The organism is Candidatus Nucleicultrix amoebiphila FS5, from assembly GCF_002117145.1.
GTDB classification, from domain to species: Bacteria; Pseudomonadota; Alphaproteobacteria; order Caedimonadales; family Nucleicultricaceae; genus Nucleicultrix; species Nucleicultrix amoebiphila.
Genome location: NZ_CP008743.1, coordinates 1 through 230,686, shown reverse-complemented (window position 1 = coordinate 230,686; position 230,686 = coordinate 1). Strand labels below are relative to the sequence as shown.

The 230,686-nt window shown below is 39.1% G+C and carries 201 protein-coding genes, 6 tRNA genes, 2 other RNA genes and 2 riboswitches (1 of these 211 cut by a window edge); of the genes, 90 read left to right on the top strand and 119 right to left on the bottom strand.

Annotation, left to right across the window (positions count from 1 at the left end):
• From GQ61_RS01055 to GQ61_RS01005, 11 genes are all read left to right on the top strand, one after another.
• Window positions 1-877, top strand: partial view of a hypothetical protein gene (locus tag GQ61_RS01055; protein WP_085783529.1) — the 3' portion only. Its footprint begins 227 nt before the window's first position; the window shows 877 of its 1,104 coding nt (coding positions 228-1,104); its start codon lies beyond the left edge, outside the window; the stop codon is at window positions 875-877.
• A gap of 114 nt (window positions 878-991) precedes the next feature.
• Window positions 992-1,570, top strand: coding sequence for an NUDIX hydrolase (locus GQ61_RS01050; RefSeq protein WP_232317325.1), 579 nt, complete (start codon window positions 992-994; stop codon window positions 1,568-1,570).
• Between the two features lie 77 nt (window positions 1,571-1,647).
• A complete protein-coding gene (locus GQ61_RS01045; protein ID WP_085783528.1) occupies window positions 1,648-2,802 on the top strand; it encodes an FIST signal transduction protein in 1,155 nt (384 codons plus the stop codon).
• A 7-nt stretch (window positions 2,803-2,809) separates the two neighbouring features.
• On the top strand, window positions 2,810-4,237 hold the full coding sequence (locus tag GQ61_RS01040) for a PAS domain-containing sensor histidine kinase (RefSeq protein WP_085783527.1): 1,428 nt from the start codon (window positions 2,810-2,812) through the stop codon (window positions 4,235-4,237).
• A 52-nt stretch (window positions 4,238-4,289) separates the two neighbouring features.
• Entirely contained in the window at window positions 4,290-6,548 is a 2,259-nt protein-coding gene (locus GQ61_RS01035) for an EAL domain-containing protein (RefSeq protein WP_085783526.1), read from the top strand.
• Between the two features lie 139 nt (window positions 6,549-6,687).
• Window positions 6,688-7,953: a class I SAM-dependent RNA methyltransferase gene (locus tag GQ61_RS01030; protein WP_085783525.1), complete on the top strand. Its 1,266-nt coding sequence runs from the start codon at window positions 6,688-6,690 to the stop codon at window positions 7,951-7,953.
• Window positions 7,954-8,035: 82 nt separating this feature from the next.
• Window positions 8,036-8,674, top strand: coding sequence for an alanyl-tRNA editing protein (locus GQ61_RS01025; protein ID WP_085783524.1), 639 nt, complete (start codon window positions 8,036-8,038; stop codon window positions 8,672-8,674).
• A gap of 201 nt (window positions 8,675-8,875) precedes the next feature.
• Complete coding sequence (locus GQ61_RS01020) at window positions 8,876-10,051, top strand: EAL domain-containing response regulator (protein WP_085783523.1); 1,176 nt, start codon at window positions 8,876-8,878, stop codon at window positions 10,049-10,051.
• Window positions 10,052-10,068: 17 nt separating this feature from the next.
• Window positions 10,069-13,020, top strand: a complete 2,952-nt coding sequence (locus GQ61_RS01015) for an ATP-binding protein (RefSeq protein WP_085783522.1) — start codon at window positions 10,069-10,071, stop codon at window positions 13,018-13,020.
• Window positions 13,021-13,106: 86 nt separating this feature from the next.
• Complete coding sequence (locus GQ61_RS01010) at window positions 13,107-14,021, top strand: GGDEF domain-containing protein (protein WP_085783521.1); 915 nt, start codon at window positions 13,107-13,109, stop codon at window positions 14,019-14,021.
• 128 nt (window positions 14,022-14,149) lie between these two features.
• Window positions 14,150-14,836 (top strand): hypothetical protein, encoded by a 687-nt coding sequence (locus GQ61_RS01005; protein ID WP_085783520.1) that lies wholly within the window; start codon window positions 14,150-14,152, stop codon window positions 14,834-14,836.
• Window positions 14,837-14,854: 18 nt separating this feature from the next.
• On the opposite strand, the gene GQ61_RS01000 is transcribed toward GQ61_RS01005, so the two are convergent.
• From GQ61_RS01000 to GQ61_RS00990, 3 genes are all read right to left on the bottom strand, one after another.
• Window positions 14,855-15,706, bottom strand: coding sequence for an N-acetyltransferase (locus GQ61_RS01000; protein ID WP_085783519.1), 852 nt, complete (start codon window positions 15,704-15,706; stop codon window positions 14,855-14,857).
• Between the two features lie 107 nt (window positions 15,707-15,813).
• Window positions 15,814-16,341 (bottom strand): rhodanese-like domain-containing protein, encoded by a 528-nt coding sequence (locus tag GQ61_RS00995; protein ID WP_085783518.1) that lies wholly within the window; start codon window positions 16,339-16,341, stop codon window positions 15,814-15,816.
• 5 nt (window positions 16,342-16,346) lie between these two features.
• On the bottom strand, window positions 16,347-16,673 hold the full coding sequence (locus GQ61_RS00990; protein WP_085783517.1) for a hypothetical protein: 327 nt from the start codon (window positions 16,671-16,673) through the stop codon (window positions 16,347-16,349).
• A gap of 193 nt (window positions 16,674-16,866) precedes the next feature.
• Window positions 16,867-17,051: riboswitch (cobalamin riboswitch) on the top strand.
• Between the two features lie 115 nt (window positions 17,052-17,166).
• Here GQ61_RS00990 and GQ61_RS00985 point away from each other — a divergent pair.
• The 9 genes from GQ61_RS00985 (at window position 17,167) to GQ61_RS00945 (ending at window position 28,812) form a co-directional block, all read left to right on the top strand.
• Window positions 17,167-18,954, top strand: a complete 1,788-nt coding sequence (locus tag GQ61_RS00985; RefSeq protein WP_085783516.1) for a ribonucleoside-diphosphate reductase subunit alpha — start codon at window positions 17,167-17,169, stop codon at window positions 18,952-18,954.
• Between the two features lie 12 nt (window positions 18,955-18,966).
• Window positions 18,967-19,932, top strand: coding sequence for a ribonucleotide-diphosphate reductase subunit beta (locus GQ61_RS00980; RefSeq protein ID WP_085783515.1), 966 nt, complete (start codon window positions 18,967-18,969; stop codon window positions 19,930-19,932).
• A gap of 117 nt (window positions 19,933-20,049) precedes the next feature.
• The gene (locus GQ61_RS00975; RefSeq protein WP_085783514.1) at window positions 20,050-21,108 is read left to right on the top strand and encodes a trypsin-like serine protease; all 1,059 of its coding nucleotides are present in this window, start codon (window positions 20,050-20,052) and stop codon (window positions 21,106-21,108) included.
• Between the two features lie 134 nt (window positions 21,109-21,242).
• Window positions 21,243-22,208, top strand: coding sequence for an alpha/beta hydrolase (locus GQ61_RS00970; RefSeq protein ID WP_085783513.1), 966 nt, complete (start codon window positions 21,243-21,245; stop codon window positions 22,206-22,208).
• A 164-nt stretch (window positions 22,209-22,372) separates the two neighbouring features.
• Window positions 22,373-22,459, top strand: coding sequence for a K(+)-transporting ATPase subunit F (gene kdpF / locus GQ61_RS09355; RefSeq protein WP_085783512.1), 87 nt, complete (start codon window positions 22,373-22,375; stop codon window positions 22,457-22,459).
• 2 nt (window positions 22,460-22,461) lie between these two features.
• Complete coding sequence (kdpA, locus tag GQ61_RS00960) at window positions 22,462-24,192, top strand: potassium-transporting ATPase subunit KdpA (RefSeq protein WP_085783511.1); 1,731 nt, start codon at window positions 22,462-22,464, stop codon at window positions 24,190-24,192.
• The gene (kdpB, locus tag GQ61_RS00955) at window positions 24,192-26,234 is read left to right on the top strand and encodes a potassium-transporting ATPase subunit KdpB (protein ID WP_085783510.1); all 2,043 of its coding nucleotides are present in this window, start codon (window positions 24,192-24,194) and stop codon (window positions 26,232-26,234) included. Before kdpA ends, kdpB begins: the two co-directional genes overlap by 1 nt.
• The gene (kdpC, locus tag GQ61_RS00950; RefSeq protein ID WP_085783509.1) at window positions 26,235-26,819 is read left to right on the top strand and encodes a potassium-transporting ATPase subunit KdpC; all 585 of its coding nucleotides are present in this window, start codon (window positions 26,235-26,237) and stop codon (window positions 26,817-26,819) included.
• A gap of 10 nt (window positions 26,820-26,829) precedes the next feature.
• Window positions 26,830-28,812 carry a DUF4118 domain-containing protein gene (locus GQ61_RS00945; RefSeq protein ID WP_085783508.1) on the top strand — a complete coding sequence of 661 codons (1,983 nt, stop codon included), beginning with the start codon at window positions 26,830-26,832 and terminating at the stop codon, window positions 28,810-28,812.
• 54 nt (window positions 28,813-28,866) lie between these two features.
• Here the strand turns inward: GQ61_RS00945 and GQ61_RS00940 are convergent, their stop codons facing one another.
• The 10 genes from GQ61_RS00940 to GQ61_RS00895 all read right to left on the bottom strand — a co-directional run bounded on the left by GQ61_RS00940 (window position 28,867) and on the right by GQ61_RS00895 (window position 40,019).
• Window positions 28,867-29,535, bottom strand: a complete 669-nt coding sequence (locus tag GQ61_RS00940; protein ID WP_085783507.1) for an autoinducer binding domain-containing protein — start codon at window positions 29,533-29,535, stop codon at window positions 28,867-28,869.
• Window positions 29,536-29,726: 191 nt separating this feature from the next.
• Window positions 29,727-30,044, bottom strand: coding sequence for a hypothetical protein (locus tag GQ61_RS00935; RefSeq protein ID WP_085783506.1), 318 nt, complete (start codon window positions 30,042-30,044; stop codon window positions 29,727-29,729).
• Between the two features lie 48 nt (window positions 30,045-30,092).
• The gene (locus GQ61_RS00930) at window positions 30,093-31,643 is read right to left on the bottom strand and encodes a hypothetical protein (RefSeq protein ID WP_085783505.1); all 1,551 of its coding nucleotides are present in this window, start codon (window positions 31,641-31,643) and stop codon (window positions 30,093-30,095) included.
• Window positions 31,644-31,787: 144 nt separating this feature from the next.
• On the bottom strand, window positions 31,788-33,161 hold the full coding sequence (trkA, locus tag GQ61_RS00925; RefSeq protein ID WP_085783504.1) for a Trk system potassium transporter TrkA: 1,374 nt from the start codon (window positions 33,159-33,161) through the stop codon (window positions 31,788-31,790).
• 39 nt (window positions 33,162-33,200) lie between these two features.
• Window positions 33,201-34,574, bottom strand: a complete 1,374-nt coding sequence (ntrX, locus tag GQ61_RS00920) for a nitrogen assimilation response regulator NtrX (RefSeq protein WP_085783503.1) — start codon at window positions 34,572-34,574, stop codon at window positions 33,201-33,203.
• Between the two features lie 28 nt (window positions 34,575-34,602).
• Window positions 34,603-36,807, bottom strand: a complete 2,205-nt coding sequence (locus GQ61_RS00915; protein ID WP_085783502.1) for a sensor histidine kinase NtrY-like — start codon at window positions 36,805-36,807, stop codon at window positions 34,603-34,605.
• A 20-nt stretch (window positions 36,808-36,827) separates the two neighbouring features.
• Window positions 36,828-37,085 (bottom strand): helix-turn-helix domain-containing protein, encoded by a 258-nt coding sequence (locus GQ61_RS00910; protein ID WP_085783501.1) that lies wholly within the window; start codon window positions 37,083-37,085, stop codon window positions 36,828-36,830.
• Window positions 37,086-37,095: 10 nt separating this feature from the next.
• A complete protein-coding gene (gene dusB / locus GQ61_RS00905; RefSeq protein WP_085783500.1) occupies window positions 37,096-38,094 on the bottom strand; it encodes a tRNA dihydrouridine synthase DusB in 999 nt (332 codons plus the stop codon).
• Window positions 38,095-38,231: 137 nt separating this feature from the next.
• Window positions 38,232-39,038: a hypothetical protein gene (locus GQ61_RS00900; RefSeq protein WP_085783499.1), complete on the bottom strand. Its 807-nt coding sequence runs from the start codon at window positions 39,036-39,038 to the stop codon at window positions 38,232-38,234.
• 210 nt (window positions 39,039-39,248) lie between these two features.
• Window positions 39,249-40,019, bottom strand: coding sequence for a hypothetical protein (locus tag GQ61_RS00895; RefSeq protein WP_085783498.1), 771 nt, complete (start codon window positions 40,017-40,019; stop codon window positions 39,249-39,251).
• 163 nt (window positions 40,020-40,182) lie between these two features.
• Here GQ61_RS00895 and GQ61_RS00890 point away from each other — a divergent pair, with 163 nt between their 5' ends.
• The 4 genes from GQ61_RS00890 to GQ61_RS00875 all read left to right on the top strand — a co-directional run bounded on the left by GQ61_RS00890 (window position 40,183) and on the right by GQ61_RS00875 (window position 43,943).
• Complete coding sequence (locus tag GQ61_RS00890; RefSeq protein WP_085783497.1) at window positions 40,183-41,841, top strand: hypothetical protein; 1,659 nt, start codon at window positions 40,183-40,185, stop codon at window positions 41,839-41,841.
• A gap of 202 nt (window positions 41,842-42,043) precedes the next feature.
• Window positions 42,044-43,078, top strand: a complete 1,035-nt coding sequence (locus GQ61_RS00885; protein WP_085783496.1) for an outer membrane beta-barrel protein — start codon at window positions 42,044-42,046, stop codon at window positions 43,076-43,078.
• Between the two features lie 12 nt (window positions 43,079-43,090).
• Window positions 43,091-43,441 (top strand): hypothetical protein, encoded by a 351-nt coding sequence (locus GQ61_RS00880; protein WP_085783495.1) that lies wholly within the window; start codon window positions 43,091-43,093, stop codon window positions 43,439-43,441.
• 91 nt (window positions 43,442-43,532) lie between these two features.
• Entirely contained in the window at window positions 43,533-43,943 is a 411-nt protein-coding gene (locus tag GQ61_RS00875) for a hypothetical protein (protein ID WP_157111095.1), read from the top strand.
• Between the two features lie 68 nt (window positions 43,944-44,011).
• On the opposite strand, the gene nuoI is transcribed toward GQ61_RS00875, so the two are convergent.
• The 9 genes from nuoI to GQ61_RS00830 are packed head-to-tail and all read right to left on the bottom strand — an operon-like array spanning window position 44,012 to window position 52,214.
• On the bottom strand, window positions 44,012-44,518 hold the full coding sequence (gene nuoI / locus GQ61_RS00870) for an NADH-quinone oxidoreductase subunit NuoI (RefSeq protein ID WP_085783493.1): 507 nt from the start codon (window positions 44,516-44,518) through the stop codon (window positions 44,012-44,014).
• Window positions 44,515-45,525 (bottom strand): NADH-quinone oxidoreductase subunit NuoH, encoded by a 1,011-nt coding sequence (gene nuoH, locus GQ61_RS00865; protein WP_085785037.1) that lies wholly within the window; start codon window positions 45,523-45,525, stop codon window positions 44,515-44,517. Before nuoH ends, nuoI begins: the two co-directional genes overlap by 4 nt.
• Window positions 45,518-47,596 carry an NADH-quinone oxidoreductase subunit NuoG gene (nuoG, locus tag GQ61_RS00860; protein ID WP_085783492.1) on the bottom strand — a complete coding sequence of 693 codons (2,079 nt, stop codon included), beginning with the start codon at window positions 47,594-47,596 and terminating at the stop codon, window positions 45,518-45,520. Before nuoG ends, nuoH begins: the two co-directional genes overlap by 8 nt.
• A 23-nt stretch (window positions 47,597-47,619) precedes the next feature.
• A complete protein-coding gene (gene nuoF / locus GQ61_RS00855; protein WP_085783491.1) occupies window positions 47,620-48,891 on the bottom strand; it encodes an NADH-quinone oxidoreductase subunit NuoF in 1,272 nt (423 codons plus the stop codon).
• A 3-nt stretch (window positions 48,892-48,894) separates the two neighbouring features.
• Entirely contained in the window at window positions 48,895-49,515 is a 621-nt protein-coding gene (nuoE, locus tag GQ61_RS00850) for an NADH-quinone oxidoreductase subunit NuoE (protein WP_085783490.1), read from the bottom strand.
• Entirely contained in the window at window positions 49,512-50,699 is a 1,188-nt protein-coding gene (locus tag GQ61_RS00845) for an NADH-quinone oxidoreductase subunit D (protein WP_085783489.1), read from the bottom strand. The genes nuoE and GQ61_RS00845 overlap by 4 nt, the downstream gene beginning before the upstream one ends.
• A complete protein-coding gene (locus GQ61_RS00840) occupies window positions 50,699-51,319 on the bottom strand; it encodes an NADH-quinone oxidoreductase subunit C (protein ID WP_085783488.1) in 621 nt (206 codons plus the stop codon). The genes GQ61_RS00845 and GQ61_RS00840 overlap by 1 nt, the downstream gene beginning before the upstream one ends.
• Window positions 51,320-51,327: 8 nt before the next feature.
• Window positions 51,328-51,831, bottom strand: coding sequence for a NuoB/complex I 20 kDa subunit family protein (locus tag GQ61_RS00835; RefSeq protein WP_157111191.1), 504 nt, complete (start codon window positions 51,829-51,831; stop codon window positions 51,328-51,330).
• Between the two features lie 20 nt (window positions 51,832-51,851).
• Window positions 51,852-52,214: an NADH-quinone oxidoreductase subunit A gene (locus tag GQ61_RS00830; protein ID WP_085783487.1), complete on the bottom strand. Its 363-nt coding sequence runs from the start codon at window positions 52,212-52,214 to the stop codon at window positions 51,852-51,854.
• Between the two features lie 115 nt (window positions 52,215-52,329).
• Between GQ61_RS00830 and GQ61_RS00825 the strand changes: the two genes are divergently transcribed.
• On the top strand, window positions 52,330-53,034 hold the full coding sequence (locus GQ61_RS00825; protein ID WP_198157355.1) for a thiamine diphosphokinase: 705 nt from the start codon (window positions 52,330-52,332) through the stop codon (window positions 53,032-53,034).
• 1 nt (window position 53,035) lies between these two features.
• Here the strand turns inward: GQ61_RS00825 and GQ61_RS00820 are convergent, their stop codons facing one another.
• Window positions 53,036-54,007, bottom strand: coding sequence for a magnesium transporter CorA family protein (locus GQ61_RS00820; RefSeq protein WP_085783485.1), 972 nt, complete (start codon window positions 54,005-54,007; stop codon window positions 53,036-53,038).
• A gap of 255 nt (window positions 54,008-54,262) precedes the next feature.
• On the opposite strand from GQ61_RS00820, the gene GQ61_RS00815 reads away from it, so the two are divergent.
• Window positions 54,263-55,075, top strand: a complete 813-nt coding sequence (locus tag GQ61_RS00815; protein ID WP_157111093.1) for a hypothetical protein — start codon at window positions 54,263-54,265, stop codon at window positions 55,073-55,075.
• Between the two features lie 434 nt (window positions 55,076-55,509).
• Here GQ61_RS00815 and GQ61_RS00810 read toward each other — a convergent pair whose 3' ends face one another.
• Window positions 55,510-56,664, bottom strand: coding sequence for an F-box/LRR-repeat protein (locus tag GQ61_RS00810; RefSeq protein WP_085783483.1), 1,155 nt, complete (start codon window positions 56,662-56,664; stop codon window positions 55,510-55,512).
• 168 nt (window positions 56,665-56,832) lie between these two features.
• On the opposite strand from GQ61_RS00810, the gene fliM reads away from it, so the two are divergent.
• Window positions 56,833-57,831: a flagellar motor switch protein FliM gene (gene fliM / locus GQ61_RS00805; protein ID WP_085783482.1), complete on the top strand. Its 999-nt coding sequence runs from the start codon at window positions 56,833-56,835 to the stop codon at window positions 57,829-57,831.
• A 30-nt stretch (window positions 57,832-57,861) separates the two neighbouring features.
• Here fliM and GQ61_RS00800 read toward each other — a convergent pair whose 3' ends face one another.
• The 9 genes from GQ61_RS00800 to GQ61_RS00760 form a co-directional block, all read right to left on the bottom strand.
• On the bottom strand, window positions 57,862-59,145 hold the full coding sequence (locus GQ61_RS00800) for a nucleotide sugar dehydrogenase (RefSeq protein ID WP_198157354.1): 1,284 nt from the start codon (window positions 59,143-59,145) through the stop codon (window positions 57,862-57,864).
• On the bottom strand, window positions 59,138-60,121 hold the full coding sequence (locus tag GQ61_RS00795) for a GDP-mannose 4,6-dehydratase (protein ID WP_198157353.1): 984 nt from the start codon (window positions 60,119-60,121) through the stop codon (window positions 59,138-59,140). Before GQ61_RS00795 ends, GQ61_RS00800 begins: the two co-directional genes overlap by 8 nt.
• Window positions 60,122-60,206: 85 nt before the next feature.
• A complete protein-coding gene (locus tag GQ61_RS00790; protein ID WP_085783480.1) occupies window positions 60,207-63,269 on the bottom strand; it encodes an efflux RND transporter permease subunit in 3,063 nt (1,020 codons plus the stop codon).
• Window positions 63,270-63,272: 3 nt separating this feature from the next.
• Complete coding sequence (locus GQ61_RS00785) at window positions 63,273-64,421, bottom strand: efflux RND transporter periplasmic adaptor subunit (protein ID WP_198157352.1); 1,149 nt, start codon at window positions 64,419-64,421, stop codon at window positions 63,273-63,275.
• A gap of 2 nt (window positions 64,422-64,423) precedes the next feature.
• The gene (locus GQ61_RS00780) at window positions 64,424-65,866 is read right to left on the bottom strand and encodes an efflux transporter outer membrane subunit (protein WP_198157351.1); all 1,443 of its coding nucleotides are present in this window, start codon (window positions 65,864-65,866) and stop codon (window positions 64,424-64,426) included.
• Window positions 65,867-66,073: 207 nt separating this feature from the next.
• Window positions 66,074-66,649 (bottom strand): histidine phosphatase family protein, encoded by a 576-nt coding sequence (locus tag GQ61_RS00775; RefSeq protein ID WP_085783478.1) that lies wholly within the window; start codon window positions 66,647-66,649, stop codon window positions 66,074-66,076.
• Window positions 66,646-68,478, bottom strand: coding sequence for an ABC transporter ATP-binding protein (locus GQ61_RS00770; protein ID WP_232317324.1), 1,833 nt, complete (start codon window positions 68,476-68,478; stop codon window positions 66,646-66,648). Before GQ61_RS00770 ends, GQ61_RS00775 begins: the two co-directional genes overlap by 4 nt.
• Before the next feature lie 188 nt (window positions 68,479-68,666).
• Complete coding sequence (locus GQ61_RS00765) at window positions 68,667-69,434, bottom strand: alpha/beta fold hydrolase (protein WP_085783477.1); 768 nt, start codon at window positions 69,432-69,434, stop codon at window positions 68,667-68,669.
• 30 nt (window positions 69,435-69,464) lie between these two features.
• The gene (locus tag GQ61_RS00760; RefSeq protein WP_232317323.1) at window positions 69,465-70,139 is read right to left on the bottom strand and encodes an RluA family pseudouridine synthase; all 675 of its coding nucleotides are present in this window, start codon (window positions 70,137-70,139) and stop codon (window positions 69,465-69,467) included.
• Window positions 70,140-70,237: 98 nt separating this feature from the next.
• On the opposite strand from GQ61_RS00760, the gene GQ61_RS00755 reads away from it, so the two are divergent.
• Window positions 70,238-70,846 carry a hypothetical protein gene (locus GQ61_RS00755; protein WP_085783475.1) on the top strand — a complete coding sequence of 203 codons (609 nt, stop codon included), beginning with the start codon at window positions 70,238-70,240 and terminating at the stop codon, window positions 70,844-70,846.
• Here GQ61_RS00755 and GQ61_RS00750 read toward each other — a convergent pair.
• The 11 genes from GQ61_RS00750 to GQ61_RS00695 form a co-directional block, all read right to left on the bottom strand.
• Window positions 70,843-71,529 (bottom strand): homoserine O-acetyltransferase/O-succinyltransferase family protein, encoded by a 687-nt coding sequence (locus GQ61_RS00750; protein ID WP_085783474.1) that lies wholly within the window; start codon window positions 71,527-71,529, stop codon window positions 70,843-70,845. The genes GQ61_RS00755 and GQ61_RS00750 overlap by 4 nt on opposite strands.
• Window positions 71,530-71,738: 209 nt before the next feature.
• Entirely contained in the window at window positions 71,739-72,482 is a 744-nt protein-coding gene (locus GQ61_RS00740) for an SIMPL domain-containing protein (protein WP_085783472.1), read from the bottom strand.
• Window positions 72,483-72,572: 90 nt separating this feature from the next.
• Window positions 72,573-72,649, bottom strand: a tRNA-Asp gene (locus tag GQ61_RS00735).
• Window positions 72,650-72,659: 10 nt separating this feature from the next.
• A tRNA-Val gene (locus GQ61_RS00730) sits at window positions 72,660-72,734 on the bottom strand.
• Between the two features lie 78 nt (window positions 72,735-72,812).
• Window positions 72,813-73,148, bottom strand: coding sequence for an FtsB family cell division protein (locus GQ61_RS00725; RefSeq protein WP_085783471.1), 336 nt, complete (start codon window positions 73,146-73,148; stop codon window positions 72,813-72,815).
• Between the two features lie 97 nt (window positions 73,149-73,245).
• Window positions 73,246-74,514 (bottom strand): phosphopyruvate hydratase, encoded by a 1,269-nt coding sequence (gene eno, locus GQ61_RS00720; RefSeq protein ID WP_085783470.1) that lies wholly within the window; start codon window positions 74,512-74,514, stop codon window positions 73,246-73,248.
• A 14-nt stretch (window positions 74,515-74,528) separates the two neighbouring features.
• Entirely contained in the window at window positions 74,529-75,392 is an 864-nt protein-coding gene (gene kdsA / locus GQ61_RS00715; protein ID WP_085783469.1) for a 3-deoxy-8-phosphooctulonate synthase, read from the bottom strand.
• On the bottom strand, window positions 75,389-77,074 hold the full coding sequence (pyrG, locus tag GQ61_RS00710) for a CTP synthase (RefSeq protein ID WP_085783468.1): 1,686 nt from the start codon (window positions 77,072-77,074) through the stop codon (window positions 75,389-75,391). The genes kdsA and pyrG overlap by 4 nt, the downstream gene beginning before the upstream one ends.
• Window positions 77,075-77,083: 9 nt before the next feature.
• A complete protein-coding gene (secG, locus tag GQ61_RS00705) occupies window positions 77,084-77,527 on the bottom strand; it encodes a preprotein translocase subunit SecG (RefSeq protein WP_085783467.1) in 444 nt (147 codons plus the stop codon).
• Between the two features lie 101 nt (window positions 77,528-77,628).
• Window positions 77,629-78,354: a triose-phosphate isomerase gene (gene tpiA, locus GQ61_RS00700; RefSeq protein ID WP_085783466.1), complete on the bottom strand. Its 726-nt coding sequence runs from the start codon at window positions 78,352-78,354 to the stop codon at window positions 77,629-77,631.
• Complete coding sequence (locus GQ61_RS00695; protein ID WP_157111092.1) at window positions 78,354-79,037, bottom strand: hypothetical protein; 684 nt, start codon at window positions 79,035-79,037, stop codon at window positions 78,354-78,356. Before GQ61_RS00695 ends, tpiA begins: the two co-directional genes overlap by 1 nt.
• Window positions 79,038-79,243: 206 nt before the next feature.
• On the opposite strand from GQ61_RS00695, the gene GQ61_RS00690 reads away from it, so the two are divergent.
• A complete protein-coding gene (locus tag GQ61_RS00690; protein WP_085783464.1) occupies window positions 79,244-80,680 on the top strand; it encodes an NAD(P)H-hydrate dehydratase in 1,437 nt (478 codons plus the stop codon).
• Here the strand turns inward: GQ61_RS00690 and GQ61_RS00685 are convergent.
• Window positions 80,673-81,212 (bottom strand): hypothetical protein, encoded by a 540-nt coding sequence (locus GQ61_RS00685; RefSeq protein WP_085783463.1) that lies wholly within the window; start codon window positions 81,210-81,212, stop codon window positions 80,673-80,675. The genes GQ61_RS00690 and GQ61_RS00685 overlap by 8 nt on opposite strands.
• Before the next feature lie 99 nt (window positions 81,213-81,311).
• Between GQ61_RS00685 and tkt the strand changes: the two genes are divergently transcribed.
• The 4 genes from tkt to rpsA are packed head-to-tail and all read left to right on the top strand — an operon-like array spanning window position 81,312 to window position 86,992.
• The gene (gene tkt, locus GQ61_RS00680; protein ID WP_232317322.1) at window positions 81,312-83,318 is read left to right on the top strand and encodes a transketolase; all 2,007 of its coding nucleotides are present in this window, start codon (window positions 81,312-81,314) and stop codon (window positions 83,316-83,318) included.
• Window positions 83,319-83,335: 17 nt separating this feature from the next.
• Window positions 83,336-84,343 (top strand): type I glyceraldehyde-3-phosphate dehydrogenase, encoded by a 1,008-nt coding sequence (gene gap, locus GQ61_RS00675; protein WP_085783462.1) that lies wholly within the window; start codon window positions 83,336-83,338, stop codon window positions 84,341-84,343.
• Between the two features lie 6 nt (window positions 84,344-84,349).
• A complete protein-coding gene (cmk, locus tag GQ61_RS00670) occupies window positions 84,350-85,021 on the top strand; it encodes a (d)CMP kinase (protein WP_085783461.1) in 672 nt (223 codons plus the stop codon).
• Between the two features lie 54 nt (window positions 85,022-85,075).
• Complete coding sequence (gene rpsA, locus GQ61_RS00665; protein ID WP_085783460.1) at window positions 85,076-86,992, top strand: 30S ribosomal protein S1; 1,917 nt, start codon at window positions 85,076-85,078, stop codon at window positions 86,990-86,992.
• Between the two features lie 122 nt (window positions 86,993-87,114).
• On the opposite strand, the gene GQ61_RS00660 is transcribed toward rpsA, so the two are convergent.
• Window positions 87,115-88,215, bottom strand: coding sequence for a hypothetical protein (locus tag GQ61_RS00660; RefSeq protein WP_085783459.1), 1,101 nt, complete (start codon window positions 88,213-88,215; stop codon window positions 87,115-87,117).
• 177 nt (window positions 88,216-88,392) lie between these two features.
• Here GQ61_RS00660 and GQ61_RS00655 point away from each other — a divergent pair, with 177 nt between their 5' ends.
• Window positions 88,393-89,793 carry a mechanosensitive ion channel family protein gene (locus GQ61_RS00655; protein ID WP_085783458.1) on the top strand — a complete coding sequence of 467 codons (1,401 nt, stop codon included), beginning with the start codon at window positions 88,393-88,395 and terminating at the stop codon, window positions 89,791-89,793.
• Between the two features lie 12 nt (window positions 89,794-89,805).
• Here the strand turns inward: GQ61_RS00655 and acnA are convergent, their stop codons facing one another.
• Window positions 89,806-92,487, bottom strand: coding sequence for an aconitate hydratase AcnA (acnA, locus tag GQ61_RS00650; protein ID WP_085783457.1), 2,682 nt, complete (start codon window positions 92,485-92,487; stop codon window positions 89,806-89,808).
• A 93-nt stretch (window positions 92,488-92,580) separates the two neighbouring features.
• On the opposite strand from acnA, the gene GQ61_RS00645 reads away from it, so the two are divergent.
• Window positions 92,581-93,129 (top strand): cytochrome b, encoded by a 549-nt coding sequence (locus GQ61_RS00645; RefSeq protein ID WP_085783456.1) that lies wholly within the window; start codon window positions 92,581-92,583, stop codon window positions 93,127-93,129.
• 127 nt (window positions 93,130-93,256) lie between these two features.
• A complete protein-coding gene (locus GQ61_RS00640; RefSeq protein ID WP_085783455.1) occupies window positions 93,257-93,931 on the top strand; it encodes a hypothetical protein in 675 nt (224 codons plus the stop codon).
• Window positions 93,932-94,007: 76 nt separating this feature from the next.
• Here GQ61_RS00640 and GQ61_RS00635 read toward each other — a convergent pair whose 3' ends face one another.
• Window positions 94,008-94,586 carry a biotin transporter BioY gene (locus tag GQ61_RS00635; protein WP_085783454.1) on the bottom strand — a complete coding sequence of 193 codons (579 nt, stop codon included), beginning with the start codon at window positions 94,584-94,586 and terminating at the stop codon, window positions 94,008-94,010.
• A gap of 199 nt (window positions 94,587-94,785) precedes the next feature.
• Here GQ61_RS00635 and gltA point away from each other — a divergent pair, with 199 nt between their 5' ends.
• Window positions 94,786-96,102, top strand: a complete 1,317-nt coding sequence (gene gltA, locus GQ61_RS00630) for a citrate synthase (protein WP_085783453.1) — start codon at window positions 94,786-94,788, stop codon at window positions 96,100-96,102.
• 290 nt (window positions 96,103-96,392) lie between these two features.
• Here gltA and GQ61_RS00625 read toward each other — a convergent pair whose 3' ends face one another.
• Window positions 96,393-97,745 carry an Rpn family recombination-promoting nuclease/putative transposase gene (locus GQ61_RS00625; protein WP_085783452.1) on the bottom strand — a complete coding sequence of 451 codons (1,353 nt, stop codon included), beginning with the start codon at window positions 97,743-97,745 and terminating at the stop codon, window positions 96,393-96,395.
• Window positions 97,746-98,433: 688 nt separating this feature from the next.
• Window positions 98,434-100,386, bottom strand: coding sequence for a ComEC/Rec2 family competence protein (locus GQ61_RS00620; RefSeq protein ID WP_198157350.1), 1,953 nt, complete (start codon window positions 100,384-100,386; stop codon window positions 98,434-98,436).
• A 56-nt stretch (window positions 100,387-100,442) separates the two neighbouring features.
• Here GQ61_RS00620 and gltX point away from each other — a divergent pair, with 56 nt between their 5' ends.
• The gene (gltX, locus tag GQ61_RS00615) at window positions 100,443-101,849 is read left to right on the top strand and encodes a glutamate--tRNA ligase (RefSeq protein WP_085783450.1); all 1,407 of its coding nucleotides are present in this window, start codon (window positions 100,443-100,445) and stop codon (window positions 101,847-101,849) included.
• On the opposite strand, the gene GQ61_RS00610 is transcribed toward gltX, so the two are convergent.
• From GQ61_RS00610 to GQ61_RS00595, 4 genes are all read right to left on the bottom strand, one after another.
• Window positions 101,846-102,553: a TetR/AcrR family transcriptional regulator gene (locus GQ61_RS00610; RefSeq protein ID WP_085783449.1), complete on the bottom strand. Its 708-nt coding sequence runs from the start codon at window positions 102,551-102,553 to the stop codon at window positions 101,846-101,848. The genes gltX and GQ61_RS00610 overlap by 4 nt on opposite strands.
• A 243-nt stretch (window positions 102,554-102,796) precedes the next feature.
• Window positions 102,797-104,980 (bottom strand): hypothetical protein, encoded by a 2,184-nt coding sequence (locus GQ61_RS00605; RefSeq protein WP_085783448.1) that lies wholly within the window; start codon window positions 104,978-104,980, stop codon window positions 102,797-102,799.
• Between the two features lie 43 nt (window positions 104,981-105,023).
• On the bottom strand, window positions 105,024-105,746 hold the full coding sequence (locus GQ61_RS00600; protein ID WP_085783447.1) for a hypothetical protein: 723 nt from the start codon (window positions 105,744-105,746) through the stop codon (window positions 105,024-105,026).
• A gap of 23 nt (window positions 105,747-105,769) precedes the next feature.
• Window positions 105,770-106,486 (bottom strand): outer membrane beta-barrel protein, encoded by a 717-nt coding sequence (locus GQ61_RS00595; RefSeq protein ID WP_085783446.1) that lies wholly within the window; start codon window positions 106,484-106,486, stop codon window positions 105,770-105,772.
• Window positions 106,487-106,675: 189 nt separating this feature from the next.
• Between GQ61_RS00595 and GQ61_RS00590 the strand changes: the two genes are divergently transcribed.
• The 4 genes from GQ61_RS00590 to GQ61_RS00575 all read left to right on the top strand — a co-directional run bounded on the left by GQ61_RS00590 (window position 106,676) and on the right by GQ61_RS00575 (window position 111,564).
• Complete coding sequence (locus tag GQ61_RS00590; protein ID WP_085783445.1) at window positions 106,676-107,482, top strand: hypothetical protein; 807 nt, start codon at window positions 106,676-106,678, stop codon at window positions 107,480-107,482.
• Between the two features lie 43 nt (window positions 107,483-107,525).
• Window positions 107,526-107,709: riboswitch (cobalamin riboswitch) on the top strand.
• A gap of 83 nt (window positions 107,710-107,792) precedes the next feature.
• Window positions 107,793-109,667: a TonB-dependent receptor plug domain-containing protein gene (locus tag GQ61_RS00585; protein ID WP_085783444.1), complete on the top strand. Its 1,875-nt coding sequence runs from the start codon at window positions 107,793-107,795 to the stop codon at window positions 109,665-109,667.
• Window positions 109,658-110,254 carry an energy transducer TonB gene (locus GQ61_RS00580; protein WP_085783443.1) on the top strand — a complete coding sequence of 199 codons (597 nt, stop codon included), beginning with the start codon at window positions 109,658-109,660 and terminating at the stop codon, window positions 110,252-110,254. The genes GQ61_RS00585 and GQ61_RS00580 overlap by 10 nt, the downstream gene beginning before the upstream one ends.
• A gap of 89 nt (window positions 110,255-110,343) precedes the next feature.
• Window positions 110,344-111,564 carry a hypothetical protein gene (locus GQ61_RS00575; RefSeq protein WP_085783442.1) on the top strand — a complete coding sequence of 407 codons (1,221 nt, stop codon included), beginning with the start codon at window positions 110,344-110,346 and terminating at the stop codon, window positions 111,562-111,564.
• Window positions 111,565-111,664: 100 nt separating this feature from the next.
• On the opposite strand, the gene GQ61_RS00570 is transcribed toward GQ61_RS00575, so the two are convergent.
• From GQ61_RS00570 to polA, 8 genes are all read right to left on the bottom strand, one after another.
• A complete protein-coding gene (locus tag GQ61_RS00570) occupies window positions 111,665-112,210 on the bottom strand; it encodes a hypothetical protein (RefSeq protein WP_085783441.1) in 546 nt (181 codons plus the stop codon).
• A 183-nt stretch (window positions 112,211-112,393) separates the two neighbouring features.
• Window positions 112,394-112,987 carry a hypothetical protein gene (locus GQ61_RS00565; RefSeq protein WP_085783440.1) on the bottom strand — a complete coding sequence of 198 codons (594 nt, stop codon included), beginning with the start codon at window positions 112,985-112,987 and terminating at the stop codon, window positions 112,394-112,396.
• Window positions 112,988-113,066: 79 nt separating this feature from the next.
• Window positions 113,067-114,746, bottom strand: coding sequence for an energy-dependent translational throttle protein EttA (ettA, locus tag GQ61_RS00560; RefSeq protein ID WP_085783439.1), 1,680 nt, complete (start codon window positions 114,744-114,746; stop codon window positions 113,067-113,069).
• A 38-nt stretch (window positions 114,747-114,784) separates the two neighbouring features.
• Window positions 114,785-114,861, bottom strand: a tRNA-Ile gene (locus tag GQ61_RS00555).
• 51 nt (window positions 114,862-114,912) lie between these two features.
• Window positions 114,913-117,114 carry an RNA polymerase sigma factor RpoD gene (gene rpoD, locus GQ61_RS00550; protein ID WP_085785031.1) on the bottom strand — a complete coding sequence of 734 codons (2,202 nt, stop codon included), beginning with the start codon at window positions 117,112-117,114 and terminating at the stop codon, window positions 114,913-114,915.
• A 533-nt stretch (window positions 117,115-117,647) separates the two neighbouring features.
• Complete coding sequence (gene dnaG, locus GQ61_RS00545) at window positions 117,648-119,489, bottom strand: DNA primase (RefSeq protein ID WP_085783438.1); 1,842 nt, start codon at window positions 119,487-119,489, stop codon at window positions 117,648-117,650.
• Between the two features lie 22 nt (window positions 119,490-119,511).
• On the bottom strand, window positions 119,512-120,072 hold the full coding sequence (locus GQ61_RS00540) for a copper chaperone PCu(A)C (RefSeq protein ID WP_085783437.1): 561 nt from the start codon (window positions 120,070-120,072) through the stop codon (window positions 119,512-119,514).
• Between the two features lie 64 nt (window positions 120,073-120,136).
• Window positions 120,137-122,902 (bottom strand): DNA polymerase I, encoded by a 2,766-nt coding sequence (polA, locus tag GQ61_RS00535; protein ID WP_085783436.1) that lies wholly within the window; start codon window positions 122,900-122,902, stop codon window positions 120,137-120,139.
• A 155-nt stretch (window positions 122,903-123,057) separates the two neighbouring features.
• Here polA and GQ61_RS00530 point away from each other — a divergent pair, with 155 nt between their 5' ends.
• The 8 genes from GQ61_RS00530 to GQ61_RS00495 all read left to right on the top strand — a co-directional run bounded on the left by GQ61_RS00530 (window position 123,058) and on the right by GQ61_RS00495 (window position 128,331).
• Complete coding sequence (locus GQ61_RS00530; protein ID WP_085783435.1) at window positions 123,058-124,212, top strand: EAL domain-containing protein; 1,155 nt, start codon at window positions 123,058-123,060, stop codon at window positions 124,210-124,212.
• A gap of 117 nt (window positions 124,213-124,329) precedes the next feature.
• A tRNA-Ala gene (locus GQ61_RS00525) sits at window positions 124,330-124,405 on the top strand.
• A gap of 294 nt (window positions 124,406-124,699) precedes the next feature.
• Complete coding sequence (gene dcd / locus GQ61_RS00520; RefSeq protein WP_085783434.1) at window positions 124,700-125,275, top strand: dCTP deaminase; 576 nt, start codon at window positions 124,700-124,702, stop codon at window positions 125,273-125,275.
• 7 nt (window positions 125,276-125,282) lie between these two features.
• Complete coding sequence (gene murA, locus GQ61_RS00515) at window positions 125,283-126,575, top strand: UDP-N-acetylglucosamine 1-carboxyvinyltransferase (protein ID WP_085783433.1); 1,293 nt, start codon at window positions 125,283-125,285, stop codon at window positions 126,573-126,575.
• The gene (locus tag GQ61_RS00510; protein ID WP_198157348.1) at window positions 126,550-126,999 is read left to right on the top strand and encodes a DUF2948 family protein; all 450 of its coding nucleotides are present in this window, start codon (window positions 126,550-126,552) and stop codon (window positions 126,997-126,999) included. The genes murA and GQ61_RS00510 overlap by 26 nt, the downstream gene beginning before the upstream one ends.
• 3 nt (window positions 127,000-127,002) lie before the next feature.
• Window positions 127,003-127,257: a DUF1653 domain-containing protein gene (locus GQ61_RS00505; RefSeq protein ID WP_085783431.1), complete on the top strand. Its 255-nt coding sequence runs from the start codon at window positions 127,003-127,005 to the stop codon at window positions 127,255-127,257.
• 21 nt (window positions 127,258-127,278) lie between these two features.
• Window positions 127,279-127,656: a transfer-messenger RNA gene (ssrA, locus tag GQ61_RS00500) on the top strand.
• 78 nt (window positions 127,657-127,734) lie between these two features.
• Window positions 127,735-128,331 carry a DUF2628 domain-containing protein gene (locus tag GQ61_RS00495; protein WP_198157347.1) on the top strand — a complete coding sequence of 199 codons (597 nt, stop codon included), beginning with the start codon at window positions 127,735-127,737 and terminating at the stop codon, window positions 128,329-128,331.
• A gap of 6 nt (window positions 128,332-128,337) precedes the next feature.
• Here GQ61_RS00495 and GQ61_RS00490 read toward each other — a convergent pair whose 3' ends face one another.
• From GQ61_RS00490 to GQ61_RS00480, 3 genes are all read right to left on the bottom strand, one after another.
• The gene (locus GQ61_RS00490) at window positions 128,338-128,940 is read right to left on the bottom strand and encodes a ferric reductase-like transmembrane domain-containing protein (protein WP_085783429.1); all 603 of its coding nucleotides are present in this window, start codon (window positions 128,938-128,940) and stop codon (window positions 128,338-128,340) included.
• A 37-nt stretch (window positions 128,941-128,977) separates the two neighbouring features.
• On the bottom strand, window positions 128,978-129,298 hold the full coding sequence (locus GQ61_RS00485; protein WP_085783428.1) for a hypothetical protein: 321 nt from the start codon (window positions 129,296-129,298) through the stop codon (window positions 128,978-128,980).
• A 99-nt stretch (window positions 129,299-129,397) separates the two neighbouring features.
• Window positions 129,398-129,835 carry a GNAT family N-acetyltransferase gene (locus GQ61_RS00480; protein WP_085783427.1) on the bottom strand — a complete coding sequence of 146 codons (438 nt, stop codon included), beginning with the start codon at window positions 129,833-129,835 and terminating at the stop codon, window positions 129,398-129,400.
• A 391-nt stretch (window positions 129,836-130,226) separates the two neighbouring features.
• Between GQ61_RS00480 and GQ61_RS00475 the strand changes: the two genes are divergently transcribed.
• A complete protein-coding gene (locus tag GQ61_RS00475; protein ID WP_198157346.1) occupies window positions 130,227-131,468 on the top strand; it encodes an MFS transporter in 1,242 nt (413 codons plus the stop codon).
• Window positions 131,469-131,535: 67 nt separating this feature from the next.
• Here GQ61_RS00475 and GQ61_RS00470 read toward each other — a convergent pair whose 3' ends face one another.
• The 9 genes from GQ61_RS00470 to GQ61_RS00430 all read right to left on the bottom strand — a co-directional run bounded on the left by GQ61_RS00470 (window position 131,536) and on the right by GQ61_RS00430 (window position 143,750).
• A complete protein-coding gene (locus GQ61_RS00470; RefSeq protein ID WP_085783425.1) occupies window positions 131,536-133,617 on the bottom strand; it encodes a sodium-translocating pyrophosphatase in 2,082 nt (693 codons plus the stop codon).
• Window positions 133,618-133,827: 210 nt separating this feature from the next.
• Complete coding sequence (locus GQ61_RS00465; protein ID WP_085783424.1) at window positions 133,828-134,202, bottom strand: hypothetical protein; 375 nt, start codon at window positions 134,200-134,202, stop codon at window positions 133,828-133,830.
• A gap of 112 nt (window positions 134,203-134,314) precedes the next feature.
• Window positions 134,315-135,721, bottom strand: coding sequence for a dihydrolipoyl dehydrogenase (gene lpdA, locus GQ61_RS00460; RefSeq protein ID WP_085783423.1), 1,407 nt, complete (start codon window positions 135,719-135,721; stop codon window positions 134,315-134,317).
• A gap of 12 nt (window positions 135,722-135,733) precedes the next feature.
• Window positions 135,734-136,987 carry a 2-oxoglutarate dehydrogenase complex dihydrolipoyllysine-residue succinyltransferase gene (gene odhB / locus GQ61_RS00455; RefSeq protein WP_085783422.1) on the bottom strand — a complete coding sequence of 418 codons (1,254 nt, stop codon included), beginning with the start codon at window positions 136,985-136,987 and terminating at the stop codon, window positions 135,734-135,736.
• Window positions 136,988-137,013: 26 nt separating this feature from the next.
• Window positions 137,014-139,863 (bottom strand): 2-oxoglutarate dehydrogenase E1 component, encoded by a 2,850-nt coding sequence (locus GQ61_RS00450; RefSeq protein ID WP_085783421.1) that lies wholly within the window; start codon window positions 139,861-139,863, stop codon window positions 137,014-137,016.
• Between the two features lie 25 nt (window positions 139,864-139,888).
• Window positions 139,889-140,770, bottom strand: coding sequence for a succinate--CoA ligase subunit alpha (gene sucD, locus GQ61_RS00445; RefSeq protein WP_085783420.1), 882 nt, complete (start codon window positions 140,768-140,770; stop codon window positions 139,889-139,891).
• On the bottom strand, window positions 140,770-141,939 hold the full coding sequence (gene sucC, locus GQ61_RS00440) for an ADP-forming succinate--CoA ligase subunit beta (RefSeq protein WP_085783419.1): 1,170 nt from the start codon (window positions 141,937-141,939) through the stop codon (window positions 140,770-140,772). Before sucC ends, sucD begins: the two co-directional genes overlap by 1 nt.
• 86 nt (window positions 141,940-142,025) lie before the next feature.
• Window positions 142,026-143,000: a malate dehydrogenase gene (mdh, locus tag GQ61_RS00435; RefSeq protein ID WP_085783418.1), complete on the bottom strand. Its 975-nt coding sequence runs from the start codon at window positions 142,998-143,000 to the stop codon at window positions 142,026-142,028.
• Between the two features lie 72 nt (window positions 143,001-143,072).
• Window positions 143,073-143,750, bottom strand: a complete 678-nt coding sequence (locus tag GQ61_RS00430; RefSeq protein ID WP_085783417.1) for an alpha/beta hydrolase — start codon at window positions 143,748-143,750, stop codon at window positions 143,073-143,075.
• A gap of 199 nt (window positions 143,751-143,949) precedes the next feature.
• Between GQ61_RS00430 and GQ61_RS00425 the strand changes: the two genes are divergently transcribed.
• Window positions 143,950-145,641 carry a type II secretion system protein GspD gene (locus GQ61_RS00425; RefSeq protein WP_157111091.1) on the top strand — a complete coding sequence of 564 codons (1,692 nt, stop codon included), beginning with the start codon at window positions 143,950-143,952 and terminating at the stop codon, window positions 145,639-145,641.
• A gap of 72 nt (window positions 145,642-145,713) precedes the next feature.
• Complete coding sequence (locus tag GQ61_RS00420; protein ID WP_085783415.1) at window positions 145,714-146,160, top strand: outer membrane protein assembly factor BamE; 447 nt, start codon at window positions 145,714-145,716, stop codon at window positions 146,158-146,160.
• Window positions 146,161-146,245: 85 nt separating this feature from the next.
• Here the strand turns inward: GQ61_RS00420 and lon are convergent, their stop codons facing one another.
• The 5 genes from lon to GQ61_RS00395 form a co-directional block, all read right to left on the bottom strand.
• The gene (lon, locus tag GQ61_RS00415; RefSeq protein WP_085783414.1) at window positions 146,246-148,672 is read right to left on the bottom strand and encodes an endopeptidase La; all 2,427 of its coding nucleotides are present in this window, start codon (window positions 148,670-148,672) and stop codon (window positions 146,246-146,248) included.
• A 34-nt stretch (window positions 148,673-148,706) separates the two neighbouring features.
• Entirely contained in the window at window positions 148,707-149,960 is a 1,254-nt protein-coding gene (clpX, locus tag GQ61_RS00410) for an ATP-dependent Clp protease ATP-binding subunit ClpX (protein ID WP_408606988.1), read from the bottom strand.
• Between the two features lie 147 nt (window positions 149,961-150,107).
• The gene (gene clpP, locus GQ61_RS00405) at window positions 150,108-150,743 is read right to left on the bottom strand and encodes an ATP-dependent Clp endopeptidase proteolytic subunit ClpP (RefSeq protein ID WP_320408932.1); all 636 of its coding nucleotides are present in this window, start codon (window positions 150,741-150,743) and stop codon (window positions 150,108-150,110) included.
• 30 nt (window positions 150,744-150,773) lie between these two features.
• Complete coding sequence (gene tig / locus GQ61_RS00400; protein WP_085783412.1) at window positions 150,774-152,141, bottom strand: trigger factor; 1,368 nt, start codon at window positions 152,139-152,141, stop codon at window positions 150,774-150,776.
• A 33-nt stretch (window positions 152,142-152,174) separates the two neighbouring features.
• Window positions 152,175-152,259, bottom strand: a tRNA-Leu gene (locus tag GQ61_RS00395).
• A gap of 181 nt (window positions 152,260-152,440) precedes the next feature.
• Between GQ61_RS00395 and nth the strand changes: the two genes are divergently transcribed.
• Window positions 152,441-153,112: an endonuclease III gene (gene nth / locus GQ61_RS00390; protein WP_085785029.1), complete on the top strand. Its 672-nt coding sequence runs from the start codon at window positions 152,441-152,443 to the stop codon at window positions 153,110-153,112.
• A 63-nt stretch (window positions 153,113-153,175) separates the two neighbouring features.
• Complete coding sequence (locus GQ61_RS00385; protein WP_085783411.1) at window positions 153,176-153,673, top strand: outer membrane lipoprotein; 498 nt, start codon at window positions 153,176-153,178, stop codon at window positions 153,671-153,673.
• A 41-nt stretch (window positions 153,674-153,714) separates the two neighbouring features.
• Here the strand turns inward: GQ61_RS00385 and GQ61_RS00380 are convergent, their stop codons facing one another.
• The gene (locus GQ61_RS00380) at window positions 153,715-154,779 is read right to left on the bottom strand and encodes a sensor histidine kinase (protein WP_085783410.1); all 1,065 of its coding nucleotides are present in this window, start codon (window positions 154,777-154,779) and stop codon (window positions 153,715-153,717) included.
• Window positions 154,780-155,259: 480 nt separating this feature from the next.
• Between GQ61_RS00380 and typA the strand changes: the two genes are divergently transcribed.
• Complete coding sequence (typA, locus tag GQ61_RS00370; protein WP_085783408.1) at window positions 155,260-157,083, top strand: translational GTPase TypA; 1,824 nt, start codon at window positions 155,260-155,262, stop codon at window positions 157,081-157,083.
• 97 nt (window positions 157,084-157,180) lie between these two features.
• On the top strand, window positions 157,181-158,200 hold the full coding sequence (locus GQ61_RS00365) for a DMT family transporter (protein ID WP_085783407.1): 1,020 nt from the start codon (window positions 157,181-157,183) through the stop codon (window positions 158,198-158,200).
• Here the strand turns inward: GQ61_RS00365 and GQ61_RS00360 are convergent.
• Complete coding sequence (locus GQ61_RS00360) at window positions 158,197-158,517, bottom strand: hypothetical protein (RefSeq protein ID WP_085783406.1); 321 nt, start codon at window positions 158,515-158,517, stop codon at window positions 158,197-158,199. The two genes, GQ61_RS00365 and GQ61_RS00360, sit on opposite strands and share 4 nt — an antisense overlap.
• Window positions 158,518-158,673: 156 nt before the next feature.
• The gene (locus GQ61_RS00355) at window positions 158,674-159,702 is read right to left on the bottom strand and encodes a hypothetical protein (RefSeq protein ID WP_085783405.1); all 1,029 of its coding nucleotides are present in this window, start codon (window positions 159,700-159,702) and stop codon (window positions 158,674-158,676) included.
• A gap of 128 nt (window positions 159,703-159,830) precedes the next feature.
• On the opposite strand from GQ61_RS00355, the gene GQ61_RS00350 reads away from it, so the two are divergent.
• Window positions 159,831-160,574, top strand: coding sequence for a coenzyme F420-0:L-glutamate ligase (locus GQ61_RS00350; RefSeq protein ID WP_085785028.1), 744 nt, complete (start codon window positions 159,831-159,833; stop codon window positions 160,572-160,574).
• On the opposite strand, the gene ligA is transcribed toward GQ61_RS00350, so the two are convergent.
• The 6 genes from ligA to GQ61_RS00320 all read right to left on the bottom strand — a co-directional run bounded on the left by ligA (window position 160,561) and on the right by GQ61_RS00320 (window position 168,117).
• Complete coding sequence (gene ligA, locus GQ61_RS00345) at window positions 160,561-162,675, bottom strand: NAD-dependent DNA ligase LigA (RefSeq protein ID WP_085783404.1); 2,115 nt, start codon at window positions 162,673-162,675, stop codon at window positions 160,561-160,563. The two genes, GQ61_RS00350 and ligA, sit on opposite strands and share 14 nt — an antisense overlap.
• A 5-nt stretch (window positions 162,676-162,680) precedes the next feature.
• Window positions 162,681-164,342 (bottom strand): DNA repair protein RecN, encoded by a 1,662-nt coding sequence (gene recN, locus GQ61_RS00340; RefSeq protein WP_085783403.1) that lies wholly within the window; start codon window positions 164,340-164,342, stop codon window positions 162,681-162,683.
• A gap of 2 nt (window positions 164,343-164,344) precedes the next feature.
• Window positions 164,345-165,220, bottom strand: a complete 876-nt coding sequence (locus GQ61_RS00335) for an outer membrane protein assembly factor BamD (RefSeq protein WP_085783402.1) — start codon at window positions 165,218-165,220, stop codon at window positions 164,345-164,347.
• A 78-nt stretch (window positions 165,221-165,298) separates the two neighbouring features.
• Complete coding sequence (gene lpxC / locus GQ61_RS00330; protein WP_085783401.1) at window positions 165,299-166,231, bottom strand: UDP-3-O-acyl-N-acetylglucosamine deacetylase; 933 nt, start codon at window positions 166,229-166,231, stop codon at window positions 165,299-165,301.
• A 104-nt stretch (window positions 166,232-166,335) separates the two neighbouring features.
• Complete coding sequence (locus GQ61_RS00325) at window positions 166,336-167,529, bottom strand: CCA tRNA nucleotidyltransferase (protein ID WP_085783400.1); 1,194 nt, start codon at window positions 167,527-167,529, stop codon at window positions 166,336-166,338.
• 24 nt (window positions 167,530-167,553) lie between these two features.
• Complete coding sequence (locus GQ61_RS00320; protein WP_085783399.1) at window positions 167,554-168,117, bottom strand: hypothetical protein; 564 nt, start codon at window positions 168,115-168,117, stop codon at window positions 167,554-167,556.
• A gap of 135 nt (window positions 168,118-168,252) precedes the next feature.
• On the opposite strand from GQ61_RS00320, the gene GQ61_RS00315 reads away from it, so the two are divergent.
• Window positions 168,253-170,205 carry an acetoacetate--CoA ligase gene (locus tag GQ61_RS00315; RefSeq protein WP_198157344.1) on the top strand — a complete coding sequence of 651 codons (1,953 nt, stop codon included), beginning with the start codon at window positions 168,253-168,255 and terminating at the stop codon, window positions 170,203-170,205.
• Between the two features lie 16 nt (window positions 170,206-170,221).
• On the opposite strand, the gene GQ61_RS00310 is transcribed toward GQ61_RS00315, so the two are convergent.
• The 4 genes from GQ61_RS00310 to GQ61_RS00295 form a co-directional block, all read right to left on the bottom strand.
• Window positions 170,222-170,752: a hypothetical protein gene (locus GQ61_RS00310; RefSeq protein ID WP_157111090.1), complete on the bottom strand. Its 531-nt coding sequence runs from the start codon at window positions 170,750-170,752 to the stop codon at window positions 170,222-170,224.
• A gap of 167 nt (window positions 170,753-170,919) precedes the next feature.
• Window positions 170,920-171,429, bottom strand: a complete 510-nt coding sequence (locus tag GQ61_RS00305; RefSeq protein WP_085783396.1) for a GNAT family N-acetyltransferase — start codon at window positions 171,427-171,429, stop codon at window positions 170,920-170,922.
• Entirely contained in the window at window positions 171,417-171,674 is a 258-nt protein-coding gene (locus tag GQ61_RS00300) for a type II toxin-antitoxin system TacA family antitoxin (RefSeq protein WP_085783395.1), read from the bottom strand. Before GQ61_RS00300 ends, GQ61_RS00305 begins: the two co-directional genes overlap by 13 nt.
• A gap of 400 nt (window positions 171,675-172,074) precedes the next feature.
• Complete coding sequence (locus GQ61_RS00295) at window positions 172,075-173,568, bottom strand: aldehyde dehydrogenase family protein (RefSeq protein ID WP_085783394.1); 1,494 nt, start codon at window positions 173,566-173,568, stop codon at window positions 172,075-172,077.
• Window positions 173,569-173,691: 123 nt separating this feature from the next.
• Here GQ61_RS00295 and GQ61_RS00290 point away from each other — a divergent pair, with 123 nt between their 5' ends.
• The 4 genes from GQ61_RS00290 (at window position 173,692) to ffs (ending at window position 176,039) form a co-directional block, all read left to right on the top strand.
• A complete protein-coding gene (locus tag GQ61_RS00290; protein ID WP_085783393.1) occupies window positions 173,692-175,056 on the top strand; it encodes an AmpG family muropeptide MFS transporter in 1,365 nt (454 codons plus the stop codon).
• Between the two features lie 25 nt (window positions 175,057-175,081).
• Complete coding sequence (locus tag GQ61_RS09350; RefSeq protein ID WP_085783392.1) at window positions 175,082-175,249, top strand: zinc-finger domain-containing protein; 168 nt, start codon at window positions 175,082-175,084, stop codon at window positions 175,247-175,249.
• A gap of 5 nt (window positions 175,250-175,254) precedes the next feature.
• Window positions 175,255-175,902, top strand: a complete 648-nt coding sequence (locus GQ61_RS00280) for a glutathione S-transferase family protein (RefSeq protein WP_085783391.1) — start codon at window positions 175,255-175,257, stop codon at window positions 175,900-175,902.
• A 41-nt stretch (window positions 175,903-175,943) separates the two neighbouring features.
• An RNA gene (ffs, locus tag GQ61_RS00275) (signal recognition particle sRNA small type) lies at window positions 175,944-176,039 on the top strand.
• A 12-nt stretch (window positions 176,040-176,051) separates the two neighbouring features.
• On the opposite strand, the gene GQ61_RS00270 is transcribed toward ffs, so the two are convergent.
• The 4 genes from GQ61_RS00270 to GQ61_RS00255 all read right to left on the bottom strand — a co-directional run bounded on the left by GQ61_RS00270 (window position 176,052) and on the right by GQ61_RS00255 (window position 178,067).
• Window positions 176,052-176,723, bottom strand: coding sequence for a DUF502 domain-containing protein (locus GQ61_RS00270; RefSeq protein WP_085783390.1), 672 nt, complete (start codon window positions 176,721-176,723; stop codon window positions 176,052-176,054).
• Between the two features lie 6 nt (window positions 176,724-176,729).
• Entirely contained in the window at window positions 176,730-177,026 is a 297-nt protein-coding gene (locus tag GQ61_RS00265) for an HPr family phosphocarrier protein (RefSeq protein WP_085783389.1), read from the bottom strand.
• Complete coding sequence (locus GQ61_RS00260; RefSeq protein ID WP_085783388.1) at window positions 177,019-177,423, bottom strand: PTS sugar transporter subunit IIA; 405 nt, start codon at window positions 177,421-177,423, stop codon at window positions 177,019-177,021. The genes GQ61_RS00265 and GQ61_RS00260 overlap by 8 nt, the downstream gene beginning before the upstream one ends.
• Before the next feature lie 86 nt (window positions 177,424-177,509).
• Entirely contained in the window at window positions 177,510-178,067 is a 558-nt protein-coding gene (locus GQ61_RS00255; protein WP_085783387.1) for a thioredoxin family protein, read from the bottom strand.
• A 283-nt stretch (window positions 178,068-178,350) separates the two neighbouring features.
• Between GQ61_RS00255 and GQ61_RS00250 the strand changes: the two genes are divergently transcribed.
• The 3 genes from GQ61_RS00250 (at window position 178,351) to GQ61_RS00240 (ending at window position 179,556) form a co-directional block, all read left to right on the top strand.
• Window positions 178,351-178,995 (top strand): IS66 family transposase, encoded by a 645-nt coding sequence (locus GQ61_RS00250; RefSeq protein WP_085783386.1) that lies wholly within the window; start codon window positions 178,351-178,353, stop codon window positions 178,993-178,995.
• On the top strand, window positions 178,920-179,120 hold the full coding sequence (locus GQ61_RS09345) for an IS66 family transposase (protein WP_408606978.1): 201 nt from the start codon (window positions 178,920-178,922) through the stop codon (window positions 179,118-179,120). The genes GQ61_RS00250 and GQ61_RS09345 overlap by 76 nt, the downstream gene beginning before the upstream one ends.
• Before the next feature lie 127 nt (window positions 179,121-179,247).
• Complete coding sequence (locus tag GQ61_RS00240; RefSeq protein ID WP_085783384.1) at window positions 179,248-179,556, top strand: IS66 family transposase; 309 nt, start codon at window positions 179,248-179,250, stop codon at window positions 179,554-179,556.
• 60 nt (window positions 179,557-179,616) lie between these two features.
• Here GQ61_RS00240 and GQ61_RS00235 read toward each other — a convergent pair whose 3' ends face one another.
• Complete coding sequence (locus GQ61_RS00235) at window positions 179,617-180,093, bottom strand: hypothetical protein (RefSeq protein ID WP_085783383.1); 477 nt, start codon at window positions 180,091-180,093, stop codon at window positions 179,617-179,619.
• Window positions 180,094-180,594: 501 nt separating this feature from the next.
• Between GQ61_RS00235 and GQ61_RS00230 the strand changes: the two genes are divergently transcribed.
• Window positions 180,595-181,245 (top strand): JAB domain-containing protein, encoded by a 651-nt coding sequence (locus GQ61_RS00230; RefSeq protein WP_085783382.1) that lies wholly within the window; start codon window positions 180,595-180,597, stop codon window positions 181,243-181,245.
• 60 nt (window positions 181,246-181,305) lie between these two features.
• Here the strand turns inward: GQ61_RS00230 and GQ61_RS00225 are convergent, their stop codons facing one another.
• Window positions 181,306-181,872 carry a GNAT family N-acetyltransferase gene (locus GQ61_RS00225; RefSeq protein WP_085783381.1) on the bottom strand — a complete coding sequence of 189 codons (567 nt, stop codon included), beginning with the start codon at window positions 181,870-181,872 and terminating at the stop codon, window positions 181,306-181,308.
• Window positions 181,873-182,270: 398 nt separating this feature from the next.
• On the opposite strand from GQ61_RS00225, the gene GQ61_RS00220 reads away from it, so the two are divergent.
• Window positions 182,271-183,611 carry a sensor domain-containing diguanylate cyclase gene (locus tag GQ61_RS00220; protein ID WP_085783380.1) on the top strand — a complete coding sequence of 447 codons (1,341 nt, stop codon included), beginning with the start codon at window positions 182,271-182,273 and terminating at the stop codon, window positions 183,609-183,611.
• 422 nt (window positions 183,612-184,033) lie between these two features.
• Window positions 184,034-185,740 carry a tetratricopeptide repeat protein gene (locus GQ61_RS00215; protein WP_085783379.1) on the top strand — a complete coding sequence of 569 codons (1,707 nt, stop codon included), beginning with the start codon at window positions 184,034-184,036 and terminating at the stop codon, window positions 185,738-185,740.
• Window positions 185,741-186,028: 288 nt separating this feature from the next.
• Here GQ61_RS00215 and GQ61_RS00210 read toward each other — a convergent pair whose 3' ends face one another.
• From GQ61_RS00210 to GQ61_RS00190, 5 genes are all read right to left on the bottom strand, one after another.
• Entirely contained in the window at window positions 186,029-188,665 is a 2,637-nt protein-coding gene (locus GQ61_RS00210; RefSeq protein WP_085783378.1) for a cation-translocating P-type ATPase, read from the bottom strand.
• Complete coding sequence (locus GQ61_RS00205; protein WP_085783377.1) at window positions 188,662-191,784, bottom strand: efflux RND transporter permease subunit; 3,123 nt, start codon at window positions 191,782-191,784, stop codon at window positions 188,662-188,664. The genes GQ61_RS00210 and GQ61_RS00205 overlap by 4 nt, the downstream gene beginning before the upstream one ends.
• An 8-nt stretch (window positions 191,785-191,792) precedes the next feature.
• Window positions 191,793-192,947, bottom strand: coding sequence for an efflux RND transporter periplasmic adaptor subunit (locus GQ61_RS00200; protein ID WP_085783376.1), 1,155 nt, complete (start codon window positions 192,945-192,947; stop codon window positions 191,793-191,795).
• Window positions 192,947-194,341, bottom strand: a complete 1,395-nt coding sequence (locus GQ61_RS00195; RefSeq protein ID WP_198157342.1) for a TolC family protein — start codon at window positions 194,339-194,341, stop codon at window positions 192,947-192,949. The genes GQ61_RS00200 and GQ61_RS00195 overlap by 1 nt, the downstream gene beginning before the upstream one ends.
• Before the next feature lie 190 nt (window positions 194,342-194,531).
• A complete protein-coding gene (locus GQ61_RS00190; protein WP_085783374.1) occupies window positions 194,532-196,193 on the bottom strand; it encodes a DUF3141 domain-containing protein in 1,662 nt (553 codons plus the stop codon).
• Window positions 196,194-196,429: 236 nt separating this feature from the next.
• Between GQ61_RS00190 and GQ61_RS00185 the strand changes: the two genes are divergently transcribed.
• The 5 genes from GQ61_RS00185 to nirK all read left to right on the top strand — a co-directional run bounded on the left by GQ61_RS00185 (window position 196,430) and on the right by nirK (window position 203,096).
• The gene (locus GQ61_RS00185; RefSeq protein ID WP_085783373.1) at window positions 196,430-196,897 is read left to right on the top strand and encodes a hypothetical protein; all 468 of its coding nucleotides are present in this window, start codon (window positions 196,430-196,432) and stop codon (window positions 196,895-196,897) included.
• Window positions 196,890-198,047 (top strand): efflux RND transporter periplasmic adaptor subunit, encoded by a 1,158-nt coding sequence (locus tag GQ61_RS00180; RefSeq protein ID WP_198157341.1) that lies wholly within the window; start codon window positions 196,890-196,892, stop codon window positions 198,045-198,047. Before GQ61_RS00185 ends, GQ61_RS00180 begins: the two co-directional genes overlap by 8 nt.
• A complete protein-coding gene (locus GQ61_RS00175; protein WP_085783371.1) occupies window positions 198,047-201,145 on the top strand; it encodes an efflux RND transporter permease subunit in 3,099 nt (1,032 codons plus the stop codon). The genes GQ61_RS00180 and GQ61_RS00175 overlap by 1 nt, the downstream gene beginning before the upstream one ends.
• A 10-nt stretch (window positions 201,146-201,155) precedes the next feature.
• A complete protein-coding gene (locus tag GQ61_RS00170) occupies window positions 201,156-202,022 on the top strand; it encodes a DUF8832 domain-containing protein (RefSeq protein WP_085783370.1) in 867 nt (288 codons plus the stop codon).
• Window positions 202,023-202,085: 63 nt separating this feature from the next.
• Window positions 202,086-203,096, top strand: a complete 1,011-nt coding sequence (gene nirK, locus GQ61_RS00165) for a copper-containing nitrite reductase (RefSeq protein ID WP_085783369.1) — start codon at window positions 202,086-202,088, stop codon at window positions 203,094-203,096.
• A gap of 140 nt (window positions 203,097-203,236) precedes the next feature.
• Here the strand turns inward: nirK and GQ61_RS09340 are convergent, their stop codons facing one another.
• The 6 genes from GQ61_RS09340 to GQ61_RS00140 all read right to left on the bottom strand — a co-directional run bounded on the left by GQ61_RS09340 (window position 203,237) and on the right by GQ61_RS00140 (window position 208,193).
• Window positions 203,237-203,437, bottom strand: coding sequence for an AAA family ATPase (locus GQ61_RS09340; RefSeq protein ID WP_408607000.1), 201 nt, complete (start codon window positions 203,435-203,437; stop codon window positions 203,237-203,239).
• A gap of 331 nt (window positions 203,438-203,768) precedes the next feature.
• A tRNA-Met gene (locus tag GQ61_RS00160) sits at window positions 203,769-203,845 on the bottom strand.
• A gap of 102 nt (window positions 203,846-203,947) precedes the next feature.
• The gene (locus GQ61_RS00155; protein WP_085783368.1) at window positions 203,948-204,406 is read right to left on the bottom strand and encodes a flagellar export chaperone FliS; all 459 of its coding nucleotides are present in this window, start codon (window positions 204,404-204,406) and stop codon (window positions 203,948-203,950) included.
• Window positions 204,407-204,421: 15 nt separating this feature from the next.
• Window positions 204,422-206,257 carry a flagellar filament capping protein FliD gene (gene fliD / locus GQ61_RS00150; protein WP_085783367.1) on the bottom strand — a complete coding sequence of 612 codons (1,836 nt, stop codon included), beginning with the start codon at window positions 206,255-206,257 and terminating at the stop codon, window positions 204,422-204,424.
• 18 nt (window positions 206,258-206,275) lie between these two features.
• Entirely contained in the window at window positions 206,276-206,593 is a 318-nt protein-coding gene (locus tag GQ61_RS00145) for a hypothetical protein (RefSeq protein WP_085783366.1), read from the bottom strand.
• 103 nt (window positions 206,594-206,696) lie between these two features.
• Window positions 206,697-208,193, bottom strand: a complete 1,497-nt coding sequence (locus GQ61_RS00140; RefSeq protein ID WP_085783365.1) for a flagellin N-terminal helical domain-containing protein — start codon at window positions 208,191-208,193, stop codon at window positions 206,697-206,699.
• A gap of 262 nt (window positions 208,194-208,455) precedes the next feature.
• Between GQ61_RS00140 and GQ61_RS00135 the strand changes: the two genes are divergently transcribed.
• Window positions 208,456-209,661, top strand: coding sequence for a pyridoxal phosphate-dependent aminotransferase (locus GQ61_RS00135; RefSeq protein ID WP_085783364.1), 1,206 nt, complete (start codon window positions 208,456-208,458; stop codon window positions 209,659-209,661).
• On the opposite strand, the gene GQ61_RS00130 is transcribed toward GQ61_RS00135, so the two are convergent.
• From GQ61_RS00130 to sfsA, 5 genes are all read right to left on the bottom strand, one after another.
• On the bottom strand, window positions 209,651-210,466 hold the full coding sequence (locus GQ61_RS00130; protein WP_085783363.1) for a dienelactone hydrolase family protein: 816 nt from the start codon (window positions 210,464-210,466) through the stop codon (window positions 209,651-209,653). The two genes, GQ61_RS00135 and GQ61_RS00130, sit on opposite strands and share 11 nt — an antisense overlap.
• Window positions 210,467-210,485: 19 nt before the next feature.
• The gene (locus GQ61_RS00125; protein ID WP_085783362.1) at window positions 210,486-211,781 is read right to left on the bottom strand and encodes an autotransporter outer membrane beta-barrel domain-containing protein; all 1,296 of its coding nucleotides are present in this window, start codon (window positions 211,779-211,781) and stop codon (window positions 210,486-210,488) included.
• Window positions 211,782-211,916: 135 nt separating this feature from the next.
• On the bottom strand, window positions 211,917-214,016 hold the full coding sequence (locus GQ61_RS00120) for a hypothetical protein (RefSeq protein ID WP_157111089.1): 2,100 nt from the start codon (window positions 214,014-214,016) through the stop codon (window positions 211,917-211,919).
• A 51-nt stretch (window positions 214,017-214,067) separates the two neighbouring features.
• Window positions 214,068-214,853 (bottom strand): type I methionyl aminopeptidase, encoded by a 786-nt coding sequence (map, locus tag GQ61_RS00115; protein ID WP_232317320.1) that lies wholly within the window; start codon window positions 214,851-214,853, stop codon window positions 214,068-214,070.
• A 12-nt stretch (window positions 214,854-214,865) separates the two neighbouring features.
• Window positions 214,866-215,570 (bottom strand): DNA/RNA nuclease SfsA, encoded by a 705-nt coding sequence (sfsA, locus tag GQ61_RS00110; protein ID WP_085783360.1) that lies wholly within the window; start codon window positions 215,568-215,570, stop codon window positions 214,866-214,868.
• A 68-nt stretch (window positions 215,571-215,638) separates the two neighbouring features.
• Between sfsA and GQ61_RS00105 the strand changes: the two genes are divergently transcribed.
• The 8 genes from GQ61_RS00105 (at window position 215,639) to GQ61_RS00070 (ending at window position 222,035) form a co-directional block, all read left to right on the top strand.
• Window positions 215,639-216,406, top strand: a complete 768-nt coding sequence (locus tag GQ61_RS00105; RefSeq protein WP_085783359.1) for a competence/damage-inducible protein A — start codon at window positions 215,639-215,641, stop codon at window positions 216,404-216,406.
• A gap of 178 nt (window positions 216,407-216,584) precedes the next feature.
• The gene (locus GQ61_RS00100; protein ID WP_085783358.1) at window positions 216,585-217,415 is read left to right on the top strand and encodes a universal stress protein; all 831 of its coding nucleotides are present in this window, start codon (window positions 216,585-216,587) and stop codon (window positions 217,413-217,415) included.
• Between the two features lie 51 nt (window positions 217,416-217,466).
• Window positions 217,467-218,030, top strand: a complete 564-nt coding sequence (locus tag GQ61_RS00095) for a hypothetical protein (protein ID WP_085783357.1) — start codon at window positions 217,467-217,469, stop codon at window positions 218,028-218,030.
• Between the two features lie 8 nt (window positions 218,031-218,038).
• Entirely contained in the window at window positions 218,039-218,422 is a 384-nt protein-coding gene (locus GQ61_RS00090) for a DUF2157 domain-containing protein (protein ID WP_198157339.1), read from the top strand.
• Window positions 218,423-218,507: 85 nt separating this feature from the next.
• Window positions 218,508-218,969, top strand: coding sequence for a hypothetical protein (locus tag GQ61_RS00085; protein WP_157111088.1), 462 nt, complete (start codon window positions 218,508-218,510; stop codon window positions 218,967-218,969).
• Window positions 218,970-219,091: 122 nt separating this feature from the next.
• Window positions 219,092-219,340, top strand: a complete 249-nt coding sequence (locus GQ61_RS00080) for a YMGG-like glycine zipper-containing protein (protein ID WP_085783354.1) — start codon at window positions 219,092-219,094, stop codon at window positions 219,338-219,340.
• 47 nt (window positions 219,341-219,387) lie between these two features.
• Entirely contained in the window at window positions 219,388-219,648 is a 261-nt protein-coding gene (locus GQ61_RS00075; protein WP_232317319.1) for a YMGG-like glycine zipper-containing protein, read from the top strand.
• Window positions 219,649-219,941: 293 nt separating this feature from the next.
• Window positions 219,942-222,035: a hypothetical protein gene (locus GQ61_RS00070; RefSeq protein WP_085783353.1), complete on the top strand. Its 2,094-nt coding sequence runs from the start codon at window positions 219,942-219,944 to the stop codon at window positions 222,033-222,035.
• A gap of 79 nt (window positions 222,036-222,114) precedes the next feature.
• On the opposite strand, the gene GQ61_RS00065 is transcribed toward GQ61_RS00070, so the two are convergent.
• Window positions 222,115-223,029 carry a LysR family transcriptional regulator gene (locus GQ61_RS00065; RefSeq protein WP_085783352.1) on the bottom strand — a complete coding sequence of 305 codons (915 nt, stop codon included), beginning with the start codon at window positions 223,027-223,029 and terminating at the stop codon, window positions 222,115-222,117.
• A gap of 128 nt (window positions 223,030-223,157) precedes the next feature.
• Between GQ61_RS00065 and GQ61_RS00060 the strand changes: the two genes are divergently transcribed.
• The 3 genes from GQ61_RS00060 (at window position 223,158) to nrdR (ending at window position 225,577) form a co-directional block, all read left to right on the top strand.
• The gene (locus GQ61_RS00060; RefSeq protein ID WP_085783351.1) at window positions 223,158-223,643 is read left to right on the top strand and encodes a rhodanese-like domain-containing protein; all 486 of its coding nucleotides are present in this window, start codon (window positions 223,158-223,160) and stop codon (window positions 223,641-223,643) included.
• A 197-nt stretch (window positions 223,644-223,840) separates the two neighbouring features.
• The gene (gene glyA / locus GQ61_RS00055) at window positions 223,841-225,109 is read left to right on the top strand and encodes a serine hydroxymethyltransferase (RefSeq protein WP_085783350.1); all 1,269 of its coding nucleotides are present in this window, start codon (window positions 223,841-223,843) and stop codon (window positions 225,107-225,109) included.
• A gap of 15 nt (window positions 225,110-225,124) precedes the next feature.
• Window positions 225,125-225,577 (top strand): transcriptional regulator NrdR, encoded by a 453-nt coding sequence (gene nrdR / locus GQ61_RS00050; protein WP_085783349.1) that lies wholly within the window; start codon window positions 225,125-225,127, stop codon window positions 225,575-225,577.
• On the opposite strand, the gene GQ61_RS00045 is transcribed toward nrdR, so the two are convergent.
• Together GQ61_RS00045 and GQ61_RS00040 are read right to left on the bottom strand one after the other, a co-directional pair.
• Window positions 225,574-226,101, bottom strand: coding sequence for a TIGR00645 family protein (locus tag GQ61_RS00045; RefSeq protein WP_085783348.1), 528 nt, complete (start codon window positions 226,099-226,101; stop codon window positions 225,574-225,576). The two genes, nrdR and GQ61_RS00045, sit on opposite strands and share 4 nt — an antisense overlap.
• Complete coding sequence (locus GQ61_RS00040) at window positions 226,094-226,492, bottom strand: DUF1937 family protein (protein ID WP_085783347.1); 399 nt, start codon at window positions 226,490-226,492, stop codon at window positions 226,094-226,096. Before GQ61_RS00040 ends, GQ61_RS00045 begins: the two co-directional genes overlap by 8 nt.
• Before the next feature lie 230 nt (window positions 226,493-226,722).
• On the opposite strand from GQ61_RS00040, the gene GQ61_RS00035 reads away from it, so the two are divergent.
• Window positions 226,723-227,280 carry a hypothetical protein gene (locus GQ61_RS00035; RefSeq protein WP_085783346.1) on the top strand — a complete coding sequence of 186 codons (558 nt, stop codon included), beginning with the start codon at window positions 226,723-226,725 and terminating at the stop codon, window positions 227,278-227,280.
• Window positions 227,281-227,314: 34 nt separating this feature from the next.
• On the opposite strand, the gene GQ61_RS00030 is transcribed toward GQ61_RS00035, so the two are convergent.
• Window positions 227,315-227,863 carry a hypothetical protein gene (locus tag GQ61_RS00030; protein WP_085783345.1) on the bottom strand — a complete coding sequence of 183 codons (549 nt, stop codon included), beginning with the start codon at window positions 227,861-227,863 and terminating at the stop codon, window positions 227,315-227,317.
• A 217-nt stretch (window positions 227,864-228,080) separates the two neighbouring features.
• On the opposite strand from GQ61_RS00030, the gene GQ61_RS00020 reads away from it, so the two are divergent.
• On the top strand, window positions 228,081-228,950 hold the full coding sequence (locus GQ61_RS00020) for a helix-turn-helix domain-containing protein (protein ID WP_085783343.1): 870 nt from the start codon (window positions 228,081-228,083) through the stop codon (window positions 228,948-228,950).
• Window positions 228,951-229,052: 102 nt separating this feature from the next.
• A complete protein-coding gene (locus tag GQ61_RS00015) occupies window positions 229,053-229,478 on the top strand; it encodes a VOC family protein (RefSeq protein ID WP_085783342.1) in 426 nt (141 codons plus the stop codon).
• Here the strand turns inward: GQ61_RS00015 and GQ61_RS00010 are convergent.
• On the bottom strand, window positions 229,475-230,338 hold the full coding sequence (locus GQ61_RS00010; RefSeq protein ID WP_198157338.1) for a metallophosphoesterase: 864 nt from the start codon (window positions 230,336-230,338) through the stop codon (window positions 229,475-229,477). The two genes, GQ61_RS00015 and GQ61_RS00010, sit on opposite strands and share 4 nt — an antisense overlap.
• Before the next feature lie 148 nt (window positions 230,339-230,486).
• On the opposite strand from GQ61_RS00010, the gene GQ61_RS00005 reads away from it, so the two are divergent.
• The gene (locus GQ61_RS00005) at window positions 230,487-230,684 is read left to right on the top strand and encodes a hypothetical protein (protein WP_157111087.1); all 198 of its coding nucleotides are present in this window, start codon (window positions 230,487-230,489) and stop codon (window positions 230,682-230,684) included.
• Window positions 230,685-230,686: the final 2 nt, after the last annotated feature.

Here is a 230,686-nt window from a genome sequence, read left to right as displayed (position 1 = left end):
AATTAGGCCTCCAAAAGAGATAACCATCCCAATTCGACTCGATGTGACAAAATATTTAAGACCAACGCCCACTAAAACTGCAGCCTCTCTAGAAACTTTGACTCAATCACGTAATGCGATTACCCAGGCAACCAACCAGCTTGCAAATACAGCAAACCAAATAAATTCAAATTTGTTAAATACATCGGAGAGTCTTTCGGCAGCACAAAATATTCTTTCTCAAGCAAATTTGGATGCTACAAGTAAAGCGACAGCAGCAGCTCAGTTGACAACGAGTTTGCAACAACTTCAAAGCCTTGTCCAAGAACTGGGAACTTCACCGACGCTTATTAATACAGTCACCCAAACTTTATCTTCCCAAGCACCGCTTCTTACTCAGCAATTTACGGCGTATCAAACAGATCCTTCAATACTGCAACGTATTAACATATTGCAGAATGATAGTTTAAATGCGATAGGGTCAGCTCAGACAGCTATTACACAAAATGTTCAAGCTCTTGATGCAGTGCAGCAGAATCTTTCAAATGTGCAATCTATGCTTACGGACAATCAATCGAAGCTCAATGCGAATGACGTTCAACTTTTGCAATCAGCTGCAAATAGCCTTCAACAAACAGTAGCTAATACGCAAGAGCAGTTTCAGACTAATGGGATTACTATTGGAGATAATAGTCAAAGTAACCAACTGAACGTTTTGAATAACCAATATTCTCAAATTGGGGTGCAACCAGATAAGAACGTTTTAATAAATTACGCAGATATTGGCACTGTAAAAGTAAAAGAGAATGGCGAGATTTATTTTAACGATCAGCCACTCTTTAATGAGCAACAGATGCAGATCCGAAAGGCTTGTGAAAAACTTTTAAAACAAGGTTAGAGTTTGATTTTTTTTGAAATTCTTTTGTATCGTATGGTCAATCAGAAAGTCTACGTGTATAAACATAAGAAGCTTTTCTGTAACAGATTTCATTAACAATTTTTAGAGAGTGCTATGATGACGCAAACTTCGGATCGAGAGTTAATTCTCTCTATGATTCAAAAGATACAACCCTTTGACGGTCTAGAACAACACCATATTAAGGATACAGTCAATTGGATTAAAAGCGGAAAGCCTATATTTCGTACAAAGAAACCTGATATCCCTCCCAAACATCTTGTTTCATATTTTGTTGTTTTTGATGAAAATGAAGAAAAAATATTACTGGTTGATCATAAAAAATCTCAACTTTGGCTTCCTCCTGGCGGGCATGTCGAACAGGATGAACATCCTCAAGAGACTGTACGACGTGAATGTTTTGAAGAACTCAAAATTGAAGCTAAGTTTTGGCAAGAAACGCCATTATTTCTCACATCAACACTTACCGTTGGATTAACTGCAGGACATACGGATGTAAGCTTTTGGTATGTTTTGAAGGGAAATCACAGAGACCATTATGAGTTTGATGAACAGGAATTTAATAGTATTCAATGGTTTAAGTTTACAGATATTCCCTTTGATCATTCGGATCCTCATATGAAGCGCTTTATTACTAAACTGAAAAGAAAATTAACAGGAGAAATTGCGCTTTAAATAGATCATCTAGAATTAATCATTTTTTAATACTAAAGAGTTTTAATCTACATAATAATAATTATAAGAGCTTCTTTATGAAATTAGAGACAATCCAATATCTAGATAAAAAGGGCTGGTCTGTTCAAACTTTTCCAGAACTAGATTCAGAAAATACATTAATTCTGATTTTTTCCTCTCCTCAGTTTGTTAATAATGCTGCGCCTATTCAAGAACTTGTGAAACATTACCCGCAATCAAAAATCATTGGATGTTCTAGTGCGGGTGAAATTGCAGGGGCCAAAATCAATGACAATAGCTTGTCTGTTGCGATTGCACGCTTTGAGAAAACAAAGCTTCAATTAGCGCAATACACCATAGACGTATCTATTGATTCATTTAAAGCGGGAGAAAGTCTTGCAAAACAGTTGGATAAGAATGATCTCAAGGGCATTTTTGTTCTCTCGGATGGTCTTAATGTTAATGGATCAGAGTTAGCGAGAGGGCTGAATACTATCAATAAGCCAGAAGTAACAGTCACTGGCGGGCTTGCTGCTGATGGTAAAAATTTTGTAAGTACTTGGACAATCTATGAAGGAAAAATTGTTCAAAATCAGATAGTGGCTGTTGGTTTGTATGGTAATTCAGTACAGATTGCTCATGCGTCAAAAGGCGGATGGGATATCTTTGGTGTTGAACGACGCATAACGCGCTCAAAAAATAACGTTCTCTATACTCTAGACAACCAACCAGCTCTTCAACTTTACAAAGAATATCTGGGCGAAAGAGCTGCTGAATTACCCGCTTCTGGATTACTTTTTCCTTTAGCCATTAGGGAAGATGCCGACTCTTCTAAGCAGCTTGTAAGGACTATTCTGTCTATAGATGAAAAGGAACAATCACTAACATTTGCAGGTGATATGCCAAATGGTTATTTCGCTCAGTTAATGCGTGCGAATTTTGATAGGCTGATCACGAGCGCCAGTGACGCAGGGGAAATAGCCAATCAAAGATTGTTTGCCAATGATAATCACATCAAAGGCCCTATTTTAGCTGTTGCTATTAGTTGTGTTGGGAGACGACTCGTATTAGGTGAAAGAACAGAAGAAGAAACAGAAAGTCTCTTAAATAACTTACCCAAAAATTCCCAGCAAGTTGGTTTTTATTCTTATGGAGAATTGTCTCCCCATGTCATGGGAACTTGTGATCTCCACAATCAAACGATGACCCTCACAATTTTTTCTGAATCTTAGATTTAGTATGGATTTGCACAAATTACTCTCGCGACAAATGAATCGAATCGGAATATCCATGGATGTCCCGCAAAACAGTGAATCTTGGCACCAATTTATTAAATCAATTAACAATGTTTACGTGGAAATGGATCAAGAACGGTATACGTTAGAACGTTCTATGGAAATTTCCTCTCGAGAGCTCATCGACACAAACGAAAAATTAGAGAACGCTCAGCATATCGCTCATCTTGGATATTGGGTCTACGATCGTGATGCTGATATGATTATATGGTCAAAAGAAATATATAGAATGGTTGGATTGGATGTCTCAGAGGCTCCTCCTACTTATGCAAATTTTCTCAAATACATACATGAAGAAGACAGAGATTTTCTTGAAAAAACAGTGGATCAGCTTTTCAGTCATGGAGCAGGTGCTGAGTTTGAAAAGGAAGTGCGCATCTTTCAAAAAAATAAAAAGTATGGATGGTATTATCTGAAAGGATCTATTGCCCATGTTAAAGCCAATAACCATCTTGTTTTAAATGGCATTTCTATGGATATTAGCAAGAGAAAAATAGCTGAAAATAAAGTGTTTGAATTGAATCAACAACTCGTTGTATCTGCAAAACACGCTGGTATGGCTGAAGTTGCAACTTCAATTCTTCACAATGTCGGCAATATACTCAATAGTGCGAATGTTTCAGTTAATTTATTGAGTGAAAGTATAATGAAACCTCATTATAAAAAACTCTTTATTGCCCTTGATTTGGTTAAGAAAAATCAACATAACCTTAAGGATTATTTCACTCATGATCCTAAGGGTAAGCTTATTCCTGAGTATTTTTCGGCTCTTAAAGAGCTTTTGGAAAAAAATCATTCAGACCTTGTTAAAGAAGTTGAAAATTTGACGACGCATATTAAGCATATCAAAGAAATTGTTGTAGCTCAGCAATCTTTTAGCAAAGTTTCGCAAGTTAAAGAAAAAGTTTTCTTACCGGAAATTGTTGAAACATCGCTACAAATTACAGGAAGCGCCTTTAATAAGAAAGGCATTAAGCTCATAAAAGAATTTAGAGAAAATCCTTTTATATACACAGATAAAACAGATCTAATGCAAATCCTTGTAAATTTGATTGGCAATGCGCAAGATGCCGTAAATACGAATACTCCTCCTAAAGAAAAAGAAATATATATAGGAATCCATCCTTCTGAAGATCATCAATATGTAAACTTAGTTATTCAAGACAATGGAATGGGTGTCACAAAAGAGAATTTATCTAAATTATTCACTTTCGGATTTACGACCAAAAAACACGGGCATGGATTTGGTTTACACAATTCAGTCTTAAAAGCCAGAGAGATGGGCGGTGATTTAACTGCATATAGTGAGGGAGTAGGGATGGGCGCTATTTTTACTCTTACTTTACCTTTAAAGATTAATCTAACTAGCTAATATTATTTAAAAAACATTAATCCATTGAATTCATGGAAAAAGTGATTCTGAAATGGCTCAAGAAAAGCACTTAAGAATATTAATCATTGATGATAACCCCGAAATTCATCGCGATTTTATTAAAATTTTGACGTCAAATCGTGAAAATACTCAATTGGATTCTTTAGAGAAACAAATTTTTGATGATAGCCAGGAAAAGACGACAGGCCAAAAAATTTCGCTCCCCTTATTTGAAATTGATACAGTTTCGCAAGGGCAAGAAGGCGTGGAATACATCAATAGGGCATTAAAAGAAGGAAATCCTTATTCACTTGCTTTTGTTGATATTCGTATGCCTCCAGGATGGGACGGAATAGAAACGATTAAACATATTTGGGAATTGGATCGAGATATCCAAATCGTGATATGCTCAGCTTATTCAGATTACACTTGGGAAGATACCGTTCGTGAATTGGGAACAAACGATAATCTCTTAATTCTTAAAAAACCATTCGATAATATAGCTGTACGTCAACTTGCGTGTGCCTTGACTAAAAAATGGCAACTTACACAAGAATCGAGGATCTATACTAAATACCTAGAAAAAGCTGTCGATGAACGTTCTGATTCTTTGCAACAATCTCTTTCATTAATTCGAGCAACGTTGGAATCGTCAACGGATGCCATTCTTGTCCTTGATAAAAATGAATCAATTGTAGATTACAACAATAAACTCATTGAGATGTGGCAGTTTCCCCAATCTCTCTTGGAGACACAAAATAATAAGATAATTCTTGAATATGTGATTAATGCACTGGAATCGCCTGAAGAATTTCATACTAAACTCCTACAATTAAGAGAAAAGCCTGATGCCATTACCATAGATGTGGTGAAGCTTAAAAACGGGAACATTTATGAGAGATACTCCCAGCCCCATAAGTTAAATGATAAAACTATTGGGCGCGTTTGGAGTTTCCATGATATTACACGTCGCGCTCATCTTGAATCGAAGCTCGAATATCAAGCCACTCATGATGCCCTAACAAATTTACCTAATCGTGTTCTGTTAATGGATCGTTTATTGCAAGGAATTTCCCAATGTGAACGCAATAATACGCAGTTGGCTGTTTTATTTTTTGATTTGGATCGATTTAAATTAATTAATGATAGTTTGAATCATGAAGCTGGAGATGAACTCCTCAAAATTATTTCAAAGCGTTTAAAGAGTAACTCCAGAGAATCTGATACACTCGTACGTTTGGGTGGTGACGAATTCGTGTTAATTCTCACAAATATTACCAAAAGTGATCAAATAGCACGCATTGCACGAAAATTATTAGCAATTATCAAAGAACCTCTTGTTATTGCCAAAAGAGAAATAATTACAACGGCTAGTATCGGAATATGCGTCTGTCCAAAGGATGGAGTTACAGTTGAAGACTTATTGAGAAATGCAGACCTCGCCATGTATAAAGCAAAAGAATCAGGAGGAAATAATTTTCAATTTTATACTCCAGAGCTCAATCAACAGAGCTTATTACGATTTGAACGAGAAACGGAGCTAAGGCATGCTATTCAAAACGATGAGTTCTTTTTATGCTACCAGCCACAATTAAATTTAGAAACGAATGTTATTAGTGGTGTAGAAGCACTTATTCGCTGGAACCATCCCAAATATGGTTTGATGTTACCAATTGATTTTATTCCTTTTGCTGAGGAAACAGGACTAATTATTCCAATTGGTGAGTGGGTTTTGAGAACTGCTTGCAAGCAAAATAAAGCATGGCAAGATCAAGGGTATCCAAAAATTTATATAGCTGTAAACGTAGCAAATCAACAATTTAGGCAACCTAATTTTGTGAGTTTTATAAAATCTATTCTTGAAGAAACCGGTCTTGAACCACAATATCTTGAGATAGAACTTACGGAAAATATTATTATTGGTAATATTGATGAAATTAATAAAATTGAAGAAATAAAGAACTATGGAATACGAATTGCTCTCGATGACTTTGGAACAGGCACTAATACTCTAAATTATCTCAGAAAAATCCCTGTTGACCGCCTTAAGATAGATCAGAGCTTTGTTCATAACATTGGGCAAAATCGAAATGATGATGTATTGATTAGAGCTATTATTTCTATGGCGAATAGCTTAGATTTAGAAGTGGTCGCTGAAGGAGTTGAAACGAGCACACACCTTAACTTCTTAAAGCAACAAGAATGTCAACAGGCTCAAGGGTATTACTTTAGTAAACCTTTGATTAAAGAAGATATTGAGAGATATTTTAAAGAAAACATACGTGTAAAGTCTCTATCGGCAGTGTCTTAAAATCTTTAGATTTTTTCTTTTGATCGTAAGAAGAATTTCTATTCTATGCACAAAAACAACCATAATAATTTTTTATGTATACAAAAAATTCCTATGGGTGCAAAGATAGGTCAAACGTAATAGATGTCCTTAGAAGAGCATGAAAAATAGAGTAGAAAAGATACTCACCATCGAAAGTCTCGGCCATCATGGTGATGGGGTGGCACGACTTGATCAAAAAATGATTGCTGTTCCTTATACGTTGCCAGGTGAAGAAGTTCGTGTTGAGATTGTGGATCATGGTCAAACACGAGCAAATCTTCTTGATATTATAAAAGCGAGTCCTCTTCGAATCCCCCCATCATGCCCGTATTTTACTGTTTGTGGAGGATGCTCTCTTCAGCACTTAGATCGGGAAAGCTATCGAGACTTTAAGGCTAATAAAATTATAGGCGCTTTAAATCAACAAGGTTTTCAAAATATTACAATGAACTCTATCGTTTATATTCCTCCCAACAGTCGACGACGGGTTAGCTTGAAAGCGCATAAAACGAAAAGTACGGTGTTGCTGGGATATTATAAGCGTGAAAGTCATGATATTGTGTCTATTGACTGTTGTCCCTTGGTTACTCCTTCAATTGAAACGTTGATCACGCCTTTAAAAAGCTTTTGTCAGAAATTTTTTTATAAACAAGAGAAGGCAGAAATATTAATAACAGACACCCAATCTGGTCTCGACCTAATCTTTAAATTTAAAGCACCTCGTGAGCTTGAACTCCATGAGAGAGAAATGCTCGTTGAATTTGCCAGATCTCAAAACCTTGCAAGGCTAAGTATAAAATCAGAAGATACCCAAGAAACCGTTGTTTGCTTTCGTCAACCTCAAGTCTCTTTTGATCAAGTCATGGTCGACGTTGAAGCAGATAGCTTTTTGCAGGTTAGTGAATTGATTGATGAAACCTTGGCTAAAATAATTCAAGCCGAAATTAAGTCTCCGTGTAAAAGAGCAGCAGATCTATTTTGTGGAAGAGGGACTCTCTCTCTTCCTTTGGCACGTTTTTGTCCTGTAGACGCTTATGAAATGGATCCGAAAGCTCTCATAGCTCTGCGAAAAGCAATTCAAGCTTCAAAACGTCCTATTCATATATTTGAACGCAATCTTTTTACCAATCCTTTAAAAGAAAAAGAGCTTAGTGGCTATGATTGTGTTGTACTCGATCCACCAAGAGTAGGCGCTTTTAGTCAATGTAAAGTATTGGCAAAGTCTAATGTCCCATTAGTGATAATGATCTCCTGCAATCCAGCTTCATTTGCACGCGATGCGCGTGAATTAGTCTTGGGAGGTTATCAGATGGGGCCAATTACACCCCTTGATCAATTTCTTTGGTCTAGTCACATTGAATTAACGGCGAGCTTTAGAAAATAATAATCATGAAAGATTTTTGTTCAGAAGATGTGGAAAAGAAATTATATCTATTTACTAAGACAAACTTCAATGGATCCACTGCATGCGTAAGGTTTTTTGGGAAAATCCCTATCAAAAGGTTTTAAATACAAAAGTCACTTCTGTAACAGGAAACAAAATTTTATTAGCGGAGACCATTGCGTTTTCATTCTCAGGGGGACAGGAGAGCGATCAAACATTTATTAATGGTCTTTCAGTTCTTGATTCAGTTATAGAAGATAAGCTCATTTTTTATGTATTAGAAGAAGGTCATGGACTTAATCCTGGAGATGGAGTCTTGATGGAGATTAATTGGCCACGCAGATATAAACTGATGCGTTTACATTTTGCTGCTGAATTAGTGCTCGAGCTTGTAACACGTAAGTTAGCTCTTGAAAAAATAGGCGCTCATATTGGGGAAGATAAAGCACGTATAGATTTTGTGTACGATAAGAATATTTCAACCATTTTTGCTGAGATATTAAACGAATACAAGAGCATCATTGCGAAAGATGCTCTTATTAAAACTGGATTTTCTGATATTGAATCTCAAAGACGTTTTTGGGAAATAGAGGGTTTTTCTAAGGTTCCTTGTGGTGGTACGCATGTTAAATCAACGGCTGAAGTAGGGGGGATTACGCTCAAAAGGAAAAACATCGGAGCTTTTAAGGAAAGAATTGAGATTAGCCTTATTCAGCCTTAATTTTCTTTTAACTTTACTCCTTTACTATGGATCTTGGCATCGAAAAAATGGTCGGAGTGATCGCTAATGAAAGATTCACATCATAATTATCATTGAGTATTCATTTGGGTTTAGGAGTTATGCTTCTCGATATAAATAAATTATTTATATTTTTTCGATATAGTTAATAATTAAGAGCTATATTCAGGGAGGGATAAAACAATGCACATCCCTAGTCTTCTCATAGTCGATGATGACTTTCAAATTATAGAGCTTCTTCAAGTAGCTGCTGAAAGAATGGGCTATAAGGTTTATGCAACGTATACAGCTTCTGGATTCAAAGAACTTTATCCAACTGTTACACCTCATCTTATTTTCATTGATTTAAAGCTCGGAGACCATAATGGTATAGAGCTTTTAGAGTTCCTTATACTGGAAAAATGTTCGACTCCTATAATTCTTATGAGTGGTCAAGATGAAAAAGTTCTACACATAGCGAAGCACCTTGGAGACACGAGGGGGCTCTCTATCTCAGGGATTCTTCACAAGCCTTTTAATCTTAAAGATTTTGTTGAATTGATAGAGAAAGCAAAGAAAGATAGCCGTTTTCCTGATACTGAAAGCATTAAAAATGCTGTAGAACAAAATGAAATGTTCGTTGCCTATCAACCAAAAATTTCCATTCAATCAGGAAAGTTTATAGGTGTTGAGACCCTTCTGCGTTGGACTCCTTTTAACAAGGATTTTATTTCACCTAGTATTTTTATTCCGATTGCTGAAGAAGAAGGCTTTATCAAAGAATTAACATTTTTTATGCTTGATAACGCTTTTAAAGATTATGCGCTATGGCGACAGGAAGAAATGTATTCACTTGCGATTAATATTTCTTTGCCTGTCTTAAATGACTCTTTGTTTTTAGAGCAATTACATGAAAAAATTAAAGCTTATAAAATCAGTCCTAATGAGATTTGTCTGGAAATTACGGAAAGTTACGGCATTACAGAAGATTCAATTTCAAAATTAAGTATTTTGACGAAGCTGCGCATTCAAGGTTTTAAAATTGCTCTTGATGATTTTGGAACTGGGTATTCTTCTCTATTAACGCTACATCGTGTTCCATTTACTGAAATAAAAATTGATAAAAGCTTTATTTTGGACCTATTTTCTAATTCAGAATCCCTGGTGATCACGAAAGCAATTATTAATTTATCGCATGCTTTAGGTCTTAAAGTCGTAGCAGAGGGAATTGAATCCTTTGAAGTTTATAAAAAATTAAAGGAATTAGGGTGTGATGAAGGACAAGGGTATTATTTTAGTAATGCTCTCAGTGTTGAAGATCTTCAGGATTGGATCAACACTCATTTAGATAAAAACCAAAAATTCAAATTTGGCTCTTAAATGTAGGTATAAAAAGAATGCCATTTATTAGCGTGTCTTTTTCTCTTCTTACTATATTCACTGGCGTCATTGTAATGATTGGTTGGTACACCAACAACATTTTGTTAATGCAGATAAAAGCTAGCTATATTGCTATGACCACTAATACAGCGCTTTTATTTATTTTTAGCGGGATTGCCTTATTAGCGCTCAACAGAAATTGGAAGTATATTTCTTTTAGTTGCGCAGTATTGATAGGGCTCTTTAGTACGGTTATTTTATCTCAATATATTTTTAACATTAACCTAGGAATTGATCAGCTTCTTATAGAACCTTATAATACGACAGCAACTCAATATCCTGGTCGTCTGGCCCCAGAAACTTGTCTTGCATTTATACTATTTTCCTTAACTTTAATTATTTTGCAAGGGTATCAACGATTTAAAATCTCTCTGTTGTTTCCTATATTTTTAAATCTCTTTGTCTTTATTATAGGTTTCGCCACATTTTTGGGCTATTTGATTGGAATAACAGTTGTTTATAGATATTTGGGAATGGCGCTCCCAACTGTTTTAGGTCTTATTTTCCTGTCTATAGGAACAAGGGCTTATATTGAATACGTTGCGCGTACAAAAAATCTCAATGTTTTTAGATATTACTCTTTAGAAGGGGGGATTGCTTTTTTTGTTACGACGATTCTTTTGCTCTCAGGAATATTATCTACAGAACAAAAATATATCCATGAGAAAATAGATACGGATGCAAAAATTATTAGAATATTCGTTGAAGATAAAATCAATACGACGTTGAGTGCTCTTCAAAAAATCAATCAAAAAGTTGCGACCGTTTCTTCTATTTCGCCGCAATCTTTACTCAATACAATAGAAATTGTTTTAGAAAGTTTTCCAAGATTTGAAGATATCGCGTGGATTAAGAGCAAAGAAGGTACCTTGGACATTACACTTCATTCATTTTTATCGAAAGAAAACCTTCAAGAGATAAAAAATAGGTTAGATGTTCTCTCTGCAAGTGCGACAACTCTTTCTAACGCTCCCCAATTTTTAGGTTCATTAAAAATTTCTCAAGAAGAACAAGCGTTGTTAATAGGCATGCCTATTACTATAGAGAATAAAAACCAAGGATTTGTTATTGCTACGTTCACTTTAAAGCAACTTTATAGTAATTTATTAGAAAAAAATTACAATGATTATGATGTCGCTCTTTACGAAGGTAAAAATCTTATCTATTCAAATTTTGAGTCTGGTCAAACATCTGCACTCGAAAAGAGAAGTTTTAAGCTTGCTCTTCATGATCCTAACCTTTCTTTCTTTCTTGAAATAGGAAAGAGGCAACACCGTGTTTCTATTTTTGCAACGCCATTAACAAAGATTACTATTTTGTTTGGTTTAATGATTTCCTGTTTTGTAAGTTGGGCCTTATATCTTTTATATATTATTATTGCTAAAACGCGTTCATTAGAATCTATTCAAAAAAATCTGATGTTGGCTCAAAAAGTAGCAAAAATGGGCAGTTGGACATGGGATTTGACGACGAATACCATTTGGTGCTCAGAGGAAGTGAGAAGCATCTTAAAATTAGAGGTTAACTCCCAACTAAAGACTCCTTCCGATTTATTTTTAAAGATTGCACCTTCTGATCAAAACAATCTTCATCGATCTCTTACTGCTTTACGAAGCGGTAAACCTATTTTGTCAGAAATATATTCCTTAAAAAATAACGGGGGTCTTAGCCGCTATATTCTACTTGAAGCAGGCGTAGTGAAATCTATCAATCATGTCCCTCTAGAAATTTCTGGAATCGTACAAGATGTTACAGAAAGAAAGGAATTGGAGCAAAATTATCTTCAACTCCAAAAAATGGATTTATTGGGACAATTAACAGGGGGAATTGCCCATGACTTTAATAATATTTTAATGGTGATCCAGGGTAATTTAGATCTTTTACAAACGGAGTTTGCAGAAGGATCTTTCGAAAAGCAACGGTTAAAAGCGGCCGCAAATGCAGTGACTAGAGGCGCTTCATTGACAAGAGGACTTTTAACTTTTGCCAAGAAACAACCTATTAAGCCTTCCATCCTTAATATTAAAACCTTCTTTTCCAATATTACACTGCTTTTAAAGCCAGTTCTTGGAGTGAATATTGAGATCAGGAGTATGATAGAGGACGACGTATGGAAAATATGGGTTGATCCCTCGCTTTTGGAGACTGCCATTATCAATCTGGCTCTCAATGCACGCGATGCTATGGATAACAAAGGAACGTTAACGTTTCAAGTGTCGAATATCGTTATAAAAGAAGACAGAGGGAATAACGGTTTTCGCGTGCAAAAAGGTGAGTATGTCACGATTTCTGTTATTGATACCGGCAAAGGAATTCCACAAGAAATGATCAGTAAAATCTTTGAACCTTTTTTTACTACAAAAGAAGTGGGGAAAGGGACCGGTTTAGGGTTAAGTATGGTTTATGGGTTTGTTCAACAATCTCAAGGGGTGATCCACGTAGAGAGTACTGTAGGTGAGGGAACGACCGTCACTCTATATTTCCATAAAATGGAATCTAATATGGAAACAGCCGAAGAAGAAGATGCAATTGATTTTAGCAACTTTAAAGGACACGAAACAATTCTCATCGTTGAAGATGAAGAAAACGTAAGAGTCGTAGCCGTACATCTTCTCAAAAAACACGGGTATAAGGTGCTAGAAGCGCAATCTGGAGAAGAGGCTCTTAGTATTATGAAAAAGACACCAAACATAGATCTTTTATTCACTGACATAGTTATGCCAGGAGAGTTGAATGGTGTTGACTTGGCCGATAAAGCGACAAAACTTCTCCCATCGCTGAAAATTATATTTACGACAGGGTTTCCTAAGGCAGCCCTGCTGAATGGTAGAAACGAAGTGGTTATAGCAAAACCTTACAAATTTTCTACATTGCTTGCCTCAATACGAGATATTTTTACAAAGAGCTAAAGACTATGAGGCAAAAAACTAGAGAAAAACTTGACACTTTTTTCTATATTGATCATACACTAGTATTAAAATAAGGGGCTTACAAGGTGACAAGAAAAAATTTTCTGATACCTAATATTATATTCGATTTAGGACAATGTCCTATCTTTGATCATGTCAGTAATGGTGTTGTTATTACCGATCAAAACTCAACGATTCTTTACACAAATCCTGCCTTTACAAGAATAACAGGGTATTCAAAACAAGAAGCAAAAGGAAACAATCCAGGGCTGCTTCATTCAGGGAAACATGACAAAAAATTTTATCAAGATATGTGGGGGCAGATCACCAAAAAAGGGTATTGGGAAGGAGAAATATGGAATCGTCGTAAATCAGGAGAAATTTATCCAGAGTTTTTAACTATCTCAACCGTTCCACAAGAAAAAAAGAAATTTTATTATGTGGCCATCTTCTCTGACATCAGTTTTTTAAAAGAAGACTCTAAAAAGAAACTACATTTAGCGTTTTATGATCCTTTGACTAAACTTCCTAATAGAACTCTCTATCTCGATAGGATTAAAAACATCATTGAAGAATCTAAAAATAATAAGAAGAATAAAATTGCAATTTTCTATATGGACCTTGATAAGTTTAAATCTGTGAATGATACGTATGGACATTATGTTGGTGATCTGTTGCTGCATAATATAGGAAAGCGCCTTATGTCCTTGGTCAGGGCAGGGGATACAATTGCCAGAATAGGAGGCGATGAATTTACAGCCATTTTGAAAATTGAAGATGATACATTTTCAGCCTCTGACCTTGCCTACCGCATATTAGAGAACATCGAAAAGCCTTTCATCATAGAAAAGCACAAGATTGGCATTTCAATTAGTATCGGGTATTGTTTTTTTCCTAAGGATGCAAAAACGATTGAGGAGTTAATTAAGAAAGCAGACAAGGCCATGTACACCGCAAAAAAGACCGGCAAGAAAGTAGTCTCCTATAGCTCAATTAAATGACGTAAATACCTTAAAAAAAGTCGTATAATATATATTATGGAAAATGATGTTAAGGTTATTGATTAAATTCTTTTGACAGGATATCAAAAAATGATAACGTTTGATCACCTGCACTAAGGAAATTCGCTATGTTCAAGAATCGCTTTCTATTAACACTTCTAGTTTTGCTTACGGCATCATGTTCTGCACAAGCTTCTGCGGAACAAAAAAGTGAGTATAATCTTGAGGACATGGTTCTCATTGGAATGTCTTATTTGAATATAGATGAGCCAAAAACGAGAAAAATTTCAGCACCCTGCATTAAAAATCTTAATCTCTTAGTTGCTATAAATGATCCACATCTGTTATCTGGTTTGCAATTAGATCTTACAAGCTCAATTTCTTGGCACCGTCCCAGCATAAGATTTGTTCATCATCAAAAAATATCGACAGTCAAAGTCTTTAAGTACGCAGTACCCTATCAGTCTGTCGCGCCAATTACCGACGACTTACCTCTTCTGGGAGATAAATTATGGACTGCATTTGGCATTTTGTCTCGTCAAACGGAGGGTTGGGTTCCATCAAAAGATAGCGAAATCATGTGCGAAAGCATTGCCTGTTCTTTTACACTCACTTCAAAAAATGGGAAACGCCTTAAATTAAATGGTGACTTTAAATTAGAGAAACCTCTTGAAGATATTTTTAATGTTACTCTCCGCATTGAACGTAGTGAGGACACTTGGAAAATTTCCCCATACTATTTTGCTCGCAAACGAGATAGAAGCACTGGTGAAGCACTAGAAGGGGAAGATGTACTGTATGTTTTTAATAAGTAAGGCGCTTTAAGCGGCCTCTTATTGTATGGCAGAGTCTACTTTATTCTCGCTGACTTTGAGAGCATCAGCATTCGTATTGAGATCATCTTTTTCCATGCTCTTGCGTGGAAGCGTTAGAAGATGATTAATATGGAGACCAGAAATTGAAGGATGATCTGTCGTTTTTTTAAATCCAAAACTTTCAAATAAATTGAAAGAAATAGTCCCTCTACAATCAGCGCCAATTTTCTCTACACTGGTGGTGTGTTCACGAATAAATGTCAAAAAAGCATTGAGAATAAATTTACCAAGGCCCCTCCCTTTTTCAGTAGTATTGATATGCTCAACGATAGCCTCAGGATTTTGAGCACATACACGATAGATCAAATATCCTGAAGCGTTTTCAAAATTAATAGGGTTTTTTAAATCATCTTCAGACTTTTCCTCAAAAACTTGAGGAGAGTATACTTTCAAAACCCCATATAAGTGACTTGGCTCTTTTAATCCTTTTGGCATTGAAACTTCAAGAAATGAATGCAAAAGGATAAGATCTCTAGTTTCTCCTCCCTTCAGACTAGCCGTAACCTTTTGAGTAGTAATCAAAGAATATCCAGGAACATCTTTCAATTTCTCTGCACAAAGTTTTATCGAGTCATTAGTAGGCTCGCCCATGGCAATGAGTAACTGATTAAATTTAGTCGCTTTTAAGTGATCTTCTAGAACGAAATTTTGAGGTAAGGGGTTAAAACGATCCTGAAATTTTTGTGTTTTTAAAGATGAGGATTCTTCTTTTAAGTCATCTGTGGTCGCCCAACTGCCGTTGGTGAGACAAAAAGTACTTATTGTCAAAACAATCAATACGCTCTTTAAAAAGTTTTCTCTGAATAGCATACAATTACTCCTCGTAATTCTTTTAATAAGAACTTAAAGAGTTATCTATCTATTTAAAATATCTATGTCAATATAAATCATATATTACACAAATAAGACCTATGACGTTATCTTTTATTCCAAGGCATTTTTTCAAGAAGAAGAGACATTCCGCACCACCCCGTGATACCACTCACAATCAGCCCAAGTCCAATAAATGCAGGTACAATATAAAAAAGGTGATGAATAAAAGTACCCAAGAAGACCCCTACTAATACAATACTTCCTGCTCCGATTCTTATCTGCTCTTCTATGGAGATCGACCGTGATGTTGATAGTCTTTCAACAAGTCCGTGAGGTTTACAATATTCAATCCCGCCTTCTACAACATATACATTCTTAAATCCAAAAGACATTAAGCGTTCTGCTGCTGTCGTTGAGCGAATTCCATGACGACAAAGCAAATATATAGGAGTCTCTAAGGTAAGCTTATTGTCTTTCTGAAATTTTGCAGGGTCCAAGTTATCAAGAGGAATATGAATATGCTTTTTCTTTAAACACATCTCTCTATGTTCTGGGGTGCTGCGAACATCGAGTATGACCCCCTTCCCTGCTTTTTTTAAAGTCTCTGCTTTTATATTCTTCAATTTGCTCATAACTCTTATCTCCTTCTAGAGAGTTTATTATCTATGTAACGAATTGTTTGTTGATAGAGACTATTGCGCGCAGCTGTCACAGATGGCTCTTCAGCCATCGTCATGGTTCTTACTTTATCGCGTGCTCTTTGAATATTATCTTTTAACTCGTTAAATTTCTCTGCTTGTTCACTTGGTGGAAGCGCTTCAATTTGATCAATCTCATTTTGGTAACTTGTATACATTCCTCTAAGAGTATCAATCTTTGTAATATTTTTTCCATAAGTGATACCAGCATGAGCACTCATAGCTGGTAAAATTAATAATAATATTAGAGTTGTATTTTTTTTCATGGAACGCTCCCGTTATTTTTTTTCATAAAAAATTTTATTTATTATACTATAAACACTTAATAGAGTCACTGTACAACGGATCTGAAAATAAAATTCAACAAGGATTCATTGTTTCTCATCTCTCCCCGAAAACTAATTTCTAGGATTTTCAACTGTTTTCAAAATCGTTATTGCAAAAAAAATCTACCCTTCTATTGTTTGAATTATTGATGGTTTCCCATGAGGGGAACGAAGAGGGAATTCGGTAAAATAAGCCGAAGCTACCCCCGTAACTGTAGATGCATGTTTAGCTTAAGACACCACTGGGTTTTTTGATCTGGGAAGGTAAGATGAACAAAGTGCATGAGCCAGGAGACCTGCCATCAATCGTTGTGATATAAACCGGACGGGGTGTGCCGCGTGCATCAAACAAGATTGCTATTTTTAATAGCTCAACATCTTGTCCCTTTTGTGTCACAAAAAATAACTCTAAACACAGAAAGGTAACTCCCTCATGGAGATGTTGGCAAAGCAATTTCCCCCCAATGATATCTATACAGACTCTAGCAGAGATAGCTACTTGACTGACTTTGGTAAGACCACTCTCCAGAACCAATATATTATGCCGAATGAATCTTATCAGGATTTATTTGCGCGCGTTGCTCGTGCCTATGGAGATGATTATGCACACAGTCAAAGGCTCTATGATTATATATCAAAACTTTGGTTTATGCCTGCAACGCCCGTTCTCACAAATGGCGGAACTGAACGTGGACTTCCTATTTCTTGCTTCCTTAATGAGACTATCGACAGCCTTGATGGCATCGTGAATCTCTGGACAGAGAATGTGTGGCTTGCTTCTCGTGGCGGCGGGATTGGGAGTTATTGGGGGAATTTAAGATCCATTGGTGAAAAAATAGGTCGTAATGGAGAAACAAGTGGCGTTGTTCCATTCATGAAAGTGATGGACAGCATGACATTAGCGATTTCCCAAGGATCTTTGCGTCGTGGGTCTGCGGCCATCTACCTTCCTATATGTCACCCCGAAATCGAGGAATTTATAGAAATACGACGTCCTACTGGCGGTGATCATAATCGTAAAACGCCGAATACAAATCACGGCGTTGTGATTTCTGACGAATTTATGAAAGCCGTGGAATCAGACGAAATGTGGAATTTGAGAAGTCCTAAAGATCAGTCAGTTGTAAGAACCGTCCCGGCACGAGGTCTTTGGATCCGTCTCCTAACAACGCGTCTTGAAACTGGTCAACCTTATATGATCTTCATTGATCAAGTGAACCGCTCACTTCCTGAACATCAAAAACAATTGGGGTTACAAGTCAAGACCTCTAACTTGTGTTCAGAAATTACACTTCCGACAGGTAAAGATCCCTGGGATCAGGAAAGAACTGCAGTCTGTTGCCTTTCTTCGCTCAACCTCGAGAAATTCCATGAATGGGAAACTGAACCCCAATTCATAGAAGACTGTATGCGTTTTCTTGATAATGTTTTAGAAGATTTTATTACACGTGCACCTCAATCTATGCAAAAAGCAGTTTATTCGGCGACCAGAGAACGTTCAGTCGGACTCGGAGTCATGGGTTTCCATTCATTTTTGCAATCAAAAATGATTCCTTTTGAAAGTGTGATGGCAAAAGTGTGGAACCAACGCATGTTCAAGAAAATAAAATTTGAAGCTAACCTAGCATCAAATCTTCTCGCCAAAGAAAAAGGCGCTTGTTTGGATGCAGCGCACATAAAATCAGAAGAGCGCTTTTCTAATAAATTAGCGATTGCACCAACTGCTTCAATTTCCATTATTTGCGGCGGGACCTCTCCGGGTATTGAACCCTTTGTTGCTAACGCTTATACCCATAAAACCCTTTCAGGATCTTTTGCTGTACGTAATAAACATCTAAACGATTTATTAGACAAAAAAGGACATAATACTTCTGAGGTTTGGCTCTCTATTGTTCATCACCATGGTTCTGTTCAACATTTAGATTTCCTAGATCAAAATGAAAAGGATGTGTTTAAAACGGCCTTTGAAATTGATCAACGTTGGCTTATTGACCATGCGGCTGACCGTCAACCCTATGTTTGTCAATCTCAGTCTTTGAATATTTTCTTTCATGGCAATATTCACAAACGTGATCTTCATCAAATTCATATGCTGGCATGGAAAAAGAAATTAAAAAGTCTCTATTATTTGAGATCAACATCTATTCAAAGAGCTGAAAGCACAATTCGCGCCGTACAAAATCAAAAAAACGTTCAAGATGAATGTCTTGCATGTCAATAAAGGAGTGACCTTATGAAAATAACTTTACTAACCCCCAATCCCGTTTATAAACCGTTTCATTATCCATGGGCTTATGAAGCTTGGCTTATGCAACAACGAATTCACTGGCTACCAGAAGAAGTTCCATTAGCCGATGATATTAAAGATTGGCATCTTAAGCTCAATGTATCAGAGAAGAATCTTTTAACGCAGATTTTTAGGTTTTTTACACAATCAGACGTTGAAGTAAATAATTGTTATATGCAGTATTATAGCCGTATCTTTCAACCCACTGAGATTAAGATGATGCTGGCGTCTTTTTCTAATATGGAAACCATCCATATAGCTGCTTATTCTCATCTCTTGGATACGATAGGTATGCCAGAAACTGAATATCAAGCTTTTTTTAAATATAAAGCAATGAAAGATAAATGGGATTATTTGCAACAATTTGGTGGACCAGAACTCGAAGATATTGCACTGACGTTGGCTTTATTTGGTGCTTTTACAGAAGGTCTTCAGCTGTTTGCGTCTTTCGCAATGTTGATGAATTTTCCAAGATTTAATAAGATGAAAGGCATGGGACAGATCGTTTCTTGGTCAGTACGGGATGAAACTCTTCATACGCAATCCATCGTCCAACTCTTCAAAACTTTTATTTCTGAAAATCCTAAAATTTGGAACAAAAAGCTACAACAGCGCATTACCGAAGTTTGTCAAACCGTTGTTGAGCACGAAGATACATTTATAGATCTGGCTTTTGAACTTGGGAGCATTGAAGGATTAACAAGTAGCCAGGTCAAAAACTATATTCGATATATTGCTGATCGACGCTTAAATCAACTAGGACTCCCCTCCCTCTATAACCTACAATCAAACCCTTTGCCTTGGATGGATGATATGATGAATGGTCTTGAACACACCAATTTCTTTGAAAACAAAGCCACGGAATATTCAAAAGCTTCAACGCAAGGGACTTGGGAAGAGGCATTTCTATAATTTTAAAGAACGGCTAACGTTTGGAAAATAGCTGTTTTTTTACAGTTACAATTTTTGATGACATTTTTGTGAAATAAAGATAGTTAAAGAGGTCACTTATTTACAGAAAGAAAAGAATTGCGCTTTAAATCGCTTATATTGAGTAGTTTAGTTTTTTTTATAAGCACGAGTGTGCATGCAATTATTCTCAAAGATACAGGGGTATCTGAAGAAGAAATTGACAAGAACTCCGTAAGACTCGCGCGTTCCTTTCCCCAAGTATGTCGATTAGTCGCTATTTCACCAGATCCAGCATACCGTGAAAGATCATGGACAGGCGTTCTTATTGAAAAAAGCGGATTAGATGTCTTTCTCTTATCTGTTGCTCATCCTTTTATTGATGTTCACAATAAAAAAAGAACAACTCTTGAGAGCATCATGTTCGACGATGCCAATAATCAAAAGGTCTTTGGGAAAGTAACAGCAATCTATGCACCAAAGCTTGATTCATTATCTTCTGATGAGAAAGATTTGGTTATTATAAAAGCTAGGATGGAAAGTGAGCTTTCTATCGCTCCTCTTCCCATCTATGAAGGTGAAGGACGTTCTCGTTCGGGAAATCCTATTGCTTGCTGCTTTATTGGTTATGGTCACTATGGCATTAATGGCAAGACAGTAAAAAAATCAGATGGAAAAAGAAGATTGGGATACACAAATGTCTTATTATCCCCCTATAAAAACAATGGAATATCTTTTCGATCAGCTCTCTATTCACGTTCACCCAATCCAATGATGTCGACCATTTTTGAGCAAGAACATCCAGCGTTCATCGTTCAATCAACACAAATACACCCGCTTCATGAATCTCAAGCTACGTTATGTCTCGGTGATAGTGGTGGTCCGCTTATCTTTCAATCTGCAGGAACATACAAAATCTCTGGCATTACCTCTCGGTGCGAAGTTGTCCAAGCTCAAGAAGAAAGTTCCACGCAATCGGTTTCCTCTAGTCCTACGTATCAATTTCGCACGATAGACACGTTTATTCCTGTGATGTCTTATGTGTCATGGATTAAAAGCATAACAAAAGGTGATATTAACCCTGAAACTACCAGAATTTTTATCAACTCTGACGATGATTTATTGTCTATCTTTCACAGAAATTTGATTAAAGAAATTCTACGAGCTTCCAGGCAATAAACTGAATAAGTAAAAGGTTTTGAAGTCTTTTTATATTTTACGCCTCATTTAATAGTTCGTTAATCACCTTACATCTATAATCATAAATATGGGCACAGAATTTAATAAAAACAGAATTTTCGTGGAGGCAATTCATGGCAGACATCAGCAAACTAGATCCAAACATTAAAATCTTTTTGGATAAACTAAATGGTGGTGCAGCGACTCACCCTCATCCACATAGCCCGCAAGCTACGGTAGCAGAAGGGCGAAAAGCATATCTTTTTTTCAGTCTTAATAATGCTGGGTGGCCACTCGCAATGGCTCGAGTTGAAGATCATTGGATTCCAAGTTCTGATCCCAGTCATAATATTCCCATACGTATTTACACGCCAACAATCGGAAAAACCTTACCTGCCTTAATTTATTTTCATGGCGGTGGGTGGCAACGCGGTGATATAGCTACCCATGACTCTATTTGTCGTCATTTTGCACACTATGCAGGGTGTATAGTCATTTCAGTTCAATGGCGTTTAGCTCCTGAAAATAAATTTCCCATTGGTCCTAATGATTGCTTGGCTGCCTATGAGTGGATTGTTCAAAATGGTAAAGAGTATAACGTTGATACAAAGCGCCTAGGTATTAGTGGTGATAGCGCCGGCGGCAATATGACTGCCATTCTCGCACAACGCTTGAGATCAATGGATATTCAAAAGCCTATTTTTCAACTGCTTTGCTATGCTTCTTTGGATTTGTCGTGCAGTACGCATTCTTATATTGATTTTGCTGAAGGATTTTTCCTGTCAACAGAACGCGTTAAATATTATGTCGCGAGTTATGTAAATTCTCCTTCTGATATCGATAATCCACTGTGCTCTCCTCTTAAAAATCCTGATTTGAAGGGGCTGCCGCCTACGCATGTCGTTACAGCAGGATTTGATCCACTTCATGACGAAGGAAAATTATACGCCGAGCGCCTTAAAGAAGCTGGTATTCCAGTTACCTATAAATGTTATGAAGGCTTTATACATGCCTTTTTACATATGAATGACAGTGTGCCTGCAGTTGAGACGGCGTTACAAGAAATTTCAGAAATCGTGAAAAAAGCTCTCTTTGCTTAATAAAGCCATCATAAGGGCTTAACATTTATTGTTAGACCCTTATTTCATTCATAATCCGCGATCAAAAACCCGTTAAATTTTTATAATGCCTTACCCCTGCAAAAGATTCATGTATAATGAATAAAATCTAAAATGATTCGATAATTTATAAAAAGCAGGCAGGAATGACCCTTTATCTTATTTGTGGTATTGTCGTAATTGGACTTTTTATTTACCTCTTTGTGGCTTTGCTGAAACCTGAAATATTTTAAATATGACAGTCTACAGTTTCTTACAAATTACACTTTATATCTCAATGGTTGGGTTGCTTGCCAAACCAATGGGTTGGTATATGTACCGAATCCATCGAGGAGGTTTTATAAGCTTAAATCGCGTATTCAGACCTGTTGAATATCTTATCTATAAATTTTCACGGATTAATCCCGATGAAAAAATGGATTGGAAACAATATTTAAGAGCAATGGTTTTGTTTAATCTGTTGGGAATCGTCGTTGTTTATGCAGTGCTTAGAACTCAGCATTTTCTTCCTCTTAATCCTCAACAATTTAACGCTGTTGATCCCTATCTTGCATGGAATATAGCCATTAGCTTTACGACGAATACAAATTGGCAGTCTTATTGTCCTGAGACAACGTTAAGCTATTTTTCGCAAATGTTTGCGTTAACTGTACAAAACTTTCTCTCAGCCTCGACAGGTATTGCTATATTACTCTCTTTCATTCGCGGAATTATAAATAAAGAAACAACTAACTTAGGAAACTTCTGGGTCGACGTTTTAAAAAGCACTCTTTATGTATTCTTACCCTTGGCTGTTATTCTTTCTATTGCTCTGGTTTCTCAAGGAGTGATTCAAAATCATAAACAATACCAAAACGTTCAGTTTTTTGAGAAAAAAGAAAATAAATCAATAGAGTACACAGGTCATATTATTCCTATGGGTCCAGCCGCTTCACAAATTGCCATTAAGCAATTAGGTTCAAATGGGGGCGGATTTTTCAATACCAATGCATCACACCCTTATGAAAATCCAACACCGCTTACTAATTTTCTTGAAATGTTGGCGATTCTCTTAATCCCGGCCGGGCTTTGTTATACGTTCGGTATGATGACAAACGCCCGCAAGCAGGGTCGAGCGCTTCTTATAACCATGATGCTCGTTTTTGTCCCTCTTGTATTTACAACTACTTTAGCCGAATACGCTTTATCCTCTCACTTGGAACACGCAAACACCGAGATTTCGATTTCCTTAGGAAATATGGAAGGTAAAGAAACGCGTTTTGGTGTCTCTAACTCTTCTCTATGGGCCATGGCTACAACTGCTACATCAAATGGTTCTGTTAATTCAATGCATGAATCATTTTCACCTTTAGCGAGTTTTAACATGTTATTTCTCATGCAACTTGGTGAAGTAATCTTTGGCGGTGTTGGTTCTGGGCTTTATGGTATTCTTATATATGTCATTATTACGGTTTTCGTAGCAGGGCTCATGATTGGTCGTACCCCCTCTTTCCTTGGTAAAAGAATTGACCCCTTTGAGATGAAAATGGCTTCAATCATTATCTTAACAATGCCATTGATTACTTTAGTTTCTACAGCCTTGTCTTTAGTAATTCCGTCAGGACTTAATAGTCTATCTGACTCTGGCCCTCATGGCTTTTCTGAAATTCTATATGCTTTTACTTCCATGGCTAATAACAATGGAAGTTCTTTTGCTGGGATCAATGCAAACACTCCCTTTTACAATATATTAGGCAGTATTGTGATGCTTATCGGACGCTATGGAATTGCGATTCCTGTTTTAGCGATTGCAGGATCATTGTCACAAAAAAAATCAATCGTTATTAATTCTGGCACTTTACCAACGGATACTCCATTATTTATTTGTCTCTTAATAGGCGTTGTATTGGTTATTGGGGCTCTTACCTTTTTCCCTGCCCTATCTCTTGGCCCCATTGCAGAACAATTATTTTTGAGGCTTCATTGATGAACTTTAAACACGCTCTTTTTGACGCATTTTTAAAGTTTTCCCCCTTCCATCAGGTGCGTAATCCCGTCATTTTTACTGTATATGTTTGTGCATTTCTGATTACAGGGATATATTGTCAATCGATTTTAAATGCAGAGAAATTATCCGTAACTTTCAGTTTTTTTGTGATGATTTTTTTGTGGCTCACGGTTTATTTCGCTAATTTTGCTGAAAGTGCTGCAGAAAGTCGTGGCAAAGCCCAAGCCAATGCGCTTCGTAAATCACGCCTTAATATTTTAGCAAAAAAACTTACGAAAGCTTCGCGAACTTCTAAATATGAAAGTGTGACATCTTCTGAACTTCGATCAGGTGATTTAGTGCTTGCAGAAGCTGGTGATATTATCCCAGTGGATGGCGTTGTTGTCGAAGGCATTGCTTCAGTCAATGAAAGCGCTATAACCGGCGAAAGTGCCCCAGTTATTCGAGAAAACACAGAAGAGCGTCGTTCAGTCACAGGAGGAACCCAAGTGATTTCTGATTGGTTGATTGTTAAAATTACAACCAATCCTGGGGAGAGCTTTTTAGATCATATGATTTCACTTGTTGAAGGTGCAAAACGACAAAAAACACCCAATGAAATTGCTCTTAGCATTTTACTCGCGGCTTTAACTCTTATCTTTCTTTTGGTTTGCTCGACACTCGTCATTTTTTCAATCTATAGTGTTTCGTCGGTTGGTTCAGGATCAGTTATCAGCATCACAACCTTATCTGCTTTATTTGTATGCCTTGCTCCCACGACAATTGGTAGTTTGCTCTCTGCCATTGGTATTGCTGGTATGGATAGAATGATTCAAATGCATGTCGTTGCAGTTTCAGGCCATGCTGTCGAGGCAGCTGGCGATGTTGATGTTCTTATTCTAGATAAAACAGGAACGATTACACTTGGTAATCGTCAAGCCACAGATTTTATACCTTTAAATGGAGTTAGCATGGAAGAATTAGCTGACGCCGCACAACTAGCATCTTTAACTGATGAAACTCCAGAAGGACGCAGTATTGTCGTTCTAGCTAAACAAAAATATGGGTTGAGAGGTAGAGATATAAATGGGCTGCAAGCTTCATTTATTCCATTTACTGCTCAAACAAGAGTAAGTGGAATTAACTTTCAAAATCGTCAAATACGTAAAGGTGCTTATGATGCAATTGAAGTATTGATTAAAGAATTAGGAGGCACATATCCAGATGAGTTGTCCCTGCAAATTTCAGCAATAGCTAGACAAGGAGAAACTCCGCTCGTTGTCTCCGATGGTTCAAGAGTTCTTGGTATTATTCGTCTTAAAGATATTATTAAAGGCGGTATCCGTGAACGCTTTGCTAAGCTTCGTCAGATGGGAATCAAAACCATTATGGTAACAGGCGATAATCCATTAACGGCTGCGGCTATTGCTGCTGAAGCAGGAGTTGATGATTTTTTAGCGAATGCAAAACCTGAAGATAAACTGTATCTGATTAAAAAATTACAGGAAGAAGGCCATCTGGTAGCCATGACAGGAGATGGAACCAATGATGCTCCAGCGCTTGCTCAAGCAGATGTAGCTGTTGCAATGAACACCGGAACTCAAGCTGCCAAAGAAGCTGGCAATATGGTTGATCTTGAATCAAACCCCACCAAATTAGTGGAAATTGTTGAAATTGGTAAACAACTTCTCATGACACGAGGCGCCCTTACAACTTTTAGTATCGCCAACGATATTGCAAAATATTTTGCCATACTTCCAGCAGCTTTTATCTACACATACCCTCAGTTTAAAATGCTTGATATTATGCATCTTTCTACACCTGAAAGCGCCATACTTTCCGCGGTTATTTTCAATGCTTTTATAATCATTTTATTGGTACCTCTGGCATTAAAAGGCGTAAAATACAGAAGTTTGCCTCCAAGCAATCTTTTGCGAATAAATGTCACGATCTATGGTCTTGGAGGATTGGTGATTCCTTTCATTGGCATTAAAGTTATTGATATGTTGTTAAGTGTTTTGGGAATTGCTCAGGTGAATTAAATGAAAATGTTAATAAGACAATTATCAACAGCTTTTATTTTTTTATTTTTTCTAAGCGTGATCACTGGGATATTATATCCTTTATCAATTACTTTAATAGCAAATTTGATCTTTCCATTTCAAGCTCAAGGTAGCTTTATTAACGCAGATAATAGAATTGTTGGCTCTCTCTTGATTGGTCAACCATTCGAAAACCCAGGCTATTTTTGGAGTCGACCTTCTGCAACTATCCCCTCTCCCTATAATGCAAATTCATCTAATGGTTCAAATCAAGGACCCATGAATAAATTACTTCTCCAAACAATTCATGATCGGATAATTTTTTTAAGAAGATCTGATCCCGAGAATACAAATCCCATTCCTATTGATTTGGTTACAGCTTCGGCAAGTGGTTTAGATCCTGAAATCAGTCCAAATGCCGCATTTTACCAAATCTCACGCATAGCAAAAATCCGCGGATTGAAGGAATCGGATCTGAGAATATTGATCCAAAAACATATTAAACAACGTCAGGGGGGAATTCTCGGGGAACCTCGAGTAAACGTTTTAGCCTTAAATTTAGCCCTCAATAACTTTGCAAAATGAAAGGTTTAAAATGAGAGATCAACGACCTACACCAGAAGAAATGCTTAAAGTCGCTCATGAAGAAGAGCGTCAAGAAAAGAGAGGTCACCTCAAAATATTCTTAGGGGCCGCACCTGGTGTTGGGAAAACTTACGCTATGTTAGAGGAAGCTCTAGAAAAAAGTGGAGATGGGCAGGATGTTGTTGCTGGGTTCATTGAAACTCATGGACGTCAAGAAACGGCTGTCTTTTTAGAAGCCCTTGAAGTCTTGCCTAGAGCTCAACGTGATTATCATGGAAAGCCTATTCAAGAATTTGATTTAGATGCTGCTATTAAAAGACATCCTGATATCATTTTAGTCGATGAAATGGCTCATACGAATGCTCCTGGTTCACGTCATCAGAAACGTTGGCAAGATATTCAAGAGTTACTTGATCTAGGTATCGATGTTTTTACGACACTCAACGTTCAACATATAGAAAGCTTAAATGATATCATTGCCCAAATTACCAATGTAAAAGTGAGAGAAACAATCCCGGATTCAATGATTGAAATGGCTGATAGCATTGAACTCATTGATTTACCCCCTGAAGATTTGCTGAATCGCTTGCGTGAAGGAAAAGTCTATTTTCCTGAGCAAGCAGAGCTCGCATCTCAGCATTTTTTTAAGAAATCAAATCTTAATGCATTACGTGAATTGGCTTTAAGGATGACTGCTGAATATGTAAACATTGAGGTGATTTCTCATCGTCAAGGACAAGCTATTAAAACAACTTGGCCAACCTCTGAAAAACTACTCGTTTGCATTGGTCCTGAAGTAGAATCAATTAAATTAATTCGATCGGCAAAACGGTTAGCTGGTAATTTAAAAGCTGATTGGCTAGCCATTTTTGTTGATTCTCCAAGATTAAAATTAAACACTCAACAACATGAAAACACCATTAAAATTTTACGTCTTGCTGAAAAACTGGGTGCGGAAACTCACATTTTAAACGGAGACAATGTTGTTCAAGAAATTATTAATTTTGCACGTGAAAAAAATATCAGCAAAATTGTTATGGGAAAACGTATTAGACCACGTTGGAAAGAAATTTTTATTAGAAGTCTCTCCAACGAAGTCATTAGAAATTCAGAAGAAATCGATGTGTGTTTGGTAAAAGAAGAATTTGCAAAACACCTCCCTACTCCTAACTTCGCCAAAAGAGCTCTTACGGAAGAAGTTGATTGGATTACGTACCTCTTAGGGGTTTTGGCGGTTGCTCTTGCGACATTAATTAACTTTTTGCTCGAAGAATTTATCCAAGATCAAAAATTTGACTCGGGTAATCTTATTATGATTTATCTGTTAGTTGTCATCATCATTTCAAGACGAGGAAAACTGCTCCCCGCTATCTTTACTTCGTTACTCAGCGTGCTAGCTTTAGATGTTTTTTTCATAATTCCGCGATTTACGTTTGGAGTTAATGGTCTCCAACAATTCATAACTCTTTTGGTCATGCTATGGACTTCACAAATCATTGCATACCTCTCAGTTCTCCGAAAACAACAGACGGATGCTGTGCGAGCTGAAGTCAAACGCACGACAGCTTTATACAATTTAACAAAACAATTAGCCAATACCAGAGGCGTTGAGAATTTGCTCCATATTGCAGCACGTTATGTGGAAGAGATTTTTGATAGTTATGTTTTGTTATTAATCCCCCATGAAGAAGGACAGCTTAAAGTTTGGCTAGGTAATGGTAGTAAAGATACTTTAAGTGCAAAAGAGCATAGCATTGCTCATTGGGTTTATGATTTAGGTCAAATGGCTGGTATGGGAACTGAAACACTTTCCGAAGCCAATGCTATATATTTACCCTTAAGGGGAGCTCAAAAGACGATGGGCGTGATGCGTGTGCAAACTCATCAAGCAGGTCATCTCTTGACGCCTGATCAGATTCATATTCTAGAAGCTATTACCCATCAGATTGCACTTGCTCTCGAAGTTGAGCGCTTGAATGATCAAGTCTTGTGAAATCATTTTCATTACAACGAAGATCACTAAGTTCATGTACAAGCATTATTTTCCTTAGATTAATTCTTGAAGTGACAATTTTGTACATTGAGGGATTACCATAGCTTCTTCTAATTCCGTTAATTTCAGGATCTGATCTTTATAAAGTAAATTATTGTAGTGATTTTTGTTAATTCTTGTTTGAAAAAAGATAGCATATATCTTTTGAAGGTCTAGCGTTACATGCTGAGGATAATTATTATTGAAAGCGTAGCGATTAAAATACTGATAAAAGCAATACATTAGTTTTTCAATCTCAATGGTGCTGGACTCATATAAGTGTTCTATTTTTGTCTGGGACATATCCGATGCAAATGTAAAAAAAGTATGTGATTTTCTAGTTTTAGAAAAAGTTTTAATAATTCCTGATTTTAATCCCAACCTACAAGCATATTGATATAAATTTTTCTGTTCTAACGTAAGAGAATCAAAGCTCTTATTGCCCCAGATAAAGGGGAGTGGATTTTTTTGAACTGCTCCTTGAATCGCTGGATCTATTTTGGAACAATTCTCTTGAGCATAAAAATTAACTAACTCATCAGGGTAATTCGAAATTTTAACGATCTGTCCAGGTTGTTTTATATAAAGGCTAAAATTATGGATTCCATAATAACGTTCCATGGCCGATTTAATCCCTGGTTCAAGCATGACAGTGTGATGCTTGAACACTCCTAATGCTTTCATTGCCCCCCCTTTGCAATATAAAGTTATCGAAGTATCAACATAAGATATATATATGTTATTTTTCGAATATAATTAGAAAAAATTGTTTATTCAAGCTCTTAATAAATATTGCTTTAAAGGCAATTATTTTTAATAGAGTACACGTCAGACTAAAAGATCTGCAGCGAATTCCGTAATGTCCTTGAAGAACTTCAATTTAATTTTTTTCTACGCGCTAATTCTTTAATTTCAGAGACTAATTTTGCGATCATTTCATTTTGCTGACGAAGAATCCCCTGAAGCTTTTGATTTTCTCTATGAACATGAGAGAGTTCACTACGCATTGATTTTAGCTCACCCGCAATATTTTTAAAAATTTCAGTTTGCTTCTTTGATTCAATATAATGATCTTCATAAAGAGATTTGATAGGATCATCGATTTCAGAATACTTTTTGTAATAATGATCAGTCGCCCATAAACTAGACGAACTCAATACGATAGCGAAAAAGCTGATTGCAAATTTTTTCATAATTTTCTCCATTATGCTTTTTTTATAATTTGTTTCAGTACCAATAAATTACTCTATCTCTTCAATAGGCCCAAATTGGGGAAATGGAAAGTGACGTGTTATTTTAGCTCTTTTAGCAGCTTGCGTTCCAGAAAAAATAGTATTTATATCTTTTTTTAATTGCTTCAAGAATGTTAGTTTCGCTTCAGTTTTCGTCAGCTTTTGCACATATACTTGTTCTAAATGAGCATTCATTTTTTCCATTACCTGCGTATACTCACACAAATCTTTCCTAGAAATATGACTACAGCTTTCTCTATATTCTGCGTTATCAAGATATGCCTTATCTTCTTCGAAATATTTCTTTTTATTTTCAATTTTTTTTCGCAAATGATTAACGCGTTCTTGATAGTGTAAAATTATGTGTTGCAAAGCTTCCATTCCAGCCATAAAACGTTCTCCAATGGAAAAGCAAGCTTTGTTAAGAGTTATATAGAACCGTCCAAAAGTTGTATCTGTTCCTTTTCTTTCGTATACGCGAACCTCTTCTTCTATTGTATTGTTGATCTCGGTCGGCCTTGTGTTCACTCTTGGACTTAAAAGAAGCTTTGCCCATGTATAGACTGGCAGACCACTGCATTCATAAATATTTTTACATATTTCTTGATCGCATATTTCAACAAGAAGAAATGGGCTCTGTACAACGGCTCCTAAAGAACGTCTTATGTTTTCCAGGCAATTCTTGACTGCTCTATAGAAAGAGCGCCGTCCTTTCAGACTCTGAGGATCCCGGTGATGCTTATGAATAAGGCGTGTCTTACCAGCACTAGCTTCTAGTAAGTCAGCGAGCTTAATGTCTCCAATGTGTAAATAGCGAACAGGAAAATTTTCTGGATGTAGTTTTGCTAAAATTTCAGCAATTTCCTTTGTAATAGTGCTATCTTGTATATGAGCGCTTTGAGAGAATCGCTTGCGATCTTGATAATCTTTTTGAAATTCAAAAATTTCAAATAATGTTCGATTCGCCCAAGGTCCAACTTTGCTTGATTTAAAAAGATAGTTAAAGCCTTTGATTTTGTTAAAAATAAAATTTTCTTGTGTCTCATCAAGCACTCTCCAATGAACACTATATAACCAACCAAGAATTAAAAGAGCTGGCACTGAATTTTCAGCAGCTTTTTTCTCAAGGGCTTGTAAGACTGCTGGGAATTGACGTATTTTATTGGTCCTAGCCAAAAGATATGCATATCGAACATCTTCAACAGCTCTTTGTTCAATATTGTCCCACGTTTCAACTGGAAGACTTTTACAATAAAAAGATAAATTTTTAGGATTCGCCTCAATAAGATTATTAAACAAAACGCGCACTAAATTGTCTTGATATCCCTGATTATCCGGTGTCAGATCACGCCACCAAGCAAACAACTCGGATTTCGTGTAAGCAAAAGGCGTCAATAAATGAAGATCCTTAAGCGGTCGGCCATCAATGGTTGTTTGGTATGGTATTAATAAATTATCTCCCGTTTCTTGTTTTAACTCAGAGCTATTTACATTTTGTGCAACACTTAAAATTGCCACAATCGTGCTCGATAGAGCGATGTTCATAAATTTAGATAACATTTTGATAACCTTAATTAAAATTTTAATCACCTTCATATGGATTGGCTGTTTTTTTGTCAACTTAAGTCTGTGAAAGTTGTCCAAATAAAGATAAGAAAAATAAAATGAAGGAAAGTATCTTAAAGTCGAGCGCGTCTAACTAGGTTAGGTATAATCTAAGTTAGTAGCAAAAAGCTTTTCAACTTTTGGAATCATGCGATAGGAAATCATAATGATCACCTTATCTTCCAATTGAATTGTTGTCGTATCATTGGGGATAATAACTCGGTTACCACGCACAATCACTGCTACAAGCAAATCTCGAGGTACATTAATATCACCCACTGCAGCTCCAATAAGACTCGATGTCCCTGATGCTTCTACTTCAATGATTTCACCAAAGGTTTCACCAAGAGAATATATTGAGTTCACTTTACCACTGCGAATATTCTGAAGAATACTTGAGACAGTAACCACACGAGGCGTAATCACTGCATCAACGCCAAGAGATGTTACAAGGGGCGAATAAGAATTATTATTAACCAATGCTAAGGCGCGCTTAGCGCCATGGCGTTTCGCGAGCAATGATGCTAAAATGTTTACACGATCATCAGCAGTAACTGCAACGACCGTTTCCGTGGATTCTACACCAGCTTCTAATAATACTTCGCTATCAAGTGCGTCACCACAAAGAACAACGCTCTTTGACAAACGTTGGGCTATAAATTCAGCTCTTTTCTCATTAAATTCAATAAGATGCGCATGGGTGTCCGGATGTTGAGCCTCGATAAGTTCAGCCAGACAAAGACCTATATTGCCCCCGCCTAAAATCAATAAACGTTGTGCATCGCCTCCTTCATAACCAAAAGCCTGCATCGTCTTATCAACTTTAGAAGTCTGAACGGTAAAGTACACCTCATCACCAGGACGTACAATATCCGAAGGGATTGGAATGAAACATTTATCGTCTCGAACCATTCCAATGATACATATATCCAAATCTGGAAAGAGGCTGGTGATATGGCTAATTGGAGTGTTAATAATAGGTGTTTCTGTCGTGCATCGAACTCCAATAACTTTCACCAATCCTTGTGACATAGGTATAATATCGAAAGCGCCAGGCACACGCAGACTACGGCTAATAGCTCGTGCCACTTCAACTTCCGGCGAAATAACAACATCGATGCTTAAATTCTCAGGAGAAAAAAGTTCAGACCAATTGGGATGAAGATAGCTCTGATTACGAATACGCGCAATTTTTGTTTTAACATTAAAAAGAGCATGAGCAGTCTCACAAGCCACCATATTGACTTCGTCCGAATGAGTGACGGCAATCAATAAGTCCGTAGCGCCAGCACCGGCTTTCTCCAGCACTTCGGGATAAGAGGCATAGCCAAGAATTGCTTTGACATCTAAACGATCGTTAATTTTGGCGATGAGTTCAGGAGAATTATCAATGACAGTAACATGATTACGATTCGCTAAATAACGCGCAAGGTTAAAACCAACCTGCCCTGCTCCACAAATAATAACTTTCATGTCCTGCCTACCTCGACCAATGCTTTTTATTACTTACTTTTATGAGGCTTCAGATTTAGTCCCTTTGCGATCCAACTGTAAGTTTTTGAGTTTACGATGAAGAGCTGAGCGCTCCATACCAACGAAATTAGCTGTTTGTGATATATTTCCCGCAAATCGCGTAACCTGAGCTAATAAATAATCACGTTCAAATTTTTCCCGTGCTTCGCGTAAAGGAAGCTTAATTAGTTCAGCCGATTCATTGCTTTGCAAAATCTTAGGTGTTTGGTTGACTATTTCTGTGGGGAGCATACTGACCGTGACGGGCTCATCATCACATTCACTTGACATAATCAAAACCCAATCAATCACATTTCTCAACTGCCTTATATTGCCAGGCCAATTATAAGATTGAAGAGCGAGTAACGCTTCTTCTGAAAATGCCCTTATCTTTAACCCATGGGATGAAGCGGAAGCTGCAACAAAGTGTTTCACCAATTCTGGGATTTCTTCTTTGCGTTCCTTTAAAGGCGGCACTTTGATTGGTACGACACTTAATCTATAATATAATTCCTGACGAAAACGTCCTTCTTCAACTTCTTTTTCAACATTTTCACTTGTGGACGCCAGAACACGAACATCTACTTTGACTTTACGTGTCCCACCGAGTCTTTGGAATCTTTGCTCTTGTAAGAACCTTACAAATTTTCCTTGCGTTTCAAGGGGCATGGAACATACTTCATCAAGAAGAAGCGTGCCTTGGTGAGTTTGCTCTAAGACACCTACTTGAATGGCATCTCCGGATTCTGTACCAAAAAGTTCGCTTTCCAGCCGATCCGTACTAAAAATCGCGCAATTAAGAACTGAAAACGGCGCATCACGGCGAGCAGAGCGCATATGGACAAGACGTGCCAATTCTTCTTTACCACTTCCTGAGGGACCAGAAACAAATACACGACTACTTGTTGGCGCAACTTTTTCAATAGTTTGCGATAAAGAACCCGTGGACAAAAACAAACTAGGGGTTGTTTTTGTCTTGAGCTCTTGATTCTCTCGTCTCAAACGCGCTGCTTCAATTGCACGCTCAATTACCAGCATAAGTCGATCAGTTTTAAAAGGCTTTTCTATAAAGTCATACGCCCCTCTTTTAATCGCTTCAACCGCAGTTTCAATTGTACCGTGACCGCTCATCATGACAATCGGTAAATCTGAGTGATCTTTACGAATAATTTCTAGAACTTTTAGACCGTCAAAACGACTGTCACCTAGCCATATATCCAAAACGACTAAACTTGGTCGACGTTCCTTAATCGCTTCGATAGCAGCAGGGCCATCGATCGCACAACGGGTTTCATAGCCTTCGTCTTTTAAAAGGTCTGAAACGAGTGTGCTAATGTCCGCTTCGTCATCAACGATGAGGATATCTTGAGCCATGTTTTTTCCTTATTACCCCAGTTAGTCTTTATTTTTGGCCTTCGTCATAATTAAACGTCAGCCTTACTCGGGCACCTCCGCCCTTACGGTCTTCCAGAATCAAGGATCCTTTATGATCCTCTACGATTTTTTTAACAATAGCAAGTCCGAGTCCTGTTCCCTTACCTTTTGTTGTCATATAAGGTTCAGTTAGCTTATCTCGACCTTCTTCCGGAAATCCTTCACCATTATCTTCAACAATGATATGAAGCTTTTCCATCTTTTGTTCTATGGTCAGTTTTACCATAGGCTGGGCAGTACCACCACCGCTTTTCTCATGATAGCTTTCTACGGAGTCTACAGCATTTTGCAAGAGGTTTGTGAGAACTTGAGTTATTTGAGAGGCATCGCAAGGAAACATAAGAGGTTTCTCAGGAATATTAAAAATAAAATCAACATTTGTATGCGCTGACTGCTGAAGAAACAAAGCTTGCTTAGCCAACTCAATTATATTCTCATCATGAATCTCAGGACTTGGCATACGAGCAAAAGCAGAAAACTCACCAACTAAACGCCCAATATGATCAACTTGCCTAATAATCGTATCGATACACGTATCAAAAATCGTATCGTTTTCTGAAAGCTCTTTTTTATATTTTCGTCTTAGGCGTTCAGCTGACAACTGAATCGGCGTCAGTGGATTTTTGATTTCATGAGCAATATGACGTGCGACGTCTGCCCATGCAGCTGTGCGTTGCGCGCTTACCAGTTGCGTAATATCATCAAAAGTTACGATATAACCACTCTCTTCTTCTTCTAGAACGATTCGCATTAAAAAGACACGCTGAAAACCAAGTCGTTGAATGCTTAACTGTGACTGAAGAAATTTCTCAGAAATTCCTTCAGCCTTTTTAACTAAAGGAGCCATTTCTGGGATGGCCTTATCAATTTTTTGACCAATCAATTTTTCAATTGAAATGTTTAATAATTCTGCCGCTGATCGATTGGTAAAACGAATTATTCGGTCTGAAGAGAGACCCATAACGCCAGCGGTAACTCCCGCTAATACGTCTTCCATAATTTGTCGACGCGCATCGAGCTGCTTGTTTGCTTCAATGAGTTTTTTCTGTTGAGCCTGTAAACGCTGCGTCATACGGTTAAATTCTTGAGAAAGCAATGCAAACTCATCATCATCAATCGGTTCAACAACTCTTGCTGATAAATCTCCTCCTCTCACTTTTTCAACAGCAGCAATCAATCCTCGAATTGGTCTAACAAGACGATTAGCAAACAAAAGAACGACCCAAACCACGATAAAGAGCAATAAAAAAGAGACTACTATAAAGATTAAAGAAAATTTCAACTCGATATCAGATAATTTACTTTCAGCGAGTTGATACTCTCCAACGGCGCTTTTGACCATCTTGATGCGACTCAAAACTTTTGAATCCACAAGACGCCCTACCAATAAATAGCTATCGATAGCAGGATCAATGCGAATTAAGGCTCGCACACGATCTCCTCGATCGTTGGTGTGAATTACAACACCGTGGGTGGCGCGGGTCAAATCCAACTGATTAATAGGCTCAAATTCTAGAGCAAAAGCTAAACGTGAACGTGCAAGAACCTTGCTCGAGCTGTTAAACACAATAGCTTCGTTTAAATTACGTACATCTACTTGCAAATCTAAAAAACGGTTAAAAACGTCCTGATTATTTTCGAGGGAAGAAAATTGCTGCCCTATATCGTTAGCCATTGCATGAACGTTAGCACTAATAACCTTTCTATGTTCTTCCAAATAAGCGGTAGCAACGGCCGAAGATTCATCTAAAGCTGTCTTTACACGATGGCTGAACCAGGATTGAACGCCAACATTAAAAAAAACCGCCGAAAATAAGGCTACAAGAATGGTCGGGAGAGCAGTTAAAAGACTAAAAATAACGACCAATCTGACATGAAGTTTAGCACCTGCCTGACCTTCTCGTCGTTCAACCCATACTTTTACCAAACGACGTGCAATCACAATTCCCAGAAGCAAAAGAATGGCCAAATCTATATTCAATAAAATAATGGTAAATTTTGATGAACCAAAGACCAGCTCAGGATTCGAAAAAGCGATATAAGTCGCTATGCCTGCTACTACAGCCAAAAAAACAATGCCATAGGAAAATTTACGAGAAAAGTTAATGCGATGCATCCACTTCAGAAGGCGTTCATAAAGACTATAGGCTTGCTGATTGAGACTGGCGGACACCCTGACCTCTTTCGATCACCCTATTCAAGAGCGTGTTCTTTTAATTTTTTGCGCAGGGTATTGCGGTTAATACCCAACATTTCTGATGCTTTTAGTTTATTACCTTGCGCAACCTTTAGAGTTGCTTTTAAAAGAGGTTTTTCTACCTCTCTGATAATTTGCTCATAAAGGCACCCTTTCGAACAGGCACCATTAAGCCGGGCAAAGTATATATCCAACTTCTCTTCGATGAGTTGAGCAAGACCAGTTGAATGCTTTGATTTTATTGAATTTTCCATCGACATAGTTCTATGCTGCCATTCTGCTCAACTCCTTGTCAATGCATTGATCAAAGAATTGTGTCATAAAAGATAAGACTTGATCAGCATCATCCATTAGATTCACTTTGGAACGAAAATCTGCTGAGTTTGGTAATCCCTTGCTGTACCAGCCCAAATGCTTGCGAGCCAAGCGTACTCCATACTCGCCGCCATGGTGGCTCAGCATTTCCTGATAGTGTTCTATCATAATATCTTTCATGGCAAAAATATTAGGTTGTGGCAGCTTTTGAGCAGTTTTGAGATAATGACTCACTTGATTAAGGAACCAAGGACGGCCATACGCCCCTCTACCAATCATCACGCCATCAGCCTGTGATTTTTCCAACAAAGTTTTAGCATCCTCTTCAGTTTTGACATCCCCATTACCAATAACAGGTATTTTAACGCTATTTTTAACTTCAGCAATAAAATCCCAGTCTGCGCGGCCGTTGTAAAATTGACAGCGCGTACGACCATGAACGGTAATCATTTTAACACCTAGGTCTTCGGCAATTTTCGCTAATTGAGGCGCATTTCGGGAATTATCATCCCATCCCGTCCGCATCTTTAAGGTAACAGGCAGCGAAACCGCTTTAACAGTCGCTTCTATAATTTTAGCCGCTTTTAGTTCTTCTTTCATAAGCGCAGAACCCGCGTATCCGTTCACAACTTTTTTAGCCGGACACCCCATGTTAATATCGATAATATTAGCCCCTAGATCTTCATTAAGCTTAGCAGCCTCAGCCATAGCCTCTGGCTCACATCCTGCCAATTGAACAGACATGGGAAATTCTTCAGGGGTTTTCATAATCATTTTAAGAGTTTTGCGACTCTCTCGGATCAAAGCTTGAGAAGCAATCATCTCTGAGATCACCAAGGCAGCGCCTTGACGTTTCACCAAGCGGCGAAAAGGCATATCTGTGACCCCTGACATAGGTGCCAGGATGACGTTATTCTCAAGATTTATTGGTCCAATACTAATAGCCATGATGCAATTCTACAACAAAGTGATGGAGAAGCACCATAGCGAGTTTTATTAGAAAATTTAAGCAAAAAATAAAGGGAGGCCAAAACTGACCTCCCTTTACCGACGATTGCTCGTCTTCGGGGTTTTTTAAACTCTAGTTATTGTTTCTTAGCAAAGAAGTTTTGAAAGAAATCCAATATTCCTGTTTCTCTGCCTTCGATCTCAATACCAGTGATATCAGCATGTCCATCTCTCATACTACCGTAGTATGTGGGAACATCGCGTACACCTGGGTGATCTGGATGAGTCATCAAATCTGTTGATACTTTTTGAACAGTTTTAACAGTTTCCTCTATGACTTTATCAGCAATCTGGAGGATAGGATTGGATGAATCACTTCCTGATGGTAAATATCCAGCTGTTCCTGAAGAACGATCATCTGAACCGCCAAACATGTAGCTATAAATCATATAAATCAATCCAATGAACAATGCTGCATACATAACATACCCCACCATCTTCAACGTTGAACGATTGCGTGAAGCAAAATCATCGCTTAAATCAAAATCATGGGATTGCTTCTTAGTCGCAACAAGCGCCTTTGACGATGAAGGACGAACGGGTGAACGATCTCTGTTATATTCAAGAGCAAGAGGTGAAGATGAAGAACGATTGTACTCCACATTCTCTCTTGGTGCAGTTACGGCTTCTACTACTTCTTGCACAGGGGCAGTCACAATAGTAGAAACAGCTTGAGTAACTGTTTTTTTAAGCTTCTGCCAGTGACCGCTTTGATATGCTCTGCCATAGCGTAGCTCTCTCTGACCATAATCTGTATAAGACCAATCCTCACTTTTTTGGTTTCTTGAAGCGTGAACTGGCATTGACGTTGCTAAAAGAGCTGCGATTGATGTGTAAATAACAGCTTTTGTCGTTTTCTTAGAAGAAAGTGTAAAATTTAACATAGTACCTCCAAAATAATAATAATGACTTCCCTACCTCCATATCTGGGAATAAAAACCTAATTTTCAACCCTATGTTAAATATTTGTTACGTAAGATAGAAAAAAAATAGAATAGATTTTATGGATTACTTAAGGAGAAAAAATAAAGGGAGGCCAAAACTGACCTCCCTTTACCGACGATTGCTCGTCTTCGGGGTTTTTTAAACTCTAGTTATTGTTTCTTAGCAAAGAAGTTTTGAAAGAAATCAAATATTCCTGTTTGCCTGCCTTCGATCTCAATACCAGTGATATCGGCATGTCCATCTCTCATACTACCGTAGTATGTGGGAATATCGCGCACACCTGGATGATCTGGATGAGTCATCAAATCTGTTGACACTTTTTGAACAGTTTTAACAGTTTCCTCTATGACTTTATCAGCAATCTGGAGGATAGGATTGGATGAATCACTTCCTGATGGTAAATATCCAGCTGTTCCTGAAGAACGATCATCCGAGCCACCAAACATGTAGCTATAAATCGTATAGATCAGTCCAATAAACACGAGAGCATACATGGCAAAACCAATCATCTTCAACGTTGAACGATTGCGTGAAGCAAAAGTCTCATCATCAAAATCATGGGATTGCTTCTTAACCGCAACAAGGGCCTTTGAAGGACGAACGGGTGAGCGCTCTCTGTTATATTCAAGAGCAAGAGATTGTGGATTGTCATAAGTTACGTTGTCACCTTGTACAGCTTCCTGCACAGCGATAACTGGTGCAGTAACGATTTCTTGAGCAACTTGGACTGCAGATTGCAAAAATTTCCAACTTCCGCCTGTTCTATTGTATGAATGACCACTTCTAGTCTGTAATGGATTATCAAAAGTTTCCCATTGCTTACTCGCATGAACTGGCATTGATGTTGCTAAAAGAGCAGCGATTGATGTGTAAATAACAGCTTTTGTCGTTTTCTTTGCAGAAAGGGTACGGTTTAACATTTCATTCCTCCGAAATAATAAGATTGTTTTCCCTACCCTTGCATCTGGTTATCTCTCGTTATTTTTCAACTCAGTAAATAAAAATATTTTTTCTTGAAAACAGAATAATTGCCCCCACCTCAAATGTACTTACGTTTTATTTACCATCCGTGTGAGGGAACCAATGTTAAAATATATCAACTCAAAATCTAAGTTTTATAAATCATTATTATTGTTATCATCCTTAGCCATTACAGATGTCGCGTATGCTACAGAAGCTAAATTTTGTGATGACCTTGATAAGCTTGAAAAAGGGCAATTACATTATTCCTTTGATGTCGAATTCGATCAAAAACCCCACTATTTAACGTCATTAGCGCAAAAATTTAAGGATATGTTTTCCGAAAATCTCGGGGATTCTCTGGATAAGAAAACAGTCATATCACGATTTTTTGGTGAAAATGGTCAATCAAAGGCTAGCTTTGATGATTTTCAGTACTTCCTTTATAGCACAGATCCTATTCTGCATAGAAATATGGTCGTTGCAGGATTATTACCAGATGAAGAAGTTTATAATCTCTTTGCTTTAAGAGCCACTGACTTTGCTACGAAGGTGATTGCCCCAACGTTTTTAAACACATGGTTTGCCCTCGGCAAAGTAAGCTCAGCGTTAACACCGCATCTTTATGCTGAAATTACACGTCAACTTATGAGCCGTGGTGTTAGTGAGACTTTTAAACGGGTTGATGGCCTGTTTTTGAAAAACGACTGGGAACATCGTTCAAAGAAAAGCATTTCTCATATGGAATTGCTCTGGAATGAGAGCAATTCAGCTGATGATTTTTTTGAAAAGCTCTATAAAAAGAACTATGCTGCTCACTGGGCTCTCGATAATGCTGGTTATGTCACCGGACATACAGCAGCCTCCGCATTCTTTAAACATCCTCTTTACAAAGCCGGCAGGTTTTTACTCTGGGAAACAACAGTTCCTGCAGCGCTTATGGTTGCTTCCACTCAATACATTATTAAACCAATGATCTCATATTACATGGGAAATCCGGTAACGAGCAGCTTGAAAGCATCTGCTGAAGCTTATGTAGGCGAAGTAAAAGTAGATTATGCCCCCTTCACGACACAAACACCTATGAACCTAACTGGACAAAGCCCAATGGAACTGAAACCCTTTGTTGAGCAAACAACGAAGATGGCTGAAGGTATGATTGAAGAATACAATGAAAGCCAGGCTTATTCAGTGATGAATCCATGGCGTTGGATGGGATACACAAGTCCAGTGGATACTCAACTGTCATCTAAAATCCTAACAACCGTCAAAAATGAAGCTACTCAGGTTGTGAACAAAGGGCTGACTGAAGGATATACAGCAATTACAAACGAAGTCGCTAAAACAGCTAACGAGCATATGGCTACAGAAGCAGTTGAGATTGCTAAAAGAGCTGCAAAACAAGGCGCTAGCGAATATGCTAAAGTTTCCGCTCCTAATCTTGTAGAGCAAGTGACTGAAACCATTGTAGACTCATCTGCCTTCAGGACTGCACAAAGACTTGTTCTGGATCGTTTTCAAGACGAAACAACGTCACTTCCGATTTATCAGAACACTCAAAGAGATATGTCAAAAAGTCTTGATGCTCAAACAAAAAGCACTATAGCTAAAATGAAGAGCAAGTTAGTTTCATCTTATGAAACAGTGTTGAACCATCCAACAACACAGAAAGTAAGCAGCTTACTTGCAGAAACATATTCAAATATTAGAGATTTTGTCGGAGTAGCCAAAAAAGCTGATAAAAAATGGGGAGTTTCTCATTACACTTCAAATAATTTCTAATCAATAAAACTGATTCCCGGCTCTGAGTTTTGCTCGGACCGGGATGAAAGTTCGATATAACCTGAATGCTTTATTCATGTTTAATCTGCGTTGCACATCAGAAACACTTATTAAAAAGTAATTAAAATTTTATTCAAAGCTTTGCCATCAATTTATTTTTCAGTCATTATAGTTGCGATAAATAAAAAAACGGTGAGGCTACATGAAAAAACTTCAATATATCTTAACATTTTCAACAATTCTATGCAGTATAAATAGTGTCTCTGCTGCCAGCGAACAGAAAGTTATCAAAGACGGTGTTTATACTCTCAAGGCTAACCCATCTTATTCATGGCGTAATGATCCAAAATTTGTGCGCAGAAACATTAGCTTTTGGTCAACCGTTGCTAAAACGAGTTTTAAAGATACTTTTAATCTCTCAGGAACTTCAGGAGGCACAAAAACATTCACGTTTGGTATCGGGTATCAACTTATCAATAAGCTAGAGATTGGACTTTTCTATGGTTACGCTGCCACAGACGCTCACACGAAACTTTTTACAGGGAGTCAACAGGACACCATCAGCAATAGCATTAATGCCTATGTAAATTATGACTTTGTGCAATGGCTATCAGGCAGCGTTTTGGGGGGCTACTCAGGGACTGATACTGCTATTACAAACAAAACTGCTCCCGATCCTTTTGGAGGGCCAGGCCCCTTTCCAATTACTGGCTCAACAATTCCCGGTCGGGGTTTACTATTTAGAGCAAGTCTGGATGCCCATGCAGTTTACAATAATTTCTTTGGTTCAATTAATTTAGGATATACCCATAACAGGGCTATCAGCATTTTAACGACGAATACTCCTTTAACGTTGAATCCTAACATTGGCGTTGGCATTATAAACCAAGACATTCTGCCAGGAAATGCTACTTCGAAACATAATCTTAACCTTTTGGCAACGATAGGACACTCTTTCTTTTTACAAGATGACGTTATTTACGCAGTCTCTCCCTATATCAAAGGGGGCGTTGATTTTGATCTCAAGAAGCAAACAATCAGAACTGCTGTGAGTACGCCAAACAATACTTTCAATTTTGTGAGCAATAGTCGTGCGCGTGTAGGACTTACTCTTGGAACCGGGTTCCGTTTAATGCTTCCAAGCAATATTACGGCCGGTTTTGACTATACCAATACCAGTGGTCATAGTGGTTTTAGATCAGATACATATTCAATCAACGCAAAAATTCGTTTTTAAAGGGAGAAAAGCATGAAGCGTAGTAAAAAAAGCTCATACATAAGTTGTGTCTTAGTTGCAGCATCAGGCTTGATATTAGCCTCTTGTGAGTCAACGACAACAACCAATACAATTCAAGATTCCATTACTATCAATGGAAAACAAATCAAGAGCGTGGAAGCACACGACTCAGGAGCGTTGGGGCTAAATTCTGTAACAATCACTTATACTGATGGAACGAGTACTAAAGAAGGCCTTTTTTCTCAGCCCGATAATGCTTCTTATTGCACTGCTGGAAAAGGCGTATGTGTTGATAAGAGTGGCAATTTAATTTCAATGAATAACGGTTCCTCTAATATTCCTATGGCATGCTCGAGCAACTAGGAGAAGGAAGATTAAAATGGATCCTGAAATAATTTTCTAATCGGAGATAATAATGAATTTTAGTAAATATATTTTAATAGCGTTCGGAATAATGATTTGTTGTACGGTAAGTAGCTGTAATGATGATAAGAATGACTGTACCATTGCAAGAAGAAGTGGGGATGGCAATGTCGCATGTAAAGATCAAGCGTGCACAGCTACTTTATATAACGCACAGGGACAGCCAGTACCAGCAGAAGTTGTATCATTCACTCAAGACGGCAACCCTAACGTAGTGTGTGCAAAAGATGGCAGCATATGTACGAGTCTCGCCAATTGTGGAGCAGATACATGCACGTCAAGTACGCTCTGTAATGATGAAACCTCTTGTCGGAGCTATATTGGGAATACCTATCAAAAAGATGTAGATATTTCTACTATGACCACACAACAACTATTGGGTATTGTTGACAACACGAATACTTATAGCCAAATTTGCACAAACTGTGCCTATGGTTTCTAAAAGCCTCAAGAAAATAGGGCCGGGTTGCAACCGGCCCTTTCTATTCTTTATTAATAAGAGTACATCATCTATCTGTAAGGTTCGTCCATTTTAATGTTTTCCGCGAGCAATGCCTCCCAACGGTCACCGTTATCAATCAGTTTATCTTTATTATAAAAAAGCTCTTCTCGAGAACGGACCGCGAATTCATAGTTTGGTCCTTCAACAATCGCATCCACAGGACAAGCTTCTTGGCACAGTCCACAATAAATGCATTTTGTCATGTCAATGTCATACCGCGTTGTTCGTCTGCTACCATCACTTCGTGGTTCAGCGTCAATAGTAATGGCTTGAGCTGGACAAACAGCTTCACAAAGCTTGCAAGCAATACAACGTTCTTCCCCATTGCTATAGCGTCTTAGGGCATGCTCTCCCCGCATTCTGGGGCTCGCACTCGCTTTTTCATAAGGGTAATTTATAGTCACTTTGTGCTTAAAAACATACCTTAAGGTTAAGGCCATACCTTTTAATAAATCCAAAAGAGCAAAGGCTTTAACCCATCTATCCAATACAACTTTAAGGGGCTTTGTTTTCATAGGATTCCCTGTTGATAAAGCATAATAGCTGTTGCTGTTAGCACAAGCCAAATCAGTGTAAAGGGCAGAAACACTTTCCATCCCAAACGCATCAATTGATCATAACGATAACGAGGAAAACTTGCTCTCACCCATAAAAAGAGAAACAACACAAAAGCGATCTTTAAAGCAAACCATATAAAACCTGGAATTATTTTTAAGGGTTCCCAATTAAAAGGCGCCAACCACCCTCCTAAAAAAAGAATAGAAGTCATCGCGCTCATTAAAATCATATTCGCATATTCGCCTAAAAAGAAGAGGGCAAATGGGATAGACGAATACTCAACGTTATAACCTGAGACTAACTCTGCCTCAGCTTCAGGAAGGTCAAAGGGAGCACGATTTGTTTCAGCTAACCCTGAAATAAAGAAAATAACAAACATTGGCAGTAAGGGCAGAACAAACCACATTTTTTCCTGAGCCATGACAATGTCTGACAGATTTAAGGAACCTGCGCATAACAACACTGTCACAATCACAAAACCTATAGATACTTCATAGGAAATCATTTGAGCAGCAGAACGCAAAGAACCTAAAAAAGCATATTTAGAGTTGCTCGCCCAACCCGCAATAATAATGCCATAAACCCCAAGAGACGAAATCGCAAAAAGATAAAGAATACCAACATTAATATTCGCTAAAACCATTCCTTGACTAAATGGAATCACTGCCCAAGCTACCATACTCAACGTAAAAGTTAAAAGTGGCGCAATAAGAAAAAGCAAAGGATTCGCTCGCGCAGGAATGATGGGTTCCTTATGAATCAGCTTTATGGCATCGGCAATGGGTTGCAACAAACCAAAAGGCCCCACTAGGTTGGGGCCACGTCTCAATTGCATCGCTGCCATGACTTTTCGCTCGACATAAGTAAGGTATGCTACAGATAAAATCAATGGAATCACAATCAGAACGACTTCGCCTGCGATCAAAAGATTAGGCAAAATATAAGTGTGCCAGATCTCAAGCAGCATCAAGCTCTCCTCTTGTCTTTGCCATAATATCTATATCGTGAAAACATCTAGCCATGGTTTCTGAATGCCTAGAGATGCTATCCGTCATATAATAAGCATTTAATGAAGGCGCAAATGGCTCTTTTGAAAGCTTTCCGTCTCTCCCAACCATAGACCAATCCCCAGGGATTACTTGATCGAGAGTCTTATAAATTGGATTGATAACCTCCATACGTTTGCGTAAAGCCTCTAGGGTGTCGTATGGTAAAGACATATCTAAAACTTCACTCAGAGCTCTTATAATTCTCCAATCTTCTTTAGCGTCGCCAGGGGGTTGAAGTGCTTGAATTCCACGTTGAACGCGTCCTTCCATATTAACATAAGTGCCATTCTTTTCTGTATAAGCTGCTCCCGGTAAAATGACATCTGCACGATGGGCACCTCGATCTCCATGATGACCTTGATAAATGATAAAAGCTTTTTCAAAGCGATCAAAAGGAAGCTCATCTGCTCCATGGATATAAAGAACTTTTATATCATTTTTTTCTACGGAGTTAATAATTTCATCCCGTGCGAGCCCCCCTCGACCAGGCACAAAACCTAAATCAAGAGCTCCCACGCGATTAGCAGCTCTATGCAATATATTAAATCCATTCCAGTCCTTACGAATCATTTTATATTTTTCAGCAATCTCTCCACATTTCCTAAGAATAATCATTGCATCCAGACGCGTAAGGGCTTCCATACCTAGGATAAGTACAGGATTTTTGGCCTCTTTGAGGATTTTTCTAAATGGATGTTTACCACTTAAAATTTGATCTAAGACATGAGGATCTGTGCCAAGAAAATCAACTGGAAAGGTCAAATCGCGATGTTTAGCTATTTTTCCTCCAAGATAAGCTACTTTATAGTCCCCCATACCATAACGCTTTCGTAACCTTGTATGGATCAACGGTGCATCACAACGAATATTAGCCCCCACAATCAGGCACGCATCTGATCGTTCAAGTCCTTCAATTGAGGTGTTAAAAAGATACCCCCCCCGGTATTGAGCTGAAAGAAGTGCTCCTTCCTGACGACATTCCGTATGAGGTGACCCCAAAGCTTGCATAAGATCCTTTAAAGCAAGAATAGATTCGCTTTCAACCATATCTCCCACAAAAGCTGCTATTTGACTACCTTTTACAGTTTTTAGTTTATCTTTAATAGCTTTGAAGGCCTGACTCCAAGTTGCGGGTTCCAGTTGACCATTATGACGTATATAGGGACGATCAAGACGCTGTTTCATCAAGCCATCACATGCATAACGTGATTTATCAGATAACCATTCTTCGTTAACCTGTTCATGAATCCTGGGCAATATCCGCATTACCTTTAAGTTATAAGTATCGATACGTATGTTGCTGCCTACTGCATCCATAACATCAATCGACTCTGTACTTTTAAGTTCCCATGGCCTTCCTTTAAAAGCATAGGGCGCTGAAGTAAGCGCACCTACAGGGCAGAGATCGATAATATTGGCTGATAATTCACTCGTTATTGCTTGATCAAGATAAGTTGTAATTTCCATATGTTCGCCACGACCGATAGCGCCGAGTTCCTGTATACCTGCTACGTCTTTAGCAAAGCGTATGCAACGCGTACAATGAATACAGCGCGTCATAAAAGTCTTTACCAAAGGCCCCATATTCTTTGCAGAAACAGCGCGTTTGTTTTCCTTGTAACGACTCATACCAGAACCGTATGACATTGTAATATCTTGCAGATCACATTCTCCCCCCTGATCACAAATAGGGCAATCCAAAGGATGGTTGATCAGTAAAAATTCAAGAACGCCACGACGAGCCTTTTTAACCATTTCAGTTTTGGTATAAATCACCATGCCATCAGTAGCTGGCATAGCGCAGCTAGCAATAGGTTTTAGAGAGTTCTTCATCTCCACAAGGCACATGCGACAGTTTCCGGCGATATTGAGGCGTTGATGAAAACAAAATACAGGAATTTCTGTATCCACAATCTGAGCGGCTTGCAATACGGTATAGCCTTCTGGAACCTCAATCATCTGATCATTTATTGTCACTTTAAGCATTGTGTTTCCTACTTTCACTTCCTTCAAGCTGCAGACGATTTACGCGAGAGGCGACTCTCAATTTCTGAACGAAAATGCCTAATCAGTCCTTGAACGGGCCAAGCGGCCGCATCTCCCAAAGCACAAATTGTATGTCCTTCAATTTGCCGAGTCAGTTCTTCGAGTTGATCAATTTCATCAATGGATCCCTCACCTTTTGAGAAACGCGTCAAAACGCGCCATAACCAGCCAGTTCCTTCACGACAAGGAGTGCATTGACCACAACTTTCATGCATATAAAATTTTGAAAGTCTTGCAATGGCTTTAATTATATCCGTAGATTTATCCATAACAATAACAGCAGCAGTTCCAAGACCCGTGTGTACCGCCTTAAGACTATCAAAATCCATAAAAACGGTTTCACAAATGCTCTTTGGAATCATCGGAACGGAAGAGCCTCCAGGAATAACCGCCATCAAGTTATTCCAACCGCCACGCACTCCGCCAGCATGCTCTTCAATGAGCGTTTTTAAAGGAATGCCCATTTCTTCTTCAACATTACAGGGACGATTAACATGTCCTGAAATAGAAAAAATTTTTGTTCCAGTACTTGTTGGCACTCCCAAACCAGAGAACCACTTTGCTCCACGCCTTAAAATTGTTGGCACCACAGAGATTGTTTCAACGTTGTTAATGATTGTTGGACATCCATAAAGGCCAATAATAGCTGGAAAAGGTGGTTTTAAGCGAGGTTGACCTTTTCGCCCTTCAAGACTTTCTAAAAGAGCGGATTCTTCACCGCATATATACGCCCCCGCTCCACGATGAACATAAAGGTCAAAATCCCAACCACTCTTCGCTGCATTTTTCCCTAAAAATCCCGCACTGTAAGCTTCTTGAATGGCTTGATTCAGAACTCTAGCTTCATAAACATACTCTCCACGAATATAGATATAGGCTGCATTCGCTCCTATGGCGAAGCTAGCAAGTAATGCTCCCTCTATAAGTTTATGCGGCTCATGACGCAAAATTTCACGATCTTTACAAGTCCCAGGCTCACTCTCATCAGCATTAATGACTAAATAGGACGGCATCTTGCAAGGTTTAGGAATAAAGGACCACTTCTTTCCTGTGGGAAAGCCAGCACCGCCTCTTCCTCTTAGACCTGATTGAATTACTTCATTGATGATCCAGTCTTGCCCTTTTTTTATATAAGTTTTCGTATTATCCCAGTCGCCACGTTTTTGAGCTGATTTTAGTTCCCAGGATTTTTCTCCATAAAGGTTTGTAAAAATACGATCCTTTTGATTAAGCATGGACTATTTCTCCTTTTTCTTTGCTTTAGAAGGAGTAGAAGTTGTCTTCTTTGTTGATCGAGGTTCCGATGACTTTCGGCCAATTTGTGAACCAACGCGTACAGATTCACCTTTGCGCAAAGCTGTTAGAATTTTCCCCATACTTTTTTCGTCAAGATCTTCATAGTATTCATCATTAATCTGCACCATAGGTGCATTGGCGCAAGCACCCAAACATTCAACTTCTCTATACGAAAAATTTCCATCTTTCGTCACCTCACCAGGTTTAATATCCCCTAAATGATTTTTGCAGGCTTTTAAGACGTCATCACTTCCTCTCAACCAACAAGGGGTCGTTGTACAGACTTGAATAAAATATTTTCCAACTGGCTTAAAATTAAACATTGAATAAAAACTGGCCACTTCATAGACATGCATGATGGGTAATTTAAGTCTTTCAGCCACATATTCTAAACTTTCTTTTGATAACCATCCTCCATTTTGTCTTTGAGCCAAATCAAGAAAAGGAAGAATGGCACTGGCTTGACGGCCTTCGGGATATTTTTTCAAAATTTCTAGAACGTGTTTTTCATTCTCTTTTGTGAAAGAAAAAGGCTTACCTTTAATCATGGGGGGGGCAGTCATCGGTCAATCTCCCCAAAGACAATATCCATGGAACCAATAATCGACACAACATCAGCAAGCATATGTCCTTTGGACATAAAATCAACGGCCTGTAAAAATGGATAGCTAGTTCCTCGAATTTTGCAACGATAAGGCTTGTTCGTACCATCTGCTACCAGGTAAACACCAAACTCCCCTTTTGGTGCCTCTACTGCAGTATACGTTTCTCCAGCTGGAACATGATATCCTTCTGTATAAAGCTTAAAATGATGAATGAGAGATTCCATAGAGTTTTTCATCTCCGCACGCTTTGGTGGAGCTACTTTTTGATTCTCTGTCATCACTGGACCATCGGGAATTTGATCTAGACATTGCATAATAATTTTCACGCTTTGACGCATTTCCTCAACACGCACAAGATAACGGTCATAACAATCACCATTTTTTCCTATGGGAACATCAAATTCCATGCGATCATAAACATCATAAGGCTGTGATCTCCTTAAATCCCAAGGCACACCCGACCCCCTCAACATTGGACCGGTAAATCCCCAATCGAGCGCTTGTTCACCGTGAACAACTCCAATATCAACGGTCCTTTGTTTAAAAATGCGGTTTTCAGTTAACAAGCCTTCTAAGTTATCCACAAAACGGGGAAAATCATCCGCATAATCAAAAATATCTTCTAAAAGGCCTATAGGAAGATCTTGATGAACCCCTCCTGGACGAAAATAGTTAGCATGCATCCTTGACCCAGAAGCTCTTTCGTAGAACTCCATAAGACGCTCTCGTTCTTCGAATCCCCATAAAAGCGGCGTAACTGCCCCTATATCGAGAGCAAAAGTCGTAATATTCAACAGATGATTTAAAAGACGTGTAATTTCGGAATACAACACACGAATGTATTGAGCTCTTAACGGCACATCAAGGCCTAAAAGTTTTTCAACAGCAAGAGCAAAAGCATGCTCCTGACACATTGGCGACACATAATCTAAACGATCAAAATAAGGCAAAGCTTGCATGTATGTTTTATATTCAATAAGCTTTTCAGTACCTCGATGCAGGAACCCTATGTGAGGGTCAGCACGCTCAATAATTTCGCCATCTAATTCTAGAATTAAGCGCAAAACACCATGAGCAGCAGGATGCTGTGGACCAAAATTAATTTGATAATTTGTCGTATTTTTTTGTGCCACTTCAGACATCAAGAAGCTCCCTTAGTGGCTTTTTCATCTCCAGGCAGTGGATGCTCAGGCGTCATACCAGCCCAGGGGCTAAGAAAATCAAAAGTACGAAATTCTTGGGGTAAGTTTACTTTTTCATAAACGACACGTTTGAGTTCATCATCATAACGCACTTCAACGTGACCAGTGAGGGGAAAATCTTTGCGCATTGGATGTCCTTCAAAACCATAATCGGTTAGGAGACGTCGCAAATCTGGATGTCCTTCAAACTTTACGCCATAAAGATCCCAGATTTCTCTTTCGTACCAGTTAGCAGCGCTATAAATGGAACAAATTGAAGGAACGAAAGTTTCTTCAGAAGCATTGAGCTTGATACGTATTCTCAAGTTATTCTTTAAACTCAAAAGATGGTAAACTACCTCAAAACGTTCATGTCGTTCAGGATAGTCTACACCACAAATATCAATAAGTTGCTTAAATTGCAGATCTTTTGAATCGCGAAGATGTGTCAAAACACGCGCAATAGCCTGGCGTTTTACGATTAAAGTTAGCTCACCTAAGCTAATTTGCGAATCGATCATAGCTTCCTTTAAAGAAACCTTCAGTTTACCAGCGAGAGCTTTTAGATAATTGAATGTCATATCAAGCCTTATCTTATGTAAACCCGTTGACTACGAATCTTTTTTTGCAGTTGCAAAATTCCATACAACAAGGCTTCAGCAGTTGGTGGACAGCCAGGCACATAAACATCTACTGGTACAATACGATCACATCCGCGCACGACAGAATATGAATAGTGATAATATCCTCCTCCATTAGCGCAAGAGCCCATAGAAATAACCCAACGAGGTTCAGCCATTTGATCATAAACTTTACGTAAAGCTGGCGCCATTTTATTCGTAAGCGTCCCCGCAACAATCATCACATCCGATTGCCGTGGACTAGGGCGAAAAACGATACCAAAACGATCTAAGTCATAGCGACTCGCAGCTGTTTGCATCATTTCTATAGCACAACACGCCAAACCAAAAGTCATCGGCCACAAAGATCCCGCACGGGCCCATGCCGCTAATTTATCTAGCTGAGTTAGAACAAATCCACGGTTTCTTGCTTCATCATAAAGCTTTGCGGCAAGTTTATCTTCGCTCAAAATTTCTTGAAGAATGCTGGGCTTTATTCCCACTCTAAAGCTCCTTTCTTCCACTCATAAATAAAACCAATAGTCAGAACACCAAGAAAAGCCATCATCGAAAAAAAACCAAAGAGACCAATTTTTCCAAAGCTTATAGCCCAGGGAAAAAGAAACGCCACCTCAAGGTCAAAGATAATAAAAATGATGGCTACCAGATAATAGCGTACATCAAAACGAACGCGAGCATCCGAAAACGCTTCGAAGCCACATTCATAAGCTGATAGCTTTTCCTGGTCAGGTTTAAGAGGGGCTCTTAAGTACGCCAACAAAATCATTACAAGAGAAATCACTCCTGCAATAGCAAGAAAAATAAAAATTGGCCAATAGGATTTCAGGACTTCCATACTCTCTCAAAATTCATATTATTAATTGAAATTATTATACGGCTTTTTGCCATATATGACTAGGAAGAACCGTTTAATACAAAGGCTGGAAAAGCCTATTTTTAGGGGGGCTTGTGTGAATCTTACAAAAATCTTATGCTTTTTAGGTACGCTGTTGTTTTTGAGTCACCCTATGTTAGCACAGAAGTTCTTAATTGTGGCCCATGGGCCTTTTGATGTGGATTTGGTTCGTGAGTACCAAAAAGATCGAATTACAATTGCTTTGGATGGGGCTGCTAATGAATTTTATGATTGGGGGCTGACACCTGATTTAATTTCAGGAGATATGGACTCAATTTTAGAAAAAGTGAAACTTTATTTTGAAAAGCAAGCCGTTCAATTTTTTGAAACTCACGATCAAAATTATACGGATTTAGAAAAATCACTTAAATATTGTTTAAACAACTACGCCACAGATATTGTGATCCTTTGTGCCCTTGGTGGGGGAAGATCAGATCATACATTTCATAATGCTGCACTTTTAAAACGATATCATGATCAAAATGTCTCTATCACTTTAGTAAATTTTAACGAATCCATTCGCTTTTTAAGAGATGAAACCATTACTTTATCAGGTCCGATAGGCTCAGCCTTAGGTCTTTTCGGCTTTCCAAAAGCTATCGCTACGACACAAGGTCTCCAATGGGAGATGAATGATTATCCATTAGAATTAGCGATCCAAGAAAGTGTTGCTAATCGCTTCAAGACTTCTTTAGTAACCATTACAGTCAAGGGAGAAGCTCTTTTAGTGGCACCCAGAACTCCTGTTTTAAAGGAATAGTCTAGAGCCACCCCTTATGTTTAAAAAATTTATAGGGTAGAAAGGCTGAAAGCACCATTAGAATTAAAGCCATAGGATACCCAAATGACCAATGTAACTCCGGCATCGCAGTAAAATTCATACCATATGCACTGGCTATTAACGTCGGGGGAAGAAAGACCACGGCAGCTACTGAAAATATCTTGATGATAGCATTTTGTTCGATATTAATCATGCCTAAGGTTGCATCCAAAAGGAAGTTAATTTTATTGGATAAAAATGTGGCATGTTCAATCAAGGGGGGTAAATCTTGTTTCGTCAATTGAATAGATTTATGCTCATACGCCCCTTCAAAATAACTTGTCCCCGCTATAAAACTAACGACGCGGGTTAGACCAAAAAGACTTTCCTGACTTTTTGATAAAAGATTCTGATAGGTTCCTATGGCTGATAGAATTTTTTTAAAGTTTACTTGTGAAACTGTCACTCCATTTTGACTATTAAAAATTTCCAGGCTTGTCTTTTCAATTGCATGGGCAATGTTTTCTAAAATATCGGCTAATTGATCAGTGATTTCTTCAAGCATCCACGCAAAAATTGAACTTCCTTGACGATAGTCTTCTTTTTGACTTTTTAACTTTGTGGGACATGCATTAAAAGGTGCTACATCCACATAACGAATTGTGATGAGATGTTTATGATGCAAAACAAAAGTAACAGCATGCGATTCAGGGGTGGATGTATTGACGTTGGTGGTCATCACAAAGGTGGTAAAAACTGTATTGTTTCTTTTATAAAGGCGACTAGAAAGCTCAATCTCATGCATTTCATCTCGGGTTGGAATATTTATGTTTAGGAGATTTTCAATCAATCGCTCTTCGTGTTCTGTAGGTTGATACAGGTCAATCCACGTCGCTTCATCTAAATGATCTTTGAAAGATTCAACATCAATTTCTTTTAATTGAGCTTCTTGAATCTTATACAGTCTTATCATTAGTTTATTACTTCTTATTTTTCTATTTTTTTAAATATACCGCAAATAAAATAAAAGTGCACAAAAAAAGACATACTTATTGTTCATTGAATTGCAAACTTCATTATACAGATAGAAACTATTATTTTTATTCAAAACATCGAAAAACTCCATACAAAGTAAATATATCTACTTTAGATACTATTGAATATTCAATTTTCATAACGATATTAGCAATCTGATAGATTTTTTATTTATGGATATTTGGATATGCGTGTGATTTTGAAAACACTTGCTTTTGCTTTTCTATTACTATTAAACAACCCCGCTTTTTCAAGCGTCATGGTTGATGATTTCGTGAACCAGCAGCATAACTTTACACCAACTCCCTCTAATGAGTCTTCAGAAGATGATCGTCCAGAGAAAATAATAAAAGAATTATTCGAAGCAAAAATTCAGGCGAGCTATATCAAAGACGCCGCTGTCATCAACAATCGATTTTTTAGACATGGTGAATTCCTCTTATCGAGACAAACAGATGAAGAGCTTGAATTAGAGGATGAACGCAATACTCCCGAAATGAAATCATTATGCAGTACTTCTATCTCAGACGGTCGTGTTTATGATGCTTTCAATAGGTTAGCTGATAATTTTCATAATCATGATTCTATAAATGATGATTATAGAGACTTTAACTATGTGGTTTCTAAAAATGGTACTCTCTTCATTATGGATGCGGAGAACGGTTGCCATAGTTATATTTTAAAGTCCAAGCCTGAAGATCCATATTATGGAATCGGTAAACCTGTTGCTTGCGCCGGTAAAATGTCTTTTTCCCAAGGAAAAATAACATCGATCAACATAGATAGTGGTCATTACTGGCCTTTTGAAGATCAACTTGTGCTCGTCACACACCACTTATTCAAAAAAGGCATCTTTGCGAATGATGCAAAAGTAGGAATCAGAACCTATACAAGACTCCCTACAGATTTTATCTCCCGCTATCCGCGCTGTGAGTGGGAATATGAAATCCCTTTACAGGTCTTTCTATCAATCACGCCAGAAGAAATTCTGAATAAATACAGATAGCTAAAATAAATCTTAACAACATAGATGAACTACTGTTCGTCTATGTTACCCTCCTTAAGAGCGTGTATAAGTGCGACAAAGTCTTCGTCACCAGAAATGATCTCAAATTATAACTGAAGCTCAATCCATAACCTTTAGATTACAAATGATAATAAAATTAAACTACTTTTCTATACTCTTTTAAAAGTTATCCCATTACATTTTATCTTATAAAAAACCTGACACAGGGACCATGCGGTCTATCCTAGCACTTAAAGGTATTTAAAACAGATGCGCTACGCTTTATGCAGACCCTTTATGAACTGCTGAAACGCTTAAAAATGAAATGAATTGATTAGGAAAAAATTTCAGGAAAGCTTACTGCTCTTCTAAATCTTACTAACGTTATCAATGCTCTTGATGATGCATCTTTATTGATAAAATAAAGGCTGCACTTAAGAAATCAATGACATGACAAAATACTGTAATCTAAGCCAGCGAGAGTGAGAAGATGTTACTTTCGCTTTCTGAGCAAGCTGATAAGGCAGCACGTAAATGGCGTTGCTATCTTCAATATTAATAGTCTTCAAATTCTGGAGAGAGAGCAAGCCTTGTGCAAGCTCTTTTAAATCATCATTCTCGCCAATATCTAATATTTCCAATGAACTTGGCAATCTTTCTCCAGTTACCATAGTGAGGTTTGTTTTACGCGCAACGAGTTTCTTTAACTGAGGAAACTGCTCCAGATTTTTTGGCATTTCTTTCAAAGGAATCGATGACAAATCAAGCTTTGTAAGCTTAGCAGCCGAAGGCTTAAGAGCCAGCATTAAAGATTTAAGATCGATTTGACGGTTTCCAGCAACATCCACATCCTCGACCGTTGCAGGCATCAAAGTTGTAGATTTACCCAAATCTCCTTGGAGTTTAAAGCGCTTTAGCTTTGGAAATTTTGCAACAAAATCCCAGCTTTTAATATAAGGATCAGCCAATGACAACTGTACACATTGGCTAAAAGAGGTCTCTGGTTTAAGAGCTATCAAAATAGTGTTGATCGTCTTAGATAAATTCGTCATACGCAAAAGTTGTAACCTTTGAGCATTTTCTTCAACTAATGTCTTAAGATATGTGTCAATTTCTGGTGTATTAGGCGCCGTTGTACACTCATCTAAAAATAAATTTTCTAGTCCTAATGGAACCACTGTGCTCGTTGGTTTAATCAAACGTACATGTTGAAGTCTTAATACACGAAGCTTTGGTGTCTTTGAAAGAATTGCGCTGAGATCAACCTGACGTTCTTGATCTTTCAAGCTTTCAGGGAAAAGCACCCGTAATTCTGTAACATATTTCCATTCGTTATCATTATCAGCTTGAAAATAACTTTGAAGGCTTTCTGGCGTATCAAATTGTTTTCGAACCCTAATGAACTTATCGTTAACGATCCTATTCCAATCTTGATTAACTTGAGCCGCGCTGTTCAGATCACGGGCACTCAAATGTGTAAAAATATTTACTTTATATTCATCTCCCATAGACCACATTTCATGGGCTTCATGACTTGCCACTGCACTTGTACTGACTAATAAGGTGGAGAGAGTGAAGATGCGACGCATTCTTATTTTCCTTTAGATATCATAGTAAACTAAATTATTTTGACCTTAATGTCAAACATATGGGGATCATTATCCAGTTTTCAAATGGCCTATTTTAACTTAAAATTTAAGTAATCCTTAATCATCTAAGCATTAGAATAAAAAGAAATTTATAAAGGGAGAGTTCTTTTGAGTGAAGCCAAGACAGAGGCAGTTGAACAATCAATGGCAGACGGTGTCAATAAAGCAGAAAGCGTATCGAAAAATAGCCAAAATGATGCTTTTCATGTTCTAACAAGTTCTTCGAAAATTGCCTATGAACATTACCCCATGTTGGAAGTTATCCTTGACCGTTTTGTGCGTCGACTAACAACCTCTATGCGCAATTTCGTGCGCGCAAATTCCGAAATTAGTGTGGTATCAATTTCTGCAGTGCGTTTTGGACCTGAAATGGAGGCCCTCTCTAACCCAGCCATGTTAGGTATTTTCCGTATCGAAGGATGGCGTCCCTCTAGCATTTTAGTCCTAAGCAATGATTTCATTTTTACTATGATTGATTATCTATTGGGCGGTGGAAAATTTCCCCATGCTCCAAAAGGAGAGAATAAAGCTTTTACAACGATTGAGATGGAGCTCATTAAAAGAAGCATGAAACTTCTCATTGAAGATTTCAGAAAATCTTTCAGCATCGTACATGAAGCTTCCTTTGATCTTGAAACCGTAGAAACAAATCCCTCTTTTGCCATGATCATTCGTCCGCGTGATGCTGTCGTTAGACTTACATTAAGAGTCACCGTTGAAGAACGCGCTGGTGAATTTTCATTTCTTATCCCCTATGAAACTTTGGAACCTGCACGTGAAAAACTTCTACAAACGTCAACCACAGAAAGCGACAAGAACGAAACAAAATGGAAAAGCCATTTAAGTGAAGAACTTAAACAAGCGCATATGAATTTAAGAGTTGAATTAACAAAATTTAAAGCTGATTTAAAAGATCTGCTGAGTTGGAAAGAAGGAGACACTGTCCCTCTTGAAATCAGAGCTGAAGACACTGTTTATGCATATTGTGGAAATCGTTTGGTCCTTTCAGGAAAAATGGGCAAAAAACACAATCGCATTGCTGTACAAGTGGAAGATAATCACATTTTGAAAAGAACAGATTTAGACGATCTTATTGATGTTCAATAACAAAAACGCAATTGATAATTGCCCCTGCTTTTATAAGCTCCAGTAGTTCATACCTTGAGGTAACTTTTTTGCTGACCATATATTTTTAACGTCTGCTACCAAAGCATCCTCTTTCAATAGCTCTTTAAAAACTTCTAACTCAAACTGCGCATAAACATCATGTGCTACAGCCCCCACCATACAATCATAACCTCCTTCTGCCAAATTAGGCAAAAGCGTTAAACCGTATTCCTTGTGAGCCTCTTGCGGATCAGCATAAGCATCGTGCACAAACACAGTATGACCATAAGATTTAAGATTTTTAATTAAGTCTATAACTTTTGTGTTCCGTAAATCCGGTATGTTTTCTTTAAAAGTAATGCCAAGCAAAAGAATTTTTGCTGGTTTTTCCTTCTGACGAAATTGAAGTTTTTCATGAATTTGACTTGCAATATAATGACTCATCGCCTCATTAATTTTTCGGCCAGCCAAAATTACTTCTGGTTCATGATTTAATGTTCTAGATAAATGAGCCAAATAGTAAGGATCGACACCAATACAATGTCCTCCAACCATTCCCGGCAAAAATTTTAAAAAATTCCACTTAGTGCTCGCGGCATCTAAAACATCATAGATTGAGAGTCCAAGTTTAGAAAAAATAGTCGTTATTTCATTGATAAAAGCAATATTGATATCCCTTTGGGCATTCTCAATAACTTTTGCTGCTTCAGCTGTTTTTATGTTTTTAGCTATAAAGATATTCCCCTGATTCATTTTACCGTAAATCATCGCAAGATGCTGAGCGACATCAGATGTCTGGCCAGAAACAACTTTGGTGATCTTATCGACTGTGTGTTCTTTATCCCCAGGATTAATGCGTTCAGGTGAATAGCCCAAATAAAATTCAGAGCCACATTTAAGACCTGAGTTTTTTTCAAGGATTGGCGCACAATAGTCTTCGGTAACTCCTGGATAAACGGTGCTTTCATAAACAACGATACTTCCTTTGACCAGAAGTTTTCCAACTGTCTCAGAAGCTTTTGCAAGAGGCGTCAGATCAGGCTGATTCATAGCGGTTACTGGAGTAGGAACCGTGACTATGAAAACGTCGTACCCTTTAATTTCTTCCATTGTAGAAGTAAGATTTAACGTTGAAGATATCAGAAGTTCTTTAGAAATTTCATTTGTTCTATCTTCACCTTTTTTCAATTCGCCGACACGCGAATCATTAATGTCAAATCCCGTCACGTGGAAATGCTTTGCAAGCCCTATCGCTAATGGCAAACCTACGTATCCTAGGCCAACGACTGCTATTTTAGGAGAATCCTTAAACATTATAATAGTCTCTGTACCAATTAACAAAGTTTGGAACACCTTGTTTGATACTCGTTTCAGGCTTAAAGCCGAAGTCATCGGTGGAATCTTTTATATGCGCAATTGTTTCCTTTACGTCGCCAGGTTGCATACCTTCAAAGCGAATTTTTGCTTTTTTACCTAAAACTTCTTCAATTAAGTGAATGAAGTCCATTAACTTCTCAGAGCGGTTATTGCCGATATTATAAAGCTTGTGTGTCACACTAAGATCTTTATGAATTAACGCCGCATTTTCCATGCAAGCAATAGTACCATTCACCACATCGTCTACATAAGTGAAGTTACGACGCATATCACCATGGTTAAACACAGGCATTTCTTGATCATTTAATATAGCTTTCGTAAATATAAAAGCCGACATATCAGGGCGTCCCCAAGGACCATAAACTGTAAAATAGCGCAAACCCGTCGCTGGAATTTTGAATAAATGACTGTAAGAATATGTCATTAATTCTGCTGATTTTTTTGTAGCCGCATAGAGAGAAATGGGCGTATCCACGCGATCCTCAACGGCAAAAGGCAACTTTTCGTTAGCCCCATAAACTGATGAACTGCTCGCATAAACAAAATGCTTAAGATGAGGTAAAGACCTACACAATTCAAGCATAGCTAAATGACCAATAAGATTAGCTTGTGCGTATGAGAATGGGGCTTCTAGAGAATAACGAACACCAGCTTGTGCGGCCAAGTGAATGATATAGCTGATATCTGAATGTTCCTTACCAAAGTTTAAAATCGCTTGATTGTCTTCAAGATTAAGGTGATAAAAGCTGAAATCCTTATTTTGTTTAAGCTTTTCCAATCGGCATTTTTTCAAATTCACATCATAATAAGGGTTCATTGAATCAATCCCAATGACCTTATAGCCCTTTTTTAAAAGAGCTTCACTCATGTGATAACCAATAAAACCTGCAGCGCCTGTAACTAGTACTTTCATCAATCGAAATAATCTCTATGGTTAGATCTTTGGTTTTTCATACCTGATCCACGAACCAAGTACAAGATCTTCCGTAAATAGCTCTTTATGAGCTGGGCGCGTAACCTGTTTTTTTCGTCTTATGAAGATCATCGGCCAAAAGCATATACATTGCTGGTACAACATATAGCGTAAAGAGCGTTCCAATAGAAATTCCAGAAGCAATAACAAGACCTATATTAAACCGACTGACAGCTCCGGCGCCCGTAGCGGTTATTAAAGGAAGAACCCCCAGAACCATCGCCGCTGTCGTCATCAAAATGGGTCTAAGACGAATACTGGATGCCATTTCGATAGCTTCGCGCTTCATCTTCCCATCTTTTTGAAGGTCATTAGCAAATTGGACGATAAGAATACCATGTTTACTGATTAAACCGATTAAGGTCACCAGTCCAACTTCAGTATAAATATTAAGACTCGCCCCCCCAATACCAAGATTTATAAAGATCATGGCACCACAGATGGACATGGGAACACTAATCAAAACAATCAGGGGATCTCGGAAACTTTCAAACAAGGCAGAAAGGGAAAGAAAAATGATAATGATTGCAAATAAGAAGGTCAAAATTAGTTCACTTCCCTCTTGAACATATTGGCGTGATTGCCCTGAATAATCAATTGAGTATCCATGTGGTAAAATCTCATCTGAAAGTGTTTTCAAAGTCGTAAGAGCATCTCCCATGGTAACACCAGGCGCCGCAACACCAGAAATAGTTGCTGAATTTAATTGCTGAAAATGATTGATAGATTCTGGTACAACCGAACGCTTTATGTGTGCCACAGTAGACAAAAGGACCATTTGACCGTTTGCTACTCGAATGTAAGTGTTCAAAAGCTGTTCTGGATTTAAACGCTCTGTGCGCTGCAATTGAGGAATTACTTTATAAGAGCGGCCATCCAAATTGAAGTAATTGACATATCCCCCCCCTACTCCACTGGATAACGCTTGCCCTAAATCTTGCATTGTCAACCCAAGAGCTGCTGTTTTGTCTCTATCAAATTGAAGCGTCGCCTGCATTTTGTCGACTTTCAAATCAGAATCAATAAACATAAAGATGCCGCGCTTTTGAGCAGCCTCCATTAATTTTAATGCGACGTCGTTCAGTTGAGAGTAATGTTCAGTTGTACCAATCACAAACTGAATTGGAAGCCCAGTCCCTCCACCTGGTAAGGAAGGCAATTGAAATACTGCAGATCGTGCTCCAGCAATTCCTCCTACTTTTTGTTGTAATATAGGTTGCAACTGGTTGGATGTATGAACCCGTTCATCCCATGGCTTCATCACCATGCCAGAAATACTTGAATTAAGTCCAGCCTGACCCGAAACCTGGAATACATGGTCTTTTTCTGGAAATTCTTCAAAAATTTTATTTACTTGATCTGCATAGCGTTGTGTCTGCCATAGTGTCGCATTTGGAGCCGTCGAAATCATTGATAATACAATTCCTTGATCTTCTTGAGGCGCTAATTCAGATTTTGACGTTGTGTAGAGAAAATAAATACTTGAAAAAATAATTAAGCTGAAAACGCCTGTAACATAAAGATGGCTCAATGAATTTTTAAGTGTACGATGATAAATGACTTCAAGTTTTTGAAATTCTCGATCAATAAAAGCTGCAAATCGACTATCGTGAGTACCTTTTAAAAATCTTGAACACATCATAGGTGAAAGCGTTAATGCTACCACAGCTGAAATAGCCACAGCACCTGCGAGCGTAAAGGCAAATTCAGTGAATAAAGCGCCAGTCAATCCTCCCATAAATCCAATAGGAACGTATACTGCAATCAAAACGACAGTAATAGCGATGATGGGATTAGCTAATTCTCTAGCACCTTGAATTGCCGCATCGAAGGTAGACTTTCCTTCTTCGATGTGACGATACACGTTTTCCACTACAATAATTGCGTCGTCTACCACAAGACCAATGGCTAACACTAAAGCCAATAAAGTCAATAGATTGATAGAGTATCCAAAAGCCAGCATAATAAAAAACGCACCAATCAAAGAGAGAGGAATCGCAACAACAGGAATTAAAACTGACCGAAGAGTCCCTAGGAAAAGAAAAATGACGAGCGTTACGATGCCAACGGCTTCGAAAAGTGTGTGTTGCACTTCTGTAATGGAACTATTTACGAATTTTGTGGCATCGTAAACAATCCTACCATTTAACCCTTCAGGAAATTGAGCCTGAATCTCTGGAAAAATCTTTCGAATATTTTCAATCACTGTTAAAAGGTTAGCAGCGGGAGCCACTTTAATACCAATATAGACTGCTTTTTTTCCATCAAAACTAACAACTGAATTATAGTTATCAGAACCTAAAGAAATATTGGCTACGTCTCTTAATCGAACAAGTGAATCACCTTCCGATTTTAAGACCAAATTGCTAAATTCTTCAACTGAATGCAAATCTGTATCTGCCGTCATATTTACGGTGATCATCTCACCATCGGTGCGACCAGGCGCAGTAATAAAGTCATTTACAGCTAATGCTTTTGAAACATCAGCTGCAGTGAATCCATAAGCTGCCATCTTCACTGGATCCAACCACGCGCGCATAGCAAAATATCTCCCGCCCAAAATTTCAGCAGTCTGCACATCTTGCACAGCTTGTAATTTTGGTTGGACAACGCGGATAAGGTAGTCAGTGATTTTATTGCTCGGTAACACATCACTATTAAATCCAATGTACATGGAAGAGAGCGTTTCACCGATCGCAACCTTAAGTTCAGGTTGCTGCGCGTCTTTTGGTAACTGGTTAAGGACAGCATTAACCTGAGTTGTGATTTCGCTCAGAGCCTTGTTTGGATCATAATTTAATCTAAGATTTGCCTGGATTGTGCTTGTCCCTTGTGTGCTGGACGAAGTCAGGTAATCAATTCCGTTCGCTTGTGCTATTGAGTTTTCCAGTGGGGTTGTGATAAAACCCGCAATCACGCTAGGATCAGCACCCGTATAATATGTTGTTATAGTTACAACTGCATTTTGCGTAAAAGGATACTGACGCACGGGAAGCAAATTCATGGACCTTAAGCCTAAAGCTAAGATCAACAAACTGATAACCGTTGATAAAACCGGTCTATGAATAAATAAATCAGTTAATTTCATTTTTTACTCTATATCATCTGGCGGCGTCGGAGCAGCTTCATTAGAGGGCAAAACTGTATTGTCAATCACAACCCGGCTGCCATTCTTAAGTTTATGACTTCCTGAAATGACTATCATCATATTTTCTTCCAATCCCTTTAAAATAGCGACTTGATCACCTCGTGTTTCGCCAACAGTCACAAATACAGGATGTGCCGTCATGATTTCATGACCTTTTTCAGATTTTTCATCTACTTTAACAACATAGACGACATCGCCATAAGGGTTATAGGCAATAGCTGTCTGAGGGATCGTCAGGTTATTCTTTGCAGCACCAATTTGAATTTCAACATTCCCAAACATACCCGGAATTAGCTTACCATCTCGATTACTAATCGTTGCTTCAAGTCGAAGATTGCGCGTCGATAGATTCACTATTGGATCCATTGAAGTTATTTTCCCCTGAAATTTTTGATCAGGGTAGCTATCCAGAGTCACTGTAATTTTTTGTCCAACACGCACCTCTGAGACAAACTTTTGTGGCACATGAAAATCAATCAAAATGGGATCTAAAGTCTGTAATGAAACAATTTTATCACCAGGATTCATGTATTGCCCATCATTAATGGCGGAAATGCCTAACTTTCCGCTAAAGGGTGCCCGTATGTTTTTTTTAGCTACGACGGCTGCCTGTTGCTTAACTTGCGCTTCTTTGCTTTTTAGATCTGCTTCGCTAGCTTCAAGCGCTGCTTTACTAATGCCATTAATAGCGTATTGAGCTTTGTCACGTTCATAGGTGGCTTTTGCCAAAGCAGCTGTTGCTTCTAAAGACTGCAATTGAGCAATATCCGAGTCAGCATTAAGCTCTACTAACAAATCATCACGCTTCACCTGGGCGCCTGATTCAAAATGAATTTTTTTTACAAGACCAGTGATTTCCGTTGTCACATCAACGCCATTCCGCGATTTCAAAGTGCCCACTGTTGAAATTTTTGGTTGCCAAGGCTCTAGTTTAGTCTTTTGTACAGCTACGGTTTCAGGAGGATATCCTCCTGCACTCATGAATTTCTTAAACATCATCGCAGTAAAAACGTGATACCCAAAAATCCCTCCAAAGAGTATAGCAACGCCAACAAGCATTATGATCATACGTTTGTTTAAAGCCAATTTCATGGTTATTTCTCCACTTCGCTTTCGCTGTTCTTGTTTGAGGCGTGCCACCACCCTCCTCCCATCGAAAGGAAAAGCGCTGCTGTATCGTTGTATCGTGCTGCTTGAGCAATAGCTCTCGCTGCACGTGCCTGTTGATAGAGTCTGTCAATATTCAAAAGAGTCGTAAAATTCACTGCTCCTAAATCATATTGCTTTTGTGTAATCTCAAGTGTCTGAAAAGCTGCTAATTCAGCTATTTTACTAGCTTCATAACTCTTTGCATCATTTTGCAAGGCTTTTAAAGTATTTGCCACATTTTGAAATCCTTGCAAGACAGTTTGTTGATATTGCGCTAATGCATTTTTGTAGTCCGCAATTGCAGCTTCTCTTAATGAAAGCAGAGCACCTCCTTTAAAAATTGGCTGTAATATTTGCATTCCGATTGACCAAATGCTCGCTGCTGAACTAAACAAATTCCTCCCCCTACTTGATTCACTTCCTACACTTCCTGTCAATGTTAGCTTGGGAAAAAGATTTGCTGTAGCTACTCCAATATTGGCACTCGCTTTATGCAATTGTGCCTCTGCTGATTTGATATCAGGACGTTGTTTCACCAACTCAGACGGCAAAGACACAGGAATTTCATGGGGCAAATCTAACGCATCAAATGTAAACACAGGCAGTTCTTTTTGACCAGGAAGCTCTCCTACCAAAACGGCCAGAGCATTACGATTTTGTGTCAGCTTTTGCTGCAAGGATGGAAGCGTTAAACGTTGTTGTTCGAGTTGATTTTGAGCATTCAAAACATCAGTTTTAGAAACAGCTCCCAAATCATATTGTTTTTGAGTGATCGCAAGAATTTTTTCGCTTGCCTCAATATCCCGTGTTCTAGCTTCAACTTGTTCCCTCAGTGAAGCTTCAGTCACAACATTAGTCACGATATTGCTCGCCAGAGTTAAATAAGCAGCCTGTAGCAAATACTGTTGGTTCTCAACATCGGCTTCAACTGCTTCAACTTGACGTCGCAATCCGCCAAAGACATCAAGAATATAAGATACGTCAACGGATGCATGCTGCAAACTAAAAACTTTGGGGGGAAATTGCGTTAGCCCGCTCCCGGCGCCTGACGTACGTAACCGTTTTGGAGAAAAATTGGCATTCACTTCAGGAAAATAGTCAGAACCAACTGCTGCCATCAATTTATTTTGAGCACTTAAAAGCGCTGCTTCAGCCGATTGAACCGTGGGACTATTCTTCATCCCTTGCATCACAAGATCGTTCAGAGCATCTGAATTAAAGAGCGTCCACCAGTCTTCAGGTATAGATTCATTGATAAGAAAACGTTGATTTTGAAAAGCTTTACCGTCTATATCAATCGCATCTGGCAAGCCGTCTTGGTCATAGGATTCAATTCTAGGTGCCTCTGGTTCCTTAAAATCAGGGCCAACAGCACAGCCTGATAACATCAGGAGACTGATTCCTAAGCTTCTCACTCTTTTAGAAAACAAGTTTTCCATAGGTTCTATCTTTTTATGACTTTATTTACTTATTATCTATTGCGCACGAAGCGTAACTGAATATCCAGGCTTCACTTTTTTTTAGTGCTCGGCATCATAATGCCAAACATATAAAATTGCAAAGTCTAATTCATGAATAAAACAGTGTATGAAAGCTTAATCTTCAGAGGATAAATTCTTAATGAACCAACGTTCGTCTGGAATAGTTGGTGGTTGGTGATAAACCAAATCACAGTTATTCAAAGGAGAATGGTTATTAAAGTTATATCCCAACATTTCCAACACTGCCCAATAGACACCTCCATGGGATACAATTAGGACTGGTCCAGGATATTTTAAGGCTTCAAGAATTGCTCCACGGGCGCGTACTAAAAACATTTGTAAACTTTCTGCACCTTCAATTTCACCGCCTTTCATCCATTGGGCGCGAAATTGCCGATCAGCTTTTTGAGTACCTTCAAAGACTCCCCAAGAACATTCTTTCAAATTCTCTATTGCAACAAGAGGTGCTTGAAGCTTTTCATTAAGAATAGAAGCTGTTTCTTGAGCTCTTTTTAAGGGGCTATAACAGATAGTGCCCACCATCTTTGGAGAGAAATAAGATTTCGCTTCATGTGCTTGTCTGATTCCTGTTTCATTTAAAGGAATATCTGACTGTCCCATGATAAGCCCAGTTCTGTTCCATTCGGTTTCCCCATGCCGAATATAGTAAAATGGAATTTCAGGAATCATTCATCAACTGGAGAATCCTTTAACTCTCCCTCTTCTTCTGCGCTTTCACTCCCATAATATTCGGGTAAAAACCCGCTAATTTGAGCTTCCCAAAGTTTAGTATAGAGCCCATTCATTTTTAAAAGTTCTTCATGCGTGCCATCCTCTACAATGGCACCTTTATCAAAAACCAGGATACGGTCCATATAGAGTAAAGTAGACAAACGATGCGCAATGACAAGTGTCGTCTTTTCTTTCATTAATTCAAAAAGGCTTTCTTGGATCAGTTCTTCAGTAACAGAATCAAGAGAAGATGTTGCTTCGTCCAAAATTAAAATAGGAGCATTTTTAAGCATCGCACGCGCAATAGCGACTCTCTGTCGTTGACCGCCTGAGATTTTTACACCTCTCTCCCCTACCATCGTTTCATACCCATGCGTCATCTTTTGAACAAACTCATGCACATGGGCCTGTTTTGCCGCGCCAATGACTTCAGAATCAGTTGCCTGGAGTCTTCCATAACGAATATTTTCCATCAAAGTACGATGAAAAAGCGTTGGGTCTTGAGGAATCATACCGATGTTTTCTCGTAAAGATTCCTGTGTTACCTTTGAAACATCTTGACCATCAATAAGAACTAAACCTTTTTGCACATCAAAAAGTCTTAAGATAAGGCTAGCAAACGTAGACTTTCCACTACCTGAAAATCCTACAAGTCCAACCTTTTCACCGCCATTAATCGTCACTGTTAAGTTTTGAAAAAGAGGCGTATCCAACTTATAATGAAACAAAACGTTATCGAAACGAATCTCTCCCTTTTTCACAATTAAAGGGTTAGCCCCTTCAACATCTTTTATTTCGACTTGCGCCGTCGTTAAACGCAACCCTTGGGTTACACGACCAAAATGTTCTGTATAGTCTGAAAAATCTTTGGAAAGGTTCCAAAGTGAATCGACCAATTGAATATTCAGTGTTAAAACCAAGCCAAAATCACCGATGGTAATTTGATTATATTGTCGTGCATAAATCATATAAGCGATGCTCAGAGCTTCCATAATGAAGAAAGAAAGACCTTGAAATAGCCAAAGCTTAAATAAAAACCAAAGCAGAGTTTGTTCGCGACGAACACTTTCTGTTGACCAACCTTTTATGTTTTTCTTTTCAAAATAGGCCGTCGCAAAAAAACGCACGACAGACATATTGGAAAGAAGATCAACTATTTTACCGGTAATTCCACTGTTGGTTTCAGATAAGGCATCAGAAAGTTCATGGGATCTACGCGCACACTTTAAAGAAAAGCTCAAATAAAGTATCAACCAAACCAAAAGAATCGATGCCAACACCCAATGGATACTAAACATGATAATGACTGAAAAAATTAAAGCGAGTGTATGACTCCAAAATCGATCAATAAAAATTGAGATAATTTCTCGCAAGCCCAAAGCGACATCATTAATTTTATTTGCCAAACTACCAGCGAAATTATTTTGGAAATAACTATGAGAGTGATAGAGCATGTGACTTGTCATGAAATTAATCACATTTTGTCGCAATTGAGGCATCATTTTCAGAACAATCACGTCATAGACACGATAAATACATATATGAAATAGACTTAGCCCAACATAAAGTCCTACAGGCAAAGCTAAAACGCTTAATACCTCAACGCCAGGGTTAGCAGACATACGATCAATGGCAACTTTAATTAAATAAGGACGAATTACCAAATCAAAGGACCAAAAAGACGCAATAAATATAGATATTGCAAGGTGCCAGCGAAAAGGCTGTAACATTTTTCTGGTAAAATCACCGACGCCGATGCTGCTATTTTGTGTTGATGTATTTAACATTCTTTGCCTTTAATGAATATAGTACTCTCTCAACGTGACACACGTCAAGAGAGTGACAATATAGCACTAAAAATTTGCGCGGGTTTTTTCAATAAAGACAAGCCACTTGTGAAGAATAATATATTAAATACAAAAACAATATTCACATACCATCAGACTCTCTCAAAGTTTATCTCTCTTGCAGAGACTCATAATTGTTTTCTTAGGAAATTATTAATTAATGTCGCTAAGTAGACTGGTGTTTCTTGCATTGGATAATGGCCAGAATTTTGGATAACTTGAAGTTCAGCCTGAGGAAGCCATGTCTGTAGAGTTTTTCTCTGAACTTCTTCTCCGTATGCTTCTCCATCATGAGCACCAATAATCACCAAATAAGGAGTTTTCAATCCTTTCATTTTACTGGAAAAATCCGTGTCACTAAACATATGCAGATAAGCGAGCCGTGCTTCAGCAACTGAACTCTCTCGCCACTTTTTTACCTTCTCTTTATAAAACACGTCGCTATGACGTCCACTCGTCATAAAACCAATGATCTGTTCCGCAATCATATCATTATCATTCGCTGCTTGTGTAATGAACATAACCATTTCTTCTGGAACTTTTGATCCGCAGGCAGGAACAGGCGTGATCGCTATAACAGACTGTACGCGTTCAGGAACAAGGGTGTTAATATATTGAACAATCATACCACTCATCGAATGACCGATAAGGTGAAACTTTTCCCATTTCAAAGTATCTGCTACTGCAATAACATCTTGTGCAGCTTCATCCACAGAGCATTCACCAGTAATTGTTTTTGATTTACCATAGCCCCTTAAATCAGGAAAAACATAACAGAACTGATCTGTATCAAGATAAGGTAAAACCATGTCATAGCTTGAAGAATCAGAAAACCAATCATGCAAGACAATCACATGATTGTTTCCTGAACCATATTTTTTATAAGCAATCGTCATATCAAAAACTCCTTCATTCCTCGTTATATATTACTCCAGCTCTAATTGTTTGAGAAGTTGGACAAAATGTTCAGGAGCTGGCGCGGTAATCACGATATTATCTTTTTTAGGATACAACGGTATTTCAATAGAATAAGCATGAAGCATTAACGATGCTTTTAACTCTGTTCGCCCCTCTCGGCCGTATATCTTATCCCCTATAATAGGACATCCTATAGCTGCGCAGTGCACACGCAATTGATGAGTTCTGCCAGTCAAAGGAGTAAGTTCCAACCAACTCTTTTGGTTTTCGGATTTAATCACACGATAAAGGGTCTTAGCTTCCTTTCCCGCTTCATCAACTTTCTTCCACCAATGGTGTTTGTTATCGGATTGAGGCGCTAAAGGTAGATCGATTTCACCTTGATCTTTAGGGGGTCTTCCCTCAACAATGGCCCAATAGGTTTTTTTCACTCTACTGGAAGAAAAAAGTTCTCCAAGGCGCCTCAAAGCTTTTGGATGACGTCCCAGAACTAAGCACCCACTTGTATCTTTGTCGAGTCTATGCGCTAAAGCAGGAGGTTTTGGCAATCCATATGTCAACTGCATAAAAATATCTTCCATATTAGCGGCTTTGCCTTTTCCTCGATGCACAGCAATTCCTGAAGGCTTATTCAACACCAACATTAGACCATCTCGATAAAGAACTAAATCTTCAATATTCATATAAGTTTTCGACATCGTGTAAAAAGTTTGGCTTTTGCATTTTCAGCATATACGTTATGCTGAGAAAAACACAAAAATAATATCTAGATTTATGCGCTATGAATAAAAACATTTCAATAATTACGCTTCAAGGTCCTCAAATCGTTCCTTTTCTTAAACACTTATATTCTCTTAGAATAGAAGTCCTTCAAGAATTCCCTTACCTCTATGCCGGGAATGAGGATTATGAAATTCAATATTCTAAACATTTCAGTCATAGCGAAAACAGCATTCTAGTTATTGCTAGAGACAATCATGTTAACAAAATTATTGGCGCAGCCACCGCCATTCCATTAGAAGAAGCGGATGATGAGGTTCGTCGGCCCTTTTTACAAAAAGGGTACAACCTTGAGGATGTCTTTTTTTATAGAGAATCTGTGATACTGCATGGGTTTCGCGGTAAGGGGCTTGGAAAATTATTTTTCGTAGAAAGAGAAAAAGCGGCCTTAAAACAAAACCCTAAATTAAAATATATCACCTTTTGGACTGTTGAACGTACGGCTGACCATCCTGCACGCCCACGCAATTATAAATCTCTTTCAAATCTTTGGCACAAACAAGGATTTCAAGAATTTTCTCAACTAAGAACTCAGTTCAGCTGGCCTGAGGTTGATAAACAAAACAACGCGCTCAATACAATGGTCTTTTGGATTAAAAACCTACACTAAAGTTTATAAAAATTCTCAAGAATGTGAATCATTGTTTGATTGATCATTTGAAAGTTGTGTTCCAAGAATTCTTCTGCAGATTGTACATATTGGTTTGGCTTTAAATCATCAGGGCAATTATCTACCAACTCTTGAGCAAGTTGGAATGTAATTTCAGGGTGACACTGAAACCCAAGTGCTTTCTCTGTATAGCGTATAACCTGACGAGGGCAGCCTTCACTGTAAGCTAGGATTTTGCTGGTCTTAGTCAATCCTGGCATATCATTATGCCAATGGATAACCTGGAAAGTCTTCTGAACGTTTTCAAAAATAGGATCTGCTTCGCCTTCTGCTGTTAGCGTGATTGGATACACGCCGACTTCTTTATGAGGACTGCGTTCAGTTTTAGCGCCAAGAGCTTCCCCAATTAATTGAGCTCCCAAACAAAAACCCAGGATAGGCATATTCTGCTTTAAAGCATGCTCTATTAATTGAATTTCAAGTCTCAAGTATGGAGCCTTTTCGATTTCCAAGGGACTTTGCGGACCTCCCATCACAATCAAACTATCAAATTTCTCCATGGTTGGCAGAATATCACCACGATAAGGATGGACTTGCACCAAAAAATGATCCTTGGCTTGAAACCATTCTTCGATGACGCCTGGACGTTCAAAAGGAGCATGAATAATTGCTAAAGCTTTCACAAATATCTACTTCGTAAACATATGAATGATCGCAAAAAATAGAGGGAAATCAGCAATAGGCTCCATAAACAATTTATAGAGACCAATGCTAAACGATATTATAAATAATATAAAAAAGGCTTTATCAAATCTGGATCGGAAAAGAAGACCACATGCAAAAATCAGGCTGGCAATTAAATAATAAAAAGGATGGATAGACAGCACTGTCTTTAATCTCCAAGCGCATATTGCGATGTAATAACGGCCTTAACACTCTTATTAACTGTCGTTGTATCATAATAACCGTAATCAGAAACTTCATTGGAAAATTCTGGAGTGATTTGAAAAACTCCCTGACGAATGGATTTTAAAGAACCAAGTTTTCCACCCCCAGTTTTGGCCAATTGCTCTGCGCGCACTTTTGCATCCTTTGCTGCATCAGCAAGAAGACTAATTTTCACCTCATCAATTTTTGTATAGATAAAACTTGGTTTATTAGATGTAAATTTAACTCCTTGATGGATAAGGTCCGTAGATTGCTTAGCGACTTTATCAATAAGTGTTGTATCTTGAAGCTGCACTTTAAAATCAATCACTGCTTCATACATTTCAATTTCGTTGGTGTTAACACCATTCACATCTCTTTTGTATTGAGCATCCACGCGTGCTGGATCAAAAATAATCTTATCCTCAGCAATGCCCTGCTTCACCAAAAAGCTCATAACTTTTTGTTTGCTCTCTTCCAACTTTTTATAAGCATCCGTCATGTTCGCATCGCGCACCGAAAAATATCCGCCCCAAGTTGCAAAATCAGAAATAATTTTAGCTTCAGCTGATCCCTTAACCTCGATGGTTTTATTAGCGTTTTTAACGTCTTTAAATCCCTGCATTAAAACAGAACTGGCAATGATAATACCAATGCCTATAAAAATACCGCCACTAATATTACTTAGGTTTTCAAGCTTTAGTTTCATGGATATCTCCCTAAAGAATTTTTATAATTCTATCAGCTGATACCCTTTTTGCCAATCGTGCTTATGAAATGATTTGAAGTTTAAAAATAGTGGCGGGAGTGACGGGACTTGAACCCGCGACCTCCGGCGTGACAGGCCGGCGCTCTAACCAACTGAGCTACACCCCCTCTTTATGAGTGGTGGGCGATGAGGGATTTGAACCCCCGACCCTCTCGGTGTAAACGAGATGCTCTTCCGCTGAGCTAATCGCCCTTCATCAACATTACATTACACATCTATGTTGATGGCGTGCATATATACACGATGTAAGAATGATGGTAAACAAAAATATTACTTCTGAATCTCTTTGATTTCGCTTGTTTTTCGCAAGACCATCACCTCCTTGCGATCCATGTATCCTAAAACCATTTTAGCTTGCTCACTTAAAAGATCTAAACACAGACTTTCTGGTCGCAACAAACGTACCTTATTTTCCAGATGATCATGTTCATCTCGTAATGCTAAAAGCTGTACCTTAGAATCTTTTAATTTTTGTTGCAAACGCACCCATGATAAAAGGCCGCGATCTCCTTGCACAATATGGTAGGCGAAATAGAACATCAAGCAGATCAAAATGCTTGGAATAGAAAAGCGATAAAAACGTCGTCTAAATTCACGAAGAAGCATTGACCCAAATTGTTATTTTGTTAACCAGTGTGGACAAAATATCATAATTTGAGAAAATTTTGCATTATTTTTTATTAAAATAGTAATGATTTTCATATCAACGAGGGAATGGATTTAAAAAGCGTGCATCCCTGCCCAGCTCTTCTTCAATGCGCATCAGCTGGTTATATTTTGCAACACGATCCGTTCGTGAAAGTGATCCTGTTTTGATTTGACCACAGCCGGCAGCAACTGCAAGATCAGCAATAAATGTGTCTTCTGTCTCACCTGAACGATGGGAAATAATAGAACTAAAATGTCCAAAAGTAGCTAAATCAAGCGTATCGAAAGTTTCGGTCAATGTACCAATTTGATTTGGTTTAATAAGGATAGCGTTTGATAATCCTTCTTCAATACCTTTCTGTAGACGCTCAACATTCGTTACGTATAAATCATCACCAACGATCTGAATCTTTTGTCCAAGAGATTGCGTCATGGATTGCCATCCCTTCATGTCATCTTGATCCATTCCATCTTCGATGGAAATAATGGGGTAATCTTTTACTAATTGCTCATAATATTTGACGAGCTCTAAGCTAGAAAACGTTTTTTTCTCACCTTTAAGATGATATTTACCATCTTGATAGAATTCAGAAGCAGCCACATCCAAAGCCAGGCTAACGCCTTCTCCAATATTATAACCCGCTTCATCAACAGCGTTTAAAATGAGATCCAAGGCTAGCCGTGTTTGATCAATTGGAGGTGCAAATCCCCCTTCATCTCCCACATTGGTGCTCAATCCCTTTTGCTTCAATATAGATTTTAAAGCTTGAAAAATTTCCGCGCCCATTTGTACCGCTTGATAGAAAGATTGGGCGCCAACAGGGACAATCATAAATTCTTGAAAATCAATGCCATTATCTCCATGTACGCCACCGTTCATTATATTCATGAGCGGCATAGGCATCAAATTACCCTTGAGGCCCCCCAAAAATCGATAAAGAGGCAATCCTTGATCTTCCGCAGATGCACGTGCAAGGGCAAGACTAACACCTAAAATCGCATTGGCCCCTAAACGACTTTTGTTGGGCGTTCCATCTAAAGTTACCATGAGTTCATCGAGCGCTGCTTGATCGTGGGAATCTCGCCCAGAAAGAGCTTCAAAAATCTCACCATTCACTGCCTCAACGGCTTTCAAAACACCTTTACCATGAAAGGCGTCATCATCGTCTCGCAACTCAACAGCTTCATATTTTCCAGTAGAAGCACCAGAAGGAACTGCTGCTCTTCCCTTAGCACCACTTTCTAAAATGACATCCACTTCAACTGTTGGATTGCCACGAGAATCCAAAATATCTCGTGCAAAAATATCGATAATGGCTCCCATGTTTTTTCCTATGGTTATGTGTTTGCAGCAAGAGCACGTGGAGACTTAGCCAAACGATCAAATTCCATAAGAATTTCAAGTAACCCTGCTAAATCTTTAAGTTTCACCATATTAGGCCCATCGCTTGGAGCTTGATCTGGATTTTCATGAGTTTCTAAGAACACACCAGCAATGCCAGTAGCAACAGCTGCCTTTGATAAGACAGACACATATTTTCTTTCACCCGAAGTTTTATTACCTGCCCCTCCAGGCTGCTGAACAGAATGGGTTGCATCAAAAATTACTGGATAACTCATTTCCTTAAGAATAGGAAATGCACGCATATCATTGACGAGGGTATTATAACCAAATGAAACCCCACGCTCACAAATCAGAATGTTATTGTTTCCAGCACCCGCTATTTTTTTAACGACGTTTTTCATATCCCAAGGCGCTAAAAATTGTCCTTTCTTGACGTGCAATGGCTTACCCGTTTTGGCAGCCGCTACCAACAAATCAGTCTGACGGCATAAAAAAGCTGGGATTTGCAATAAATCAACAACGTTTCCTGCTTCTATGCATTGTTCTTCAGTATGCACATCAGTTACAACTGGAAGTCCTGTTTTTTGGCGAACTTCAGCAAGAATCTCTAACCCTTTATCAAGGCCTACACCACGGGGACTCGAATCGCTGGTGCGATTTGCTTTATCAAATGAAGTTTTGTAAACGATGTTGATACCAAGTTTCTCAGAGATTTCTTTAATAGCACTCGACATCTCAAGGGCATGTTCACGGCTTTCCAAGACACAAGGGCCAGCCATAATAGCTAACGGCTCGTTATTCCCAAAAATAATTTCTTTTACGTCGTTACCACCAACTTTAACAATATGTTGTGTCATGCCACTTTTCCTTTTTTCAAAACATCTGCTCTCTCAAGAGCCGCTTTAATGAAAGCTTTAAAAACAGGATGAGGTGTCATAGGTTGTGATTTAAACTCAGGATGAAATTGCATCGCAACAAACCATGGATGCCCTACCAATTCAACCATTTCTGGTAATTTTCCATCAGGAGAAATTCCTGTGATTTTCAAACCAACAGCTTCCATCTTGTCTTTATAAGCAATGTTCACTTCATAACGATGACGATGACGTTCTCTGATCACATCTTGATTATAAATTTTATGGACTAAACTACCGGGTGAAAGCTTGCATTCTTGAACACCAAGACGCATAGTTCCTCCAAGGTCACTCTCTTGAGAGCGCGTTTGCTTTTCTCCTTGCTCTTCCCACTCTTCCAAAAGCCCCACCACAGGATGAGGCGTTGAAGGAGAAAATTCAGATGAGTTAGCCTCCTGCAGACCTGCCAAATTACGCGCTATCTCAATAACGGCTAACTGCATTCCTAAACAAATACCAAAGAACGGAATATCATTTTCACGAGCATAAGTAATGGCTGCAATCTTTCCAACGGTTCCGCGTTCTCCATAACCACCAGGCACAAGAACTCCTTGTGCATCTCTTAAATGCTCATAAAGTATTGAATCATCAACAGCGACTGTGCGATTTCCATCACTTATTTCTAAAGTATCGGCCGATATCCAATCAATTCGCAGCTTATAATTATATGATATACACGCATGCGTAAGCGCTTCGATCAAAGATTTATAAGCATCCTTACATTCAACGTATTTTCCAACAACTGCAATGCGAACTTCACCTTTTGGATATTTGCAATTCGTCACAATATCTTGCCAAATCTTCAGGTTGACTGGTTTTGTTGATTCAAGACCAAAATACTTAGTCACTTCTGAGTCTAATCCAGCCAAAGAATAACTCAAAGGCACTTCATAAATAGTTTCAACGTCAAGGGCTTCAATCACACATTCTGGTTTTATGTTACAGAATAAAGCTAATTTATGTTTAGCACTCGCCGGTATAGGACGATCACAACGGCATAATAAAATGTCAGGCTGGATTCCTAAACTTAAAAGTTCTTTAACTGAGTGTTGAGAAGGTTTGGTTTTTAATTCCGCAGCACTAGCAATGTATGGCACGAGTGTAAGGTGTATAAACAAAACATTTTTGCGTCCTACATCAATCGCAAATTGGCGAAACGCTTCAAGATAAGGCTGACCTTCAATATCCCCAACCGTTCCACCCGCCTCACAGATCAAAAAATCTATATCTTCCTCAACATCCGCAACAATGCGTTGTTTGATTTCATCGGTAATATGAGGGATCACCTGAACAGTAGCCCCCAGATAGTCGCCATGACGTTCTTTAGCAATCACACTAGAATAGACCTGTCCAGTAGTGACTGAGTCACTACGTCTACAAGAGATTCCCGTAAAACGTTCATAATGACCTAAATCTAAGTCAGTCTCTGCACCATCATCTGTGACATATACTTCACCATGTTGGTAAGGACTCATAGTTCCTGGATCAACGTTCAAATAAGGATCAAACTTGCGCAGACGTACTTTATAACCACGAGCCTGTAAAAGCGCTGCAAGTGAAGCGGAAGCGAGACCTTTACCTAAGGATGAAAGAACGCCACCGGTCACAAATATATATTGCGTCATCGCCTTTATTTACTTCTTTGGTTTATCTGTTGTCGCTTCCTTTGCAGGTGCTTTAGTAGCCTTATTTGTTTCTGCTTTCGGCAGAACTTCACTCTTTTGAGGAGTGGTTTCTGGTTTAGCAGGCTCCGCTGTTTTTTGTGGAGCAGCTGGTACATTAGGTGTAACAGGCATAGCTGGCGCTTGCTGTTGTGTCGGTGTCGTTGTTTCTAGAATAGATTTCGGTGCGTGACCGCCCTTAAAAAGCAAAGCCAACAATATGGTTGTCGTAAAGAATAAGCCCGCTAAAACCGCTGTTGTTCGTGTCAAAAGGTTGGCTGTGCCACGCGTCGTCATCAGACCACCCATGTTTCCACTGCCCATTCCAAGTCCGCCACCCTCGCTACGTTGAATCAAAATAGCACCTACAAGGGCACAGGTTATAATTATATGAATCACCAAAAATGCTGTCGTCATTGTGTTCGCAAACCGTTTATTGTGTATCCTGGCGGCATTCTAAGCATATAAATTGAAAAATGCTAGCATCTTTCAAAAATATTTTTAAAGAGTTCAGTAATCTAAGCAACACAAATCTTCCAAAAACTTTCCATATTTAAGCTCGCCCGTCCAACTAACACACCATCAACGTTATCAAGAGAAAGAATCTCCTGTGCATTCTCACCCGTAACTGAACCACCATACAGAACAGGAGTTTCTTGCCCTATTTTCTTCATACATCCCTTAATAAAATCATGAGCATTTTTAATATCATCAAAGCTTGCTGTAAGGCCTGTACCGATAGCCCATACTGGTTCATAAGCGATCACAAGGGGCGCATGGCTAATTTTTTCTGGCAAAGCTTCGAGCTGCCGCTTAATCACCGCATAAGTCTCCTCATTTTCCCGTTGGAGCTTACTTTCTCCAACACAGAAAATAACTGTGAGGTCTTGTTTTAAAGCTTGTTCTACTTTTTGCCTCAAAATTTCTTCAGATTCTTGATGATAGTGTCGACGTTCAGAATGTCCAATAATCACATACTGACACCCACACTCTTTTAACATAGTCACACTCACTTCCCCTGTAAAAGCCCCTTCTTCATGAGATGAGCAATCTTGAGCCCCTAAAGCGATGGGGGCTCCAGAAAACATTTCTTGAACAAAGGTTAAATAAGGATAAGGTGGACAAATCACAATCTGGGGCAGGTTTGTTGCAGCCAAAACTTTGGAAGTTAGTTGTTCTACAAGAGCTTTGGCTTCAGCCCTTAAAGGGATCATTTTCCAATTCGCAACTATAAACTTTTTCATTATTTCACTATCTCAACAAGAAGATTAAAATTTTTAAAAAAACCTCCTTTGTCGTCATCATCTTCGTCCAACAAAAGAAGAGAAAAACCTAATATTAAACAAGAGCTATCTTCCGTTTTTGCAATTTCACTGAGAAAAACTTTCGGCAGAGTTTTTTGTTGTAAAGCTATTGGTATTTCTTCTGGAATAATTTCTTTATGTTTACACAGTTTAACCTTTAGCTCTGGTTGTCCTGGAAAAAGCGCTTTTAAAATGACCTCGTTAGATTCTTCATCAGAGCTCAAAAATGATCTTATTGATATCAAATTCTCTTCATCAACTGGAACTGCCGCCATAATAAAGGAAAATTTTATGACATTGCTTTGATTACGAATCTCAAATCCTTGCTGCAGAAAATTATCATTTGTTGATTTAGCAGTTACCGAGCTAGAAACAACGTACATGGAATCTTTAAAAACAGTAACGTCAGTATTGAAATCACCATCAATCACAAAATATGATCGATTAAAAGAACGATGATAAGGAAGACTTTTGAGCACTTCATCACTCCGCAGAGAACTGTCTAACCTATCTAACTCTCCTTTAAGGACAGGAATTATTCGAGGAGATTTTATAACATTTAAAACAGGTAGTTGCTTAGGTGTTACTAAACTCCTTAACGAAGGTGCTTTAATTTGCTGCATTTCAATGAATTCTTCTGCGCTAGCGTTCAAATGAGTTACCGTAAGAAAATTCAACACAAGAATAAAAAGGAATTTAGTTTTCATAATGTCCTCCCACCTGTTTAGTTGTACCCTATACATAATGCTATGTAAAAACTGAGTAAATTATTAACAAATGCGCTATATAGTTTTATAAAGTTATCAACACAAGAAAAATTGAGGCTTTTATGTTTGAAGTTCTCCTGGCTGAGCAAATGCGCCACATAGAAAGTGCAGCAGTTGCTGAAGGTCAAAGTATAGAGCACCTTATGGAGACTGCTGGAGAAGTAATTGCACAGGAAGTTCTAAGACTTTTTAAATCTTGCTCAGTTATTGTTTTAGCTGGTCCTGGAAATAATGGTGGTGACGGTTTTGTTGTCGCGCGAAAACTAGAGGAAAAAGGTTGGCCTGTCATTGTCGCTTGTTCAAAAACGATTCCTTCCAAAGAAGGAGCTGCGTTTAAGGCAAGAAGTCAATGGAAAGGCACACTTATAGATTACCAAGATATCCACTTTAAAGACTTTGCTCTCATCATTGATGGTCTTTTTGGTATTGGATTAAGTAAACATATCGATGATCCCTACAAAACTGTAGTTCAGAAAGCCAATCAATCGGGGATCCCTATTCTGGCGATTGATATTCCGAGTGGCATCCACTCAGATTCGGGAGAAGAATTGGGATATGCTATTAAAGCTCACTATACAATCGCTTTACAAACACTAAAACCCTGTCACCTTTTGTTACCCGGTAAGATTCATAGCGGTACAACTATAGTAAAAGATATAGGGCTCCGTCCATTTCCTACCCCTACTCTTTTTGTTAATGCCCCTGAATTATGGAAAAAGCATTATCACAAACCAAACTTAACGGACAACAAATATACCCGGGGGCATGGCGTGATTGTTGGGGGAGCTCACTTAACTGGAGCTGCGCGTCTAAGCATGTTAGCGGCTAGACGTGTTGGTGCCGGTCTAATTACTCTCCTTTGTCCTCCAGAAGCCCAAATTATCTACAGCCTCGCTTCTTTGGGGCATTTGACACAAACTTATGAGGACGTCAGCATTTTTAGTGAAAAACTCAACTCAATAACAAATCTCAAAGGTGTGTTGATAGGTCCAGGCAGTCCACCAACACAGGATACACGCACACTTGTACACAAAATTCTTAAACTGAAAATGCCAACAGTTCTTGATGCTGGCGCCCTCACAGCTTTTGCAGAAAACCCGGATGAATTACTTAGAGAGTTACATGAAAATGTTGTTTTAACGCCTCATGAAGGCGAATTTAAAAGGCTTTTTTCAATATCCGGCAACAAAATTCAAAGAACTTCTGAAGCTGCTAAAACAGCTCAATGTACAATATTATTGAAAGGCGCAGACACAGTGATTGCAACAGCATACGGGCCAGTAATCATTGAGAGTCAAGGCGTTCCTTGGCTTGCTACAGGTGGGACTGGAGATATTTTGTCCGGCTTGATCCTTGGTCTCTTAGTCCAAGGACTTAAACCTTTAGAAGCAGCAGCGATGGCCAACTGGATTCTCAATCAGTGTGCCCACAGTATTGGCGTGGGCTTGCTTGCTGAAGATATCCCCTTACAAATCCCTAAACTCTTAGCCTCTATTTAACTTCTTCTGCTTTAGAAGAAGTAGCTGATTTATCCTTAGGGGCTTTATAGGTTAAAATTAAAGTACCTGTGTGCATTTGACCTTTCCATTGGTCTGTATGATCTTTGCTAATGGAATCAGCGCCATTCAAATGAGCAGCATACGCAGCATCCGTAAGTTCATAAGACAAAGAATACTTACAAGCATTTTCGTTCGGGGATGACGTTATTCTATTAAAATTTGCAATGCCTGACACATTAATATCGGAACCTTTAATTCCACTACTCCCGAACATTTTCTCCCATACTTTATATCCTGGCTCATTTTTGTCAGAATATAATGTAGTTTCAGCCTGTTCCATTGTCACTTTCCACTTATTACCTTCAGCATCGTTAAAAGTATTTTTTGCTTCGCCCACCAGGCTCACTGCAGTTTTCTGTTGATCAAAATTTAGATTTGGACACTCAGTCGGTTCTTTTACAGTTGGAGTAGCACTTAGGCTCGTACTAACCGTTAATGCCAAAACAGAAATAATTAATTTTTTTGAGGACATTCCTTACTCCCTAATTTTATAATTATAACCAGTATTGAAGTAAGCATAGACACAATTTACTGTCCATAAAAATATTGATGCTGACGGTTCTTAAAAAGAATGATAACAATTCTTCCCATGCAAAGTGGAAAACAATCAAAGCCAAACTTTAACAGTCAAGATGTTGAGCAAGAGCTCAGAATGATGGCCAATGCCATTCGCGCCCTTGCCATGGATGCTGTGGAAAAAGCACAATCAGGCCATCCCGGGATGCCTATGGGCATGGCAGATGTAGCTACCGTTCTCTACCGTTATTTTTTAAAATTTGATCCCAAAACTCCTGAGTGGACAAATCGTGATCGTTTTGTACTTTCAGCAGGTCATGGCTCAATGCTGTTGTATGCGCTTAATTATTTAACCGGCTACGATGACATGACGCTTGACGAAATTAAACGATTTCGTCAATTAGGCAGTCATACAGCCGGTCACCCTGAAAAAAACCATCGCCTGGGTATTGAAACTACGACAGGACCTTTAGGACAAGGATTTGCCAATGCCGTTGGATTGGCTCTTGCCGAACGTCTTTTAAATGCACGTCTCGGGGATAACCTGATTGATCATCACACTTATGTCATTGCCGGTGATGGTTGTTTAATGGAAGGGATTTCTGAAGAAGCGCTTTCCTTTGCAGGTCATATGCAACTTGGAAAATTAATCGTTTTTTTTGATGACAACCATATTTCTATTGATGGAGATACATCCTTAACGACAAGCACAAATCATTTAATGCGATTTGAAGCGTCCCACTGGCATGTGCAATCTATTAATGGTCACAATTATGCCGAAATCTATGAAGCTATTATTAAAGCTCAAGAATCCACTCAACCTTCACTCATTGCCTGCAGAACAACAATCGGGTATGGCGCTCCCACAAAGAGTGGTACCGCTGCTGCCCATGGCTCACCTTTGGGGGCTGCTGAAATACAGAAAGCAAAAGATTTTCTCAATTGGCCTCATGGACCTTTTGAAATACCTGAAGATGTCTTAAAATTGTGGAGATCTGTCGGTGAAAAGTTTAAAACTGTTGATAAATCAAAAAATCATATTCAAAAAGCAGAAGTTCATTGGCAAAACGCCCTCAATGAACTCAAAATGCAATACTATAAGGACGCTCCAGCTCTCGCAACGCGTCAAAGTTCAGGACAGGTTTTAGACCAAATTTTGGACAAAGTGCCAACTCTCATTGGAGGATCTGCAGATCTTACTGGATCCAATCTTACGAAAGCTAAAGCACAAGACGTTATTACCAAAGATAATTTTAAAGGTTCCTATATCCACTACGGCATCCGTGAACATGCGATGGTAGCTATTATGAATGGTATCAAGCTACACGGAGAATTTCTTCCTTATGGTGGCACTTTTCTGACTTTCAGTGACTATTGTCGTCCAGCGATACGTCTCGCGGCGCTCATGGAACTTCCGATCATTTTAGTAATGACTCATGATTCTATTGGTTTAGGTGAAGATGGCCCTACTCATCAGCCAATCGAGCATTTGCAAAGCCTCAGGCTTATTCCTCATCTGAACGTGATGAGACCCGCAGATGCTGTAGAAGTCGCTGAGTGTTGGGAGATCGCCCTCACATCCACAAAAAATCCTAGTCTCTTGGCCTTAACGAGACAAAAGGTACCAACGCTTCGAAAGTATCCCGAGAGCCAAAATCGTTGCCTAAAAGGTGCTTACATTATTTATGAGACTAAGGGCATCCCATTAAAAGTCGTTCTTATCGCGACAGGTTCCGAAGTTTCAATCGCTATGGAGACCACTCAAATTTTAGAAGAGAAAAACATTGGGACTAAAGTTGTTTCGATGCCTTCTACCTATTTATTTGATTTGCAGCCAAAACAATACAAAGATGCGCTTTTCCCTCAAGACATTCTTAAAGTCGCAATTGAAGCTGGCAGCTCTATAGGGTGGGAACGCTATGTTGGTCAAGAAGGGTTAATCTTTGGAATCCAATCCTTTGGCGCCTCTGCGCCCTACGAAGAACTTTACAATCATTTTGGCTTGACGGCAGAGAAAATTTCAGCACAAATCGCACATAAAATTCATTCAATTTCGGCTTGATTAAAGAGAGGCAAAACATGACCGTAAAAGTGGCAATCAATGGCTTTGGCCGTATCGGACGTTTAGTTTTAAGAGCGATTGCTGAAAATAAATCTAAAGATATCAAAGTCGTGGCTATTAATGATTTGGGACCAGCAGAAGCCAATGCTCACCTTTTTAAATATGATTCAATTCATGGAACCTATAAAGATGAAGTTAAAGTCAGTGACGACACTATAGATATTGGGTACGGTCCAATTAAAATTTTTAGTTCTCCTCAGCCGGAATCTTTGCCCTGGAAAGATTTAGGGGTTGATATTGTCCTTGAATGTTCAGGGTATTTCACATCGAAAGATAAAGCCAGTAAGCATCTGGAGGCTGGCGCTAAACGTGTCTTGATTTCAGCTCCTGCGGATAACGTTGATTTGACAGTCGTCTATGGTGTCAATCATGACAAAATTTCAGCAGATCACTCAGTCATTTCTAACGCCTCATGTACAACGAATTGCCTTGCTCCTGTTGCAAGCGTTCTCCATAGAGCTTTGGGGATTGAACGTGGGTATATGACAACAATTCATGCTTATACGGGAGATCAACGATTAGTGGATACTCTCCATAAAGATCTGAGACGTGCACGTGCTTCAGCCCTTTCCATGATTCCAACATCCACGGGAGCGGCAAAAGCTGTCGGCCTCGTCATGCCTGAATTAAAGGGGAAGTTAGATGGCACTGCCATTCGTGTGCCAACACCGAATGTTTCCTTAATCGATTTTAAATTTACGAGTAAAAAATCGACGAGTATTGATGAAATTAATAACGCTATTAAAGATGCTGCCTCTGGTCCTCTAAAAGGTATTCTTGGTACGGTCAATGCCCCGTTAGTATCCATTGATTTCAATCATAATCCCTTGAGTTCAACCTTTGATTTGACGCAAACACAAGTTATTGATGGCGTGTTTTGTCGCGTTCTTTCTTGGTATGATAACGAATGGGGTTTTGCCAATCGTATGACTGACACAGCGTTAACAATGGCTAAATTTATATAAAATCTCATGCATCTTACTAAAAAAGTCATTATCGCTATTGATGGTCCTTCAGGTGCGGGAAAAGGAACTTTAGCTCTTGCACTTGCCAAACATTATCATTTTTCACATATGGACACCGGTTTAATCTACCGTGCTCTAGCCTTTAAGGCCGTCAAAGAAAACATTAGTCCAAATGACGTCGCTGGCTTGGAACAAGCTTCTTACAGCATAAAATTAGAAGATTTTAATAACCCTCAACTGCGTAGCGATGAAATTGCAAATATAGCTTCGCAAATTTCCGTTTACCCCCCTGTGCGTCGCGCCTTATTAGATCTCCAAAGAGGGTTTGCTCATAATCCAAGTAACGGTTTTCAAGGAACTGTGCTCGATGGCCGTGATATAGGAACAATTGTATGTCCAGAAGCCGATATTAAAATTTTTGTAACGGCAGATATTGAGACCCGTGCCGAACGTCGACTAAAAGAGTTGCAGGCCAAAGGGATAAAGAGTATATATACCGCTGTTCTTCAGGATATGATGGAACGGGATGCAAGAGATAGTAAACGTGAAGACTCGCCGTTAAAGCCTGCAACTGACGCTTATGTCTTAGATTCTACCCATCTTACGCCAGATGAAACATTGATGATGGCCATAGGTCACATTGATGAAACTCTTAAAGCTTATAAAGCGCCAGCTTAGCTGATCAAACGCTTTACTTTAAGGGATTTATATTTGAAAGGATTAACTTTTAACATGACTACTAATAAAGCACCAAATTTTGAGAAAGAAGACTTTGCTAAACTCCTAGAGGAATCTCTCGGAGCAACAAATATCGTTGGAAGTGTGGTTCAAGGAACGATTATTTCCCTCGATCAGAACTTTGCCATCGTTGATGTGGGATTAAAATCTGAAGGTCGCATTCCTTTAAGTGAATTTGCCAGCCATTCAACGCCACAACCCTTAAAATCAGGGGATAAGGTTGAAGTTTATGTCGAAAAAATGGAAGACAAGGATGGTTTGATTGTCCTTAGCCGTGAAAAAGCTAAGAGAGAAGCTGCATGGAAAGAACTTGAGACAGCATGGCAGAAAGGTGAACGCGTTAATGGTGTCATCTTTGGGCGTGTTAAAGGTGGATTCACTGTTGATCTTAAAGGCGCAGTTGCCTTCTTACCCGGCAGTCAATTGGATATTCGTCCGATAAAAGATGTGGGATCGCTGTTTGACATAGAACAACCTTTCATAATTTTAAAGATGGACGCATTACGCGGTAATATCGTTGTTTCTCGTCGTGCTATCCTCGAAGAATCAAGAACGGAAGCGCGCTCTGAACTCCTTTCAAAAATTAAAAAAGGTCAAGTTCTCGAAGGTATTGTTAAAAATATTACAGGATACGGTGCATTCGTTGATTTGGGTGGTGCTGATGGTCTACTTCACGTTACCGACATTAGTTGGGAACGCATTAACCATCCAAGCGAAGTTTTGCAAGTTGGCCAAACTGTCCAAGTTGTTGTTATCGAATACAATGAAGAAACAAAACGTATTTCTCTTGGTATGAAGCAACTTGAAAAAGATCCTTGGAAAGAAGTTGAAGCTAAATACAAAGTTGGTGAAAAACTCGTAGGACGCATCACAAAAATCACTGATTACGGTGCATTTGTCGCACTTGAGCCAGGCGTTGAAGGGTTGATCCACGTCTCTGAAATGAGCTGGGTTAAGAAAAATTTACCTCCAAGCAAAATCGTTTCCACAAGCCAAGAAGTGGAAGTGATGATTCTTGAAGTCGATCCTACGAAACGTCGTATTGCTCTTGGTATGAAGCAATGTATGGAGAACCCATGGAAAGCCGTTGCTGAAAAATACACCGTCGGCACAGTATTCGAAGGTAAAATCCGTAACATTACTGAATTTGGTCTCTTCGTTGCGATTACCAATGACTTAGATGGCATGGTTCATATGTCTGATCTTTCTTGGGAAATCCCTGGAGAGGAAGCAATTAAGAACTTCAAAAAAGATGATGTGGTTAAGGTTAAAGTTCTTGAAGTAGATCCAGACAAAGAAAGAATTGCTTTGGGTATTCGACAACTGAACGAAGATCCTTTCTCATCAGCAATCACTGGCTTGAAAAAAGGTGACACTGTTACATGCGAAGTAAAAGCAATTATGGACAGTGGTATTGAAGTTCAAATCAATGCAGAGCTGACTGGTTTTATTCGTAAAACTGATCTCTCAAAAGACCGTGCAGAACAACGTCCTGATCGTTACGCTGTTGGTGAAAAAGTTGATGCTAAAATCATCTCCATTGAGCCCAAAACACGTAAAGTTGGCTTGTCGATTAAATCTCAAGAAATCCAAGAGGAAAAAGAAGCAATGGCTGCGTATGGTTCTGCTGACAGCGGTGCCAGCCTTGGTGATATTTTGGGTGCTGCCTTTGAGAAAGTAAAAGAAAAGCAAACGACAAAAGCTGATAAGGAAGAAAAGAAGCCTGCTAAAAAAGCTAAGACGGCTGACGCTTCTGAAGAAGCTTCTGAGGAAGAAGCTCCTAAAGCAAAGAAAAAAGCAACAAAAAAGGCTGAAAAATCAAGTTCTGATGAAGCTGATGCTTCTGCAGATACTGAAGAAGATAAGCCAAAGAAAAAGACTACAAAGAAGACAAAAAAGTCTGACGAATAATCTTTTTTTATCGTTGATTCTAAGAACCCCTCTTTAGCAATAAAGAGGGGTTCTTCTTAAAAAAAACCCATTGAGACCGAAATCTCAATGGGCTGGGAGTTAATTTTTAAGAACCTATTTTTTTATTGGATAAGATCTGTATCAGAGTTAACAAGACCTAACTGTACCAATTCAGCTTTGCGCGTGAGATCTAAATCAATCGTCTGATTTTCACTACGCTTCTTTTGTAGTTCTACAGCATCAAGAAATTCTCTTTCTGATTTAACAATCATTGGACCTTCACCAACTTGATGCTTCTTTTTTTTTGCATCTACTCTTGCTCTAAAACCTTTTTTGCTCAAAGTTCCACCCATAATTTGGAGATCTACTTCACCAACTTCTTCTAAAACAAATGTTGGTGTTGATGAGCTTCCTTCATCACCTGTAATAACAAGAGGTGAAGTATCTTTTAGAGAATCTTTTGAAGAATCAACTTCTTCTTGAAGGTCCATATCAAGAATCTGGCCATCTACAAGAGTTGGATTGCTATCTACAATAGGAGTAGTAGTATCGCTCTCACCGAGATCTTCATCTAAATTCTCTTCTGGAGCTACGTAACTTACAGTCTTTTGTTCTGTCTTTTTTGGAGAGAAACACCAGCTTGCAAAATTTGAAATTCCCTTGAACATACCATTTTTGATAGCAATAACAGGTTGGGCAAAAGTATGACCAATCGCAACGCTTGTTGTGAGATCTAACATCAATTCTTGTTCAGATGTTGCTCCAGACATATCAAATGTGCTGCTGACAACTTTTTGTCCCATGATGTAAGTATAAGCAGTTGCAATGCAACCCACTTCAATCGCTGAATCAAGCAAACTATTCACTAGGCTAGCAGGACGAAAACCATTTGAAACAATGTTTTTTCCAGATGTAAATACGACTTCAGACACTAAAGGAGCTAAAGCAGTAACAAAACCCAGATGATTTTGTGCATCAAGATTGTAACGAAGACCATCTTGATCCAAAGTATCACGAATGTAAGGCTGAGAATAAGCAACGGTAGCAGCAGTACCAGCAACGAATAAAAGACCTGCACCTTGTACGAGAAGCTCTTTACCAACAGAACGCGCTTTTGAAGGTCTAGCATCTACCTCAAAATCATCTCTTGAAGCATGAGAAGATGACAAAGCAGTTGTTGCCATCAGAATAGATAACGTAATTGATTTTAATGAGTATTTCATAATTTTCTCCCAACGAATTAATATGAACGATGAAATACATGTAGGCGTGGTTTTGGTGATTTCAAGGCCACCCAAATTTAATTTTTTCTGATCTAAAATCTACGAAAACTAAGGGGCTAGATTTCATAGTCTCGATTCGTTATCATAAATAAAATAAAAATTATAAGAAGTGCTGGGATGCTGACCTTAGGTGAACTAACGAATTACATTAATGCCATTCAAGACTGGGTCATCAATCGTGTATTAACGCATTCAGCCCTTATTCAAATTGCCGTGGTCATCGTCTTAAGCGGCATTGCTCAATTCTTTTCCGAAAAGCTAAAAGAGCGCGTAAAAGCTTTTCACGAAAAATATCCTTATTTTACAGTCAGTCGTCATCAAGTTTACAAGGAGGGTACTTTTCTCCTGACGCTCTTTGTTTTGCTTTGGGGAGCGCTCATCTTTATGAAAGAAAACTATGCTGATTATGACATTATTGAGATTTGCGCTCAGCTTGTCACTGCATGGTGTGCCATTCGTATATTCTCTTATCCTTTCGAAGATTCTTTTTCCCTACGTTTTATATCCATCAGTATCATGATGATTACCGCCTTAAACATATTGGGGTTATTTAATGCTACAGTCGATCTTATGGGGAAAATCTCCGTTAAGATCGGACTCTACGAAATAGGTCTTTATGAGCTTTCTTTACTCACAATGATTAAAGTAACCATTTATTTTATTTTTATCGTTTGGTTGATCAAGATCATTACCACTATCGTTAAAAATAAATTTAAAAAATCGTCTGACTTAACGCCTTCACAAAAAGTTTTGTTCATAAAACTCATTAAAATTGGGTTATTTTCTTTTGCCTTGATTATCAGTCTTCAAGTCATTGGATTGGATTTAAGAAGTCTTGCCTTCTTTAGCGGTGCCATTGGGTTAGGCGTGGCCTTTAGTTTGCAAAAGGTTTTCTCTAACCTCATTAGTGGATTTATTATTCTTCTTGATAAGTCTATTAAACCTGGAGATGTTATAGCCGTTGGCAATACCTATGGATGGGTTAAAAAATTAAATTCTCGTTATGTCTCTTTAATTACGCGAGATGGTAAAGAACACTTAATTCCCAATGAACTACTTATCACTGAAAGAGTCGAAAACTGGACTTTCTCTGATAATAATTTACGACTCCACATCCCTATACATATTTCTTATAGTAGCGATCTACACTTGGCTCGCAAGCTAATGCTTGAAGCTGTTGAAGGCCATCCGCGAATTTTAACAACGCCAACGCCAACTTGCCAATTACTTTCATTAAGTGATAGCTCCATCGACTTTGAGATACGCATCTGGATTCAAGATCCTGCAAATGGTACAGGCAATATCACCAACGATCTTTTAACAATTATTTGGGATAAGTTTAAGAAAAACAATATCCGCGTTCCTTCTCCTCAGAGAGAAATTATATTTAAACCCTCCTCTGCTTTTCTAGACTCCCTCATAGAAAAATTTCAGGAAGCAGATATTCTGCCAAAGAAAAAGAAATCAAAGCCTAAAACGACCCCTCAAAAAGCCATCAAAGCCCGGAAAAAGAAATAGGTTGATCCCTCGTTAAGCGGCGCCCATCATATTTCTCAGAACATAATGGAGGATACCACCATGAATGAAATATTCTTTTTCATCCAAAGTATCGATGCGACATCTTAATAGGAACTTTTGTTGTTCGCCATTTTGACGATGCACAATGCAATCCAAAGCTATGCGTGGGCTAATTCCTTTTTCTAGCCCCAAAATATCAAAAGTTTCGCTACCATCGAGTTTAAGAGCCTGACGGTTTAATCCATCCATAAATTCCAAAGGTAAAACTCCCATCCCTATTAAGTTAGAACGATGTATGCGTTCAAAACTCTCCGCAATGACCGCCTTTACCCCCAATAGGTTTGTACCTTTCGCTGCCCAATCTCTAGAAGATCCGGTACCATACTCTTTCCCTGCAATAATTACCAAAGGCACGCCGTTCGTTTGATAAAGAATAGAAGCGTCATAGATTGACATTTCTTTGCCTTCGGGCATATGACGCGTGACTCCTCCTGTTGTTCCTGGAGCCATTTCGTTCTTGATACGGATATTAGCAAACGTGCCGCGCATCATGACTTCATGGTTACCACGACGGGATCCATAGGAATTGAAATCACTTGATTCAACCCCTTTACCAATAAGGTACGTTCCAGCTGGGCCATCTTTTTTAATGGATCCTGCAGGCGAGATATGGTCCGTGGTAATGCTATCACCTAAAATAGCTAAAGGCCTTGCACCATGGATATCTTTGAGTTGTTGAGCTTGCTTTGGCATAGCCTCAAAATAAGGAGGATGCTTAACATAAGTACTTTTGTCTTCCCATTCATAGGTAAGACTTTCCGTGCTCGAAAGTTGTTGCCAGCTTTTATCACCTTTAAACACATCACTATAACGCTTTTGAAACATCTGAGGTGTTATCGCCGTCTTTATTGTGTCGTGAATTTCTTTATTGGTAGGCCAAATATCCTTTAAATAAACAGGATTTCCATCTTTGCCCATCCCAAGAGGTTCATTTTTTAAATCAACTTTTAGGGAGCCTGCCAATGCATACCCCACAACAAGCATAGGAGATGCCAAATAGTTTAATTTTACTTGAGGATGGATACGTCCTTCAAAGTTACGATTTCCAGATAAAACACTACACACAGCTAAATCATTGTCATCTATAGCTTTGGCAATTTCAGGTAAAAGCGGTCCTGAATTTCCAATACAAGTTGTGCAACCATACCCTACTAAATTAAATCCCAAAGCATCTAGGAAAGTCTGCACACCAGCTTTGGCAAAATAGTCAGACACGACTTGAGAACCGGGTGCTAAGGATGTTTTAACCCATGGTTTGGGTTTAAGACCTTTTTCATAGGCGTTTTTGGCCATTAATCCAGCCCCAATCATCACCGCAGGATTTGACGTATTCGTACAGCTTGTAATTGCAGCTATCACCACATCTCCGTCTTTCAACTCAAAAGTTTCACCATTTAGAGTCACTTTTGCGATTTTACCTGTTGCATTTTCAGCTTTTAAAGCATCGACACAATTATTCACGGCTTCTGAAAGTAAAACTTTGCTTTGAGGCTTTTTAGGTCCGGCAAGAGCTGATTCAACCTTAGCCAGATCTAATTCAAGTACATCTGTAAAAACCGGCTCAATCTTCGAATCACGCCATAAACCTTGCTCTTTAGCATAAGCTTCAACTAACTTAACGCGCCAAGGCTCACGGCCTGAAAATTCAAGATACTCAATCGTTTTCTGATCAATCGGGAAAAACCCGCAAGTAGCTCCATACTCAGGAGCCATATTGGCGATAGTGGCGCGATCTGCAATTGAAAGAGAGTCTAATCCCTCTCCATAAAATTCAACAAATTTGCCAACAACTCCCTTTGCACGCAGCATTTGAGTCACGGTTAAAACCAAGTCAGTTGCAGTAGCGCCTTCTTTCAGAGAACCTATTAATTTAAAACCTACAACTTCTGGAATTAGCATGGAGATGGGCTGACCTAACATTGCAGCTTCTGCTTCGATACCACCGACGCCCCATCCCAAAATAGATAACGCATTAATCATAGTTGTATGACTATCTGTACCCACAAGTGTATCAGGATAAGCAAAAGTTTTTTCATCAATAGTACTGGTCCAAACTACCTGCCCCAGATATTCTAGATTCACTTGATGACAAATACCTGTTCCAGGGGGAACAACGCGGAAGTTGTTAAAGGATTTTTGCCCCCAATTGAGAAAAGCATAACGTTCACGGTTTCTGTCATACTCAAGTTTGACGTTACTATCAAAAGCTCCCGTTTCAGCATAATAGTCTACCATCACTGAGTGATCTATAACCAGGTCTACAGGAGCCAAAGGATTAATTTTCTTAGGATCTAAGCCTGCTTTTTTAATAGCTTCCCGCATAGCCGCTAAATCAACAATAGCCGGCACTCCAGTAAAATCTTGCATCAAAACTCTTGCGGGCTGATAAGCAATTTCACGCTCTGAGGTTTTTTTCTCAGTCCACGCGCACAGCTCTTTAATATCATCGACGGATACTGTACGTCCATTTTCATAGCGCAGTAAATTCTCCAACAAAACCTTTAAAGACAAGGGCAAACGTGAAATATTACCCAGCTGTTCAGAGGCCTTCTGTAAACTGTAGTAAGTATAAGATTTTCCATCAACTGTTAGATTTCTTTCCGTCTGAAGACTATTCAGGCCCCTTTTCTGCATAACTGATCTCCCCTTGCATTCTGTTTCTCAAAAATTTACCATAGATTCTACAAAACACTCTAATAATAAAAGATAAACGAGAGGTTACCAGAAATGATCAGAAATACTAAAAACGCTTGGGGAAGCATCAGCCGCTTATTTCACTGGAGCATAGGATTATTTATTCTCACTCTAATTGGCGTTGGTCTGATCATGATAGACATGGAACCCTCTCCTCTAAAGTGGCAGATGTATGGTATTCATAAAGCAACAGGCGTTTCAGTTCTCGTATTGGTGGTAGTGCGCTTGATCTGGCGTTTGCAAAATATAATCCCTGTTCAACCGCACTTAGTCCCGCTCTGGCAACAAAAAGTCGCCAATATCAGCGTTATCCTTCTTTATATTTTGATGTTCACGATGCCCTTAAGTGGCATCATCATGTCTCTTATGGCCGGTCACGAGATTAATTATTTTGGGCTCTTTACGATCCAACCTTTTACGCAAGAAAAAACAGTCATTGGCGCTATTGCTCGTGAAGCGCATATTTATTTTTCTTACCTACTAATGGGACTCTTAACTCTTCATGTTCTGGCGGCTCTTTACCATCATTTTATTCTTAAAAACAACGTCTTAAGGCGCATGCTTTGGGGAGAAAGCCGCTAATTCTTTTCACAAAATTATTAAAATTAAATTTTTTATAGATTTTTTACCATTTGCTCTTATACTCATGACGTTGAAGGTATGAAAAATATCTTAAATACTTAAAATAAATCTTATAAAGGGAGATACCATGAGTAAATTATATCTATCCGTTGCAGCTGCTGTACTTGCACTTGCAATCACACCAGTTCAAGCGAGTGAAGAAGTCGTCGGTGGTCATGATGCACCTGTTATAGCACCTGAAGTTAAAGAACTTCATGAAACTTCTGAGCCAGCTACACAAGCACAAATCGAAAAGTCAGTTGCTAAAATTAAAAAGCATATGGAGATTTTAAAAGGTTTATCCGTTGGACATCCTTCAAAATCAATCGTTGATTCAGCAGCCCAAGTAGTTGCGGAACACACTACAAAAGCAGAAGAACACCTAGAAAAAGCTGCAACAGCAGAAACAAAGGGTGACGAAAAGGGTGCTACAGTAGAAACTAATATGGCTGAAGAACATGCACATGCTGCGACAGCTGTAACTGCTGCAACTGATGCTGCTCATACAAGCGCTGATGCTCATAAAGACGAGAGCAAAAGTGGTGAGCCAGCTGTTCATCAAGACGTAGATCAAGCAATGCAAAAAGCTGAACAAATTTCAGAGACAGTAAAACAAGAAGAAACAGCTCATGCAAAAGCTCCAAAAGATGCAGCTCATTACAAAGCTAAGTTAAAAGAACTCAAGAGCAAGGTAAAAGCTCTTGTTGGTAGCGTCAGCAAAACAAAGTCAAAAGAAGCAGACGCTGCTAAAGCTGCTTCCTAAAGCAATTTGCTTTAACGCAATTAAAAAAGGCTTGGTTTTTCCAAGCCTTTTTTTTATTCGCCATATATTTTTTAGTTTATTTGGTGCGCCAGAAAAACGGTACGATCAAACTCAACGTCATAATTTTTAGAAAATCTCCATAAAGGAACGGAGTGAGCCCCGTTAATAAAGCTTTATCGAGTCCTACAAAGAAAGACAGCTGCATAACACCAAAAAAATAAAGCGCGAGGCTGCCTAAAAGCTGCGCAAGAAATACACCAATAATGTTCTTCCCCCAGCCATTTTCGACTAAATAACCTGAAATCACCATAGCAAATGCCCAACCAACAATATATCCGCCTGTTGGCCCCAAAAAGACAGGGAGGCCAATTAAACCATTAGCCCCACTCGAAACTGGCAGGCCCAGAATGATGAGTCCATAGAACGAAAGAATAGTGACAAGAGAACGACGCATTCCATAGGTCATACCAATAAAAAAGATCGTCATAGTCTGCAAAGTTATTGGCACGGGTGAGAGAGGAATTGTAATCTTAGAGCTTAGTGTTAACAAACAAAGGCCAACCGCGATAAGCGCTATTTCAGTAATAAGTTTATAGCTTTTGCTCGGCCACCAAATGCTTTTTAAAGGGCTTTGCAAGGAAAGTAATGATGTCATAGCTGACTCCCAATCATTTTTTATTGATCAATGAATTTTAAAGATTCATTAAATATCTGTGGCTAATGTTATAGGTAATGTCAATAACCAAGTGGAATTAAGATCTTCTTTTAAAGATACTGATTAGTTAGAAAAGCGCCCCCTATCGACAAAATATAAATTATGCTAAAATTGAAAAAATAAAATAAAGGATGAAATCATGGGTGAAACAAGCAATAAATCCGCCAATATTGCATTCAAAGATGAAAATGGATCTTCTCAAGTGATCCGTTTGGACATCAAAACTGGAACGATGGGCCCGACAGTGCTTGATGTGAGCAAACTTTATAATGACTATGGCTATTTTACATTTGATCCAGGATTTACATCTACGAGCAGCTGTGAATCAAAAATTACTTATATTGATGGAGAACAAGGTATTTTGCTCCATCGGGGATATTCAATCTCTGATCTTGCAACCCAAAGTGACTATCTTGATGTTTGTTACTTGCTCTTAAATGGTGAACTGCCCAATCAAAAGCAAAAAGAAGGCTTTAATAACCAGATTGTTCATCATACCATGCTTCATGAACAACTCCTCAATTTTTATCGCGGATTTCGTCGTGATGCTCATCCCATGGCGATCATGGTGGGAGTTGTAGGTGCTCTTTCCTCCTTTTATCATGATAGTCTAGACATCCAAGATCCTAAGCAACGTGAATTAGCTTCCATTCGTTTGATTGCCAAGATGCCAACGATTGCCGCAATGGCTTATAAATACGCTATTGGTCAACCTTTCATGTATCCTCGTAACAAATACGGTTTTGCAGAAAATTTCTTACATATGATGTTTGCAGTTCCTTCAGAAGAATATCCCATGAACCCAATTCTTGCTCGGGCCATGGATCGCATTCTGATCCTTCATGCAGATCATGAGCAAAATGCCTCTACATCAACTGTACGTCTGGCAGGATCCAGTGGCGCCAACCCTTTTGCATGTATTGCAGCAGGAATTGCATCACTCTGGGGACCAGCTCATGGAGGAGCTAATGAAGCTGTCTTAAATATGCTTAAACAAATTGGCAATAAGAACAATATTCCTGAATACATTAAAAGAGCTAAAGATAAGAATGATTCTTTCCGGCTTATGGGATTTGGTCATAGGGTCTACAAGAACTATGACCCCAGAGCTTCAGTTATGCGTCAAACCTGTTTCGAAGTCCTTGAGTCTTTAGGGTATAAGAGTGATCCCTTACTTGAGTTGGCCATGGAACTTGAAAAAATTGCTCTTGAAGACAATTACTTTATAGAAAAGAAACTTTATCCAAACGTGGATTTTTATTCTGGTATCATCTTTAGAGCAATGGGGATTCCTACCAGTATGTTCACAGTTTTATTTGCCGTTGCGCGTACCGTAGGTTGGGTTGCCCATTGGAACGAAATGATCCAAGATCCAACACAAAAAATTGGGCGTCCTCGCCAACTTTATACAGGCGAAAAGCCTCGAGATTATGTGCCAATGGCTAAACGAAAGTAACAGCCAATATCGAACAATAGAATGCTAAGGGAGCCTGACTGTGTGGTTCACACAAATTAAGTTAAAACCAGTCAATGACAATAAACTTCCTAAAATGCTCTTGCTTAAACGCGCGCTCTTTTTTCTCATCCTTATTCTAGCGATCGTCGCTGGGTGGTATTTTTTATTTTAAGTCAATATTCTCTCACTCATCCTCCCGGCCAAAGCTTTACGGAAAGCCTGTTCTCATCTTACTTTCTAACATCTGAATTCCGACCTCTAACAGCTAGCCTTTGCTCCGCTTCTCTAAATCATTGTAACTTTTTAATTTCTTCTTCTGTCAGGTCGGTAGCAGAAGAAATATCTTCAAGACTAAGATTTTTCTTTAACAATCTTCTCGCAATCTCAAGGCTGGCCTCTTTTATGCCTTTTTCTATGCCTTCTTTCATCCCTTCTATTCTGCCTTTTTCTATCCCTTCTTTTATTCCTTCTTCTTTTTGGGCGCTCACATAATGACTAATATTTTGACGTTTGATATAAGCTTCCTCATAGCGCATCATCACATCTTCTGGAAGCGTTCGAATGGTGTGATAGGCTTCCTTAATCACCGGTGACGACACACTCTGTTCAACTTCTTCCATAGACTTTAAATGACCATGGGCGAGCAACTCGAGCCACTCGCGATAGTCCGCAGACTCCCCCGCTAAGACTGAGAGAGGTTTATGATGGGATAAAGCCCCAAGGTTAATATCGATGAACTCAAGACCGCTCCGTGTCATTCGGGGAACCTTCTTCTCTGCTAACACAAAATCCCGGCGTAATTCATCTTCTCCCCAAGGCTCCATCCGATACCAGGGCAGAAGTTGATGAAGGTGATGGGGCACCTTGGGCGGGGTTTCAAAGAGGCTAATCCCAACGACTTTTCTTACTTTGTCAGCAAGGTCTACATCCGTTTTAAGCTCTGACCATTTAAACCCCTTGGGAAACTGGCGATGAAACAAACCACACACATGATCAAGAATACGAATGTCCCAGAAATTCTGCGGTTCAACTTGCACTTCCACATTGATCAACCCAAACCGTGTTTTACAAATCAAATCCAGCTGGGTATTGCGCTCTTCTGCCGGCAGCGAGGCCACAAGATGATAATAAATCGGCGCAAGCTGTTTTAAAAACTCACGCATCTTACCCATGGATCTATTGGTCCTGGCATTGATGACAAGGGGATCCTTCAGGTCCTTCTCAACCTCCTTCATAAGAAGGATATGCTTTTTATCGTTTATAAAACCTCTGAGCGCTGTAAAACTTTTAAGAGGATTCAGGGCCTGATCCAAGTATTCAGACTCTAGAATTTCTTCTCCCAAGACGGCACTCAAAAAGGAATTCCGAAAATGATCCTTTTGCATCACATGCTTAAACACCGAATCCTCGGTCGCATGGATGTAAACGCCTTTGGGATATTTTTTGGGAAACTCTTGGCGCGCTTTCTGTGCAAAAGACCGATGCTGGTTTTTTGGAAGGAGAGGCTTGCTTCGAAGCGTAAGTCCCTTCATGCCATCGACCAGGTCTTTCATCAAGAACGACCCCTGGCTGTCGCCAGGACTCATCATAAATAAACCCACGACACTTGCTATAAATTTTGGACGCATCCACTGCAGACCCATGGAACACTCTCCTGTTCGAAACGTTACACACCGCCCGCATGATTCTTTGATTTATTTAGAACACTCTATCCATATTTATCACTATGTCAAGTTTTTTGTCAATTATGTGCCTATAGAGATTTTGTAACTAGTCTCTTACTTATAATGATAATTATCATTGTATTTCTAATTAAATGAAAATAATTATTTTTATTTTTAAATCTTTTTACTTGACATAGTAGTTATTTAATATTATATATGACTTATGTTTGTTCTGCAGAGCGGCATTTTACTACTCACTTTCAAACAGAGAGTCAAAAAGCAAAGCATAATGCGTCCCAGTATATTCAAAATACAAAGCACATCATGCAGATTGCCCAAGATGCTCAGGGAGAGAGAAAGTAGTAAAAATAGTTGAAGTAAAAAGGTCCAAAGATCTAAAGACCGCAGCTTAAAAGATCTTTAAAGTACCAGGGTCAGTTGCCCGCCGGCCCAGTACTTAATTAAAGATTTTGAGGTTGTTAAACTACACCTTCCTCGAGGAAGGAACTTCGAGAGAGGATGAGGGAAATCCTAAATGCCTCTTTTTGTTGACTATCAGACTCTTTCCTCCCTCGCCAGAGATTATAAATCTGGTTGGGGGAGTGAAAGGGTTGATATAAATAACTTAAACACCATGGAGATAAATGTAAAGAGCCAATTTTAATCTTTAAATCCCAGAGAAAGACCGTCGACCCCAAGGTCGACGGTTCTCTGAAAACTGCTGATGCATCGTCCCTTTTCTGGTCAACCAGATAAGAACCCCTTTGCCATATTCCGCTTGATTATTGATCAAGAGAGTTTGTTGGCGTTGTGCTATGGATTGTCCTCTTATAATCAACGGATTTTCTTCATTTTGCCATTTTAAAACGCTTCCTTGTCCCAAAGCACTCATCCATGCTTTGCGTGCGGCTCTCTCATGCACAAGACTGTTCACCATCAACTGACCGTCCTCCAACCGCAGACCGATCAACTTCCCTTTTGGCCCGATCATCAGATCTGGCAGCGGTCTGATTAGATAAATCAAAATTGATACCCCGCTCACGCCAATCCCCAGCCAACGCCAGCTCTGGGTCATTAAGCAACACCACAATAATCCAAAAACCATCAGGGCAAAGACCCAAGTCTGTATCTGAGGCACGAGAATCTCAGATCCCGGCCACTGAGCAACACTCTGAGCAACGTTGATTAAGCAACCAATACTTAGATTGAGCAAGCTTCCAATAAAATCGAGTGGTACAAAAACATAGATAACTGTAAGGGGCATAATGATAAAACTCATCAATGGAATGCCAATCAAATTGGCAGACAGACTTTGCAGGGTAATTTTTTTAAAAGTGTAGGCAACAAAGGGTAACGTAATCGTTGAAGCAATCAGCGTAGTAAGCATCACTCCCCCCACATAAAAGGACAAGCGCGCTAAAATAGAGCGTCTTCTGTAATGTCGACTTACCCATTCACGACTCCTTTCATAATAACTTATCAAGCCTGTGACAGCCGCAAAAGAAAGCTGAAAACTTGGATTCAATAAGGCTTCTGGCATAATCACCAAAATAATCATAGCCGCAAAAGCTAAATTCCTAAGACTAATCGCCGGTCGATCAAATAAAATGCCTAACAGAACTATCGTCGTCATCATAAAAGCTCTAAGGGCGGGAATAGGAATTCCACAAACTAAAAGATAGGCAAAAGTAAAAAAGAAAGCCAAGCAAGCAGCCATTTTCTTGGTATGCCACCGCAGACTTAAAATTGGAAGCATGGATAATCCTCGACGCACAACCAAAAATCCTAGCCCTGCCACTAACGTTAGATGAAGGCCAGAAATCGCTAAAAGATGTGCAAGACCGGCGCGCGCAAACATATCTTTAGTCTCTTGACTAATTCCAGAGCGGTCTCCAGTGACCAAGGCAGCTAAAATCCCTCCCCTTTCTCCAGCAACGCCCTGTCGTAGCTTTTGAGTCAGATCGTTCCGAATCCTTTCAATTCTGTTTGTATAAGAAAGTTCTTTAACGTCTATTTCTTGAATGTCTAAAGGTTTTATGGCAAAGCCAATGGCACTAAGCCCTTCAAAATAGGCCTTACGCCTAAAATCAAAACTCCCGTCAAAAGGAGGCAGAGGAACAGGTTGCAGAATAAAGATTCCTTTGACTCGATCCCCGGGTGAAGGTAAAGGATTAGGCCGCAACGCCCCTCTTAGAGAAATTCTTACCCGACCTATGGTTTGGTTAAAACCATGAATACCGTTTAAAGTTAAGCGGGTCATACCATCAAAATCTTCAACCTTCACAACCTTGGCCTGAAGCCTTAAAATCTTTGTATCTTCTTCAAGCATTGGCGTTGCGAGATACCAAGTTTTTAGGGTCGCCACGAAATACCCAAGACTTAATATCCCCACACCTGCCAATACGAGGCGTGCACTCTCTGTTTTGATCAAGCCCCGACAAAATAAAGCTGTGACACACATAAGAAAGCTTGGCCAAAAGCTAGAGGGTTCCTTGTCTAAAGAAAAATAAAACCCAATCCCTGTTCCTAACGCAACAGGCGACCACAGGATCCAACGATCCTTTTCAGCTTCAAAATTATCATAAAGCCACCGTGCAATTACCTTGAAAGTATGGTACATACTCCCCCTATAGAATTTTAAATGCCCGATAACATTTTTGATCATAAGGAAAAAATATGTCTGTTGTCACGCGATTTGCTCCGAGTCCTACCGGATTTTTGCACATCGGCAGCGCCCGTACGGCTCTCTTTAATTGGCTTTATGCTCGCAACCAAGGAGGAAAATTTCTCCTTAGAATTGAGGACACAGATCGGGCACGGTCAACTCAAGAAGCGATTAACGTCATTATCAAAGGGCTAAAATGGCTCAACCTTGATTGGGATGATGAGGTAATCTTTCAGTTTGCTCGGGCCAATCGTCATCAAGCAATAGCCCACCAACTTCTGGCAGAAGGTAAAGCGTATTATTGCTATTGTACGCCTGAAGAACTCACTGAAATGCGTGAAAAGGCAAAAGCTGAAGGACGTCCTCCCCGTTATGATGGACGTTGGCGCAACCGAGATCCAAAGGAAGCGCCCGCTGGTATTTTGCCTGCGCTACGTCTCAAAGCTCCGTCAACCAGAGAAACCATCCTAGACGATTTGGTTCAAGGACGCGTCGTAGTTCAGAACGAGCAGCTGGATGATATGGTCCTGCTCAGAGGCGATGGCACACCCACTTATATGCTGTCCGTGGTTGTCGATGACCACGATATGGCGATTACGCACGTCATTCGCGGAGATGATCATTTAACCAATACCTTTAGACAAAAACAAATCTACCAAGCCATGGGATGGGATGAGCCTTCCTTCTCTCATATCCCTCTTATTCATGGTCCCGATGGTGCCAAGCTTTCTAAACGTCATGGCGCCTTGGGTGTTGATGCCTATGAAGCTATGGGCTTTTTGCCTGAAGCCATGACCAACTATTTGCTGCGTCTCGGCTGGAGTCACGGCGACGATGAGATCATCTCCATGCAACAGGCGATTGAATGGTTCAATATTGCAAGCATTGGCAAGTCCCCTGCTCGCTTCGACATGGCAAAGCTTACAAGTGTTAATGCGCATTATATGCGCCTTCGTCCCAATACTGACCTCATCGAGCTCATTCGCCCTTTGCTTGTGGACAAACGTCAAAAGCCTCTCTCTCCAGAAGATGAGAGTGTATTAACGCGTGGCATGGAAGGATTAAAGCAAAGAGCCCGAACTCTAGAAGATTTAGCCGATAGTGCCCTGATCTATGTGAGTGGCGAACGCCCTATTCCCCTGGATGAAAAGGCGCGCAACTTATTAAATGAAGAGGCGGTAACTGTTCTAAAGCCTGTCATTGATGTGCTTGCTCACCTAAGCGATTGGCAAGAAGCTTCTCTAGAAGCAGCTCTTCGCGCCCATAGTGATGTTCAAGGCCTTAAATTCGGTGTGATTGCTCAACCTCTACGTGCGGCCCTTACAGGTCGCGGGGTATCCCCTGGAATTTTTGAAGTCATGGTCGCTTTAGGCAAAGAAGAAAGTATTCAACGCCTCAAAGATATCGCTGACGCTTAGAAATACAAGCGCGCGCTCATGGAGGGTTTTATACGTATACCTTGGGTTGTTGGTAGTTCTTGCGTTTCTTTTTTATGACTATAAAAGTTTAAAAACAGAGCCACGGCGGACTCAATCGTTTTATGAAGCGCATCCTTTGTTGGTTTATGATTCACAATGCCGAACCAAACAGGATAAACCGCGGCCTCTTTTATCATCCCGACCAGTTGTTGGGCTCCCATATAAGGATCGGGAAAGTGCAAAAGCCCCCGCTGTTGTTGCCCCTGAAGATAGGTTGCAAGCTTTCTTAAAAAAGGCATATCCCCATGGGGCCAAAGGGCACTGGCCAAATTCGGAAATTGATTAATCTCGCCAATCACGCGACGCATCAACTGCGTTGACCGCTTGTTGAGCAAAAAATTCACCATCTGTAAACAAAACACCTGTAAATTCTCACGGATTGATACGTCCGAATTAAAGGCCATCTGGGGCATCGACTCCGTGTACTCTTCCAAATGCTGAGTGATCATGTCGCTAAAGAGACGCTCTTTATTTTGAAAATGCTTATAAACAGTTACTTTTGATGCATCAGCCAACTTGGCCACTGCCTCCATACTGGTCCGTTCATAGCCTTCTTCAATGAAGAGTTTTGTAGCTGCATCAATAATTTCTTGATGTTTACGATCATAAAGACGGTCGAGCCGAGGTTTATTCAAGGACGTCATTGGGCACCACGCAGTTTAACAGAAGTTCAACCTACATGTTTCAGATTAACATAGATTACGCAAGGACAAAAGATGCCGCCCCCGGATCGAGAGTGTCATCGCGAGACTCTTCTTAAAAGTCGTGGCGATCTCCAGCGTGTTTAACCTAGATTGCGTCGCCCTGCCCCCCAATGACAGTAAGGAAAATCGCCATAAAAAAAGCCCCACTAAAGGGGCTTTTTTAAAGGTTAAAGTGGGCGCGTCTTAAGGCGCAACGGCACCGTCAGTCATTTTTACTTTACCAGCTTGGCTACCATTTGTTAAATTACTGAATACCACAATCTTTTCAACAACGGGAACTGCCGGTAGAACCGCGGCTAATCCACCAATTTGAGTATCTCTCACTTTGAATCTATTTTGCGTTCCTATACCGCCTATCCCCCCTGCAAACAAACGTGCTTGTGCCGTTAAGCCTAGTGCTCCAACATTTACAGGCCAACGGATAACGAACTCACGATCTCCTACATTTTTCGTATCATATACTGCCGCAGCTCTTGGGATAGTACCAACTGGTTGTGCTCCAAAGCCGTTTTTAATCGCCCACGCAACAGCAGTTCCTATACCCGCAGCTGTTCCACCTTGAGCGTTTCCATCTACCGTTGCTTCTTGAACAGCTCTAATTTGGTCTTTTGAGGGCGCAGGAAGAGCACCGGCACCGGACATGAGTTCAACAGCCGCATCAAGTCTTGCCCGACTAAAGCCAGTCCATGTACCACCGCCTAATGCATGTAAATGATCAGCAGCTAAAGTTTGTTCCGCTGTAGGCCCCCCTATTCCCAGCACTGCAAGCTGTGCTGCTCCTGGATGAACACCACCACCTCCGCCGCCACCTACAGCAATGTCAATTGCTGCTAAGGTATGTACACCCCCAACACCAAGACCAACCAAAGCATCAATACGTGCTAGAGTTGGGGCTGGTACCGCAGGAGCACCTAGATGTCCTCCACGATCTTTTTGTAAATAGACAGTAGCGTCCACCTGATTCGCGGTCGGTGCAGCAACCGCCGCATGCGCTAATCCATTTGCTGGATTTGTTTGCAAATATTCCGTTGCCTCAATTTGATCGAGGTTGGGAGCCCCAATCACTGCTCCCACAGTAGGATTTCCGGGAGCAGCCCCGTGAAGCAAGTAATAGGCCGCATTAAATTCAGGAAGCGTAAAGGCATTCTTTAACGGATGCAAAAGATCCCCAGTCGCTAGGTTTTCAGGCGTCAACCCCACTCCAAGCACGCCAAGTCGCGGAGCCCCAACGTGACCATGGGCTAAAACTTCATTATCAATCGCCGCTAAGGTATGTACACCGCCAACACCGAGTCTAATAAACGCATCAATCTGCGCTAAAGTTGGCGCAAGTACTGGAGCCGCAGCAAGTCCGGCACCATTCCTTTGTAAATAAACTGTGGCATTCACGCGATCCGCGTTTGGTGCAGCAATTACCGCATGCCCTAAGCCTCCTGCGTTTGTTTGCAAATATTCCGTTGCCAGAATTTGATCGAGGTTGGGAGCTCCAATCACTGCTCCCACTGTGGCATGTCCTGGAGCAGCCCCGTGAAGCAAGTAATAGGCCGCATTAAATTCAGGAAGCATAAAGGCATTCTTTAACGGATGCAAAAGATCCCCAGTCACTAGGTTTTCAGGCGTCAACCCCACTCCAAGCACGCCAAGTCGCGGAGCCCCAACATGACCAAGGGCAGCAATACGCACTAATTCCCCTGCAATTGCCGGAGCATTGGGATTAAGATCTTGTGCAGCACCATTAACCCCTCGTAAAAGGTTATCCGTGGCTTCTAACTCTTGGGTTGTAAAATGGCCAGCGTTTGGTAAAGCCGCTAATAAACCTGCAGCCGTCCTTATATGCTTTGCCGCGGTAACGTTTGCAAGGGTGAGGGCCACGACAGCAATTTTTGCACGACCACTCGCTGCATCTCCTTTCACAAGATCTTGTGCAGCTTCAAAATCGGGAAAATCAAAAGCAGGGTTTAAAGCAAAAAGTTTAACTGCAAGTGCAATTTGTTTTGCCGTAGGCGCTGGATTTGCAGCATTCCCCGGAGCTCCAGGAAGACCGGTTAAATGGACGATCGCGGGATTTGCAACGGCCCCTCCACTGGCCTTTACAGCTGCAACAATCGCAGCTGGAGCTGTTCCCTTCGCAGCTTTTTCCTTGGTTTCGACGTAGGCTTTGATATCTACACCAGAAGGTTTGGCCTGTTCAGTAACTTCTTTGAGCAATTCAGGACTTTTCACAATTTTGGCCGCTGTTGAGGCATCTGTATGAATACCACGGGCTTCCAAGCTTTTTTGAGGGGTTGCAAACCCTACACTTGTGATTAAAACCGATGTAGCGATACCAAGCAACAATCGTTGTTCAAATTTATTCAGTTTTTTCATTCATTATCTCCCTATTTCGGTTTTTTTTCAAAAGCACTCTATCCTATTCGCCTAGAACATCTTTTTTAACCGGCTTTCCTCTTCTTTTTCCTGTTACCAGAGTCTTTTGTTTAGGCTCGTCTTCTATCGTATTGACAGCTGTTACAACAACAGCTTCTTGTTGCACGATAACTTCTGGTTGAGGATTAAGGAGTGGTTCAGGAATAATTTCATCTTGCTGTTCTTGGACAACGTTTACTTTTACCTCAGGTTGAAGAGGGGGAATTATATCATCCTGTTTCTTCTGCTCTTTAGTAACTGGATCGGGTTGTGGTTGCAAAATAACGTTGTCTTGTTTCTCTTCAATCGTAACTGGATTTGGTTGTGGCACCACAACAACTGCAGGCTGTGGTACGTCTACTTTCTTTGGAAGATTTGGATGATTTACAGGCTTTTTAAAAACACCTTCATTTTTTTTATCTTCTGCTCCTTCAGGATTGTTTTTTGTTGTCTCTTGACTGACGAAAATCTCACTACTCTCAAAACTAAATCCTAACTTCGGTTTTTTACGAACAACGTATTCTTTGGGTGATTCTATTCTTTTTCTACTTTTAAATTTAGTGATCAGTTGAGGATTTTGAGACATAACAACGGCTGTCTCATAATCTGTATGAATACCGTGCGCTTCTAAACTTTTTTGAGGTGTCGCCCAGCCTGCGCTTGTTATTAAAACCGATGTGGTTATCCCTAACAATAAGTGTTGCGTTCTATAAGTCATTTTTTTCATTTAAAAGTCTCCCTCATTTATTTTTATATTTTTACGATAAAGCCCAGGCGCGCCGTAAAGAAATTAGGGCGGTAAGAACTGGAATAAAACACAGCATTGTTATTGAACAGGGGTGCAATTTCATTCCCAAAAGATGTCTTAGAAACTTTTGAATAAAATTCTCCAGCAACGTTTGCAACTAAAGAAACACGTTCAGTGGCGGCAAACTCTAGACCTAAGGAAGGCACAAATCCAACTTTTGTCTCAGTCTTCTTAAAAGATCCATTCCCGAGCACGTTAATAACTTGTAGTTCAAATTGAGAAATACCAAGACCAAGGCCAAGAGTTCCATGAAAACGGTTTCCCAACACTTTACCAACGCTAATGCCAGGAATTACGCTTACATTTTTGCGTCTGAATTTATTCAAAAAAGGAGCATTCGCTTGCGTAAATATTTTGGTTGCTTCTTTACTTCGATTAAAATTCAATACAACGTCGCCGCCAAAGCTTACGCCATTAGCAAAAATATGACGATACCCCCCAATAATTCCCCCCATAAAATTGGTCTTCGAGGCGGATCCCCCTGCAGAATAAGGTCCTGGTGCACCAAGACGATCATCAAAGAGTGTTGAGAATTTACCGCTCATACTGCTAAACCCCAAATGGCCACCGGCAATAAATCCGGATTTAAAGTAAGCTGCTTTGGCTGGTTGTGAGAGAAGTGCTACAGTAGAGGCAAGTAGAAATGCTTTCCTTAACATATTGTTTTCCCTGTTGTTTTTTATTTTATCGATTGTGATTATTACATAAGGATTTGAATTTTAAAAGAGCTCTTTAAAATTACAGCACATCTATGCCGTATTATGTCATCAGTGCCACACTTTTTGGTTTTTATTGTGACGGCAGGATGTTATAGCATAAGCCAGCAATGATTTTTAAGGACCAAAACCATGCTACAGAAGACTTTTTCTGACCTGAAACAAGATTTAAAAAAACAATACTATTGCAAGGTTCCTTTTGCGATGAGCCATGAACAGATTCAAGGTGCTGTTGAAGCCTTCATGGAATTTTTAAAACAACCCGACGACATTAAACATCACATTCATTATAAGATAAGCGATATTCATCGCCGCGGTGATGTTGGGTTTATCCATCGAGATCCCGAAGACGACATCTATAACGATAGCAAAGACTATTTCCACTATCACGATTCCATCAGGGAACAGTATGCAGATTTTTTGCGCGCCCATCCAGGAGTGAATAACTTTATTGAAAAAGCGTCCCCTATTTGGAAAGCTGCGCAAGAAACTGCTCAAAATATTTTAAAACCTTTTGATGCTGACTCTCCGGGCCTTTATGAGCGCATTTTTGGAGCCAAACTGCCGCACGTTATTTTGCGCTTTATTTGTTATAATTGGGAAAGCGCGCAAAAAAGACTCGCCAAAGCACATTATGATGCTGGTTCTTTTACTTTGGCGCTGGCTGAAAGCGAAAGAGGTTTGAGAATTGGTCTCGATGAAGACAGTTTAACGCTTGTTGAACATCACCCCAATGAGGCTCTCTTTTTCTTAAGTAAGAATTTTTCAAAGTTAATCAATAGCACGGATTATAAGCCAGCTTGGCATGATGTTATTCAATTAAACGATCAGATCATCGGTAAGCCTTATGCTCGTTGGTCTGTGGTTTGTTTTCTCGATGCCAATGATATTGAGGCCGAGTCACGAGAATCTACACACACCTGTGCTGCAGCCGGTTAACAAAAATTTGATCGAAGAGCTTGCGCTCTTAAAATAATTGGATAGAATTCGTTTTTGTAAGGGTGCTCTCTTAAAGAAGAGAGATAATAGGGAATGCGGTCAAAACCGCAGCTGCCCCCGCAACTGTAAGCACTATAAACTCTTCAAAACATACCACTGACATCTGTTGGGAAGGTCTGAAGAGAATGGGTGAAAGCCAGGAAACCTGCCTTTGCAGCCACCATTATTTTTAACGGGGCGTTTGAAAATAACGGAAGCATCACTTGCTCTTTGGTGGCGTTGTTTATCAATGACCATTTGGGAGTAATCCGTGAGACCTTCGTGTCGTCAATTTATTGGACTGAGCTTTTTAGCCAGTATGAATCTAAGTACATCCTATGCTGCAGAAACAGTGTTAAAGGAAACGATTGTAAAAGCAGAACCACTCTCAAGCGATACCCAAGAAGATAGATCTCCCATTATGGTTAAGGCCACAAATGAAGCTTTTAGAGAAAAACAATATACTTTTGCCGTTGAAGCCCTTCAAATGAGCCCGAGCCTCAGTGTTGTTCCGAGCGCTTTTAATCGCGGGCTTCCACGTACAGAGATTCGAGGATCAAACACCTATAATACCATCGTCTTAATCGATAACGTTCGAGAAAACGACCCAGGTGTTGATGGTGCCTTTAATATTACTGATCTTACCCCACAAGATTTACAGAAGATGACTGTTCTTCCTGGACCTCGAGCCCTTTTTTATGATCATCAAGCAGCAGGGGGTATTATCCTTTTTGAAACAAGACGTGGGAAAGATAAACCAAAACTGAGCTATGATCTTGAAGGCGGCCAATATCGCACACAAAAAGCAGGATTGAACATTGAAGGGGCACAAACGAGCCTTGATTATTATTTGGGAGGATCTTTTTTAAGGACTGGAACAGGCGTACAAAAGAATCGTCTCCATGGCAATAGAGTTGCCGATCATTTTCAAAATGGGAATGGCACCTTAAGAACAGTTTTTAAACCCGCTTCTCATTTTGAGACAGATGTGACGGTGAGAGCAGGCGAATCGCGCGTTCTCCTCAATCGTCGTGCACAACCATTTTATACAGTCTCGGATAATTTTTCAGAAACAGACAGATATTTTTTCAAAGTAGAAAATCGCTTTGAGACAAACGATAAAAAAAGTCGTCATCGTTTACTCCTAGCCAATAATGGCACAAGACGCACAACAATGTTTGATGCCAGTCCTTATCTCACCCACGGAGAAAATCAACAGATTAAATATTATTTTGACTGGGATATAAGTAAGTTTCATACCTTAACGCTCGGTGTCGAGCATTTACGGGAAATCGCTAATCTGCAGAATGTCGGCACAAAAACTGATCACCTCACAACGCTCGTAAGTCAATATAATAGGCATCTTTCAGAACGTCTCAAACTGATAATCGGTAGTCGTTTTATCAAGCACCGAGAATTTGCAACCAAAATGACTCCTTGGATCGGCTTGGATTATGATTTATGTGATAGCACCACAATTTTTACAAGCTATGGCTTGGGATATCGCTTTCCCTTGATTATGGATCTTTATCAATCGCACCCCAACAAAATTGGTAATCCGACCCTCAGGCCAGAAAATACGCGCAGTTTTGAATTTGGCGCGAGACAAAGTTTCCTTGATGAAACCATTATTGGCTCCCTCACCTATTTTCACCTCATCAGCACAGATTTAATTTCCACGCGTCAATTACCCAATCAAACTTTTCAAAAAATCAATAAAGGTCGACGTCGTTCTCAGGGACTTGAGACAAGTCTCACCTATAAAATTTCCCTTAAATGGGATCTTCAAGTCGCCTATACTTTCATGGATGCGACGGAAAGTGCCCGGGACCAACGTGCTTTATATCTCCCTACCCATACCGTTTCAGGAGGCCTAAATTTTAAGCCTCAAGAAAATCTTAAAACTTTTTTGAGTGCTTATTATAAAAGCAGTCAAGGTGATTTGAACTTCGCTGTCTTCCCTGCTCAACCCGTCTCTCTTCCTCCCTCTCTCACAATTAGAGCAGGAGCAAATTATATAATTGATGATAGTTTTGAAATCTATGGACGTGTTGAAAACGTGTTAAACGATAAATCGGAATCTTTTTATGGCTACGGATCACGCGATATTGGGGCTTTTGCGGGAATGAGAATCACATGGCAATAAATGAAACTTCTTTTGTTTTGAAATCTTTGGCTTTTCTGCTTTCAGGACTCATTCATAGTGCGCTTATTGTAAGTGTCGTCAGCATGCATAGTTCTCCTTTAAAGAAAGAGGCTTCCCATTTCACTGTTGAATTTGTTACCCCTCAACCCCGTCAATCGAACAAAGTTATTCATAAGATTGCAAAGATTAAGAAAACGTCACAAAAAGGTTTCATCAAATCTTTTAATAATACTCTCAGAAGAGACCCTTCTGTTTTGCCAACAACTGCAGAATCTCACTCCTCTCCCTTACTTGCGCCTTCTTATACTGAAGTTTCCTATAGCTTGGGTTCAAGTCAAACGCCCATGCCCATCTATCCTACTCTTGCGCGCAAAAAAGGCTTCGAGGGCCAAGTTATTCTTCTCGCTCACGTGAATACTGACGGAAGAGTCTCCGCCCTAAAGCTTTATCAATCTAGTGGATTTGAATGCCTTGATCAAGCAGCCCTAGAAACTGTAAAACGCTGGAGACTTGAACCAGCAAGAAATGGTGCTCAAAAAATAGCAAGTAACATTAAAATACCAATTCGATTTTTATTAAAAATATAATCAATATTACAATAAATTAATTTATTTGATTTCTTACATATCATTGCCTATTTGTCCAATGTATCCATTTTTTGAGAGAAAGACGTTTTATGAAATCTATTTTAATGAATTTTGTTTTTATTGGCTCACTTGGAGTGTCTAGTCTATGTTATGCTTCTAGCGGCCTTGAAGAAGAGGTTCCATCACATGCGCGCACTGCTCAAACAGGACAATCGGATGCTGAAGGGCACATGGTTGAAGAATATTCAAATGACAAAGCGCGTTTTCTTCAGGATATCCTCGCGTGTGTACGAGGTCTATCCTTTGCATCAAGCTCTGAACTAGAGAATGCAGAGTTTTATAAAGCCTCGTTACGTAGAGCTAATATCCTGACGCGCGATGAAATCGATCTTCTGTTTCCTAGAGCACTTACAGAAACAGAAAAAAACATTGTTAGTACCTTTCTCAATTTTTATGGATGTTCTGATTCAAAACAGTATTTAATCGGCTTAATGGCTCCCATAGAGAGTGATTATACCGAAGAACTTTATATCAAACGTATCAACGCTCTTGAAAAATCTAGAGACATAGAGACCATAAAATCTCGATATATTGAGGGTGCAACCAATTTCATATTTAAAAAGGATCAATTAATAAGGTTTTATTCCAGCTTTCGTAAATCAGCCAACTTATATACAGCGACTTTTCTTGAAGCTGCAGAGACCCCTTTCAAAACCATGGTTTTAGGTTTTCTTAAAGCACGTCAATCTCAAGAGAATGTTTTGTTCGATTTTTTCAAGGCCTCTGGTTTTACAGGCAAGTGCAGTGTCGATAAAGTGAGAAAATTTGAGTCTTGGATCACCGAAACATCCAAAACATTCAAAGGTAAACTAAGAGATGATTCAACAGACGCCATCCATAAACTAAGAAACAAACCCCTAACCTGGGATCAATTTGTTACACATATTATTGGCGTTTTTACGGATCAAACTGATAAAAAAATATTCAAGATAAAAACTCAAGTATTTTCTGGGAAAATGTCGCCAACAACAGCAGCTGGATATATTGTGAATAACATTAAAGCAGACGCGATTTTTGATTTAAAATTTATGAAAATTATTTTGACAGATTGCCCTGTCTTATTTGAGGGCGAAATGAAATATAATGCAAAAACTCGTGCCTTAGTTACTAAAAAGTTTGGAGAAAAGGCTAAGCTTGTAAAAGATAAAAATACAGGCGATAAAACAATCGTTATTGATTCTATAAATCAAACTTTAAAAAATCTTATTAAGGAATCAATTACTGCCCAGTTACAAGCTGCATTTGAATAAAAATTCTTTAATAACCCTATCAAGAGTATCATTGCAAGTCTTCAACGCTGTGAAGAACTTGCAATGATGGGATTCATCGTCACCTATTGAAATGTGACATCTACATATTTTTGCTTAACCATCCTGATAATTTTGTCGCACGCTTAGCGACGCATCCATCCTTCATAGTAAGAGCATTAAATAACCCCGGAAACAATATTGGATTCCCCATAGCAATTTGATACCCTTTACTTACAATTGCCATAGGTTCATAGCACATCTGCATCACAGAATCGGTTAACGCTTGACCGCTTTTTCCTGTCAGTCTCTCTTGATTATATTTAAACAAGGTAATGGGTCGGTGAAGAGACGTGGCTCTATTCTTAATGAGCTGTAGCCCTTGAGATAATGTTTTGCTTTGTTTAAAGAGCGCCGTAAAATCTTCAGAATGATCTACATAAAATTCGCAGAGTCCTTCCATAGTCTCTAAACTCTGACGCTGTGGTATAGGTATCATTTCGTACTCAGGTGTAGATCTGATTGTTTGCTTAAAAAGTTTATAATTTGCTTGAATTTCTTCTGGAGACCACTTGAGGTCATCAGACGCATGAACCGTACTTGTCAATAATAGCATAAATAATATTACTTTTCCGACACCCTGAAACAACAGCCTCTCCCTTAAATTTTGATTTAATATTGAGTAAAATTTTTGACATATGTGATTCAATTAGTCAATATTATTTAATATATGAATGGATGGATAAGTTGATTGATCCCTCTCTTAAAGGGGATGTAAGGATCACCGCAGAAGCGAAGTGGAAGAAAAGATTAATTATAATCCGTTTTAGATTTATGACCTCTCTAAATTGAGAGAAGATAGTTGTGCTGTTAACCTTTTTTCAAACCATTTGGCAAGAGATTCATATCGTTTTGCCACGCAGCCGTTTTTTACAGCAATCGCCCTAAATAGGCTTGGTTGGGCAGAAGTATTTTCAATCGCTATACCATAGGCATTGGTTAAAGCGACTAAGGGTGTAAGAGAAAGATTGCGGACGGCACTTCTTAAAAGGTGTGGATTTGCTTTTTCAACCCCCAACAGAATCATCTTATTGTAATTAAAAAGAGTTATACTGTGATTAAGTGCCCTTTCTAATTTTTTAAATTCCTTTAATGCACAAACAACGCCCCCTTTTTTTTCAGGAACTAGGTTTTCAAAAACCTTTGCATGACTTCCATAAAACTCAAAAATTTCTTCTGTGGCCCCCATATTGCTTTTATCAACCTGTGCAAGGTCATGATACTTTGGCGTCTGATGGATAATGTCTTTTCTTTCACTATATTTCTGAGGAAGATCTTGTTCCTCGCAACTTACTTCACCAAATCCATCAGATGAAAAGCAAGGAACAGCAGCCAGTAGAAAAATAAAAAAGAGAAGGGATTTCATTAGATATCCTTTTTATAATGAATCATTAATGACTATATGTCAATTCTCTAGGGAATCGTCAACTCTAACTTAAAAAAAATTAACGTGTTAACGGTTTATATTTAATTCGGTGAGGTCTGAGCGCCTCATCTCCAAGACGACGTTTACGATCAGCTTCATAATCCGCATAGTTTCCTTCAAACCATACCACTTTACTATCGCCTTCAAACGCAAGGATATGAGTAGCGATGCGGTCTAAAAACCAACGATCATGGGAAATCACAAAAGCAGAACCAGCAAAATTAAGCAAAGCATCTTCAAGAGCACGCAGAGTCTCGACATCCAAGTCGTTCGTGGGTTCGTCGAGCAATAAAACGTTCGCTCCTGATTTTAGAATCTTTGCCAGATGCACACGGTTGCGCTCTCCTCCAGAAAGTTGACCAACTTTTTTTTGTTGATCAGGACCACGGAAGTTAAAAAAACTACAGTAAGCACGACTTTGAACCTTACGTTTTCCGAGTTCAATTTCATCCAACCCTTCAGAAATTTCCTCCCAAACAGTTTTATTATCATTCAGAGAATCTCGAGACTGATCAATGTAGTTCATTTGTACACTGTCTCCAAGACGCATTGACCCTTGATCTGGCATTTCTGCACCTACAATCATTTTTGAAAGAGTTGTTTTTCCTGCTCCATTTGGTCCAATAACACCAACAACAGCCCCAGGAGGCACCTTAAAACTTAAATCTTCAATGAGCAACCGTTCATTAAACCCTTTTGAGACGCCTTCCATCTCGATAACAATTCCTCCCAGTCTAGGACCAGCAGGGATATAAATTTGAGCAGGAGCTTGACGACTTTCAGATTCACGCGCCAACAATTCGTTGTAAGCTTGGATACGCGCTTTATTCTTGGCCTGACGGGCTTTTGGTGATTGTTGAATCCATTCTAATTCGCGACTCAGTGTCTTTTGACGATCAGATTCCTGCTTTTCTTCTTGCTGCAAACGTTTTTGTTTTTGATTTAACCATGCAGAGTAATTGCCTTCAAAAGGAATACCTTCGCCTCGATCCAACTCAAGAATCCAACCGACGACATTATCCAAGAAATATCGATCATGGGTCACGAGTACCACGGTGCCTTGATACTCTTGTAAATGCCTTTCAAGCCAAGCGACAGACTCAGCGTCTAAATGGTTTGTTGGTTCGTCAAGAAGCAATAAATCTGGCTTTTGTAGCAAAAGGCGGCAAAGAGCAACACGACGACGTTCTCCACCAGATAGTTTGGTTACATCAGCGTCTCCCGCAGGACAACGTAAAGCATCCATAGCAATTTCAATCGTGCGTTCTAGTTCCCAACCATTGACGGCATCGATTTTTTCTTGCAATTCACCTTGCTCGGCAATAAGCGCGTTCATTTCATCATCAGAAAGCTCTTCAGCAAATTGCGCACTTAAAGCTTCAAAACGATCGAGAAGATCTTTAATGGGTTTGAGCCCCAGCAGAATATTTTCTTGAACGGTCAAAGATGGATCAAGCTCTGGTTCTTGTGAAAGATACCCTACTGTAGCTCCTTCAGCTGCCCAAGCTTCACCATTAAATTCTGTATCCATCCCTGCCATAATTTTCATGACAGTGGACTTACCAGCGCCGTTTACACCAATAATACCAATCTTTGCACCTGGCAAAAAGGATAGATAGATGTCCTTAAGCACTTGCTTTCCTCCGGGAAAGCTTTTGCTTAATTGCTTCATCACGTAAACGTATTGATAAGATGCCATAGAATCTCCAGCATAGTAGACTATTTTATTCTTTGAGGTGGTGGGCCCGGTAGGACTCGAACCTACGACCACACCGTTATGAGCGGCGCGCTCTAACCAACTGAGCTACAGGCCCCACCTGAAGGAAACATATCGATTTCCCAAGCCACGTCAAGGATATTTACACTTAATTATCCAAGAAACTGCGTAATTTACGTGAACGGCTTGGATGTTTTAACTTACGCAACGCTTTTGCTTCAATCTGACGAATACGTTCACGTGTAACCGAGAACTGTTGTCCGACTTCTTCCAGCGTATGGTCTGTATTCATACCAATACCAAAGCGCATGCGCAATACACGTTCTTCACGAGCAGTCAAACTGGCGAGAACACGCGTTGTTGTTTCACGCAAGTTTGAGTTAACTGCTGAATCCAGTGGCTGAATCGCATTTTTATCTTCAATAAAATCGCCTAATGAACCATCTTCTTCATCACCAATAGGCGTCTCGAGACTGATCGGTTCCTTAGCAATTTTCATGACTTTACGTACTTTTTCCACGGGAATGAGCAATTTTGTTGCTAGCTCTTCAGGGGTTGGCTCCCGCCCAATCTCATGCAACATCTGACGAGATGTACGAATTAATTTATTAATAGTCTCTATCATGTGAACTGGAATACGAATTGTACGCGCTTGATCAGCAATAGAGCGTGTAATCGCCTGACGTATCCACCAAGTTGCGTAAGTTGAAAACTTATAACCGCGGCGGTATTCGAACTTATCAACGGCTTTCATCAATCCGATATTACCTTCCTGGATGAGATCAAGGAATTGTAATCCGCGGTTAGTATATTTCTTGGCAATTGAAATCACTAAGCGCAAGTTGGCTTCAATCATTTCTTTCTTAGCACGACGGGCTTGACTTTCACCCTTTTGAACTGCACGAACAATACGACGCAGTTCACTCACGTTCAGACCTGATTCCACAGAAATCACAGCAACTTTATCGCGAATTTCCTTCACTTCATCTTTGTGCTTTTCTAAGAATTTTTTCCAGCCTTTTCCAGTGAGCTTATTCACTTTATCAAACCATTTTGGATCAAGTTCATGTCCATAATAATTTTTCAAGAAATCTTCACGATTCACGCCAGAATCTTGCGCATAACGAAGAATTGATCCTTCGAGAGTCGTCAATTTACGATTAAAGGCATAAAGTTGTTCAATAAGACGATCAATACAATTCGTGCTGAATCTAACTTCATTCACAAAAGTAACGAGGTCAGCCTTAAGTTTGTTATAACGTGCATCATCTTTTTTCGCAGGCTCTTTTCCTTCTTGGGTAAGCTTCAATCTTGCAACTTGCAGTTTATGAAACTCAGCGTATGTTTTAGCAATTTTGTCGAAAGTTTCAAGAACTTGAGGTTTTAAAACTTCTTCCATGGCAGCAAGGGATGCACCGCTCTCTTCCTCTTCTTCAAAATCATCTTCTTCGGTTTCTTCACCTTCTTTTTCTTCTCCGCCTTCAACTTCAGCTTCATCTTCTAATTCAGATTTTGCTTTTGGCTTTTTAGACTTCGTCTCTTTTTGTTCTTTGATTTCGTCTTTCTGAACAGCAGCAGCTTTTGTCTTTTTAGGACTTTCAACAGCTTTCTTATTATCGTTTAGTGACTCTAATTGAGTATCTTCAAGAGCACTTTCCGCCTCTGGAGTCTCTGCATTGGTATACATATCTTCAAGATCGATGATTTCCCTCAAGAGCATTTTGTTCTCATTCAAAGCGTCTCGCCAACCAATAATCGCTCTGGTCGTTAAGGGACTTTCGCAGATCGCTTCAATCATCATGAGTCGACCTTCTTCAATACGCTTTGCAATCTCAATTTCGCCTTCACGAGAAAGTAACTCAACCTGCCCCATTTCTCTTAAATACATACGAACAGGATCATCGGTACGTCCCGCATCGGAATCTTTTAGGTTACCGCTTTCGGACTCTTCTTCATCTGCTTCTTTTTCTTCTTGAACTAGTTCTTCAGCTTCATCTAAAGGCTCTTCAACCGCATCATCACCATCTCCAACTTCTTCTAAAGCGCTAATTTCTTCGATATCTTCAATTTCATCAACATCAACGGAAATTTCTTCGCTTTCTTCATCGGACTTGCCTTCAATACTATCAACCTCATCGAGTTCTTCAACTTCTTCGGCCTCAATTAGGTTTATCCCCATTTCGGACAAGACAGACATTGCATCTTCAATTTGTTCTGATGAAATTTCTTCTTGAGGTAAAGCAGCGTTCAACTCATCATATGTTATGTAGCCGCGCTCTTGACCTCTTGCAATCAGCCTCTTGAGAGATGACTTGGCATCCATGGGCTCACTATCAACGTTTTTTACCATTGATTTTTTATCAATAGATTTTTCTTGAAAAACTCCTTTTTTCTTTACTTTTAAAGGAGCTTTAGTTTCAACCTTAACTGGCGCAACAGAAGGCTTCTTGACCTTTGATTGAAGCAGAGTTTTAGACTCAACTTTAGGAGAATTTTTTGTCTTGCTGGTTGAGTTTTTTACAACTACGTTCGCTTTTACAGGTGCCTTTTTCTTTTGAGATACAGGTGCTTTTGATTTCTTGTTCAACTGGATTTTTTCTTTCTTATCTGACTTTGATTTAACAGCTGGCTTTCCTTTAAAGGATTCTTTTAATTTTGCAAATAATCCTTTGCCGCTCTGATTTTTTACTTTTTGTTTTTCTTTGCTATTCGATGCCTTAACCGCAGGTTTTGCCTTTTTAGGAACTACAACTTTTGAAGGACTTTTCTTTGGAGTCATCTTCTTGGGTTGCGCGTTTTTAGGCTGAGCTTTCAACACGGGCTTCTTTTTAGGATCAGTTTTTTTTGATAAAATTTTCTTTTGCACTTTTTTAACCACGGTCATTATCCTTTAACATTTGAAGAAGGTTGAGGAAAACTATCTTGATTTAATGATGTTTCTTGAGATTTTTGTTTGTAGGTTTTTGCTTGATTAAAGAGTAATTGCATTCGCTTCCAAGATTGTGATGACATTGCATCGGATAGTTGAGATTGTGCACGCTTAATATCTTCAGCGAAGAGTTTTGATTCTAAAAGGTGCTGCCACACTTCTAACCAACCCTCACGCGCCATATCAATTGATACGTGCGGACGGGCAAAATGTGCATGCACATAAATAGTTTCAGAGAGAAGACTTTGCACAAGTTTGCCATGTCCGTGGTTATTAAGGTGGTGCTTTAAACTCACTTCGTCAAGATCTCGATGTTCATTTAATGCAAAAAAAATCTCATCCCTTAGCTTTATCAAATTTTTATCTATAATTTCAAGCTCTGCGAGCTTTTCTCCCACGTCATAAATCATTTGAGGGTGATTTAAGAGCCCAGCGAAGAGAATTTTAAGCTTTAGTGCACTTGTATTCAGTTGAACTTTGGCTTTTTTAAGAGGCTGTAAAAGGTCGTTTTTTCTTTTTTTGCCATACAGCGCCCCACTAAAAACCTCAAAAATCCTGCTTTTAAAGGCGGCTTTATAATATTGTTTAACAGAAAGATCCTTAATCGTTTCCGCTAAGCTCATAAGTTTTTTTTCTAAAAGAGCTCGTTTTTCAGGAGTATCATAAACTTCGTTGGTAAAAACTCTCTCCCATAAAAAGTCTACAAGATGTTGGGGAGCAGAAACCAATTTTTCTAAAAAGGGTTTCCCTCCTCCTTTTATCAGACTATCTGGGTCCTCCCCTTGAGGAAGAACAGCGATAGAAAGCGATTTTCCAGGCTCTAAATTCGGCAATGCCCTCTCAGCCGCCCTAAAAGTAGCATTTTGCCCAGCGAGATCACCATCTAGACATAAACAAGGTGTTGGGGTTAAGCGCCACAATTCAGCGATGTGCAATTCAGTTATTGCAGTTCCTAAGGGAGCAACAGCTTGAAACCCTTCTTGCTTAAGCATCATTACATCCACAAATCCTTCAACAACAAGAAGTGGATGATTTGAAAGATTTTTACGATTAATAAGATGTAAACCATAAAGAGTATTACTTTTGTGAAACACCTCTGTTTCCGGAGAATTCAAATACTTAGGTTCACCCTCTCCTAAAATTCTACCCCCAAAAGCAATCACTGCACCACGTTTGTCAAAAATAGGAAAAAGCAAGCGATCACGAAAATAATCAATCGTTCGTCCGCCTTCACGACGAATCATCAAGCCTGCTTTTACAAGAGTCTCGTCCTCAAACCCTCTTTCTTTCATGAAATTGATTAAAGAGCTCGGTCCTTCTGGCGCAAACCCTACTCGAAAACTCTTTAAAGTTTCATCTCTAAGATGACGATGTTCAAGATACTGGAGAACTTTTTCACCAGCCTTTGATTGATACAATTGTTTTTCATACCAATCTGTTGCTATTTCAAGCGCTTCAAGGATTGTCTTCTTCTTTTCTCGTGCCTCAAAGGTTTGAGGTGTAAGATTTGGAAGCGTCAATCCCGCTTCAAGAGCTAGATTTTCAACAGCTTCAAGAAAACTTAACCCTTCTGTTTGCATCTTAAAACTAAAAACATCACCGTGCACTCCACAACCAAAGCAATGATACGTATCTTGTTGCTCATAGACAGTAAATGAGGGGGTTTTTTCATTATGAAAAGGACAAAGACCAAGCAAAAGCCTCCCCTTGCGCGTTAATTTAACACGCTTTTGCACCACATTTGCTATGGGGTGGCGGGCTCTTACTTCATCTAAAAAATCTGATGGAAACGCCATCAAAATTCCTTTTCGTGTGACTTTAATCTGCGTTCAAATACTCGCTACCTTGATAAGTGCTTTCTTCCACTACATCCAATGCTTCCTGCCGTTTTTGAGCTTTTTCATGATGATGACAATGACAAGGTCCCTTACGCACTTCAGCGTCAATGTCTTTCTCAATAATATTGCCCATCTTATCTTCAAGGATAAGCTTAATATGTACCAATTGGCCTTCGAAAAGCGGCTTTCTAATTTTCATCAACATGATATGCAATCCACCAGGTTGCAAGATGACAGTTTTACCTGAAGCAACAGGAATATTCTTTATAGGTCGCATACGATAAACGTTATTACATTTATCTTTTTTATGGGTGTGAAGTTCAACTCTATGAGAAGCATTAACCTCTGCACGAACCAATGTAAGGTTCTCGCTCGAGCGATTATGTATTTCCATGAACGCAGCCGTATTACCATGCATTTGTTTATTTTCTCTCACCCAAACATCCGAAAGAACTATTTCTTCTGGGCTTCTGCAAGCAGACCAGGATGAACTACTTGAAATCAGACAGAAAAAAACGAATAAAATGTTTATTATTCTCACATTAATCTCCCAAGATAACTTGCTGATAAAATGGTTATACAGTTTTTTAGTTTAAACACAACTCTTAATGCGCGTCGGCCCAATTATGACCTATGCCAATATCGGCAATCATAGGCACATCAATCCTTACAGCTGTTTCCATCGTTTCCTTAACGATTTTAGCTGTCAACTCAACTTGTGTTTCAGGGACTTCAAAAATAAGCTCGTCGTGGACCTGCAAGAGCATTCTTGCTTTTAAGTTTTCTTTTGTAAGCACGGGCTTAATATGACACATGGCAATTTTAATAATATCAGCCGCAGATCCTTGGAGGGGAGCATTTATGGCTTGACGTTCAGCAAAATTCTTACGGGCAGGATTTTTATCTAGAATACTATTGATATAACATTTACGACCAAACATTGTTTCAACGAAACCCTGCCGTCTGGCATTTTCTTTGGTAGCCTCCATGTATTGTGTAATTCCTGGATATTTGAGGTGATAAGCTTTTATATATTGCCCAGCCTCTTCTCTTGATATTTTAAGTTGCTGCGATAAACCAAAAGCACTCATGCCATAGATAATGCCGAAATTAATTGCCTTGGCTTGACGACGTAATTCTGGACTCACTGATTCAAAAGGAACATTAAACACTTCTGAAGCTGTTAAAGCATGAATATCATAGCCTTTTCTGAATGCTTCTTTTAAGGACTCAATATCTGCCATACAAGCTAATAACCTTAACTCGATTTGTGAATAATCAAGTGACATAAGACTAAATCCTACTTCAGGTATAAAAGCGCGACGTATTTTTCGTCCTTCTTCTGTTCGAATGGGGATATTTTGTAGATTAGGATTACTAGATGACAATCTTCCCGTGGAAGTGATAGTCATCGCATATGAGGTATGAAGTCTTAGTGTCTTTGGGTTAATTTGTCTCACCAAAGCATCTGTGTATGTACTTTTAAGTTTTGCGAGTTGTCGCCAATCGAGTACACGCTCCGCCAAAACTATTCCTTGTCCCGCGAGGGTTTCTAGTGTGTCTGCATCGGTTACATAAGCGCCTAGCTTGCTTTTCTTCGCTCCAGGTAGCTTGAGTTTATCATAAAGAACTTCTCCCAATTGCTTTGGTGATCCTATGTTAAAGTCCTCACCAGCCAATCCATGGATTTCCTTTTCTAGCTCTAACAATCTTTTTTGAAACTCTTTCCCTAATTGATCAAGATAATTGACATCAATCTTAACCCCCGTCTGCTCCATATCCTTCAGAACAGGTATGAGCGGACGATCAATGTTTTCATAAACACTTGTAGCAGACTCGGTCACCAATCTTTTTTTGAAAAGCGTATGAAGCCTGAAGGTAATGTCAGCATCTTCAGCTGCATATTCTAAAGCTCTTTTCAAATCAACATAATCAAACGTAATTTGGTTTTTACCGGTACCCGCGACTTCTTCAAAAGTAATAGTTTTATAATTCAGATGCAGTTTTGCTAATTCGTCCATTCCATGGCCATTCTTTGTGCCATCTAAAACATACGACATCACCATCGTGTCATCGATAGTATCGAGATTAAATCCATAACGCGCTAAGACCAGTAAATCATATTTAATATTATGACCAACCTTCAAAATAGAGGGATCAGCCATGAGGGGACTTAGAAGATCCACTATCTGACTTAAAGGGATCTGCTTTAAGGCTTCACTTTCGGAAGAAGCGAAATCGCCAAGTGTGAGCTGTTGTTGAGCCTTTTTATGTGCAATTGGGATATAGCAAGCTTTTCCATCTGGCAGTCCTAAAGAAATTCCAACAAGATCAGCTTGCATTGGATCGAGTCCTGTTGTTTCAGTATCCACTGCAACTTTACCAACATTGTAAATAGCCTTGATCCACTTTTTCAGGTGATCAGGAGTTACAATCAGCTCATATTCTTTTTTAAGCTGGTCATTAACATTATTAGGCAGCTGATTTTCCGTTCCTTGCCACTGACGTTCCAATCGAGAAATAAGCGTCTTAAATCCTTGTTCTTTTAAAAAATGTAAGGCTTTATCAGGATCTATCTCTTGGCGGTTCAGTTCATTAAAATGCTTCACTAAAGGAGCAGTATTATCCAAAACGACAAGTCTTTTCGAAATACGAGCATCTTCAGCATGATCAATCAGTGACTGTCGCCTTTTAGGTTGTTTAATTTCGGAAGAACGCGCTAATAATTCTTCCACAGTTCCATAAGCATTAATTAGTTCCGCTGCCGTTTTCAAACCAATCCCAGGAATGCCTGGAATATTATCAACGCTATCACCCGCAAGTGCTTGGACTTCAATCACTTTCTCAGGAGGGACTCCAAATTTCTCAATCACTTGCTGCCTACCAATAATGCGGTCTTTCATGGGATCAAGCATCTCAACCCCACCACGAACTAACTGCATAAGGTCTTTATCTGAAGAAACGATCGTTACCTGTGTATCATTTCTCTGTGCTTCATCTACATATGCAGCAATAAGATCATCAGCCTCATAACCTTCCTGTTCAATCATTGCCACATTAAAAGCGTTACAAACTTCTCTTATCAAAGGAAATTGGGGGATAAGGTCTTCTGGAGGCTCTGGACGATTAGCTTTATATTGAGAGTAAATATCATGCCTAAAATTTCGACGTGCTGAATCGAAAACAACACAAAAATAATCCACATCTGTTTTATCGAGGATTTTTAAAAGCATGGACGTAAAACCATACACCGCATTCACTGGAGTACCATCCATGCGCGTTAACGGTGGCAGGGCATGGTAAGCTCTAAAGATAAAGCCTGATCCATCAATCAGATATAAATGCTTTTGACGGTTTTGTGTTTCAGTCATGTTGCTTATTGGAGATTTGATTTTTACTGACCATACCTTAAAAAATTATAGATTGTTAGTAGTTTTTTAGGGATGTTTGAGTTTTAATACAAGCAGTTGAGAGAGGCATTAATGTCTTTTTGAATGAGGGACATAATTAATAACAAGGATAGCTCTTGGCAATTCAAAGCAAAGTAATATTTATCTTTTTTTATGGCTTTTTATGTCTGGGGTTAGGAATAGGGCTTATCTATTTTCTGCCGAACTGGACTCCTTTTGAGATCAGCTTAGTTGCTTGTATCAGTTATCTTTTTATGTTGTTTCTCCATGAAGCACTTTTAAATTCAAATCTTCAGAAAATGAGCGTCAATCTAGCGGCAATTCACGCCGAACAAAAGATTTTGGTACAAAAAATCACAAGCTTTCAACTGAATCAAAACAAAGTTCTAGAAGAACTTGAATTAAAAATGCATGAGTTTTTACAACATCAGTTGGATTCTTATTTTCATGGTAAAGAAATAGAAGCACCATCAGAACAACGCTCAATTATACCAGAGAGCAAAGCTTTAACGGATACAAGTGCTCATCAGCTTTCACGAGAAGAGCTTTTGGGTGAAATTCACCATGCTTTGAAACAAGATAAAATTGAAATGCTGCTCCAGCCCATAGTGAGCTTACCACAACGAAAGAACCGTTATATTGAATGCTTTTCTCGCATTCACAGTCACAATAACTATATTCTCATTCCAGATCAGTATTTACAGATAGCAGAAGAGGAATCTCTGATTAGAATTATTGATAACACTCTCCTATTTAAGTGCATTAACCTCTTACGCAAATCTCAAAAAAAAGACTTAAACTTGGGATTTTTTTGTAATGTTTCCTTAAAAACTCTTGAAGATTCAGATTTTTTACAAGGATTGGTTGAATTCATTGAGCTTAATCAAAATCTTGCGCAAAATTTAACTTTTGAATTAGATGCTGCATGCCTTACAGAAAGTCCCGATCATACTCTTAAAACTATTAAGCAGTTATCTAAATTTGGCTGTCAGTTTTCACTGGAACACCTCAAGTCTCTTGATCTCGATTTTGATCAATTATATGCCCATCAGATACGCTTTTTAAAAATTGATCAAAATATTCTTGCGAGTTACGTCAAAAACCATTCTCTCGATGCCATTCGAGCTTTTAAAAAGAAAGCTTATAGTAAATATGTCGATTTGATCGTATCAAAAATTGAAACTGAGAATGATTTAGCACAAGTGACTGATATGGAGTGCGATTATGGTCAAGGATATCTCTTTGGTATGCCTACTCTAAAAATCAACTAAAATTGATCTTATGAGCATTCATTTAAAGTCCATCAATTTGTTTTATGCATTTTTCACTTAAAATAAAAAAACTGCTTGCAGAATCTTTGACTTCATCTTAATTTCAACACCTTGATTGGGGTCATAGCTCAGCTGGGAGAGCGCTACGATGGCATTGTAGAGGTCGGGGGTTCGATCCCCCCTGACTCCACCAAACTCCTTATTTTCCCGTTCTTAAATCTTTATATTTTTGTTTATGGGGCTGTCCTAGATCACTAGATTAAAAATCCAGAAACCCATTGTTTTAACTGCTTTAATTGAGATATTCCTCCCTCTCGGGCATGAGATCTAAAGAAATGTAATAATAGGGAGAGGAATCCGTATCATTGACGTACGCTATAAAAAAATAAGAAGGAAGTTCGTTTGAGCGGAAAATCCGCTTGCATCAACATAAGCCTTACGCTTAGTATCGAGCGATCATTATTATAAACTTTACAAGAGAGAAACCATGCCGATTCTTCCCGATACCTGGATCCGCGAAACAGCTAAACGCCATGCCATGATTACCCCTTTTGAAGACCGCCAGGTTGCCGAAGGAAAAATCTCCTATGGGCTCTCATCCTATGGCTATGATGCTCGTGTCGCTAACGAATTCAAAGTGTTTACGAACGTTGATAATGCGATCGTTGATCCGAAAGATTTTTCCCATCGCGGTTTTGTTGAACGGGAAACTGACGTTTGTGTCGTCCCCCCTAATAGTTTTGTCTTGGCTCGTACTGTTGAATATTTTCGAATTCCGCGCGATGTTTTAGTGATCTGTCTTGGCAAATCCACTTATGCGCGTTGCGGTATTATCGTGAATGTTACACCTTTAGAACCCGAGTGGGAAGGTTATGTAACGCTTGAGTTTTCAAACACTACCCCCCTCCCCGCCAAGATTTATGCCAATGAAGGTGCATGCCAATTTTTGTTCCTGAAAGCCACTGATGTCTGCGAAGTTTCCTATAAAGATCGTCAAGGAAAGTATATGGGCCAAGAAGGAGTTACTCTCCCTCACGTTATTCGACGTCGTACAGCAAGCTGAATAACCCATGGATAGAATCAGCATTATCGGAGGCAACCCTCTAAAAGGTACTATTCGCATCTCTGGCGCCAAAAACGCGGCGCTACCATTGATGACAGCCTCTCTTTTAACGGATCAACCTCTCACATTGACTAACTTGCCTGAACTCCACGATATCGAAACGTTAGCTCAAGTTTTGGAACATATGGGCGTCAGCCTTACCCATGTACCAAGCAGCCATGAAATCATTCTTAAAGCCGATGATATTCATGATAAAGAAGCTCCTTATGATCTCGTGCGCAAAATGCGCGCTTCAATTTTGGTTTTGGGACCTCTGGTTGCTCGCACAGGCTATGCGCGTGTATCTCTTCCTGGGGGTTGCGCTATAGGTACTCGACCTATTGATTTTCATATTAAGGGCCTTGAACAAATGGGAGCGGAGATTGAGCTAGAAGCAGGCTATGTAACAGCACGCGCTCCAAAAGGTCTTAAAGGTGCTGATATAACTTTCCCATTAGTCTCCGTCACAGGAACCGAGAATCTTATGATGGCAGCGGTACTCGCCAAAGGCGTCACACGTCTTATTAATGCAGCTCAAGAGCCAGAAGTAACTGACCTTGCCCATTGTCTTATAAAGATGGGAGCCAAGATCACTGGTTTGGACTCTACAACCTTAATAATTGAGGGGGTTGATTCTCTCAAGGCAGCCACTCATAGCATTTTGCCAGACCGCATCGAAACAGGAACTTATATTATGGCCGCTGGAATCACTGGTGGCTCGCTCTTATTAACTCACACAGATCCTACTCTTATTCCCACGGTTTTACCCGTTTTAATGCAAGCAGGAATTAAGATTACAACCACAAAAGATACTATTCATGCAGAACATACAGGTCGATTAGGACCTGTAGATATTACGACAGAGCCCTATCCTGGTTACGCCACTGATCTCCAAGCTCAGATAATGGCACTCATGACTATTGCCGATGGCGCTTCTATTATTAGAGAAACTATCTTTGAGAATCGTTTTATGCATGTTCCTGAACTGAATCGTATGGGGGCAGATATACAAGTGAAAGGCAACACAGCTTTAGTTCGTGGTAAGAAATTCCTTAAAGGTGCTCCAGTAATGGCAACAGATTTACGGGCATCCGTGTCTCTCGTTCTTGCGGGTCTTGCAGCACAAGGAGAAACTGTTGTGAGTCGCGTTTATCATCTTGACCGAGGCTATGAAAAAGTAGAACATAAATTAAGGGCTTGTGGCGCACAAATTGAAAGAATTCAGGGAGAAGCCAGTGACGACAGAACATACGCCTCTTAAATTAAGAGCTGAGGATCATACAGATTTAAAGATTTTCTCTGCCCATTTGCAGGATGCTATTCTCTATCCAACAACGATGCATTACCACAAAGATCCTAAGGTTTTTGTTCTCCTCGCAAATCGCTTTCGCTGGGAACACCCAGGCGAAGAACATGAAGGGGTTAAACTCCATCAACGGATTCATTCAGGTATCTACTTTTCCCATGTTCATAAAATTCGTGCCAATGGAATTCATCCCAAAAAAGATCGTCATCAGCCTCTTTGTTTATTGGCTGTTCATGGTGATATTGATGGAGAAGTTCATTTGCTATTCTCTGGGGGTAAAGCCATATGTCTTCATGTAGAGAAAATCCTTTGTCATCTCAAAGATCTTGATGAACCTTGGTGGACCCATCAAAAACCTGAACACGCTCTTGCTGCTTAGGTTATGTCTACAAAACTCAAGGAAAAAATAACGGTCTCAGACCCCGAAGTCGGGTCTATTTATTATCATTATCGTGATATTAAAGGTGAAAAACCCTATATTGTTCGCTGCATTGCTTTGCGAGAAGAAAACGAAGAACCAACAGTCATCTATGAAGCTCAATATGGGGATAGACTTACTTGGGATCGTCGATTAAACGATTGGCATGCAGTTATCGAACTTGATGGGCAAATTATATCACGCTTTCGCAAAGCCTAATCCTTAGGCAAAATATTAACAAAATTTGCAATTTTCATTAAACATCACTATACTAATAGTGTCAGGTAACTGACTATGGTGATAAACGCTATACGCAATAGGCGATACGGACCCGGGGGCGGTACCCGGCGCCTCCACCAAAAAGGCCTTAAAAATAGGCCCTTTTGGTGGGGGTGAAATAGGATCGACGTGCGTTGAAAGGTATGGTTTTTGCCCGGCATTGTACCGCCGTTATCGGGCTATATCAAATAAGTGCAGCTAAAAATACTGCATTCGTTGTTAAGAATTTTACGGTTCCAACCCCTTCAATGGGTGCGGGATCTGCACCAGCTGTAGCAGCTGCTGCTTAATTCTCAATAACGCGGTCGGAGGGGCACCGGGCAACAGAAGCCCCTCGCTTTTATAAGGCGTTTATTTGCAAATCTCGAGATTGTTAAGTAACTGGGTGTTTTGAAATTTATGAATCAGGACGCAACTATGGCACGCATATCCAAACAAACTTTATTGAATTATATAGAAAAGGGGGATGGTAATGAAGCTGATCGCTATTACCAACAAGCCGCTGAGAAACTCTTGACGGGAGAGCGGCATTTTTATTGGAATTGGCCTGCGACTTTTTTCTCGTCCTATTGGCTGGCCTATAGACGCATGTATTTGGAAGCCGCTCTTTTTCAATTATTTTTTTTATACACCGGCGTTTTATCTCATATTTTAGTTATTAATTACACCTTCTTAGCTCTAATACCCTTCCCCCGGATACTCTTGATTGTTGGCCTTGGGCTTTTTGGAACGCGCTATTACTTTTCAACAATTAAAGTCAAAATCTTAAAAGGTTTAAAGCCGGCAGAGCGGCCTATCGATAAGTTTATCGTTCACCTTATGATTTGGCCTCAGCTGATTTTATCATCTCTCATAGGGATTTTTTCTTTTAGAGAAATACTAGAAAATATAGATACCCCAAAATTTAACATAAACAGCAATCAGTTCTTGATGTATTCTAACTATGCTTGGGCAGCTTTTATAATTATTTTTTTGTTTTACAAGTACTTTAAAACAAAATCAAACGATCAGTAACTTCCTTCATTTTTTACTGATGCCTTGTGGTTCTTTCTTTGTATATTTTCGTGAGAAGCTTTGAAGAGTCACTAAAGGAATAAAAATAAGAAAAGCATAGAGCTTTTGCCCGACTAAAAGCATATGAAGAAATACGGCCGCTTCAGCCCAATAAACCATCTTATGCAATTTTTTCCATTTCAAAAACCCAAGCTTTTTCAAAGAATACTTATTGCTCGTCAGCGCTAATAGAAAGAAAATAGGAAAAGCGACAAAAACGACTGGGATTAATGCTGGATGCAAAAAATATTTTAAAGTCTCTAATATATCGCTTCGTTTAATGATAAAGCATAGAATGTGAATTACAGCGTAAGAAAAACATGCTACTCCTATTTGTTGACGATAGAGATTAAGAGTTCTTAGAAAGCTTGCAGTGGGGAAAATTTTTCGTAAAGGATTTAAACTCACCACCAGAGCTAACATAGCTAATGAAAAATAGCCAGAATAAGGCGTAAGTAGCTTCCAATTATTAGGATCATACCCTAAAAGAAAAAGCAGAGGGGGGACAGCCGCATGGGTGATCATCCATGCTTTATATTTATGAAAAAACTTCTTAATTACACCAAGCATGATGAAATCTCTATGCTACGCTTCACATTTTATTTTCTTATCTAAAATGTAATGGGCCATGATCATTCATTGTTAAAGAGCTTTTATGCCCTCTAGCATCATAAGCTTCATAAACACAGGTTTTACTATTTTGCGCTAACGCTTCTTTGGGAGTATCAACTCTTTGAGGATCGCTGTCTAAAAACTCAACGTCTGAATTCATTCTTTCAACTGCCCACACATTACCGTCTATATTTACTTTTTGACCTGAAAAAAGATGACCAAATATCCTTTGAACTGTTGAATTACGTGGACATTGAGCGTCGGCACTTGAAGAAAAAACAACACACACCATTAACATTGAAATAAACTTCAGCATTTTACATTCCATTCAAAAACAACCAATAGTTATAGATTACATAAAAACATTTTATATTTCTTAAAGAGAGTATTAAGTTTATTTAAATTTATTTAGATATTATTTTTTCAAATTTTTTACAAGATAAAGACAAGCATGGCCGTTTTCATAGCCTTCTTGCTTATATTCAACGTAATATCCTAATTTCTCATAAAATTTTAATGCTCTTTGAAAACTCATTGTACGCAGTGTAGAGATCAAGCACCCTTTGCTTCTCGCATAATCGTGTACTTTCCCCATCAACATTCTTCCAAGACCCTTTCCCCTTAGAAGCTTATCCACCCATAGTTGAGCCGTATAAATGCCCCCGTAGAGAACGAAGCCACTAGCACCTGCGATAATTTTTTCATTTTTATCACGCAAGACAAGCCCAAAAGGCTCAACGTCAGAATGAATTCCACTCTCATTGGAATCGTCGTTAATTCCTTTTGTCAAAGTCGCTAAAACTTCCAAACTTGGATTCGTTGTAAATTCAATCTCATGTAAGTCTTCTCTCATAGGGAGTCCTCTAACAATCCATTTAACAATTAAGAAATTTAAAAAAATATATAACAGGTGCGAATTATGAAATACAGAGCTATTGTTAGCTTATTACTGTCGGTAATATTTTTCCCTGCTAATCCACATAGGGTATAGTGAATATTCTGATCGAAAAGTCTAATCTTTAAAGAGATTTTTCTATGAGTTTTTTACATCATATATTTAGTCAATTCAAAAAATATTAATTGACTCTAAATCAAAAAACATCTTTTAATAGTTTAGTAATTTATTGAATTTTCCTCTATCAAGATGTCTGAATTTTAGACACCTAAGGGGGATATTTTTTTGTATTTGCAAATTTGAAAGTGAATAACTAATGCTAAAGATGCTTTCGACTAAGGGGCTCATCATGTGGTTTTGTGCCGCCCTTTTCTATGGTTTCCAATTCATTATTCGTGTTTCTCCTGGTGTTATGGCTGAAGATCTTATGACGACCCTCAGCGTTGATGCTTGTATACTTGGGGTTTTAGCGTCAGCCTATTATTATGGTTACGCAGGCATGCAGATTCCTGCAGGAATACTCATAGACCGAGTGGGTGTTCGTCATCCTCTCAGCGTAGCATGCGTTTTGTGTGCTTTAGGATGTTTTATTTTCGCAACCAGTACTGATCTCAGCGTTTTAACCGTTGGACGCTTTCTAATGGGAATAGGTTCAGCTTTTGGTCTTCTATCATGTATTAAAGTTTCTTCTGAATGGCTTCCTCCAAAACTTCTTACATTTTTCGTAGGAATGGCTTTGATTATTGGAACGACGGGAGCTGTCGGAGGAACACGTCCTCTTTCCATGCTTCTTGATGCTTATGATTGGCAAACTGTCAATCTTATTTTAGGGGTTATAAGCGCGCTTATTGCAGTACTTGCTTTTAGTGTTGTTCGCAGCAAGCCTATAGTTACTCAATCGAAAAATCTACCAAAAGAAAATATTTTTTATGCTATTCGTGGTATTCTTCAAAACCCTCAAACATGGCTCTTTGGTCTTTATGGTATGCTTATGTACGCTCCTCTTTCTGGATTTGCGGATCTATGGGGAGTCCCTTATTTAACTAAACTTTTTAACACGGATCGCACAACTGCAGCTGAAGCTATTGCTTATTTTTATATTGGTGTTGGTGTTGGTGGACCTGCGTGGTCAGGAGTACTTGCTCTCTTTCAAAGTTATCGATGGACAATGGCTGTTAGTGCTATCAGCACAGGTATTCTCTTCATAATAATGATTTTTTACCCTCCAAAATCCTTTGCGGTTACAGAGTGGTTGTATCTTTTTGCAGGTTTCCTATCATCCGGTCAGTTTGTCGCATTTGGCGGTGTAGCAGACATTAACCTGAGAAGTCGTACAGCGACTGCTTCCGGCACCCACAACATGCTTTGTATGATTTCTGGGGTCATCCTTCAGCCTCTTCTTGGTTATATTTTGAGGTTAAGTTCAGGCACAACAGGGGCTACTGGTGAAGCTTCTTATAGCATCGATGATTTTCGAATTGCTCTTTTGATTATCCCTGCATGTTTAATCGCGGCCTCGTTTATTGTCTTATTTATAAAAGAAATTTATAAGAAAGATGTTAAACTTGTTCCTGAAATTCAACCTGCATAGAGATTAAAAAGAAGGTATAAAAAAGGGCCCTACAGGGCCCTTTTTTTTGCCTCATGATACTTCGTTATTAATGCGCTAATATCGCCAATAACAAAAGTGCAACGATATTCGCAATCTTAATCATAGGGTTCACAGCCGGACCTGCAGTATCTTTATATGGGTCACCAACCGTATCTCCTGTCACTGCTGCTTTATGGGCATCAGAACCTTTTCCACCCAAATGTCCATCTTCAATATATTTTTTGGCGTTGTCCCACGCACCACCTCCTGAAGTCATAGAAATTGCTACAAAGAGGCCGGTTACGATCGTTCCTAAAAGCATTGCTCCTACTGCTGTGAATGCTGCTGTTTGACCAGCAAAAGGCAAAATCACAAAATATAGAAGAGGCGGAGCCAATACCGGTAATAAAGAAGGTATAATCATTTCCTTGATTGCAGCTTTTGTCAAAAGATCAACTGCACGACCATATTCAGGTTTTGCTTTACCTGTCATGATACCTTTGATTTCCTTAAATTGACGACGTACTTCAAGGACAACTGCACCTCCTGCCCGCCCCACTGCCATCATTCCCATAGCTCCAAAGAGATAAGGTAATAGACCGCCTATAAAGAGACCAATCACAACATAGGGATCTTGAAGACTAAAGGAACATTGAGAGCTTGGGAAATAATGATGTAGATCTTCTGTATAAGCTGTAAACAACACTAAAGCTGCAAGACCTGCAGATCCAATAGCATACCCTTTGGTTACTGCTTTTGTCGTGTTACCAACGGCATCCAAAGCATCTGTAACAGTTCTAACTGAAGAAGGCATCTCGGACATTTCAGCAATACCACCAGCGTTGTCAGTAATTGGACCATAGGCATCTAAAGCAACAATCATTCCCGCTAAGGCCAACATTGAAGTAGCAGCAATCGCTACACCAAAAAGTCCAGCATTCATAAAGGCTACAAGAATTCCTCCGCAAATTACAAGAACTGGTAAAGCCGTGGATTCCATTGATACAGCAAGGCCTTGGATAATGTTAGTCGCATGACCTGTTTTTGAAGCAGATGCAATGCTTTTAACAGGACGAAAATTTGTCGATGTATAGTATTCAGTAATCCATACAATAAGTCCTGTTACCACTAATCCTGTAAATACACAGGATAATAAATTCATACCTGTTACAAGATGGCCAGAGATTTCAAAAGTATTATGAAAACCAAGGAGATAGTGAGTAGCCGTAACAACAAAAATGGCAGATAGAACAGTGCAGGTAATTAAACCTTTATACAAAGCTCCCATAATGTTTTTGTTTTTTGATAGCCTGACAGCGAAAGTTCCCAAGATCGACCCTACAATGCATACTCCACCAATTACAAGAGGATAGCCCATAAGCAATTCTTGCGTAGCTCCCGATGTGGAAATTGCCGCCAACACCATTGTTGCCACGATTGTAACCACATAAGTCTCAAAAAGATCGGCCGCCATACCTGCACAATCACCTACGTTATCACCAACGTTATCGGCAATAACCGCAGGATTACGGGGATCATCTTCTGGAATGCCCGCTTCGATTTTTCCAACCAGATCAGCACCAACATCCGCACCTTTCGTAAAAATGCCGCCACCAAGACGCGCAAAAATAGAAATCAATGAAGCTCCAAAGCTAAGAGCAATGAGGGCTTCGAGTAATTGACGTTGGGCATGTTGACCTGTTTTCAGAAAAACATAATAGCTGGTTACTCCAATTAGACCTAATCCAACTACAAGCATTCCTGTGATAGCTCCTCCTTTAAACGCAACGTTCAAAGCATGGGACATACTCTTTCTTGCTGCCTCTGCAGTCCTAACGTTTGCTCTTACAGAGACAAACATTCCCACATACCCAGTAATACCCGAAAGGGTCGCACCAATCACAAAGCCTAAACCAACGGCTTTTCCTAGTAAGTAAGTTAATAGAGCCGCTATAATAACTCCAACAAGAGCAATCGTTGAATATTGACGGTTTAAATATGCACTCGCTCCCTCCTGAATGGCGCCGGCGATTTCTTGCATCCGTTTGCTTCCTTGTGGTTCTTTTAATACGCTGAGTGATGCATATAGGCCATATAAAAGAGCCAAAGCACCACAACCAATAATGGCAAGATAGTATGAGTGTGACATTCCTCAAATCCTGTTGTTGTTCATAATTATTTTAAAAGGAGAACCCTTCTCCTTCCTTTTCAAAGGTTGGAAAGACAGTGCCAGAAACTCTTCCACCTTGCAAGAATGGAGTTAGATTTCATTATTTTAAGCGATGAAATGGAGACAGTGGTTTCTTCAAAAGAAAAAGCCCAGTTTTTTAAACTGGGCTCTTAAAAGACGTAAATAGATTTATCCAGCAGCTTCTACAAGTTTTTGCTCATCTGAAGTACCTGTTGCTTTTGCTTCTTCAGTCACTTGAGCAGGTGTTTTGCCTGCCAAAGCTTTAACAGCTTCTTTGTGACATCCAGAATCCATATAATCTGAAGCTGCGTTAGGACATATTTGTTCTGCAACAGCAGCGACTACTTTATTTTTACAAAGCGCGCCTTCAAATGAGCGAATTGTAACAACACCGCTAAAAAAGCTCGCCTTTTTACAAATTTCCTTGGGACTACCCTTCTTTTTAATTGTTGCGAGTAAATCTGTTATGCCGGCACCATAAGTTTCTGTTACGCCAACAGTGCAAAGTGCAAGCATTGAAAGCAAAATAACGTTCTTTTTCATATTGTTAGCTCCATTTGATTTTCAACAGTATATTATAAGCATTGCAATTATTAATTTATCGTTAATAAAAACGGTTAGTTACAAAAATAGAAAATAATAAAAACGCGCTAATCTAGATATGGATGGAACGTCCAAGGACTGACAAAGCCGCCTCTTTTAGAGCCTCACTATGCGTTGGATGAGCATGACACGTCCGTGCAATATCTTCACTTGAAGCTTTAAATTCCATAGCCATAGCTGCTTCAGCAATCATAGTTCCTGCTTCAGAATGGATAATATGAACTCCCAAGACTTCATCTGAAACAGCGTGGGAAATCACTTTGACAAACCCCTCCACATCCGAATTGGCTTTTGCACGACTATTGGCTGAAAAAGGAAATTTTCCTACTTTATAGGCTATACTGGATTTTTTTAGTTCTTCTTCGGTCTTACCAACACTCGCGACTTCCGGATGTGTGTAAATAACGGCTGGAATGACAGCGTAATTTACATGAGATTTTTGACCTGCCAGATATTCAGCAACAGCGACCCCTTCTTCTTCAGCTTTATGAGCCAGCATAGGTCCACGTATTACATCACCAATAGCATAAATTCCATTTACTGAAGTTTTAAAATTCTCATCAACTTTTATGCGTCCGGCTTCTTCTAGAGCAACACCAATTTTTTCTAAAGCTAAGCCTTCCGTGTTTGCACGACGTCCTGCGGACGATAGCAAAACATCTGCATCAAGCTCTTCTATATTTCCCCCTTGAGCTGACTCCAGAGTTAACGTAAGACCATTTTTAGCTTTTTTAACACTGGTAACTTTTGTAGAAAGCTTAAAATTAATCCCTTGATTACGTAAACTTTTCAAAAGGGCTTGTCCTACTTCGTTATCCATCATCGGAACAATACGATCGAAAAATTCAATCACAGTCACTTCAGACCCCAGTCGGCTCCAAACAGAAGCCATTTCAAGGCCTATATAACCGCCTCCGATCACAGCCATCTTTGCAGGCAATATGTTTAAACTAAGAGCTCCTGTTGAACTTACAACCTTTTCCTCATCAAGATAAATTCCCGGTAAGAGTGTAGGTGAAGAGCCAGAAGCGATGATGATCTTATCCGCATTCAAAACTGTTTCATTCCCTGAATCATTTTTCACACTCACCTGACTCGTAGATTTGAAAGATGCAAGCCCTTGAATAAAATCAATATTGTTTTTTTTAAAGAGATACTGGATACCGCGTGTCAGATCTTCAACAACTTTATTTTTACGCGCCATCATTTTGCTTAAATCCAACTTAGCACCTGAAATTTCAATGCCATGAATATCAAGCAGTTTGTTCACCTCTGACCACTTTTGAGAGGATTGTAAAAGAGCTTTTGAAGGAATGCATCCAACGTTAAGACACACCCCGCCTAGCGTTTTTCGTTTGTCAACGCACGCTACTTTCATCCCCAGTTGTGCTGCACGTATAGCCGCTACATATCCACCAGGTCCCGCACCAATTATTATAAGATCATAGTTTTTTGACATTTCTTTTTTCTTTTATGCGTTCAACAATAAACGTTCTGGATTTTCGACGCATTCCTTTATACGAACAAGGAAAGTAACAGCTTCACGCCCATCAATAATGCGATGATCATAAGTTAGTGCTATATACATCATAGGTCGAATCTCAATTTTATCGTCCACAACGACTGGACGTTTTTGAATTTTATGCATACCTAGAATACCAGATTGTGGGTAGTTTAAAATAGGTGTGGACATGAGTGAACCAAAAACACCGCCATTCGTAATAGTAAATGTGGCGCCTGAGAGATCACTAATAGCTAATTTCCCATCACGTGCTTTGTTAGAAAGGTTAACAACTTCCTGTTCAATGCCTGCAAAATTAAGAATATCTGCTCCACGCAAAACAGGTACCACTAAACCTTGAGGGGCAGATACTGCAACGCCAATATCGTAATAATTTTTAAAGACAATCTCATCTCCAGAAATTTCAGCGTTCACACTAGGAATTTCTTTCAAGGCACTCACTGCAGCTTTGACGAAAAAAGACATAAAGCCTAAACGCACACCATTCTTTTTCTCAAAGCTATCCTTATATGTATTACGCAAATCCATCACACGACTCATATCAATCTCATTAAAAGTCGTAAGCATGGCTGCAGTGTTTTGTGCTTCTTTTAAACGTTCAGCAATTCTCTGACGCAAACGCGTCATTTTCACACGCTCCTCTATGCGTTCAACAGAAATTGGAGCTTGTTTAGCACTCGCTTCTTGAGGCGGTTGATCAAGAAAACCTAATACATCGCCTTTTGTTACTCGTCCGTCTTTACCTGTTGCTGGAACATCTTTTAAATTCAGATTGTTTTCTTCTGCGATTTTTTTTGCACTCGGTCCAGATGATTCTGCTTTGGAAATCTTCTGTTGATTTTTTAAAAGATCAGCAATAGAAAGCGCTCCTTCTTTTTGAGGGGATTTTTGTTCTTCAATAACTGGTTTTGGAGAAGATTCAACTTTAGAGGGTTCTGTTGAAATTTGCGTCCCACTGATTGCGATAGATCCAAGTAAATCACCTACTCTAACCGTTGCCCCCACGGCCACGTTAATTTCATTTAGAATACCTGCTTGAGGTGCATTCACTTCTAATGTGACTTTATCAGTTTCTAACTCAACAAGAGCCTCGTCAAGTTTTACAACGTCGCCTTTTTTTTTAAGCCAACGTGCAATTGTTGCTTCTGAAACCGACTCACCTAAAGGAGGAACGACGATATCACCAGGATTTTTTGTTGCCATTTTATTTTACCTCGCACCACTCAATTTTATAAACTTAATGCCTCGTTAATCAACTTTTTCTGTTCTCGATTATGCCAATCAGAATAACCTGTTGCTGGAGATGCTGAATCAGGTCTGCCAACATAGATTGGTCGTTTCGAATTCATTTTTACCTTCTCTAAGACAGCTTCTAATCTACGATCAAGAAAATGCCAAGCCCCCATATTGCGAGGTTCTTCTTGGCACCAAATTAGTTCAGCAGAAGTATAGCTTGTGAGAATTTTAATTAAATGTTCTTCAGGAAAAGGATAGAACTGCTCAAGACGAATTAAAGCTATATTATTAATATTTCTCTTTTCTCTTTCCTCCAGAAGATCGTAATAGACTTTGCCACTGCAGAGAATAACACGTTTGATTTTACTCTCTTTAAAAAGCTTGTCATATAGATCCGGGATCACTTCTTGGAAAACAGTTCCTTGTCCCATATCATTTATTTTTGAAACAGCCTTTGGATGTCGCAATAAAGCTTTAGGTGTCATAATGATAAGAGGACGCCGTGTTTTGCCATGAATTTGTCGACGCAAAAGATGAAAATAGTTAGCGGGTGTAGAACAATTTGCAACGATCATGTTGTGTTCAGCACAAAGCTGAAGATAGCGCTCGAGTCTAGCAGATGTATGTTCTGGTCCTTGTCCATCATAACTATGAGGCAGCAACAACACTAGTCCGGACAATCTCAACCATTTTGCCTGGCCTGCCGATAAAAATTGGTCGATAATGACTTGGGCACCATTTGCAAAATCACCAAATTGTCCTTCCCAAAGAACTAAAGACATAGGGTCAGCGTAAGAATATCCGAGCTCAAAACCCATCACGCCTGATTCAGAGAGCGGGCTGTTTATAACCTCAAAGATTCCCTGATTTTCCTGAATATGATTGAGATGCGCGTAATTTTTTTTAGTTGTTTGATCACTGTAAACCGCGTGTCTTTGTGTAAAAGTGCCTCGCGCAGAATCCTGTCCAGATAATCTTACATTTCTACCTTCTGTTAAGAGAGTGCCGAAAGCTAGCGCTTCTCCCATCGACCAATCGATCCCTTCACCGGTTTCAAACATTTGCATTCTATCTTTTAAAAGTTTATTGAGCTTTGGGTTTAAATTAAAATCTTCTGGCGCTAAAGAAAGTTGTCTACTAATCTTTTCAAGATGAGATTTTTCTACTCCCGTCTCAATTTTTTCAAAGAGATCAACGTGTCCTTGAATATTTTGCCATGAACCTTTTAACCACAAAGGCTCAGAATGGAAAGTTTTTGCTGCTTCAAACTCGCTTTGCAAAAAGCTTTCGTATTCAGTGACAAAAGCTGTGATCTCAGCTTCATTATAACTCCCCTCTTCCTTAAGCTTGGATTGATAACGTTCACGAATAGAAGGACGTTGACGAATAACAGAATACATTAAGGGCTGAGTAAAAGATGGTTCGTCCATTTCATTATGACCAAAACGTCGATAACAAATTAAATCAATAAATACATCTTTTTTAAAAGTTTGGCGATACTCCGCTGCTAATTGAGACACCCAAACAACTGCTTCTGGATCATCTCCATTAACATGAAAAACAGGTACATCTATCATTTTAGCAAGATCAGAACAATAAACAGATGATTTCGTTTCATTGGGAGATGCAGTAAATCCAATCTGATTATTTATAATAATGTGAATTGTTCCACCCGTCGTGTATCCTTCAAGTTGCGATAAAAGCAAAGTTTCCGCTACGATTCCTTGTCCTGCAAATGCCGCATCTCCATGGATTAAAACCCCTTGAGTCTTAGATCTGCTCGCATCGTTTGTGATTGTCTGAAGACCTCGCACTTTTCCCATAACGACAGGATTAATAAATTCAAGATGAGAAGGATTAGGCAATAAGGCGAGATGCATCTTGTGTCCATCAACCTCTCGTTCTTTTGAAACACCAAGATGATATTTTACGTCGCCTGAGCCAGAGACTGAATTTGGTTCACCATGTTGACCCTGGAATTCAGCTAAAATTGAACGTGGCTCCCAACCAATCAAGTTTACAATAACGTTCAGACGTCCTCGATGCGCCATACCAATAAAAACATCTTGAGTACCATCTTTAGATAATGTTTGGAGAATCGATTCAAGTCCAGGCATAAGGGTTTCACCACCCTCTAATCCAAAACGTTTTGCTCCTGTAAATTTTACTTGCAGAAACCTTTCAAAAGACTCAGCGCTAATTAGATTTTTAAGAATTTTTGTTTTCTGATCAATACTAAATTGTGTACGGATCCGTTCAATCCTGTTTTGAAGCCATTCACGTTCTTGAACATTTAAAATGTAGGTATACTCAAAACCAATTGTACCTGAATAGATCGTCTTAAGCGTGGTCTCCAGCTCTCGAATAGAAGCTTTCTCTCGTCCAAAAATCCCCCCTATGGTTATGGGTATGTCATATTCTTCTTCGCTAAATCCAAAATATTTTGGATTCAATTCAGGATGAGCAATCGGCTGAGTAAGCTCTAATGGATCCAAGATTGCGTTAAGATGTCCACGGGCACGATAAGCTTGGATAAATTCAAGCGCCTTTATAGTTTTTTGCAATACATCTTCAGAAACAACTCGCTTTTCCATTGTTGTTTTAGGAAGATCTTTCGTCTCTTTTTTTGGTTCTTCATCACTACGTTCAAATTTACGGGGAGACCAACTTGCGCCTAAAATGTCTTTTAGAAGACCTTCTGGATTATCCCCAAGCCCTTCAAAAAACTCACGCCAGGTAGAATCAATGCTATCCTTATCGCGCAAATAAGCAGCGAACATACTTTCTAAATAGATTGCAGCGTTGCCTGTATAAATCGATGATAACAACTCGTTCTTCTTCATATGATTCTTGAGCTCTTTAATACTTTTACGAAGCTTTTTTCATTACAGTATGCATTGTCACACCTATCTCAGCAGGCGACCGCGCAACGACTACGCCTGCCTTTTCAAGGGCCTTCATTTTACTGGCAGCAGTACCTTCACTACCCGAAATAATGGCACCTGCATGCCCCATACGCCTACCCGGCGGTGCAGTTGTACCAGCGATAAAACTCACAATAGGTTTCTTAACCTTATGAGATTGAATAAATTCAGCTGCTTCTTCTTCAGCTGTGCCCCCAATCTCGCCAATCATAATAATCCCTTGAGTTTCCGGATCATGCATAAAAAGATCTAGGCAATCAATAAAATTAGTCCCAGGAATTGGATCTCCACCAATTCCAATACAGGTAGATTGTCCCAGCCCTACCTGAGTAGTTTGCCATACAGCTTCATAAGTTAGCGTCCCTGAACGAGAAACAATACCAATGCTACCAGGACGATGAATATGACCAGGCATAATACCAATTTTACACTGACCAGGCGTAATTACACCCGGACAATTCGGACCTATGAGCTTTGATTTGCTGAACTCTAGAACACGCTTAACGTGGATCATGTCAACAACTGGTATTCCTTCTGTGATACAAACAATAAGCGGAATTTCAGCATAAACTGCTTCAAGAATAGCATCTGCTGCAAAGCTTGGAGGAACATATATGACCGTTGCATTTGCACCAGTCTCTTTCACTGCTTCAGCAACTGTATCAAAAACTGGTAAATTAAGATGATTTGAGCCTCCTTTTCCAGGCGTAACTCCCCCCACCATCTTTGTTCCATAGGCAATAGCCTGTTCAGAGTGAAAAGTCCCCTGTGCACCCGTAAATCCTTGGCAAATTACTTTAGTATTTGAATCAATCATTACGGCCATTACGCGGCCTCCTTTACAGCTTTAACTATTTTTTCAGCAGCATCTCCTAAATTATCTGCTGATATGATCGCAAGACCTGAATTTGCTAAGATCTTTTTTCCAGAATCAACATTAGTGCCTTCGAGACGTACAACTAATGGAGCATGAATTCCCACATCTTTTGCAGCTGCTACAATTCCTTCTGCGATGATATCGCAGCGCATAATACCTCCGAAAATATTGACCAAAATTCCTTCTACATTCTTATCAGAAAGAATAAGCTTAAAAGCTGTTGTCACACGTTCACGGGGAGCACCGCCGCCTACATCGAGAAAATTCGCTGGTTCTCCACCATATAATTTTATAGCATCCATCGTCGCCATAGCTAATCCTGCACCATTAACTAAGCAACCAATATTTCCATCCAGTTTGATATAGCTAAGTGAATGACGTGCTGCTTCAAGCTCTGCTGGGTCTTCCTCTTGCACATCGCGCAACTCTTCAATCTCAGGATGTCTAAAAAGACCATTATCATCAAATGTCATTTTTGCATCTAGAGCCAGAGCATCACCTTCATTGGTGACCACAAGAGGATTAATTTCAATTAAGCTAGCATCATAATGAACAAACGCCTTGTACGTTGACGAAATCAAAGCAGCAACTTTGAGTGCTTCTCCCCCTTTCAACCCAATTGCAAATGATATTTCGCGCGCTAAATAAGGTTGAAAACCAACAAGTGGATCAACAGTTCTTTTAATTATTTTTTCAGGAGTTTTATCTGCAACAGCTTCAATGTCCATCCCCCCTGCTGCTGACGCAATGACCATAACTCGTCCAGTCTTACGATCCACAAGCAATGACAGATAAAGTTCTTGTTTGATATTACACCCTTTTTCAATATATACACGGCGAACAATTTGTCCTTCCGGACCTGTCTGAGGTGTAACAAGTTTATTTTCAATCATTGCGGCCGTATAGTTTTCAACTTCTTCAAGGGTTTTGGAAAGTTTAATTCCTCCTCCTTTGCCTCGACCACCAGCATGAATTTGAGCTTTAACCACCCACGGTGAAGATCCTAAATCATTAGCTACAGTTCTAGCTTCTTTAGGCGTATAAGCAATGGCACCCTTGGCGATTGCAACGCCAAATCCACTTAAAAGTTTTTTTGCTTGGTATTCATGTATCTTCATTTTTCTTACATCTTTTCACAACATAATTTGCAGAATATTAATATACAATTTAACACTTTATCAAATTGTTGAAAAATCCTTTCTTCTTAAGAAGCTGCAGCTGACGCCCCTGAAGATTTTGATTTCAGAATCCCAATCAGATTTTGAACCTCTTCGACAGAATGCGTAAACATCGCTTTTTCTTCTACAGTCAAGCGCAGTTCAATGATTTTTTCTACACCAGACGCCCCAATAATAACAGGCACACCTACATAAAGATCTTTCACTCCATATTCTCCATTGAGCCATGCAGCACATGGGAAAATACGCTTTTTATCCTTAAGATAGGATTCTGCCATTGCCACAGCTGAGGCAGCTGGCGCATAAAATGCTGATCCTGTCTTTAGAAGATTAACAATTTCACTACCACCATTTCTGGTTCTTTGTACCATCTCATCAAGTTCATTCTGAGAAAGCCATCCCATCTCAACAATTTCAGGCAAAGGAATACCAGCCACTGTCGAAAAACGAACCATAGGCACCATAGTATCTCCATGCCCCCCCATCACCATTGCCGTTACATCTTCTACAGAAACATTGAGCCTTTGACTTAAAAAATAACGAAAACGAGACGAATCAAGAACGCCAGCCATACCCACAACTTTGTTGGTTGAAAAACCTGTAGCTTCTCGCATCACCCACACCATGGCATCAAGTGGATTGGTAATCACGATAACAAAAGCTTGAGGACAGTGTTTCTTAAGATTTTGACCAACTTCTTGGATAATTTTTGCATTAATATCAAGTAAGTCATCGCGACTCATCCCAGGTTTTCTGGGTAGACCAGCAGTTACAATAACGACATCAGCGTCTTTAAGAAGAGCATAATCTTGCCCCCCTGAAATGTTAGAATCAAAATCCTCGATTGTTGAAGATTCAGCTATATCAAGAGCTTTCCCCTGAGGCACGCCTTCCATAATATCCAAAAGAACCACATCACCAAGTTCTTTAAGACCTATCAGATGAGCTAATGTTCCACCGATATTACCAGAACCAACTAAACCTATTTTTGCCCTTTTCATTTTTTATTCCTTCACTGTGGTTTTTCTTCTTTGTATCAACAAATCTTTGTCAAAAAGTTAACATGAAAGTTTTTAAGATGCTTGTGCAAAACAAGCCTTTAAAAATCGAGCGCCAGCTTCGAGGCCTTCTTGACTGATACTGTGCGGTGTATGCTCACAGAGCAAAGTCTGTGGATGAATAGAAACCGATTGAAGAAATTGAGCAGTTTTTTCCATAGCTTGATATTGGATCACTTCATCGTCTTCACCATGAACAAGGTAGATTGGAGGGCGTGATTTAACGTAAGATTTATCACGGCATACAAAACCACCTGAATAACTTAACACGCCAGCACAAGGATTCGTACGATTTAAAGCTGTCGCAAGTGCCATCATTGATCCTTGTGAAAATCCAAGATAAGCCAAATTGGATTCTTGTAAGTTATTTTCCGCTAAAACTTCGTCGATAAATTGATTTAAAATTGATCGAGCGCTTTTAGTACGATCAAACATCTGCAATAGATATTCCTGATCTTCAAATAGACTGGCTTCCCAATCTCTTAAATCAAACCATTCACGCCCAAAGGGATTGACTTGGCACATAAAGGGTGCATGAGGCGCTATAAAATCCGCGTCAGAAAAAACCATTTTCAAGGTTTCTCCTAAACTTATCAAATCATTCCCATCAGCTCCATAGCCGTGTAGCAAGAGAATCACTTGTTTTGTTTGTCCACTTTGAGCTTTGATATAGGGACCTTCTAAAGATGTCATCGTCTACTTCAATCTTTCATTACAAAGGCTTAAATTAGACTAATTTCCGCATTTTAGCAAACCTTCTCACGACGTTTCTAAACTCTAAATGTCTGATCTCGATAGAAAAGATCCTGTTCAAGCGAAGAGGATTTTATAAAAATTCCAATTTGACAAAAAACATAAATTGTCATTACATTAAATTTATCATAAATTTTAATTGCTTAAGAATTTGGTCGATAGACTTATTTTGAAAAATTCATTGCTCTCTATCTTTATAACCTTAGGTATATTCATTCTGTGCGGATGTAATGAAAACATTAAATATTACCAACATTATGATTCTGTAACAAAATTGCAGGAAAATGAGTATAAAGAACTCTTAAAATCTTCTTCTGATACTCATCAAAAAAACTTAAACTTAATTACAAAAAAAAGCGCTCAAGAACTCCCCGTCAGATTGTCCGACCAAAGAATTAGTCTGACATTTACGAACAGCATCCCTATCACGGAAATTTTACTTACACTCAGTAAACAGACTGGGACTGATATGATTATTTCACCAGATATTGAAGGAAGTTTGATAGTTAATGCACATCAAAAGCCTTTTAATCAAATTCTAGAACAAATCTGCCAAGATGCTCATCTTCGATATCGCCATAAAGATGGAATTCTACATATTGAACCTGATACCCCCTATATAAAAAACTACAATATTCAATTTATGGTTATGCATCGTAAGAATCAAAATCGCGTTTCTGTCGCTACTGATGTATTTGCAGTTTCAGAAGGAGTCAACATAGACTCTGATAATGGATCAAGCACCTTACTAAGCGCTGACTCAGAAAGTGATTTCTGGGAGGAATTATATAATAATCTTGAGTTGCTTCTAGGTTTCCAAGATCCCTCTTTGCAAGAAATGGACGGAACACGATTTACGCTTCACAAACAAGCAGGTCTTATAACTATTTTTGCAAACGAGACACAGCATAAACAAATTGAAAAATATCTTGAAATACTCAGAAAAAACACTGCAACACAAGTTCTTATTGAAGCTAAAATATTAGAAATAAATCTCAAAGAAGAATTTAAAAGTGGCATTAATTGGAATTCTCTAAAAGGTAACTTTGTTATTCAATCTCCCCTCGGTCGACTCATAACTCCAGGTCCATTTAATTCTGAGAAAATTCCAACAAGAGATGTCTTTACGCTTGGCGGAAGTGGTCACCACCTTACTGGAATTGTGAGTTTTTTAGAAAAATTTGGCACTGTTCGCACTCTTTCAAGTCCTCGCCTCACAGTCCTCAACAATCAATCAGCTATTCTTAAAGTAGCGACGAACAGTGTTTTTTTTCGCATCGATTACGATCGTGACTTTGGGTATGACAACAAGAGAGAACATGTTCATGTATCAAGTGAAATTCAGACTGTTCCAATAGGTCTTGTCATGGTTGTCCATCCAGCAATCAATCTTGAAAATGGACGCATCATACTTACCCTAAGACCCACTATTTCACGCATAGTTGGAGAAAAAGAAGATCCGGCCGTGGCGATTGTTTCAAAGCAAGAACAGCAATCACTTATTCCTCAGGTTCAGATTCGAGAAATGGATTCAGTAATAAGCATGAATTCAGGAGAAATTGTCGTGATGGGAGGTCTTATGGAAGAACGCTCCGATAATGAAAAATCAAGCATACCATTCATGAGTGATTTTCCCGTCATAGGAAATTTTTTCAAAGCTAAATCTAGTGAACACAGCGTGACAGAACTCATCATTTTTCTGAAAGCCACTATTTTAGACGATACGGAGGATCATTTATTTTATCTTGAAGCGCCCCTTGTTAGTCAAAAGGACAAAAAACTATATGACTCTTTTGGCAATGATCCTCGACGTTCTGAATTTAATCCTTAAAAACAGTTCCATTCCATTTCCTTGACATTTGCTCTATTACCCGGCAAAAGAGTTGGTAATGAGGAGAATTCGATGATTTCAAAAAAATTACTTATATTAAGCACTGTCTCAGTGAGTATCTTTTTATCAGCGTGCAGCGCACGCATAGATCAACGTGGAAAAATCATCGATGATGCAAACGTTGAAAAGGTCAAGATAGGCGCACACACAAGAGAAGATGTTTTTCGTGTTTTAGGAAGTCCCACAGATATTGAATCATTTGATAAGAATACTTGGCTTTATATTTATCGACGTACTGAAACTGTATCTTTTTTTGATCCAAAAATTTTAGAAGAAAAAGTCCTCAAGGTCACTTTTGACAGAGAAGGTCTTGTTCAAACAATCAAATATCTCGATGAAAAAGGTCGTGAGATTGAACCAGTTCAAAGAGAAACGCCTTACATTGAAGCTGAACGATCCGCTTTAGAACAAGTGTTTGGAAGCTTTGGTCGCATCGGTAAAGATGAAAAGAAAAAGTAAACAATAGAATAAGATTTTAAAATTAAGGGGCCATGATGGCCCCTTTTCATTTGTAAAGAAGTTCTTTTGACAAGCCCCCCTATACTCAATGAGCAGTGAGAGTATCCTCTTGAGACTTATCGTCCCCTGATTTTAAATTAGTCTTTTTCTTGGGTGTCCAAATAATAGGCTTCAGCTTTTTAGTCAAAGCAAAATGCAACACTTCTTCAAGAGTTTTAACAGGAAGAATTTTGAGCCCCTTTTTAATATTATCTGGAATATCAACTAAATCCTTTTGATTGCCTTCAGGAATCAGAACCGTTTTGATCCCACCACGAAGAGCTGCTAATAGTTTCTCTTTCAGACCTCCAATAGGAAGAACTCTGCCACGCAAAGTTATTTCTCCTGTCATCGCAACATCATTTTTAACTGGGATGCCTGTTAAGACAGAAACCATCGACGTACAGATCGCAATGCCTGCTGATGGACCATCCTTAGGTGTCGCTCCCTCTGGAACGTGCACATGCACATCATTATTTTCAAAAATAGGCGGTTCAATCCCAAAAGAAGCCGCTCTTGAACGAACAAAACTCCACGAAGCTTGAACAGATTCTTTCATCACTTCTCCGAGCTTACCGGTATCAATCGCTTTTCCTTTACCAGGCAACATCACAGCTTCAATCATGAGCAATTCACCACCAACCTCAGTCCAAGCTAAGCCAGTCGTAACTCCAACCAGATTCTTTTCTTCGGATACTCCAAATTGGAAACGCTCGACACCTGCATATTTTCCAAGGTTTGATGGTGTTAAGCTTACTGATTTTTTCTTCTTTGAGACGATGTCTTTAACAACTTTACGCATTAAATTGGCAAGTTCTCGTTCCAAATTACGCACACCAGCTTCGCGAGTATAATGGCGAATAAGCTTTCTGAGAGCCTCAGTATTTATAGACCACTCTGATTTTTTAAGACCATGAATCTTCAATTGTTTCTGAATGAGATGCTGTTTAGCAATTTCAACTTTTTCGTCTTCGGTATACCCCGCTAAACGGATAATCTCGAGTCTATCAAGTAATGGCTGAGGCATGTCTAAGCTATTTGCCGTTGTAATAAACATTACATCAGAAAGATCATAATCCACTTCAAGATAGTGATCATTGAAAGAAAAGTTCTGCTCTGGATCCAACACTTCTAAAAGAGCAGAAGTTGGATCGCCTCGCCAATCAGCGCCAAGCTTATCAATTTCATCCAAAAGAAATAAAGGATTTGAAGTTTTAGCCTTTTTCATCCCCTGAATAATTTTTCCAGGCATAGACCCTATATAAGTTCTTCTATGTCCACGGATTTCAGCTTCATCCCTAACGCCACCCAAAGAAATACGAACAAAATTACGTCCCGTTGCTTTTGCTATGGATTGCCCCAAAGAAGTTTTACCGACACCAGGAGGGCCTACGAGGCATATAATAGGCCCCTTAATTTTACCAACACGATTTTGAACTGCTAAATACTCTAAAATACGCTCTTTGACTTTCTCTAGGCCATAATGATCTTCATTGAGTGTCTTTTCAGCCAAGTCTATATCTTTTTTAATTTTACTTGGAGAACTCCAAGGAATCCCAAGCAACCAATCTAAATAGTTGCGTACAACAGTGGCCTCTGAGGCCATAGGACTCATACTTCTCAAGCGTTTAACTTCTGAATCTGCTTTTTCGCGCGCTTCTTTGGTTAATTTTAAACTTGCAATTCTCTTTTCAACTTCGCTTAATTCGTCACGTCCATCTTCAATCTCTGAAAGTTCTTTTTGAATAGCTTTGAGCTGCTCATTCAAATAGTAATCTCTCTGAGATTTTTCCATTTGACGTTTAACACGACTTTTAATGCGCTTTTCAACTTGAAGCACACTAATTTCAGATCCCATAAAGTCACAAATTTTTTCAAACCGCTTGTTAACTGAAAAGGTTTCCAAAAGATTTTGTTTATCAATGATCTTTTTCAATGAAAGATGAGAAGCTAGTGTGTCAGAAAGTTTGGCTGGATTATCAATTTTCCCCAAAGTATTCATGACATCAGCAGGTATTTTTGGGTTAAGTTTAATATATTGCTCAAAAAGCGATAATGTTGTCCTTATTAAGGCATCAAAATCAGGCCCTTCTTGAGTCGTTTCTTTTACTGCTTCTGCATATGCTTCCAAATACCCATTTGATTCTGAATATTCGCGAATTGCAGATCTATGCAGACCTTCAACTAAAACTTTTACTGTGCCATCGGGTAATTTCAGAAGTTGCAGAATTTGACCGACTGTTCCCACACTATAAAGATCGTCCTTGCTCGGATTGTCTAAAGATGCATCTTTTTGAGTCAGAAGAAGAACATGCTGCTCATTCATCGCAGCAACTTTTTCAAGCGCTTTAACAGATTTTTCTCGCCCAACGAAAAGAGGCACAATCATGTTAGGAAATACAACTATGTCCCTTAAGGGAAGTACGGGAAAAGATAAAAGTTCCGCTTGCTTTTTAATCTTGCTCAAGGTCATTCCTTTGAAAAATGTTACAAGCGATTAAAGCAATTTATGCTTTGCTCGCCTTTTCTTTCACATTAGCTTGTTCGCTATATATAAGTAAAGGTTTCGCTTCGCCTTCAACGACCTCTCGACTAATAACGACTTCCTTCACATTTTTCAAGCTTGGAAGCTCAAACATAGTATCCAATAAAATATCTTCAAGGATAGATCTTAACCCGCGTGCACCTGTATTTCTCACAATCGCTTTTTTGGCGATTGCTTGTAAAGATTCCTCTTTGAAAACCAACGATACCCCTTCAATTTCAAACAATTTCTGGTATTGCTTAGTGATTGCATTTTTAGGCTTCAAGAGAATTTCGATCAAAGCATCTTCACTGAGGTCATTAAGTGTCGCTAACACTGGCAAACGACCAACGAATTCAGGGATTAACCCAAACTTTAATAAGTCTTCTGGTTCAATGCTTTGCAAGAGCTCACCCGTTTTACGATCATCAGGCGCCTTTACGTCGGCCATAAATCCAATGGAAGATCCTTTTCCGCGAGCCGAAATAATTCTCTCAAGACCAGCAAATGCTCCACCACAAATAAACAAGATATTCGTCGTATCAACTTGTAGAAACTCTTGTTGGGGATGCTTACGACCACCTTGAGGAGGAACTGAAGCAACAGTGCCTTCCATAATTTTCAATAAAGCTTGTTGAACACCTTCACCAGAAACATCTCGTGTAATTGATGGATTGTCTGACTTACGAGAAATCTTATCGATTTCATCAATATAAACAATACCTTTTTGAGCACGCTCCACATTATATTCAGCTGCTTGTAACAGCTTTAAAATAATGTTTTCAACATCTTCACCAACGTACCCTGCTTCTGTTAATGTCGTAGCATCTGCAATGGTAAATGGGACATCCAAAATACGTGCAAGAGTTTGTGCCAACAAAGTCTTACCACAACCGGTAGGCCCTACTAAAAGAATATTGGATTTTGCTATTTCAATATCACCATTTTTACTCAATGATTCTATACGTTTATAATGGTTATAAACAGCCACAGAAAGGATACGCTTTGCGTGATCTTGACCAATAACATAATCGTTTAAAACATTGTAAATTTCTTTTGGAGTTGGAATAGCTTCTCCGGGAGTAGAAACGCCCGTTCCCCCCTCTTCACGAATAATCTCGATGCAAAGATCAACGCATTCATCACAAATAAACACATTTGGGCCAGCAATCAGCTTTCTGACCTCATGTTGACTTTTTCCACAGAAGGAACAATGGAGAATGTCTTTGTTGTTCATGTCTTCATTATCTTTTTCCATAACACCTCTGCCTTGCTAACTGCGCCTTTATTAACTTGTTATATTTCTTAAGCTCAATCGCATACACTCTATTAAGATATCCTGAAAGCTTATACAAAACGTTAACGGTACGTTATATAGTCCCCATTAAGACTTTTTTTCATCTTCAGGCTTTGCTCTTAAATGAATAACTTGATCTATTAAACCAAATTTTTTTGCTTCGTCTGGCGATAAAAAATGATCTCTTTCCATAGCTTTCTCTATTTGATTAAGCGTTTGTCCGGTTTTATCGGCATAGATACGATTCAAATTCTTCTTTTGATCAATAATTTCTTTTGCATGAATCTCAATATCAGTGGCTTGACCTTGCACACCGCCTAAGGGTTGATGGATCATTATGCGAGAGTTTGGCAAAGAATACCGCTTCCCTTTCGCACCTCCTACAAGAAGCAAAGACCCCGCAGAAGCAGCCATTCCCAAACAAATCGTAGACACATCACAACGGATATATTGCATTGTATCGTACATCGCAAGCCCCGCATGAAGCGCACCTCCTGGAGAATTTATATAAAAGAAAATATCCTTTTTAGGATTTTCCGATTCAAGAAAAAGCAACTGAGCACACACAAGGCTGGCTGTTTCGTCTGTCACTTGCCCAACAAGAAAAATGATTCTTTCTTTTAAAAGACGTGAATATATATCGTAGGCTCTCTCACCACGGTTTGTTTGCTCCACAACCATAGGAACTAGAGTGTTTAGATAAATCTCACTAATGCCAGCCACGCGCCTTCTCCTTTTGTTTTCTATACTTTTTTATTCTGCATCGTCACCTTGAGTAATTTCAATGACGGCCTTTTCAAGCTCTTCAAAGGTTACCGTCTTTTCATTAATTTTTGCTTTCTGCAAAATTAATTCAATCACTTTATCTTCAAAAATTGGCGCCTTCAACGAAGCCAAAGCGTGAGGATGCTCACGAAAATAGTCAAAAACCATTTTTTCTTGACCAGGATATTGACGTGCCTGCTCTAAAATAGCTTTTTCAAGTTCCTTTTGAGTAACATCAATCTTATTTTCACGACCGATTTCCGCTAGAAGAAGACCTAAACGTACGCGACGCTCTGCTATATCTTTATATTGCTGCTTAAGCTTTGGATCTTCTAAATCTTCAGATTTCTCAGTTTTTTTCTTTTTAGGGTTAGATTCTTCAGCTTTATGTTCTTTTTTAATCTCTTCCCAAATAACGTTAAATTCATTCTCAACTAAGGTTTCAGGAACTTCAAATTTATTATCTTCAGCTAATTTATCCAGTACTGCTCTTTTTGAAAGCAAGAAAGACATACGTGCATATTCATCTTTCAGCTTATCTGAAATAATTTTTTCCAGTTTTTCAGCACTTTCTATACCGAGTTTCTTGGCAAATTCGTCGTCAATCTTTGGCTCAACTGTTTTTTGTACTTTGTTTACAGTAACTGCAAATTCAGCTGATTTACCTGCTAACTCTTTAGCATGATAGTCCTTTGGGAAAGGGACTTTTACTTTGACGTCATCGCCAGCCTTTGACCCGATGAGTTGATCTTCAAATCCTGGGATAAAAGAATTAGAGCCCAACTCCAGCTCAACATTTTTTCCTGATCCACCTTCAATCTTTTTACCATCCTCTAAACGTCCGTCAAAGTCGATAACAACAACATCGCCTTTAGAAGCCTTGTGATCTGGTTTGTGGTCTTCTCGTCCTTTATAGCCTTGAGACAAATTCTTAAGAGACTTATCGATTTGTTTTTTGTCAACAGAAGCCCCTAGCTTTTCGAAAGAGTATTTATCCAATTTCGGCGTTTTAATTTCTGGCAAGGCTTCAAAAGTCATAACATAATCAAGGTCAGCACCCTCTTTTTCAGAATTTATCTTAACCTGAGGTTGTAAGGCTGGTCGAAGATTCTTCTCTTGAATAACCTTCTGATTAGATTCTTTAATCACTTCTTCAATCACTTCGTTACGCACGGCTGCCCCATATCTTTTCTTTAAGACATCTAGAGGAATCTTTCCGGGTCTAAACCCAGAGATACGAATTGATCGACCATGGTACTCAAGGCGTTCCACCATTTTCTTTTCAATGAAGGTGGAAGGTACGGTTACCTGAAATTCGTGTTTTAAGCCTTTTGACTTGATTTCTTTTACTTGCATTGAAATCCCTTACGTATATTTAATCTCATTTACTGGTGCGGGCGGAGGGACTTGAACCCCCACGACTTTCGTCACCAGAACCTAAATCTGGCGTGTCTGCCAATTTCACCACGCCCGCATGCGACATATTCGCTGGATACCTATCCTTGGCGATGATTTACATCTTAGATATCGCCCTTCTATAAAAAAAGCAACGCCAGATCCTATTTTTTTCAAGCTTTCTTGCGCAAAGATCACAATCACGCTAAAAGCCTAAATAGATAAATAAAGCTCATATAAAACAGCGATTGGGTAAAATTTTGGTAAAAACTCAAAAAATTAAAAAACGTCAATACTTACTATCTAATGAAGATGTACGAGAAATATTCAAGCGTTTTTCTGCAGCTACTCCTCATCCACAAGGTGAACTATCCTTTACCAATCCATTTACTCTTTTGATTGCTGTCATTTTATCTGCTCAATCTACAGACAAGGGTGTCAATAAAGCCACAAAGCACCTTTTTTTAAAAGCTGATACTCCTCAAAAAATATTGTCATTAGGGGAAGATGCCTTGAAAAACTATATTAAAACAATCGGACTCTATAATACGAAGGCAAAGAATATTATAAAAGTATGCCAAATCTTAATTGATAAGCATAATGGAGATGTTCCTCATAATCGGCAAGCCTTAGAAGCCCTACCAGGCGTTGGACGAAAAACAGCTAATGTTGTCTTAAATACGGCATTTAATCATCCCACAATCGCTGTCGATACTCATCTTTTTAGAGTAGCAAATCGCACAGGGATGGCACCAGGTAAAACGCCTGAAGCAGTAGAAGAAAAGCTTTATCAGATGATCCCCTCAGAGTTTCACTCTTACGCTCATCATTGGCTTATTTTGCATGGCAGATATATATGTAAGGCAAAAAAACCTTTATGTTCAAAATGCCTCATCAATGATATTTGCCTCTATCCATTGAAGGAATTTTGACCCTCTTCCCTTATTCATCATAAATCTGATATAGAAGGCTGACAAATATAATTGGAGGACTGTATGCAATTACGTACTAAATTTAATAAAAGCTTACGCATAGCAAGCGTGAGTGCCTTAGCTATTGTAGCTGCAGGGTGTGCACGTGAAATTTCACCAAACGTATATAAAGAATCTCACGTTGGAGAGGCTCAACAAACTTTTCAAGGCACAATTGTAAGCGTTCGTAAAGTTTCTGTTCAAGGCTCTGAGAAACTTCAAGAAAATACAGCCGGTGCAGCTCTCGGTGGAATCGCAGGGGGTGTCGCTGGTTATCAATTTGGTAAAGGCAAGGGTAATGTGGCAACAACCGCTGCAGGTGCTCTCATAGGTGCAACTGCAGGAGCATTCGCACAAAAGACACTAGAAACACAAGAGGCTCTAGAATATACAGTGAGCTTGCATAATGGGGAGATGCGGACCGTTGTTCAGGGGCTACAACCAGCATTTCAACCAGGACAATCTGTCTTTTTAATCGTTGGAAGAGATGGACGATCCCGCGTTGTTCCATTTAATGGCTAAGCATTCAGGATATGCTGATGGTTATCATCAGCACATCTTATTTAGTTTAAATGATCTTCTGAGGGAATATACATAGTAAAAGTAGACCCGCGGCCTTTTTCACTTTGAACCATCACATCTCCCCCTAACAATTGACAAGATTTTTTTGTGATCGCCAATCCAAGTCCGGTGCCACCATACTTTCGCGTTGTTGTTTCGTCAGCTTGTGTAAAAGACTTAAAAATTTTTTCCATTTCTTTCTCTGTCATACCAATACCCGTATCTTTAACTTCAAAAAAATACATTGGATATTGAGCCTTTTGATTTTTAAAAATCTTAAGGTTGATGTTACCATTCTCAGTAAATTTACAGGCATTCGATAACAAATTAATAAGACAACGTCTTATTTTACTGCGATCAGTAGAAATCATCTTTACGTCATTTTCAAAATCAATATGAATAACATTATTATTCTTTTTAGAAAGATGATTGGTAATTTCGAGCACTTCATCAATCAATTTTGGAATGGGAAAAGTGCTGATATTCATCTCTTCCTTCCCCGCTTCAATTTTTGCAAGATCAAGAACATCATTGACTAAATCAAGCAAATGCCGACTTGAATCTAGAATCTTATCTAAATCTTTCGAAAAAGGTTGATCTTTAAACTCATCCACAAGAAGCTCAGCATACCCAATGATAGCAGTCAGAGGCGTTCTAAATTCATGACTCATATTAGCCAAAAAACGGCTTTTAGCATTATTGGCCTCAATGGCCATATCTCTAGCTCCTTTTAATTTAATCATAGCCTCCGTAAGCTGCGCTTTCTGGAAATTGAGTTCTATTTCATTTTGTTTGAGGTCGTTATTCTGGTGTACAATTTCACGAATAATGTAAGCAAAGAGTGTTAAAAGAGGTAAAGCAACGATAATTGTTGTTAAAAAAGTAACAAATATGACCTCGTAAAGATCAACTCCATAAACATAATGCCATAAAAAATAAGCAACGACTTGTGCAAGAAATATGGCTGCTATAGAAAAAACAGCAATGACATTAATCACCGTACTTTTACTAATGAGATCAATGAAATAATATTTATTAGCAGTTTGAGCCTTGTTCTCTGAACTCATTCTCTTTTTTATCCTTTTAAACACAAATAAGCCTATATAAGATTAATTAACAATTGCTAACTAAAGAAAAATTTTTGAATCTCTTAAAAGAATCAGAGATATTCTGTGAAAGATAAGCTGAACAACTCTTTGCTCTGTTAAAACTTTTAATGGCCTAGAAATTTTTCCTATTAAAGAATTTAATTTTTTAGATAAAGAACCTGTCATTAGTTCTTTAAATTGAATTAAAATATTTTTGTTCTTAATGGTCAATTAAGATGGCTTAAGGATGAAAAACGATATTAAATGCTTATTTCGAGGGGATATCAACAATGACATTGTGACAAATAATTACTCTTTATCAAAAGAAGGAAGAGATGATAAAGAAAGAGAATGTCTTTTATCTCAATGCTTGAAGATATCTGGACTTTGCGAGAGCTTTCCAGTAAAAGGAGCTTTCTGGTTTTATATTTTTTAACTTACTTGTGATTAAATACCCTTATGACAAAACTACGTAATATCGCTATCATAGCACACGTCGATCATGGAAAAACAACCTTGGTAGATGCCATGTTCCGACAGAGCGGAACTTTTCGAGAAAATCAAGCCGTCGCTGAACGCGCGATGGACTCTAATGAACTTGAACGAGAAAGAGGCATTACCATTCTTGCAAAGTGTACCTCGATTCTTTGGAATGATGTTCGCTTTAATATTGTTGATACCCCTGGACACGCTGACTTTGGTGGTGAAGTTGAACGTATTTTAAGTATGGTCGATGGCGTTCTCCTGCTTGTCGATGCTGCAGAAGGCCCAATGCCTCAAACTAAATTCGTTATGATGAAAGCTTTGAAGCAAGGATTAAGACCCATAGTAGTGCTCAATAAAGCAGATCGGCCTGATGCCCGGGCTGATGAAGTGCTTAATGCCGTATTTGATCTATTCGTTGCTTTAGAAGCAACTGATGAACAGTTAGATTTTCCAGTAATCTATGCTTCCGCTAAGGAAGGATGGGCCATTAAAGCTCCGGGAGATGAAAAAGAGAGCCTGACTCCCCTCTTCCGCATTATAGCGGAACATGTTGCTCCTCCTAAAGGTGATGTCAATGCTCCTTTTAGTATGCTGGTCACTACGTTAGAAGCTGATCCATATTTAGGTCGTATTCTCACTGGACGGGTAACTTCTGGTGCTGCTCAAGTCAACATGCCTGTAAAAACCCTTAATCATAAGGGAGAAATTATTGAACAGTCACGTCTTACTAAGATTCTCGCATTCAGAGGATTAAAACGCGAAGCTGTAGATCGTGTTGAAGCAGGTGATATTGTTGCTGTTGCCGGTTTAGAGAAATCAACAGTTGCTGATACTATTTGCGCTCTTGAAGTTAATACCCCGATCCCAGCTTTACCTATTGATCCTCCAACTTTGGTCATGACTTTCTCCATCAATGACTCCCCTTTAGCAGGACGCGAAGGAGCTAAAGTTACTTCTCGAGTTATTCGAGATAGACTCTTAAGAGAGGCTGAAAGTAACGTAGCTATTCAAATTCATGAAACCGCAGATCGCGATGCTTTTGAAGTCGCCGGTCGTGGAGAGCTTCAATTAGGAGTTCTCATTGAAACCATGCGACGTGAAGGCTATGAACTCTCGATTAGTCGTCCAAGAGTTGTGTATCAAACCGATCCTAAGACCAACGAACGCTTGGAACCTATGGAAGAAGTACAAATTGACGTGGATGATGAATTTACAGGCGTTGTTGTTGAAAAAATGGGTACTCGAAAAGGTGAAATGAAAGATATGCGTCCTTCTAGCGGAGGAAAAACACGTATCGTTTTTATTGCACCCGCGCGCGGTCTCATTGGTTATTTGGGTGAATTTTTAACAGATACACGTGGAACGGGTGTCATGAGTCGGTTATTTCATGGGTATGCTCCCCATAAAGGAGCCATAGAAAAACGACGCAATGGTGTTTTGATTTCTAACGGATCTGGCAAAGCAGTAGCTTATGCCCTGAATAACCTTGAAGAAAGAGGCGTGCTCTTTATCAATCCTGGAGATGAAGTTTATGAGGGAATGATCATAGGTGAAAATAGCCGTGAAAATGACTTGGAAGTTAATCCCCTTAAAGCAAAACAGCTCTCTAACGTCCGCGCTGCAGGAAAAGATGAGGCTATTCGCTTGACTCCTCCTCGTATAATGACCCTTGAACAAGCTATGTCTTACATTGGGGATGATGAGCGTGTAGAAGTCACTCCTACGGCCATACGCTTACGTAAGGCTATGTTAGATCCAAACGCACGTAAACGTGAAAGTAGAAAGCAAGAAGATTAAGGCCTGCGCCGTATCAATATCTTTTCTAAATTTGTTGGAAATTGATAATCTAATGCTTATATATTTCTTAAGTTCAGGTAGGTTGACGGCATAAGAAATGCGAACACAGCATAAATTAAAAATGGGCAGGACTTCAGGCACCAAAGTGCAGAATGCTGAAGTGCTTCCGTTTCATCGTCCATTCATTGCAATCCAATGGCAAGGTGCCTTTTGGAAGGTATTGTCATGTTTTAGTTTTGCTTTAGTCAATATTGTTGTTCGCTATATAAATGGCGGCTCTGGAGGATTTGAACATCCGCTCTCTCCTTATGAAATTACCTTCCTACAGTATCTATGTGCCGCTTTTTTTATGCTGCCTACTTTCGCTAAGAGCGGGTTTTCATCACTCAAGACAAAAGAACCCGTTCTTCATATAGTACGTGCCGTTGCTGCTGTTATGGGGGTAACTTTATGGTATTTCTCGTTATTTTACATGGATATTGCTAAAGCGCTGGCCTTGAATTTTACTGGTCCTATGTTTGCAGTCATTGGAGCAAAGTTCTATTTACAAGAGCGCGTTGGACTTTTACGTTGGGGGGGAATATTAACAGGCTTTATAGGGACCTTCATTATAACACGTCCAGATAAGGTGCTGTTTCCAGATCTTACACTTACAAACTCGACCATTGAATACGGCTGGATCTCTTTCTTACCACTAGGGTCTGCCGTAATGATAGCCATTTCAAAGCTTACAGGACGTCAGCTGGGCATTCGTGGAGAATCCCCACGTGTATTAACCACTTACTTACTATTTTTGATGGTTCCTGCATCGTTTATTCCGGCAGTTATGCATTGGTCAACTCCTACGTTAGAACATATATTATGGATGTTAGTGCTTGGTTTGCTATCTGCTGCAGCCAATTATTCACTTGCAAAGGCCTTAAGTCTTGCCGAAATAACATTTTTAAACCCCTTCGGATTTTCTAAACTCGTGCTTAGCACCGGGTTGAGCTACCTTGTTTTTAATGAGTTTCCCAAATCCTTAAGTGTCTGGGCAGGTACCGCCGTCATTATAATGGGTATCGTTTTGATGAGCCTTGATAACTCTTATCGCTTCCGTAAAATGAGCTTTGATTAACTGTTTTTCAAATTTTCTGCCTGTTCTTTTTGGGCTTTAGCTTTAGCTGTTTTTTCTAAATCCAATTGATACTTAGTGAGTAATTGACGTGCTTTTTCCATTAAAGAGACTACGACACGTTCTTTTTGGTTTTGATTAACAGGAAACTTTCCGATTAACTGATCCATGTCTTTAAGTAAATCTTCATAACCTTGAGACAATCCTGGCGTTGTTTCCATCTGCTGATTGACATCATAAAATACTTCTGCTAGCAGACGATCGCTATTGAATAGCAATCCTCCAATAGCAAGAATTTTATAAAATTTTAAATACTTCACAACCACACCTATTAAATTAATTTAATTTTTACATAACTTTTATTTTTTATTAATTACTTGAAGAGTAGTTATTAATTATTAAAAAATTATTTATTTATAATTATTTTATGTCATTAGTTATCAAAACTAAAATTTGTGAAGAGTATGATAAAAACTTTATTTAATCTCACCAATTGCGTCAGTTAAGAGTGTAAAATAAAAGGCAACAAGACGTCCGTTCACACCTGGGTGGCATCCCCCTTGAGTTTCATAGTTTTCAGCAAGCTTTTCACACAGTAATCCCAAATAATCTGGCCCATAAGTTTGAGCAAGCGTATAGGTATGTGAGAATACTTCTTTTAAATTCACTGTTGTTTCGCCATCAGTTGGATTGTTCCAATACACAGATTCAATCTGGGTAAGCATTTTTGCGATTGCAGGCATCCGATCTGTTAATTTTTGAACGTCTTTCTTTGGTAATTCTAATTCTTGAGCCTTGATTATCTCCATATAACTTTCTAAGCCTTCTTTAATTTCTTTGATAGATTTTAAAGTAGCATCCGTAGTTATTTTTAAATAACTTTGCTCTATTTTCTTTATTCTAGAGTAATGTGTCCTTGCAAAAGTAACCGTCATACTATGTACGTTACTATCAAAAGGAATCTTGGCGAATTGCTCTCTGATGAGTCCTATAAATTTCTTATCTTCATCTAAGAGAGGCTCTTCTAAGTATGGCAGATAAAATCCTCTTTCTTGCTTAGCTAACTCAATTTCTTCAGCAAGAATTTTTTTGGCCAGAGCGATACTCTGTTCATCAGGGGTCTGAGTAGATTCTTCGCTCTCAACACCTAGAACTGTTTTCTCTGACGAAGATGATGAAACCACTTTTGTTTCTAGTGCTGATTCTTCTTCTACTTTTTTGACTGACTTTTCAGAAACCTCTTGTACAGCCGTTATACTTTCATTCTTAATCGTTTGTTCCTCTTCTAATATTTTAAGGGGTTCTATAGAGGCTTCTGATGTGGAAATAACGCTTTCAGTATTATTGAAATCTGTACCGATGTTGTGATCATCTTCTATAATAACTATTTTTTTAGCTATTGTTTGACTTTCATCTTCCAGTTCTGTTGGAGGAGTCATGTCGACTGCGTTAACATTGGTTACAAAAAATAATAATGTTGCTAGAAAAAACCGAATGATTAGCATGATGACCTCCTCTAGAGATTCTGTTGACCATTTCAATAAATGTTTCTAATTGTAATGGAAGGTTACATTTTAATAGATTTAAAAAGAGCTAAAATATCTCATGCATTTTAATGAAATTTAAGAAACCCATGAAAATTATTCCGATAAAAACCCATATTATTCAACCCAATGAACCTATTATAAGAGCAATAGGACCTTATTTAGATAATTTAGAAGAAAGAGACGTTGTACTCATCACCTCAAAAATTGTGAGCATTTCTGAAGGAAGACTCATTAAAAAAAAATCAGTGGGTAGTAAAGAATTACTCATCAAGAAGGAAGCCGATGCATATATTGAGGATTGTGGCAATTATGACATCTGTCTCACGTTAAAAAACAATATTTTAATTCCTTCTGCTGGTATTGATGAATCTAACAGTCAAGGACACTATGTCCTTTACCCACAAGATGTCCAAAGAAGCGCGGAACGTATTTGGAAAGAATTGCGACAACTTAATAAAATTGAATCGTTGGGCATCATTATTACCGATAGTCATACTACTCCTCTAAGACGGGGGGTAACTGGCATTGGCCTTGGTTGGTGTGGGTTTAAAGCTTTAAAAAACTATATTGGATCAACCGATCTTGATGGTAAAAAACTTTGTTTCACTCAGTCTAACCTTATGGATGGCTTATCAGCGGCAGCGGTCTTAGTGATGGGGGAAGGCGATGAACAAACTCCAATTGTCATAATAAGAGATTTTAAAAAACTAGAGTTTCAAAATCATCCCCCCACCCCTGAAGAAAAAAATAATCTTTCCATTGAACCTGAAAAAGACCTCTACGCTCCTCTTTTAAGAGGTGTTTCATGGAAACGATCTAATCAGTCTTAATAAGGTTGAGCCACTCGTCTTCGTTCAAAACAGTAACGCCAAGTTCTTGAGCAGCTTTGGCTTTGCTACCTGCGTCAGCGCCGACAACCACAAAATCTGTTTTTGCAGATACAGAACTGGCTACTTTGGCTCCTAAGCTTTCTGCTTTAGATTTTGCCTCTGCTCTTGTGAATTTTGTTAGGGTGCCAGTAAAGACAATAGTTTTTTCAGAAATTTTTGATGCCATTGAATTGGAAGAAACAAAATCTTCAATCAGAATTTGTGCAGCATGATGAGCATCTCCATGCAGTTTATTAAGTATTGTCAAATTATGAGGCTCTTTGAAAAAGATAAGAATATCTTCTGCAATGCTTGGTCCAACACCTTCAATCGCAATTAACTCTTGGTATGAACTACTACCAAAATCAACAGCTTTTAACATCGAATCTCTAAAATTTTTAAAAGATCCATAGTTTTTAGCCAAGACTTTTGCTGTACTTTCGCCAACTTGAGGAACTCCTAAGGCATAAATAAATCGATTGAGAGAAATCTTTCTACGTTTATTAATTGCATCAAAAAGTTTTTGAGCGGATTTATCACCCCACCCTTCCCTTTTACGCAAAGGGGTTATGCTCTTATGATCACGCTCTTGGAAAGTAAAAATATCGACAGGCGTTTTGATAAGTCCTTCTTGAAAAAAAGCATCCACGTGTTTTGCACCGAGTCCCTCAATATCAAAAGCATCTTTAGAAACAAAATGTCTTAATCTCAATGATGCCTGCGCTGAACAAATCAAGCCTCCTGTACATTTATAAGCGACTTCACCTTCGTGTTGAACTACGTGACTATCACAAACGGGACATTTTTTAGGAAAAACAAAAGGCTTTTCTCTTTCATGACTATGAAGATTAAGAACCTTTACAATTTGAGGAATCACATCTCCAGCACGTTGGATCAACACGCGATCTCCAATTCGAATATCTTTACGATTAATCTCATCCTGGTTATGAAGAGTAGCTCTAGAAACAACAACTCCACCGATATTAATTGGATCTAATATAGCAACAGGCGTTAAAACTCCCGTTCTGCCAACCTGTATAATAATATTTCTCAGAGTTGTCTGCCCTTGTTCAGGCGGAAATTTATGGGCAATCGCAAATCGCGGAGCACGTGCTACAAAGCCAAGCCTTTCCTGCCAATCCAAACGATTAATTTTATAAACCGCTCCATCTATATCAAAAGGTAAGTTTGAACGCTTTGCTTCTAGATCATTAAAATAATGGATAATATCTCTTTTGTTTTTACAAAGCGCCGTCAATGTTGTTATCGGAAATCCCCACGATTTTAGAAGCTCTAAACTTTCTTGATAAGTTTTCAGGAAAGACGGATATGTCGCATAACCATAAACAAAGAATTTAAGAGATCTTTCTGCAGTAACTTTAGGATCTAATTGTCGGATAGACCCAGCAGCAGCATTACGCGGATTCGCAAATAATGATTGTCCTTCAGCCTCTCGTTTCTGATTCAGCGAATTAAAATCAGCATGTGTCATGTATATTTCACCCCGAATTTCAATAAATTCAGGGGGACTTGCGGTAAATAACTCATGAGGAATCTCTCTTAAAGTTCTCACGTTTTCAGTGATATCTTCCCCAATATTTCCATCACCACGTGTAGCAGCACGCGTAAATTTGCCTTCTTCATAGACTAAACTGCATGCTAGACCATCTATTTTTGGCTCAGCAAAAACATCAATATTAAGATCGTCTGACAACGCTAAAAAACGCTTTGCTCTAGCGAGAAACTCTTCAACGTCTTCTTCATTAAAAGCATTATCTAATGATAGCATCGGCTTGCTATGAGTAACTTTTTTGAAACCAGTATTTTCTGCATATCCAACGCGCTTTGATGGAGAATCAGGTCGCACAAGCAGTGGAAATTTTTTCTCTATGTCATGATTACGTATTCTTAAGGCGTCATACTCTGCATCTGTAATGAGCGGATTATCTTCGCCATAATAACGGTCGTCGTGATATTTTATTTCGCGAGCGAGAGCAGCAAGTTCTTTTTCAGCTTCGTCAGAAGTAAGCTGCTCAACAGGAACTGCCCTTAGATTCCCCATGCTTCTTATGCTCCCACTTTAAGGAGCGTTGCCGCTGCAGCGCGAGCTTCGTTTGTAATAGTCTCTCCAGCAAGCATGCGAGCCACTTCTTCTTGTCTCATAATCATGTCTAATCGATCAACACGAATGATAACTTCTTCGCCGAGACTTCCCTTTTCAATATGCAAATGATGCTGAGCATAAGATGCAACTTGCGGAGAGTGTGTAATGGCAATGATTTGCAAGTTATTGCTCAGCTTTCTAAGACGCTCCCCAACCGCAGAAGCAACAGCCCCTCCAATCCCTGAATCAATTTCATCAAAAATTAGAGAAGCGACATATCCCGCATGAGCTAATACAACTTTTAAGGCGAGCATAAAGCGATTTCTTTCACCGCCTGAAGCAATTCTTGAAATACTCCCAAAAGGCATTCCTGGATTTGTTTGGATTAAAAATTCAATATGTTCTATTCCTTTTGGACCCCAATCATTTTCACTCAAGATTTCTAACGCCGTCTTAAACACGGCTTTTTCAAGCTTTAAAGGAGGTAATTCATTATTAACTGAAATGTCTATTTCTTTTATCGCTTTTGAGCGCTTTTGACTAAGAATTGTTGCTGCATCAAAATACTCTGCTCTTGCAACCTCTAGCTCTTCTTTTAGAACCTTGAGAGAGTCTTCGCCACCTTCGATTAACTTTAGTTTTTCTTGCAATTCTTCTTGTAGATCAGCAAGCTCATCGACTGTTTTACCATGCTTGCGTGCTAAAGAACGTAGCATAAACAAACGATCTTCAATTGATTGAAGCTTTCCTAAACTTTCATCATCTTCTTGTAAAAATTCTTCTAAACAACTACTCACTTCAGAAAGTTCAACATGAATTCTTTCAAATGATCCTATTAAGTTCTCAAATTTATGAGGTGCAAGCACGGCAGCTTTTTCTATTTGTTTGTAGGAAGCAGCAAAAAAATGCTCAGCTCCATTCTCATGAGTTAATAATTCCATTGCACTTGAGACAGCTTCAATAATTTTTGCGCGATTTTGTAGAAATTCTCGTTCTTCTATAAGTTTTTGTTCTTCTCCCTTATTGGGTTCAACGCGAGAAAGCTCTTCAAGAGCATACTTTAAAAACTCACAATTTTGAGTATTCTGAGCCTGTAAAGCCTCTGTTTCTTTGAGAAATTTCTCTTTATTTTTCCAAACAGCATAAAGAGCTTTTACTTTTTCCACATCCTTTGTCAGTCCTGCAAAAGCATCAATATAGTCTAAATGAGTATCAGCCTTTAGCAACTGGTCAAATTGACCGTGGATCTCTATTAATTTTTCTCCAACTTCAGATAAAAAATTAATGCTTACCCCTTGGTCATTGATAAATGCTTTTGATTTACCATCGCTATTGATAACTCTTCTTAAGACAAGACTATCTTCTTGCTCTATTCCTTGTTCTTCAAGCAAGTTATACACATAACTGTCAGTAGATATTGTGAAGGAAGCAGTAACGCTTGCTTGATCTGCGCCAGGTTTAATATATGAAGTGTTAGCACGTTCCCCTAGCGCAAGGCTTAAGGCATCTAAAAGTATTGATTTGCCTGCACCGGTTTCACCAGTTAAAACCGTCATCCCCCCATCCAATGTGAGATCCAGTTTAGAGATCAAAATCACATTTCTTATGGAAAGACTTTGAAGCATTGTCAGTATATATATTTAGATTTGCCTGGATCTTGATGGGTATCATAGTGCAGCGCGGGTTCCCCCCATTCAAAAAAGGATTTTTGCTTCTTTTTTGAATCTGCTGGACTATAGTCTTTTCCCTCAAGTAAATAATAAGAATCAGCGTACCAAGAGCTGCCTGGGAAGTTGTAACCAAGGACAGCGCCAGCCTTGCGAGCTTCTTCATTCAATCCTAAAGCTAAATATACTTCAACCATACGATGCAGCGCTTCTGGAACATGAGAAGTTGTTTGGAACTTATCAACTACGGTTTTGAAACGTCCCAATGCAGCGATATACGCCCTAATGCTAAGATAATCTCTACCAACAAGCATTTCTTTCGCTGCCAATGAATCATGCAAAAGATCTATTTTTAAACGTGCATCTTTTGCATACTTTGTATTACGAAAACGCTTAATCACATCTTCGAAAGCTTGCAATGCCAGCTCAGTAATTTTTTGATCGCGTCTAATGGGAGAAATTTGTTCGTAATAGCAGAGTCCCTGAAGATAATAAGCGTAAGCAATATCTTTATGAGCTGGATGCAACTGAATAAATGTTTCAATTTCAGTTAAAGCTCTGTCATATTTTTGCTTTTCGTAATAGGCATATGCTGCCATCAATTGAGCTTTAGCAGCCCAAGGTGAATAAGGGTGCTGTCTATCCACTTCACCAAATTCTGCTGCGGCTTTTTCAAACTGCTTATCTTCTAAGTAATCCATAGCGGTGTTATAAATATCGTCTACAGAGCGCTCAACATAAGGCTCTTCTTTTTCAGAGCAACCTTGTATCAGCACAGCACCTGCGATTAAAAGCGCCATATAAAATTTGTAAAAACGAAAATGGAAAGTCAGCATTATTTTCTAAGCCTGTGATCAAAGTTTATTATGGCTTTAATAGCCCAATCTTGGGTTCTTGGACAAGCTTTTTATAGCTTATGATGAAAGATGTACAGGTTTAAGTGTAATATATGAGAAAACAGTTGATTCTAAAGGATAAGACTCTTCAAAACACCAAGCCTCTTGATCAGCAAAGAGTTCCTGTAGCAGCTTTGCATTTAATTCATGACCAGCATTAATCCCATGGTAGCGTGCACGAAGAGGCGCTCCTGCAAGGTACAGATCTCCCAAAGCATCAAGAACTTTATGACGCACACATTCATCTTCATAACGAAAACCTTCATTATTGAGTGGTTTTCCATCCTTAATAACAACAGCGTTTTCTAAAGACGATCCTTTTGCAAAACCTGCAGCCCACAATTTTTCAGCATCGTCAAAAAAACCAAATGTACGGGCAGAAGCCACATCCTTTAAAAACTCAGCCGCAGATCCCTGAAAAGAATAATTCTGTGTTTTGAGACCATCTCTTCCTTTAAAATCCAAAGAAAAATCAATTTTCAAGTGGCTTGATGGAAAAAGTTCTGCAGATCTTCCATTTTCTTCCACGCGCACTGGCTTAAGAACACGGATTAATTTCTTTGTGTGCATTTCCTCTTTAATGCCTTCTTTTTCTATAGCAGAAATAAAAGGTGCAGCACTGCCATCCATAATTGGAACTTCAGGTCCATCTATCTTGATCAAAAGATTATCTATTTCCAAAGCAGCTAAAGCAGCAAGTAAATGTTCAATTGTATTAACAAACACTGAATCTTGACGAATTTGTGTACAAAAAGGAATGGGAACACTTTTTGACCAATGAGCTTGAACCATAGGTTGATCCGCAAGATCAATACGCTGAAACCAAATTCCAAAATTGGCTTCTGCAGGGTAAAGTGTCATTGTTACGGGAACACCTGAATGAGTACCTATTCCTTTAAAAGAAACTGGTTTTGCGACGGTTTTTTGCTTCTGTGTGTTTTGCATTGCCATTTTGTAATTTTTTATATCTTTTCTTTATTGCTACTAGGTTTAATTTACTGCATATTATGAAACCCAGCAAAATCCTCTTTGTTACAAAATGTTACGACTCAAGATCATTGTTTCATAAGACTTTTAGCATAATCCAAACATTCATTCAGAGTAGGACGACATTCATGATCCACCCACCACTCCTCAATCTTGGATAATTTCTTTGAGATTTGCGGCCCTTTTGGAATACCTAGATTGAGAATGTGTTGTCCTTTAACTGGAAAGACACTGGATTTCCAAGATTTTGCAAGCTGAATAATTTGAGATTTCTCTCCTTCAAGAAGCAGAACATCAATCATCACCTCCCTACCAAAATAATAAAGCCGTTTGTGAAGAAGCCAATGATGATGATCAAGAGCCAAATGGATTTTCTCCAAATATTTTTTTTCAATATTGGAAAATCGAAAAAGTTTTAGAGCATGATGAAGTTCAGCGGGAAACTCTTTAAAAATACTATAAAACCTTCTTAGGCCAGAAGCTTCTATTTGATTCTTTTTTTCTGCTTCAAGAATATTTCTTAAATATTCAAATTTGGGTTCAAATCCAAATAAGACCCTAAAAACACTTGTTGAAACCATATATTGTAGAGCATTTAGAGGATTAGACGCTTTCAATAACGTTAAAAGCTCTTTATGAATGCGTTCACCCGATATTGTAGTAAGATAAGGTGATAACGCATGACACGCTTCAAGCGTCTTTTTTAAAGGTTGTTCACGGCCATAATACGCTAAGAACCTAAAATAGCGCAGAATACGTAGGTAATCTTCTTGAATACGATCTAAAGGATTACCAATAAATTTGACGCGTCCCGCCTCAAGATCTTTCTGACCATGAAATAGATCGTAGAGCTCACCGTCATAATCAAGGTAAAGTGCATTAAAAGTGAAATCTCGTCGCTTCGCATCTTCATCCCAACGATCTGTAAAACTAACTTGCGCATGCCTTCCGTAAGTTTCAGTATCAATACGGAGCGTTGTAATTTCAAAGGGTATTTTATTAATAACTGCAGTAACAGTGCCATGAGCTAGTCCCGTTGGTATCACCACTATGTTCGCTTTTTTAAGCAAATCTATTACAGCTTCAGGTGTCAAAGGGGTCGCCAAATCTATATCAAAACCTTGTAATCCTAAAAGAGTGTCTCTAACGCACCCTCCAACAAAACGTAAATTATCCTTGTGATCAGGAAAAGCACGAAACAACGTTACAATTTCTTCCGTGCGCATCCAATTTTGAATAGGAATCTTTCCTGTGGGTGTCACTCAAGTCACCTAATTTTTATGCTTTTAGAAAGCAAGATTATAACCCAAATGTTCTTTGATATTGATAGACAATTGAGCATCCAGGTCGTGAATCATTTCCATAATCAAGAGTTTCACTTTATTCTCACGTTCAAGCAAAGAAGAACTTGAAGGCACTATCACTGAACGCTTCACTTGATTTTCAACATATGATTTTTCAAAACCTACAGCATCATTGATACTGACACGTATCGCTAAGGTTCCCATGTATTGATCTTTACGAGAAGCAAAAAGATTTCCTTTACCACCACTTAAAGGTGATTCTACGATTGAAAGATCACTAATTTTTACAACAGCCGTTCCATGTTGCCCTGCCGGTAAAAAGCGTTCACGAGCCCATTTTTCAACCTCTGCAAAAAGCAGCTGATTATGACGCTCTAATCCTGTTTTAGATTTGTTTGCACTAATAACATCAATAGAGGTAACGTTTAGCGATATTGGAGCCAGCTCTTTATAAGACTGTTGTAATTGCACTTCTGGTTCGTTTGTTATTCCACATCCCCCCATCAGACCACTCAACATCACACATGCGATTAAATTTTTCTTCATGATTCCCTCTCAATTTTGACAAAGTTATTCAAAAATTATCCAATTTTTATACTTTAATCCAGAGATTTCAATAAAGCATCTTTGATCCGCTCCTCAGCTCATGTTAACCTTAAGAAAAAAATGAAAGAGAGTAAGATGGAGCCCCTCTGGAAACCCTCATCTGATAAAATAGCCGCAGCCAATATGACGCGGTTTATGAACTTTATTTCAAAAAAATATGATATTTTTCTCAAAGATTATGATTCTCTCTATGATTGGAGTATTGAACACTCTCCTGAGTTTTGGTCAGAAATTTGGGATTTTTGCGGCGTTATTTCTCAAACCAAAGGAAAAACAAATTTTCTTTCTCATACCTCAATAGAAAAATGTAAATTTTTTCCTGAGGCTCGTCTCAATTACGCTGAGAACCTTCTTCATCCACGCAATGACTCAGATGTCATTATTTTTTGGGGCGAGGATCAAATTCAACGTCGTATAAGGTATCATGAGTTGATTTCAACAGTTAGTCAGCTTGCTCAAGCGCTCAGAGAGCTTGGTGTTAAAAAAGGAGATCGTGTTGTAGGATTTATGCCTAACATGCCTGAAACGCTTATGGCTATGTTAGCCACAGCGAGTCTCGGAGCTATTTGGTCGTCCTGCTCTCCTGATTTTGGAGTACAGGGCGTATTGGATCGCTTTGGACAAATCACACCTAAAATCATGTTTTCAGTTGATGGTTATTATTATGGTGGAAAATCCTTTAGTACACTTGAGAAAATAGCACAGATATCTGCAAGCCTTCCTTCTTTAGAAAAGATCGTTATTACATCTTACCTTGGAACAAATAATGTTGAAAAAACAACAACTCATAGTGTTCGATTTGATAGCTTTATAAAAGAAAAATCAAAAAATAGTTTAACTTTTGAACAAGTCTCCTTTGATCACCCCTTATTTATTATGTATTCGTCAGGCACAACAGGTGTTCCAAAGTGTATTGTTCATGGCCATGGAGGTACACTTCTCCAACATCTCAAGGAACATCAATTACACTCAGATATTAAGCCTGGGGATCATGTTTTTTATTATACTACTTGCGGATGGATGATGTGGAATTGGCTGGTTTCAGCTCTCGCCAGTGAAGCGACTATACTTCTTTATGATGGATCCCCTCTTCATCCAGGTCCTCAAATTCTTTTTGAATATGCTGAAAAAGAATCAATGACCCTTTTTGGTACATCAGCAAAATATATCGATGCTTTACGAAAGATAGGGTTTACAACAAAAGAACGATATCCTTTAAAGTCTTTACGCACACTATGCTCTACAGGATCTCCTCTTGTGTCAGAGAGTTTTGATTACGTCTATGAAAAAATTGCAAACGATGTTTGTCTAGCGTCTATTTCAGGGGGTACTGATATCATATCATGTTTTGCGCTCGGCAATCCAATTGGACCAGTTTGGCGCGGCGAACTTCAAACACGAGGTCTCGGACTTAAAGTCGAAGTTTTTGATGACAGTGGTAAAAGTATAAAAGGTCAAAAGGGTGAACTTGTTTGCACAGCCCCCTTTCCTTCTATGCCCATTGGCTTTTGGAACGATGACAATGGTGAAAAATATCATAAAGCTTATTTTGCAGATTATGAGAATGTCTGGGCCCATCGGGACTATGTAGAATTAACGAATCATAATGGAATTATTATTTATGGTCGTTCAGATGCTACACTCAATCCAGGAGGTGTACGCATTGGTACAGCTGAAATTTATAGACAAGTGGAACAAGTTCCTGAAGTATTAGAAAGCCTCGTTGTTGGGCAAGATTGGAAAGATGATGTTCGCGTTATACTCTTTGTAAAACTTCGGAACGGCGATATCCTTTCCTCTGCACTTAAAGACAAAATTGTTGCACAAATTCGTACCAATACGACACCACGACATGTCCCCAAAAAGATTATTCAAATTCCAGATATTCCACGCACCATTAGTGGTAAGATTGTTGAACTCGCAGTCCATAATGTGATTCATGGTGAAGCTGTTAAGAATAAGGAAGCCTTAGCAAATCCAGAAACTCTGAAGTATTTTTCTAACCTACCAGAGCTCACAACGGACTAAACACCAAAATGCGCTCTCAGAGTTCGCTTTTTTCTTTCTCAAAAATAGCCTTATTTTCGTTTAAGAAAGCACTAACGGTATTATAATAAAGATCTATACCGGGGCGTATATCGACCTTTAAAACAGAAGCTAATCTTAATATAGTTGCACGATACTCATTCCACATTTTACCATAACGATCGAGTCGCATTTTTATTGTTTTTAGATCGTACACGTAGTCCGCAAAGAAATTCAACCAATCTGACAAGGAATGAACATACTTCCCCTGCTTCACAAGACTAAAATAAAGATCTCGACGTGGAAGATACGCTTTCCTTTCTTTTTCTCTTTTATTCATGAATGATTCTTCTAAGATCGTACGAACAACATATAACTTGCGAATAACTGCATCACAAAAAGCTGCTGAAATAATCATCTGATTAAGTTTTGTGTAATTTTGTTGTGTGCGCTGAACTAAAGTGCTCTTTGAACTCTCCTCTTCAACTAAAAGTGGGAAGGACGTACACCGCACTTCGATTGAAAAAAAAGTTCCCCATATAAGAAACACATAAAAAAATCTTATGGGAAAAGAAATATACATAACCAGCCTGAATATTAGTTCAGAATTCATCTATAGTATTATGAAATAAAAAGCAATGTTATTTTAATCCCGTGCACGTTTTATAGAGTTTTGAATAAAAGACATTTAAGATATTTTTTGGTGATTCTTTATTTTCAATCATCTGATGTTTTAAATGAACTTAAAGCTTCATGAATAGTTATCATGAGAGTTAACTCCTCTAAAGGGGATTCTTCAAATCCGACAGATTTGTAAAATTTTTGAGCATCGAGATCTAAAGCATGCACCAGAATCACTCTAATACCGGCAATTTTTGATGCTTTTAGAATACGCAAGATTCCATCTTTTAAAAGAGCTTTTCCAATCCCTTGCTTATGATAATTTTGATCAACTGCCAAACGTGCAATAATCATTGCAGGAATTGGATCAGGCATGTTTCTTTTAATTTTTCCTGAGGCAAGTTCATGCACAATAGCCCCATTACAAAGTGCATAATAAGCTATAGCCTTACCGCCTTTACATAAAACATAAGTTCTTGAAGCACCACTACGTTCATTAGCCAGAGCCCTTTTTTGAAGCCAAATGTCTAACTGCACTTTGCCACAAGAAAAATCCTTAAGGATCATTTTTTCATGGATAGGCGTAGGTGCTTCTATTTTTCCCATGGAGCAGCTGTATTAAGGAGTTTTCTCAGTTTTTTGTTATCAGAAGGTGCCTTGTCCAGGGCTTGATTGAACTTAGTCCACTGCTCATCATTCAGAACAAATAATCTTTGATCTAAAATTACTTCTTCTGCTGCTTGATAAGAAGCTTCAATCATAAAATCTGTTCGTGTCTTGCCTTGTAAAGCAGCTGCATGATCTATAAGATTTTTTCTCGCTGTGTCGATTCTAAGATTCATCTGAGACATAACGTTTTCTCCTTTAATAACAGTACATCATAACTACATTAACAAACCGTAAATACGATGTATATACAACAATATATGTAATGTTAATTCACAGCCATTTCAAGGAAAATAATTAACGATTTTTTGTTTATAATGATTTGACTAATCAAAAAGTCGATGATTTTTTACAAAATCTCACGGATGATCTCTATAAATCTTACGCTAATGCAGTTAAAGAGAATGAAGGATTAACGAAAGATTTTTTGGAGTATCTTAAAAAAAGATTTCCTAAAAACTCCTGCAAATTGATGATAGTGAAATAGAAAAAATCTCTGAATTGAATCCTTTAAAATGCTTGTAGAAGTCATTTTTTAAAAAATTTCTGCATCATCTATGAACTTACACTCATGCGGTTTTAGATTCATTTTATACTTTTCAAATTGGCGATAATCGTCTTTTTATGAGTAAAATGCTCTAACATCGATTCAGTAGAAGCTTCCTTGCCTAGCCCTGAATTTTTCATGCCACCATAGGAAAGACCGGGTTGCACGACTATATTCTGATTAATCTGTACAAAACCTGCTTCTAGTCGATGAACTGCATCTAACGCCCTATGAAAATCGTTTGTCCATATCGTTGCTGCCAGCCCATAATTTGTGTCATTCGCTTGATCAATCACTTCATCATAATCTCGCCAAGAGATCAGACACGCCACGGGTCCAAAGATTTCTTCCTGGCAAAGCTGATGTTGATTGCTCAGTCCAGTAAAAAGCACGGGACGCACAAAAAGCCCTTTTTTTAGGTTGGGATCGTTAGGCAGAACACCACATTCATGGGCTTCAGCGTTTTGAGAATTTTTGCCGATCTCAATATAACGTTGCACACGCTCATATTGTTCAGAAGAAATCATGCACCCAACATCGCTTGTCTCATCCATGGGATCGTCAATTTTAAGCACATTAAGTTTTTGTTTTAGCCGTTTCAAAAATTCATCAAAGATATTTTCATGCACAAAAATGCGGCTCGCTGCAGAACAGCTCTGACCTTGACGCGTAAAGCGCATACTGGCAAAGGCTCCATCAACAGCTCGATCAATATTAACATCATCCGAAACAATCATGGCACTCTTGCCTCCAAGTTCCAGAGTAACAGGGATAAGTTTTTCGCTTGCCAATTGATACACTGAGCGTCCAGCCTCAACAGACCCCGTAAAAGTTATTTTTTTAACCTTTGGATGTGTAACGAGCGCCGCACCGCAGTTAGGGCCATCTCCAGAGATTACATTCAAAACCCCCTCTGGAAGAATCGTGTTCATAAGTTCTGCTGCACGCAAAACTGTAAAGGGAGCTTGTTCTGCTGATTTTAAAACAACCGTATTACCTGCAATAATAGCAGGACCAATTTTAAAAGCCATTAACAGTAAGGGAACATTCCATGGAATAATTGCTCCCACAACACCTACTGGCTCTCGAATCGTTATGGTGAGCATGTCAGGATTAAATGGTACGGTCTCGCCCTTTAGTTCCAATCCTAACCCACTATAAAACCTTAGAGCATTTATAAAGGCTGAGACTTCAACACGACTTTCAGTTCGTATTGCCTTCCCTGTTTCAAGGCTCATCAGTCTAGCGAGCTCTTCACTATGCTTTTCCAGCAAATCTACACAACGCAAAAGGAGATAACCTCGTTTCTGAGCATCAACTTTCCTCCAGTTCTTTTGAGATTCATAAGCAAATTCAACTGCCTGATGAACAGTTTCAAAATCGGATTCAGGAGCTTCTCCAATGATATCCATAGTTGCTGGATTATAGACAGGGAAAGACTTTTGATCTTTAGTGAAGATTAGCTTCCCATTCATTAAGTTGTGGCGCTCTAAATGCTTTACAAGTATTACTGATGATAATTCTGGCTCCATAGCTCTCCCCTTTTTTTCATGAGACGAATTATAGTTCCTTTATGACCCTCGTAAAGATTCATTTAAAAGAACTTGATATTTTCTAGACACACCTTATTTTTTTGGTATGGTGGCATAAATTATTTGGAGGATGCATTCATCTTTACACTTCGTTTTTGGCAGGAAACATTATCGCTGTATAGAAATCCCCGTGTTATTGCCATGGGTTTCCTTGGTTTTTCAAGCGGTCTCCCTCTTCTTCTAACAAGCTCAACTTTAGCTTTCTGGTTAAAAAAGCTTGGCTTAGATTATACAACTATAGGGCTTTTAAGCCTTACTGCTCTTCCATACACCATCAAATTCTTATGGGCTCCCATTGTTGATAAAGTTCCCCTACCTTTTCTGACTAAACACTTTGGGCAAAGACGTAGTTGGCTCTTGCTTAGTCAAGTTTTATTAGGGCTTTGTCTTCTTAGTCTTAGTTTTATTAATCCAGTCGAAAGCCTGTCAGTAACATGTGCCTTAGCTGTCGCTATCTCTTTTTCTTCTGCAACTCAAGATATAGCAATGTTGGCTTATCAAATGGAACGTCTGGGGCGGAGTCAATACGGTGCAGGAGAAGCCGTGGGAATTTTTGGCTATCGTATGGGTATGCTCTGTTCTGGAGCAGGAGCTCTTAGCCTATCAACAGTGGTCAGTTGGAATACTGTTTATATGGTTATGGCCTTCTCTTTAATCGTTGGCCTCATTACAGTCCTACGTATTAAAGAGCCTGAAAGGCCTAACGCAGATGAAGAATACAACACTCTCTTAAAACACTATAAAAAGAAATTCCCTGCTTTTTCTTCATTAAATCAAGGACTCTTACCTTCTTTGCACTTGGCGGTTCTTTCACCGTTTAGTGATTTTATGAAACGTCAAGGCTGGGTTCTAGCTCTTATCATTATGTTTACCTATAAAATAGGGGATAACATTATTGGCACGATGCATAATCTATTTTACATAGAGCTGGGTTTTAATGAGCTTGAAATTTCCGCTGCTTCAAAGATTTTTGGCATGTGGGCATCGATTCTAGGAGGATTTATAGGCGGCTTGCTATTCTCTCGTTGGGGACTTTATAAAAGCCTTTATTTTTGTGGTTTAACTCACAGTCTCTCAATTTTAAGCAATTTAATTCTTTTACACGTGGGAAACGATATTCTCTCTCTTTATTTCTGCGTAGCTGCTGAACATATTACAAGTGGAATGCGTTTAACCGCACTCTTCGCCTATCAACTTACTTTATGTAATCGTATACATGCAGCTACTCAATTAGCTCTATTAACATCTCTCGTACATTTAGGCAGGGTCACATTTGCTTCAACGTCAGGTTGGATTGTTGATCATTTGGGATGGAACAATCTCTTTTTAATAAGTACCTTTTCAATTATCCCCGTCTTGCTCATAATACATTGGTTAAGTGTCTTAGAAGGACAACCCTTTTTTAAACAAAAGAAAGCTAACAATTAAATAATAAGAGCGATACAATAATCTAATGCAAGAAGATATAACATATACAGATAAGCTATCTATTGCCTGTAATGGCTATGGATATTCAGGACACCCTCGTGTCTACCTAGATTTAGCTAAAAAGGGAGAAATTGTCTGTCCCTACTGTAGTCACAAATTTATTCTTGTAAAAGATACTCAGCAGGAGGAATAAAAAGGATGCGTTTATATTATTGGATGACTTGTCCTTTTGCATGCAAAGTCTTAGCAGCTATAGAAGAAATTGGCATTAAAGACTCAATAGAATTAATCCCTATGCATCCTTGGGAAAAGTCTTCACAGCTTTCTCACCTTAACCCATTAAAGCAAATTCCCGTTCTTGAAATTGAAGATGGGTTTTGTATCGGGGATTCTCCAGTCATTGTTGAATATATTGATACTCTCCACCAAGGCACTCGACTTATTCCTCCAGGAGGAATGGAACGCTGGAAAGCACTCAAATTACAAGCGTTAGCTGATGGTATTATGGAAGCAGCAGTCCTACGTGTTTTGGAAGAGCATGCGAGACATGAGCTTCATCGCTCTGATCCCTGGATACAACGCCAGAATATAAAATTGATTCAATCTCTTGATTATTTAGAAAAGGAAGTAAGTAACTTTAATAACAAAATAAACATTGGAACGCTTTCTGTAGCAATTGCGCTTAGCTATCTCAATCTTCGTTTCAGCCATGAAAACTGGGCTGAAAAACGTCAAGATTTAGGCAGATGGTTTAAAAAAATAAGTGCACGTCCTTCTATTAAAGAAACGCATCCAAGAGAAAAACACTCTCTTCCCGAACCACATTTGATGGAACATCTCGGATAAAACCCTTGCAATTTTGTTTACAATAAGGCTAGTGTCAGTGCGGAAGGTCACAGTGGACGAAGGCCTTGCGAACCCGGTCAGATTCGGAAGAAAGCAGCCGTAGTGAGTGTCCTGCGGGTCATTGTTGGCCTTCCACTGTTCTGCTCTTTTTAAGACTTTTCTACTCTATGTTCCCCAATAATCCCCAATGAAACAACTATTTTAATACCTTCTTCAACTGTTAAAGAGAGTTTTTTCACTTCTTTCTCAGATACAAAAAGCAAAAATCCAGCCGTGGGGTTGGGCGTTGTAGGGACAAAGATACTAAGCATTTTAGAACTTTTAAGATTCTTTTTAATCTCCCCTTTTGTTTCTCCCGTGACAAATCCCAAAGTCCATACATCTTTACGTGGATATTCCACAAGCACTACTTCTTTTAAGCTTTTTGAATTTTTTTCTAACAAAGCATGAAATATTTGTTTAATCGCTGCATAAATCCCCCTTACAAAAGGCGTCTTATGCAATATGCGATCACCAAAATGAACAATCATACGCCCTAAAAATCCCGTAGCAATAGCTCCAATTCCTATTAAAACTACAATGCCTAAGATTAGGCCCAAGCCAGGAATTCTAAAGGGGATATAAAGTTCCAACTGGTAACTATTGGGAATAAATGCCTTAACTGCATCATCCAAAAATTTAACGATGAGCCAAATAATATAAAAAGTCAAAGCAACTGGTGCTGTCACTAGAAGACCAGAGAAGAAATAGGATCTTACCTTGGCGAGAAAATGTAGTTCATTCTTATTGCTGTCCCGAGAGGGGATTTTTTGATTACGCATAAAATTCTACTCTTCACTAAATTTATTTAACACAAGATTTTTCAGAGACTGAATAGCCTCTAAAGCTTCTAATCCAGTCGCCTCAATCTGAATAACTGTACCTAACCCTGCCGTTAGCATCATAAGCCCCATAATAGATGTTGCTGGCACGCGTCTATCGCGGCATTGCACATGAATGTTTGCTTTAAATTTAGAAGCTTCTTTCACAAACTGAGCAGCTGCACGCGCATGTAACCCTTTACGATTGGCTATTTCAACAGATTCCCTGATAATTTTAGTCGAACTTTGCTTTGTTTTATCCATTCGCCGCTAACAATTTTGATGCAACGTTTATATATTTTCGACCAGCTTCTTGAGCCTCGGTAATCACTTTGCTAAGAGGTTCAGACTGCCTCAGACTAGAAAATTTAATCAGCATAGGTAAATTCACCCCAGCAATCACTTCAATACCTTTTTCTTGTAAAAGAGAGATCGCCAAGTTAGAAGGTGTTCCTCCAAACATATCTGTAAAAATAACAACACCTTGCCCCCCCTCAACTGCCTTCACTTCTTGAATCAACAATTGACGCCTTTCTTCCATATCATCATGGGGCCCAATTGCAACCGCTTTGGCATTTTTTTGAGGTCCCAAGACATGTTCAAGCGCTGCTAACATTTCTTGACCTAAGTTACCGTGAGTAATGACAATTAATCCAATCATGCTCCCTTTCCCTCTTTTTTTTTAATCCTATCATAGGGCTAGAGATGATTCACCTCTTTTAAGAATATTCTCTGTCGAGAACCTTGTTAAGTACGCCATTTAATATTGCAGCCAATACTTGGTTTTTGTGGTTGGGGCACTGGTTGACCAGCTAAAATAGACTCAAGCGCAGCTTTTAAGTCTGATCCAGTTACAGGTAATCCATTGTTAGGTCTAGAATCATCAAACTGTCCTCGATAAACACATTTTAAGTGAGCATCATAAACGAAAAAATCTGGAGTGCAGGCAGCATCATAGGCTTTTGCAACTTCTTGCGTTGCATCAAATAAATACGGAAAAGAAAATCCAAGACTTTCTGCGACTTTTTTCATGTGATCAGGCCCATCTTCTGGATATTCAATAGGATCATTCGCGCTAATACCAACAAAAGAAATACCTTGAACTTTATAATCATGAGCAACTTTAACGAGCTCTTTGTAAATATGTTGTACAAAAGGACAGTGATTGCAAATAAACATCACAACTATTGCCTTGTCTGACTTTAAATCTTTTAAAGATAAGTTTCGCCCAGAAATAACATCTAAAAGCTCAAAACCAGGAGCTAGTGTATTAAGGGCTATCATTTTAGAAGAAATTAGTGCCATTATCTTAGTCTCTCTTTAATTATTATCATTTTTTAACAGTGTACCATTGTTTTCCTGTAACTGCCCAGGTAGTTCCAATGAGATAAGCTCTTTAAATACTTTCTAAAATTTGTCATAAATACAAAATGACAAATGAAGAATGGCAGAAACGCGTAGAGATATTAGGATCCCTACTTGCTGCTAAGGACAAAGAAATCGAATTTTTAAAAGCACGCATTGCCGAGCTTGAGAAGCGGTTAGGGTTAGATAGCAGTACCAGCTCCAAACACCCTCAAGTGATGGGTTGCGCAAGAAGCCATACACACAGAGCTTGCGAATCAAAGGCAAGAATCCCAGTGGTGGCCAAAAGGGTCATAAGGGACACAGCCTAAATCAAGTTGAACAACCAGATGAGGTTGTAAACCATAAAGTGCGAATTTGCCCTGAGTGTAAAAGGTATCTAGACGAAACTACTGTGGACGGGACAATCAAGCGCCAGATTTTTGATATCCCACCAATGGGCATTAGAGTTACTGAACATCAGGCCGAAGTTAAAGTTTGTGATCATTGCCAAAAGCGAGTTGTGGGAGAATTTCCTGAAGGTGTTTCAGCCCCGGCACAATACGGTGAGGGGATCAAAGCCATGGCTGTGTACTTGAACCATCAGCAACTAATTCCTGAAGCTCGCGTTCAAGAAGTTTTCTCCGATCTCTTTGGATTGTCGATCAGCACAGCAACGATTGTAAAGATGGGGGAAATGTTTGCAGCCAAGGTGATACCTTATATTGAAGTCGTTAAAGACTATCTGAAGAAAGCACCGGTGAAGCATATGGATGAAACAGGATTTCGTATTGGTGGGGCACTACCCGCTGGTTGCATGTTTTGTGTAATGATAAGGCCACGGTTTATCGGGCTGCTCAGCATCGGGGCGATATTGAAGAAGGGTTAAAAGGAGTAGTTTGTCACGACTACTTTCGACCCTATTTTAGGCTCAAAAAGGCCAAACACAGCCTATGCAATGCACATATTTTGCGAAAGTTGAAAGCGCTGATTGAGCATGACCGAGAACCATAGGCACGGCAGATGAGTCGATTACTTTACTTTGTGGGACAAATTGCCAAAGATGATGTGAAGATAAGACGTCTCAAATGGCGTGTTATCCCCCTTTATGACGTGATTGTAGACAAGGGGTTATGCTATCATGACAGCCCTGCCTCCTTTACCTCAGAAAAGCAAAGATAATTCAAAGCGAAGAGATGGGCATAATCTTTTGCTGCGGCTTAAAGCACATAAGCAAGATGTGTTACGCTGCCTTGATCTCAGGGTTCCTGGAGTTGCCTTTACGAACAATCAGGCCGAGCAAGACATTCGTATGATGAAAGTGAAACAAAAGATTAGCGGCGGATTTCGAACGATGGGAGGAGCTGAAACCTTTGCGACGATCCGTTTTTTCTATCAACTATGCGTAAGCAAGGGAATAAACCGTTTGAGGTTATCACAGCTGCTTTAAATACGCAGATAAATCACATCGCACTTAACTCATTAACCTTTGTTGAGGAGTTACGCCATTCTATTTCTTAATGGTAATATCATTTACTGTCCCCTCATCCCCTGGTAGGTTGTATCTTTTGGATTCATCTCCAGATGAGACATATTCAAACCTGCATTTATAAAAGGCAGCTTTTGCCTCTTTTAAGGATTTTTCCAAGGTTTGCAACTCATTCGAGAGTGTAAAGGTATCAGCGGCCACCTTTCCCATCAAGCTATCAAACTTATCTGTCGTACTTTTTAAATCGGCAATAGTTGCATCAAATTCCTTTTTAGCATCGGAAGACATTTTAGTTTTATCGACCTTAGCTGCAGTATTCGTAAAAGCATGCGCGGCAGAAAGATTTGAAATTTGGTTTAATGTTTCTTTCTGTTTTATAAGTTGCTCTAACACAAAAACTCTGGCTTCAAGCTTACCAATGTTACATGTTGGAGTAGCAGCCACGTACTTAGCACTGAGCAAACAAATACTAGCAACAAGCAAACCATTTCTAACCATCTCAATCCTCCTTATTTATTCATTCACTTTATTATGTATGTTATTTATTAATTTATAGTAAATGACAAATAGAATTAACTAGGTGAAAGCCTTGCTTTTGTATCGTTTCTAAAAATGAATAAAACGTCTTGATGTTTCTGCCATCTTGCTTTGTCGTAATTCACCCATGACAAATCATACGAATTTATTAAAAAGGAAATTTTATTTCTCTCTTACCTGAGTAGTTACGTTTTCCTCTGATAGATCAATCCTTAATTTTTGTTTTCTGTTCAGTATTCTAACTTTCTATCTATATTGCATCAAAAACTTATCCCTTTTAAATTTACGCTTCTTATAAGATGGGATTATGCGTTCGAGTAAACGTTAACAACATTCTTCAACACGCTGGTTTGAAATTCCTTTCGTTTCCTAAAATAACTCTTTCCTTGAAAAACATGAGTTTATTATATATATTCTAAAAAAAATATAAATAATTGCTATTATTGCATAGGTGGGGGAGCAATGGATAATAAACAATTTAATACAACACCAGGATGGGTAGAGCTTTCACTTCTGCTGTCATTTGTCACAAAAAATGGACTGCATAATGAAATTGCAGAAGAGTTACTAGAAAAGTTTGGGAGTCTCTTAGCTGTCTTTAATACGCCTGCCAACAAATTAAAATCTGTCACAGGAGTAACAATAGAAGATGTCAAACTTATTAAATCTGTTAATTGCATCGCCCGCTCTCTCCTCAAAGAAAACATCAAGAAAAAATCTGTTCTTAATTCCTGCAAAGATTTGAAAAAATACTGTCGAGCAATGCTAAGAAATAATTATAAAGAAGAATTCAGGTTACTGTCATTCAGTGACAATGGTCATTTCATAGACGATGAAATCATTGCCATAGGAACAACAAATAAAGTTGTTCCCTACTTACGGGATATTGCCTTAAGAGCCTTACAACACAGTGCCTCTAAAATAGTTATTGTTCATAGTCACCCATCAGATAATACAAAACCCTCTTCTCAAGACATCGCTTTTACGAATCATATTCGTATTCTACTGCTCGATTTTAAAATCGATTTGTATGATCACATTATTGTTTCACTTCACAACACCTTCTCATTTAGAGAGAATAAGTTGATCAATGATATTATGAGAGTTATTTGAGAGTGCTTTCAAAGCAACGCGATCTGTTTTAACCCCCTGCTAAAACAACTGACAAATATTCTACGATCTTGGTTTTAACTTCTTAACCATGAGAAATGCTGCTTCACCTGTAAAATCCCAGTATTTTTTCGCGCTTTTAAAATCACCTACACAAACAAAGCCTGCCTTTTCATAAACATGCTCTGCTCTTGGATTATTCACATCAGGATCTATAAAAAACGTATCTGCTTTTGGATCTATCTTTGCTTGAAAAAAGTCAGTAAACGCTTCTAAAGTAGGCGCTGCTAAACCTTGACCTAAAAATTTTTTATTTCCAATACCAAAGTCCAAACTATACGTTGTCCCTGATTGAGAAATATTCTCCCGCCATATTTGAGGATACGCTTCCCTTGGTTTTACTGCTGCAGTGAGAATGAAACAAAAGGGCTGTTCGTTCAAGGAACCGATCCAATAAGTAAAAATCCCATCAAAATAAGGAGATGGCTGAACTCTACTCTTAATAAAGTTAATAATATCGTCTTTATGTTCCTGGCTATTATCCCAGAATTCTTGCATATGCTGTTCTTCGAGCCATTCAAAAATAATAGCCTCATGATCAGAATTTATTTTTTCAAATTTAATTTTCATACTTTCTTGCGATTCCTAAAGAGGACAGTCAAGAGTAGGAAGAATGTTTTCCTCTTGAAACTCCTTAAGATAAAAACATCATCCTTTGCATAGATTTTTTCAACTCTTTTTATCTAAGGCTTATGTGCAAAGACAATTTCTTGATTTTGTCTGACGTTTCGCGGATTATCATAGTGATCCTTAAATTCAATATTAGTAAAACCAATTTCCTTTAACACATTTTCTGTTTTCGCTTTATCGTAACCGTATCTATCATCTATTCTTAATAACTGACTAAAAAGGGGGAATATTTTTAGAAATATTCTTTTGATAAAAAACTATGGGGGTTAGAGTTTTTAATCACTTGTTAAGATTTTCTTATTAATAAAGTTACTTGGTGTCTGTTAAGAAAGGTCATTATGATTTACTCAATTAACACCAGAGTATCACAACAAGAAAGATACCTGGTTTTATCGATAATCTGTCTGTTTGTATTGGTAAGTGCTTTTGCATCATTGATAAGTAAAATCCAAGGTCCTGTCATACCAGGATTTGTTGTTGTCTGCGGAATTTCTGTCTTTATTATTTCTCTTCAAACGGCGTTTTTACTCTATACACAATCTAATTTAGAACTTAACAAATCTGTCGCACTTCTTGCTTCTGGATATTTTTTAATTAGCTTTCTAGCTCTTTATCGCATCATATTCTTTCCAAATGCCATACTGCCTTCGTATCTCGTAAGTGAAGAGAGTCAAATCTCTTCATGGATGTGGACAATTTGGCATATTATTTTTCCAATTTATATCATCCTTTATTCTTTAAATTTTTCTTTTGGCCAAAAAATATCTTATAAAGCTTATCGTTGGTATTTCCGTTTAGTCCCGCTTATCAGTGTTGTAATAATTTTATCAGTAATTTTTGGTGAACATCTATTGCCTCATATTATAAATGGTAACAATTATTCACAGTCACTTTACCTTGATAAAATCATATTAATATTCAGTATAGGAGCATTGTTCTCATTAATTTTAAAAAAAGGAACATATCATCGCCAAGATCTTTGGCTATTGCTCGCTACTGTTACGCATAGTCTAGATGTTTTTTATGGAATCGTCGGCGAAGTAAGATACTCGATTGGGTGGTATTTGGGAACGATCAACGGTTTAATTTCCTCAACGATTATCTTAGGTGTTTTTATACATCGCATAAAAAAAATTGCGCAAACGATGAAAGAAGAAAATTATCGTCTTAGAGATATGACGGAGACAGATGTTCTTACAGGCATTGCCAACCGAAGAAAATTCAATTTAATTTTTAAAACATTATGGACCTTAGCCTTACAACAAGAGAAATCCATTTGTCTCATTATGATCGATATAGATCATTTTAAGTTATACAATGACACCCTCGGTCATCTTGAAGGTGACAAATGTTTAATGAGCGTCGCTCAAACCCTAAAAACCATTACCAAACGTCAAATTGATCTTACGGCGCGTATCGGAGGAGAAGAATTTGTTATTCTCTTATTCGGCGCCAACGAAAAAGAAGGATTAAAATATTCTGAGGAAGCAAGAAAAGCGATAGAAAATCTTAAAATGCCTACACCTTCTACACTACATCCCTATGTAACAGTGAGTGTAGGATGGGGTGTTATTACGCCAGATACCACAATTAATCCTGATTGGTTTATAGACAAAGTTGATAAAGCTCTTTACCAAGCCAAACATAAAGGAAGGAATACAATTGTAGGCGTTGACTAAGCTCTCAAAAAAGCAAAAAGTGATTAAGACCTTTTGCAGCTATAAAGTTAATGCATATAAAGATATAAAGGCTTCATACAATTCTAAGAATTATTCATTCTAACGTATTTAGCTAAAACTTGATCCATTTGTCTTTCCAATGTCAAAAGCATCATAGCTTTTTTGAAAATCTTACTTTTATTGAAGATATTTGAATGATTGGTTGTGGGGGGGGGAGTTCACAGGTATATTGCAAATTCTCAAAAAGAACAGATGAGTAATTTGCCACAGAGTGACCTAATACGACAGTAATATTGTAACAATTCATTGCGAAGCATCATAGAGAGATCTCTACAACAGTGATGAATTATTTGACAACTTGTCTTTAAATATTATATATGCATATACATTAATAATATTTAAGTATCACAAGGTATCTCTCAATGACCGTTGTCTCAAAACTTCTTCTGACTGTTTCTTTTTTATCATTCACTCTGTCTTCTCCTCTCTTAGCCACGCAAGGAACAGAAGATCTCCCTAAGTCTAAAAAAAGAAAACGTGAAGATGACCTATCTACGCCTTTCACAGAACCTCAAAATAAAAAACTGACCTTAGAACAAAAGCCTACCCTTGCGACCCTCAGAGAAACAATCAAAACTGCAAAAGGAAAAGCCCTTGAAGAGGCGCAAGAACAATTGATCGATCTCTTATTTGACTCTGGGAACCCTTCCATAAAGCCTAAAGATTATGCAACTCTCTTTCTTCATATGGAGAAGCGCAACCCAAAAGCACTCTATTTGGGAATTCTTTCTTATCTTAATATTCCTCAGCTAACGCCAGAAGAAATCAATGATTTAAAGGGGTATTTAGAGAAAGAGAGAGAGAATAAATCAAAAGAAGCTCTCCGTAATTTCTACCTTGGAAGGCTTTACCATAAGGGTATTAGGCCTGATCAGTTAGAGCCCAACGCTGAACTTGCTATCACGTTGAATACAAAAGCTTGGGATAAAGGTCATGTACACGCTGCAGTAGAACTTGGTGATCTTTACAGGTATGGGATTCTTGGTCAGTTAAAGCCCAACGCTGAACTTGCCATCGCGTGGTATACAAAAGCCTGGGATAACGGCGTTGTACGTGCTGCAGACGTTTTTGGAGCTCTTTATCAGAAGGGTATTCCTGGTCAGTTAGAACCTAACGCTGAACTTGCCATCACATGGTTGACAAAAGGTTGGGACAAAGGTGATGCACGAGCTGCAATCCGTCTTGGAGATCTTTATCAGGATGGTATTCCTGGTCAATTAGCACCCAACCATGAACTCTCTCTAAAATATTTTCTTTTGTCCCGCCGGCTAAGCATTTTGGGTGGTTTCCTCTCCTGGCGTTTTTCTCATTATCTGGACATTCCGACTTCTATCTCTGAAATCACCAAGGACGACTCCTTAGAAATTGAACAGGATATCAACACACTCAAAGATCATCTCCAACAGGCAAGAAGGATCATAGATCCAGAAATTATGATGAATGATCCACACTCAACTGCTTCATATTTCAAAGATAGTCTACCGATTCCAGAGCTTCTTGCCCACTATAGAGCTATAGGTGCTTATCAAACGAAAGTTTTGACCCTGTTGCCGGCTCTTGAAAATCCAGGGTTTCTCGTGACTTGGCCTAAGATTAGAATAGTAGATGATCAAGAAGCCATTCCCAATACGGATACTGAAGGGACTTTTCTCAGAAGGTTCACAGTGAATGGTCAGAAGTATCTGACTTTTGGGGAAGAGAATGTGCCCTTATCTCTTGAGCTCGTAGCTCTTCTCAAAGGAGAAGATGAAAGCCTCGTCCAGGCTCAAAAAGCCATAGGGCTTCTGCGTCCCATGATTCAAACACTTCGTGATCAAAGCCTTACTGCTTTGATAAAAGAACAACAAATGAAAAGGTTTTTTGCTAAAGAAGAAGACAAAAATGAGCGTGCCATTCATACAAAGCTTATAGAACATAATAGCAATCTTTTGACAGCGTTAGAGAGTGTTGAAGAACTCCAAGAAAATCTAAAAATCGTTTTTGAGCAAACAACGCCTTTAAGGAATAAAAGATTCATTCATTATTACAAATTCCCTGTTGTAGAAGAAAATGAAAAACTAAAATCATAAGATGAAAAGTGAGTGAAAAATTACGCCGTGTAGTTTGGCGCCGTTTTCACTCACGCTTTGGTAAGAGTTTTGCAAAGATACCTAAACTTAATATTATTTCTTTTTACTAATTTTATTCCTTACCCATTTTATGCGATTCATCGTTCCCATAACACAGTTTCTACCCTTGCAGAAATGCAGAGCTCAAGCATTTTATCTTTTGTATAGTGTTGGAAGGAATGCATCACAAGAGAAAGGATTGAGTCGCTTTTCCTGCAATATCAATCCCTCTAAATTCTTCAGAGACGGCTACTGACTTCTCTTTCTTGATTGTACATACCATTTTTTAAGTTCAATGAGGGTCACCGGAATTAATGTCAGAACCAGAAGTATTAAACAATGTCCCCAATCTATCCTTTGCACTTTGAACAAGGCACGGAACAGATCAAAGTGATGGAGAAAAATCTGAAATGCTACGGGAATGGCGACTGCTAGCAAATGGTAAAGGTTAGAAGTGAGTCCCATTTGAAAGGCCGTTTGTTGATCACTTCTGCAAGCAAAAGATCTAAAAAGTTCTGCAAAAACAAGAAACGAAAAAACATATGTCTTGGCCAGGGTCTCGCCTGCAGTTTTTAGCATGTACGCATAAAGAGCAAGCGCCATAACCGTTGTAATTATGCTCACAAAAGCCAGCTCTAGATAAAACCTCCGATCAAAAAACGTTTTTGGTGAGGGCCTTTTTGTCGTTTTTAAAACATCTTTTGCTACAGGTTCCATGGCAAGTGCTAGAGAAGGAAGACCGTCTGTCACTAGATTGATCCATAAAAGATGAATCGCTGCCAAAGGCGTTGGCCAACCCATTAAAGCTGCGCCAAGCATGATTAGTATTTCGGCAATATTTCCAGACAAAAGATATTGAATAGTGCGGCGAATATTACCATAGATGGCCCTCCCTTCTCCAACAGCAGAAACAATTGTTGCAAAATTATCATCCGTTAAAATCATAGAGGAGGCCTGACGGGCAACTTCAGTTCCTCCCTTCCCCATCGCAACACCAATCGATGCTTGTTTAAGAGCAGGAGCGTCATTAACCCCATCTCCCGTCATGGCAACGATATTCCCCTTATTGATCCAAGCCTGGACAATCTTCAGCTTATGCTCTGGAGATACTCTGGCATAAACTGCTATTTTCTCAACCTGTCCCTCGAGATCCTTGGGCGACATTTTTTCCAGTTCAAGGCCTGTCATAACTTGATCAAAAATTCCATCTTCGACAATACCAAGTTCTTGAGCAATGGCTTTGGCAGTTACAGGATGATCCCCAGTGATCATAACAGCCTTTATTCCTGCAGCCTTACAGTCTTGGATAGCAATAATACTCTCTTGCCTTGGTGGATCCGCAATAGAGACAAGCCCTAAAAATGTGAGATTATTTTCAACCAAGACAGAATCTTTGTAACGCGCTACGTTGAATTCTTGCAAAGGGTCAGGCAGAGTTCTTGTGGCGACAGACAAAAGCCGTCTGCCTTGAGAAGAAAGGGTTTCTATAGCCTCTAAGATCATCACCTTTTCTTTTTCAGTCAACTGACAAAGAGGTAAGAGTGCCTCTGGCGCTCCCTTACAGTGGATGATCACTTCAGAACCAGCCTGAACTGCAACACTCATCCTCTTTCTATTACTGTCAAAACTCCATTCTGCCAGTCTTGGATAAGCAGAATTAAGATATTGATGTTCCAAGTTATTACTCTTCGCCAGATAAAGAAGCGCCACTTCTGTTGGATCTCCTGTTGCAAATCCATCACTCGTGATAGACGCATTGGAACACAGGACGGAACTTTCGATAAGTTTTCTTAACGCGTCATCATTTCTCTGGGCATCTTCTTCCTTTAAAATCCCACTTGAAAGTGTAAACACTTCCCGTACACGCATTTTACCTGTTGTCAGAGTTCCCGTCTTATCTGTGCAAATAACATTGGTAGAACCAAGGGTTTCGACCGCGGACAAACGTCTAACAAGAGCATTTCGTTTTGCCATCCGTTGCACACCTAACACAAGCGTAAGTGTCACCACTGTGGGGAGTCCTTCAGGAATGGCAGCAACAGCAAGGCTAACTGCCGTCATCAGGACATCTAACCATTCCTCACCATGAACCATGCCGAGAATGGCAACCAAAAAGACAACTAATAAACAAAAAAGGAGAAGCCTGTTACTGACCTGCTCTAAGCGCCCTTGAAGAGGAGTTTTAGCGATATCTGTCGATTCTAGAATGCCAGCAATCCGACCGATTTCAGTGTTCATGCCAATCGCAGTAACCACTGCCCGCGCTGTGCCCGTCGCTACGGCCGTGCCAGCAAAGAGCATACATTTTCTTTCTCCTAGAGGCGCCGATGTTTCTACTGGCACTGTGTCTTTATTAACGGGGAGAGATTCGCCCGTCAGAATAGCTTCATCTGCTGAAAGCTGGCTAGCCTGAATCACTCTGCAATCTGCTGAAACATAATCGCCCGCCTCAAAAACTAAAATTTCACCAAGACAAACATCCGCCGCTGGTATTTCCTGGATACTGCCTCCTCTGATAACGCGCGCATGGGGAGCGGAGAGCTTTTTCAGAGCCTCTAGGGCATTATCAGCCTTCGCTTCTTGAATATAGCCAACGATCGCATTGATAATCACTATTGTAAAAATAGCGATAGCATCCACAATATCTCCAACGAGAACAGAAATAGCTGTCGCAATTAAAAGTGTAAGAACTACGGGGCTCTTCAGTTGAAGCAAAAACCTTGCTAGTTGTGTGATTTTTTCTTCTTCTTTAAGGAGATTGCGGCCGTATATTCTTAAGCGTTCCTCTACTTGATGTGAAGAAAAGCCGTTCGTGGAGGATGTCTCAAGAATATCCAATACTTCTTGAGGTGATTGAGCCCATGGAGTCTTAATTTCCGAGTTCATCGTGGATTTCTCCTTCTTAACAAAATTCTCTCTTCATACATTTTATAGATAACAGGAATGACGATGAGCGTGAGTATTAAAAGAGAGATGAGCCCCCCAAACATTGGAGATGAAAGACGTTTCATAACATCAGCACCAATACCTGTGGCAATCATCACAGGCACAAGCCCAAAAATATTCATACTCACAGCCATCATAACTGGCCGCAGGCTTTTTTGTGCACCTTGTATTGTGGCATCTGTAAACTCATTAGGTGTCTTTAATTTCCCCTCTATGGATCTACTCTTCCAAGCCTCATTCAGAAAAATAACCATGATGGAAGTCGTCTCAACGGCCACTCCAATTAAGGCTATAGCCCCCGCCCATACAGCGACGCTCGTGTTATAGTTTAAACTCCACATCAGCAAGATTCCACCAACGAGAGACAATGGGACCGATGCCATGATCATGATCACTTTGGAAACAGATTTCATACTTATATATAAGAAACCAAAGATCAGTAACAAGGTTAATGGTAATATAACTTTCATGCGATTTTGCATGCGTTCCAAATACTCATACTGCCCCGTCCACGAAATGAAATAACCTGGAGGCAATTTAACATTCTTTCTAACTGCTTCTTTTGCATCATTTACGTACCCGCCAGGGTCTCTGTCTTTTAAGTCAATGTAGACATACCCTGCAAGAGAACCGTTTTCATCCAACACCATCGGAGGTCCCATATGAACGGTAAATTTCCCAAGCTCACCCAGTGGCACTTGAGCTCCCGTGCTTGTGGCCACAAGAATACGACTGAGTTTATCAATGCTGTCCCTCAACTCTCTTGGGTAACGGACATTGATAGAATAGCGTTCTCTCCCCTCAATTGTTTGAGAGATTTCCATTCCTCCCACAGAAGTCTCAACAACCATAAGGGCATCCCCCACATTAAGACCATAACGTTGAAGCTTCTTCCTATCCGGTTCAAAATCCAAATAAGATCCACCGACAATGCGTTCAGCATAAACACTCCGTGTGCCTATCACATCCTTGAGAGTTCTCTCCAATTGTTGGCCAATCTCTTCTATAACTTTCAGATCTTTACCAAATATTTTGACGCCCACCTGAGTCCTGATGCCAGTTGATAACATATCGATACGCCCCCGCACCGGTTTAGTCCAAGCACGATTTAATCCCGGTACTTCAACGGCTTTATCAAGCGCTTTAATAAGGGAGTCTTCATCCAAGCCTTTGCGCCATTGATCGCGTGGTTTTAAGTGTATCGAATATTCAAACATAGAAATCGGTGCAGGATCTGTAGCTGTCTCAAACCGTCCAGCCTTACCAAAAACAGTTTCCACTTCTGGTATTGCCTTAATTGCAGCTCCTTGCCTTGTTAAAAGATCAGAGGCCGCATTTATAGAAATCCCTGGAACGGTAATCGGCATGTAAAGAAGGTCCCCTTCCCATAGAGGCGGCATAAATTCCGATCCTAAACGCAGAAATGCAGTGAGAGAAAGTGCAACCAGTATACCCGTCCCACTCAATACAATAGCCGTATGCTTTAAACACCATTGTAAAATGGGTTTATAGAGTCCTTGAAGATAGCGATTTACAGGGTTTTCAAGTTCACCACGAATGCGACCTTTAACAAAATATGCAATCAGCGGCGGCGTAACCGTGATAGTTACTAGTGCAGCTGCAATCATAGCGAAAGTCTTTGTATAGGCGAGTGGATGAAATAGTTTACCTTCTTGAGCCTGTAAAGCAAAAATAGGCAAAAAAGATACCCCAATAATCAACAGGGCGCTAAATATGGAAGGACCCAATTCTCTGCATGCTTCAATTGCCAGTTCCTGGGTGGGTCTTTTATTATGACTCTCTGCGATTTTCTTATGGGTATTCTCAATAAAAACGACAACCCCATCCACAATATCTCCAACGGCGAGAATAATCCCCCCTAACGACATAATGTTAAGGCTAATATCGAGATAATACATGGGAATCATCGATATTAGAACGGACAGAGGTAAAGTAATGGCAACGACAACAATGCTGCGCAGGTGGAAAAGAAAGATAAGTATGACAAGACAGACAAGGAGAATTTCTTCTATGAGCGTATCTCTGAGCGTGTTTACTGCTTCCTTTATCAGAGGAGATCTATCGTAAAGTATTTTTAGTTCAAGACCAGGGGGAAAGGCTTCTTTTACTTCTTCAATCTTCTTCTTAACACTATCGATCACCCGCGCGATATCTTCTCCTTGCCGTAGCACCACAAGACCTACAACGGTATCACCCTGACCATTCACATCGGCAAGCCCCCTTCGAATATTGGGCCCAAGGCTCACTTTTCCAATATTAGCAATCTTTATAGGTGTGTTATTGGGCCCAACACCTATCGAGATATTTTCTATGTCTACAGGATCTTTCACATAACCCAATCCCCGAACATAATATTCGCGCTCAGATACCTCCAGAGTCCTACCCCCCACATCACTGTTGCTATTACGTATGGCGTTAATGACTTTTTCTATGGGAATGTTCAAAGCTGCAAGCCTGTTGGGATCGATTTCTACTTGATATTGTTTTTTAAAACCTCCAATACTAGTAACTTCAGCTACCCCCGAAACAGAAGATAACCAATATTTTAGATACCAGTCCTGAAATGTCTTGATTTCAGCAAGGTTATATTTTCCTGTAGGATCAACGAGAGCATATTGGAAGACCCATCCCACACCTGTCGCATCAGGACCAATAGAAGGAGTAACTCCCTGTGGCAGTTGTCCCGCAAGCTTTGACAAATATTCTATAACCCGCGATCTTGCCCAGTAAAGATCCGTGCCATCTTTGAAAATCACATAAACAAAGGACATCCCAAACATCGAAAATCCGCGAACGACGGATACTTTCGGTGCAGAGACCATCGCAGTGACTAGAGGATAGGTAATTTGTTTTTCAATAAGGTCGGGAGCTCTTCCCATCCATTCTGTAAAAATAATCACCTGGGTCTCAGAAAGATCAGGGATAGCGTCTACTCGGATATTTTTCAGGCAATAACCGCCCCATAATGATAAAAGAACAGTGATGATAATTGTAATGCTGGCATTTCTTCCACACCATGTAATGACTTTTTCAATCATCTATTTTCTCACTTAGCATTATGTCCTGCATGTCCTGAACTCACACCACTGTTTTTCTGAAGAGCTGCCCGAAACTTGCTGTCAGCATCAATAAGAAAATGAGCACTTGTAATGACTTCCTCTCCTTCCATAAGGCCAGAAAGAATGATCACTTTTTTACCGATACGCGACCCCACCGTAATTTCTCGTGGATCAAAGCTGGAAGGTCCAGTTTTAACAAAAACAATCTTTCTTGCACCTGTGTCGATGACTGCATCTTCAGGAATAATGAGAGATGCGCCCATGTCTTTCTTAAGTTCAACGTCAACAAACATGCTTGGCTTTAATTTTTGGTTCACTGAATCAATCTCAATACGGGCCTTTGCAGTTCTTGTTTCAGATTCTATTGCAGGGAAGATGTAATTTATTCTCCCTTTAAAAGTCGCTTCAGGATCATAGGGTAGACGGATTTCTACCTCATCGCCAACAGAGACTGCACTTACATCATATTCATAGAAAGTAACAACAACCCAAAGGTGTGAAAGATCGGCAATTTGATAAAGTTCCATTTCAGGAGTAATATAGGCTCCTCTAATGACTTTCTTATTCACAATAAACCCATCCGTAAGCGAAATGAAGGTGAGTGATTTTTTCACCTTTCCTGATGTTTTAAGTCGGTCAATTTCGAGACTCGGCACTCCCCAAAGCTGCAAACGGTCGAGTGCGGCCGTTGCTATTTCTTGGCCAGTTGAACCGCCCAGTTTCCGTGCTTCTATATATTCTTTTTGCGTTGTGATAAGGTCGGGACTGTAGAGATCAAAAAGGGGGTCTCCCTTTTGAATACGTTTTCCAACATAATCAGCATAAACCTTCTCGACCCAGCCATTAATTTTTGTATGAAAATTAAATTCCCTCGTCTGGTCAGTGGCGACTGTGCCTATGGTGCGAATCGTGCGCGCAACATTCTTTTTTTCTACTTTCGCTGTTTTTAAGCCAACTCTGGCTTGCTGATCAACGGGAACGGTCACAGAGATACGCCCGCCTATAGATTGAGATGAGTTTGAATCTTGCCTGGGAGTGTCTTCTTTCCCAGAATTCATATTATGTTGGGCATGGGCCTGTGCAAAAACAGTCACATTCAACATGAGAAAAGGCAGCACAAGCAAAGTCCACAATCTGCACATTACATCCCCCCTCCCATCCCGGTGCTACGGCTTCCGTTATCACCTGATGAGGTCTTTGATGGAATATTCATTCCCCGACCCATGTTGACAGTACTTGGGGGCATATTTCCCCCCTCCATGCCTCCACTACTCATCGCATTTGCTCCAAAAAGACTCGGTTTGGTAGGTGCTAATTTTAAAATAGGAGGAGACGAGAGCAGTTCTTTGAGTCTTGTCTTAGCCAGTTCCACATCAATCTGAGCAGCGAGGTATTCAAGCTCTTGAGTGCGTTTCACCTTAAGCACATCAAGGTATTGCACCAACGATATTCGCTTAGCGATATAATCATTCTTAGCACTTTGAACCGCTAAGGTTGTTGAAGGAAGAACTTCAGTTTTATAGAGCGTCACAACATTCTTGGCTGTATTAAACTGTTTTCTGGCATCTATGTCTTCGGTGTTCAGTCGATTTTTCATTTTTCTTTCTTCCAAAATAGAAGCTCGCTTATCTATCGTTGCCGCAGCTTCTAGAGGAGCTTGCTTTTCCATAAAATAAAGAGGAATATTGATTCCCACCATCACTCCCCAGTTTGACTTCTTCTCCACCATGTTGGAGCTTGGCTGCATCGCCATTCCCTGAACAACAAAGTCAGGAAAATAAGCTAACTCCGCCAAGCTTTGCTCTTTTTCCGCTCTCCGCACACTGTGTTCAAGCGCTTTAAGTTCTGGCTGATCCTTTAAATCTGAAACCTCTAGTTCTTTTAATTCATTATTAGAAAATTGGACACTCAGAGCGTCAACAGGTGTCGTAGCTGGCAAGTTTCTAAGCTCATTTAATAAGGCATGAAGAATTTTTTGCTCTCTGAGCAGACGTAATCTTTCAATATCAAGAATGGAGGTTTCCACTTTAGCGAGCAGTACATCATGATGACTGGCATCACCAGTTTGGTAATGACTTTTTATGCTTTCCACTGAAGTTTGAATGAGTGTCTTTAGTTGATCATTTAGTTCAAGGGCTTTAGTGTTGTAATATGTCTTATAGAAAACTTGGGTAGCGAGAACAGTCACTTCTCTATTTACTGTTTCAGCGTTGCTATGAGCACTAAGCGCCCTATTTTCAGCAATGGCTACCTTTGCTGAGCGCTTGCCTGGAAAGGGGATAGACTGACTGATTTGATAACGTCTCACATAGGTGCTTCCCGCACCGAACGGCACCTCATCAACACCCGCAGCAACAAATGGATCATCAAGTGCACCTGCAGGGTTAATGCGTTGTTTTAAGGCCTCGGCTCGTAGCTTCGACGATTGTAGGTCGGGATTTTCTGATTTCACTTGAGACAAAAAAATATCTAGCGTCAAAGGTTCAGCAAATAATATATCTGCTGAAATAAATGCATATCCTACCAGGAAAATCACACAAATAAATTTCCTGAGATTCACTATATGCACTCCCCTTCGTTTTTTTAAAGCCAAGTTCTTGAATCATTATGGGCTTTTTATATAGAGTTAATATATATTAAAGATTAAGATAAAGTAAACTATCGGGAGTTTTGATAAAAATTACCCAATAGATAAAAAATAGATAATTGTTCACTTATATTCTATATTATGGATTATTTCTCGGAAAATAAACAAGCTTGAAAAAAGATTCCAACATACTATCACGCATGACCTGAAAATCCTTTAAGATGTCAGTCATTTGTTCACTTACTTCATTTTCTAATTGTTTAAATGAGTTAGCTTCTGAAGCAGAGAATCTAAAGTCTTTTGTTTGCTTAGCACCATAAGCAATCGTTCCCATAAAAGGATTGACCTTCTCAGAAAATATTTTACGGCTAAGACGCATAGGGTGCATTGTTTTCATCAATTGAGAGGGTAAGAAAGCATTGCTTATTTCAACCCACGGACGCACAAACTTTCGATAGAAATGATCATTCACCTCGGAAATATCCCGAACAGCTCTGAACGCATCCATAGGTTCACTTTCACAAAGGTCAGTCACGTCTTTCTCAAGGAATTCGACTTTGTATTCATTTTTGAAAGGATCTTTGTCTGTGGAAGAGTTTAGAATTTTCATCTCATAGAGCCCTGGTTTTAACTCATTTAGTTTTGCAATATGCTCAAAAATAGCATGATGTTCAAAATGTACGACTTTAGCAGAAACAAAAATACCCAAATGTCCTACATGAGGATTAATGAGATAAATAATCTTTTGTCCAGCGTCTTTCAAAGACTTAGTGTCAGGATAGACAGTGCGGATCCAGTGTAAAGCTTGACGAGGCGGCGTGATATTATCGCCATGGGACGCAAAAATAAGAATAGGATTTTTTATATCTTTTAAATTCACTGTACAGTTTTCACACAGAGAAAACTCACCACGTTCCAGCTGATCACCGATAAAAAGATTTTCAACAATCGAGGTAATTTCTTCTTCGCTAAAACTATAAAACCCATTCCACCAACGCTCAAATTCTAAAAATCGTTCTTGCTCTTGATCAAGATTTTGAAACAGGTCGGAATATTTTTTCCAAAAAGAATTTGCAAGGTTGAGATTCTCGAAGTTTTGCACTAACCACGCACCATCAAATTTACCATGATTTACATCGCTCAGAAAACGAGTCAACCACACTCCTCCAACAATACCTGCAAAAATTTGCAAGGGGTTTGCTTCTTTACCACTGGCCCAATATGAAAGAGGAGAGCCATTCATTATAATGGGGCCCATGAGTCCTGGGCTATGCGCAGACAATAAAGCAATCAACCAACCAGCTTGGCAATTCCCATAAAGAATAGGGGGCTTATTATGCCAGCCTTTTACCTTTTCAACAAATCGACGACAGGCAAAAAGAACGTGTGCGATAGTTTGATGGGGAACAGGATCTGGATAAAATATTGCAAAATAGACTGGGTGGCCTTTGCTAAGAGCGATTCCAACTTCTGAGTCGCGTTTAAATCCACCGATGCCTGGCCCATGACCTGCACGGGGATCAAAAATAATAACAGGAGGTTTTTGCGGATTAAGGCAATCTTCTAAACATTTATCATCCACTTCAATAATTTTAAGTAAAGCGTAATTTGAAGGAATTTCAAAATCTCTCCCATCGAGCACTTTTTCAAACTTAAACTTTAAAAGATGAGGCAAGTTTTTTTGCTCATGCTCAAGCATATTGTTGGCGCGTTGACGCAGCGTATCTAGGAACAGAATCAGACGCTGTCCAAAATCAATCTGATATTCTAGAAATTCTTTAGATAAGGATACTAAGTTCATTTTCTATTGGTTGCTTTTTGTAAAATTAAACAATATTCCCTGAAAAGCACGCCGAGCGCGGCGAAAAATATTTTTGTTTAAAGAGTAACTCAAATAATTTGAAGAGGCAAGCACTCTGATTTCTTTGTAATTTTTTTAAGGTGATTTGCAGAATTTATGAGTTTAGAGAATAACCTTGATTTTCATATATTAATGCACGATAATTTTTGAATAAAAAAAATTGGGATGGCTTTAAAATGACTATAAATTCTTTTAAAATCTTTTTGTTTTCTTTAGGGGTAACCTTAACGATCCCCCTCCCCCTTTATGCCCATGGTGGAGAAGACCATGCCCCAAAAGGCTCTCCTGAGCAATCCACATCTCCTATAGATGCAAGCAGAATTACTCTTAAAGGGAGAATTGTCGAGGGTGTTCTTATTGTTTGTAACAAAGAGCTTATTTTTTATCTCGCAGATAGCGCCACAAATCAAGCAGTTGCTAATGCCAAAATCGACGCTGAATTTAAAGGAGATACGGTTGTTAAAACAGAAGGAAAATCAGCAAAAGAAAAAGGTTCGTATAAGATTCCTGTAAACTTTAAAGATGGTACAAAGGTGCATATTGAATTAAAAGTAGCTGCTTCCGACTTCTCCGAAAAACTCTCAATCGATGTGCCCCAATGGCCAAAAGCATCCAGACGTTGCCAGAGAGATGCTCATGAATAAGGTTAATCCACTGTTCATTGGCATAAGTTTAACTCTTATTCTCAATACGTATGTCTTTGGCCATGGAGATGAAGCTCATGAGGATGCTAAACCGCTTCCTCAAATAGCATCGACGTCTTCAGAAACTTTGCCAAGTGATCTTTCTCTTCTCCAAAGAGCCTTTATCCCAAAGGAGGATCAGTTCAAAAACCATCTTACAACTTTTCTTACATCTGAGACAGAGCGCCCTCGCTATGAGATTCTGCCTGCCAAAGTGATCGCAAGTCCCAATGGTTATGCGCAAATACATGTGGCACAGGCATCTCGTGTTGTGGCGGATCCAGCTTATCCTATGCCCAATACAGGAGATAAAGTTGAAGCGAATCAAGTCATTGCAGTGGTAGAACCCCTCGTTACTTCTTTAGATATCACCGATAAAAGAACCGAGCTTTATAAAATTGAAGGAGAAATTGCTGAATTAGAGCGAGAAGTAAAACGCCTCATTACCTTAGGGGATTTTTCTCCCCGCGTGAAATTAGAAGATGCCAAAACCAATTTAGAAAGAGCCAAAAAACAAAAACAACAAATTTTAAAAACAGGACTGGGGCGAGAATTGATTAAAACCCCCATTACAGGCATTGTAAGTGATGCTCATATTCTACCAGGCCAAGTTATTCCAGTCGGTCAGTATCTTGCTGAGATTGTAAATCCTTCTTCCCTTAGAATTGAAGCTTACACCTATGATTATGCGCTCGCGGGCCAAATTAAAGAAGCCTCTTTGCGGTCTCCTGAGGACCTCAGTCAGTTACTAACATTATCTCTCATAGGACTTAGTCCTCGCGTTGGAGATAACGATCAGGCACGCCATATCTTATTTAGTTTAAATGAATCCTCTCCGTCCCTAATGATTGGTATGTTTGTGGATGTGATTGCTTCTCTTCCTTCCTTAAACAAAAAGATTACGGTTCCTAAAAAAGCACTCTTCAAAACGGGGCAAAACTATAGTGTTTTTACTTTGGAAGAACCCGAACTTGTTATTGCACGCCCTGTGCAGGTTGGTGTCTTTTTTGAGGATAGGGTCGAAATCTTAGAAGGTCTTAAAGTTGGGGAGCGTGTAATAGAAGACATTATGAGCCTTGCGAAAACTTTAAAGAAAGAGGATAGCCTTTAATGTTTGCAAAGCTTGTTGAGTTTTCTCTTAAAAACAAGGGCCTGACTCTCTTTTTCTACGCGGCTGTGATCCTCTACGGGTCTCTGATTATTTCCAAGATGCCTATTGATGTGTTTCCGGATTTAAATCGTCCGACAGTAACTCTTTTAACAGAAGCGCCAGGCTTGGCTCCAGAAGAAGTTGAAAAACAAGTAACCTTTCCCATTGAAACGGCCATGAATGGCTTGCCAGGAGTGACGAGGGTGCGCTCCACATCAGGGATTAGCCTTTCAATTGTGTACGTTGAATTTGATTGGGGAACAGATATTTACAGAAATCGTCAAGTCGTCAATGAAAGACTCAATACAACCTTATCTCAATTGCCTACCAATGTTGTTCCTGCGTTAGGCCCTATCACATCCATTATGGGAGAAATTCTTCTCATTGGGCTCAGCTCAGTTCGAGGAGAAACGTCACCAATGGATTTAAGAACCATGGCCAATTGGATCATGAGACCTCGGCTTTTGAGTATCCCAGGCGTTGCTCAAGTCATTCCGATTGGCGGAGAAGTGAAAGAATATCAAGTTCAGCCCTTAAGTCATAAGATGCTGGCTTATAATATCAGCTTAGAAGATCTGATAAAAAGCGTTGTAGGCTTTGCTCAAAATACAACGGGAGGATATCTAGAACAATTTAAAACTGAATCCCTCGTTCGGTTTTTAGGGTTGACAAATAAGTTAGAAGATTTAAGAAAAACACCGTTAAAATACCAAGGTGCTCATACCCTCACTCTGGATCTGGTCAGCAAGGTTGTATTTGCACCAACCGTTAAACGAGGAGATGCCAGTGTTGATGGGAGTCCTGCCGTGATTCTTTCAATCCAAAAACAACCGGGCGCTGATACAACTTCGCTTACAAAGGAAATCGAAAAAAGCTTGGAAGAGCTTCAAAAATCACTCCCATCGGATGTAAAAGCCAATCGCGTGCTTTTCAAGCAGGCAACCTTTATTGAAAATTCAATTCGCAACGTTGAAGAAGCCCTAAGAGATGGTGCTATTCTGGTGTTGATCATTCTCTTTGCTTTTTTGATGAACATCAGTACCACTTTTATAAGCCTGACTGCTATCCCCCTTTCTATTTTAATGACGGCGATTATTTTTCATTGGTTTGGGTTGACCATCAACACCATGACACTTGGAGGCTTGGCCATTGCTATTGGTGAACTTGTTGATGATGCGGTTGTTGGCGTTGAAAATATCTTTAGACGTTTGCGGCAAAACAAACAAAACAAAAAACCTCAAGAGATACTCACAGTTATTAAAGATGCGACCATAGAAGTGAGAAGCTCTATTTTATACGCCACCATTACCGTTATTTTAGTTTTTTTACCTCTTTTTGCCTTGAGTGGTATTGAGGGACGACTTTTTTCTCCTCTAGGAGTGGCTTATATACTCTCTATTTTAGCGTCTATGGTAGTTTCAATTTCCTTGACGCCTGTTCTTTCTTATTATCTTCTTCCCAGACTAAAATTAATGGCGCATGGTGATAGCTGGCTTGTAAAGCATCTTAAAGAGCTCGATACAAAAATTCTGCAATGGTCTTTTGCCCATCCAAAAGTTCCTATATTAGCAACCGTTCTATTAACTCTTCTATCAGCCTCTTCTGTACCTTTCCTAGGAAAATCCTTTCTCCCTCCTTTTAATGAAGGAACGGTGACTATCAATTTGAGGCTTCCTCCAGGATCCTCTTTGTATGAATCAAACAGAGTAGGTACGATTGCAGAAAAACTTATTCTTGAAGTTCCTGAAGTTACTTCTGTGGGCAGACGAAGCGGTCGCGCAGAACTGGATGAACATGCAGAAGGTGTTTATTCTTCTGAAATTGATGTGGATTTAAAATCCTCTAAGCGATCTCGAGAGGTTATTTTGAGTGACATCAGAGGGCGTCTTGCCACCATTCCTGAGGCCATCATCAATATCGGTCAGCCAATCTCTCACCGCCTTGATCATCTTCTCTCCGGTGTGAGGGCAGAACTTGCTGTAAAAGTTTTTGGCGAAGATCTGAAGAAACTAAGAGAAATAGCCGATCAAATTGAATCCTTGATGGGCATCGTGAAGGGAATTACCGATCTTCAAATTGAACAAATTACATCGATTCCTCAGATTCAAATTATCCCTAAAAGGAAAGAATCACTTAAATATGGAATCAACATTAACCAACTTGGTGAGACCATAGAAACACTTCTTTCAGGAAAGATTGTTACCCAGATATTAGAAGGATCAAGACGTTATAACCTTACGGTGCGTCTTCCTGAAAAAGAAAGAGCCAATTTAAATGATATAGGGAATATTCTTATTGATTCTCCTTCTGGTAAGATCCCTTTAAAGTTTGTGACTGATATAAGAGAAAGCTTTGGACCTAACCAGATAAACCGTGATAATACGCAAAGGCGTATTGTGGTATTTGCCAATACGAAGGAACGTGCTTTAGGCGATGTGGCAGAAGATGTACAAAAACAAATATCTTCGATCAAGCTTCCCGAAGGTTATTTTATAAAATTTGAAGGACAATTTGAAAGCCAGAAATCAGCAACCAAACTAATTATTCTTTTATCTCTTCTCTCGCTTGCAGGCATTTTTATTCTCTTAAATAGCCATTTTAAATCACCAGCATTGACCCTTGTTATTATGGCGAATGTACCCATGGCTTTGATAGGAAGTGTTTTTGCAATCTGGCTGACCAATCAAACCCTTTCTGTTGCAAGCCTTGTTGGTTTTATTACTTTAACAGGAATTGCTACTCGTAATGGTATTTTAAAGATTGCTCATTATCTTCACCTTATGAAGTTTGAAGGTGAAAAGTTTGATCTCAAGATGATTACACGAGGTTCTCTCGAACGGTTAACACCTGTTTTGATGACAGCGCTTGTTGCTGCCTTTGCTCTGATCCCTCTTCTTATTGGAGCTGATCAGCCAGGAAAAGAGATTTTGCATCCCGTTGCTGCCGTTATCTTTGGTGGTCTTATTTCCTCAACACTACTTGATACCATTGTTACCCCCGTCATCTTCTGGCTAGTGGGGCAAAGACTTATAAAAACTAAAAAATTAATAATCGAATAAGGAGGAATACATGAAAAACATTTATAAATATTTAAATACCGTAGGGATTATCTTAGCGTTCTTGAGTGTTACTCCAGAGATGAAGGCGACAGAAGGAGAGCAAGATAAAAATCTCACTCAAGAGATGGATCATACTTCGCATAAAGCATCACAGGAAAACACAATTAAAGTTGAAGTTTTACCCTTTAAAGAAGTTAAAAAGGGTAAAACTTACTCTGTCAAAATAAAGCTCACCTTTTTGAAAGATAGTAAAGAAATCCTCTTATCAGACCTCAAAGAGGCGCATACGAAAAAGATCCACGTTCTTATCTTTGATCAGAGTCTCACGGATTACCAACATGTTCATCCCACTCTCACAAAAGAATCGGGTGTTTATCAATTTGATTGGACGCCCCAAAATAACGGGTCCTATAGGTTGTGGGTTAATGTTGTGCCTCTAAACACAGAGGAAGAAGAATACATCAAAGCTGATCTAGCAACAGTGGGCAACACAACGAAGAAAATGGATAAGAAAACGCGTTTAAGCAAAAAAGTAAAAGATAATTATTATTCTTTGTCTTTTGACGCAAAAGACTTAAAAAAAGATCAAGCGTCTATGGGAAAAATAAAAGTTGTCGATCTGCAAGGTCATGACGTTAAAACACTTGAGCCTATCATGGGGGCTTTTGCACACATCGTTGCGATTAATGAAGATTTTGAGACCATCGCCCATGTTCATCCCATGGGGAAAGAACCTTCTAGTAAGAAGGATAGAGGGGGACCAGAGCTGATGTTTCATTTTCAGCCTGAAAAGTCAGGCTACTACAAAGTATGGGTACAAGTTCAAATTAATGGCAAAGAAGTGTTTGTTCCTTTTGGAGTTACTGTGCACCCTTAACTTTCTAACAGATGTGAGAATACTTTGAACGAGATTACCGGTAAAAATTAGGAGTCAGCAAAAATGTCCTTTAAACAACTCTTTTCTTTGGTCATTGTATCTTCCATATTTCTGTTTCCGCTTTATGCAAGTCCTGCCCCAATTAAAATTTCTGGAAATCCTATAGACATTCCCAAGGCTCCAAAATGTGATGGGACGTCCCATGTGGTGAAAATTAATCTAGAAGCAGTAGAAGTGGATGGGTGGTTGAAAGAGGGGGTAACTTATAACTATTGGACTTTTAATCGCCAAGTCCCAGGTCCTTTTTATAGAGCCTGTGTAGGAGATACTATTGAAGTAACATTGAAAAACGATCCTAAGAGTACAATGGAACATTCCGTAGATTTTCATGCTGTCACAGGACCAGGAGGAGGATCAGTTTTGACCAATACAGCTCCTGGCGAACAATCCACTTTTACTTTTAAAGCTTTAAAGCCAGGGCTCTATGTTTATCATTGTGCGACTCCCTTAGTAGCACAACATATTGCTAATGGCATGTATGGACTGATTTTGATTGAACCTGAAGGAAATCTCCCCAGCGTTGACAAAGAGTTTTATGTAATGCAGGGAGAAATTTATGCGGATAAACCTGATAAGGATAAGCGTGCGGCATTTAACTATGACAAAATGATGGCAGAACAGCCAGAACATGTCGTTTTTAATGGTTCTGTTGATGCTTTAACCAAACATCATCTTCTTAAAGCAAATGTCGGTGAAACAGTGAGAATATTTTTTGGTGTAGGAGGGCCTAATTTAACTTCTTCTTTTCATATGATTGGTGAAATTTTTGATCGTGTATATAATCAAGCATCAGTTACTTCTGCGCCTTTGACGAATATTCAAACAACAACCGTTCCACCAGGAGGCGCCACAATCGTAGATATAAAACTTGAAGTTCCAGGTGAATTTATTCTAGTTGATCATGCGATCGCTCGCCTCGAAAAAGGACTTATCGGCAAACTGGTAGTACAAGGTCCAGAACAGCCAGAGATATTTAAAGGTAAGTCTTCCGGTAAAGTCGCGGTAAAACATTAGTTTCACAAGGCCTTGGAACCTACTTTGCAACCTTTAGATAAAAATAAACAGCTAAGTTCAAAAGATTAAAGAAACCTCTGTAATTTTAGCAGACATGTTTTTTAAACGTTGTTGATTTCTTTCAAATCCACCCATCCCTGTCACTCGCCTCGGATGCCTCTTTGTCTTCCACTTTTATTAGAGTGATGGATGAGGAGGATAGAGAGGCCCCGTCTCCTCAGAGTCAGAAAACATTCTTGGAGAGGAATCCAGCTGTCTGCTTCGTTTTCTCTTCCCTGCCGGCAGAGAGCAGAATAGTTATCCAGAATGAGGAGCTTCACCTCTTTTAAGTGTTCTTCAATAACGTGTTGCCCTTCTAGGGTTGAAAGATCTGGTATTCATTTTTCCTGGAGGTCAGGGGTGATGATCAGGAGATTCTCTTCTCTCAGAGGTTCAACGGAGCTGCTATTCACAATTCTCGCGAGGCGCTCTTGCATCACGACCAGGGGCTCAACCACCACCTCTTCTTATTAATTGAGGAAGTTGAAAGAAATAAACCTAGAGGAAAAATCTTACTTAACTTTCTAAATTTTTAGTATAAACGAGGGGGTGCACTTTAGTTAGAGGCGAGTGAGATATGCTGATCGACATCTACTCTTCAGGCGGCACCAGAATTTTTATATTAGGAAAGATTGGTTGCGGGGAGAGGATTTGAACCTCTGACCTTCAGGTTATGAGCCTGACGAGCTACCTGGCTGCTCCACCCCGCGGCAAAGAAAAACCGTTGGAAAACTGGTGACTATATATATTAGTTTTTCAGGCACTTCAAGGAAATAAAGTGCCCTTCTCGACTCTTGCACTGAAATAGCCTTTTAAACAGAGAACGTAATGTTGGAAGGCTTAGGATTGGAAGCGTTAACGATATCTTGAGGACTAGAGTTTCCCTGGCTCTTCAAATGTTCTTTTCCCATATCCCGCCAGGCTTTTGCAAACTTTTTTAATCCCTGTTCAATCGCTTCCCCCGTTTCGGCATCATTACGCGCATTCATTCTTACAATAAGATCATTCATTGTTTTATAATAATCTTCAAGAACTTTAGAGGCTTCCTTTTGTTGAGGTGAATTTTTCAGTAAAGTGTCATGCAATCCAGAGAGAATCGTAATAGCTTTTTGACTTTCTTCGGCGCGCTTAGGAATATCATTATTTTGAATGGCTATTTTGGCACTACGAATATTACTAGACGCAGCATCCAAAAGGCTTGCAACTATCTCAAAAATCCCCAGACCGTTAATTTTATTATCTCTATAAGATTTTAATTTATCATAAACCATACGATTTCCTTTTTTCTAAGCTGCAGATGCCGCACCTGGATATAATAATGACGTCAACGTATTCTGCATCGTTAATGCCGCATTAACTGCCATCTGCATTTCTTGCATGCTTTGCAGCAAAGCATCTCTCTTCAAATCGATTTGCTTTTGAATTTGTGTTATTTTCGTTTCCTGTTGAGTCTTTTGATCCGTAAATAAAGATTGTTGCGTAGCAAAATCACCCACTCCTGATGTAGGATCCAAGAGACCATCTAAAGCAAATTTTAATTTATTGGGTTGCCCTTGCGTAGAATTAATACTGGTTTGTCTCGAACTATTATTAGAAATTTGATCAATGTTTTGAATCATAACTTCGATATTTGCAAAGACACTGCCAACGGGACCACTAACGATTGCTGTTTTTGTTGAAAAAGTTTCAATCGTTGCCGCATACTGGATACTGCTAGGATCGTTATCATACCAAAATACTGCACTTAAAGTGCCACTGTTGTCTTTCGCCAAACTGACATGCCAGGTGTTATTCGCCAACTCAGTTGGCAAAGATTCTGGATGTTGCGTCACTGAAAAAGTACTATCTGTCGTTTGATAGGTAAAGCCAAAAAGTTTCTGCACGCCTGTGACATTCGTATTTAATGCATTATTTAAAATGCCATTATCAATAACTAGTCGACCATCGTATACTTTACTTTGCACCCCTGTTGAAGCATCCGTTACAACAGTTGCAGACCCCATCGTAATGCCAATATCTGCCAGCGTTATAATTGAAGTGTTTTTTGCTCCATCAAGACTTGAAGCCAAAGTTGGAGCCAGGACATTCTTAAGTGAATTCAGGATACGGTTACCAAACAAAAAAGCATCGTCAGCTTTCTTATCTCCTGCCTCGTTTAAAGCGGATTGCTTTTTGATCTCATCATAAACATCATTGTAAGCGTTTGTGAAATCAACAATTGCTTGCTTAATGCTAACAACATCTGGCATTAGTTGCACTTGAAATGTAGCATTGGTTACTTGATTTAGCGTTATATTAACCCCAGGAAAGATATTAAAAGTATTTGAAGATGCCTTAGCTGCAATTCCATCAACTGTATATTTTGCTGAAAGTGAGTCCGCGGTTGCTACGGATGAATCAGGCACTAAGTTCGCAGTACCTCCCGTAACATTCTTTGTAAATGTTAGAGGTGTACCATAATTGAGTTCTTTAAATGCAAATTGATAATTACCACTTACTGCTTGTGTTAAAGTCGCTGTAATACCAGTCAGAGATTGGTTCATTTTGATTGTATCAGCTATTTGCTGAGCGCTTTGTCCATCAAGAGTTACTTGCAGTGTTCCATAAACAGGCAGGCCGTTGGAATCATAGGTTGTTGTTTGAAAAGTTAAATTACCGGTTAACCCCATATCTGTTGTAATATCTGCAATCTGCCCCCCTGCAATCACAACATCTTGTGTCGCGAGCTGAGTAATATTTAAATTAAAGTTTTGCGGTGAAGCCGTGTCATCAAGCGATAATGTGACTGCCCCTGAATAGGTTGCATTGGGTACTAAATACCCTAATTTATTAAATATTCCTGCAGATGTAAGACCTTCAGCAGGTCCTCGAAGATTGTCTAAAGCATCTCTCAAGGTGGTTACTTTTGTTTGTAAGGTCGACAGGGCTTTTAATTTAGAATCTATTGTTTCAATAGTTTTTTTGGGAGTATCCAGCTGTTTCTCTAGCGCTGCTTTTACATCATCAACTGTTTTTTTGACATCTAAGCCCATAACTGTACTTTGTAAGCTTATACGCCCATTTTCATCAACATCAGCACCATTAAAAGTCAGTGGGCTACCAATTCCTAGTTGTAAAGACATGATCCAGGATCCTTTAGTCTATAATTCAATATCCGTTTTCTCAGAAAGACCGCTAAAAGCAACGGGTTTCTCAGCTGAGGCTTCTTTGAGTTTCTCATAAAACTCAACAACATTATTCCCAGGAAACTGTTGCACTTTAAGTCCATCTGGGTCCATTTGTTCAGTCACTAAAACGCCAGCCTTTATGTAGGTAATGGTCACTGGTTTTGCAATTGGCGGCACAGTTTTGTCTTCTTTTATTAAAGGCTGATCAGAGTGAGATTGCTTGCTCTCTGATGCTTTTTTATTAGCTAAAACAGGATCGTTTCCAATCCCAGTAATGCTATTTATAGCCATAATTTTCTCCTGTTCAGTTTTGCAACGAAGGCGCCGATCCCTCAATAGGTCCCGGCGCCTTATCTGCGTCTAAAGTATGATCGTTAATTGCTTAAATCATTCTTTAGCTTTTATTCACGAGACCTAACAGTTGTTGCGTTTGTTCTAAGCTCTTTGAAATCGCAACGTTAGCTACTTGAGCCATTGTATTCGAAATCGTAAATTCAGTCAGCGTCTTAGCAATATCAGCGTCAGTATAGTTTGCTTTAGCTGAGAGAAGATTACGTGTTGAAGTTTCAAGGTTCTTAATCGTTGATTCAAGACGACCTTGTTTAGCACCCAACGTTGAATATTCACCACTCACGTCGTCAATCACTCGACCAAGCGTAGACATAGCAACATTGGCGTTAGCGACAGTTGTCACGCTCAAACCATTAATGTTACGACCTACGTTTGTGGCATCTTGGAAATCAACAGAAACAGTATCTCCAGATTGAGAACCAGTTTGGAAAGACACAGACACTGTTCCACCTTTAGCAACGTTAAAAACCATTTGTGCTCCAGCGTTACCAGGTACAAAAGTGCTGTCAACGGTGACTACAAAGCCGTTAACGTTGTATGACGCAGTTGAACCAGCTGTTGGTGCTGCAGCAATCTTCTCAGAGTAAAATGCTTTACCATCAGGTCCACCAGTAACTTTGAACTTACCAATAACGTTATCATAAGATAATGCGTACTCACCAGATGTCAGGTTTGATGTAGCGCTTACGTTTGTTACACCAGTGGTAAGAGCGGCAGAAGTTGATTGGAATTGAGCGTTAGGAGTGTTTGCGGTCAGACCTAAAAAGTTCTGAAACTCCGTTTTTACTGTTGCAACTGAAGTCATTGCTGCAGCAGCACCGGCACCTTGCGTTAGGTTCAAAATGTTCCCTGAATCGGTTGTGCTTGAGAAGAGCATTTCACCAGCGTTGGTTGGAGTAAAAGATTTATTCTCAAACACTTGATTACCAACTTGAAAAGCCACATGATAAACGCCAGTTGCCACTTGATCAACAACAAGAGATCCATCAACAACTGCACCGTTCACATAACCACGGGTAGCAGCACCTATTGCAGTAGCAAAGCTTGTACCTGAAGCATTCAAACCTGTTGCAGCATTAGCAGCCGTAACAGCTGATAATGTTGGTGTAGCAGCAGCACCGCCATTCAACATCTTCAAACCGTTCCAGTTTGTATCTTTAGCAATTTCGTCTGCTTCTGTTAATTGTTGTTGGAATTCCTTGTCGATCAAAAGACGTGTACTGTCTTTCAAGTCTCCGTTGGAAGCCTGAGTAGCCAAGGCCTTGAGGTTAGTATAAATGTCTCTTTGACTAGAAAGAGCTCCTGTAACAACCTGTACCATGCTAATAGCGTTTGATGCGTTAACTTTGCTTTGCATCAAAACTTTTGCTTCTGATCCTAATTGAGCAGCAATAGCCGAAGCAGATGAGTCTTCAGATGCTTTTGTTATTCTTTGACCGCTTGAGAGCTTAGCGATGCTATCTCCTGCCTTTGAAGTATGCATTTGTTGATCGTCAAGTGCTCTTAGTGCGTTCGTATTTGTTAAAGCTGTAACTGACATGTTAATTTCCTTTCGCTTCCTGCGTTAATAAACGGTGCCTACATGGCACCAACTGTTTAGATCCACTGGATCCATGAAGTATATGCAGGTTCCATGCCAAGCATATTGTGAAGAAAAATCGCCCTTTCGAATCAAATAACTGTCACGATAGGAAAAAAATTCCCTTTCCGCTGTTTTTAAGGCGGTAGTTTTTTCCTACTTTCATTCTTTACGAAATATGGAAGAAATATTAGACTGTGTCTTTATTTTCAAGGAAATGCTCATGTCATTCATCAGTCGTCGCTTATCTGAAATCAAACCTTCTCCCACGTTAATGCTTGCTCAAAAAGCTGAAGACCTGAAAACGCAAGGTCGCGATATTATTAATCTGACTGTGGGTGAACCTGATTTTCAGACTCCTTCTCATATATGTGAAGGTGCTCGGGTAGCCATGCTATCAGGCCAAACAAAATATACAGCCGTTGCAGGGACTTTAGCGCTTAGAAAGGCGATTTCAGAAAAATTTAAAAACGATAATAACTTAAAATACGATCCAAATCAGATTCTCGTCAGCAACGGAGGAAAACAAGTTATCTTTAATGCTATGATGGCCACCATTAATCCTGGAGATGAAGTTATTATTCCAGCTCCTTTCTGGGTTTCATATGCTGACATCGTGGCCCTTTTCGAGGGTAAGCCTGTGATTGTTTCCACGAGTCCTAAAAATAACTTTAAGCTTCTATCAGAGGACTTAGATAAAGTTATTACTCCTAAAACTAAATGGCTTTTTTTAAATTCTCCTAGCAACCCCACAGGCTCCATCTACTCTCGAGAAGACCTTCAAAAACTTGCAAAAGTTCTTTTAAAACATCCTCACGTTCATATCCTAACAGACGATATGTATGAGTATTTGATTTATGACAATTTAGAATTCACAACGATAGCATCTGTTGAGCCTCAATTATATGATAGAACTTTAACGGTTAACGGAGTTTCTAAAGCCTATTCTATGACAGGATGGCGTATTGGTTATGCTGGAGGACCAAAAGACCTGATAAAAGCCATGATGACAGTACAATCTCAAAGCACAACTAATCCTTGTTCAATTGCTCAAGCTGCAGCCTTGTGTGCTTTAGAAGGATCAAGAGAATTTTTAAAAAACTGGTTAACTGAATTTACTGAAAGAAGAAACTTGGTTGTTCAACTCTTAGCAAAGATACCTGAATTAAAGCTCATCCCTCCACAAGGTGCCTTTTATGCATTTACGGATTGTCACGGTGTTATCAATAAAACAACTCCCACGGGAAGCAAGATAGAATCGGATAGTGACTTTGCAGCTTATCTTCTGGAAGATCAAGGAGTTGCTCTTGTTCCTGGAAGCAGCTTTGGGTTAGGGCCGTATATAAGAATTTCCTTTGCAACAAACCAAACTGTTCTAAAAGACGCTTGTGAAAGAATCCAACAAGCTGTTCTGAAGCTTAGTGATTAAATTCAGATTTATCCCAAAAAGTTTCCCACCCTCTATAATGGCTTAAGTCAGGGACGGTGAGCGATTGAATATGAGAGACTTTTTTAAAACGTTTGAGATATGACATCCCAACAACGCTTGGAACCACATCATCTTCTGAGCCTATAAAGTGAGTTTGTTTGACCGATTTAAGCTGCATCAAAAAATCAGCGGGATTTAGAGAGCCCCTTAGCGGGGATAAATCAAAATGTTTCACCCACGCATCTGTATCTAATACCCCAGCAAATGTTATAACCTGGTCCACATCCTGTCTGTGGGCTGCCAATAGCAAAGCAAGCGTTCCTCCACCAGAATACCCCATCAAGACCAATCGCTCTGCTCCGATTTGCTTTTTGAGCTGATCCAAAGCCCCCGTATAACTTTCTATGATCTCTGCTGAAAAACGCTTATCTGTCCACAAACTGGGCTCACACTTAGTACTCATTATATATTGGCAGGGACGGGAAAGATAAGAAACTGAATCAGCGCTATGATCAAGAAGAGCAAGACGTAGGGCTAAAGGATCCTTAGGTGTTGGATCGGGCGAAATTTCATCTTCAGAGGCCCACGCTAAACCATCACCTTCTATATAGACACGTAAGGTCTTTGAAACTGCTTTCTTCACATAGGATAGAAGTGTGAACGAGGAAACATTAATCGTTTCCTGGCGAAAATCAGAATTGCGTGTCAATGCATTAGGAAGTTCATGTCGAGAGGGACCACATCCCAAAACCAATAAACATAAAAAAAGAAGGCCCCAATTCAGGGGCCTTCTCAATTTCTTCATACTCTAACTCAGAGCAGAATTAGAAGCGGTAACCTAGACGTGCTGTAGCAGCATGTGTCTGAAGCTTCTTGTTCTGTGAGTATGTGTACTCAAGACCAGCTCTCCAATTATGCGTTGGCTTGAATGCAAGACCGAGACCACCGCCCCATGTATGTTTACCATGAGTTGATTCAGGACTTGGGAATGAACCAATGATAGCGGCTGCATTTCCAACGAACCGAGCAGGTGTTAAGCCTGTATTGTTCTTTGTGAAATCATACGTGTAGATCGCGAAGAGGTATGGCTCAAACATATTATTGACTTCATACCCAGCTTGCAAACGTGAATCCAAGCGATTGAGCTTGTATGTTTGAGATCTATATCTCAAAGTCCTAGACAGGGCTGGATTTCTGAATGCATCTGCAAATGGACCAGTTGATGTCTCATTAAACGCATCTTGCTTGTCCTCAGCATGTTGGTAACCTAGACGAGCCAACAAATTAGTCTTGTGGATCTTATGCATCAAGTTTGCGTAAATTCCAGCATACCAACGTCCTGAATTTGGCTTTCCTGAAGTTGCACCACGATTTGTGTCTTGACGGCTGTAGTCTTTCTTCATCCAGTTATAGGAGAAGAATGCGTCCATCATAAACCACTTTGTGAACTTTGCAGCTGCGTAAGGCACAACACCAAAACCGTTTTCACGCACGCTACCACGGTTGAACTTTGTGCTACCATTGAGGTAGTTGTATGTCAAACCAAGACCTACGAGGAACATTTTATTGATCTTATAGTCTCCACCAAGACCCACCGTGAACATGTTTCCATCCCACTTTACGTTGTTGGACGCATCATCGATATGGTCAAAGTTAAAGGCTGTCCACACATCAAATTTGTCGCCCATGGAGCCAGCATTGGAACCCTTTGTTGGGAGTAAGCTCATTGTGTTTCCACCAACAGCACCGGTATCAAAACGAGTTGCAACTTGTTGACGAATCATTTCAGATGTTTGTTTCAATGAAACTTTCATGACTTGTTCTGTAATGGCTACGGAAGCATGTTGGTTGGTATAATCACCTGCAGCATAGATTGAACCAGGACGAACATAGAGATAGCCATTAAATCCCAAAGCATCATTAAACAAGTCTGTATCATTAGGATTTCCTGTGTAAATCAAACTTCCGATTGGAAAGTGTGTATTTGGATCGCTACCGACGCTTGCGTTTGGAAACACTCCAGCGGCTGGGATATAAACTTGTTCAGTCAACGATGCATTCGCTTGGGACGTCAATCCCAATCCGAGCAAAGCCAATGAAATTTTGGTAATTTTTTTCATTATCTTCTCCAGTTATAAAAATTAACAATAAATTAATACCATGTTCACAGTGATGAGGTCTTTCAGAAAAGTTTGGAGATTTTTTTTTCATAAATCTTGTGATCAAATTGTCACAAACATTATGTCAATGATAAGCTATTCTTGCCCAACAGTCTTTTTACAAAAAACTTCTAACTTGTTAATCTGATCCATCTCGGCTTGAGGAATTGGAACTGTCCTTGTCAGCCCGTTGCGGAAAGCCTGCTTTAAGCGACATACTCCTTTTGTATAAGTAGAAGAATCCGTTAGTTCGACCAATCCTAAAAACCATAAGGCTACAGCGTCTTCTGAATTATAACTCAGAAGCTCTCTTGTAAGATCCCTCACTTTTTCTTGTTCATGATGCACCAAAAGATAATTGAACAAAGGGACGAGAATATCAGAGCGCTTTGGTAAGACCTTTACAAAATATCCTGCCATCTGACCCCAGACTTCTGCCAATTTAGGATTCGCTTCAAAAATGTGTTTTATTTGTGGATTATAGGCAGCCTCACTGAAAATATTCATGGGCACAATCACTGCATAAAAATTCCCACTATGGGTTACTTCATTGAATAGTAATTGAGCAATCGATATGATTTTTATGTGAGTCTGCATTAAAGCTTCAGGAGCTAGATTTTTATTCTTTTTTAAATAAATAAAAAGCTCATTGACCAAGGATCGTCCTAACGCTATGGACCGTCTTCCTCCTATATAATTATCATATTGCAAACCTGGAGAGACCATATACTCATTATAAATTTCATCAAATTTGGTTTGAGGGTCAAGCCTAACATTCTTCCCTAAATTCATCGTAAACCCCAAGTGAAAGAACGACCAAGACATAAGCACAATCCCCCCTACTCCCCCCATAATCTTTAAACTCCTAGGCTTTAATCTAAGAAACTTTAGAATACACCGACGTTGAAAAATCATGGCACTCGCCAATAGGACAAAGGGAAGCGTTAATACCAATTGAAACCAAAAAATTCCAACGATGGTGAGCGTTAACAGAAAGAAAACAGCTAAGCGGTGATGAGCAAAATTCATAGAGCGAATCACAAAGTACTTTACAGTATAAAAAATGGATAACCCCACTCCTCCGAGTGCCAAAAAATGCTCACTGATACTATTGTGACTATGCAAAAGATCGCGCTTTAGAAACTCCCAGTTGGGATCCAATTTTTGTCCATGATACATAAAAATTTCTTTGATCAGAAAAACATTGGCCGCCAAAGCATCAGAGTAACGCCCCCATCCCATCCCAAAAAAGAGCTGTGTTAAAAAATCTACTCCAAAGGGTTGGTAGAAAAAATCAATCAGAACGATCTTGTTCAAATAGGTACGACTTTCAAGCGTCACTTTCAACATTGGGTTCTGAGAAATATAATCCCCAAACACATCGTAAAAAATAAGAAAGAGTGTCAATCCAAGAGTAAGACCAAGAAAACTTAAGAAAAATTTCGTTTCGTACGTAATCTTTTTGAAGACTGGAATTTCAAGGGCCACAACGACCCCCAATGCAATTGCAGCACCATATCCCAAGCTTTTATTCGATGCGTAATAGCTAACAACGGCAATGATTGAAAGCATGATAAAATGATAAGGCCATTTGTGACGAAAATCCTTACGACATACCCAATAAAAAACTATCAAACTGACAGCAAAAAATGCAATCCAGTCTGGAAAAAAAATGGGCGCCCATGTCCAATTTCTATAACTTTCAAAGGGCGATTCAAAAGATCCTATAATCGTTAGAAGACTCATGATTGTTCCTGTAAGAACAGCCATAATCAAAAGAAGCTTACGATAGGATTTGATTTTGATGAGTGCCACAAACACAAAGGTAATAAACATTTCAGAAAGAAATGTCAGAACTCCTTCACCAATCTGCCCCGACCCTGTCCAAGATTGAAGCGGAATGGGCCTAAAAAGACTAGTCACACCCGATAAAACGATAATCGGCAACCACCCCCATACAATTGGCATTGACCATATTTGTGCAGCAAATCGTGGCTTTTGCTTAACAAGAACAAATGTCCAGAGCGCTGATAAACCTCCCATCAACCACAGATAACACATGACTGGTTCAACTTGGACGTAATAGCCAAACCGAAAAGGGGGGATCCCCATCAAAGGGGTTAACAAGATCAATAAACTTAAAAGTAACCCCCAAGTGGCTACGGATTTAAAGTTCAGTTTGAGAGTCTCAGCCATCTGCATCATGTCTTAATTTATAAAAATTTAAGGCTGCACTCTATATCATTTTTAAGATAAGGTGAAGATCTCATATCCCGTAGAAGTTACGGCAACCGTATGCTCAAACTGAGCCGATAAAGACTTATCTTTCGTAACCGCTGTCCAACCATCATTAAGGATTTTCACGTCCGGACGCCCCACATTCACCATGGGTTCAACTGTAAAGAACATACCTTCTTTTAAAATATACCCTTTTCCAGGTCTTCCAAAGTGCAGTACATTTGGTGCATCATGGAAAACGCGCCCTATACCATGACCGCAAAAGTCTTGTACAACTGAAAAGCGATTCTTCTCCACAAAAGACTGTATAGCATATCCAATATCACCCAGCGTTGCGCCTGGTTTAACCGCTTCAATACCACGCATCATAGCTTCATAGGTTACGTCGATGAGTTTTTTGGCAGTAACACCTATTTTTCCCACTGCAAACATACGGCTTGTGTCACCATGCCAACCATCAACAATTACGGTCACATCTATATTAATGATATCCCCTTCAATGAGTATTTTCTCATCACTGGGAATTCCATGACAAACCACATGATTCACCGAAGTACAGATTGATTTGGGAAAACCACGGTAATTAAGAGGTGCCGGAATCGCTCCATGCTGAACAATAAACTCATGACACAGTTTATTCAGTTCGCCAGTCGATACCCCAGGTTTTACAAAAGGTGTTATATAATCAAGTGTTTGAGAAGCAAGTTTTCCAGCCCGTCTCATTCCTTCAAAATCTTTAGCTGAATGTATTTTAATTTTGCGATGGTCGTCAGAAAGTTCTTCTAAACCGTACAATGTATTGACTCCTTAAAGATCCACGATTGGTAAAGGTCGGAAAATTTTAATTTCATCCAGCGCTATCTTACAATGATAACAAAGGCTTTCAACTCCATTTTCTTTAGCATAAGTTGTCATCTCTGCATAGTTCTGATCAATGGAGCTTGCGATGCTAAAGGAAGAACAATCTTCACGTTGTACAACATAGAAAATGATAGCACGTGCCCCTTGTTGAACCATTTTAGCAAGCTCTTTTAAATGTTTCGCCCCCCTTGATGTCACTGCATCGGGGAAAAGAGCAACATTTCCTTGCTTAAGAGTCACACTTTTAACTTCCACATAACAAGGCGCTTCGCTCTCATCATAGAACAAAAAATCAATTCGCGAATTTTCGCCGTATTTCACTTCTCGCTTATAAGCTGTAAACAAAGAAAACTCAGGGATTTTTTTGTTAATAAATGCTTCTTCAACAAGGCTATTGGGTTTACCTGTGTTCACTCCGACAAGTGAACCATCTACTTCGACAAACTCAAGTGTATAACGAAGCTTTCTTTCCAAATGATTCGGCACTTGACTCACCCAAACACCCATGCCTGGATCTTTAAGCCCCAACATTGAACCAGAATTAGGGCAATGAGCTGTTATCTTTTCTCCATTTTCCAATTCAACATCTGCTAAAAATCTCTGATAGCGTTTAAGAAGGCTACCTTTAAGCAACGGCGTTTCAAATTTCATCTTGGCAACTAACTTGTTTTCGTATTCACTAGGACAACTTTGATTATTTTGTTTTATAAGAGATTTCTATGGTCCAAAACAACTCTAAATTACCTTCAACAGCATGTGCTATCATTATTGGCAATGAAATTCTTTCCGGTCAAACACAGGATGCAAATGTCATTTTTATCGCCAAACATATGGCAAAACTTGGTATACTGTTCAAAGAATGTCGTTTCATCCAAGACGATGAGGCGCAAATTATTACAGCGATCACTGAATGTAGTCCAAAGTATAGTTATGTGTTTACAACAGGGGGTATTGGTCCTACCCATGATGATATTACGAGCATGGCTGTTGCAAAGGCTTTTAACCTTCCTTTTACACGCAATAACGAAGCATTTAAACGTATCTTTTCAGTTGTCCCTCAACGAAGTGAAGAAGATTCCCGTCAATTGATGGCCAACATGCCCGAAGGCGCTATCCTGATTGATAACCCCATTAGTCACGCGCCTGGCTTTCAAATCAACAATGTTTTTGTCTTAGCTGGCGTGCCAGATATCATGCAAGCTATGCTTCTAACCCTTACTCCTCGTTTATCAGGTGGCCAGCAAAGACATTCAAAAGCGATTCTTTGTCTCGCTTTTGAAAGTCGGATTGCCAATGATCTAAGAGAGATTCAAAAAGAGCATCCCAACGTCGAAATCGGAAGCTATCCAACATGGCACATATCAAAAGAAAAAGGTGTCAAACTCGTCTTCAAAAGTTTTGATCTGAATGAAATCGAGACTGTGGAACGTAAGGTTATGGCTATGGCTGAAAAACTAGGCTATCAAGCAGAGGAGATTGAAATATAATACCAAGCTTCTACTCACTCTCTTGATTCAGTGCTATAATTAAACGAATAGTAACTAAATGCGAGTTACTTTTTTTTGGTGAGTTTTCCAATGGTAAAATAGGTCCTGCAAGTTATGACGAAATTTACCTTGATTGCGACAATAAAGCACAAAAGAAAAATAGATAAAGGAGCTAACATTGAAAAAAATTCTCGTCGTACTGGATGCGTCAGAAATAGGTCAAGCGACACAGCAATATGCCATAGATCTAGCAAAGCAATTTTCAACTCCCTTAACTGGGTTAGCTATCCTTGACACGCCTTGGATTACAGCTTCTCAGCCTGAACCTTTAGGCGGCGCGAGCTTTAAAATGGTTCGCGATGATGTACTGATTGAAAAATCTCATGCACATTTAAAAGAGCAAATGGACCTTTTCAAAAACAGATGCGCACGAGAAAAAGTTAACAGTATTGTCCTCGAAGCTTCTGGATTTCCTGAAACTGAAATTGAGCGGCTTTCCTATGAACATGATTTAATAGTTATTGGAAGAACGACTGATTTTCATTTTGAACTCGATGATGATTCTGATTTGACAGTGAAACATGTGGTCCGTGATAATCCTCGACCTATCATAACTATTCCCGGTAAAAGTTCTTTAGGAAATAAAGTTCTTGTGGCCTATGATGGCAGTCTGCAAACAGCAAGAGCCCTTCATATGTTTCTTTTGTTGGGATTGGGAATCGATAAAGAACTAAGTATCTTGACCATTAGTCCTACCAAAGAACAAGCCGAAGAAATTGGCAAGAAAGCTAAAAGCATTTCTGAACTTTATGGCGCTCAAGTCAGACTCATTTCTGTTGCCTCTGACGAAAAGCCGGAAGAGATTATTTTAAAAGAATCGCAAAACAATGACTATAGCTTGATTGTCATGGGTGCTTTTCATAAGACAATCATTACTGAAGCTCTTTTTGGCTCATGTACACGTAACATCATGAAAAGAAGCAACCTTCCCCTATTTATTCATCATTAATTAAGGAAAAGAAGAGTAGTGAATAAATAAATGTTATTTTGAGAGAGATCTATGTCAGAAATTAAAAAAAATTGGGCGCTTATTGTTGGTTTGCTATTACCCATCTTAATGGTTGGCGTTTTTTACGCAGTTCCCTACATTACAGGCATTTTTGTTGCGAACCCCCAATATGATTTCCTTTATAGTAACAATGACTATTCTTATGGCGACAATGCCTCCATCAAAGATCTCAAAGTAGTGAATAATTTTTTAGTTTTGAAGATTAAAAACCCTTCTGGTCGTCCTCAGAAAATCCCGTCGATCTATCGCTGTGATGTCAAAACAATGAAATCTCATCAAATAAACTTCACTGATCTTGATGAACTTAAACCCTATGAGAAAAAAGAGTTCATCTTAAAAGAAATTTCTGTCAAAGAACTTAACCAATCAGCAATAGCCCCTGATGGATACGAACTCAAAAAACCGGATAACTTCAGTTTTATGGGGGGCTTATTTTTTTCCGAAAGAAACAAAGCCTTATTTGCTCTCAGCAAAAATGGTCGCGTCATCCCAATTAAAACTTCTTTGCACGCATCGTATTATTCTACGCATTTTTTGGGATGGTTGATACCCTAGGGGAAGCTATGAAAGTCTCACAAAGGAAAGCTCTTAAAGATATCGCCATATTAATGAAAGAACATCATTTAAGTATAACTGATATTCACGATTTCATCAGTATTGGTGACTCAAAAAAAACTCATTCATCTTCGCAAGTAAGCCATTATTTAAGCTACTTAGGTGGTCTTTTTGTCTTTGCTGGCATCATTGTCTTTTTACATATGTACTGGAGCGATATGTCCAGTTTTTTAAGAATTACAATAACTCTCGGATCAGGACTCAGTTGTTATGCGTTCTTTATTCATTATGCTCTTGATGAAAGGAATCTTAAATCCGCCTCTATCCTCTCTGTCCTCTCCGCCATTCTCATCCCTATTGGTCTCTTTGTAACCTTAAGAGAGTTCTTATGAAATTTCCATAGACAACCGTTTGCCAGTGCTTATTGTTTTCGGTCCCATGATCATTCATCAGTTTCTTACTTTTCTAAGATTTAAATTGAACGTCAACCTATGGATGGGATTTTTATTCTTCTTTTTCTTCTTTGTAACTCTTTTCGATTATTTTGACACAGGTCTCACCTTAGGAGGACTCCTAATAGGAACAAGTACAATTTTGATCTCTCATAATATTCCAAAGCTATACAGCGCCAAAGGATTCGGTTTTTGGATGTTTATAGGAGGTCTCTTATTTCTTTTAGGTGCTTTTCGCTTGTTCGAAAAGGAATCCTTTGAACTGTTTTATTTGACCGTTGTTGGTCTAATGGTCTATCTAAGTGTAGTGATAAAAAGCAAAGCGCTTCTTGCTAGTACTACCTTAAGTTTTTTTGCTTTCATTGCCTACTACACCTCAAAATTTACTGATTCCATTGGCTGGCCAATTACTTTAATCGCGCTTGGCGTTCTTTTTATTGCTTTGAGCACTTTAATATTAAAACTCTCTAAGAAATATTTTACTTAAAACTCCTAACACCCTCCAATTAAAACAAACAACAAGATCTCTTCCTTTAGCTAATTTTTAACTATTAAATGCTAGGATTAAACTATAATTACTGTGTATAAACTTTACAGAGGACGCAAACAATGAAAATTAAAACTTTGTCTTTATTAGTTTCTACATCACTTTTACTTTCTGCCTGCGGTACAACAGGGGGACCCAAGCAGACAGCAGGTACATTAATTGGCGCCGTTGGTGGCGCCGTTGTTGGTGCTCAATTTGGTAGTGGGGCTGGTCAAGTCGCTGCTGCTGCAGTCGGTACAGCTGCTGGCGCACTTGCTGGTGGTTATCTTGGTAAAACCATGGATGATAACGATAAAGCTCCTACACGATAAAGGAGCGTTATAAAAGGTAGTAATTAAATTATATTAAGGTGGCTATCATGAAAATGAAATCTTTGTCTCTATTGGTTGCAATGTCTTTTTTATTATCCGCTTGCGGTACAACAGGTGGGCCAAAGCAAACAGCTGGAACTCTGATAGGTGCTGCTGGTGGTGCTCTTATAGGATCACAAATTGGTGGCGGTCGTGGTGCTATTGTCGGTGCTGCAGTGGGTACAGCTGCTGGTGCGCTTGCTGGTGGCTATGTAGGTAAACAGATGGATGATTCAGACAAAAAAACCTCATCAAGACCAACTTACTAACGCAAAAAGCAATATTTTATAAATTCACAACACTAAGAAGGCCAGAACGTTCTGGCCTTCTTTACAACTTTAGAGAGTTTTTAGCGGCTCATATAGTACAAATACTATTCTCTTAAAAGTTATTTTCACATAAGCACAAATTCATATCCTATTTAATCATACAACTTCTTCTCAATAAGAATTTTTCAAAATTTCTTTTTTTAGAAAAACTATCGCGAAAACAAATAAAACATTGATTATTGCCATAAAAGCAATATATAAGATGGAATACTAAAAAATTTGGAGACGATTACATGAAACTACGCAGCTTACTTTTAGCTTCTTCCGCATTTATTTCACTTCACGCAACACTCCCCCTCTCAGCCACAGAAAGCCAATTAGAAGAGTTCTCTCTAGAGAGCATTGGTCAACACACAAGATCTTCTGTTGCTCCTAAAAACACTGGTGAACCAAGCAAAGCTATGCAAGCCTTATCTCGTTCTAGCTTTGATTTGTTGATCACCGATCCTCGTGCGGAAAAATTAACAGCTAGCTTTAAGACTAAAGGCGCGTTTTCTGACGTAGATATCATTCATAAGTTTCGAGAAGAATTAGGTAAATTGCCTAAAAACCAACGTACAAAATATTTATTCAGCCCGAAAGAAGAACTAATTCCTCTTGTGACAGGTTGGATCAGCTTTATGGAAAATTACCCTATAAAAGACGATCAAGTTGATTTTAAAGAGCGTATAGCAAAAGTTGTGAATGAAGCGAAAGAAAAAGTTGAAAAGAAAGATGTTTCTATCGCTTGGTACCTTGTTAACATTTTCAGAATGGCAGCCAGCGTCAGCAACCCAAGCGACGATGAAAAATCTATTTTCAGTCATGTTTTTCAACCTGAAGTTTATATTGGTCTGTCACTTGAAGGAAAAAATTGGTTAGAAGATCTAGCGTCAATTGAAGATAACGCTAATATTTTTACAGCTAATGAACTTAGTAGCTTTTATAAGGCTTCGTCTGATTTAGATTATCGCGGGACTAAAAAAGTTATAAAGTCCACTATTGACCAAGACTTGCCAGCTCAATTGCCTTTGGGCTTCCCCAAAGTGGGCAAAGTAAGCATTATCGAAATGCTTTTCATGACTTTAGACGGTTTGCATATTCACGCTTTCCCTGTTCCCACGCAGAACACGAAGGCTCATGGTGTCACAGAAGACAATAAAACGACAAAGGGACTTACACCTCTTGGGTTTATAGCCCATGATCGTCTTCATTCTGAGCTTTATATGCATACTTTAAAAACAGCTTATTACCACCACATCATGAGAGAAGCTGAACAAATTCGTTTGCAATCGGGTGATGTTCAAGAATTTTTAGAGCAAGCGACTCCTCAGGTCTTTTCAAAACGTGTCACTTTGCTGACAAACTTGCTCAAAGAAATTTCTCTTAAGATTGCGTTGGAAAATGATCAAAAATCTTTAGCAGGTCTATTTTTCATGCTCCGCGAATATCCAGGATGGTCTAAAGAGGCTCTTGAGAAGGAAGATGCAGTAAGCGCTCTATCAGCAATGAAAGATCACACGGAAAAATCTTTAAAGGGTCGCAGTGTTTGGGAGTCTCCTGAAGATGCTTTTCAAACATCCCCCATCACTGGTCAAACAAGCTTGAGTCAAGACGAGCTCATAACTGCATATCATGCAGGGGTTAATGGGGGAACAATTAAACCTACTCCTTACATGCCTTATGTTCAGCGCAATCCAGACGCTCCCAATGAACTCCTACCCCTCACTCAGATTGACTTTAAGCGATCAAAAGTAGCCGTTACACCAGAGGGCCGATTTATTGATTTTAACATTCAACTGAAAAACTTATCTAAATTGAGCTATAGTGTCGCAACACTAAAGCATAAGTGGCTCAATATAAGCGACAGCATTGGTCTTCTTAAATATGCTGGTGTCACTGTAGACGTTGCAAAAGAGCTACCTGAAGATCCCGTTGAAGCCAGAATTCAAGTGATTAAAGATCTGACCACTGTTCAAGAAGCTCTTAATGGTTTGCTCACTTCATTCTTAGAAAAAGCAACAAAGCTTGTTACAGAACAATTTGATACTTCTGAAACGAATGGAATGTCTTTAGATGACGCGTATGCACAGCAACGTTTAACATTGAAAGAAAAGCTTGAAAAGATTACAGTTTCTGTAGTGCCTAGTGTAGCAGAAACTGATGGTGTTGCCCCAGAAGGCGGAACCGAAAAGATTATCGAAACATCAGACGCACAAACTGCGGTCTTTGAAGACGCAAGAGCCTCTGAAGATTCTTCTTCAACACTTAAGACAAAAGCAATCTCTGATATTGATGATCGGAAACAAACTACAAAATCTGGAGCGTCTACGGACTTAGAAAAATAAAATAATTTAGAAAATATTTTATTATTTAAAAACCCTTGGAATTTTTAAATTTCAGGGTTTTTTTTATTGAAATCTTCTTTTAAACACTACTTGCACCTAAAATTTGTTGACAAATTACTTTGGATCTCAATTGCGATAAGAACCACTCCAACGCCTTACTGGTAGAATCTGTACGCCATGCGATTTTCAAACTTGTTTGTGTTTTTAGTTTAGCAACGTTACGAATTACTAATTCTCCTTTTGCCAGAAAATCCTTAATACGATTAAAGGGTACAAATCCCCCCCCTAAACCTGAGACCTGTGCTGCAATCTTTGCATCCATATGAGGGACAATAAAAACTCTTTGTCCAGAAAACGTTCCTGTTGACCGACTTAAAAGCTGTTGAGATGTATCAGAAATTACAACGCTATACGCTTCTCTTAACACTTCTAACGATAAAGGTTCCGGTTCTTTTGCTAAAGAATGAAATGGTGATACCGCAAAAACAAATTCTACTGTTCCTAATTCCATTTGATCAATTGATAGTCCTAAAGGTGGTTCGTTAGTAACGCCTATGACGAGAGTTGCCCTATTTTTTAACAATGCATCCCAAGTCCCATTAAGGACTTCCCTATGGAGACGTACTTCAACACCTGGAGCGTGAACATAAAACTTTTGAATAAGTGGGTAAAGGCATCGATAGTCTAATAGATCATCAAAAGCAATGGAAAACTCTGATTCCCAGCCTTTCTCCACAAGCTTTAAATCTCCCTTTAGCCGCTCCATTTGACGGAGGATATGACGTCCTCTTTCTAATAAAATACGACCTTGAGAAGTAAACTTCGGTCTATAGAACGCTCTATCAAAAATCTGAATTTTTAGCTGATTTTCTAATTTATGAATATGCTGGGTAATTGCTGAGCGTGTTCGTCCTAAAGCATCTGCTGCTGCTGAAAAGCTTCCATGCTGTTCAACTGCCTCTAATAAAGTAAAATCTCGAAAATCTAAGTCCATGTTAATAACACCCTATCAAGTTTAAATAAACTTAACAAAATGTAGATAATTATTCAATTTATTTTAGCTTTAAAAGCCAATACATAGATAAATGAATGAATTAACATTCTAATGAAAGATAAAAAATTATGAACAAATTTTCAAAAATATCCACAGCTCTCGGTGTTGCAATGATTCCAATGACTTCAGCTCACTCTGAGAACGAGACGATGGATAACGTCCATAAAATGATGATTCAAGATACAGCTAAAGCAGCTCAGTTTTTTGAGAATGAACTTAATTTCAAAACCAATCCTCATGGTGTTAAGGCTGTCCTTGACGGTAAAATAAAGAATGTAACGATTGTTGATTTACGTACAGCAAAAGATTTTTCTGAAGGGCATATTCCTGGCGCAGTTAACATTCCTTTCGATGAACATAAAGGATTTGATGGCAATGAAACCTCATTTGAGAAACTCAGAAAAGATGGGTATAACTATGTATATTGCTATCAATTACTCTGTAATCTTGGCCAGAAAGCGGCTAAAAAATTTGCTTCTCTTGGTTATCCTGTAAAAGAAATAGTCGGTGGATATCAATCATGGAAAGAAGCTAATTTACCGATTGAACAATAAAGTTGACGCTCATTTTCTACGTATTCATGTACGCTTTTCTCCTGTAAAATCTTTTATTGGAGCTCCGTCTGTGAATACGTAGAATTTCTCAGTCTCATCGCCAAGAGATTAAAATTTTTTATAAATTAAAGACCATCACTAGAAGTTCTCCTAAACCTTTGATACAGTCCTGAAAGTTTTATAAAGGAGAATTTTCTATGATGAATTTTACGGCCCTTAAATCTTACGATTCTGAAATTTATGAAGCCATCCATGATGAAATCCATCGTCAGAAAAACCAGATTGAATTAATTGCTTCCGAAAATTTTACGTCCCTTCAAGTAATGTTAGCGCAAGGCTCTCCTCTAACTAACAAATATGCAGAAGGCTATCCTGGTCGTCGTTATTACGGGGGTTGCCAGTTTGTTGATCGCGCTGAAACGATTGCTATTGAGCGTGCTAAAAAACTATTTAATTGCCGCTATGCTAATGTCCAGCCTCATTCAGGTTCTCAGGCGAATCAAGAGGTTTTTCTAGCTCTTCTCAATCCTGGCGATACTTTTATGGGGATGGATTTGTGCTGCGGTGGCCATCTGACCCATGGATCTAAAGTTAACCTATCAGGAAAATGGTTTAAAGCAGTCTTTTACGGCGTCAATCGAGAGGACTACACTATCGATATGAACCAAGTATTGGATGTTGCCCTTAAAGAAAAACCAAAACTTATCATTGCCGGTGGTTCTGCCTATCCACGTTTTATCGACTTCAAAGCATTTCGTGAAATTGCCGATAAAGTAGGGGCTTATTTAATGGTGGATATGGCTCATTTTGCAGGCTTAGTTGCCGGGGATGTCTTTCCTACTCCTCTTCCCCATGCCCATGTGGTGACAACAACAACCCACAAGACTTTAAGAGGACCAAGAGGGGGCATGATTCTGAGTGATTGTGAAGAGCTCTTTAAGAAATTTGATTCTGCCGTTTTTCCCGGTGCTCAAGGTGGACCGCTCATGCATGTTATTGCTGCAAAAGCAATTGCGTTCAAAGAAGCGCTTCAAGACGATTTTAAAAACTATGCAGCTCAAATTGTTAGAAATTCAAAAGCCATGGCTAATAGATTGATGGAAAGAGATATAAAAATCACCACGGGCGGGACTGATTGTCATTTGTCCTTAGTAGATTTGCAGACATTGAAAATCACAGGTCAACTAGCCTCTGAAAGCCTTGAGACGATCGGCATTACTTGCAATAAGAATGGTATTCCCTATGATCCCCTTCCTCCCGTTCAAACCTCTGGCATTCGCATTGGTTCTCCAGCATGCACCACGCGTGGGTTTAAAGAGCAAGACTTTTCTCTCATAGGCGATATCATTGCTGATTCTCTCATAGCGCTTAGTAACAACACTTTTTCAGAAACCGTGCAGAAAAAGCTGAAAGAAAAAACAGAGGGCCTCTGTAACCAATACCCCCTTTATCCAAGCTTAGATTAAGGTAAAGAACCTTCAATGAAATGCCCTTTTTGTGGACATGAAAATACGGCGGTAAAAGACTCTCGAGCCATTGAAGGCGATACAGCAATTCGTCGTCGCAGACATTGTCTCGACTGTAGTGCACGCTTTACAACCGTTGAACATATTCAACTTTTGCCCTTAAAAGTTATTAAAAAAGACAAAAGCGTTGAAGCTTTTCAACGAGAGAAGCTCCATAGATCCCTCCACCTCGCACTACACAAGCGTCCCATTGATGAAGAAAAAATTGAAAAAGTAATTAATAGTCTTGTACGTCAATTAGAATCCATGGGAGAAACAGAGATTTCATCAGCAACCATCGGTAGTCTTGTGATGGAATCACTTTATGATCTTGATCCTGTGGCGTATGTGCGCTTTGCATCAGTATATGAAGACTTCACCCATCCCGAAGATTTCAAAGAATTCGTTCGCCAACTTTCAAAACATTAATATCTTTCTGTAATCTCTTGGGCCACTTTTGATGTGTACACAAGCGCAAGACTCGACAGCAAAAATGCCAAGTGAATAACCACTTGGTAAATCACTGCTTTTTCACTTATTTGATCAATGTTAATAAAAGTCTTTAAAAGATGAATGGATGAAATACCTATCAGAGCCAAGGATAATTTTATTTTCATTGTATTTGCATTCACATGAGACAACCACTCTGGACTATCAGGATGTTCATCCATCCTTAAGCGTGACACAAAGGTCTCATACCCGCCAATAATCACCATAATCAACAAATTTGAAATCATCACAACGTCGATCAGCCCCAAAACAATAAGCATAATTTCAGTTTCTTCGATTTTTCTAATATTCAAAAGAAGGTGAGAAAGTTCCCAAATAAACTGATACACATAGATACCTTGTGCAATGATCAACCCTAAATAAAGAGGAGCTTGCAACCATCGACTTGAAAAAATAGTAAGCGCTAGAAATCGATTGGATGAGAGATTTTTTTTATTATTCATGAATACCTTCCTTTATTGCGAAATCATTAAGTTGGCGTTTTACTTCTTCAGGTAAATCAATTTCTTCTATAGGTTTATGAAGCGTTTTTGCATGATTGATTTCTGCTTGCACTCCCTTAGATTCTCTCCAGCCAGAAAGTCTTAAAACCAAGAGCTTATCACATCTCGCTACCATTTCATGATCAAAGTCACGCCATGTAAGCCAATTCCCATGTATTCCTAAGCTATCAATGGGCATGTTGTGTGTTAAAGGAGAATAGATAAAATGTCCTTGCAAAATAAGATAATGGGCTACGCGCCGCGCAGCTTCCACACGCCATGCTTTTACTTTTGGATCAACATGTGTATATGGACAAGCCAAATACGAAATCATTATCTTTTTGTTGCTCATCCGCTCCCCTTTAAAAATTGTTTTTATCTTTTTAGCATGCGGAAAAACTCTTTGTAAGGAAGAAATCTCACTAAAATTAGGGACACTTCTTCTGACAAAAACTCTTCAATATCTTTTTCCATCTACATAAAACAATTTATTACGCTACAATATCTAAAGCTATTAATGGTGTCATAATATTTTTTGAGTTATTTTTTTATGACGAAATCAATCATTCAAAGGCTACAATAATGAAAAAAATTTTTCCCAAACAGATTGCTTTTCTTACCTTCAAATCAATCATCACGTTTATGGTTATTTTAATATGCATGAGCACAAGCAACAGTTCTGCGAGTCTAGATTATGAAGAAGATGATGATGTTTATCTTCAAAGAACAATGATTAATACAAGGATAGATTCTTCAGATCATGCATTCATGACTTTTTTTTCTTCGAGCAGCAGCTTTTTTACAAATTACTTTTTTGGCAATAATCAATCCAATACAGATTTTCTAATTCCCTTAGGGGCGGTGAAAACGATGACGACAAGTTACCTCTTGATGAAAGCAGAACAAGCATCCGAAGGAGAAGCAAGATTTATAGGATTCGTCTCTGGTCTTGGTTCTTATCTTGGGGGATCCATAGGACAATATTTCTTGAATAGCCTTATCGGAGATCATTCCTTGTTTTTTGGTATGTGTGGATCTGTTATTGGATCATTCATTGGCAATACGCTTGCGCGATCCTTAGTAAGAACGAAACGAAACCTCGATATTTTACATTATCAATACAGAACTTGGGAAGAATAATCAAAAGTCAAAGAATCGGTTGCCAGTTTTATGTTCACTGGGTAACCCCAGATACTAAAAAAGGTTGCTTGTGATCCAAGATACGGAGTCGATTTGCTAGCAAAAGAATACTGAGCCCCGTTGAAGGCTTACCATTCAAAAAATAGACGGGTTCAATATTTTCTACATGGACCAAAGGCTTTCTTACATCAAAGCCGCGCGATCTTAAGAACTCAAGGACAATGTCCATATGTGTCCAAAGATCAACTTTATGTAGATTGCGTCTAGAATTTGATCCCCCCTTTCTCATGCTATACTGCACTCTTTTCTGCAGTAATAACCAGATGTCGGGATCTTGTTGCACTTCATATAAGGTTTTTTTATGAATCTTTGTTCGAGATGTGCGACATCTGAAAAATATACCTACTTTTGCTTTTTCTCTTATTTTGCTTCGATCAAGAGCCTTATTGATGCTTTGATACGTGCGTCCAAGAAGTGTACTAATTTCTTTCAAAGAAATTCCAGCTTGGTAGGCAACTTCTAATCGATTCTTGTCAACCTCGTTCCAAAAATTTTTCCCAATTTTTTCCTGAGAATGTAGCATGAATAGAGTCGTCTCCCTCTTAAAAAAGATTGTTAAAAAAAAGCCTTGCCCTGGTATGCGTTTTTAGCATATATCGTATATCAATATTTCATGGCTTTCTTTTTGACAAAAGAGGGTCATTTTGTCAAGTTTTTAAGACTTTTTTTGCCCATGAAATAAATTTTGTTAATCAAATTAATGCTTTGGCTATGAAAACAAAGCTACAGAGAGGCAAAAAATGACAGCAACAAAAATGAAACCCGTACCTGACCTAAAATCTAATATTAAAATTTCGCCAAGAAACCCGAATTATGAAAACGATTTTGACGAAGAAGATATCCAAAACAGTAACTTCGGACCCAATAATCTTATAAGTTTCACCCCCCTTTCTCCAAACAATAAAAATAAAGTTGCTTTAAGAAAGCGCAAAAAATCAAAACATCCTCTTAGAGATTTTCGCATACGTCGGGGGTACACTCTTGAAGAACTCGCTGAATTAACAAGGCTATCGCCTTCTTATCTCTCACGACTCGAAAGTGGGACACGCCGTCTCAATGCGGATGTTTTACACCGTTTAGCCCTTGTTCTTTCTTGTCATCCCGGAGATCTTCTCGTTCACGATTCAAGCAGCACGCGGTTTCTTTCTCAAGCCGCGGCTGGATATGGCGAACAGGGAGCTATTGCTATGCTTCCACAAGATCTACCGCTCTACGATATTCACAATGAAGGTCAAAAGCATCGCATTGATTTTGATGCAGCCTCCGAATGGCTAACGCGCCCTAGTGAACTCTTGGGGGTTCCTGGAGCATTTGCCTTCAAAGTAAAGGATGAATCTTTAGGACAACGTTATCGCAAAGAAGATCAAGTCTTTATCCATCCTAATAAGGCTCTTTCACCTGGGTGTTCTTTACTTGTTATTACCCGCACCGATCAAGCCTTAGTAGGTCAATTTATTCAATGGCGTTCTGACAGCGGGAATATGGCTGATACCCTTGTCGTTCGTTTGATGGAAAAAATAGGCAATGAGTTTTGCACAAAGGATATTTCCATCTCGAAAAGCAACATTAAAGCAACATATCGTATCATTGGATTGATGGAAGCTGCTTAAAAGCCTTACAACCAGTGATCACTCATGAGAAGGGAGGAGAAATCCTCCCTTTCCTTTACTTTTTCAACAACATTCTTGAATGTCGGAAGAGGAATCACCACTATGACTCAAAATTTTAAACCACAAAACATGCCAACTCTCATTCCTTATTTAACGGTTTCTCAGGCAGAAGAATCCATTCGTTTTTATGAAAAGGCTTTTGGCTTTAAGCTCACCAATCCACCCGCCAAAAACGATAAAGGGCAAATCAGTCATGTGGAAATGAGTTATTTGGATATACAAATCATGTTTACGCCAGAAGGTGTGTGGGACTCTATTCACAAAACCCCGAATAATTTAGGCATCATCATGCCAATCAGTCTTTACCTCTATACACTTGATGTCGACAAACTTTATGAACAAGCTCTAGCCCATGGAGCCATCTCTATAAGAGAGCCAGCGGATGAATTCTGGGGAGATCGCTTCTGTCAGCTCAAGGATATTGATGGATATCTTTGGTCCTTTGCAACCCATGTTAATAAAGCTTAGGAACGCGCTTGAAGCTTCAGAGTGTCAATAAGATCCCCATCTTCAGAATAGAATCTTAAACACATAAATATTTCATTTGCTTCAACCAATAAAGCGCCATGCTCTTTATTAAAACGCACCCTAGATCCGGGATAAATTTTTGGGAAACCATAGCGTAGATTTTTTCCTCCAAGCCCATTAATGATATAAGGAAGGCCTCTCACTTCCAACCTTTCATAGGTATGATCGTGACCTGAAAGAACAACGCTGGCCCCCCATTCCCTAAAGGGCCATTGCATGCGTTTAGTAGGACCATGGTGTCCCGATGAATACGGGGCATGATGGAAATAAACTACGTTAAAGGGGTCATTTGATTCTTTAAGTTTTTCTTTCAACCAGCGCGCTTGTTTTGAGTGTTCTGTAACACCATCAGGTTCGTGCACATCACTATTGAGAACGAAAAAATGCACAGACCCTTTTACAAAGTCGTAGTAACGACCGTTCCCTGGCAGTTGAAAATAAGCTAAATAAGGGTCTGCAGTTGGGCTCTTATGATAATCATGATTGCCTAACGATGGGAAAAATCTATTCGTATCAGCCCCTCTCCCATAATGTCCCCGATAGGGAGCAATATAGGCGTGATAATATTGTCCAATATTGGCGTCGATCGTAGAGGCGTCTCCATCGGGATAATTATTATCTCCAAGGGTGATAATGAAATCCGGATCCCAAGATTTCACAAGTTCAGCGACATTTTTTTCTTCTTCACCAGCCTCTCCAAAATCACCAATAGCTGCGAAGCGCACTTCATGGGTTTGGACACATCCCTGCAGAACAAGAACGATTCCCCATAAAAACCAATACTTTACAAATTTCTTCACAACGCCTCCGATTGCTTAACAGCTCTTAAATTTTGCCTTAATTTTTATTCAATTTTTTCAAAGACTTTTAATTGGTTTTGTTAATATTTTTTTTACGATTTACCGAATAGTCTAAACGCGTTTTGTAAATAATCCAAGGATGGAGGATATGATGAATTTAAAAGCAAGCAAAGTGAATCTTCGCTTAAATGCTTATTCTTCATTCCAATTATCGGTTGGCCTTCATCATCCTTTGACTTCTCTTAAAGTTCCCCCTCGTGATGGTCATGAAATTGGTGCTCATTTATTCAACGAAGGATATCACGCTCAACGCAACTACCTTAAAAAGCGCTACGCTGCCGATTAATT

Coding starts and splice junctions, on each gene's coding strand:
- GQ61_RS00235 (WP_085783383.1), bottom strand. CDS start 180,093: ATGGTTAGAAATGGTTTGCTTGTTGCTAGTATTTGTTTGCTCAGTGCT.
- GQ61_RS00300 (WP_085783395.1), bottom strand. CDS start 171,674: ATGTCTCAGATGAATCTTAGAATCGACACAGCGAGAAAAAATCTTATA.
- dcd (WP_085783434.1), top strand. CDS start 124,700: ATGCCGATTCTTCCCGATACCTGGATCCGCGAAACAGCTAAACGCCAT.
- tig (WP_085783412.1), bottom strand. CDS start 152,141: ATGCAAGTAAAAGAAATCAAGTCAAAAGGCTTAAAACACGAATTTCAG.
- GQ61_RS00970 (WP_085783513.1), top strand. CDS start 21,243: ATGGCAGACATCAGCAAACTAGATCCAAACATTAAAATCTTTTTGGAT.
- GQ61_RS00690 (WP_085783464.1), top strand. CDS start 79,244: ATGTTTGAAGTTCTCCTGGCTGAGCAAATGCGCCACATAGAAAGTGCA.
- GQ61_RS00600 (WP_085783447.1), bottom strand. CDS start 105,746: ATGAAAAAAATGACTTATAGAACGCAACACTTATTGTTAGGGATAACC.
- GQ61_RS00490 (WP_085783429.1), bottom strand. CDS start 128,940: ATGCTTGGTGTAATTAAGAAGTTTTTTCATAAATATAAAGCATGGATG.
- GQ61_RS00610 (WP_085783449.1), bottom strand. CDS start 102,553: ATGACGTCCTTGAATAAACCTCGGCTCGACCGTCTTTATGATCGTAAA.
- GQ61_RS00625 (WP_085783452.1), bottom strand. CDS start 97,745: ATGGGTCTGCAGTGGATGCGTCCAAAATTTATAGCAAGTGTCGTGGGT.
- GQ61_RS00565 (WP_085783440.1), bottom strand. CDS start 112,987: ATGAAATCCCTTCTCTTTTTTATTTTTCTACTGGCTGCTGTTCCTTGC.
- GQ61_RS00485 (WP_085783428.1), bottom strand. CDS start 129,298: ATGCTGAAGTTTATTTCAATGTTAATGGTGTGTGTTGTTTTTTCTTCA.
- GQ61_RS01015 (WP_085783522.1), top strand. CDS start 10,069: ATGCCATTTATTAGCGTGTCTTTTTCTCTTCTTACTATATTCACTGGC.
- GQ61_RS00910 (WP_085783501.1), bottom strand. CDS start 37,085: ATGGAAAATTCAATAAAATCAAAGCATTCAACTGGTCTTGCTCAACTC.
- GQ61_RS00070 (WP_085783353.1), top strand. CDS start 219,942: ATGAAACTACGCAGCTTACTTTTAGCTTCTTCCGCATTTATTTCACTT.
- kdpC (WP_085783509.1), top strand. CDS start 26,235: ATGAAAATGTTAATAAGACAATTATCAACAGCTTTTATTTTTTTATTT.
- kdpA (WP_085783511.1), top strand. CDS start 22,462: ATGACAGTCTACAGTTTCTTACAAATTACACTTTATATCTCAATGGTT.
- GQ61_RS01035 (WP_085783526.1), top strand. CDS start 4,290: ATGGCTCAAGAAAAGCACTTAAGAATATTAATCATTGATGATAACCCC.
- kdsA (WP_085783469.1), bottom strand. CDS start 75,392: ATGACACAACATATTGTTAAAGTTGGTGGTAACGACGTAAAAGAAATT.
- GQ61_RS00890 (WP_085783497.1), top strand. CDS start 40,183: ATGTTAAAATATATCAACTCAAAATCTAAGTTTTATAAATCATTATTA.
- dusB (WP_085783500.1), bottom strand. CDS start 38,094: ATGGCTATTAGTATTGGACCAATAAATCTTGAGAATAACGTCATCCTG.
- fliD (WP_085783367.1), bottom strand. CDS start 206,257: ATGTCTTTACAACTAGGAATTGGTAGCCCACTGACTTTTAATGGTGCT.
- GQ61_RS00295 (WP_085783394.1), bottom strand. CDS start 173,568: ATGGAGCCAGAATTATCATCAGTAATACTTGTAAAGCATTTAGAGCGC.
- GQ61_RS00640 (WP_085783455.1), top strand. CDS start 93,257: ATGAGTAAATTATATCTATCCGTTGCAGCTGCTGTACTTGCACTTGCA.
- nrdR (WP_085783349.1), top strand. CDS start 225,125: ATGAAATGCCCTTTTTGTGGACATGAAAATACGGCGGTAAAAGACTCT.
- GQ61_RS00475 (WP_198157346.1), top strand. CDS start 130,227: ATGTGGTTTTGTGCCGCCCTTTTCTATGGTTTCCAATTCATTATTCGT.
- GQ61_RS00795 (WP_198157353.1), bottom strand. CDS start 60,121: ATGAAAGTACTAGTTACAGGCGCTGCAGGTTTTATTGGTTATCACATG.
- GQ61_RS00770 (WP_232317324.1), bottom strand. CDS start 68,478: ATGTTAAATACATCAACACAAAATAGCAGCATCGGCGTCGGTGATTTT.
- GQ61_RS01000 (WP_085783519.1), bottom strand. CDS start 15,706: ATGCTATTCAGAGAAAACTTTTTAAAGAGCGTATTGATTGTTTTGACA.
- GQ61_RS00220 (WP_085783380.1), top strand. CDS start 182,271: ATGATTTACTCAATTAACACCAGAGTATCACAACAAGAAAGATACCTG.
- GQ61_RS00420 (WP_085783415.1), top strand. CDS start 145,714: ATGATTTCAAAAAAATTACTTATATTAAGCACTGTCTCAGTGAGTATC.
- GQ61_RS00125 (WP_085783362.1), bottom strand. CDS start 211,781: ATGAAAAAAATTACCAAAATTTCATTGGCTTTGCTCGGATTGGGATTG.
- GQ61_RS00170 (WP_085783370.1), top strand. CDS start 201,156: ATGAAAAACATTTATAAATATTTAAATACCGTAGGGATTATCTTAGCG.
- GQ61_RS00935 (WP_085783506.1), bottom strand. CDS start 30,044: ATGAAAAAATTTGCAATCAGCTTTTTCGCTATCGTATTGAGTTCGTCT.
- secG (WP_085783467.1), bottom strand. CDS start 77,527: ATGACGACAGCATTTTTGGTGATTCATATAATTATAACCTGTGCCCTT.
- GQ61_RS00430 (WP_085783417.1), bottom strand. CDS start 143,750: ATGACATCTTTAGAAGGTCCCTATATCAAAGCTCAAAGTGGACAAACA.
- GQ61_RS00180 (WP_198157341.1), top strand. CDS start 196,890: ATGAATAAGGTTAATCCACTGTTCATTGGCATAAGTTTAACTCTTATT.
- GQ61_RS00015 (WP_085783342.1), top strand. CDS start 229,053: ATGACTCAAAATTTTAAACCACAAAACATGCCAACTCTCATTCCTTAT.
- rpoD (WP_085785031.1), bottom strand. CDS start 117,114: ATGGTAAAAAACGTTGATAGTGAGCCCATGGATGCCAAGTCATCTCTC.
- GQ61_RS00040 (WP_085783347.1), bottom strand. CDS start 226,492: ATGAGCAACAAAAAGATAATGATTTCGTATTTGGCTTGTCCATATACA.
- GQ61_RS01045 (WP_085783528.1), top strand. CDS start 1,648: ATGAAATTAGAGACAATCCAATATCTAGATAAAAAGGGCTGGTCTGTT.
- GQ61_RS00755 (WP_085783475.1), top strand. CDS start 70,238: ATGAATAAAAACATTTCAATAATTACGCTTCAAGGTCCTCAAATCGTT.
- GQ61_RS00240 (WP_085783384.1), top strand. CDS start 179,248: ATGACAGCCCTGCCTCCTTTACCTCAGAAAAGCAAAGATAATTCAAAG.
- GQ61_RS00095 (WP_085783357.1), top strand. CDS start 217,467: ATGTCAGAAATTAAAAAAAATTGGGCGCTTATTGTTGGTTTGCTATTA.
- gltA (WP_085783453.1), top strand. CDS start 94,786: ATGGGTGAAACAAGCAATAAATCCGCCAATATTGCATTCAAAGATGAA.
- sfsA (WP_085783360.1), bottom strand. CDS start 215,570: ATGAAATTTGAAACGCCGTTGCTTAAAGGTAGCCTTCTTAAACGCTAT.
- kdpB (WP_085783510.1), top strand. CDS start 24,192: ATGAACTTTAAACACGCTCTTTTTGACGCATTTTTAAAGTTTTCCCCC.
- GQ61_RS00365 (WP_085783407.1), top strand. CDS start 157,181: ATGCGAACACAGCATAAATTAAAAATGGGCAGGACTTCAGGCACCAAA.
- GQ61_RS00505 (WP_085783431.1), top strand. CDS start 127,003: ATGTCTACAAAACTCAAGGAAAAAATAACGGTCTCAGACCCCGAAGTC.
- GQ61_RS01030 (WP_085783525.1), top strand. CDS start 6,688: ATGAAAAATAGAGTAGAAAAGATACTCACCATCGAAAGTCTCGGCCAT.
- GQ61_RS00380 (WP_085783410.1), bottom strand. CDS start 154,779: ATGAGTTCAGAGAACAAGGCTCAAACTGCTAATAAATATTATTTCATT.
- odhB (WP_085783422.1), bottom strand. CDS start 136,987: ATGGCAACAAAAAATCCTGGTGATATCGTCGTTCCTCCTTTAGGTGAG.
- GQ61_RS00590 (WP_085783445.1), top strand. CDS start 106,676: ATGCTACAGAAGACTTTTTCTGACCTGAAACAAGATTTAAAAAAACAA.
- GQ61_RS00930 (WP_085783505.1), bottom strand. CDS start 31,643: ATGTTATCTAAATTTATGAACATCGCTCTATCGAGCACGATTGTGGCA.
- GQ61_RS00350 (WP_085785028.1), top strand. CDS start 159,831: ATGAAAATTATTCCGATAAAAACCCATATTATTCAACCCAATGAACCT.
- GQ61_RS00190 (WP_085783374.1), bottom strand. CDS start 196,193: ATGAACTTAGTATCCTTATCTAAAGAATTTCTAGAATATCAGATTGAT.
- nuoF (WP_085783491.1), bottom strand. CDS start 48,891: ATGCTTAATCAAAAGGATCGTATTTTTACAAACCTTTATGGAGAAAAA.
- dnaG (WP_085783438.1), bottom strand. CDS start 119,489: ATGGCGTTTCCATCAGATTTTTTAGATGAAGTAAGAGCCCGCCACCCC.
- GQ61_RS00780 (WP_198157351.1), bottom strand. CDS start 65,866: ATGTTATCAGGCTGTGCTGTTGGCCCTGATTTTAAGGAACCAGAGGCA.
- GQ61_RS00255 (WP_085783387.1), bottom strand. CDS start 178,067: ATGGCACTAATTTCTTCTAAAATGATAGCCCTTAATACACTAGCTCCT.
- GQ61_RS00985 (WP_085783516.1), top strand. CDS start 17,167: ATGGAGATGTTGGCAAAGCAATTTCCCCCCAATGATATCTATACAGAC.
- GQ61_RS00305 (WP_085783396.1), bottom strand. CDS start 171,429: ATGGGAAAAATAGAAGCACCTACGCCTATCCATGAAAAAATGATCCTT.
- nuoE (WP_085783490.1), bottom strand. CDS start 49,515: ATGACTGCCCCCCCCATGATTAAAGGTAAGCCTTTTTCTTTCACAAAA.
- GQ61_RS01005 (WP_085783520.1), top strand. CDS start 14,150: ATGTTCAAGAATCGCTTTCTATTAACACTTCTAGTTTTGCTTACGGCA.
- GQ61_RS00260 (WP_085783388.1), bottom strand. CDS start 177,423: ATGATTGGATTAATTGTCATTACTCACGGTAACTTAGGTCAAGAAATG.
- GQ61_RS00660 (WP_085783459.1), bottom strand. CDS start 88,215: ATGAAATACTCATTAAAATCAATTACGTTATCTATTCTGATGGCAACA.
- GQ61_RS00695 (WP_157111092.1), bottom strand. CDS start 79,037: ATGCAGCAAATTAAAGCACCTTCGTTAAGGAGTTTAGTAACACCTAAG.
- GQ61_RS00065 (WP_085783352.1), bottom strand. CDS start 223,029: ATGGACTTAGATTTTCGAGATTTTACTTTATTAGAGGCAGTTGAACAG.
- GQ61_RS00885 (WP_085783496.1), top strand. CDS start 42,044: ATGAAAAAACTTCAATATATCTTAACATTTTCAACAATTCTATGCAGT.
- GQ61_RS00495 (WP_198157347.1), top strand. CDS start 127,735: ATGGCACGCATATCCAAACAAACTTTATTGAATTATATAGAAAAGGGG.
- GQ61_RS00105 (WP_085783359.1), top strand. CDS start 215,639: ATGGTCCAAAACAACTCTAAATTACCTTCAACAGCATGTGCTATCATT.
- typA (WP_085783408.1), top strand. CDS start 155,260: ATGACAAAACTACGTAATATCGCTATCATAGCACACGTCGATCATGGA.
- GQ61_RS00740 (WP_085783472.1), bottom strand. CDS start 72,482: ATGAAACTAAAGCTTGAAAACCTAAGTAATATTAGTGGCGGTATTTTT.
- GQ61_RS00130 (WP_085783363.1), bottom strand. CDS start 210,466: ATGAAGAAATTGAGAAGGCCCCTGAATTGGGGCCTTCTTTTTTTATGT.
- ettA (WP_085783439.1), bottom strand. CDS start 114,746: ATGGCATCTTATCAATACGTTTACGTGATGAAGCAATTAAGCAAAAGC.
- GQ61_RS00810 (WP_085783483.1), bottom strand. CDS start 56,664: ATGCGTCGCATCTTCACTCTCTCCACCTTATTAGTCAGTACAAGTGCA.
- GQ61_RS00450 (WP_085783421.1), bottom strand. CDS start 139,863: ATGAAGAAGAACGAGTTGTTATCATCGATTTATACAGGCAACGCTGCA.
- GQ61_RS00145 (WP_085783366.1), bottom strand. CDS start 206,593: ATGGCTATAAATAGCATTACTGGGATTGGAAACGATCCTGTTTTAGCT.
- GQ61_RS00120 (WP_157111089.1), bottom strand. CDS start 214,016: ATGGCTGAGACTCTCAAACTGAACTTTAAATCCGTAGCCACTTGGGGG.
- GQ61_RS00655 (WP_085783458.1), top strand. CDS start 88,393: ATGCTGACCTTAGGTGAACTAACGAATTACATTAATGCCATTCAAGAC.
- tkt (WP_232317322.1), top strand. CDS start 81,312: ATGATAACAATTCTTCCCATGCAAAGTGGAAAACAATCAAAGCCAAAC.
- eno (WP_085783470.1), bottom strand. CDS start 74,514: ATGGGAGCCATTATCGATATTTTTGCACGAGATATTTTGGATTCTCGT.
- GQ61_RS00090 (WP_198157339.1), top strand. CDS start 218,039: ATGAAAGTCTCACAAAGGAAAGCTCTTAAAGATATCGCCATATTAATG.
- GQ61_RS00940 (WP_085783507.1), bottom strand. CDS start 29,535: ATGAAAGCATTAGGAGTGTTCAAGCATCACACTGTCATGCTTGAACCA.
- GQ61_RS00895 (WP_085783498.1), bottom strand. CDS start 40,019: ATGTTAAACCGTACCCTTTCTGCAAAGAAAACGACAAAAGCTGTTATT.
- GQ61_RS00605 (WP_085783448.1), bottom strand. CDS start 104,980: ATGAAAAAACTGAATAAATTTGAACAACGATTGTTGCTTGGTATCGCT.
- GQ61_RS00030 (WP_085783345.1), bottom strand. CDS start 227,863: ATGCTACATTCTCAGGAAAAAATTGGGAAAAATTTTTGGAACGAGGTT.
- GQ61_RS00045 (WP_085783348.1), bottom strand. CDS start 226,101: ATGAATAATAAAAAAAATCTCTCATCCAATCGATTTCTAGCGCTTACT.
- nuoG (WP_085783492.1), bottom strand. CDS start 47,596: ATGCTTAAAGTGACAATAAATGATCAGATGATTGAGGTTCCAGAAGGC.
- GQ61_RS00335 (WP_085783402.1), bottom strand. CDS start 165,220: ATGCTGACTTTCCATTTTCGTTTTTACAAATTTTATATGGCGCTTTTA.
- GQ61_RS00230 (WP_085783382.1), top strand. CDS start 180,595: ATGGATAATAAACAATTTAATACAACACCAGGATGGGTAGAGCTTTCA.
- ligA (WP_085783404.1), bottom strand. CDS start 162,675: ATGGGGAATCTAAGGGCAGTTCCTGTTGAGCAGCTTACTTCTGACGAA.
- GQ61_RS00785 (WP_198157352.1), bottom strand. CDS start 64,421: ATGAAATTGGCTTTAAACAAACGTATGATCATAATGCTTGTTGGCGTT.
- GQ61_RS00635 (WP_085783454.1), bottom strand. CDS start 94,586: ATGACATCATTACTTTCCTTGCAAAGCCCTTTAAAAAGCATTTGGTGG.
- clpX (WP_408606988.1), bottom strand. CDS start 149,960: ATGAACAACAAAGACATTCTCCATTGTTCCTTCTGTGGAAAAAGTCAA.
- GQ61_RS00790 (WP_085783480.1), bottom strand. CDS start 63,269: ATGAAATTAACTGATTTATTTATTCATAGACCGGTTTTATCAACGGTT.
- lpxC (WP_085783401.1), bottom strand. CDS start 166,231: ATGGCAATGCAAAACACACAGAAGCAAAAAACCGTCGCAAAACCAGTT.
- GQ61_RS00990 (WP_085783517.1), bottom strand. CDS start 16,673: ATGAAAAAAAATACAACTCTAATATTATTATTAATTTTACCAGCTATG.
- GQ61_RS00140 (WP_085783365.1), bottom strand. CDS start 208,193: ATGTCAGTTACAGCTTTAACAAATACGAACGCACTAAGAGCACTTGAC.
- nuoI (WP_085783493.1), bottom strand. CDS start 44,518: ATGAAAACAAAGCCCCTTAAAGTTGTATTGGATAGATGGGTTAAAGCC.
- GQ61_RS00465 (WP_085783424.1), bottom strand. CDS start 134,202: ATGAAAAAGAACGTTATTTTGCTTTCAATGCTTGCACTTTGCACTGTT.
- recN (WP_085783403.1), bottom strand. CDS start 164,342: ATGCTTCAAAGTCTTTCCATAAGAAATGTGATTTTGATCTCTAAACTG.
- GQ61_RS00725 (WP_085783471.1), bottom strand. CDS start 73,148: ATGCTTCTTCGTGAATTTAGACGACGTTTTTATCGCTTTTCTATTCCA.
- lpdA (WP_085783423.1), bottom strand. CDS start 135,721: ATGTCAAAAAACTATGATCTTATAATAATTGGTGCGGGACCTGGTGGA.
- GQ61_RS00155 (WP_085783368.1), bottom strand. CDS start 204,406: ATGGTTTATGATAAATTAAAATCTTATAGAGATAATAAAATTAACGGT.
- GQ61_RS00845 (WP_085783489.1), bottom strand. CDS start 50,699: ATGTCTGAAGTGGCACAAAAAAATACGACAAATTATCAAATTAATTTT.
- GQ61_RS00980 (WP_085783515.1), top strand. CDS start 18,967: ATGAAAATAACTTTACTAACCCCCAATCCCGTTTATAAACCGTTTCAT.
- GQ61_RS00875 (WP_157111095.1), top strand. CDS start 43,533: ATGATTTGTTGTACGGTAAGTAGCTGTAATGATGATAAGAATGACTGT.
- GQ61_RS00175 (WP_085783371.1), top strand. CDS start 198,047: ATGTTTGCAAAGCTTGTTGAGTTTTCTCTTAAAAACAAGGGCCTGACT.
- cmk (WP_085783461.1), top strand. CDS start 84,350: ATGCATCTTACTAAAAAAGTCATTATCGCTATTGATGGTCCTTCAGGT.
- GQ61_RS00210 (WP_085783378.1), bottom strand. CDS start 188,665: ATGAACTCGGAAATTAAGACTCCATGGGCTCAATCACCTCAAGAAGTA.
- GQ61_RS00685 (WP_085783463.1), bottom strand. CDS start 81,212: ATGTCCTCAAAAAAATTAATTATTTCTGTTTTGGCATTAACGGTTAGT.
- GQ61_RS00775 (WP_085783478.1), bottom strand. CDS start 66,649: ATGATTCCTGAAATTCCATTTTACTATATTCGGCATGGGGAAACCGAA.
- GQ61_RS00200 (WP_085783376.1), bottom strand. CDS start 192,947: ATGTGCAGATTGTGGACTTTGCTTGTGCTGCCTTTTCTCATGTTGAAT.
- GQ61_RS00620 (WP_198157350.1), bottom strand. CDS start 100,386: ATGTACCATACTTTCAAGGTAATTGCACGGTGGCTTTATGATAATTTT.
- GQ61_RS00480 (WP_085783427.1), bottom strand. CDS start 129,835: ATGAGAGAAGACTTACATGAGATTGAATTTACAACGAATCCAAGTTTG.
- rpsA (WP_085783460.1), top strand. CDS start 85,076: ATGACTACTAATAAAGCACCAAATTTTGAGAAAGAAGACTTTGCTAAA.
- GQ61_RS00385 (WP_085783411.1), top strand. CDS start 153,176: ATGCAATTACGTACTAAATTTAATAAAAGCTTACGCATAGCAAGCGTG.
- GQ61_RS00580 (WP_085783443.1), top strand. CDS start 109,658: ATGGCAATAAATGAAACTTCTTTTGTTTTGAAATCTTTGGCTTTTCTG.
- GQ61_RS00075 (WP_232317319.1), top strand. CDS start 219,388: ATGAAAATGAAATCTTTGTCTCTATTGGTTGCAATGTCTTTTTTATTA.
- GQ61_RS00280 (WP_085783391.1), top strand. CDS start 175,255: ATGCGTTTATATTATTGGATGACTTGTCCTTTTGCATGCAAAGTCTTA.
- ntrX (WP_085783503.1), bottom strand. CDS start 34,574: ATGGCTCAAGATATCCTCATCGTTGATGACGAAGCGGACATTAGCACA.
- GQ61_RS00270 (WP_085783390.1), bottom strand. CDS start 176,723: ATGCGTAATCAAAAAATCCCCTCTCGGGACAGCAATAAGAATGAACTA.
- GQ61_RS00840 (WP_085783488.1), bottom strand. CDS start 51,319: ATGACATTCAATTATCTAAAAGCTCTCGCTGGTAAACTGAAGGTTTCT.
- kdpF (WP_085783512.1), top strand. CDS start 22,373: ATGACCCTTTATCTTATTTGTGGTATTGTCGTAATTGGACTTTTTATT.
- GQ61_RS01040 (WP_085783527.1), top strand. CDS start 2,810: ATGGATTTGCACAAATTACTCTCGCGACAAATGAATCGAATCGGAATA.
- acnA (WP_085783457.1), bottom strand. CDS start 92,487: ATGCAGAAAAGGGGCCTGAATAGTCTTCAGACGGAAAGAAATCTAACA.
- polA (WP_085783436.1), bottom strand. CDS start 122,902: ATGACTGAAACACAAAACCGTCAAAAGCATTTATATCTGATTGATGGA.
- GQ61_RS01025 (WP_085783524.1), top strand. CDS start 8,036: ATGCGTAAGGTTTTTTGGGAAAATCCCTATCAAAAGGTTTTAAATACA.
- GQ61_RS01050 (WP_232317325.1), top strand. CDS start 992: ATGATGACGCAAACTTCGGATCGAGAGTTAATTCTCTCTATGATTCAA.
- GQ61_RS00035 (WP_085783346.1), top strand. CDS start 226,723: ATGAAAAAAATTTTTCCCAAACAGATTGCTTTTCTTACCTTCAAATCA.
- GQ61_RS00265 (WP_085783389.1), bottom strand. CDS start 177,026: ATGGATAAAACAAAGCAAAGTTCGACTAAAATTATCAGGGAATCTGTT.
- gltX (WP_085783450.1), top strand. CDS start 100,443: ATGTCTGTTGTCACGCGATTTGCTCCGAGTCCTACCGGATTTTTGCAC.
- mdh (WP_085783418.1), bottom strand. CDS start 143,000: ATGAAAAGGGCAAAAATAGGTTTAGTTGGTTCTGGTAATATCGGTGGA.
- GQ61_RS00880 (WP_085783495.1), top strand. CDS start 43,091: ATGAAGCGTAGTAAAAAAAGCTCATACATAAGTTGTGTCTTAGTTGCA.
- GQ61_RS00320 (WP_085783399.1), bottom strand. CDS start 168,117: ATGAAGAAAAATTTAATCGCATGTGTGATGTTGAGTGGTCTGATGGGG.
- GQ61_RS00185 (WP_085783373.1), top strand. CDS start 196,430: ATGACTATAAATTCTTTTAAAATCTTTTTGTTTTCTTTAGGGGTAACC.
- tpiA (WP_085783466.1), bottom strand. CDS start 78,354: ATGAAAAAGTTTATAGTTGCGAATTGGAAAATGATCCCTTTAAGGGCT.
- lon (WP_085783414.1), bottom strand. CDS start 148,672: ATGACCTTGAGCAAGATTAAAAAGCAAGCGGAACTTTTATCTTTTCCC.
- GQ61_RS00820 (WP_085783485.1), bottom strand. CDS start 54,007: ATGATAAGACTGTATAAGATTCAAGAAGCTCAATTAAAAGAAATTGAT.
- GQ61_RS01020 (WP_085783523.1), top strand. CDS start 8,876: ATGCACATCCCTAGTCTTCTCATAGTCGATGATGACTTTCAAATTATA.
- glyA (WP_085783350.1), top strand. CDS start 223,841: ATGATGAATTTTACGGCCCTTAAATCTTACGATTCTGAAATTTATGAA.
- sucD (WP_085783420.1), bottom strand. CDS start 140,770: ATGGCCGTAATGATTGATTCAAATACTAAAGTAATTTGCCAAGGATTT.
- gap (WP_085783462.1), top strand. CDS start 83,336: ATGACCGTAAAAGTGGCAATCAATGGCTTTGGCCGTATCGGACGTTTA.
- GQ61_RS00020 (WP_085783343.1), top strand. CDS start 228,081: ATGACAGCAACAAAAATGAAACCCGTACCTGACCTAAAATCTAATATT.
- GQ61_RS09350 (WP_085783392.1), top strand. CDS start 175,082: ATGCAAGAAGATATAACATATACAGATAAGCTATCTATTGCCTGTAAT.
- trkA (WP_085783504.1), bottom strand. CDS start 33,161: ATGAAAGTTATTATTTGTGGAGCAGGGCAGGTTGGTTTTAACCTTGCG.
- GQ61_RS00225 (WP_085783381.1), bottom strand. CDS start 181,872: ATGAAAATTAAATTTGAAAAAATAAATTCTGATCATGAGGCTATTATT.
- GQ61_RS00215 (WP_085783379.1), top strand. CDS start 184,034: ATGACCGTTGTCTCAAAACTTCTTCTGACTGTTTCTTTTTTATCATTC.
- GQ61_RS00135 (WP_085783364.1), top strand. CDS start 208,456: ATGTCATTCATCAGTCGTCGCTTATCTGAAATCAAACCTTCTCCCACG.
- GQ61_RS00900 (WP_085783499.1), bottom strand. CDS start 39,038: ATGTTAAATTTTACACTTTCTTCTAAGAAAACGACAAAAGCTGTTATT.
- GQ61_RS00830 (WP_085783487.1), bottom strand. CDS start 52,214: ATGGAAGTCCTGAAATCCTATTGGCCAATTTTTATTTTTCTTGCTATT.
- GQ61_RS00765 (WP_085783477.1), bottom strand. CDS start 69,434: ATGACGATTGCTTATAAAAAATATGGTTCAGGAAACAATCATGTGATT.
- pyrG (WP_085783468.1), bottom strand. CDS start 77,074: ATGACGCAATATATATTTGTGACCGGTGGCGTTCTTTCATCCTTAGGT.
- GQ61_RS00995 (WP_085783518.1), bottom strand. CDS start 16,341: ATGAGCAAATTGAAGAATATAAAAGCAGAGACTTTAAAAAAAGCAGGG.
- murA (WP_085783433.1), top strand. CDS start 125,283: ATGGATAGAATCAGCATTATCGGAGGCAACCCTCTAAAAGGTACTATT.
- GQ61_RS00060 (WP_085783351.1), top strand. CDS start 223,158: ATGAACAAATTTTCAAAAATATCCACAGCTCTCGGTGTTGCAATGATT.
- GQ61_RS00760 (WP_232317323.1), bottom strand. CDS start 70,139: ATGAATATTGAAGATTTAGTTCTTTATCGAGATGGTCTAATGTTGGTG.
- GQ61_RS00595 (WP_085783446.1), bottom strand. CDS start 106,486: ATGTTAAGGAAAGCATTTCTACTTGCCTCTACTGTAGCACTTCTCTCA.
- GQ61_RS00645 (WP_085783456.1), top strand. CDS start 92,581: ATGATCAGAAATACTAAAAACGCTTGGGGAAGCATCAGCCGCTTATTT.
- GQ61_RS00080 (WP_085783354.1), top strand. CDS start 219,092: ATGAAAATTAAAACTTTGTCTTTATTAGTTTCTACATCACTTTTACTT.
- GQ61_RS00005 (WP_157111087.1), top strand. CDS start 230,487: ATGATGAATTTAAAAGCAAGCAAAGTGAATCTTCGCTTAAATGCTTAT.
- sucC (WP_085783419.1), bottom strand. CDS start 141,939: ATGAAGATACATGAATACCAAGCAAAAAAACTTTTAAGTGGATTTGGC.
- GQ61_RS00205 (WP_085783377.1), bottom strand. CDS start 191,784: ATGATTGAAAAAGTCATTACATGGTGTGGAAGAAATGCCAGCATTACA.
- GQ61_RS00575 (WP_085783442.1), top strand. CDS start 110,344: ATGAAATCTATTTTAATGAATTTTGTTTTTATTGGCTCACTTGGAGTG.
- GQ61_RS00800 (WP_198157354.1), bottom strand. CDS start 59,145: ATGTTTAAGGATTCTCCTAAAATAGCAGTCGTTGGCCTAGGATACGTA.
- nirK (WP_085783369.1), top strand. CDS start 202,086: ATGTCCTTTAAACAACTCTTTTCTTTGGTCATTGTATCTTCCATATTT.
- GQ61_RS00315 (WP_198157344.1), top strand. CDS start 168,253: ATGGAGCCCCTCTGGAAACCCTCATCTGATAAAATAGCCGCAGCCAAT.
- GQ61_RS00355 (WP_085783405.1), bottom strand. CDS start 159,702: ATGCTAATCATTCGGTTTTTTCTAGCAACATTATTATTTTTTGTAACC.
- GQ61_RS00470 (WP_085783425.1), bottom strand. CDS start 133,617: ATGTCACACTCATACTATCTTGCCATTATTGGTTGTGGTGCTTTGGCT.
- GQ61_RS00945 (WP_085783508.1), top strand. CDS start 26,830: ATGAGAGATCAACGACCTACACCAGAAGAAATGCTTAAAGTCGCTCAT.